Raw genomic sequence first — 230686 nt, 5'->3', positions numbered from 1 at the left:
GCCGCGCCAACCGGTGATCAGCCGGTCGACCTCCTCGATGTGCCGGGCGAAGAGCGAACCGGCCGGGGCGCCCGCCTCGATGGCGGCGCGGCGCAGGACGCGGCGGCGGACGGCGGGGGGCAGGGCGTAGAGCTTGGCGCACTCCAGGAGGCCCGTGGCGTCCCGTACGGCGGCCTCGGCCTGGCCGGCCCAGGCGTCGAGCGCGTCGGCGTCGTCGCGGGAGAGCTGGGCCGTGCGGGCGAGCGCCTCGACGACCCCCTTGCCGAGCGCCTTCTCCAGCGCGGGCAGGCCTTCGTGGCGCAGCCGGGAGCGGGTGTAGGCGGGGTCGGCGTTGTGCGGGTCGTCCCAGACGGGCAGCGACTGGACCATGCACGCCTTGCGGGCGGTCTGCCGGTCCAGCTGGAGGAAGGGGCGCCGGTAGCGGCCGCCGGTCCCCGAGACCGCGGCCATTCCGGACAGGGAGCGGATGCCGGAGCCGCGGGCGAGGCCGAGCAGGACGGTCTCGGCCTGGTCGTCGCGGGTGTGGCCGAGCAGGATCGCGGTGGCCGCGTGGCGTTCGGCGGCGGCGTCGAGGGCGGCGTAGCGGGCGTCGCGGGCGGCTGCCTCGGGTCCGCCTTCGCGGCCGACGGTCACGGCGGTGGCCTCGACCGGGTCGAGGCCGAGTCCGCGCAGGCGCAGGACGACTTCGTCGGCGCGCTCGTCGGAGCCGGGCTGGAGGCCGTGGTCGACGGTGACACCGCCCGCGCGCAGGCCGAGCCGGGGGGCTTCGAAGGCCAGTGCGGAGGCGAGCGCCATGGAGTCGGCGCCGCCGGAGCACGCCACGAGCACGAGCGGCGCGGGCGGGCGCTCGTGCGAGCCCTGCGCGGCGATGTCGGAGGGCTGATGGTCGTTGAGGATGTCGTGAAGTACGCGGCGGACCGCCAGGCGTATCGCCGCGACCGCAGGATGGGGACCCATTGTCCGGTTCCCTTCATGAAGTTTTCGGGGGGGTGAGCCCGAGGCCGGTCACTCAGAGTGTATAGATGGTGACAGAGCCGGGCCGTTCCCCGAGCATTGCACGCCTGCCGAGGGCCCACGGTCCCTCGGACGGGTGATTGAAGGGGCGTTCGCCTGCCGTCGGCCGGATCCGGTTCATGCCGTTCGTCGCCGGCTCACGACTCGGCCTTGCGGTGCACCCGTGCGACCCAGTCCGCCGGTTTGGAGATCTCGGCCTTGGTCGGCAGCGTGTTCGGGGAGGTCCAGACGCGGTTGAAGCCGTCCATGCCGACCTGGTCGACGACGGCCCGTACGAACCGTTCGCCGTCGCGGTACTGGCGGAGCTTGGCGTCCAGGCCCAGCAGCCTGCGCAGGGCCAGGTCCAGCCGGGAGGCGCCCTTGGCGCGACGCTGCTGGAACTTCTCGCGGATCTCGGAGACGGTCGCCACGACCTCCGGGCCGACGCCGTCCATGACGAAGTCGGCGTGTCCCTCCAGCAGGGACATCACGGCGGTGAGCCGGCCGAGGATCTCCCGCTGGGCGGGTGTCTGCACGAGTTCGACCAGGGAGCGGCCGCCGTCGTCCTCCTCGCCCTCGGGGCGCCCGCCGGAGAGGGACTGGGCGGCCTCCCGGACGCGTTCCAGGAAGGTCATGGGGTCGACGTCGGTCTCGCCCAGAAACGACTGGATCTCGCCCTCGAGGTGGTCGCGCAGCCAGGGCACGGACGAGAACTGGGTGCGGTGGGTCTCCTCGTGGAGGCAGACCCAGAGGCGGAAGTCGTGGGGGTCGACGTCGAGTTCGCGCTCGACGTGGACGATGTTCGGCGCGACGAGCAGCAGCCGGCCGCCGTTCCTGCCGCCGCCGGGGAGGTCGCGGCCGGCGGGGGCGAAGGTCTCGTACTGGCCGAGGACGCGGGAGGCCAGGAAGGACAGCAGCATGCCCAGTTCGACGCCGGTGACCTTGCCGCCGACGGCGCCCAGGACCGCGCCGCCTGCCCCGGTGCCGCGGCGTTCCTGCATCTTGTCGAGGAGGGGCTTGAGGATCTCCCGGAACCCGGCGACGTTGGCCCGCACCCAGCCGGGGCGGTCGACGACGAGGATCGGGGTGTCGTGGATGTCGTCGGTGCCCATCCGGGTGAAGCCGCGGACGTGTTCCTCCGAGGCCTTGGCGTGCCGGCGGAGTTCCGTGACGACGGCCCTGGCCTCGTCACGGCTCACCTCGGGGCCCGGCCGTACGAGCCGGGTCGCGGTCGCCACCGCGAGATTCCAGTCGACCATCTCCGCACCACCGATGCTCGTCATGTGTCAACCGTACGTGGTCACCGCCAGTTGGGGCAGGGCCGCGCGGCGGGGCGGGGCCCCGCGCGAGCGGGAAGCCGGCGGGCGGGCGAGCAGGAGGGGCGCCGGGGCGCCTCAGCGGCAGCCGCAGCCCGCCAGTGCCGTCGCCGTCCGGTCCAGCGCCGTCTGGGCGGCGGTCGGGTCCGTGGTGCCGGAGGCCAGGAGGGCGAAGGCCAGGAGATGGCCGTCGTGGTCGACGACGGTGCCGGCCAGGGCGTTGACCCCGCTGAGGGTGCCGGTCTTGGCGCGTACGACACCGGCGGCGCCGTCGGCGTAGCGGGTGCTGAGGGTGCCGGTGAAACCGGCGACCGGGAGGCCGGTGAGGGCGGGGCGCAGGTCGGGGCGGTCCGGGTCGCCAGCCTTGACCAGGAGGGCGGTCAGGAGGTTCGCGGTGAGGCGGTCGCCGCGGTCGAGTCCGCTGCCGTCCTTGAAGGCGGCGCCGGCGACGGGCAGTCCGAGCTTCTTCAGCTGGGCGTGGACGGCCCGGCCGCCGCCTGCGAAGTCGGCGTGTCCGCCGGTCGCGAGGGCGGTCTGGCGGGCGAGGGCCTCGGCGATGTCGTTGTCGCTGTTGGTGAGCATCCGCTCGACCAGGTCGGACAGCGGGGGCGAGGAGACGGTGGCGAGGGTCTCCGCGCGCGTGGTGGCCTTCGAGGGGCCCGGGGAGGTGGTGCTGATGCCCTCGGCCTTCAGGAAGCCGGCGAACCGGCGGGTGGCGTCGGCCGCGGGGTCGCTCACGCGGGCCGCCGGGCCGCTCGTGGAGTCGTCGGTGCGGCCCTCGTCGGCGCTGAGGGAGGTGACGGCGGCGAGGTTGGGGTTGACCCCGATGGGGTGAATTTCGGAGCCGGTGAAGAGGGTCGTGTCGTACGAGAGGGTCACCTCGGTGAGGCCGCGCTGCTTGAGCGCCTTGGCGGTCGCGGTGGCGAGGGTGCGCAGACTCGCCCAGCCCTGGGCGTCCTTGCGGGCGGTCAGCGTGGGGTCGCCGCCGCCGACGAGGACGAGTTCCTTGGTGTCGGCTTCCAGGGCGGCGCGGGTGGTGAGGCGGTGGTCGGGGCCCATCGCGGTGAGCGCGGCGACCGCGGTGGCGATCTTCGTGGTGGAGGCCGGGGTGAGCGCCTGGTCGGCCCCGGCGCCGTAGAGGCGCTCGCCGGTGGTCACGTCGACGACGGCGGCGGCGTGCCGGGTGCCGAGCGCGGGGTCGCGCAGGAGGGGGTCCAGGACGGCGGCGAGGCCCGTGGCGGCCGGGGCGGACTTCACGGTGTCGGCGGGGCCGCCGAGGCCGGAGAGGACGGAGGCGGCGCTGGGTGCGGGCGCCGGCCGCGGGGCGCCGGCCGCGGTGTCGGACGAACCGGACGAACCAGATGAACCGGATGAAGCAGATGAACCGGTGCGACGGCCGTGATCTGTGCCACCCGCGCCTTCCAGTGCGGCGGCCCGGTCCCGCTCGGCCGTACGCTGACCGGTGGAGTCCCAGGGACCGGCGGCGGTCACCAGACCGGCGGCCAGCGCCAGTCCGGCGGTCGCCGCACCCGCGGTGTACTGCCAGGACCGGGCGTTCGGACCGGCCTTCGTGATCCGTGCGAGCTGTGGCTTCGCCGCCTGTGTGAGCCGTGCGACCTGCGGTTTCACGGCGGCTGTCACCCGCGCGAGACGGGGGCCTACGATCCCTGCGACCCGTGCCAGACGTGGTCGTACGGCGTCCGCGACCCGCACCACGTGGGGTCTCGCGGCTCGCCACGGCCTCAGTTCTGGCACGACCACCAGCCCCTTTCGCGATCACACACCTGCGTGAGGGACACTTAACCACCAGAACTATGTGCTGATCATGGAGGAGCCACCGGTGGAGTTCGACGTCACGATCGAGATCCCGAAGGGTTCGCGGAACAAGTACGAGGTGGACCACGAGACCGGTCGGATCCGCCTGGACCGTCGACTCTTCACCTCGACCGCCTACCCGACCGACTACGGATTCGTCGAGAACACCCTCGGCGAGGACGGCGACCCGCTGGACGCGCTGGTCATCCTGGACGAGCCCACGTTCCCGGGCTGCCTCATCAAGTGCCGCGCGATCGGCATGTTCCGGATGACGGACGAGGCCGGCGGCGACGACAAGCTGCTGTGCGTCCCGGCGACCGACCCGCGCGTGGAGCACCTGCGGGACATCCACCACGTGTCGGAGTTCGACCGCCTGGAGATCCAGCACTTCTTCGAGGTCTACAAGGACCTGGAGCCCGGCAAGTCCGTCGAGGGCGCCGACTGGGTGGGCCGTGTCGACGCCGAGGCCGAGATCGAGCGGTCGTACAAGCGCTTCAAGGACCAGGGCGGTCACTGACCCCCCGCAGTGAGCACTGAGAAGGGCCGCACGCACACGCGTGCGGCCCTTCTGCGTGTCTGTGCGCATACTGAGGCCTACGGAAGGTGTCGTTCAGGGAGCGTTACGCAGTGACGGAGGCGGAGGACCGCAAGCCGCAGTCGGACGAGTCGCGGGGTTCCTACGACCCCGAGGTCACCTCCGAGTTCGCCGTACCGGAGGGACTGGCCGTCCCCAGAGCGGGGAGCGAGTCGGAGACCACGTCGGAGTTCGCGGTCCCGAAGGGGCTGGACGTGCCGCCCGCCGGGGAGCCGGAGGGGTCGGCGTTCACCCCGCCGCACACGTACCGCGCCCGCGGAGCCCCGGCCGCGTTCACCCCGGCCGACGGGATCGCCGTGGTCAGTCTGACCAAGGACGTGCCCTGGCAGGACCGGATGCGCACGATGCTGCGGATGCCGGTGGCGGAGCGGCCGGCGCCGGAGCGGGTCGCGAAGGCGGAGGAGGTCGGTCCGGCCGTCCCGCGCGTGCTCGACCTGACGCTGCGCATCGGCGAGTTGCTGCTCGCGGGCGGCGAGGGCGCCGAGGACGTGGAGGCCGCGATGTTCGCGGTCTGCCGCAGTTACGGGCTGGACCGCTGCGAGCCCAACGTCACCTTCACGCTGCTGTCGATCTCGTACCAGCCGTCGCTGGTCGAGGACCCGGTGACGGCGTCGCGTACGGTACGGCGGCGCGGCACCGACTACACGCGCCTGGCGGCCGTCTTCCGGCTCGTGGACGACCTCAGCGACCCGGAGACCCACTTCTCCCTGGAGGAGGCCTACCGGCGGCTCGCGGAGATGCGCCGCAACCGGCACCCGTATCCGACGTGGGTGCTGACCTCGGCGAGCGGGCTGCTCGCGGGCGCGGCCTCCGTGCTGGTCGGCGGTGACCTGGTCGTGTTCGTCGCGGCCGCGCTCGGGGCGATGCTCGGCGACCGGCTGGCCTGGCTGTGCGCGGGGCGCGGGCTGCCGGAGTTCTACCAGTTCCTGGTCGCCGCGATGCCGCCGGCGGCGATAGGGGTCGCGCTGACCCTGGCCGACGTCGATGTGAAGGCGTCCGCGGTGATCACCGGTGGGCTGTTCGCGCTGCTGCCCGGGCGGGCGCTGGTGGCGGGTGTCCAGGACGGGCTGACCGGCTTCTACATCACCGCGGCCGCGCGTCTGCTGGAGGTCATGTACTTCTTCGTGGGCATCGTGGTCGGGGTGCTGGTGATGCTCTATCTCGGGGTGCAGCTGGGGGCCCATCTCAACCCCGACGCGGCCCTGGGGATCACCGAGCGGCCGCTGTGGCAGATCGGCGCGTCGATGCTGCTGTCGCTGACCTTCGCGGTGCTGTTGCAGCAGGAGCGGTCCACCGTGCTGGCGGTCACCCTGAACGGGGGCGTGGCCTGGTCGGTGTACGGCGCGATGCACTACGCCGGCGACATCTCGCCGGTGGCCTCCACCGCCGTCGCGGCGGGGGTCGTGGGGCTGTTCGGGCAGTTGCTGTCGCGCTACCGGTTCGCCTCGGCGCTGCCGTACACCACCGCGGCGATCGGGCCCCTGCTGCCGGGATCGGCCACGTACTTCGGGCTGCTGGCCATCGCGCAGAACGAGGTGGACGAGGGGCTGGTGTCCCTCACCAAGGCCGCGGCGCTGGCGATGGCCATCGCGATCGGGGTGAATCTGGGGTCGGAGGTGTCCCGGTTGTTCCTGCGGGTCGGTTCCGCCGAGAAGCGCCGGGCGGCGAAGCGGACGCGAGGCTTCTGAGGGACGCGCCCTCAGGGCTGTCCCGGGGCCTCGGGGCCCCGGGATCCCAGGCGCTCAGTAGCCCTGGTTGTCGTACGGGTACTGGCCGTTCTGCTGGGCGCCGTAGGGCTGCTGCTGCTGGGGCTGCTGGTCCCAGGTCTGCTGCTGGGGGTAGGGCTGCTGCTGCGGGTACGGCTGCTGCTGGGGGTACTGCCGGCCGTAGTAGTCGTCCTGCCGGCCGTTCTGCTGGGGGTTCTGGTGGCCGTTCTGCCGGGGCTGGGCGCTCTGGTGGCCGTACGGCTCGTGCTCGTCGATGCGGCGGAGCTGGGTCGTGGCGTCGTCCATGACCGGGGGCTGCTGGTGCGGGGTCTGGCCGTACGGCGTCGGCTGCGGCTCGGCGGGGGCCTGCGGGGGGTTCTTCTTCGCCTCGCGGCGGGCCTTCATGAACTCGATGACGATCGGGATCACCGAGACGAAGACGATCAGGATCAGGATCGCCTCGACGTTCTTCTTGACGAAGTCGATGTTGCCGAGCCAGGAGCCGAGCAGCGTCACACCGGCGCCCCACAGGACACCGCCGATGATGTTGAAGGTCACGAACGAGCGGTACTTCATGCCGCTGACGCCGGCGATGATCGGCGTGAACGTGCGCACGATGGGCACGAAGCGGGCCAGGATCAGGGACTTCGGGCCGTGCTTCTCGAAGAACTCGTGGGCCTTGGCGACGTTCTCCTGCTTGAACAGGCGGGAGTCCGGGCGGGTGAAGAGCGACGGGCCGACCTTCTTGCCGAACATGTAACCCGCCTGGTCGCCCAGGATGGCGGCGACGCAGATCAGGGCGACCGCACCCCACAGCGGAAAGTCCAGCTGGCCCGAGGTGATCAGCAGGCCGGCGGTGAACAGCAGCGAGTCACCCGGCAGGAAGAACCCGATGAGCAGGCCGGACTCCGCGAAGACGATGAGCAGCAGACCCCAGATGCCGAAGCTGTCGAGGAGATAGTCGGGGTCCAGCCAGCTCGGTCCGAGGGCAAGAGTCGTCACGGTTCCGGGCTCCTGAGGGGTGAGGGCGATCGGTGCGGCGGCGAGACCGCCCCAAGCTATCAACGCAGCGCCACAGGACCAGGTTCCCAGGGCTTCTCCCAGGATGCACTGTGCCCGTCCTCGGTCAAAGCTGTGAACATGGGCATCGAGGACTACGGCGGCGGCCAGGGAACCCAGTCGGACGTACTGGTCGTCACCACGAACGACGTTCCCGGGTTCCGGGTCGAGCAGGTCATCGGCGAGGTCTTCGGACTCACCGTGCGCTCGCGGCACCTGGGCAGCCAGATCGGCGCGGGCCTGAAGTCGATGGTCGGCGGTGAGCTGAAGGGTCTGACGAAGACCCTGGTGCAGACCCGCAACCAGGCCATGGACCGGCTCGTCGAGCAGGCACGCGCGCGGGGCGCCAACGCCGTGCTGGCCTTCCGCTTCGACGTGTCGGAGGCCGCGGACGTGGGCACCGAGGTGTGCGCGTACGGGACCGCGGTGGTCGTGGCCCGGGTCTGACCCCGGACCACGACCCCTAGGAGGTGTGCCGGGCCGCGTTCGCCAGGATCGCCTCCCTGAGGTGCTCGGCGAGGCCCGGCCGCATGGTGTCGTAGAACGCCTTGAAGCGTTCGTCGGCCACGTACATCTCGCCCAGGCACCGGTGCATCTCGTACGGGCACTCGTAGTACCAGGTGCCGATGTGCCGCCGGTGCTCCTCGGCGAGGTCCATGGCCGCCTCGCCGTCCGGGAGCTCGCCCGCGGCCATCAGGGCGGCGTAGCGCTCGCTCCAGGCGTCGACCTCGGCCTGGATCCGTTTCCAGTCGTCCTTGGTGTAGCGGGCGGCGCGGCGCTGCGACTCGGCGTAGGCCTCGGTGCCGCCCCAGCGCGCCTCCGCCTCCTCCGCGTACCGCTCGGGATCCTTGTCCCCGAAGACCTCGAACCGCTCCTCGGGAGTGAGGTCGATACCCATCGTGCGTGCCTCCATGGCGTGTTCCACGGCCGCCGCCATCTTCGTCAGCTTCTCGATCCGGGCGGTCAGCAGTTCGTGCTGGCGGCGCAGGTGCGCGCGCGGGTCCGCGTCCGGGTCGTCGAGCAGGGCGGCGACCTCCTCCAGCGGGAAGCCGAGCTCGCGGTAGAACAGGATCTGCTGGAGCCGGTCGAGGTCGGCGTCGTCGTAGCGCCGGTGGCCCGCGTGGCTGCGGCCGCCGGGGACGAGCAGTCCGATCTCGTCGTAGTGGTGCAGGGTGCGCACCGTGACCCCGGCGAAGGCCGCGACCTGTCCTACGGAGTAGCTCACTTCTCCGCTCCCTTCTCGGTACGCCTCCACGGTGCGTCCTCACGTCGCGTGAGGTGCAAGCCCGGCCCGTCCCCGGCGGTTCCCGCCCGGACGCCCCCGGATGTCATGTCCCTTTTGCCCGCTTATCGTGAGCCTGTGGCCCAGGAGACCGCGCGGCACGCGCCCACCGCTCCGGCGACGCCCGCCCGCGCGCTGCTGCCCCTGATCCTGCCCGCCCTGGTCGTCGGGGTGACCGCCAGCCTGCTGCTCCTGCTGGTGAGCGGGGTGGCCGAGCAGCTGCAGGACGTGCTCTGGGGGGATCTGCCGGACGCGCTGGGCGTGGGCCGGTACTCCGTGTTCTGGATGATGGTCGTGCTCACCGCGACCGGCGTCGCGGTGGGGCTGGTGGTGTGGAAGGTGCCGGGGCACGCGGGGCCCGACCCGGCGACCACCGGGCTGGACGCGCCCGTGCTGCCGGTCGGAGTGCTCCCCGGGCTGACCCTGGCCGCCGTCCTGATGCTGGCGGGCGGGCCGAGCCTGGGCCCGGAGAACCCGATCATCGCGGTGAACGTGGGGCTGGCCTTCTGGATCGGGCACCGCCTGCTGCCCCGGCTGCCCGGCCGGGTGTGGCCGATGCTCGCCGAGGCGGCGACGATCGGCGCCCTGTTCGGTACGCCCGTCGCGGCGGCGCTGGTGATCTCCGAGGCGCTGGCCGGGCGGCCGGCGAAGGGCGCGCTGTGGGACAACGTGTTCGCCCCGCTGGTGGCCGCCGCGGCCGGCGCGCTCACCACCGACCTGGTGGCCCATCCGACCTTCGACCTGGGCCTGCCGCCGCTGGGCCGGCCCGACGGGGGCGATCTGCTGGCGGCGCTGGTGATCGCGTCCGCGGCCGCGCTGCTCGGCATGGGCGCGGTGCGCGTCTTCCCGTACGTCCACGGCGCGTTCGGGCGGCTGCGGCACCCGATGCTGATGCTGCCCGCCGGCGGGGTCGTCCTGGGGATGCTGGGGGCCCTGGGCGGCCATCTGACGCTTTTCAAGGGGCTGGACGAGGTCGAGGAGCTGGCGGCCGATCCCGACGGCTGGACGGCCGGGGAGTTCGCCACGATGACGGTGGTGAAGCTGGCCGCGCTGGTGGTCGCCGCGTCCTGCGGGTTCCGGGGCGGGCGGATCTTCCCGGCGGTGTTCGTCGGGGCCGCCTTCGGCCTCACCGCCCACGCGCTCGTGTCCGGGGTGCATCCGTCGGTCGGGGCCGCGGCGGGTGTGCTCGGCGTCCTGCTGGCGATCACCCGGCACGGCTGGCTGAGCCTGTTCACCGCCGCCGTCATGGTCGCCTCGCCCACGATCATCACCCTTCTCTGCTTCGCCTCGCTGCCGGCCTGGCTGCTGGTGACGGGGCGCCCCCAGATGCAGCTGCGCGCGGACGGAACCCCCGTCGGCTGACATCCCCTCGATCCCTCAGGAGGCACATCCATGGCGTTGCACAAAGGTCCCGCGAAGCCCGACGAGCGCCCGCTGTCCGTCAACCCCTTCTTCGGCGAGGCGAATCCGGTCGGCGGTATGACCGAGGCGCCGCCCAAGCACCGGATGCCGGACGCCCCGATCTCGCCGTCGACGGCCTATCAGCTGGTGCACGACGAGCTGATGCTGGACGGCAACTCCCGGCTGAACCTGGCCACCTTCGTCACCACCTGGATGGAACCGCAGGCCGCCGTCCTGATGGCGGAGTGCCGCGACAAGAACATGATCGACAAGGACGAGTACCCGCGCACCGCCGAGCTGGAGCGCCGCTGTGTGGCGATGCTCGCCGACCTGTGGAACGCGCCGGATCCGTCGGCGGCGGTGGGCTGTTCGACGACCGGATCGAGCGAGGCGTGCATGCTGGCCGGGATGGCTCTCAAGCGCCGCTGGAGCAAGCGGAACCCGACGGCGACCACCCGCCCGAACCTGATCATGGGCGTCAACGTCCAGGTGTGCTGGGAGAAGTTCTGCAACTTCTGGGAGGTGGAGGCCCGCCTCGTCCCGATGGAGGGCGAGCGCTACCACCTGGACCCACAGGCCGCCGCCGGTCTGTGCGACGAGAACACCATCGGGGTCGTCGGCATCCTCGGCTCCACCTTCGACGGCTCCTACGAGCCGATCGCCGACCTGTGCGCGGCCCTGGACGCCCTTCAGGAGCGCACCGGCCTCGACGTCCCGGTGCATGTGGACGGCGCGTCCGGCGCGATGGTCGCGCCCTTCCTCGACGAGGACCTGGTGTGGGACTTCCGCCTCCCGCGCGTGGCGTCGATCAACACCTCGGGCCACAAGTACGGGCTGGTGTACCCCGGCGTCGGCTGGGCGCTGTGGCGCGACAAGGAGGCGCTGCCCGAGGAGCTGGTCTTCCGGGTCAACTACCTGGGCGGTGACATGCCGACCTTCGCGCTGAACTTCTCCCGGCCCGGCGCCCAGGTCGTCGCGCAGTACTACACGCTGCTGCGGCTGGGCCGCGAGGGCTATCGCGCGGTGCAGCAGTCCACGCGGGACGTGGCCCGGGGCATCGCCGAGAAGGTGGAGGCCCTCGGCGACTTCCGTCTCCTGACCCGGGGCGACGAACTGCCCGTCTTCGCCTTCACCACGGCCCCGGAGGTGAAGGCGTACGACGTCTTCGACGTCTCCCGGCGGCTGCGGGAGAGCGGCTGGCTGGTGCCGGCGTACACGTTCCCGCCGAACCGGGAGGACCTGTCCGTGGTGCGGGTGGTCTGCCGCAACGGCTTCTCGGAGGACCTCGCAGAGCTGTTCATGGACGACCTCACCCGGCTGCTGCCGGAGCTGCGGCGCCAGTCGGGCCCGTCGCCCAGGGACGCGGGGGCGGCGACCGGCTTCCACCACTGAGGGCGCAGCCACCCCCTCGGGCCGCGGCCTCAGTGGCGTGGGCGCGCGAACCGCCGTACCGCCAGCGGGAAGAACACCGCCAGCAGGGCCAGCGGCCAGGCCACCGCCGCCCAGACGTGCCCCTGCTCCCCGCCGGGGCCGCCGAGCAGGTGCCGTACGGCGGTCGCGGTCCGGGAGAGCGGGTTCCACCGGACGACCGTGGCGAGCCAGTCGGGCATGGAGTCCGGGGCGGCGAAGGCGTTGGAGAGGAAGCCGACCGGCCAGACCAGGATCTGCACGGCCTGCACCATCTCCGGTTTCCCGGCGACCAGGGCCAGGTGGATGCCGATCCACAGCATCGCGAACCGGAACAGCAGAAGGAGCCCGGCGGCCCCGGCGTACGCCCCCAAGCCGCCGTGCGGACGCCAGCCCAGGGCGAGCGCGGTGCCGGTCATCAGCGCGAGGGCGGCCGCGGACTGGAGCATGTCCGCGGCGGAACGGCCCACCAGCACCGCCCCGTTGGCCATGGGCAGCGAACGGAAGCGGTCGATGACGCCCTTGTCGAGGTCCCGGGTGACGGCGAGCATCGTGCCTTCCAGGCCGAAGGCCATGGTCAGCGCGAGCATGCCGGGGACGAGGTAGTCGACGTAGTCGCCGCGCACGCCCCGGCCGCCGCCGATCAGATAGCCGAACATCAGCAGCAGCATCACGGGGAAGACCAGGGCGACGAGCACCTGTCCCGGCTGCCGTGCCCAGTGGGCGAGTTCGCGCCGGGTCATGGTCCAGGAATCGGTCAGGGCGTGGGCGTAGCCGCTCATACGGCCTCCTCGGTCCGGTCCGTACGGTGGTCGCCGCCCGTGAGGTGCAGGAACACCTCGTCCAGGGTCGGGCGGCGCAGGGCGATGTCCGCCGCCTCGATGCCGGACGCCTCCAGCGCGTGGACGACGCCGGAGAGCGCCGCCATCCGGTCGGTGACCCGGGCGGAGATCAGCCGGCGGTCGGCGTCGACGGAGATGGCGGCGGCGGGCAGCGGCAGCAGGGCGACGGCGGCTCCCAGGTGGCCGGCATCGCGCAGGACGATGTCGATGCGGTCGCCGCCGGTCAGGGTCTTCAGGTCGTCCGGGGTGCCGTCGGCGACGACCCGGCCGTGGTCGACGACCGAGACGCGCTCGGCGAGCTGGTCGGCCTCCTCCAGATACTGGGTGGTGAGCAGGACGGTCGTGCCGCCGCCGACCAGGGAGCGGACGGACGCCCACACCTCGGCGCGGCCGCGCGGGTCGAGGCCGGTGGTCGGTTCGTCGAGGAAGAGCACCTCCGGGTCGGTGATCAGGGAGGCGGCGAGGTCGAGGCGGCGGCGCATGCCTCCGCTGTAGGCCCGGACGGGCTTGCGGCCGGTGCCGGTGAGGTCGAAACGCTCCAGGAGTTCGTCGGCGCGCACGCGCGCGTGGCGGGCGCCGAGACGGTGGAGGCGGCCGAACAGCTCCAGGTTCTGGCGGCCGCCCAGTTCCTCGTCGAGGGCGGCGTGCTGGCCGAGCAGGCCGATGCGGCGGCGCACCGCGCGGGCCTCGGTCAGCACATCGTGTCCGGCGACCTCGATCCGGCCGCCGTCCGGTCGCAGCAGGGTGGCGAGGATCCGGACCAGGGTGGTCTTGCCCGCCCCGTTGGGGCCGAGCACCCCGTGCACGGTGCCGCGGGCGACCTCGAGGCCGAGGCCGTCCAGCGCGGGGGCGGCGCGTTTGCCGCCGTAGGTCTTGCGGGCGCCTTCGACGGTGATCGCCGTGTCGGCCACGTACTCAACTCCCTCGTTAGTCAAACTTGACTACCGGTGCGAAGATAATGCCCGCCTTCCCATTGGTCAAACTTGATCAGCGATCGTCCTCGGGGTGCCGCTCCCCCGTCGCGTACGGATTCTCCTCGTCCTCGGCCAGCACGCCGACGAACGGTTCGCCCTCACCGGCGAAGGTGTAGGCGCCGGCCTCGATCCGTTCGATCAGGCCCTTGGTCCACTCCGCCTCGCCGTCGGCCGTGTGGACCCACATGTTCATGATCTCGCCGATGTGGCCGAGCTTCTCGGGCCCGTCCTGCGGGACGTAGTGCTCGGTGACGGCGGCACGCCACTCGGCCAGCCCCCGCAGCCGCTCCCGGAGCAGGTCCACGGCCTCCGCGCGGTCCAGGTCGACCATGAAGCCGATCGCGGCGGAGAGCATGTCGATGCTGTGCTCCCGCGCGACCAGCGCCTCCCGCAGCAGCCGCAGATACTCCTCGGTGCCCGTGTCCGTGATCTCGTACTCGGTGCGCGGCGGGCCCCCGGCCGTGGACGGCGCGATCTCGTGGGCGTGCAGGAGTCCCTGCTTGGCCATCTGCTTCAGGGCGTGGTAGATCGAACCGGGCTTGGCGTTGGACCACTCGTGGGCGCCCCAGTACTCCAGGTCGTTGCGCACCTGGTAGCCGTGGGCCCGCCCGTGCTGGCGGACCGCGCCGAGCACGAGGAGACGGATCGCTGACATGCGCTCCAGGGTAGGGGCGGGCACCGCCCGCCCCTACCCTGGGTCACCGCCCGGGACCCGTCCTAGAACGGGAAGCCGCTGCGGCCGTGCTGCACCGAGATCCACTTGGTGGTGGTGAAGGCCTCCAGGGTCGTCTCACCGTTGAGGCGGCCCACGCCGGAGTTCTTCTCGCCGCCGAAGGGCACGATCGGCTCGTCGTGGACGGTGGCGTCGTTGACGTGGATCATGCCCGTGACGATCCGCTTGGCGAAGGCCACGCCCCGCTCGATGTCGGCGGTGTGGACGGCGCCGCTCAGGCCGTACGGCGTGTCGTTGGCGATACGGACCGCCTCCTCCTCGCCGTCGAAGGTGTTGATGAAGACGACCGGGCCGAAGACCTCCTGCTGGAGCAGGGCGGAGTCGAGGGGGAGACCGGCAAGGACGGACGGCTCGACGAGGTTGTCCGTGGTCGTGCCGTGCACCAGGGCCGTCGCGCCCTCGGCGATCGCCTGCGTGACGGCGCCGGTCACGGCCTCCGCCTGCTGGGAGTTGATCACCGGGCCGATGAGGGTCCCCGGGTCGCGCGGGTCGCCGGCCTTCAGCGTCCTCACCTTGGCGACGAACTTCTCGGTGAACTCGTCGGCGAGCGAACGGTCGACCAGGATGCGGTTGGCGGCCATGCAGACCTGGCCCTGGTGGACGAAGCGGCTGAAGACCGCCGCGTCGACCGCGTAGTCCACGTCGGCGTCGTCGAGGACGACGAACGCGCTGTTGCCGCCGAGTTCGATGATGGACCGCTTGAAGTGCGAGGCGGCGACCGTGGCGACGTGCCGGCCGACCTTGTCGGAGCCGGTGAAGGAGATGACCCGCGGGATCGGGTGCTCCAGGAAGGCGTCACCGATCTCGGCTATGTCGGTCACGACCACGTTCAGCAGGCCCGGGGGCAGCCCCGCGTCCTCGAACAGCTTGGCGATCACGGTGCCGCCGGCGATCGGGGTGTTCTGGTGCGGCTTGAGCACCACGCCGTTGCCGAGGGCCAGCGCGGGGGCGACGGACTTCAGCGACAGCAGGAACGGCACGTTGAAGGGGCTGATCACGCCGACCACGCCGACCGGCTCGCGGTAGACGCGGTTCTCCTTGCCGTCGACCGGCGAGGGCAGGATGCGGCCCTCGGGGCGCAGCGACAGGTGGATCGACTCGCGCAGGAACTCCTTGGCCAGGTGGAGTTCGAAGGCGGCCTTCCCGAAGGTGCCGCCGGCCTCGGCCACGAGGATCTCGCTGATCTCGGCCTCGCGCTCCTCGACCAGCCGCAGCACCTTCTCGAACACCGAGCGGCGGGCGTAGGCGTTGGTGGCGGCCCACTCCTTCTGCGCGCGGGCGGCGGCCCGGTACGCCTGGTCCACCTCGTCGGCCGTGGCGATGGTGATCGAGGCCAGCTTCTCGCCGTCGTACGGATTGAAGTCGATGATGTCCCAGGACCCTGTGCCTGGACGCCACTTGCCGTCGATGTACTGCTGAGCCAGGTCGGTGAAGTAGGACGACATGTGATCCCTCAATCCCCTGCTGCGATCGACGTCACGATCTGATCACACGTCATCGTACGTGTGTTTCAAGGGAGTTGTGGCAATCCTTGGCCACCCGAGGGGAATCCCTAGGAGAGCTGGATCAGTCCGCGCAGCACGTCCCGGCTCTCGTCGGGGCCGGGGCTGTCGTCCTGGAGTTCCTTCAGCGCCTGCTCGTACTGGCTGACGTCCTCGCGTTTGTCCAGGTAGAGGGCGCTGGTGAGCTGTTCCAGATAGACGACGTCCTGGAGGTCGGCGTCCGGGAAGCTCAGGATGGTGAAGGCGCCGGACTCCCCGGAGTGCCCGCCGAAGCTGAACGGCATGACCTGAAGCCGTACGTTCGGCCGCTCGGAGATGTCGATCAGGTGCTGGAGCTGGCCGCGCATCACCTCGCGGCTGCCGTAGGGCCGGCGCAGGGCCGCCTCGTCGAGGACGATGTGGAAGTCGGGGGCGTTCTCGTCGACCAGGTACTTCTGCCGCTCCAGGCGCAGGGCCACGCGCCGGTCGATGTCGGCGGCGCTCGCGCCCTTCATGCCCCGGCTGACGACCGCGTGGGCGTAGGCCTCGGTCTGGAGCAGGCCGTGCACGAACTGCACCTCGTACGCACGGATCAGGGAGGCCGCGCCCTCCAGGCCGACGTAGGTGGGGAACCAGTTCGGCAGGACGTCGGAGTAACTGTGCCACCAGCCGGCGACATTGGCCTCGCGGGCGAGTCCGACGAGCGCCTGGCGCTCCACGTCGTCCGTGATGCCGTACAGCGTCAGCAGGTCCTCCACGTCCCGGGTCTTGAAGCTCACCCGGCCCAGTTCCATCCGGCTGATCTTCGACTCCGACGCCCGGATCGAGTAACCCGCCGCCTCGCGGGTGATGCCGCGTGCTTCACGCAGTCGCCGTAGTTGCGAACCGAGCAGCATCCGCCGCACCACCGATCCGGGCTCTCCCGCGCTCACGTTCGCCAGCCTCCCCAACCGTCCACAGGCCCCGCAGTCTGCCACTAAAACACTTCGAGCAGTACTCGTCCGATTACAGAGATGGAAAGAAGCCAAAGGATACGCACAGAGCGACGCAAGGGAAGTGGGAGAGGCAGGGAAGGGAAGTGCCAAGAAGGGACGAGAAGATGGCGGAAAAAATGGCCAAGAAGCGGTACGGGGAGGTCCATTTCGGTCACGTGCACGTGCATCTGCCCTTGCATCCGCCGTGCGCATCCGAAACCATGGTCCCGCGCCACCGCTGCATCGCAACGACCGCGACTCCCGGGAGTGCCTCGCATGGGGACGAATGGATCGACCATGCTCGAGCCGTTACGGCAGGGCCTTCCGCCGCTTGATCCCGCGGCCGTGTCCAATGCCGCCTCCTGCGCCCTTCCCGCCCGCCTCGAAGCCGTGCGCGAGGCACGGCAGTTCACCAGACGAACCCTCGGCCAGTGGGATGTGGGCGACCGGTTCGACGACGTCTGTCTGGTCGTCTCGGAACTGGTGACCAACGCGCTGCGGCACGGGATGTCCCCCGACACCACCCCGCGCGCGGGGGACCAGCACCCGCCGGTGCGACTGCATCTGATGCGGTGGACCGAGCGGCTGGTGTGCGCGGTGCGCGATCCCAGCCACGACAGCCCGCTGCCGCAGGACAGTGAGGACTTCTCGGCCGAGTCGGGCCGCGGCCTGTTCCTGGTGGACAACTTCGCCGACAGCTGGGGCTGGCACCCGCTGTCCGGTTCACTGGGCGGCAAGGTGGTCTGGGCGCTGTTCCGGCTGCACACGCCCGCCGAGTGAGAACCGCGGCACCCTTTGGGGCCGCGGTTCTACGCGCGTCAGCACCCGTTTTGCGGTGATCCGCACAGAATTTCCCGCCGGGCCTCGCGCCGGAGGCCGGGACGTCAGCTCGCGATCAGGTGGTCGAACTCGCCGTCCTTGATGCCCAGGAGCATCGCCTCGATCTCGGCCCGCGTGTAGACGAGCGCGGGACCGTCCGGGAACCGCGAGTTGCGCACGGCCACGTCACCGCCCGGCAGTCGCGCGAACTCCACGCAGGACCCCTGCGAGTTGCTGTGCCGGCTCTTCTGCCAGGCAACCCCGGACAACTGTGTGGCCGTCATGCCGTTGTACACGTCGTGCCCCCCGTCAACGTGGTGGTCCACAGGTCGCTCCCTGGTGGTGCACTGGCTCGTGTGGCCATTGGTGCCGTGGTCAACTGTCCCGGATCATAGCCCCGTTCACGTGCACTTGCATGAGCAGATGCACGTGCACGCGGGGTGCTTGCGTGGTTACAGGGTTGACGCCCGCTTTACCCGACTCGTCGGCCTGTCGGACCGGTGAAGTAGTTCGGATCGAACCACTCGTGCACTAGGAACAGACGCGCGGCACGGCCGTCGTGTTCCGTCGGTACGGCAACGGTTCGGCTGCCGGGAGCGTACGCCCGTCACCGCGCTGTGCTGCGGGGGTACCCCTCCCGCGGACGCCCGTCATCCGCTCCGAACAGTAGGCGGAACCTCCGGATGTGGCGGTTCCGTATCCCCCGTCGGGAGATGTGGAGGGCGACGGCCCCGGGACGGCCGGGAGGGACCGGGCGAGGCCCGGCCCGCTCCGGCCGGACGCGATACGCACCCGCCTCCGTGTACGACACGCGGGTCGTCCACGGAGGCGAGGAGTGGCCCGGTGCCACGGCCCGACCGGCATCCGGCTTTCGGCGGGTGTGGGGCGCAGAGAGTCGTCCAGAGGTGCTGGACGGGTGGCGTGTGTTCACTCGTACGAATGCCGGGCCCGTCGTACGGCCACGGGAAGGGTTCCGGTCAGGCACCGCGGCACGGGTCCAGGAGGCGGCGGTGGTGCTTCACCCAGGCCGTCCCCAGGGTTCTGCCAAGGCGTGCTGGTAGCTTGCTGCGGACTTTCCGTCCGGCTAGAGCTTGGGAGCCCGCAGTGACTTCGGCGATCTTCTCGCGCACGTCCCGGCGACCGGTGCGGGCCGTGGTCTGGGCCGCCGCACTGGCCGGCGCGCTCGCGCTGACCGGATGCAGCGACGACGGCGGCTCGGACGACGGCTCCTCGGCCACACCGTCCGCCACGGCCACGGCGGACACCGGGGGCGTGGGCGGGGCGACACCCGAGGCCGCCGGCGAGCTGGAGGGCAGCTGGCTGGCCACGGCGGACGGCAAGGCCGTCGCGCTGATCATCACCGGGAAGCAGGCCGCCCTCTTCGCGACCGGCGGGACCGTGTGCAGCGGAACCGCCGGACAGGAGGGGGGCATGCAGATGATCCGCCTCACCTGCACGACCGGCTCCAAGGACCGCACCGTCGGCATGGTGGACTCCGCCGACGGCGACGCGCTCCAGGTCACCTGGGAGGGCGCGGCCGGCAAGGAGACGTACGCCAAGGCGGAGGGCGGCCAGTGGCCTTCGGGGCTGCCGACGGCGGGGCTGGGGTAAAGGCCCGGCCCGCACCCACTCCTGCGGGTGGTCGGGGGCGGGGGTGCGCAACGATCCGCCGCACGCGTGCGTGATGATCCTTCGAGCACCGTCACGAACGTCAGGGGACCCTTCATGCGCGCCGTTCCGATCACCGTCACCGCTCTCGCCGCGGCCCTCCTCCTCACCGCCTGCTCCAGCGACGACGGCGGCTCGGAGGGATCGGGCGGCGGCGCGGGCAAGGCCGCCGGTTCCGCCTGCGCCGCCGGCGACCTGACCCAGGACGTGGCCGCCAACGCCGCCCCCACCGCCGGGGACAGCGGCAACGTCACCGTCACCCTGACCAACAAGGGCCCCGAGTGCACCCTCGACGGCTTCCCCGGCGTCGCACTCGTCGCGGGCGGCACCTCGGCGACCGTCGCCGGCGACCCGGCCGCCGAGGCGCAGAAGCTGACGCTCGCGAAGCAGGGCACCACCTCGTTCACGATCACCTACCAGCGGGGCGAGAGCGGCGACCAGAGCCTCGCCGTCGAGACGGTGAAGTACAGCCTGCCGGGCGCCACCAGGACGGCGAGCTTCGACTGGTCGTACGGCGATGTGGCGCTGAAGAGCGACGGCGACGCGCCGGAGGCCTCGGTGAGCGGGTTCCAGCAGGCGGGCGACTGACGCGCCGGTGGCTCAGGGGAGGCGGGTACGGGGGCGGACCTGGGCGCGGTCGGCGGCCTCGGCGCCCTCGGTCCAGCCCGCCTCGTCGCTGACGCCGCGCAGGCGGGTGGTGACCGTGTCCGGGAACATGCGGTCCGCGGTGTCGGTGACCGCGACCTCCCGGGTGGCGAGGACCGGGAGAAGGTCGTCGCTGACCTGGGACTCGGCGGCGGCCGAGAGACGCGTGCCGATGCGGTGGGCGTAGGCCGCGAGGAAGGACTGCCGGAAGGTCTTGGTCCGCCTGCGCCCGCCGGCCCGCTGGGCGGCCTCCGCCCGGGTCATCGCGGTGTGCGCCTGCACCAGCAGTGAGGTGTAGAGGAGTTCCACCGCCTCCAGGTCGGCCTCGAAGCCGACGACCGTGGAGAAGCAGAAAGGTTCGTTCCACACCGCCCGGCAGTGGTTCGCGCCGGCGACCACGTCCAGCAGCACCGCCTTGGCCTGCTCGTACGGCGGTTCCACACCGATCCGGCAGGCGCCGGGCGCGTCCGGGTCCGGGGCCTGTGCGTCCAGCAGCGCCTCGTCGACGCTGTGCCGGGCCATCAGCTCCTGCGCCTTCGCGGTGAGCGCCTCCGCCTCCTCCGGGTAGCCGGTCGCCTCCGCCTTGGCGAGCAGGGCGCGGATGCGGGTGAGCATCTTGGAGTCGGAGCGCCGGCCGTCGCGCCGTTCCCCGCGCTCTTCCAGGGGTTCGAGGGCGGGCAGCCGCAGCAGCAGGCGGTACAGCTCCAGGACGGCGGTGGCGTACGAGAAGCGGTCCGCGCGGGACGGGTCGCCGGTGGGCAGGTCCGCCAGCTGGGCCGCCCAGCGGGGGCCGCGCGCCGCGTCGTCCGGCGCCTGCGCCCGGATCAGCGTGGCGGCCAGCCGTACGTGGACGTCGTCCAGCTCCCGCCGCACGACACGTACGACGTCGGCGGGCTGCCATCCTCGCCGCCACAGCGCCGCCAGGAACTCCGCCCCGCGCCGCGCGAGTTCGGCGTCCGCCGCGGGGTCGGCGGCGAGCACGGACGCGCCCGCGTCGAGGGCGGTGTCGCCGGTGTCGTAGAGGGCGGCCGCGAAGGCGCGGTCGACGGTGTCGGGGGTGCTGCTCACCGGTCGATGGTGCCACGCGCGCGTGGGCACCTGTTCCGTCGCACCCTCCACTGACAACCCAAGGTTGACAGTGGCGGGGTGTCAACCTACGGTTGACACATGACCCAGCGCCCGGAACCCACCGCATCCATCCGTCTCGACGACCTCATCGCGGCCATCAAGAACGTGCACGAGGCGCCGCTCGACCAGCTTCAGGACGCCGTGATCGCCGCGGAGCACCTCGGTGAGGTGTCCGACCACCTGATCGGGCACTTCGTCGACCAGGCCCGGCGGTCCGGGGCGTCCTGGACCGACATCGGACGCAGCATGGGCGTCACCCGGCAGGCCGCGCAGAAGCGGTTCGTGCCCAAGGAATCCGTCGACCTGGACGCCGACCAGGGCTTCAGCCGCTACACCCCGCGCGCGCGGAACGCGGTCATGGTCGCGCACAGCGAGTCCAAGGCCGCCGGCAACACCGAGGGCCTGCCGGCGCACCTGGTGCTCGGGCTGCTCGCCGAGCCCGAGGGCCTCGCGGCGAAGGCCTTCGTCGAGCAGGGCGTCACCCTGGACGCGGTCCGCGCGGCCGCGACCGCCGCGCTGCCGCCGGCCTCCGACGAGGTGCCCGAGCTGGTCCCGTACGGCTCGGACGCCAAGAAGGTCCTGGAGCTGACCTTCCGGGAGGCGCTGCGCCTCGGCCACAACTACGTCGGCACCGAACACCTCCTGCTGGCCCTGCTGGAGTTCGAGAACGGCGAGGGCGTCCTCAGCGGCCTCGGCGTCGACAAGGCCGGCACCGAGCGGTACCTCGCGCACACGCTGGCGAAGATCGCGGCGGCGCGGCCGGACAACGGCTGAGAGCGGCCGACGCCGAGCCGCGCGGCCGCGGCCGGGGGCCGTTGTCAGACCCCCCTGTCAGACTCGCAGCATGGCCGACCGGTGGGCACTCGCTCCGGCCGAGGACGACGGCGTCGAACTGGCCGTCCTCGGTCCGGACGGGCTGCCCGCCGGTCCGGTGCTGCGGGAGGCCGATCTGACCCGGGCCGTGCGCGAGCGGCCCGATGTCACCCGCTGGGTCTGGCGTTCCACGGCCGAGGTGTATCCGCGTCTGCTCGCCACGGGGGTGCGAGTCGAGCGGTGCTACGACGTCGAGGACGCCGAGACCCTCCTCCTGGGTCACGAAGGGCGGTACGGGGAACCCCGCTCCGCGGCCGCGGCCCTGGCCCGGCTGCGCGGCGGCCCCGTACCGCCCGATCCGCCGCAGCGCTCCGCCGAGCCCGGCGCCCAGTCCCCGCTGTTCGAACCGCAGTCCGTGCGGTCCGCCCCGATGCCGCTGGCCGATCTCGTCGAGGTGTACGCCGAGCAGCAGCGCCGCCACGACCGGGCCGAGCACCCGGACCGGATGCGGCTGCTGACGGCGGCCGAGTCGGCGGGGATGCTGGTGGCCGCCGAGCTGAACCGTGCCGGGCTCCCCTGGAGCGCGGACGTCCACCGCGCGGTGCTGCACGACCTGCTCGGCGAGCGGTACGCGGGCGGTGGCGAGCCCCGGCGGCTGGCCGAGCTGGCCGACGAGGTGTCCGCCGCCTTCGGCCGCCGGGTCCGCCCCGATCTGCCCGCCGATGTGATCAAGGCCTTCGCCCAGGCCGGGATCCGGATCAGATCGACCCGGCGCTGGGAGATCGAGTCCCTCGACCATCCGGCCGTGAAGCCGCTGATCGAGTACAAGAAGCTGTACCGGATCTGGGTGGCGCACGGATGGTCCTGGCTCCAGGACTGGGTGCGGGACGGACGGTTCCGGCCCGAGTTCCTCGCGCACGGCACGGTCACCGGCCGCTGGGTGACCAACGGCGGGGGCGCCCTCCAGATCCCCAAGGTGATCCGGCGGGCCGTGGTCGCCGACCCCGGCTGGCGGCTGGTGGTCGCCGACGCCGACCAGATGGAGCCGCGCGTCCTCGCGGCGATCTCCCGCGACCCCGGCCTGATGGAGGTGGCGGGCCGGGAGACCGACCTCTACCAGTCCGTCTCCGACCGCGCCTTCTCCGGCGACCGCGCCCAGGCCAAGCTCGCCGTCCTCGGCGCGGTCTACGGCCAGACCTCCGGCGACGGCCTGAAGAACCTCGCCGCGCTGCGCCGCCGCTTCCCGCGCGCGGTGGCCTACGTCGACGACGCGGCCCGGGCCGGCGAGGAGGGACGGCTGGTGCGCACCTGGCTCGGGCGGACCTGCCCGCCGGCCGCCCGCACCGGCGACGACGGCACGGAGGAGGCCGGCATCCCGGTCACCGCCGAGGACGACACCGACGGGCCGGGCCAGGAGTGGGTGCCTGGCCACGCCTCGACCAACGCCCGCGCGCGGGGCCGCTTCGCACGCAACTTCGTCGTCCAGGGCAGCGCCGCCGACTGGACCCTGCTGCTGCTCGCCGCGCTGCGCCGCACCTGCGCGGACCTGGCGGCCGAACTGGTCTTCTTCCAGCACGACGAGGTGATCGTGCACTGCCCCGAGGAGGAGGCCGAGACGGTCGTCGCCGCGATCCGGGCGGCGGGCGACCTGGCCGCCCGGCTGACGTTCGGTGAGACGCCGGTGCGGTTCCCGTTCACGACGGCGGTGGTGGAGTGCTATGCCGACGCGAAGTGAGCGGCACGGACGTCCGGTGCGGTCCGGCGATCAGATCTCGGCGGGCGCGGCGCCCCCGGCCGCGAGAAGCCCCCTCAGCTCCCGGACGGTCGCCGTCTCGTCCGTGCCGTCCAGTGCGGTGAGGGCGCGGCGCCACTCGTCGTACGCCTCCTCGGCCCGCCCCCGCTCATGGAGCAGCAGACCGTACTGGTGGCGGGCCAGACCGTCGGTGTAGCGGTCGGCGCGGGTCTCGGCGCGGCGCAGGAGTTCGGCGCACTCCCCCAGCGCGCGTTCGGTACGGCCCAGCAGCCGCAGCGCACGGACGGCACCGAGCCGGGTCTGGGACTCCCCGTGCCAGTCGCCGTGCCCGCCGAGGATGCGCAGGCTCTCCTCGAAGTGCGGCAGGGCCGCGGCCGGTTCGCCCAGGGTGAGATGGGCGTAGCCGATGTTGCAGTGCGCCGAGTGCCGCACGATGACGGCGCCGATCTCGTCCCCGATCGCCAGCGAGCGCCGGTGCTGCTCGATGGCGGCGCGCGGGTCGGTGTGCTCGTAGAGGTTGCCGAGATGGCTGCGGGTGATGGCCTCGCCGTAGGGGTCGTTCAGCCGGCGGGAGTACTCCAGGCTCCGGCGCAGGGCGGCGCCGGACTCCTCGTGGCGGCCGAGGCTCTCCAGCAGCAGCCCCCGGTTGTTGAGGCAGCGGCGGATCCAGGAGGGCCGGTCGAGCCGCCGCCAGATGACCAGGGCCCGGCCGTTGAGGGCGAGCGCGTCCTTCTGGCGGCCGGTCAGGAAGTGCAGGCCGCCGAGGTCGCCGAGCGCGTACGCCTCGGCCGCGTCGTCACCGAGGCGGCGAGCCGTGCGCAGCGCGGTCCGCCCGAGCGTCTCCATCTCGGCCACCCGGCCGGCGCGCTGGAGGTAGGGGAAGAGCAGGCGCAGCAGGGTGGAGACGAGGGCCGCGTCCCCGATGGCGTCCGCGCGGCTCTCCACCAGGGCGACGATGTTCTCCAGTTCCGTGTCACCCCAGGCGAAGGCCTCCTCGGGCCCGGCGAAGGGCCGTACGGCCCGGACGTGCTCGGCGTGGGCGGCGGGCTGGGTGGCGGTCGGACCACGGCGGTCGTCCCGGTCGAGGCCCGGTGCGACGATGGCGGTGAGGGCGTGTTCGGCCTTGGCGGCGTACCAGTGGAGGGCCGTTTCGACGGCGGCGCCGGCGTCGGACGTCCCCACGAGTTCGCGGGCGAAGTCCCGGACGAGGTCGTGGGGTGCGTAGCGGCCGTACGCCGGCTCGTCGAGGAGGGCCACGTCGACGAGCCGGTCGAGGGCGGCCTCGGCCCGCCGCTCGTCGGTGCCGGTGAGCCGGGCCAGCAGGGGTGCGCCGTACACGGGCAGGTCGAGCGCGCCGATGCGGCGCAGCGCGAGGGCCGCGTCCCGGTCGGCCTGGTGCGCGGAGGCGGCGAGCGCGTCGTGGGCGACGGCGAGGGACCGGCGGACGCTCAGGTCGTCGTACTCCAGGTGGTACAACCGGCCCTCGGTGGCGGCGAGTTGACGGGCGAGCGCGTCCGGGGTGAGGGCGCGGCGCGCGGCGAGCCGGGCGGCGACGATCCGCAGGGCGAGGGGGAGGCGGCCGGTGAGGGCGATGAGGGGGTGGGTGGCGTCCAGACGGGCGAGGGGGTCGGATGTGTCGGGTTCGCCGGTGCCGGTGCCTGAGCCGGCGCCGGTGCCTGAGCCGGCGTCGGCGCCTGTGCCGGCGCGGGTGCCTGAGCCGGCGCCGGCGCCGGTGCTCGTGGCCGTCGCCGTGCCGCGTCCGGAGGCCGCCCTCAGCAGTTCCGCGCTCGCCTCGCCGGACAAGGGGGCCAGCGGGAAGCGGTGGGCACCGTCGAGGGCGGTGAGCGGGGAACGGCTGGTGACGATCACCGCGCAGTGCGGACCGGCCGGCAGCAGCGGTCGGATCTGGGCGGCGGTCGCGGCGTCGTCCAGGACGAGGAGGGTGCGGGTCGGGGCGAGCCGGGTGCGCAGCAACGCGGCTGCGGCGTCCGGGTGTTCGGGGATGCGGCGGGGCTCGATACCGAGGTCGCGCAGGAGGGCGGCGAGCGCCTGGCCCACGGGGAGGGGGGTCATGCCGGGGGTGGCGCCGTGCAGGTTGAGGTAGAGCTGACCGCTGGTGAAACGTTCCTTCAGAGCATGGGCGAGATGCAGCGCCAGCGCGGTCTTGCCGACGCCGGCCATGCCGCTGATGACGGCGACAGGGGTGCCGACGGACTCGGCGAGGCCGCGCTCCAGCAGGTGGAGGGTGTCGTCGCGGCCGATGAAGTGGGCGGGGGGAGGGGGGAGTTGGGCGGGGTGGGGGGTGGTGGGGTCGGTGGGTGGAGGGGTTGGGGCGGTCGGGATGGTCGGGGCTCCTGGGGCCGCTTTGGTCTCTGGGGCCGCGCCGGCCTCTGGGGTCTCCGGGATCTGTGGGGTGGTCGGGGTGTCCCGGTTGCCGCTCTCCTCGGCAGCCTCCGCGGGCGAGGTCCCCTCCCCCGCTCCCCACCCCCGCAGCACCTCCGCATGGGCCTCGCGGACCGCCGGGCCCGGTTCTATGCCGAGGTCCTCGACGAGTCGGGTGCGTAGATCGCGGTGGACGGCGAGGGCCTCGGCCTGGCGGCCGGTGCGGTGCAGGGCGAGCATCAGCTGGCGGTGGTACGCCTCGCGCAGCGGATGCGCGGCGGCGAGGGCCGTCAGCTCCGGGACGACCCGGGCCGGCCGACTGCCGCCGAGAGCCAGTTCGGCGTCGTAGCGCCATTCGAGCAGGAGCAGCCGGGCCTCGCACAGCCGGGGGACGAAGGCGTAGCCACCCAGTTCGGCGGGGAGGCCGCTGAGCGGGGTGCCGCGCCAGAGGGCGAGGGCCGCCGCGCACTCGCGCACGACGCGTTCCCAGTTGCGGGCGGCGTACGCCCCGCGTGCCGCGGCGATGTGCCGGTCGAAGACATGGACGTCCAGTTCACCCTGCCCGACCCGGAGTTGATAGCCGGGCGGGACGGCCCGCAGTCGCTCGGGGTCGTCGAGGAGGCGGCGCAGGCGGGCCACGTGGTTGTGCAGCGAGGCGTGGGCGGAGGCAGGCGGTGCGCCGTCCCACAGCGCCTCCTTGAGCGTCTCGACCGGGACGACGCGGCCCGCGTCGAGGAGGAGGACGGCGAGGAGGACGCGCGCCTTGGGGCTGCGGATGGTCTCGTACGGGAGGTCGGCGCCGGGGTCGGCGGTCCACGCGGTGGCGGACGCGGCGCCGGGGCTCTCGGGGACCGGCGCGCCCGGCATGTACAGGACCGGTGGTCCCAGCAGTCCGAACCGCAGCTCGCAGTGCCGCTGCCGCATCACGCCGTCCGTCGCCTTCCGCGCGCCCGTCCGGGGCTCGCCGCCCAGCGGGCACCCTGAAACCGGCGTGATTTCGCCCCCGGCACCACGGTTTTCCGCCATCCTGTCCTTGACGGTTCCGGCCGGGATCGACTGCCGTTGCGGCCGTCGCCCGGGTTCACCCGATGACTTCAGGCCAGGTGACCAGCGAGGACACGGGGAACCGTTGGCCATATGTTAGCGATCCGTTGGCGCGATCTGATGTGATCACACCATCGGATTTTGGCCCGACGGTGCGCGCGTGTCGACGCGTTGCTCGGGGGAGTGTCGCCGCCGCGGCCAGGTCCGGAGGCGCGTTCGGGCCCCGGTCGTCGGAGGTGAGCGACCGGGGCTCGCGCGCTGTTCACCGAGGGCCTGCGGGCCCGGACGCCCGTGCGCTCGGCGACTCGGACGACATGGCGCCCGCGAGGCCGGACGACCGAAGGCACTTGCGGTCTCAGGCGGCCGAAGCACCCGCGAGCCCGGACGACCGGCAGTGCCCGCGAGGTCAGATGACCGGCGGTCGGCCGAGTCGGGTCAGGCGCCACACCGTCCGCCACCGCATGGGCCGTCGCCCGCCGGCCGGCTTGCGTACGCCCTCCACGAACCCGCCGAACCAGGCCTTGAGCCCGCCGAGCGAGCGGGTGCGCAACAGGGTCACGGCGATCCACACACCGAGGTGGACGGGGATGAGCGGCAGCGGGAGGTTGCGCCGGACCAGCCAGACGCGGTTGCGGGCGGTGACGCGGTGGTAGATGGCGTGCCGGGCGGGCGAGGTCTTGGGGTGCTGGAGCAGCAGTTCGGGCGCGTAGAGGATCTTCCAGCCGGCGTCGGTGGCACGCCAGGCCAGATCGGTCTCCTCGTGCGCGAAGAAGAACTCGGCGGGCCAGTCGCCGGTCTCCGCGAGCATGGTCATGCTGAGCGCGTGGCCGCCGCCGAGGAATCCGGTGACGTAACCGCCCTCCATCGGGTCGGAGGCGCCGACCCGGGGCACGTGCCGGCGCTGGGTCTCGCCGTGCTCGTCGGCGATGCGGAAGCCGACGATGCCGAGGCGGGGGTCGGCGGCGTACAGATCGCGTACGCGGCGCAGGACGTCGGGGTCGACGAGGAGGCCGTCGTCGTCCAGTTCGACGACGACGTCGACGTCCCCGAACTCGCGCAGGCGGGCGAGGCCGACGTTGCGGCCGCCGGGGCAGCCGAGGTTCTCGTCGAGGTCGAGCGTGGTGACCTCGCCGGGCAGGGAGAGGCGCTGGGCGAACTCGGGGAGCCGGCAGCCGTTGCCGACGATCACTATGCGGGCCGGAGCCAGGTCCTGTTTGGCCACGGACTCCAGCAGGGCATCGACCTCGGCGGGCCGGTTCCCCATCGTCACCACGGCAACGGCGATCCTCGGCTCCACCACGTCCCTCACACCCCTCACTCCATCCGGCCCACGACGACGCCCGTCGTTCACCAAGATGTTGCCTCACATGGACGGGTTGCTCTGACGCCGGTTCACTTTGTGCCCTCTTTACGGCGATTTTCCCCTCGCCGTTCCTTGCGGCGGACGAACTTCAGCCCCGACCAGTCCTCGCCCAGCGCCGCGACCTTCACATCGACGACGCCGAGGGGGAGGAAGAGGTCGCGCAGGCCGTTCTCGGTGAGGTCGCTGAGGTGCCCGGCGGCCTTGCGGGGCCAGGCGATCCAGAGCATGGCGTCGTCGGCGAGGCCGTCGACCAGGGCGGGCGTCTCGGCCGCGAGGTCGGCATGGGTGCGGTAGAAGGCGACGGTGACGTCGGCGTCGCGGGGGCCGCCGGGGGCGAGGTCGACGCCTTCGGGGAGACCGGGTACGTCCCAGCCGGGCGGGGCGTGGCGCAGGCGCAGCCGGTGTCCGGGCCTGACGCCGAGCTTTCGGGCGAGAGGGGTGCCGGAGTAGCCGCCGGTCGCGGCCGAGGGGCTCACCGTTCCACCGTAGCCTCGCCTGGGACCCGCCTCACCCGGAGGAGGGCACCGCGCCCGGAGGAGAACACCGTGCCCTTCCGCTGTGCCGTACTCGACGACTTCCAGAACGTGGCGACGGCCTTCGCCGACTGGTCCTCGCTGGGCGGGGAGGTGGAGGTGGTCTCCTTCACCGAGCACTTCAGGACGGAGGACGAGCTGGTGGCGGCCCTGGCCGGCTTCGACTGTGTGGTGACCCTGCGGGAACGGGTCCCCTTCCCCGCGTCGCTGCTCGACCGGCTCCCCCGGCTGCGGCTGCTCGTCGCCTCCGGCATGCGGAACTCGGTGATCGACTACGCGGCGGCGCGGGCGAACGGTGTGACGGTGTGCGGTACGGCCAGTTCGTCGACCCCGCCGGTCGAGCTGACCTGGGCGCTGTTGCTGGGGCTGGCGCGGGGGCTGGTCGAGGAGAGCACCGCGCTGCGGTCGGGCGGGCCCTGGCAGTCCACGGTCGGCGCCGATCTGCACGGGCGGCGGCTCGGGCTCCTGGGCCTGGGGAAGATCGGCGCCCTGGTGGCCCGGGTGGGGCCGGCCTTCGGCATGGAGGTGAGCGCGTGGAGCCAGAACCTGACGGTGGAGCGGACGGAGGAGGTGGGCGTACGGCTCGCCTCCTCGAAGGAGGAACTGCTGGCGGGGAGCGACTTCGTGTCCGTGCACCTGGCGCTGGGCGACCGCACCCGGGGACTGATCGGCGCCGCCGAACTGGCCCTGATGAAGCCGACGGCCTACCTGGTGAACACCTCGCGCGCGGCGATCGTCGACCAGGACGCGCTGGTGACGGCGTTGCGGGAGGGGCGGATCGCGGGGGCGGGGGTGGACGTCTTCGACGTGGAGCCGCTGCCGGCGGACCATCCGATGCGGACGGCTCCCCGTCTGCTGGCGACTCCGCATCTGGGGTACGTGTCGCGGGCGAACTACGAGCGGTACTACGGGCAGGCGGTGGACGGCATCCGGGCGTATCTGGAGGGGTCGCCGATGCGGGTGCTGGGCTGAACTCCGGCACCCGCGGTGGGCTACTCGCCGGCGTCGAAGACGTCGGTCGCACTGGTCGCGTGGACCGCGCGCTCGGACCAGACGGCGAGCCGGTCGAAATCGGTGCAGGCTTCGACGCGGGCTCGGACGTCGTCCGGCACGGCGATGCCACGCCACTCGAGGATCCGCAGAATCATCTCGGCCCGGTCCTTGACCCGACCTTCCTCCCGTCCCTCCTCCCGGCCTTCCTCCCGTCCCTCCTCCCGGCCTTCCTCTCGTACCTCCTCGGCGAGCGGGTGTCGCCAGAAGTACTGCATCGCTGTCATCAGGTCCCTCCACATCTGCCGGACCTGGTCATTCGCCAGGCACGAGTCGACGAACTGCACGAGGACCGCTGCGGTGTCGCGGTCGATGGTCCGCAAGGCGGCTGCCAGCGATTCCAGTATGGCGGGGGCCTGCCGCCCCCGGCCGTGCGTCATGGCCGAGAGCACGGCGAGGGTCGGGTCCTGTCTGGCCTCTCTCTCGGTGGCGATCACCGGCACGTTGTCCGGCCCCAGCACGAAGGGCCGCACCGTCAGCGACGGAGTACCGCGTACGCCGAGGTGAATGGGCTGCGCCGCCCAGCGGGCGGTGGCGCTGCTCTGGGTGACGACGATGAGGACCGGTTCGCACCGGTACTTCTCGTGGAGGTAGCTGAGGTAGTACGGCCAGCTGCCGCGCTTCCTCTCGTCCGGTTTGCCCTGCGACTCCACAACCAGGAGATAGGCGCCCTCGTCGGTCTCCGCTCGCAGCAGCGTGTCCACCCGCCGTTCGACGGGCTCGATCTCGGTGAGGTCGACGTTCATGCCGGCGAACTCGTACGGCGTGGGAAAGGCAATGCCCAACACCTGTTGTAAGGCACGGGTCAGCAGCGCGGGATCCTTCTGAAAGATCCGGTGCAGCGCCTCGTGCGACGAGCCGACCATCGGCTCTCCTTTCTGTCCGACGAGATCAACGAGCTACGCCGCGTTCAGTTCGCACCAGACCAGCTTGCCGCGACGGCCCAGCCGGGAGAGCGGCTGCCAACCCCACAGGTCCGAGTTGGCCCGCACGAGGGCGAAGCCGCGGCCGTTCTCGGCGTCGGTGAGTTCGCCGAACTTTCCCGGGGGCTCGGGAGGTTGGGGGTCGGCGTCCCAGGCGCCGATCTGGAGCACCCCTTCCCGGTACCGGATCCGGAGGGCGGCCGGGCCCTTGGTGTGCAGTACCGCGTTGGAGACCAGCTCGGAGGTGAGCAGCTCTGCGGTGTCGGCGAGGTGGGTCAGGCGGTGCAGGGCGAGGATCAGGCGGAGGGTGCGGCGGCAGACGGTGACGGCGCGGGGGTCATGGGGGATGTGAAGGGTGTACTCCCAGCTTTCGGGCATACGTCGACTCCGTGTGAGGGGTGATGGTCCTGGGGCGCGGTGGCAGTGCCGCAGCCGTCATGGCAGGACGGGGCGGTGCGCTTCCGCAGCGTGTACGTCGCGTCACCGACGGTAGACCTGGATTTCTAGGTCGAGCAAGCCGATCCCGTAATCTTGCCCTCGAACGAGTAGCGCTCACCGGCGTGTTGAGAGGCGACCCATGGGACTGAGGCGCGAGCCGACGGCACGTCAGGTGCGATTGGCCACCGAGCTACGCAGGCTCCGCGAGGCAGCCGGCCTCAAGGCCCGGGAGGCGGCGGCCCTGCTCGGCGTGAGCTCCACGCAGATCAACCAGATCGAGTACGGCCACTCCGGCGTGAGTGAGAAGCGCCTGCGGAGCCTGGCCGCGCACTATGCCTGCATGGACGATGCGTTCATCGACGCGCTGGTGGCGATGGCGACCGATCGAACACGCGGCTGGTGGGAGGAATACCGAGGCCACTTGCCCTCGGCGTTCCTGGACCTCGCAGAGTTGGAGCACCACGCCACCTACCGGGCCGACGTGGAGTGCCTGCACATTCCCGGACTTCTCCAGACGGAGGATTACGCGCGGGCGGTGTTCGCGTACCGGGTCCCGGCCCTGCCCGACAGGGACTTGGAATTGCGCGTTCATCATCGGATGCAGCGGAAAGTGATCATCGAGCGTCCGGAGCCCGTCCCGTACGAGACGGTCATCCACGAAGCGGCGCTGCGCATCAGGACCGGCGACCGAGCTGCCGCCCGGGCCCAACTCACCCACATGCTGGAGCTGTCCGAGGCGGACCACGTCAGCGTGCGGGTGATCCCCTTCGACCGGGACGGCTTCGCAGGAGCCTGGAACACCATGACTCTGACGGGTGGTGCCGTACCCAAGCTGGATTCCGCGCAGCGTGACGGGCCCGAGGGAACAGCCCTTGTCGACTCCGAAGCTCAGCTCGGCGCCCTTCGAACGCTCTTCCGTAAGCTGGAGGCGGAGTCGCTGGACCCCGAACGGTCGCGCGACTTCATCAGCAGGCTGGCGAAGGAGCTGTGAGGCGCGCTGTGACCACCCTCTGCAAGTGGCAAAAGTCCTCCTTCTCAGGCGGCTCCGACGGCAACAACTGCCTCGAACTCACCTCCACCCCCACCACCCTCCACGTCCGCGAGAGCGACACCCCGGCCATGGTCCTCACGACCACCCGCGCCGCCCTCGCCCACCTCCTGGCGGGCATACGCACCGAGGCGCTGACCGAGCAGACCCGGTAACCGCCTCAGGGCCCGCCCCAGCCGATCGACGCGTCGCTCTGCTACCGCGTCCAGGAGAAGCTTTGTGGCAGCACACCGTCCTGCCACAGCCGGTCGAGCCTGGCGAACAGCTTGGACAGGCTCGTGTCGAACTCCGCCCAGGCCACGGGGTCCACCTCTCGCCATTGATCGGAGATGATCAAACCGGGCGGCATGGGACCTGACGATTCGGTCATCCTGCGACAGGCCGCACACCAGGTGTAGTTGATCAGAGCAGGTCGATTCGCGCGCCGCGTCTCTCTGAGGTAGGTGCGGACCGAGACCTCTCCGCACGCGGAACAAAGCCACTCCGACTGATCCTGAAGAAACTTTCTGCCCTGCCCGATGGCTTCGACTTCCTGGGACGTGAATCGCGTCATCCGGCTCATCGTCCAGTCCTGCGCTTGAAGATGGCGAGCATGGCTTCACCGAACTCGTCGGCGTCAGCATGACTTCCGCCCAACATTCTCGGCCGAGTGACATACATCCGCTGATGGTAGATCTCGTGGAAGAGCGTGACCACGGCTGTATCCATGTCCGCGAGCCCCATGTCGGAAATCTCAATGAGCGGACGGCCGCGCGGACCTGTCTTCGGGGCCCCGTCGACACCGATGGGGCTGTTCGCGTAGGCCGGCAGGTCATCCCCGGACGTGCGGATCACGGGCACGTGCACGATGTCGTAGTCAGAGACACTCATTCCCGCTCGGCCCAACGACATCTTCAGGGTCTTGATGCTGACGTCAGGGCCGTTCTTCCCGCCAGGAGCACTCTGGGGGTCCGCTTCGCCGCAGTTGTGCACGAGGACCGGCGTGGCCCCTGCGAGCACGTAGTACGTGTGCAGCATGCTGACGGTGAGGTTGTGGACCCTCGCGTCCAGCGTCGTCCAGCGCTCGACGGCCGTGATCTGGACCAGCGTGCCGGAGCCGGTGCGCAGCCACTCGCCCGCCTCGAGGTCGGTCGCCGCGATCCAGTCACCGAGTTCGGGGACCCAGAACGGGTGACCGGCGGTCGAGGTGACCTGGGCCGTTCTCGAGCCCTTCTTGCCGTCGGTGTCGATCGTGACCTTGACCAGCTTCTTGACACCCTGGCCCGTGATCTCACGGGTGACCGTCTCGACCCGGGTCTCGCCCGTCTTCGGGTCGGTCGCCAGGACCTTGTCGCCGGCCTTGACGTCCTTGATCGCCTTGGTGGAGCCGTCGGCCATCAGGACCTTGGTGTCCGGGATGAAGCTGTTGTTGATCGGGCAGCTCGCGCCGTCTCCGCTCGAGCCACCGCCGTCGCCGCCCGAGTCCTCCTTGCCCGAGCCGTTGCGGGAGCCGCCGGACTTGTTCTCCGCCTTGCCGCCGCCCTTCGATCCCTTGGACTGGGCCTGGGTGCGGGACTTGACCTGGACCGAGTTGCCCCGGGCGCCCTTGGAGCCTGTGTGCGACTTCTTCCTGGCCGCCTCGGCTGCGCGTTTCGCGGCTGCTCGGGCCTTTCGTTTGGCCTCCGCCGCGGCCGCCTCCGCCGCCTTCTTCGCCTTGATCAGCGCCGCCTTGGCCGCCTTCGCCGCCTTCATGCCGATCTCGGCGGCGCGCTTGGCCGCACGGAACGCCTTGACCGCGCTCATGGTGCCCTTGAAGGCGCGCCACATCTTCTTGCCCTTGGAGAAGACGCTGGTCCACGGGATGGCGTCCATCAGGAGGCTGCCGCACGCCCACAGGTCACCCTGGGTGAAGCAGCCGACGACGTCGTTCCAGCCGATGAACTCCTTGAACACGGCCCAGCCGGTCGCGAGGATCACGTCGCCGATGGAGCGGTTCAGCGTCTTCTGGTACTCGGCCATCTTCGCGTCCAGCGCCGCGATCGAGGCGTCGAAGCTGGAGGCCGAGGACGTCAGACCCGAGGGGTCCGAGTGCGTCACCGGGTTGTTGTTCGCGTACGAGTAGCCGTTGGCCTGCAACGGATCGCTCTGGTCCAGGACCGGATCCGCCGAGATGAAGCGGCCCGTGCCCGGATCGTATTCGCGGGCGCCCATATGGGTCAGGCCCGTCTCCACGTCGTCGTCACCCGTGTGGAACCCGGTGTGCGTGCGCATGGGCATGCTCACCGCGCGGTCCTCGCCCCACGGGTCCTTGCGCTGCACGCGGACCTGCATCCCGCCGTCCAGGCGGACCTCCGCCAGCGGGGTGCCGTTGAGGTCGGTCGCCTGGGCGAACAGGTGCTCGCTGACACCGGCCGTGTTGTTGGCGCCCTCACGGAACCGGGTCACCGACGGGCCGCCGATGCCTGCGTAGGTGCGCTCGACGTAACGGACCTTGCCGGCCGTGGTCAGCGAGACCTTGGTGTCGGGAAGGTTCAGGATCGCGCCGGCGCTCGTGCGCTCCAGCAGGCGGTTGCCCATCGCGTCGTAGACATACGTCGTCTTGGACGCGGGCTTCCAGAGCTGGCCCGCGACGGTCGAGTTGCAGGCCGCCAGGGTGAGGTCGGTGCCGACCGTCGACGCCGGGGCCGACAGGCACAGGCTCGTCGAGGTGCCCGTGACGTACTTGACCTGCCCGGTGCTCAGGGTCTGCCAGCGCTGCGCCGCCGCGGCCTTGTCGCAGGCCTGGATGACGACGGCCGAACCCGCGGTGGCGCTGCTCGGCTGGAGGCACTGCCCGCCCACCATGAGCTGGCCGATCGTCGCGTCCTCGACCGTCCCGTTGTTGTCGGTGTCGGTGGCCTTGAGGCGGAACTGCTGCGACTTGTTGCCGTTGCAGACGTAGATCTGGATGGCGGTACCGGCCGCCGTGGTGCCGCCCGAGAGGTCCATGCACAGGTCGCCGGCGCCGATCCAGGCGCCTGAGCCGTCGGTGCCGAAGCCGGTGACGGACTCGACCTTGCCGTCCCAGGTCCAGGTGAGGGTCTGGGCCGTGTCGCCGCCGGTGGAGCGGGTCTCCATCCCGCCCGCGGCGTCGTAGGTCTGGGTGGAACGGGTGGTGACCGCCACGTTCGCCGCCGTCCTCGACGACGTCGTGGACGAGGTCAGCGTGTGCGGCTGGTCGTTCTTCGCGGTGTCGCTGGTGCCGTAGGCGTAGTCCGTGACGACGTCGCCGCCGGTGTCGCGCACCCCGGAGGTGAAGGTCGGGTCGGCCTTGTAGACCGTCTTCCTGGTGCGGTTGCCGAGCGCGTCGTAGTCGTACGACTGCCAGTAACCGTCGTTGTTGGAGGAGACGTTGACCTTGCCGTCGGAGTAGACCGGCTCGGCGGTGGTCTTGCCGGAGGCCGTGCAGGCGCCGCCGCCCGGCGTCGTCCACGCCTCCTTCAGCTGACCGAGCACGTCGTACTTGAAGCACTGCTGGTCCGTGGCGCTGCCCATCTTGTCCGCGACGGACAGGACGTTGCCCGACGGGTCGTAGGCGTAGGAGCGCTTGCTGACCTCGCTGCCGGGGACGACGGTCTGGTCGGTGGCGCTCTCCCGGACGAGCCTGCTGGTCAGCAGCTCACCGGTGGACTCGTTGAAGGTGTTCTCCTGCCACAGCCGGTGGCCCTGCTCACCGATGGTGGAGCGGAGCGCCTGGCCGTAGGGGGAGTAGGCGGCCTCGGAGGTGTACCAGTCCTTGCCGGAGACCGAGGTCGGCAGGCCGGCCTCGTTGTAGCGGGTGATCACGTCCTCGGCGTCGAGGCCGCCGGCCGCCGGGGTCGTGTACGTCTCGAGCTGGCCGTCGTCGTTGTACTTGTACGTGTACTTGTACTGGGTGGCGAAGCCGTCGGCGGTCAGGCCCGCGGTGGAACCCGGCGGCAGGGCCGTGGTCACGTCCGTGGGCTGGTAGTCGGCCGTGTAGCCGCCGATCGTGGTGGTGTACGCCTTGCCGTCGGTGTAGCGGACCGCCGAGGCGAGCTGGCCCTTGCCGCCGGTCGCGCCGTCGTACGCGTACGTCTGCGCGAGGGTGGAGGTCGTGGAGCCCTTCGGGGTCACCTTGACCTGCTCGACGCGGTTCAGCCGCTCATAGGTGTAGGAGACGGTCTGGCCGCGGGCGTCGATCGCCTTGTCCACCCGGCCGTAGGCGTCGTAGTCGGTGTGGGTCGCCCCGGCGTCCGGGTCGGTCGTGTCGGTGACCCGGCCCAGCGCGTCGTACTTCCACGTCCTCGTGTTGCCGACGTCGTCGGTGCTGGTCACCATGTCGCCGCGCAGGTCGTACGCGTATGTCGTGCTGACCGCGCCCGCCTCGGTCAGCGCGGTGTCGCCGAAGGTGTCCTGCTGGGTCGTGCGGCCCAGCGCGTCGGTCCACACCCGGGATGCGGGCGTGCCCTTGGGCTGGCGGATCACCGTGTGGTCGAGGCCGTACTCGTAGCGGGTGCGGCGGTCGGTGGTGGTCACCGTCTTGCCGGCGTTGGTGAACGACTCGCCCGTCTGCGGGTAGGAGCTGTGCACCGGCGTGACCGTGAGGACCCGGCCCAGGCCGTCGTACGTGTACGAGGTCGCATTGGGGACCAGCGACTCGGAGGCGGGAACGACCAGGTCGGTGCCCGGGTCGCCCTCCATGTAGTACGCGTTGCGGGTGTAGCGCACCTGGCCGGCGCTGTTGTGGAGCGTGTCGGTGATCAGCCGGCCGCCGTCGACCGCCGGGGTCTGGGTCTGGCGTTCGCGGCCGAGGCCGTCGTAGATCGTGGTGGAGGACTCGTACTTTCCGTCGCCCGCGGCGGTGCTCGGGTTGTCGGAGAGCGACTCCGCCACCACCGACACCGGCTTCTTCGGGTCGATGTTGTACGTGTACTTGACCGTCGGATCGTCGGTGGCGGACTGGGTGGGGTCCCAGGCGGCGACGGCGCGGCCCAGCGGGTCGTACTCGTACGTCGAGGACCGGTTGTTGGCGTCGGTGGTCCTGATGGTGGTGCCGCGGCCCGGTTCCAGGGTGGTGCTCTCGGTGAAGCCGGTCTCGACGCCGTCGACGACCTTGCTTCCGGTGACGGTGTCGATCCTGTAGACCTGGCCGCTCGACGGTGTGTACGCCGTGGTGTCGACCACGCCGGTGGGGTCCGTGACCTTGGTGACCCGGCCGGTGGAGTCGTACGCGGTGCGCGACTCGGGATTGGCGGTCTCCCAGCCGGTGCCCGCGCCGGTCGGCGCCTCCGTCTTCGTCACCAGGCCCTTGGTGGGCGTGGCGGTGGACGAGGTCGCGTCGTCGTAGTACATGCGCGAGGCGCTGACCAGCGTGGAGCCGGTGGCACTGGACAGATCGGTGGAGCAGGTGCTGGTGCCGGTGGTGGTGACGGTCCGGGCGACCAGGCCGATCAGGTAGTTCGTGCCGGACGTGTTGTGCACGTACGAGGTGGCGGTGCACGACTCGTCGCCGGAGACGGCCGTGTCGCCGTACTCCTTGACCTTCGTCGGCAGGCCGTACGTGGGGTCGTACTCGGTCTCCGTGGTCACCGTGCGCAGGTAGGACCCGTCCGGGCCCTTGACCGAGGCCTTGGAGACGGTCGAGGTGCTGCCGAGCGTGACGCGCTCGGAGATCACGTCCGGGCCGTCGGTGCGGTTGCGGGTGGCCAGGCGGACCGGGGCGTCGGGGACGTTGACCGTGCGGGCGATCCAGCCGGTGGTGGTGTCGGCCGACGTGTCGGGGTAGGTGAGCGACTCGGCGACCATGCCGGTGTACGCCTTGCGGTCGGTCGCCAGGGTCGCGCCGGTGACGTCGGTCGTCACGACGGAACGTTTGACGTCGTCGGAGGACTTCTCCGGGGTGTCGTCGGCGAGGACGTCGTCGTTCATGCCGCGGAAGTAGCGGGTGACGGACTTGGAGGCGGCGCTGCCGCCGACCGCGTCCGTGGTGCCGGTGGTCGTGGTGACGAGCGGGTAGCCGCGGAAGTCGTCCCAGGTGCGCTTCTTGGGGCGGGAGAACTCCGACTGGCTCTTGGCCCACAGGGCGCCGTCGACGGCGTCGCTGTCGGTGGCGTAGTCGTACGTCGTCACGATGTCCTGCGCGTCGGCCAGACGCGGGAACTCGGTGATCTTGTCGACGAGATACTTATGGAACCAGGAGATCCGCTTGTCCTCCAGCTCACCGTCGGCGTGCCAGTACGCCGGGTAGCAGAGGGAGTGGTTCTTGTCGATCGCCGGCCGGTCGGCGCCGGTGAGGCACTTGCCCTCGGGCGCCTTGTAGTCGACGTGCGTGCGGCCGCCGTACTCGGAGACGACGTCCTGGATGCGCAGCCGCGCGAACAGCGGGTTGGTGTCGGAGGAGCCGTTCTTGACCCGGTTGGGCAGCGGGTTCTCGTTGTGGCCGAAGGAGACCGGGTTCAGCCGGTCGGTGGAGCCGTCCACGGCATAGCCGGTGCGGGTGATGGACTCCAGCCACAGCGCGGTGTACTCGCCCGTCAGGTTCCAGGGGAAGGACTGCTTCAGGCCCCAGGAGTCGACCTTCGACAGCGAGGTCGTGGTGTCCGTGTCGCCTTCCAGACCGCAGGCGTTGCGCTGGCCGGTCTCGTTGCCGTCGGCGTCCGAGGTGTACTCGGTCAGCGTCACGCCCTGCTCGCGCTGGGTGCAGGAGTCGACGGAGGCGAGCCGCTTGCGGGACCAGAAGGTCGGGGCGTACGTGGTGCACTTGCCGCCGGTCGCGCAGGCGAGGTCGGCGGGGGTGTCGAACCAGGGCCGGGTCCGGTCGGACTGCTTGGAGTCGAAGTTGCTGTTCGAGCACGCCACGTTCAGGGCGGGGTCCTCGAAGCAGCGCTCGCGGGCGTTGAACCTCACCCGGCCGAGCGGCTCCGCGGAGAAGAGGGTGGTGGCGCGCTGACCGTAGTCGATGTGGGAGAGGTAGCCGCCGCGGTCGTAGGCGACGGCCGGCTTCTCCTTCATGTTGCGCGCGTAGGCGTTCTTCTCCTTCTCCCACCACAGCGACATCGCGTTGCCGGTGGTGTCCACGACGTAGTCGAGCTGGAAGCGCCAGCCCTGGTCGCAGAAGGAGTCCGCGAACTTCTCGGCGTGGCAGGGGTCCTCGGAGTGGTTGCCGGCGACCGGGACGTTCAGCACCGACTTGGTCTCGGGCTTGCCGGAGGTCCAGCCCGGGAGCCGGTTCAGACCGAAGTAGTACTGGGTGCCGTCGTCGGTGGTGACCCGCCAGAACTCACCGTTGTTGTCACCGTTGTTGGAGCCGTCGATACCGGTGAGGGCCTTGTAGTCGGCCGCGTCGAGCAGCTCGACGCGCATGTTCTCGCCGCGCGCGCCCCTCCACTGCTTGGTGGTGTCGTCGCGCACCAGCTCGGTGGTGGTGCCGTTCAGGGAGAGGACCGCGTTGTACGAGCCCCAGCACTGGTCGCCGGTGAAGTGCTTGGCGTTGTTGGCGTCGGCGGTGTCGGCGGCGCAGCCCACGAAGGTGCGGGTGATGGCGCCGGGGTTGTAGTCCCAGCCCTCGCCGACCCACGAGACCTGGTTGTTGGTGGAGGAGGTACGGCCGTCCGAGGTCTGCGAGTTGTAGCTGAGGGTGACGTTGGGCGTCGGGCCGGCGGGGACCTGCGGGGCGGCCATCGTGTACGAGTAGCTGAAGGCGCCGGAGGAGCCGCCCGACGTCCAGGAACCCGCCGAGACGATCGGGCTGGCCGAGAAGTCGCCGCCCGCGCCGGCCCCGTAGGAGCTGCCCACGAGGAGGCCGCCGCCGGAGGAGTCGGCGATCTGCCGGACGGCTCCGGCCGCGTCCTCGTGCCAGACGGCCGCGTCGACGCGGCCGGCGTCCGTGCTCACCGCGGTGTTCGCGGTGGACTGCGCGGTGACGGATTGCAGGTCGGCGGTGTCCAGGGTGACGTTGACCAGGGTCTCGGGGACGTCGACGGTGGTGTCGGTGTCGCCCACGACCTCGTCGGAGGCGCCGTCCTCGCCGGTGTCGGCCTCGGAGCCCGAGGAGTCCCCGGCGTCCAGCGGCACGGTGACGGTGTCGCCGGTGCGCTCGACCTCGGTGGTCACCGGGATCCCGGTGGAGCACTCCTCCAGGTCGGGGGTTTCGGCGTAGCAGGACGGCATCAGGGTGAAGGAGAGCCGGTCGAGCCACTGGGCGCTGTAGGTCTCGGCGAGCTTGGTGGCGTCGATGGAGACGACCGCGTCACCGGTGGCGGTGTCGGGGGCGTCGACCGCGAGCAGGAAGCCCTGGGCGCCGCTCGCGACCGCGTCCGCCTCGGGTGCGGCGGCGACGCTCCACTGGCCTTCGAGGGCGTCGACCTCGGCGGAGGTGGCGCCCTCCGGGGCGCCGACGCCGATGCTCATCGTGCCGTCGGTCGACTTCGCGACCTCGGTCGTGCCGCCCGCGGTGAGGTTGTCGACGGCCTTGCTGCCCGAGGCCTCGGGCACCTCGGCGACCGCGGCGGGCTCGTACGCCTTCTGGGGGTCGGTCGCGGCGGAGCCGGCGAGCTCCTCGAGGTTGTCGGTCAGCGTCTCGTCGAGCGGGACGGCGTCCGTCTCCTGGAGGTCCTCAAGCTCGACCGCCGTCCGGGGGTCGTCGGGGCCGAACGCCAGGGCGCTGGGCAGCAGGGTGACGTTGAGGGCGAGAACCAGTCCGGCGATGACACCGGCCCGGGTTCTGCGACGCACCAGGCGCTCACGTGGCGATCTCGCCAGTGAACCCCTGCCGCACCAGGACAGCACCGCATGCACGGCCAAGTTGACCTTCCCCCGTGACGAGCCATCAAAACCGTTCAGCGCGATGGCACTTGGTGACTGTGGACTTACAGATCGAGCACGAAAATAAAGACATCGTGAAGATCCTCGTCAAGACTCAAAGGATCCGTGTTAGCTATGTCACTGATCAAAATCAGACAAAGAACAGCAAAGATTCTCACCAGAAGCCTTTGCCGGGTCGTTGCGCGACCGCGCTCAACACACGTGTGATCAAAGGGTGTTGATCTGGCCGGGAGGAGCTGTTCATACTCCAACCGCCCGATCCGGGGAGTCGAGCGCTCGCCACGGCTTGCCACCAGGCCTTGAGGGCACACCGGAAGAGCCATGCCGCCGCGGCGCCCGCCGCACCGCGGTCCAGCCTGTTGTGGAGAAGGCCCCTTGAGCGACCTCGACACCGCCGCAGAACCAAATCCCCCTGGTAGACGGCGCGTTCGGCGCGCAGTGGCCGTGGCCGTGGCACTGGCCGTACTGGCCGGCGGCGGCGCGCTGCTCGCGCTGCGGGACGACGGCGACACCGTCTCCGATGCCACGGCCAAACGGGCCGCGCAGCCGGTCGACGAGGACGAGGCCCAGTCACGGGCACGCAGGAGCGGCAAGCGGGTCGAAGTCGCCACGCTCACCGACGAGTTCTCGACCACGTACGCAAATCCTGACGGAACATTTACCTACTCGGTCTCCGTGGCGCCCCTGCGTGCGAAGAATTCCCAGGGCGAATGGGCACCCGTCGACACCAGTTTGCGTAAAAGCGACAAGGGCTGGCATACCGTCAACAGCCCTTATCCCGTGACTTTCTCGGCCGGAGAAAGCAAAAAGGGCGGCGCCCGCAAGGCGTCGGCCCGACGATCCGGTACGGCCGTCCGGTCGGCGGTGTTCCGCACCGGAGCCACCTCCACCGGGCAGGCCGCCGACACGGCCGGAACCTCGTGGACCCCCCTGCTGACGATGACCGCCGACGCCCACGAGATCGAGTTCGCGTGGCCGGGCGAGCTGCCCGAACCGCGGGTCGAGGACAACCGCGCACTGTACGAGGACGTCCTGCCCGGCGTGGACCTGATGCTGTCCGCCCGGGACAGCGGCTTCACGCACGTCCTGGTCGTCCACACGCCCGAGGCCGCGGAGCGGCTCGCCGCCGACCCGCCGCGCTACCGGGTCACCTCCTCCAGCCTCTCCTTCACCCTCGACCCCGGCACCGATGTGCTCATGGCCAAGGACGGCGACGGCAACGAGATCGCCGTCTCCCCCACACCGTTCCTGTGGGACTCGGCGGGCACGCACGACACCGACGGCGAGTCCGCCGACCCGGAGGCCGCGACCGGCACCAACGAGGACCCCGAGGTCGTCGAGAAGGCGCCCGCGCGCGAGAACCCCGACGACGTGCCGGCCGACCAGGTCCCGCACGAGAACCCGGACGACACCGGGAACGACGCCGACCCCGTCGCCTACGACGGCGTACGGACGTCCGCCTCCGGCACCTTCGCCCTGCCCGCCGTGAACGGCCCCGGCGAGGGCGCCCACGCCACCACGGCCGCCGCCGAGTTCGGCGGCGACGTGCTGACGATCACCCCGCCGGGCAACTACCTCGCGGACACCGAGGACCTGACCTACCCGCTGTTCCTCGACCCCTCCACCACCGGGATCCGCGCCAACTGGACCACGGTCTACAAGCGGTACCCGAGCTCCAGCTTCTACGACGGCGCGAACTACAACGAGGACACGAAGGAAGCCCGCGTCGGCTTCGAGCGGGAGACCTGGGGCACGGCCCGCTCGTTCTTCCGCATGAAACTGAGGAAATCCATCTCGGGCGCGGACGTCTCCAGCGCCACCCTGAAGCTCCTGGAGACCCACTCCTGGTCGTGCAGCAAGCGCACGGTCCAGCTGTGGGGCACGGGCGACTTCACCTCCAAGACCACCTGGAACCGGCAGCCGTCCTGGAAGCGGAAGATCACCTCCAAGTCCTTCGCCTACGGCTGGAAGTCCAACAGCTCCTGCCCGGACGCCTACGTCAACTTCACCGTCACCTCGCTGCTCCAGGACGCGGCCGACGACGGCGTGACCAGCTTCAACCTGGGTCTGGTGGCCTCCACCTCGGCCTCCGCGCCGACCGGTTCCTCCAGCAGCCTGGAGACGGACACCTACTCCTGGAAGAAGTTCAAGGCCGAGAGCGACGGCTCCCCCACGCTGGACGTCACCTACAACCGGAAGCCGAACACCCCGACGTCCGTCACCATGAGCCCCGGCTCCTGCGACACCTCCGCCTCGCCGTACATCAAGGTCGGCAAGGCCGACACGATCACCATCAGCGGCAAGGCGACCGACCCGGACAGCGACCTGACCAAGCTGGAGTTCCAGCTCTGGCAGACCGGCAAGTCCGACACCACGACGAAGACCTTCACCAAGTCCGTGGACGACGGCGAGGTCGGCGGGGTCTCCATCAAGTCGTATCTGTCCACCGGGATCACCTACTCGTGGCGGGTGCGGGCCTGGGACGCCAAGGTCAGCAGCGGCTGGGCACCCACCGGCGGGGACGGCGTGTGCCGCTTCACCTACGACACCGACCTGCCCGACTCCCCCGCGGAGGTCGTCTCCACCGACTTCCCCGGTGACGGCGACGGCGACAGCGAGCCCGACGTCTGGTCCGTCAAGCCCTTCGGCAACTCCGGAAGCTTCACCTTCGCGGTCGGCTCGTCCTCCGAGACCGACATCGTGAAGTTCGTCTGGTCCATCAACTCCACCAACTACGCCGGCTACGCCTGCGCCGGCGGATCACAGGGCACCTCGGGCGGCCTCACCAAGTCCTGCACGACGGCCGTCAAGACGGCCACCATCACCGGCATCCAGCCCCCGGCCGCCGGCCCCAACACCCTGTACGTCAAGTCCGTGGACTCGGCCGGCAACCTCTCCCCCAACCCTCGCAAGTACTTCTTCTACGTCAAACCGCGCACCACGGCCGACGGCCCCGGCGACCTCAACGGCGACGGCGACGCCGACCTCGCCCATGTCACCGCCGCGGGCAACCTCTGGATCGACTCGATGTCGCAGAACGGCACCTGGCTGTCCAGCGCCTTCGGCACCCACAAGAAGGGCACCCTGATCAAGGACGGCGCCACCGCCCCGCACATCTGGGACGGCACCGGCACCTACGCCCTGGTCACTCACAACGGGGACTTCCTCAACGGCGACGGCGTCAGCGACTGGGTGGTCCGCACACCCGACGGCCGCCTGTTCATCTACCCCGGCGACGGCTACGGCGCCATCGACGTCACCAAGCGCGTCGAGGTACGCCTCCCGGCGAGCACACCCGCCCCCTCCACCTTCTCGGAGATCAAGTCGGCGGGCGACATCACCGGGGACGGGCAGCCGGAGCTGTTCGTGGCCGGCGGGGCGGCCGGCAACGAGCTGTGGATCCTCAGCGGCTACAGCGGCGGCACGTTCAGCGAGGCGGCCAAGATGACGTCCTCCGCCTGGGGCGCCACGGAGCGGGACTTCGTGGCGATCGCCGACTACAACGACGACGGTGCGGCCGACATGACGTACCGCACCTCGGCCGGCAACCTCATCCTGCGCAAGGGCATCCTCGACAGCGACGGGGTCGGCACGGTCCTCGCCAGCCTGGGCTCGTCCGCGTCGAGCCTGGACGGGGACGACACCTACGTCTCCGGCACCTGGACCTACACCGAGCACCCCCTGGTCCACGGCAGCCCCGACATCACCGGCGACGGCATCCCCGATGTCTTCGCCACCAACGCGGCCGGTGCCCTCCAGCTGTACACGGGCACCGCCACGGCCCTCGGCACCGCGGCCACCCTGCGCGCGGACGGCTGGACGACGGTGCAGCGCCTGGGCTGACACCCGCCCACGAACACCATGGGGCCCCGGGCCGGATTCCTCCGGCCCGGGGTCGTGTGGTGTCGGCTACGCGACCGGGCGGGGCGGCCCGCTCACGTTTCCGCTGATCAACGCGTTGGCTGTCCCCACGTCATGCCGCTGGATCCCACCCGGTACCGCGCCATCCGCTCACGCACACACTGCCGTGAGAGCCGCGACCGCTCTCACGCGTCGCTGTCCGCCGACCCGGTGGAGGAGGGGGCGTGCGCGCCGAGTGCCGCGTCGGCGGCGCCCCGGTCGTCCTGCTGCACGGCTTCCCGCAGACCCACCTGATGTGGCGGCACGTCGCCGCCGACCTCGCGACCGACCGCACCGTCATCTGCCCGGACCTGCGCGGCTACGGCGCCAGCGACAAGCCCGCCGAGACCGGCCCCGAGGTCTACTCCAAACGGACCATGGCCGGGGACGTCGTACGCCTCGCCGCCGAACTGGGGCACGACCGGTTCACCCTGGCCGGGCACGACCGCGGCGCCCTGGTCGCGTTCCGCGCCGCCATGGATCACCCGGAGACGGTCTCCCGCGCCCTGTTCCTCGACGTCCTGCCCACCCTCGACATTGTGGGACGCCCTGCACGGGGTCTCTGCCGCCGTCGGCTTCCACCTCTACCTGATGGCCCAGACCCCCGGCCTGCCCGAGGAGATGATCCGGGCGACCGCCGACCCCTTCTTCGCCTCCTTCCTCGCTGTGGAGCGCGTGGACCGACGATCTGGAGCACCGCACCGTCTCCTGCGGTCACTTCATGGCCGAGGAGGACCCCAAGCTGATCGCCGACGAGATCCGGGCGCTCGCCGGCCGCTGAGCGGGCCCCGCCGCCGCGCTTCTCCCTCCCGTCACCCGGGCCCGGACGGCGGGAGGGAAGCCGCACGTCAGGAGGGCCACACCGCCTCAGGCCTCGGCATACCGTGCCGTCATCATCAGGACGGCCTCGTCCACGACCCGCTCCATGGCCGGACCGTCCGGGGACCAGTGCGGCAGGAGCATCCGGGGCCAGAACACGTAGTTGGAGATCATGCCGAGGAACTGGGTCGCGGCCAGCCCGGGATCCTCCATCCGAACCGTGCCGGCGTCGCGTTCCGCCTCCAGATAGCGGCGCACCGAATCGAAGTAGGGCATCTTGCCGCGGCGGAACTGGGACTCGGCCAGTTCCGGGAAACGCGGCAGCTCGGCGATGACGATCCGGAACAGGTCGGCCATGTCCGGGCGGGTGAGCAGGGCGACGTAGCGCCGGCCGATCAGGGCGAGGCCCGCGCGGGGGTCGCCCGGCGGCGGGGCTTCCTCGTCCCCGTCCCCCGCCTGCCAGGACTCGGTGACGATCGCGTCGAACAGCGCCGCCTTGGTCGGGAACTGCTTGAAAAGGGTCGCCTTCGACACCCCGGCGGCCTCGGCGATCTTGGCCAGTGACGTCCGGTCATATCCGGAATCCAGGAAAAGGCGGGTGGCCGCGCGCAGGATCGCCGCCCGCTTCTCCTCGGCGACGCGCTGGTGATAGGCCGACGGCTCGGTGGTCATGGACACCATCCTAGGCGAGGTGAGTCACTTGACTCACCTCTCGTCGCTCTCGTACGGTCAGTGGCGAGGCGAGTCACTTGACTCGCCACTGAGAAAGGAACCACCCCATGGGACGCTTCGACCACCGCACCGTGTTCGTCACCGGCGGCACCGGCGGCCAGGGAGCCAGTCACATCCGCGCCTACCACGCCGAGGGCGCCGACGTCGTGATCGCCGACATCGCCGAGGACCGGGGCCGCGCGCTCGCCGCCGAACTCGGCGACCGTGCCCTGTACGTCCGCCTCGACGTCACCGACGAAAGCTCGTGGAACGCCGCCGTCCAGGCCGCCGAGGAGCACTTCGGCCCGCTCTCCGTCCTCGTGAACAACGCCGGGGTGCAGAACCCCGCCGCCCCGATCGAGACCACCGACCGCCGGGTGTGGGACCGCGTCCTCGGCATCAACCTGACCGGCGTCTTCCTCGGCATCAAGGCGGCGGCCCCCTCGCTGCGCCGCAACGGCGGCGGTGTCGTCGTCAACATCGCCTCCACCTCCGGCGTGGGCGGCACCGCGATGTACGCCCCCTATGTGGCGAGCAAGTGGGCCGTCCGGGGCCTGACCAAGACCGCCGCCCTGGAACTGGGCCGCGACCACATCCGCGTCAACGCCATCCACCCCGGCGTCATCGCCACCCCCTTCATCACCGAACCCGCCGCCGACAGCGACGCCCCCATCGCCGACTTCTACTCGGCCGAACCGTTCGCGATCCCGCGCCTGGGCGAGCCGTCCGACATCACCCGGGCCCTGCTGTTCCTCACCTCGGACGACGCGTCCTTCGCCACGGGTTCGGAGTTCGTCATCGACGGCGGCCTCCTGCTCGGCCCCGCCCTCAAGCACGAAACCGTCTGACCACCCCCGTCATCCGACAACCGGGGAAAGGAGCCACCCATGGACGCGGCGGTACGCGCGGCCATCGAGATCACCCCCGCGGCGGGCACACGCGAGCGGATCATCGACATCACCACGACCGGCCGCCGGACCGGCCGCCCGCGACGGATCGAGATCTTCTTCTACCGGGCGTCGGGCCGTACCTACTTGTGCAGCGGCACCTCAGGCCGCCCCACCAGCTGGTACGCCAACCTCCTGGCACACCCGGACTTCACCTTCCACCTGAAGCACGGCGTCCGGGCGGACCTGCCGGCCCGTGCCGCCCCTGTCACCGAAGACGAGGAGCGCCGCCGGATCCTCACCGAGATCGTCGCCGACCTCAACCAGCCCCACAATCCCGGCACCATCACCCAACCGACCCACCTGCGGGACTGGCTGGACAGCAGGCTGGCGCGCGTCACCTTCCGCTGACCGCTGGGTCGCGGACCTGGGCGGCCGGGCCGCTCCCGGACCAGTCCTGTTCGGAGATCACGCTGAATCCTCCGCGCCGGCTGGCGGCCTGCTGCTGCACTTCGGATGAGTCAGTCGCCCGCGTACGGGTTGGCCGACCAATGCGCCGAGAGCACCGTCCACCATTCCGGGTGCTCATTCACCACTTGAACCAAGGGGGGTGACGAGGCACGAAGTGCGAGGGCGAAGTCCCTCCAGCCTTCATAGCGCTCCATATCCGGGTTGAGGGTTGTGATCCTGAGGCCGTAGTCCAACGCGTCTGCGAGCATGCGCGTCACGGTGAGAACGCGGGCTTTCGCCTCTTCCTGCGTGGGCAGATCAGCGCCGCCGTAGAAGTAGACGTGCAACTCAGGGGCTGCCGCTATGAACGTCTCGATGTAGTGGAGTCGTTCGAGCCCGTTGTACATCGCGGACGCACCGGCGATGCCGTTGTTGATCGCCGACTGCCGCGCCAGTTCTCGCGTCTGCCATGTCGAGATCAACAGAGAGGCCACCACACCGACTGATGCGATCACTCCGAATAGCTCGCCCACTTCGGTCCCCCCAGATCAGAAGTATCCGGGCACTACCCCATACCGGTGATCCAGTAACGAAGCGGACATGGCGCCGCCGACGCGTGCGGCGGCCGGCCGAACACGAGGAGTTCAAGGAGCGGCACGCCGAGGCCGGGATCAACGACCGCCGCCTGTACGACGGGAGCCGCCACACGGCCCGGCACGATCAAGTGGATCTCCCGTCCTCGGGTGCCGCTGCTCCACGAAGATCGGCCTTGTGAAGCGATCGCCGGGGAACTCGTCGCACGTGCTCCCCGGCGATCGCCGTTCTCCGGAAGGTCAGGAGGAGAGACCTCGCCGCTCCTCGAGCCTGCGCAGGCGTTCCGCGAGCGGTACCTGCCCCGGGGGCCTCAGGATGAACTTGTTCTTCATCTCGTCGAAGGCATCCAGGCAGCAGGACACGCGGTCACCCACCTCATAGTTGTCGTCGTCGTCGATGTAGAGGACATCGATGAGGCCGTCCCGTGACAGGCCCAGGTCCACGATGACTCCCCAGGGGAAAACCGCCGTGGCCTCTCCCTCGACGACGCTCCCCACGAGGCGCATCTCGGCCTCGGGCACCTCATGGTCGGTCATAGCTCGTCCATCACTCCGTAGGGGCCACGCCCCGCGTAGTCCTCGGCCACGACCAGCCCCTTGTCGCCCAGGCCGAAGTAGGCGTGGCCGTCCGGGTTCTGGCCCTTGCGGCCCGGGTAGTCCTCGGGCTTGAAGCCCTCCTCCTCGATCTTCTTGGTCTTTCCCTTGTACGGCGCCTTGTAGATGGCGTTCTTGGTCGGCGGAGCCGGCTTGGGCTTGGCCGGCGGGGCCGGCTTGGGCGGGGGCTTGGGCTTGGGGGTGGACGGCGGCGTGACGTTGTCGGCGTTCTTGACGGCGTCCTTCGTCTTGTCGGCCGCCTTGACGGTGTCCGTCGCGGCGTCGACCGCGTTCACGGCCTTGTCGCCGAAGGACGCCGTCACCCAGAGCCGGACACTGAATCCGGAGGGTGTCCCCGGACGGCTGGCCTTCGTCATCCGCTTCGGCGCGGAGCCGTTTCTGCACGACCACAAGGCACTCCGGGAGGAGATGCCCGCCGCCGCCGGGGAGCTGTGGCAGGAACACCGCGTCGTGTTCTCCCGGCCGGACGGGCGCCCCCTCGACCCGCGCGCCGACTACGAGGAGTTCAAGGAACTGCTGACCGAGACCGGGATCGACGACCACCGCCTGTACGACGGGAGCCGCGACACGACTGAGACCCTCGACAGCCGCACGGCCCGCGCTCAGCGCCGTCGCCGTATCCGGTAAAAGCAAAAGCCCCAGGTCACGGCGAGTGAGTCCTGAGGCTTCCACAGAGCCGCCTTCGGGATTCGAACCCGAGACCTACGCATTACGAGTGCGTTGCTCTGGCCATCTGAGCTAAGGCGGCGCGCTGTCCACACCTATGGTGCGATCAGCAACGTCGGTAAGTCTACACAGTTTCCGGGGGTGCTCGGACCACCCCCCGGAGGCGGTGCTTCCGGGGGCCGCCAGGTGCTCGGACCTGGCCTAGCGGCAGCGCTTGGCCGGGGTCGGAGGGGTGCCCCGGAGGAGGTAGGCGTTGATCGCGGAGTCGATGCATTCGCTGCCGCGGCCGTACGCGGTGTGGCCGTCGCCGACGTAGGTGAGGAGGCGGGCCGAGGTGAGCTGGCGGGAGAGGGCCCGGGCCCAGGGGTACGGGGTCGCCGGGTCGCGGGTGGTGCCGACGACGACGATCGGGGCGGCGCCCTTCGCCTCGATGCGGCGCGGCTCGCCCGTGGCCCGCACCGGCCAGTACGTGCAGTTCAGGGAGGCCCAGGCGAGGCCCTCACCGAAGACCGGGGACGCCTTCTCGAACGACGGGAGCGCCTTGCGCACCTCTTCGGGGCCGGAGAAGGCCGCCGGGAGGTCGAGGCAGTTCACGGCCGCGTTGGCGGACATCAGGTTCGTGTAGCGGCCGTCGCCGTCCCGCTCGTAGTAGCTGTCGGAGAGGGCGAGCAGAGCCGAGCCGTCGTTCTCCTCGATCGCCGAGGTCAGCGCCTCGCGCAGCTGCTCCCAGGCGCTCTCGTCGTACATCGCGGCGATCACACCGGTGGTGGCGAGCGCCTCGCCGAGCCGGCGGCCGTCCGGGTCGCCGGTGGGGACGGGGTGCGCGTCGAGGCGGCGGAAGAACGCCTTGAGGTTGCGGCCGACCTCGCCCTGCCGCGTCCCCAGCGGGCAGTCGCCGCGCCGCGCGCAGTCCTTCGCGAACGACCGGAACGCCGTCTCGAAGCCGGCCGTCTGGTCCAGGTTCAGCCGGCGGGCGGGCAGCGACGGGTCCATCGCGCCGTCCAGGACGAGCCGCCCCACCCGCTCCGGGAACAGCCCGGCGTACGTCGCGCCGAGCAGCGTCCCGTACGACGCCCCCACGTACGTGAGCCGCGCGTCCCCCAGCACCGCCCGCAGCACGTCCATGTCCCGGGCCGTCTCCACGGTCGAGACATGCCGCAGCAGCGCCGCCGACCGGGCGCCGCAGCTCTCCGCGAACTTCTGGTACGCGTCGACGAGTTCCGTGGTCTCGCGCTGGTCGTCGGGGGTGACGTCCGTCTGCGTGTACGAGTCCATCTCGCGCCCGTCGAGGCAGAGCACGGGCTCGCTGCGGGCCACGCCGCGCGGGTCGACGGCGACCATGTCGTACCGGGCGCGGACCTCGACCGGGTAGCCGATCCCCGCGAACTGCTGGACGTAGCCGACCGCCGAGCCACCCGGTCCGCCCGGGTTCACCAGCAGCGAGCCGAGCCGCTTGCCCGGTCCCGTCGCCTTCCTCCGGGAGACGGCGAGCCGGACGTCCCCCGCGCCCGGGTGGGCGTAGTCCAGCGGTGCCTTCATCGTGGCGCACTCGAAGCCGGGGACCCCGCAGGAGCGCCAGTCCAGCTCCTGCCCGTAGTACGGCGCGAGCGTCGACGGGGTCGCCCTCGGCAGCGCGGCCAGCTCCGCCCGCGCCGCGGAACCGGCCGGACTCGCGGCCTCCCCGGCGGAGCAGGCCGAGACGAGCAGCGCCGCGACGGAGAGAAGGGTGACACCGGTGAGGAACCTGCGGGGGGACCTGCGAGGAGAGCGCCTGGTGTGCATTCCGCGAGCGTAACTCTGCGCGACGACACGAACGCCTTACGTACACGAAGTGCCACGGACGAGGTACGCCGTCAACCGCGGTCGACGCATCACACCCCGCCCCCGGCCGCGCGCGACAGCCGCCGTCGGCCCCGGCGTCGGCCTCGCGGGCCGGCGTCGGTCTCCGTCAGCCCGCTCTCAGGGCCATCGTCATCGCCTCCACCGCCAGCAGCGGCGCCACATTGCGGTCGAGGGCGTCCCGGCACGCGGCGATCGCCTCGATCCGGCGCAGGGTGGACTCCGGGGTGCCGCCGCGGGCGAGCCGCTCCAGGGTGTCCTCGGCGTCCGCGTTGGCGATCGCGACACGGGAGCCGAGCTGGAGGGCGAGGACGTCGCGGTAGAACCCGGTGAGGTCGGTGAGCGCGACGTCGAGACTGTCGCGCTGGGTGCGGGTGCGGCGGCGCTTCTGCTTGTCCTCCAGGTCCTTCATCACCCCCGCCGTACCGCGCGGCATCCGGCCGCCCTGGACGGCGCCCAGCGCCGCCTTCAGCTCCTCGGTCTCCTTGCCGTCCATCTCCTCGGCGAGCACCTTGGCGTCCTCCGCCGCCGCGTCGACCAGCTCCTGCGCGGCCCTGAGGCAGCCGCCGACGTCCTCGACGCGCAGCGGCAGCTTCAGCACGGCGGCGCGGCGCTCGCGGGCGGCCGGGTCGGTGGCCAGGCGCCGGGCCCGGTCGACGTGCCCCTGCGTGGCCCGGGCGGCGGCCGCCGCGACGGGCGGCTCGATGCCCTCGCGCCGGACGAGCATGTCGGCGACGGCGTCGACGGACGGCGTGCGCAGGTTCAGGTGGCGGCAGCGGGAGCGGATGGTGGGCAGCACGTCCTCCAGGGAGGGCGCGCACAGCAGCCAGACCGTCCGCGGGGCGGGCTCCTCGACCGCCTTCAGGACGGCGTTGGCCGACTTCTCGTTCAGCCGCTCGGCGTCCTCGACGAGGATCACCTGCCAGCGGCCCGTGGCGGGCGAGGTGTACGACTTGCGCACCGTGTCGCGCATGTCGCTCGCCAGGATCTGCGCGCCCACGGCGGCGACGCTGCTGACATCGGCGTGGGTGCCGATGAGCGCCGTATGACAGCCGTCGCAGAACCCGCAGCCGGGGACCCCGCCGAGCGCGCGGTCCGGGCTCACGCACTGGAGGGCGGCGGCGAACGCCCGCGCCACCTGGACCCGGCCGGCGCCGGGCGGGCCGGTGAACAGCCAGGCGTGGGTCATCTTCGACGCCTCCGGCGGCGGGGTGCCGGTGGCGATCGCGGTGACGAGCGCGTCGGCGTCCCGGGCGGCGGCGGCCAACTGGTCGCTGACCTTCTCCTGCCCGACGAGGTCGTCCCATACGGTCATGGGTCACGCCGTCCTTCCGTCATGTCCGCGCCGGCCGCCGAAATGCGCCGGTTGTGGTGCTCGCTTCCATTGTGCGGGGGACCACTGACAACACGGTCCCCGCACCCGACGGCCTCCGAAGCGTCCCGGCATCCGGCGCCCGGCAGCGCCCTGGCGGGCGCCCCGGGCACGCGCTCAGCGCCGTCGGCCGCGCCCGCGCCCGCCGTCCGCGCCGCCGTCCTCGCCGCCGTCGAAGCCGTCGGTGTCCCGGTGCGGGCCCAGCAGCTCGTCCGCGAGCGACGGCAGGTCGTCCAGCGGGGTCTCCTCGGCCCAGTCCGGGCGCGGCCGCTTCAGGGGCTCGCCCTCCTCGTCGACCTGCGGCAGCTCGCGCGTGCGGTCGCCGGACCCGTCAGGACCGGCGGCCGGCCGCTCGTCGCGGAAGAAGCCCGGCGGCACCCGGTCCGTGGGGCTGTCGCCCCGCACCGGCGGCAGGACGGCCGTCTCGTCCGCGGCGCGCTGGTCGCGCACGGGCGGCAGCACCGCCGTCTCGTCCGCGGCACCCGCCGGGGGCACCGGAGGCAGTACGGCCGTCTCGTCGGCGGCGGACGCCGAGGGCGCTGCCGGGGCGGCGGGCGGCACCGGCGGCTGGGGCAGCTCGGCCGTCACCTCGGTGTCGGAGCCCTGGGCGGACGGCTGCGCGGCGGCCCGCCCGGACTGCTGCTCCAGCGGGTCCTTGTCGAGCCGTGCCCGAGCCGGCTCCGGGTCCTTGTCGAGCCGTGCCCGAGCCGGTTCCGGGTCCTTGTCGAGCCGCGCGCGGGCCGGCTCGGGCTCCTTGTCCATCCGGATGCGGGGCAGCTTCGCCGTGTCCTCCGCCGAGCCGCGCGCGGCGTCCGCCGCCGACACGACCGGAGTGGGCACGGTCACCGCCTCCGAGGGGGGCGCGGGAGGGGTCGGACGGGTACGCAGCTGCGCCGCCGCCGCGGCCTGCTCCGCCGCGCGCCGGGCCTCCTCGGCCCGCAGCAGGGCCTCTTCGGCCTTGCGCTGCTTCTCCACGCGCCGCGCCTCGGCCTCGGCGCGCAGCCGGGCCTCCTCCTCGGCCTGCTTGCGGCGCCGCTCCTCCTCCGCCTTGCGGCGGACCTCCTCCTCGGCGCGGGCCTTCTCCTCGGCGAGGAGACGCTTGCGCTCCTCCTCCGCGCGCCGCTGCGCCTCCTCGGCACGCCGGCGGGCCTCCTCGGCCTGACGCTCGGCCTCGCGCCGCTGCGCCTCCTCCAGCTCGCGCCGCTTGCGCTCCTCCTCCTCGGCGCGCAGCTTGGCCAGCTGCTCCTGGCGCTCACGCTCCAGGCGCTCCTCCTCGGCCTTGCGGGCGGCCTCTTCCTCGGCCTTGCGCCGGGCCTCCTCCTCGGCCTTCCTGCGCGCCTCCTCCTGGGCCTGGATCTCGGCCTCGGACAGGGGCAGCAGCCGGTCGAGCCGGGCCCGTACGACAGTGGTGACGGCCTCGGGCTGCTGGCCCGCGTCGACCACCAGGTAGCGGCCGGGGTCGGCGGCGGCCAGGGTGAGGAAACCGGAGCGCACGCGCGCGTGGAACTCCGCCGGCTCCGACTCCAGCCGGTCCGGGGCCTCCGTGAACCGCTCGCGGGCGGCCTCCGGGGAAACGTCCAGCAGCACCGTCAGATGCGGCACCAGGCCGTTCGTCGCCCAGCGCGAGATCCGGGCGATCTCGGTCGGGGAGAGATCACGGCCCGCGCCCTGGTAGGCGACGGACGAGTCGATGTACCGGTCGGTGATCACGACCGCGCCCCGCTCCAGGGCGGGCCGGACGACCGTGTCGACGTGCTCCGCGCGGTCCGCCGCGTACAGCAGCGCCTCCGCGCGGTGCGAGAGACCCGCGGACGACACGTCCAGCAGGATCGAACGCAGCCGCTTGCCGACGGGAGTGGCGCCCGGCTCACGCGTGAGGACGACCTCGTGGCCCTTGGCCCGGATCCACTCGGCGAGCGCCTCGGCCTGCGTGGACTTGCCCGCGCCGTCGCCGCCCTCCAGGGCGATGAAGAAGCCGGTCGTGGCCTGGGCCTGCACCGGGTCGTCGCCGCCGAGCAGCGCGTCCCGCAGGTCGTTGCGCAGGGGGACGCCGGAGCGGTCGTCCACCTTGGCGAGCACCAGCGCGGCCACCGGCAGCAGCAGCGCGCCGACCAGCATCAGGGTGAAGGCGGCTCCGCCGTGCGCGAAGACGAACTTGCCGTTCTCCAGGCGGTGCGGGCCGATCAGCGCCGCGACCAGCGGGGCGATCAGCGCGGCCAGTGCCACGGACACCCGGACGACCGCGTGCAGGTGCTCGGTGGTCCGGGTCCGGCGGTGGTCCTCGGTCTCCTGGTCGAGCAGCGCGTGCCCGGTGTTGGCGGCGACGCCCGCGCCGATGCCGGCCAGGCCGGTGATCAGCAGCACGCTGGTGACGTCCGGGACCAGCCCGGCGGCCAGCAGGGCCACGCCGGTGAAGGCGATGGCCAGGGCGAGCAGCCGGCGCCGCGACAGCGACACCAGTACCTTCGGTGCCGTCCGTACGCCGACGACGACTCCGCCGGTCAGCCCGAGCACCAGCAGCCCGTACATCACCGGGCCGCCGCCCAGGTCCTTGGCGTGCAGCACGGACACGGCGACGGCGGCCGCGATCGCCCCGGCGACCGCCGCGCAGGCGAGGACCAGCAGCGGGACGGCGCCCGTGCGGCCCGCGTCGACACCGGTGGCCGTACGGGGCCGGCGCAGTCCCTCGAGCGGGGACCGCGCGCGCGGGGTGCGCGTCGAGGGCAGTTCCAGGAAGACGACGACGGACAGGGACCCGGCGAAGAGCCCCCCGGCGACGTACGAGGCGAGGGCCGCCTGGTGCTGGGCGAACCAGTCGATGCCCGCGCCCAGCAGGTTGTTGACCAGGGAGGCCGCGACCAGGGCGGCCGCGCCGAGCGGGATCGCCAGGAAACCCGTGCGCAGCGAGAGCCGGCGCAGCGCGTCCAGGTGGTCCGGCAGCGGCCGTACCGTCGCGCCCTCCAGGGGCGGGGCCGGCAGCAGGGCGGGGGCGGCGCTCTCGCGGGCGACCGTCCAGAACCGCTCGGCGACGCCGGTCACGAAGACGGTGACCAGCAGCAGGGGCAGCGCGTCGGCCGGCGTCCAGTCGATCCACAGGGGCGCGACGATCAGCAGCACGGCACGCAGTCCGTCCGCGCCGACCATGGTCCAGCGCCGGTCGAGAGGGCCGTCCGGGGAGGTGAGTGAGGTGAGCGGGCCGAGGAGGACGGCACCGAAGAGGAGGGTGGCCAGAATCCGCACGGCGAAGACGGTCGCCACGGCGAACGCCACGCCCCGGTAGCCGCCCCCGAAGGAGCCCTCGGCGATGGCCGCCTGGAGGGCGAGGAGGACGAACACCAGCAGGGCCAGGGCGTCCGCCGCACCGCCCACCAGTTGCGCGCTCCACAGCCTCTTGAGCTGGGGGTCACGCAACAGGGCGCGCACGGCGCGTTCGCGTGAGTCGGCCACCAGGGCGTCGTCCGGGGCCGGGTGGTGGGCCGTTGGCTGCTCGGCTCGCGTCATGCTTTCAGCCTATCGGCAGCGAGTGACACACCGTGGCGCCCGTCCGTACGTACGACCGCCCCGACACCAAAGTGATGCCGGGGCGTTCGTTTCGTGAAGAACACGGGTGACGACACGGCCCAAGAGCCGTGGCCGGGATCAGTCGTCGGACGTGGCCGTCGGCGACGACGTCGTCTTGGCCGCCGTCGTCTTCTTGGCGGCCGTCGTGGTCTTGGCCGCGGTCTTCTTGGCGGCGGTCTTCTTCGCCGGGGCCGCCTTCTTGGCCGTCGCCTTCTTGGCGGGCGCCTTCTTCGCGGGAGCCTTCTTCGCCGTCTTCTTGGCGGGGGCCTTCGCCCGCTTCTCGGCGAGCAGCTCGTAGCCGCGCTCCGGGGTGATCTCCTCGACGCTGTCGCCGGAGCGCAGGGTCGCGTTGGTCTCCCCGTCGGTGACGTACGCCCCGAAGCGGCCGTCCTTGACGACGACGGGCTTGCCGCTGACCGGGTCCTGGCCGAGCTCCTTCAGCGGCGGCTTGGCGGCCGCGCGGCCGCGCTGCTTGGGCTGGGAGTAGATCTCCAGCGCCTCTTCGAGGGTGATCGTGAAGAGCTGGTCCTCGGTCTGGAGCGAGCGGGAGTCCGTGCCCTTCTTCAGGTACGGCCCGTAGCGCCCGTTCTGCGCGGTGATCTCCTGGCCCTCGGCGTCGGCGCCGACGACCCGCGGCAGCGACATCAGCTTGAGGGCGTCGTCCAGCGTGACCGTGTCCAGCGCCATCGACTTGAAGAGCGAGGCCGTACGCGGCTTGACGGCGTTCTTGCCGGTCTTCGGGGTGCCCTCGGGGAGCACCTCGGTGACGTACGGGCCGTAACGGCCGTCCCTGGCGATGATCTGGTGGCCGCTGACCGGGTCGGTGCCCAGCTCGAAGTCGCCGCTCGGCTTGGCGAGCAGTTCCTCGGCCAGCTCGACGGACAGTTCGTCGGGCGCCAGGTCCTCGGGGATGTCGGCGCGCTGGTGGCCTTCCGCGTCCTTCTCGCCCCGCTCGATGTACGGGCCGTAGCGGCCGACGCGCAGCACGATGCCCTCGCCGACGGGGAACGACGACACCTCGCGCGCGTCGATCGCGCCCAGGTCGGTCACCAGTTCCTTGAGGCCGCCGAGGTGGTCCCCGTCGCCGTTGCCGGCGTCGGCGGCACCCGCCGCGTCGCCCTCACCGAAGTAGAACCGCTTCAGCCACGGCACGGCCCGCGCCTCACCGCGGGCGATGCGGTCGAGGTCGTCCTCCATCTTGGCGGTGAAGTCGTAGTCGACGAGCCGCCCGAAGTGCTTCTCCAGGAGGTTGACCACGGCGAACGACAGGAAGGACGGGACGAGTGCCGTGCCCTTCTTGAAGACATAGCCGCGGTCGAGGATCGTGCCGATGATCGACGCGTACGTCGACGGGCGGCCGATCTCGCGCTCTTCGAGCTCCTTGACCAGGCTGGCCTCGGTGTAGCGGGCCGGGGGCTTGGTGGCGTGCCCGTCGACCGTGATCTCCTCGGCGCTGAGCGCGTCGCCCTCGGCGACCTGGGGCAGGCGGCGCTCGCGGTCGTCCAGCTCGGCGTTCGGGTCGTCCGCGCCTTCGACGTAGGCCTTCAGGAAGCCGTGGAAGGTGATCGTCTTGCCGGAGGCGCTGAACTCGACGTCCCGGCCGTCGGCGGCGGCGCCGGCGATCTTGACCGTGACGCTGTTGCCGGTCGCGTCCTTCATCTGGGAGGCGACGGTCCGCTTCCAGATCAGCTCGTAGAGCCTGAACTGGTCGCCGGTCAGACCCGTCTCGGCCGGGGTGCGGAAACGATCACCCGAAGGACGGATCGCCTCGTGCGCCTCCTGCGCGTTCTTGACCTTCCCGGCGTACGTGCGCGGCTGGGCCGGCAGGTAGTCGGCGCCGTACAGCTGCGTGACCTGGGCGCGAGCGGCGGACACGGCGGTCTCGCTCAGCGTCGTGGAGTCCGTACGCATGTACGTGATGTAGCCGTTCTCGTACAGCTTCTGCGCGACCTGCATGGTCGCCTTCGCGCCGAAGCCGAGCTTGCGGCTGGCCTCCTGCTGGAGCGTCGTCGTACGGAACGGGGCGTACGGCGAGCGGCGGTACGGCTTGGACTCGACGGACCGGACGGAGAAGCGGGTGTTCTCCAGGGCGGCGGCGAGGGCGCGGGCGTTCGCCTCGTCGAGGTGGAGGGTGTTCGCGCTCTTGAGCTGTCCCAGCGAGTCGAAGTCGCGGCCCTGCGCGACCCGCCTGCCGTCGACGGTCTGGAGGCGGGCGACGAGCGACGACGGGTCCGACGAATCCCCGGCGCGGCCGGTCGCGAAGGTGCCCGTCAGGTCCCAGTACTCGGCGGAGCGGAACGCGATGCGCTCACGTTCCCGCTCGACGACGAGCCGGGTGGCGACGGACTGGACACGGCCGGCCGACAGGCGCGGCATGACCTTCTTCCACAGGACCGGCGAGACCTCGTAACCGTAGAGACGGTCGAGGATGCGGCGGGTCTCCTGGGCGTCGACCAGCTTCTGGTTCAGCTCGCGCGGGTTGGCGACGGCGGCCTGGATCGCGGCCTTGGTGATCTCGTGGAAGACCATCCGCTTGACCGGGACCTTGGGCTTCAGCACCTCCTGGAGGTGCCAGGCGATCGCCTCGCCCTCGCGGTCCTCATCGGTGGCGAGGAAGAGCTCGTCGGAGTCCTTCAGCAGGTCCTTGAGCTTCTTGACCTGGGCCCTTTTGTCAGCGTTGACCACATAGATCGGCTGGAAGTCGTGCTCGACGTCCACGCCGAGGCGGCGGACCTCGCCCGTGTACTTCTCGGGCACCTCGGCGGCGCCGTTGGGGAGGTCGCGGATGTGCCCGACGCTCGCCTCGACGACGTATCCGGGGCCGAGATAGCCCTTGATCGTCTTCGCCTTGGCAGGCGACTCGACGATGACGAGTCGGCGGCCGCCCTGTGCGGTCTCGCTGGTCGGGGACAACTTCGCTCTTCTCTCCGGTCGACACTGGGTCTCCCCAGGCTTGCTCCCGGGGTCGGGTCATGGTGACGCTGCGGAGTGTGACGGTACATCCCGCCCCCGTGTCAAACGGGAAAAGCCCGCAACGGCCACTCGAACGGTAACCCGACTACCGCCATTCCTGCCGCCCGGAGTGTCGGCCGGTCGTTTTCCGCCGGACCGGAACGCGTCCTCTCCTTTACTGGCGTGACCCTGCTTACGCCGTTCAAACACGATCGTCGGCAGGATTCCCGAAGACGGTCCTCGGCGGCGTTCCGCACCGGGCCGCGAACAGCTCGCGAACCCGGTTCCCGAACCGGTCCGAAGGCAGGTCCGGCGCCTTGTCCGGGGGATGTGCCGCGGCTCGTCCGGAGCGGGCCGGGCGCGGGTTGCGGACCCGGTCCGGGGAGGGACTCAGAGGCGGGTGAAGCACCACGTTCCGAGGGCCAGCGCGACGACTCCGGCGAGCGTCGCGAGCGTCACGGATGCGACAGGGCTCACACCCTGGGCGACGGGTTCGCGCTGCCGCACACGGACGGCGGTCCACACCAGCAACGCGCCTCCGAACAGGGCGAACACCATTCCCGCGAAGATCGCCGGCCCGCTCTCCATGATCGCCCCGCCCCTTTTTCTCCCACGCGCGCATGCCCCAGCGACGGGAGACTGACACGCGCGGGCGGCGCCCCGGCGAACCCGAGGTGAACGAGAGGGCTACGGACGGGGTCGGTGGGCTCTCGGACGGCTTCGAGGGCTCCCGGCGGGCCCTTCGCGGGCCCGTGGCGGGGTGCCGGACGATGTTCGGCGGGCCCTTGGCGGAACCCCCTCGGCGGGGCCCCGGTGGCGTCCCGGAGGGCTCGCGACGGGGCCTCGGCGACCCCTCGGCGGGAGCCATGAGGGGTCGCGACAACCCTGCGGCGCGGCTTCCGCGGGGCCGGTCCAGGGCCCGGGCGGACCGTCGGCGGGCCCGGTCGGCGGACGGCCGGGAGCCGGCCCGGGGCGAACCGGAAGCGGACCGGAACCGACCGGAAACAGCTCGGGAGCGGACCGGGAACGGACCGGGAACGGGGGCGTGGGTGCTTTTCCGGTCGACTTCCGTGGCCCGTCGCCGGCCCTCCCCGCATACGATCTTGGCGAATCCTGTGTTCCCGTCGCACCGCCGGTCATGGGCCGACCGCGAGGCACTCCCGTGGCGGGCGCGCGGGGTGACTCGAATTTGCCCCTGCGGAGCTTGGCCGAGTTGTCGCCGTTCTTCTCGCTCTCCTTCTCGGAGCTTCTTGCGTCTTCTCGGAGCTTCTCGGGTCTTCTCTCGGCTTCTCGCGGCTCAATTTGTCGGGCGCCGATCGGTTCCGATCACTTGATGCGGCGCGGCGCGGTGCGGGTGCCTGCTGCGTGGCGTGTGTGGCGCGTGTGGCGCGTGTGGCGCAATCCGAAGGGCGGCCCGGCGGCCGCCGCCCGGTCGGCGACACCGCCGCGCTCACTCCACCGGTTCCAGGAACCCCTGCTCCACCAGCAGCCTGATCTGTGCCGGTGTGCGGTCGCGGAGCAACACCGGGTCCTCGCCCACCAGTTGGGCGATGGCGTCCAGGATGCGGCCCGCGCTCAGCGTGCCGTCGCAGACGCCGGCGAAGCCCGCGCCGACCGTGTCCACCTTGGTGGCCCGGCGCATTCCGCGGTGCTGGCGCAGTACGACGTGCTCCGGGTCCTCGGCGCCGGGCAGCCCGACCTGTTCCTGGACGACCTCACCGGCCAGCCGGAAGCGCCCGGCGAGCAGGGCCGCGTCGTCGTGCGCGCGCAGGTGGTCGAGCCGCTCGAAGTGGGCCCGGACGGTGTCGCCGAGCGGCTGCTCGACCGGGTGCGGCCACTCCTCCGCGGTGACGACGGGTTCGGCGGCGGCCGTCTTGCGCAGGGTGATCCAGCCGAAGCCGACGGCCTTCACCTTGCGCGCCTCGAACTCGTCCAGCCACGCGTCGTACCGCGCCTGGTACTCGGTCTCGTCGCCCCGGTGGTCACCGGCGTCCCGCAGCCACAGCTCGGCGTACTGCGTGATGTCCTGCACCTCGCGCTGCACGATCCACGCGTCGCAGCCGCGTGGCACCCATGACCTGAGCCGGTCCTGCCAGTCCTCCCCCTCCACGTGCTGCCAGTTGGCGAGGAACTGCGCGAATCCGCCCTCGTTCAGCCGTTCCCCCGCTCCCTGAACGAGCGAGCGGCACAGATCGTCCCCGCTCATGCCGCCGTCGCGGTAGGTGAGCCGGGCGCCGGGCGAGATGACGAACGGCGGGTTCGAGACGATCAGGTCGTACGTCTCGTCGTCCTTGACCGGCTCGTAGAGGGAGCCTTCGCGCAGGTCGGCGGCCTGGGCGCCGGACAGGGCGAGGGTGAGCGCGGTGATGTGCAGCGCGCGCGGGTTGAGGTCGGTGGCCGTCACGCGCGTGGCGTGCCGGGCGGCGTGCAGCGCCTGGATGCCGGAGCCGGTACCGAGGTCGAGGGCGGCGGCCACGGGCGTACGGACGGTGATGCCGGCCAGGGTCGTGGAGGCACCGCCCACCCCCAGGACGACCTGCTCGTCGCGGCTGCCGATGCCACCGGCGCCGCCGACGGCGCACCCCAGGTCGGAGACGATGAACCAGTCCTCGCCGTCCGGCCCGCCGTAGGGCCGTACGTCCACGGTCGCGGCGACCTCGTCGTCACCGACGCGCACCAGCCAGCGGCTCTCCACGCACGCGTGGACGGGCAGGAACTCCTCCACGCGCGCGTGGGGCACGGATTGCTGGAGCAGGAAGAGACGGGCGAGCGTCTCCAGCGGCGTGTCCCCGCGTGTCGCCCGGAGCGCGGGCACGGTCTCGCTGCGGGCCAGTGCCGCGTACGCGGGGGCGCCGAGCAGATCGAGCAGCCCGTCGGCCGTGAAGGAGGCCGCGAGCAGTGCCTCGCGCAGCCGTGCGGCCACGTCGGGACGGTCGGCGGAGGGCAGGGAGGACAGGCTGGCGTTACTCACGCCCCCCATTGTCTCCCGCGCCGCGTCAGCTGTCGGCGGCTGACGCCGACGCGGCGGCCTTCTTGCAGCCCGGCTGCTTGGCCACGGCCTGCTTGACGTCGCCCTCCTCCAGGCTCTGGAGCGAGGCGACCGCGCTCTTGTACTGCTGGGACACGTCCTTCATCTGCTCCGAGACGTCGTCCAGACCGGAGGCGAACTTCGACTGGTTCTTCGTGTCGAGCGCGTCCACCTGCTTCTTCAGGTCGGCATAGGACGCGGACAGCAGCGTGAGCTTGTCGACGGCGTCCTTGTGCTTCTTCGCCGCACCCTCGACGCCCGGAGGCGCCCCGGCCGTGCTGAGCGCGGTCGCGCGCGCCTTGAACCCGTCGGAGAGGTTCTGGAAGGCCTCGGAGTCGGTCTTCTGGAGTTCCTCCGGCTTGCCGTCCTTGGCGACCTTCGCCAGCGCGTCGTAGGCAGCCGTGATCTTCGCCTGCTGGGCGGGCACGGTCTCGCAGACCTTCTTCGCCCAGGCGTCCAGCTCCTTGGTGTCCTTCTCGTCGCTGCATCCGGTCAGCGCCAGTACCAGTACCGCACCGCCGGACAGTGCGGCAGCGAGCTTCTTGTTCACCGGTTTGGTCCCTTCCATGGCTCTCGGCCCCGGAACATACACGCCAACCGGACGACAACCCCAGAACGAATGTCCGACCCATACTCGTTTGTAAGTATTTATACCGAGAGAGAGAAGCCTCACGGCCGCCGCGGGCATCCAAAAAGAGCGGGCGGGCGGCGCGTCAATCCGCGCCGCCCGCCCGCCCTTTGAGCCGGGCCCCGTCGGCGGACCTACGAAACCACCGCGGGATCTGCCGACTTGGACGACGAGTCGGCGTTGTCCTCGTCGCCCACGGCGATGCCGCGCCGCTTGGAGACGTACACCGCGCCCACGATCACCACGAGCGCGAAGAGCGCGATCATGATCCGTACGCCGATGCTCTTGTCCTCGCCGTAGCTGAACTTGATCACGGCGGGCGCGATGAGCAGCGCCACCAGGTTCATCACCTTCAGCAGCGGGTTGATCGCGGGGCCCGCGGTGTCCTTGAAGGGGTCGCCGACCGTGTCGCCGATCACCGTCGCCGCGTGCGCCTCGCTGCCCTTGCCGCCGTGGTGGCCGTCCTCGACGAGTTTCTTGGCGTTGTCCCACGCGCCACCGGAGTTGGCGAGGAACACCGCCATCAGCGTGCCCGTGCCGATCGCGCCCGCCAGGTACGCGCCCAACGCGCCGACGCCGAGCGAGAACCCGATGAAGATCGGCGCCATGACGGCGAGCAGACCGGGCGTCGCCAGCTCCCGCAGGGCGTCCCGGGTACAGATGTCGACGACCTTGCCGTACTCCGGTTTCTCGCTGTAGTCCATGATCCCGGGGTGCTCGCGGAACTGCCGCCGCACCTCGAACACCACCGAACCCGCCGACCGCGACACCGCGTTGATCGCCAGCCCCGAGAAGAGGAAGACGACCGCCGCGCCCGCGATGAGCCCGACGAGGTTGTTGGGCTGCGAGATGTCCATCATCAGGGTCATCGGCGCGCCGTCCCCGGAGAGTTTCTCCCCGACGTCCTGCGCTCCGGTGGTGATCGCGTCCCGGTAGGACCCGAAGAGCGCCGACGCCGCGAGGACGGCGGTGGCGATCGCGATGCCCTTGGTGATCGCCTTGGTGGTGTTGCCGACCGCGTCCAGGTTGGTGAGCACCTGCGCGCCCGCTCCCTCGACGTCACCGGACATCTCGGCGATGCCCTGCGCGTTGTCGGAGACCGGCCCGAAGGTGTCCATCGCGACGATCACACCGACCGTGGTGAGCAGGCCGGTGCCGGCCAGCGCCACCGCGAACAGCGCCAGCATGATCGACGTACCGCCGAGCAGGAACGCCCCGTACACGCCCAGGCCGATCAGGAGGGCGGTGTAGACGGCCGACTCGAGGCCGACGGAGACACCGGCGAGGACGACCGTGGCGGGGCCCGTGAGCGACGACTTGCCGATGTCGCGGACCGGACGGCGGGTGGTCTCGGTGAAGTAACCGGTCAACTGCTGGATGACAGCGGCCAGGAGGATACCGATCGCCACCGCGACGAGGGCGAGGACGCGCGGATCGCCGTCCTTGCCCGCGATCGCCGTGTCGGTGACCCCGTCCAGGTCGGCGTACGTGCCGGGGAGGTAGACGAAGACGGCCACCGCGACCAGCACGAGCGAGATCACCGCGGAGATGAAGAAGCCCCGGTTGATCGCCGTCATGCCGCTGCGGTCGGTCCGGCGCGGCGCGACCGCGAAGATGCCGATCATCGCCGTGAGCACACCGATCGCGGGCACGAGCAGCGGGAACGCCAGCCCCGCGTCGCCGAAGGCCACCTTGCCGAGGATCAGCGCGGCGACCAGCGTCACGGCGTACGACTCGAAGAGGTCGGCGGCCATGCCCGCACAGTCGCCGACGTTGTCGCCCACATTGTCGGCAATGGTCGCGGCATTGCGCGGATCGTCCTCCGGAATGCCCTGTTCGACCTTGCCGACCAGGTCGGCGCCGACGTCGGCGGCCTTGGTGAAGATGCCGCCGCCGACCCTCATGAACATCGCGATGAGCGCCGCGCCGAGACCGAAGCCCTCCAGCACCTTCGGCGCGTCGGCCGCGTACACCAGCACCACGCACGAGGCGCCCAGCAGACCGAGCCCCACCGTGAACATGCCGACGACGCCGCCCGTACGGAATGCGATCTTCATCGCGTTGTGCGAAACGGTGGTGAGATCTTTTTCCGGTTCACCTTCCGCGGGAGTGGCCTCGCGGGCCGCCGCGGCGACACGCACATTGCTGCGCACGGCGAGCCACATGCCGATATAGCCGGTGGCCGCCGAGAACGCCGCGCCGATCAAGAAGAAAACCGATCGTCCGATGCGCAGATTCATGTCGTCCGCGGGCAGCAGCATGAGCAGGAAGAACACGATCACGGCGAATACGCCGAGCGTGCGCAGCTGCCGGGCCAGATAGGCGTTCGCGCCTTCCTGGACCGCCGCCGCGATCTCCTTCATACGGTCGGTGCCCTCGCCGAACGCGAGCACCTGGCGCACCAGCACGCCCGCGACCACGAGCGCGGCCAGTGCGACGACACCGATGACCACCACGAGCAGACGGTTGCCGTCGGTCAGCTGCACCGCGGCCGCGAAGGATGTGGGCTGGTCCAGCAGATGAGGGGTAGAAAGCCCCGCCATTCGTCCTCCTTGACGCTTGGGCTGAGCTCAAGATGTGGACGGATTGTAGGTACCGGAACCTGATCAAAACAGTGGGCGGTAAGCGGAATTCGCCTTCGCATCGAGTAATGCCCTGAAGGCGTTGATCGTGAATTGCTTCACGAAATGCGCGGCGCATTGTCGCGACACAAGATTCACTTCACATCGAGATGCGCCCGAGAAGTCCCATGATTCACTTCACGGGACAACTGTAAGCACGAGTACCCAGGTGCGCGCATGCCGAAGGGCCCCACCGGAGTGGGGCCCTTCGGGTGAGCTAGTCGTGGGAGCCGGCTCAGGTCAGCGTCGCCTCGGCGGGCGTCGTCGGCCAGGTCATACGGATGAGCCCGCCGTGCTCCCCGGCGGAGACCTCCACGTCGTCGACGAGGCCGCTGATGACCGCGAGGCCCATCTCGTCCTCCTCGACGTCCGTGTCGTCCACGCCGGAGCCGGGCACCCGGTCGCCGGGAGCCACCCGAGGCGCCTCGTCGCCGACCTCGATGGAGAACGCCTTCTCCTCCTCGATGAGCGCCACCCTCACCGGGGCGGTGATGCCACCGCTCTGGTGCAGGCTCACGGCGCGCGTGCAGGCCTCGCCGACGGCGAGCCGCACCTCGTCGAGGACGGCCTCGTCCACTCCGGCCCTGCGCGCCACCGCTGCCGCCACCAGTCGGGCGGTCCTGACGTGCTCGGGCAGCGCGCTGAAGCGGAGTTCAACGGTGGCCATGCGTCCCCCTCGGAACTACGGGCGTGCTGTCGGGGGGCCGGGCCGCCGAGGCCGGTCCCCCGGTGTTCAACTGGTCCGTACCGGGCCGCGCGGCCCGGTACGGAGTGGTGGTCAGTCGGTGGCAGCTACCGCTTCGTCGACCGAGGTGTGAATGGGGAACACCTTGGTCAGACCGGTGATGCGGAAGATCTTCAGAATGCGCTCCTGGTTGCAGACCAGGCGGAGCGAGCCCTCGTGGGCACGCACCCGCTTCAGTCCGCCGACCAGTACGCCGAGCCCGGTGGAGTCGAGGAAGTCCACGCCCTCCATGTCCACGACGAGGTGGAAATTCCCGTCGTTCACCAGCTCGACCAGCTGCTCGCGCAGCTTGGGCGCGGTATATACGTCGATTTCGCCACCGACCTCGACGACCGTACGATCGCCGACTGTACGGGTCGACAGGGACAGGTCCACGGATCCTCCAGCACCTTGCTATCGAGCGGTCGCCCCTCGGGACACCTCGGCAGGAGCCCCCGGGACGGTTCGCCAGCCGCGATGGCATTCAATCACTTACCGGCAGGCGTGCACGACGCCTTGGCTCCATTGTCCGTCACGCCGGTGACACACTCGGTGCCGATGGCCAAGAATCACCAATCCGAACGATCCTCGGCACAGCCCGCCTCGCGCCTGTCGCCGGGCGAACTCCTGGACCGGCTCGCCCCGGGCCCGAGCCGGGCGTCGCGCATCACTCATACGGAGCACTTGCCCCCGCGCGCGGGTCGCCATGCCGTCTGGCCGGACCGGATTCGATCCGAGGTCATCGCGGCCGTGCAGGCCCGCGGCATCGAGCACCCCTGGGCGCACCAGGCCCTGGCCGCCGAGCACGCCCTGGACGGCGACTCGGTGGTCGTCGCCACGGGCACCGCCTCCGGCAAGTCCCTGGCGTATCTCATGCCGGTGCTGTCCACCCTTCTGGACGGCTCCGAGGCGCCGAACGGACGCGGCGCCACCGCCCTCTACCTCGCCCCCACCAAGGCCCTCGCGGCGGACCAGCGCCGCTCCGTGAAAGAACTTTCACAACCCCTGGGCAACGCCGTGCGTCCGGCCGTGTACGACGGCGACACGCCGTTCGAGGAACGCGAGTGGATCCGCCAGTACGCCAACTACGTCCTGACCAATCCGGACATGCTGCACCGCGGCATCCTCCCGTCCCACCCCCGCTGGTCCTCCTTCCTGAAGTCACTGAAGTACGTCGTCATCGACGAGTGCCACACCTACCGCGGCGTGTTCGGCTCCCATGTCGCCCAGGTGCTGCGCCGGCTGCGGCGGCTGTGCGCCCGCTACGGCTCCTCTCCGGTCTTCCTGCTGGCCTCGGCGACCGCCGCCGACCCCGCGGAAGCCGCCGGCCGTCTCACCGGCCTCCCCGTGGTCGAGGTCGCCGACGACGCCTCACCCCGCGGTGAACTGGTGTTCGCCCTCTGGGAACCCCCGCTCACCGAGATGCAGGGCGAGAAGGGCGCACCCGTCCGGCGTACGGCCGTCGCCGAGACCGCCGACCTGCTCACCGACCTCGCCGTGCAGGGCGTACGCACGGTCGCCTTCATCCGCTCCCGGCGCGGCGCCGAACTGGTCTCGGTGATCGCCCAGGAACGGCTCGCCGAGGTCGACCGCTCCCTGGCCCGGCGTGTCGCGGCGTATCGCGGCGGCTACCTCCCCGAGGAACGGCGCGCCCTCGAACAGGCCCTCCACTCCGGCGAACTCCTCGGCCTCGCCGCCACCACCGCCCTGGAACTCGGCATCGACGTCTCCGGCCTGGACGCCGTCCTGATCGCCGGCTACCCCGGCACCCGCGCGTCCCTGTGGCAGCAGGCCGGCCGGGCGGGCCGCGCCGGACAGGGCGCGCTGGCCATCCTGGTGGCCCGCGACGACCCGCTGGACACCTTCCTGGTCCACCACCCCGAGGCGCTCTTCGACCGCCCGGTGGAATCGACCGTCCTCGACCCCGACAACCCCTACGTCCTCGCCCCGCACCTGTGCGCCGCCGCCGCGGAACTCCCGCTGACCGACGAGGACCTGGAGCTGTTCGGCCCCGAGACCGAGGGCCTGCTGCCGCAACTGGAGGCCGCGAAGCTGCTGCGCCGCCGCACCAGGGCCTGGCACTGGACCCGCCGCGAGCGCGCCGCCGACCTCACCGACATCCGCGGCGAGGGCGGCCGGCCCGTACAGATCGTCGAGTCGGGCACCGGCCGGCTGCTCGGCACGGTCGACGCGAGCTCCGCCCACACCGCTGTCCACGAGGGCGCCGTCCACCTCCACCAGGGCCGCACGTATCTCGTCCGCTCCCTGGATCTGGAGGACTCCGTCGCCCTGGTCGAGCAGGCCAACCCGCCCTACTCGACCGTCGCCCGCGACACGACCGCCATCTCCGTCCTCGAGACGGATGTCGAAATCCCGTGGGGCGACGGCCGGTTGTGCTACGGCTCGGTCGAAGTCACCCACCAGGTCGTCTCCTTCCTGCGCCGGCGTGTCATCACCGGTGAGGTGCTCGGCGAGTCGAAGCTCGACCTCCCTCCCCGTACGCTGCGCACCCGCGCGGTGTGGTGGACGGTCACCGAGGACCAGCTGGACGCGGCCCGCATCAACCCCGAGATCCTCGGCGGCGCCCTGCACGCCGCCGAGCACGCCTCCATCGGCCTCCTCCCGCTCTTCGCGACCTGCGACCGCTGGGACATCGGCGGTGTGTCGGTCCCCCTGCACCCCGACACGCTCCTGCCGACGGTCTTCGTCTACGACGGCCATCCGGGCGGCGCGGGCTTCGCGGAGCGCGCCTTCCACACCGCCCGCGCCTGGCTGACCGCCACCCGCCAGGCCATCGCCTCCTGCGAGTGCGAGGCCGGCTGCCCGTCCTGCATCCAGTCCCCCAAGTGCGGCAACGGCAACGATCCGCTGCACAAGCGGGGCGCGGTACGGCTCCTCACGGAACTGCTGCGGGCGGCCCCGGAGGAGAAGGAGGCGCGGGGGGACGGGGTGGCGCGGGGGGACGGGGTGGCGCGGGACGAAGGGACTCGGGCGGACGAGGAGGCTCGGGTCTCGGAGCCTGGGGTGGGCGAGGCTCCGGGGGCGAGCGAGGCCCCGGGGGACGAGGAAGCTCCGGCAGGCGAGGAAGCGCGGGTCGAGGAGCCTGCGGTGGGCCAGGAGCCTGCCGTGGGCGAGGAAGCGCTCGGCGTGGAGCCTGCCGTGGGTGAGGAGACGCGGGTCAGGGAGGCTCCGGCGGTCGAAGGGGCGCGGGTCGGGGATGCTCCGGCGGGCGAGGGGACGCCGACCGAGGATCCTTCGGCAGGCGAAGGGGCGCGAAACGAGATACCTCCGGCGGGCGACGGGGCGCGGAAGCCTCCGAGGGAGCCGTCGGGGGCGTGACGGTCGCAGGGTCCGAGGGTGGTGGCGCCGGGGCCGGGCCCGGGAGGGGCGGCACCGGCGCGGAGTCCGGGGGCGGCGGAACAGGCCCCGAGTCCACGGGCAGCGGCACCGGTCCGGAGTCCAAGGGCGGCTGCACCGGTCCCGGAGGGCCCGCGCGGGCCCTGACCTCGGCCGTGAACGGGCCCCGTCCCGACGCCGCCGTCACGTCCGAGATCTCCCCGACGACCGCGCACCGCACCAGTCGCGCACCCTGCGCCCCGGCCACCCGGCCGGCACGGGCGCAGGCCTCCCGCTCGCCCTCCGCCCAGTGGTCCGCCGCCGCGAGCGCCGCGAGGTCCGCACCGCCGGCGGCCCGGTGCCGGATCACGACGGCCTGCCCGTAGGCGAGCACCAGGCCGAACACCACACACAGCACGGCGATCACGGCGAGGCCCATGACGGTGGCGGAGCCCTGGTCTCCGCCGTCCCTGGCCCTCATGGCCCCTCCCCCGCGTCCTCCGCCACCGCCACCGCCTCCTCCCGTACCTCGAAGGGCAGCCCGCGCAGCACCGCCGGCTTCGCCACGACCACCACCCGGACCTGGTCGCCCTCCCGGCTGACCGTCACCCTCGCCCCGCCCGGTGCCGCCTCACGGGCCAGCGCGACCACCGCGTCGGGAGGGTCCTGCCGGGCCGCGGCCCGGGCGCCGGTCCTGGCCGCGTCCACGCACTGGAGCTGGGCGGCCATGACCAGCAGCCCCCACACGAGCGCCATCGCGAACGCCACCAGCACCGGCAACACCACGGCCGACTCCGCCGTCACGAACCCCTGGTCGGAACCCCGCCACCGCCGCCACGCGCCCACCCGCTCACATCTGCGCACTGAGTGCCCGCCTCACGATGTCCTGCAACAGCGCCATGACGGCGTCGCTCGTCAGCACCTCGTAGAGGAGCACGGCGAAGCCCACCGTCGCCACGATCCCCATCGCGTACTCGGAGGTGACCATTCCGGCGTCCCTCCGCCCACGCCGCGTCCCGCACACCAGGGCGCGCAGCCGCGCCCGTACCGCCTTGTCCATCTCAACCCCCGTGAGGTTCGATTCCGTTCGTCTCTGACCGGCCCGCGGCTGTTCCGCCTGGCCTGTGGCTGGTCCGCCCGGCCGTGGCTGGTCCGCCAGGCCGTGGCTGATCCACCCGGCCTACGCCTGGGCCGCCTGACCGCTGCCTTCTCTGCCTTCTCTGCCTTCTCTGCCGGCTCTCCGCCTGTTCTCCGGCCGTCGTTCGCTCTCTCGCTCCGCGCCCCGCGGCACTTGCTCACCGCATCCCGCTCACCTCCCTCCGCCCAGGGCCCCGCCCGCGAGCCCGATCACCACGGGCAGGACGCCGACGGCGATGAAGGCGGGCAGGAAGCACAGCCCGACAGGCGCGGTGACCATGACGGCCGCCCGCCGGGCCCTGGCCGTCGCGGCGCGTGTCCAATCGGCACGGGCGTCCGACGCGATCCGGGCGACGGGCACGGCGGCCGGCACACCCGACACGCCGGCCCGCTCCAGCAGCCGGGCCAGTGCCGTCGCCCCCGGCGTGGCGGCCAGCCGCCGCCAGGCGGTGCCCGGTTCACCCCCCAGCCGCACCTCGGCGGCACCCCGCGCCAGCGCCTCCCCGACGGGACCGTCCAGCGCCTCGCCCACGGCCTGCGCCGCGATCACCGGACCGGCACCCGCCGCGATGCACGCGGCCAGCAGGTCGGCGGCGAGCGGCAGTTGGCGGGCGGCGAGCCGCGCGTCGGCCTGGCTCACTGCGGCCGTGCTCGCGGAAGCCGTCGTCCCGCGTCGGCGGCGCCACCGCCCCAGCGCCACCGCGCCGATCAGCCCCACCGCGAGGCCGCCCGCGCCACCGACCACCGCGCATCCGGCACCGGCCACCGCCATCTCGGGCAGCCACCGCTTCACGGCTTCCCGCGGTCCGCCGCGCGCCTTCTTCGGCGCCGGCAGCCACGGCAGCACTTCGGCGAGCCGCTGTCGTGCCCTGCGCCGACGCCGCACGGTGTCCAGCCACCGCACCAGCCACACCAGGAGCAGCACGACCCCCAAGCTCGCCCCCAGCCTGTGGAAAACTTCCCCGCCCATACCGCCTCCGCTCACGTCACCCACCTCGCTCCGATCGCACCGCTGCCCACTACGCCCCCTCCGCCTTCCGCACGATCCACAGCACCCACCACACCCCGGCGCCCTCCAGCAGCCCTCCGACGAGCAGGCAGCCCAGCCCCGCGCCGGTGTGGAGCAGGACGTGCAGCGGGTCGGCGCCGAGGGCCGTGCCCAGCAGGAGGCCCAGGACCGGCAGGCCGGCGAGCATCGCCGCCGTGGCCCGCGGGCCCGCCAACTGGGCTCTCAGGTCGGCCCGTTGGTCGCGCTCGGCCCGCAACGCCCCTTCGAGGCGGTCGAGTCCGGCCGCGAGGCCCGCGCCCTGGTCCACGGCCACCCGCCAGCACGCCGCGAGTCCCAGCAGTCCGTCGGCCCCCGGCTGCCGGGCCGCGGCCGCGAGGGCCTTGGGGACGTCCTCCCCGAACCGAGCCGCCGCCAGCACCGCCGCCTGGGCCGCGCCCAGCCCTGCGGTGTCCCGTGCGGCCCGCTGCAACGCCTCCCCGGGCTGCCGTCCCGCCCTGACCTCCCCGGCGAGCGCCGCGCACAACGCGATCACCGCGTCCCCTTGCCGCTCTCCGGCCCGCCGGGCCTCCGCGGCCCTTCGCAGTCGGCGCAGCAGGGGCACTCCGGCCGCCCCCGCGACGACCGGCAGCACCGAGGCGCCCACCACGGCCAGGGCCAGCCCGACGACCGGCGCCCACCATTCGGGCCGCCACCGGCCGCGCAGCCGCCGCAGCTCCTGGGCCAGCTCCGGCCAGGCCGGGGGCCCACCGCCGACCACCCCGCCCCCGGCGAGCAGCAACTGTGCCCGCCGGGCCCCGGAGTACGGCCCGCCCAGCAGCCACGCCGCCGCCCCGGCGCAGGCCACCGCCGCGGCCGTCGGCATCTCACCCGTCCAGTTCATCGCCCGCTCCGCTCTCCTCGGGCCGCAGCAGCTCCCGCAGCCGCGCCCAGCCCCGCTCCCGGGCGAAGGTGTCCGCCTGCCACCGCAGGGCGGGCACGGTCCGCACCAGTCCCGACGGGTCCCGCTCCAGCACGTCCACCTCGGCGATCCGGCGCCGCCCGGCCGGGTCGCGGACGAGGTGCAGGACCACCGACAGGGCGGCCGCCACCTGGCTGTGCAGCGCGGCCCGGTCGAGGCCGGCCGCCGTACCGAGCGCCTCCAGCCGGGCGGGGACGTCGGCGGCGGCATTGGCATGAACCGTCCCGCAGCCGCCTTCGTGACCCGTGTTGAGCGCCGCCAGCAGGTCCACCACCTCGCGCCCTCGCACCTCGCCGACGACCAGCCGGTCCGGCCGCATCCGCAGGGCCTGGCGCACCAGGTCCTCGAGGGTGACGAGCCCGGCGCCCTCCTGGTTGGCGGGGCGCGTCTCCAGGCGGACCACATGGGGATGGTCGGGCCGCAGCTCCGCCGAGTCCTCCGCGAGCACGATCCGTTCCCCGGGCCCGACCAGCCCCAGCAGCGCGCTCAGCAGGGTGGTCTTGCCGCTGCCGGTGCCGCCGCTGATCAGGAAGGACAGCCGGGCCCGCACCAGCGCCCGCAGGATCCGGTCGCCGCCCGGCGGGACCGTGCCCGCTGCCACCAGTTCGTCGAGGGTGAACGCGCGCGGCCGTACCACCCGCAGCGCCAGGCAGGCGCAGCCCACGGCGACCGGCGGCAGCACCGCGTGCAGCCGTGTTCCGTCGGGCAGCCGGGCGTCGGCCCAGGGCCGGGCGTCGTCCAGGCGCCGTCCGGCCACCGCGGCCAGCCGCTGGGCGAGGCGTCGTACGGCCGCCGCGTCCGGGAAGGCGACGGCGGTCAGTTCCAGGCCGCCGCCCCGGTCGACCCAGACCCGGTCCGGGGCCGAGACCAGTACGTCGGTCACCGACGGGTCGGCGAGCAGGGGTTCCAGGGGCCCGCTGCCGATCAGTTCGCGGCGCAGCTGCTCCGCAGCGCCGAGGACCTCGGTGTCGCCGAGGACACGGCCCTGTTCGCGCAGCGCCTGCGCCACGCGCGCGGGTGTGGGTTCCGCGCCGCTGTCGGCGAGCCACTGCCGTACGCCGTCGAGCAGTTGCCGTTCGAGGCCGGGTGCCGTGCTCATGAGCCGCCCGCCTCGGTCAGGGCCCGCTCCCAGAAGCCCTTGCAGAAGCGGGCGAGTGGCCCGCGCGCGGTGGCGCCGGGTGGTGCCTTGCCGCCGTCGGGGCGCAGCAGTCCCGACTCGACGGGCACCTCGCCGGCCAGGGGCAGTCCGAGCAGTCTGGCCACCTCGCGGTCGTCCAGTCCGGGCGCGTACGGGCCGCGTACGGCCACCCTGAGGTCGCGCACGACCATGCCGGCGGCGGAGGCCACGCGTCCGGCCGCCGCGACGGCCCGCAGTTCGGCGGGGACGACGACGATGGCCAGATCGAGCTGGGCGAGTGCCTCGGCGACCCCGTCGTCGACCCGGCGGGGCAGGTCGACGACGACCGTGCCGCCCCGGCGCCGGGCCGCGGCAAGCACCGCGCGGACGGCCTGGGGCGGGACGGCGACGCAGTCGCCCCGGTCCCAGCTGAGCACCCTGAGCGAGTGCAGCCTGGGCAGCGACTCCTCCAGGGCCCCGCCGCCGACCCGTCCGCGCGAGGCGGCGAAGGCGGGCCAGCGCAGCCCTTCGGCGGTCTCCCCGCCGAGGAGTACGTCGAGTCCGCCGCCCAGCGGATCGGCGTCCACCAGGAGGGTGCGCAGTCCCTCGCGCGCGGAGGTGACGGCGAGGGCGCACGCGAGCGTGGAGGCCCCGGCGCCGCCCCGGCCGCCGATGACGCCGACGGTGAGCGCGGGCCGGCCGACGCCTTCGGCGACGTCGGCGATGCGGTCGACCAGCCACTGTTCGCCGTCGGGCAGCATCAGCACGTGGTCGGCGCCGATCTCGACGGCGCGCCGCCAGACCCCGGAGTCGTCCTGGTCGCGTCCGACGAGGACCACTCCTCGCCTGCGGGCGGCTCCGCGCACCCGGTGTGCGGCGTCGTCGCCGACCAGGACGAGCGGCGCGGAGTCCCAGCTGCCCCGACGCTCCGGCACCGAGTGGTGCACCTCGGGTGTGGCGCCCGCGGCGGCGCACAGGCGCAGCAGGTCGTCGAGGAGCAGCGCGTCCTCGGTGACGATCAGCGGTTTGCCCTGCCGGCCTCCGGCGGTGGGCGGCGGGTCGTGTGTGACGGCTCCGGCCACGGTGTCCATCCCCCTTCGCGGCGGGGCGCGCTGTCCCTGTGGCCCCGCGATTCCCAAACGTGTGAAGAACCGGGCATCCGGCCTCCATTTGCGCGGCCTGGCAGAAGCCGGCCGTACGCGTCGGCAAACGGAACCGGCCATGAACTCGGCCCGAGCGGACGCGTCGGAATCACGATGCGGCGAACCCGGAAATCGTGTGGATCTTGGTGGAAAACTGTGGACAAGCAGGTTCTTGTGAATAACGCCGTCACCCATACCGGTGACGCCCGCACCATCCCCTGTGCGACTTCCGCAGAGCAGTCCGACGACTACGCACAGTGACGGGTCGTGGGCATGCAAAAAGAGGCGGACGCAGCCGCCTCGGCACGGCGCACCGGCCGTGTACAGAACAGGAAAACCCACCCGGACATGCGACGACCCCCGCCGGGGGGGAGAGCGGGGGTCGCCTTCACGGCCGACTCGGGGGGGGAGGAGCCGGACCGCGTTAGCACGGTCGCGAACGATCCGTGACTTCCATGGTGTACCCGAGAGCCCTCTCAGGCAAACCCACGCGCCCACCTTACGCCGAATGGGCTGCCCCTATGCTCGTGCTTGTGGAAAACCACTCCTTGCCCCGCACAGCGGCCTTCTTTGACCTGGACAAGACGGTCATTGCGAAGTCGAGCACGCTCACCTTCAGCAAGTCCTTCTACCAGGGCGGGCTGATCAACCGCAGGGCCGCCTTGCGGACCGCGTACGCCCAGTTCGTCTTCCTCGTCGGCGGTATGGACCACGACCAGATGGAGAAGACCCGCGAGTACCTGTCCCGGATGGTTCGCGGCTGGAACGTCCAACAGGTGAAGGAGATCGTGGCCGAGACCCTTCACGACCTGATCGACCCCCTCATCTACGACGAGGCGGCCTCCCTGATCGAGGAGCACCACACCGCCGGCCGTGACGTCGTCATCGTGTCGACGTCGGGCGCGGAGGTGGTCGAGCCGATCGGCGAGCTCCTCGGCGCGGACCGGGTGGTGGCCACCCGCATGGTCGTGGGCGAGGACGGCTGCTACACCGGCGAGGTGGAGTACTACGCGTACGGCCCCACCAAGGCGGAAGCGATCAAGGAACTGGCCGAGTCCGAGGGGTACGACCTCTCGCGCTGCTACGCGTACAGCGACTCGGCGACCGATCTGCCGATGCTCCGGGAAGTGGGCCACCCCCATGCCGTGAACCCGGACCGGGCGCTGCGGCGGGAGGCCGTCGCGAGCGGATGGCCGATTCTCGACTTCCACCGGCCCGTGCGGCTCAAGCAGCGGATCCCGTCGTTCTCCGTACCGCCCCGCCCGGCACTGGTCGCGGCGGCCGCCATAGGGGCCGCGGCCGCCACGGCGGGCCTCGTCTGGTACGCCAGCCGGCGCCGTACGGCGACCGCCTGAGCGGGCACGGCCGGGTCCGTGGACCGGCACACCCTCCGCGCGTCCGTTTAGCTCCTGTTTGAGAGTAAAAGTAAAGAACTGGCGCCAGGACTTCCGCTTGTCCGGGGCCTGGAGTACAAAGGACTCAACGGCCCGCGAGACCAAGGACATCCGAGAGGATCACCTTAATAACGCATTTGGCCCCACGGACCGCGCATGACCACTGGGCACCCACGCGACGTCGACCCGTCGATTACGGGCCAGCCGCACCAGGAAGCGGGCAAAGCACCCGGCCTGATGGGCAACATTTCGAGGACGCTTGGTAACCGGGTGAGCATGCCAGCGGCGGTACGAGGACTCGTACCGCCGCATCCCATGTGCCATGTGAGGCTCCCGCGCGGGGGCCTCTTTTTCGTATCCACGGCCCCACACGCGCCCGCGCCCACGCGCCCGTGCCCGCACACCCACGCGCGGGCGCGCCCTTCACGGCGCGTCGCTCACGCCGCCCCGCGCTGGAGCGCCTCGCACACCGCCGTCGACTCGCGAGCGCCCAGCTCGACCGCCCGGCCGCAGTGGGCGATCCAGGCCGCCATGCCGTCCGGCGTCCCGGAGACATAGCCCTCCAGGGCCGCCAGGTAGGCCGCGCGGCCCTGCTCGGCATGGCCCACCTCGGCCGGGCAGACCGACTTGGGGTCGAGGCCGCTGCCGATCAGGACGATGCGCTCCGCGGCCCGCGCGATCAGGCCGTTGTGGGAGACGAAGGGACGCAGGGCGAGCAGCTCGCCGTGCACGACGGCGGCCGTCACCAGGGCGGGCGCCGAACTGCCCGCGATGATCAGCTGGGACAGCCCCTCCAGCCGGCCGGCCAGCTCGGGGGCATCGGGCAGCGGCAGCTCGATCAGCGGCTCGTCGACCGCCTCCCCCGCCTGCCGGGGCCGCCCCACCTCGTCGTCGTCGGTCGCCGCGGCCACCAGGTGCAGCCGGGCCAGCACGCGCAGCGGTGACTGGCGCCAGATGGACAGCAGCTGGCCCGCCTCGGCGGTCAGCCGCAGGGCGGCGCCCACGACGCGCGCGTCGTCGTCGACGCCGAAGTCGCTGCGCCGGCGCACCTCCTCCAGGGCCCAGTCGGCACCGGAGAACGCCGCGGAGCCCCGGGAGCCGCGCAGGGCCGCCTCGGAGGTGATCGCGTTGCTGCGGCGCCGCATGACCCGGTGCCCGTAGACCCGGTCCACGGCCTTGCGCACGGACTCCACGGACTCGGCCACACCGGGCAGCGAGCCCAGGGCCGCGAGCGGATCGGCGGACGCGCCTGTCGTACTCATGAGTACGACATTACGCAACGAGGGCGCGCACCCCTCGAAGGAGTGGTCTTCTTCACGCCCACCTGCCACCTACAGCTATCGGGCCGCTACGCTTGGTGAACATGAAAATTGCTTTCGTTGGGAAGGGCGGCAGCGGCAAGACCACCCTGTCCTCCCTGTTCATCCGTCATCTCGCCGCCGTCGGCGCACCGGTGATCGCGATCGACGCGGACATCAACCAGCACCTCGGACCCGCCCTCGGACTCGACGAGACGCGGGCCGCGGAACTGCCGGCGATGGGCGAGCGGCTCCCGCTGATCAAGGACTACCTGCGCGGCTCCAACCCGCGCATCGCCTCCGCCGACACGATGATCAAGACGACCCCGCCCGGCGAGGGCTCCCGGCTGCTGCGGGTGGGCGAGAACAATCCGGTGTACGACTCCTGCGCCCGGCCGGTGGAACTCGACGGCGGTGCCGTCCGTTTGATGGTCACGGGCCCTTTCACGGACGCCGACCTGGGGGTCGCCTGCTACCACTCCAAGACGGGAGCGGTGGAGCTGTGCCTGAACCACCTGGTGGACGGCCGTGACGAGTACGTCGTGGTCGACATGACGGCCGGTTCGGACTCCTTCGCCTCCGGCATGTTCACCCGCTTCGACATCACGTTCCTCGTGGCCGAGCCGACCCGGAAGGGGGTCTCCGTCTATCGCCAGTACAAGGAGTACGCCCGCGACTTCGGCGTCGAGCTGAAGGTCGTCGGCAACAAGGTGCAGGGCGCGGAGGACATCGACTTCCTTCGCGCCGAGGTCGGGGACGACCTGCTCGTGACAGTGGGGCACTCGGACTGGGTGCGCGCCATGGAGAAGGGCCGGCCGCCCCGGTTCACCCTCCTGGAGGACACCAACCGTGACGCCCTGCGCCAGTTGCAGACGACCGTCGACACGGCGTACGAACGGCGCGACTGGGAGCGCTACACCCGCCAGATGGTGCACTTCCACCTGAAGAACGCGCAGTCCTGGGGCAACGAACGGACCGGGGCCGACCTGGCGGCGCAGGTCGACCCCCACTTCGTCCTCGGCGAGAGCGTCGCGGCCGCCGTCTGACACCTGCCGCGCACCACCACCGTCCGGCGGCCGCATCCGGCAGCCGCCGGGCAACCGGTGCCCGGGACGGCAGACCGGTGGCTACCGCCCGGCCGCCGGTGCTCCGGGTGCCCCCTTCGGGGCCGGGGCCCGGCTGCCGGACAGGAAGGACGTCCAGCCCTGCTTCGGGGCCTCGCCGACCTGAAGGGTGCGCAGCCGGGCCAGCGTCTGCGGGTCCTGGGTGTCCAGCCAGTCGGCCAGCTGCCGGAAGGACACACAGCGCACGTCGGGCTTGTTGCAGACGGCCTCGACGACGTCCTCGACGGCGCGCATGTACGTGCCGCCGTTCCAGGACTCGAAGTGGTTGCCGATGATCAGCGGGGCGCGGTTGCCGTCGTAGGCCCGGTCGAAGCCCTTGAGCAGGCCGTCCCGCATCTGGTCGCCCCAGCGGTCGTACTTGGCGGGGTCGCCCTGGGTGGTGGTGCCGGACTGGTTGACCATGAAGTTGTAGTCCATGGTGAGCTGCTCGTAGGTGTGGCCGGGGAAGGGCACGAGCTGCATCGACAGGTCCCACAGGCCCTGCTTCTTCGCGGGCCAGAGCTGGTTGTTGACGCCGCTGGTGTCGTAGCGGAAGCCCAGTTCACCGGCGGCCCGCATGAAGTTCTTCTGGCCTTCGAGACAGGGGGTGCGGGCGCCGACGAGTTCCTTGTCGTAGTCGAAGGGCAGCGGGGCCGCCTGCGTCAGGCCGGTGTTGGTCTTCCAGGTCTTCACGAACTGTTTGGCCTGGGCGATCTCGTCCTTCCACTCCTCCACCGACCACTCGCCGACGCCGCCGTTCTTGCCGCAGAAGTGGCCGTTGAAGTGGGTGCCGATCTCGTTGCCCTCCAGCCACGCCAGGCGCAGCTGCTCCGCGGTGTCGGCGATGCCCTGCTCGTCGTTGAAGCCGATGTCGGAACGGCCCGGTGAGTGCTGGGGCGGCCGGTACAGGTCGGCCTTCTCCTCCGGCAGCATGTACACGCCGCTGAGGAAGTACGTCATCGTGGCGTTGTTGGCCTTGGAGACCTGACGGAAGTGGGAGAACAGCTTCTGGCTGTCCTCACCGGCGCCGTCCCAGGAGAAGACCACGAACTGCGGGGGCTTCTGACCGGGCTTCAGCCGTTCGGGCCGGGGGAGGTGCGGCTGCTCCCCGGTGTACGCGGTGGAGCCGTCGCCGATCAGCCGGACCGTACTCTTCGGCGCGCGGGCCGGCGGGCCTTCGGCGCCTTCCTTCGAAGCATGGGAACCGCCGGTTCCCGCAGCGCAACCGGCGAGCGACGCGGTGAAAGCCGCGGCGACGGCGCCCGCGGCGATCCTCTGGGTGGCGGCCATCTTCCGCCCACCTTCTTCCTTCTCTCGGCCAACGCCGACGAGGGCGTTCTCTGACGGCGCCGCCGGGACGAGCCGACGGCGCCGTCAACGTCGCACGGGGCCGAGAAGGAATTAGTACGACAAGCCGATGAAATGCTCACTTCATACATCTGGGTGACCTTTTACCCCATTTGCCACAAAAATCCATGCTTGCCTTTTACTCTCCATTACGATCTGTTTACTGAGCGTTGATTTCATCCCGCCGCTGTACGCCGTGACCCACGGCCGCGACCGCCCCCATGACCCATGAGGGACCACCTGTTCCGCGACCGCGCTGCCCCGGAGGAGACGGGAACATGTCCGCCTGCGTCCCCACCCGCACCAACCATCCGACGCGCACCCAGCGCATCCACCGACCCCACAGCCCGCCACCGACCCCGCCCCGGCGCTTCCGCGTCGCCGGCGCCGATGTGTCCGCCGCGATCGCGGTCTTCCTGATCGCCCTCCCGCTGTCCCTCGGCATCGCCCTCGCCACCGGCGCACCGCTCCAGGCCGGCCTCGTCGCCGCCGCCGTCGGCGGGATCGTCGCCGGCCGGATCGGCGGCTCGCCGCTCCAGGTCAGCGGCCCCGCCGCCGGGCTCACGGTCGTCACCGCCGACCTCATCCAGCGCTACGGCTGGCGGACGACCTGCGCCATCAGCGTCCTCGCCGGCCTCGCCCAACTCGGCCTCGGCTGCCTGCGCGTGGCGCGCACCGCGCTCGCCGTCAGCCCCGCCATCGTGCACGGCATGCTCGCCGGTATCGGCGTCACCATCGCCGTCGCCCAGCTGCACATCGTCCTCGGCGGCACACCACAGAGCGCCGTGCTCGACAACCTCCGCGCCCTGCCCGCGCAGCTGGCCGGGCTGCAACCCGCCGCGGTGGCCGTGAGCGCGCTGACCCTGACCCTGCTGCTGCTCTGGCCCCGCATCCCGGGTCGGGCCGGCCGTCTGCTGCGCAAGCTGCCCGCCGCCCTGGTCGCCGTCGCCGGAGCCACCGCCACCGCGGCGCTCACCGGCCTCACCCTGCCCAAGGTCGACCTGCCCTCCTGGCGCAGCCACGCCCTGGCCGGACTGCCCGAGGGCCCGGCGCTCGGGCTCGTCGCGGCCGTCCTCACCGTGACGCTGGTGTGCAGTGTGCAGTCGCTCCTCGGCGCGGTCGCCGTCGACAAGCTCATCGCCTCCCGCCCCGGTCTGCTCGCCGCCGGCCCCGGCCGCGCCGCCCGCCTCGGACGGTCCGACCTGGACCGCGAACTGCTCGGGCAGGGCGCCGCCAACATCGTCTCCGGCGCGCTCGGCGGGCTGCCCGTCGCGGGGGTGGCCGTACGAAGTTCGGCGAATGTCCACGCGGGTGCCGTGAGCCGGAACTCCACGACGCTGCACGGCGTTCTCGTAGTAGTCGCCGCACTGCTGATGGTCCCGATCCTGGAGCTGATCCCGCTCGCCTCGCTCGCCGCCCTGGTGATGGCCGTCGGCATCCAGATGGTGTCCCTGCACCACATTCGCACGGTGACCCGCCACCGAGAGGTGCTGGTGTACGCCGTCACCACCCTCGGCGTGGTGGTCCTCGGCGTCCTGGAGGGCGTGCTGCTGGGGGTCGCCGTGGCCGTCGCCGTCGCCCTGCACCGCCTCGCCCGCACCCGCATCACCCATGACGAACGGGAAGGAGTCCATTACGTCCATGTACGAGGCCAGTTGACGTTCCTCGCGGTACCCCGGCTGAGCCGAGCCCTGCACCACATCCCCCAAGGCGCCCATGCCGTGGTCGAGTTGGACGGCTCCTTCATGGACCACGCCGCGTACGAGGCCCTCCAGGACTGGCAGAAGACGCACACCGCACAGGACGGCGTCGTCGAACTGACCGGCCGCCGCGTCGGCACCGGAGCCGATACCGAAGCCGAAGGCGGGACCGGCGGCGAGACGGCCACCGATGCCGGCACCCACCCCGACACCGGCTCCGCCCGGGCCGAGTGCCGCTGCCGCCCCTGGACACCGTGGCGCAACCACCAGTGCCACGGCCGCCCGACGGGAGCAGCCGCACGCGTCGGAGCCGCCACCCCCTCCACCACCTCCACCGCACCCGGCACACCGCACACGCCCGACACCCCGACCATGCCCGAGACCCCGACCACCCCCACCACATCCACCACATCCACCGCGCCCACCACGCCCACCGCACCGTCCACCCCCGACGCACCCGACCTCCGTGAACCCACCCCCGGCACAGCGGGCGGCAGCCAGCTGATGCGCGGCATCACCGCCTTCCAGCGCAACACCGCCCCGCTGGTCCGTGGGGAGCTGGCGCGGCTGGCCAGGGAGGGGCAGCGGCCGACCCAGCTGTTCCTGACCTGCGCCGACTCGCGCCTGGTCACCTCGATGATCACCTCCAGTGGTCCGGGCGACCTCTTCGTGGTGCGCAACGTGGGCAACCTCGTGCCGCCGCTCGGCGAGGAGAGCGGGGACGACTCGGTGGCGGCGGCGATCGAGTACGCGGTCGACGTGCTGCACGTACGGTCCATCACGGTGTGCGGGCACTCCGGGTGCGGGGCCATGCAGGCCCTGTTCGACTCCGAACCCGGTGGTGCCCAGACCCCGCTGAAGCGGTGGCTGCGGCACGGGCTGCCGAGCCTGGAGCGGATGGCCGACGAGAGCCGTCCGTGGGCCCGGCTGGCCGGCCGGGCGCCCGCGGACGCGGTCGAGCAGCTCTGCCTGACCAACGTGGTCCAGCAGTTGGACCATCTCCGGGCCCATGAATCGGTGGCCCGGGCCCTGCGGGACGGGGCGCTGGAACTGCACGGACTGTACTTCCACGTGGGCGAGGCACAGGCGTATCTGCTCGCCGAGGGAGCGGAAGGGGAGTTGTTCGATCACGTGGGAGCGGCGGACCTGACGGCGTGAGGCGAGCCTCCCGCCCCCCTGCCCACCGCCGCGCCCCCACCACCCCCGAACAGGCCACACCCACCCACCCCCGGCAGGACAAGGAGTGTGAAAGGCGTTACACCGGCTGAACTTCGCTCGATCGACGTCCGTGGGTACGGATGACCCGGATGACCCGGTCATCCCAGCCGCGCCCACCGGCCGCGCCCGCCGGCGGCCCCAGGTCGACCCCCAGTCGACCCCAGCCACCACAACAGGTCTAAACCAATTTTTCGGCGACCCTTGTCACCGGACCCCTGGGTCTGATGAGCTGTGGCCTGGGACACAACGGACACCCTTCGAACGGGAGATGTCGTGAGCAACGAGAGCCTGGCCAACCTGCTCAAGGAAGAGCGCAGGTTCGAGCCGCCCGCCGACCTGGCCGCAAACGCCAACGTCACGGCGGAGGCGTACGAACAGGCCAAGGCTGACCGGCTCGGCTTCTGGGCCGAGCAGGCCCGCCGGCTGACCTGGGCCAAGGAGCCGACGGAGACGCTGGACTGGTCGAACCCGCCGTTCGCCAAGTGGTTCAAGGACGGCGAACTGAACGTCGCGTACAACTGCGTCGACCGCCACGTGGAGGCCGGGCACGGGGACCGGGTCGCCATCCACTTCGAGGGCGAGCCCGGCGACAGCCGTGCCATCACCTACGCCGAGCTGAAGGACGAGGTGTCGAAGGCGGCCAACGCGCTGCTGGAGCTGGGCGTCGAGAAGGGCGACCGCGTCGCCGTCTACATGCCGATGATCCCGGAGACGGCGGTCGCGATGCTGGCGTGCGCCCGGATCGGCGCCGCGCACTCGGTCGTCTTCGGCGGCTTCTCGGCCGACGCGCTGGCCACTCGGATCCAGGACGCCGACGCCAAGGTCGTGATCACCTCCGACGGCGGGTACCGGCGCGGCAAGCCGTCCGCGCTGAAGCCGGCCGTGGACGACGCGGTCGCGCGCGTGGACAACGTCGAGCATGTGCTGGTCGTGCGGCGCACCGGCCAGGAGGTCGCCTGGGACGACAGCCGTGACGTGTGGTGGCACGAGATCGTCGAGCGGCAGTCCGCCGAGCACGCCGCCGAGCCCTTCGAGGCCGAGCAGCCGCTGTTCATCCTCTACACGTCCGGGACGACGGGGAAGCCGAAGGGCATCCTGCACACCTCCGGCGGCTACCTCACCCAGGCGGCGTACACCCACCACGCCGTCTTCGACCTCAAGCCGGAGACGGACGTGTACTGGTGCACGGCCGACGTCGGCTGGGTCACCGGGCACTCGTACATCGTCTACGGCCCGCTGGCGAACGGCGCCACGCAGGTCATGTACGAGGGCACGCCGGACACCCCGCACCAGGGCCGGTTCTGGGAGATCGTGCAGAAGTACGGGGTGACGATCCTCTACACGGCGCCCACCGCGATCCGGACGTTCATGAAGTGGGGCGACGACATCCCCGCGAAGTTCGACCTGTCGAGCCTGCGCGTCCTGGGGTCGGTGGGCGAGCCGATCAACCCCGAGGCGTGGATCTGGTACCGCAAGCACATCGGTGCCGACCGGACGCCGATCGTCGACACGTGGTGGCAGACGGAGACCGGCGCGATGATGATCTCGCCGCTGCCGGGCGTCACCGAGACCAAGCCCGGCTCGGCGCAGCGCCCGCTGCCGGGCATCTCCGCGACCGTCGTCGACGACGAGGCGCGGGAGGTCCCCGACGGAGGCGGCGGCTACCTGGTGCTCACCGAGCCGTGGCCGTCGATGCTGCGCACCATCTGGGGCGACGACCAGCGGTTCCTCGACACGTACTGGTCCCGCTTCGAGGGCAAGTACTTCGCCGGCGACGGCGCGAAGAAGGACGACGACGGCGACATCTGGCTCCTCGGCCGCGTCGACGACGTGATGCTCGTGTCCGGCCACAACATCTCGACCACCGAGGTGGAGTCGGCGCTGGTGTCGCACCCGTCGGTCGCCGAGGCGGCCGTGGTCGGCGCGGCGGACGAGACGACCGGACAGGCGATCGTCGCCTTCGTGATCCTGCGTGGCACGGCGAACGCCGAGGACGAGAACCTCGTCGGCGAGCTGCGCAACCACGTCGGCGCCACGCTCGGTCCGATCGCCAAGCCCAAGCGGGTCCTGCCGGTGGCCGAGCTGCCGAAGACCCGCTCCGGCAAGATCATGCGCCGTCTGCTGCGGGACGTCGCGGAGAACCGCCAGCTGGGTGACGTGACCACGCTGACCGACTCCTCGGTCATGGACCTCATCCAGGCGAAGCTCCCGGCGGCGCCCAGCGAGGACTGAGGACGTACGACATCGAGAGGGCACCCGGCGGGCGGAGACCGCGCCGGGTGCCCTCTCGGCGCCTACCGTGGGGATCACCGGATGCCCCCCGCGCACACCTTAGGTAAAGTAAACAAAAAAATCTCTGCCTCAGGTGCGCCGGGAAGTCTGGTCGGCATGTGCTCAGTCCTGCCCACCGACCGGAGGTCTCCCCCGTGACCGCGCCCCGCACCCCCGTCCCCCGCAAGGTCCTCGGGCGTCTGTCGCTGCCCGAGCGGACGTTCGTCGCGGATGCGCTGCGCACCGAGACCGTCGGCGGTGTGCTGCTGCTGGTCGCCGCCGTCGCCGCCCTGATCTGGGCGAACGTCCCCGCACTGCACGACAGCTACGAGAGCGTCAGCCACTTCCACCTGGGTCCCGAGGCCCTCGGTCTGCACCTCTCCGTCCAGCACTGGGCGGCCGACGGGCTTCTCGCGATCTTCTTCTTCGTCGCCGGCATCGAGCTGAAGCGCGAGCTGGTCGCCGGTGACCTCAAGGACCCCCGGGCGGCCGCGCTCCCCGTGGCCGCCGCGCTGTGCGGGATGGCCGTACCGGCGCTGGTGTACACGCTCACCAACATCACCGGCGGCGGCTCGCTCGGCGGCTGGGCCGTGCCCACGGCCACGGACATCGCGTTCGCGCTCGCCGTGCTCGCCGTCATCGGTACGTCCCTGCCGGGCGCCCTGCGCGCCTTCCTGCTCACCCTCGCGGTCGTCGACGACCTGTTCGCGATCCTGATCATCGCGGTGTTCTTCACGGACGACCTCGACTTCGCGGCGCTGGGCGGCGCGGTGGCCGGCCTGTTCGTCTTCTGGCTGCTGCTGAGGAAGGGCGTCCGCGGCTGGTACGTGTACGTACCGCTCGCGCTCGTGATCTGGGCGCTGATGTACAACAGCGGCGTCCACGCGACGATCGCCGGTGTCGCCATGGGCCTGATGCTGCGCTGCACCACCCGCGAGGGCGAGGACCACTCCCCGGGCGAGCGCATCGAGCATCTGGTCCGGCCCCTGTCGGCGGGCCTCGCGGTGCCGCTGTTCGCCCTGTTCAGTGCCGGGGTGGTGATCTCCGGCGGCGCGCTCGCGGATGTGTTCGGGCAGCCGGAGACGCTCGGGGTGGTGCTCGGGCTCGTCGTCGGCAAGACGGTCGGCATCCTCGGCGGGACCTGGCTGACCGCGCGTTTCACCCGCGCCTCGCTCAGCGATGACCTCGCCTGGGCCGATGTCTTCGCCGTCGCCACCCTCGCCGGCATCGGCTTCACGGTGTCGCTGCTCATCGGGGAGCTGGCGTTCGAGGGCGACGAGGCCCTCACGGACGAGGTCAAGGCGGCGGTCCTGGTGGGCTCGCTGATCGCGGCGACCCTGGCGACCGTGCTGCTCAAGCTGCGCAACGCCCGCTACCGGAGCCTGTACGAGGCCGAGGAGCGCGACGAGGACCTCGACGGCATCCCGGACGTCTACGAGCAGGACGACCCGGCCTGCCACCTGCGGATGGCCGAGATCCACGACCGCAAGGCCGCCGAGCATCGCAGCCGGGCCGAGGAGCTCGCCCGGGACAGGGCCGGGGAGCGTGCCGGCCAGGAATCCGGGTAGGGGCGTGGGGCCCGCGCGCGGGTTCCCCCGGGCCGGCGAGGCTCCCTCCGTACACACATGGGGGCCGAAGTCGTGGGCGGGGCAGGCGAGGACGGCGACCGTCCGGCATGATCTGACGGGACGGTACAAAAGAAGCCAGAAGCAGCACAGCAGCAAGAAACACACAGCAGCAGAAGAGGGAGATCGCGATGAGCGCACCCGACGGCAGCCCGGTCGGCGCCGAACGCAGCATCGGCCAGTTGTTCGCCTCGGCGACGACCGAGTTGTCGGCCCTGGTGCACGACGAGATCGCGCTGGCGAAGGCGCAGCTGAAGCAGGACGTGAAGCGCGGCGCGGTGAGCGGCGGGGCGTTCACGGTGGCCGGCGCGGTGCTGGTGTTCTCCCTGCCGATGCTGAACTTCGCGCTGGCGTACGGCATTCGGACCTGGAGCGACTGGAACCTCGCGATCTGCTTCCTGCTGTCCTTCGCGGCGAACGTGCTCGTCGCGGTCGTCCTCGCACTGGTCGGCGTGATCTTCGCGAAGAAGGCCAAGAAGAGCCAGGGCCCGCAGAAGGTGGCCGCGTCGATGAAGGAGACGGCGGGCGTCCTGCAGAACGCCAAGCCGCACCCGCGGCCCGAGCTGCCGCAGGACCGGGAGCCGGTGGCCATCGAGGTTGTGGCACGCTCGTCGTCATGACGGACCCCGGCACCTCTTCGGCTCAGCCCTCCTCGGTCGTCCGGCCGGACGGCCCCTGGACGCATCGCGAGGTCGCGGCCAACGGCGCCCGCTTCCACATCGCGGAGGCCGGCGACGGGCCGCTGGTGATGCTCGTCCACGGCTTCCCGCAGTTCTGGTGGACCTGGCGGCACCAGCTGACCGCACTGGCCGACGCGGGCTTCCGGGCCGTCGCGATGGATCTGCGGGGCGTGGGCGGCAGCGACCGTACGCCCCGGGGCTACGACCCGGCCAACCTGGCCCTCGACATCACGGGCGTGATCCGTTCCCTCGGCGAGCCGGACGCCGCGCTGGTCGGCCATGACCTGGGCGGATATCTGGCGTGGACGGCGGCCGTGATGCGCCCCAAGCTGGTCCGCCGGCTCGCCGTCGCCTCGATGCCGCACCCCCGGCGCTGGCGCTCGGCGATGCTGGCCGACGTCCGGCAGACGACCGCGAGTTCCCACATCTGGGGGTTCCAGCGGCCGTGGGTGCCGGAGCGGCAGCTGACCGCGGACGACGGGGAGCTGGTGGGCCGGCTGATCCGGGACTGGTCCGGCCCGCTGCTGCCGGACGACGAGGCGGTGGAGACGTACCGGCGCGCCATGTGCATCCCGTCCACGGCGCACTGCTCCGTGGAGCCGTACCGGTGGCTGGTGCGCTCGCTGGCCCGGCCGGACGGCGTCCAGTTCTACCGGCGCATGAAGCGGCCCGTGCGGGTGCCGACGCTGCATCTGCACGGGTCCCTCGATCCGGTGATGCGCACCCGCAGCGCGGCCGGCTCCGGGGAGTACGTGGAGGCGCCGTACCGCTGGCGGCTGTTCGACGGGCTGGGGCACTTCCCGCACGAGGAGGATCCGGTCGCTTTCAGTACAGAACTGGTCAATTGGCTGAAGGATCCCGAACCCGATCGGTGACCGATCCGTCGCGCCCGGAACGCAAAGCGGAACGCCTGTTCTACGAACGGCCACTTGCCCGGCGCATAGGCCAATTGGCCGCCCCGAGGGCGGTTATCGACCTTCGGGCGGGGGCAGACGTCGGTGTATGGGCTGGACGCACGACTACAGTGACGCAGCACGCAACCGCCGCTCGGCCAACGGCCTGAGCCCCCACCAACGAGGCGCCGACCCGCAACTGCCGGGCTCAGACCTCCGGGTGGGCATTCCACGCATCCTGCGCCGCCGGGCCCGCTGGGTGTCGGTACGCCTGCGTCACCCGCGAGGCTGACCCCCGCACAGGGCCCGTCCGGCCGAGGACACCGCCACGCACCCCCGCAGGGCCGTCAGAGGGCGCAACTGTCGCTGCCCACCTGCTGGCCCGCGCTACGCCCCTCGTCGATGTCCTCCTGGATCTCGTCCGCGGTGAGCGCGTAGCCGGTGTCGGCGTCGTCGAGGGACTTCGCGAACACCACGCCGTACACCTCGCCGTCGGGCGTGAGCAGCGGGCCGCCGGAGTTGCCCTGGCGGACGGTCGCGTACAGGGAGTACACATCACGGCGCACGGTGCCGCGGTGGTAGATGTCCGGCCCGTTGGCCGTGATGCGCCCGCGCACACGCGCGGCACGGACGTCGTACGACCCGTTCTCCGGGAAGCCCGCGACGATCGCCCCGTCGCCGCTCGCGGCGTCGTCACTGGTGAACCGGAGTGCCGGAGCGTCGAGTTCCGGTACGTCCAGGACGGCGATGTCGCGCTTCCAGTCGTACAGCACGACCTTGGCGTCGTACTTGCGGCCCTCGCCGCCTATCTGGACGGTGGGTTCGTCGACGCCGCCCACGACGTGCGCGTTGGTCATGACGCGGCGCTCGGCGAAGACGAAGCCGGTGCCCTCCAGGACCTTGCCGCAGCTCTCCGCGGTGCCCATCACCTTGACGATGGAGCGCTGCGCGCGGGTGGCCACGGCGCTGCCGGCCAGCGCCGGGTCGGGCGGCTGGACGTCGGTGATGGGCTCGTTGGCGAACGGGCTGAAGACCTGCGGGAAGCCGTTCTGCGCGAGGACGGAGGAGAAGTCGGCGAACCAGGTGTCGGCCTGGGTGGGCAGCGCCCGGGACACCCCCTGGAGCACCTTGGAGCTGCGGACCTCCTTGCCGAGCGTCGGCAGGGTGGTGCCGGCCAGCGCCGAGCCGATCAGCCAGGCCACCAGCAGCATCGCGACGACGTTGACCAGCGCGCCGCCGGTCGCGTCCAGCGCGCGGGCCGGGGACCAGGTGATGTAGCGGCGCAGTTTGTTGCCGAGGTGGGTGGTGAAGGCCTGGCCTATGGAGGCGCAGACGATCACGATGACGACCGCGACGACGGCGGCTGTCGTGCTGACCTCGGAGTTGTCGGTGAGCCAGTCCCAGATCACGGGCAGCAGGTAGACGGCGACGAGGCCGCCGCCGAGGAAACCGATCACCGACAGGATGCCGACGACGAAGCCCTGGCGGTAGCCGACGACCGCGAACCAGACGGCCGCGAGCAGCAACAGGATGTCCAGCACGTTCACCGCTTCGCGCCTCGCCTCATCAGTTCGCGGTCCCTACAGGTCGGCCGGGGGCCGGGGGGCGTTCCCCAGGCGGACACAGCACGGACGACACCCTGTCATGACCTCCAGTCCAGCGGGACCTGCTTCTCGCGGTCCCAGGGGCGCTCCCAGCCCGCGTAGTGCAGCAGGCGGTCGATGATGCCGGCGGTGAAGCCCCAGACCAGGGCCGATTCGACCAGAAATGCCGGTCCTCGGTGGCCGCTGGGGTGGACGGTCGTGGCGCGGTGCTCGGGGTCCGTGAGATCGGCCACGGAGACGGTGAAGACCCGCGCCGTCTCGTTCGGATCGACGACGCCCACCGGGCTCGGCACGCGCCACCAGCCCAGGACCGGGGTGACGACGAAGCCGCTGACCGGGATGTACAGCTTGGGCAGCACGCCGAAGAGCTGGACGCCGGACGGATCCAGGCCCGTCTCCTCCTCGGCCTCGCGCAGTGCGGCCCGCAGCGGGCCGTCGCCGTGCGGATCGCCGTCCTCCGGGTCGAGGGCGCCGCCGGGGAAGGAGGGCTGGCCCGCGTGCGACCGCAGGGAGCCGGCCCGCTCCATGAGCAGCAGCTCGGGGCCGTGCTCGCCCTCGCCGAACAGGACCAGGACGGCCGACTGCCGCCCCGCGCCGTCCTCGGGCGGCAGGAAGCGGCTGAGCTGGAGCGGCTCGACCGTCTCCACGGCGTGCACCACCGGGTCCAGCCAGCCGGGCAGGCCCTTCTTGCTGAGCGTCACCGGACCGCCCTGCGTATCGCTCGCTCGCGTCACCGTCGCATCACCCCCCGTTCCGCCCGGTCCAACGCGTGAGGACCGGTAGATCGTTCCGTCGGACGTCTTCCGGTCGCCGCCTCCCTCATCCGGCCCCCAGCGGCGGGGCCGGCCGGCCGCCCGCGTCGAGGTAGGACTGCGGCGGGTTGAGCCGCTGGCCGGGGAAGCCTCCCTTCTCGTACTTCAGGAGCTTCTTCGCCTTCTCGGGGTCCGTCTCGCCCTCGCCGTACGCGGGGCAGAGCGGGGCGATGGGGCAGGCGCCGCAGGCGGGCTTGCGGGCGTGGCACATCCGGCGGCCGTGGAAGATCACGTGGTGCGAGAGCATCGTCCACTCGCTCTTCGGGAAGAGTGCGCCGACGGCGGCCTCGATCTTGTCCGGCTCGGTCTCCTCGGTCCACTTCCAGCGCCGTACGAGCCGCTGGAAGTGGGTGTCCACGGTGATCCCGGGGCGGCCGAACGCGTTGCCCAGCACCACGAAGGCGGTCTTGCGGCCGACGCCGGGCAGCTTGACCAGGTCCTCCAGCCGGCCGGGGACCTCACCGCCGAACTGCTCCACCAGGGCCTGGGAGAGCCCTATGACCGACCTGGTCTTGGCGCGGAAGAAGCCGGTGGGGCGAAGGATCTCCTCGACCTCCGCCGGGTCGGCGGCGGCCAGGTCCTCGGGGGTGGGGTACTTGGCGAACAGGGCCGGAGTCGTCTGGTTGACCCGGAGGTCGGTGGTCTGGGCGGACAGGACGGTGGCGACCACGAGTTGGAAGGGGTTCTCGAAGTCCAGCTCGGGGTGGGCGTAGGGGTAGACCTCGGCGAGCTCGCGGTTGATCCGGCGGGCCCGGCGGACCAGGGCCGTACGGGACTCGGGCTTCCTGGCGGCGGAGCGGCGGACGGTCGCGGCGGGAGTCGCGGCCGACTTCGCGGCAGGAGTCACGGGGGAAGTCTTCGAGACGGTCTTCGGGAGAGCCTCGGACGGAGTCCCGGAGGCAGTCTTCGAGGGAGCCTTCTTTGTCACCTTTGCCGCTTTCTTGCCGTCACCGGAGGTCTGTTCGCCCTCGGCGGAATCACGACGCGCAACCACCCGCCCAGCCCCCTTGGCCTGTGCTCTCACCGGCGTTTTGGACACCCGGCCAGCCTAAAGCCCGGCACCGACATCCGCCCCGGACCCAGAAGATCAGCCCCCAATTGGACCCCTGCCGCTTACCACGGGACATGTGTACGGCATCCTTGTGACAGATCACACTGTTTGGACCGTCCGGCAAAATGGGGAACACGGTCCCCTGGTACCAAGGGGGAGCAAGATCCCCTGAGCAGGTCGACAAGGAGAGAACTCGTGGACGACGTTCTGCGGCGCAACCCGCTCTTCGCGGCTCTCGACGACGAGCAGGCCGCTGAGCTGCGCGCCTCCATGAGTGAGGTGACCCTCGCCCGTGGCGACTCCCTGTTCCACGAGGGCGACCCGGGCGACCGGCTCTACGTCGTCACCGAGGGCAAGGTGAAACTTCACCGCACGTCCCCGGACGGCCGGGAGAACATGCTGGCGGTGGTCGGCCCCAGCGAGCTCATCGGCGAGCTGTCGCTCTTCGACCCGGGCCCGCGCACGGCGACCGCCACCGCGCTGACCGAGGTCAAGCTGCTCGGCCTCGGCCACGGCGACCTCCAGCCCTGGCTGAACGCCCGGCCCGAGGTGGCCTCCGCCCTGCTGCGCGCCGTCGCCCGGCGCCTGCGCAAGACCAACGACGCCATGTCCGACCTGGTCTTCTCGGACGTCCCCGGCCGCGTGGCACGCGCCCTGCTGGACCTCTCGCGCCGCTTCGGCGTGCAGTCCGAGGAAGGCATCCACGTCGTCCACGACCTGACGCAGGAGGAGCTGGCCCAGCTCGTCGGCGCGTCCCGTGAGACGGTCAACAAGGCACTCGCCGACTTCGCCCAGCGCGGGTGGCTCCGCCTGGAGGCCCGGGCCGTGATCCTGCTGGACGTGGAGCGGCTCGCGAAGCGTTCCCGGTAACCGTCCGCCCGAGGGGCGAGGTCCGTCGGTGCGTCCGTCACCGGGGGCCGCGCCCCGGACCACCGAGCCCCGGACCACCGCTCCGGCCCGAACGGCCTCGCTGTCGGGCGTTGGACGGACGGACCCCGGGCCGGCACAGGTGCCCCATGGCTGAAACGGTTCCCCGCCGAGGCCTCGACGCCCGGGGACACATCGTCCGCGAGGGCTCCCTCGCGCGCGTGCCGGGCGTGTTCCGGCCCGTCGTCGCGGCCGTCCGAGACCGGCTCCCCGACCTCTACGGGACGCGGCTGCACAGCGCGTACCTCTACGGGTCGATCCCGCGCGGCACCGCGCGCGTGGGCCGCAGCGACCTGGACCTCCTGGTCGCCCTCCACGAGGAGCCGACCGAGGCGGACCGCGCCGGGGGCCGTGCCCTGGTCGAGGCGCTCGACCAGGAGTTCCCGCAGATCGACGGCGGCGGCACGCTGCTCCACGGCCGGGAGCGCCTGCTGAGCGACCTGGAGACGTACGACCTCGGGTTCTTCGTCGCCTGCCTGTGCACCCCGCTGCTCGGGGACGACCTCGCCGAGCACCTGCCCCGCTACCGTCCCGACGGGCTGCTCGCGCGCGAGACCAACGGCGACCTCGCCCTGCTGCTGCCCCGCTGGCGCGAACGCGTCGCGGGCACCGCGTACGCCGAGGACCCCGAGCAGGCCCGCAGGCCCGTCGTCCGGTTCATGTCCCGCCACCTCGTACGCACGGCGTTCACGCTGGTCATGCCCCGCTGGAACGGCTGGAGCAGCGATCTGCACGAGATGGCGGAGGCGTTCGCCGGGTACTACCCGCGGCGGGCCCGGCAGCTGCGGTCGGCCGCCGTCCTCGGCTACGAGCCGACCGGCGACCCCGCGGTCCTCGCCTCCTACGTCGACGACCTGGGGCCGTGGCTCGTGGAGGAGTACACGCGCGTGCACGGCGTCAAGGCACCGCGCCCCGAGCAGCTCCCCCGCCGCCCGGGCTCCACCGGGGCCCGACCGGGCCCGCCCTAGATGAGCCCGTGGTCCTGGAGGTACTCCATCTGGGCCCGGACCGACAGCTCCGCCGCCGGCCACAGGGAGCGGTCGACGTCGACGTACACATGGGCGACGACCTCGGCGGGGGTGCGGAAGCCGTTCTCGACGGCCGTCTCGACCTGGGCGAGGCGGTGGGCACGATGGGCGAGATAGAACTCCACGGCGCCCTGGGCGTCCTCCAGGACGGGTCCGTGGCCCGGGAGGACGGTGTGGACGCCGTCGTCGACCGTGAGGGACCTCAGACGCCGCAGGGAGTCCAGATAGTCGCCGAGCCGGCCGTCGGGGTGCGCCACGACCGTCGTGCCGCGGCCGAGGACCGTGTCGCCGGTGAGGACCGCCCGGTCGGCCGGGACGTGGAAGCAGAGCGAGTCGGCGGTGTGGCCGGGGGTCGGCACGACCCGCAGCTCCAGTCCGCCCACGGCGACCACGTCCCCGGCGCCCAGGCCCTCGTCGCCGAGCCGCAGCGCCGGGTCCAGGGCACGCACGCGCGTGCCGGTCAGCTCGGCGAAGCGGACGGCGCCCTCGGCGTGGTCGGGGTGGCCGTGCGTGAGCAGGGTCAGGGCGACGCGCCTGCCCGCCCGCTCGGCGGTGTCCACGACCGCGCGGAGATGGCCCTCGTCCAGCGGGCCCGGGTCGATCACGACCGCCAGCTCGGAGTCGGGCTCGGCGACGATCCAGGTGTTGGTGCCGTCCAGGGTCATCGCGGAGGCGTTGGGCGCGAGGACGTTGACGGCACGCGCGGTGGCCGGTCCGGAGAGGACTCCGCCGCGGGGCCGGCCGGGAAGGGTGCTCGCGTCCGTCATGCGGGGCCTCCACCGGCGGCGGTCGGGATGTGCTTGGTGAACTCGTCGTGGCCCGGCCAGGACAGCACGACCTCGCCGTCGGCCAGCCGAGCCCGGGCGAGGACCGGCGTGAGGTCACGGCCGGGCGCCGCGGCCAGTGCGTCCGCCGCCGAGCCGTACGGCATCAGCTGGCGCAGGGTCGCGATGGTGGGCGGCATCATCGTCAGCTCGCCCTCGTCGTACCGCTCGGCGGCCTCGCCGGGGCGGATCCACACCGTGCGGTCGGCCTCCGTGGAGGCGTTGCGGGTGCGCTGGCCCTCGGGGAGCGCGGCCACGAAGAACCAGGTGTCGTAGCGGCGGGACTCGAACTCCGGGGTGATCCAGCGCGTCCAGGCGCCCAACAGGTCGGAGCGCAGGACCAGGCCGCGGCGGTCGAGGAACTCCGCGAAGGACAGCTCACGGGCGGCCACGGCGGCCCGGTCCGCCTCCCAGTCGTCGCCGGTCGTGTCCCCGACCACGGAATCGGGGGTCGGCCCCGCGAGCAGGACACCGGCCTCCTCGTACGTCTCACGCACGGCCGCGCAGACGATCGCCTGGGCGCCCGCCCCGTCGACGCCGAGCCGCTCGGCCCACCACGCGCGCGTGGGGCCCGCCCAGCGCACCTGGCGCTCGTCGTCGCGCGGGTCGACGCCGCCACCCGGATAGGCGTACGCGCCTCCGGCGAAGGCCATGGAGGCGCGTCTGCGCAGCATGTGCACGACGGGCGTGCCGCCGTCCCTCGGGTCCTTCAGGAGCATGACGGTGGCCGCGCGTTTCGGGGTGACCGGGGTGAGGGTGCCGTCCGCGAGCGCGCGGATGCGTTCCGGCCAGTCCTGCGGAAACCACTGCCCATTCGCCATGGGCGCGAGGCTATCCCCTGGGGAGCGAATGTTCGAGAGGTGCCCGAGGTCAGGGCACCTCCGCGGCGGCTACGGGACCAGTTCGACCTGGATCTCGACCTCCACCGGCGCGTCCAGCGGGAGCACCGCGACGCCCACCGCGCTGCGCGCGTGCACGCCCTTGTCGCCGAGGACCTCGCCGAGCAGCTCGCTCGCGCCGTTGAGGACGGCGGGCTGGCCGGTGAAGTCCGAGGCCGACGCCACGAAGCCGACGACCTTCACCACGCGCGCGATGCGGTCCAGATCACCGGCGACCGACTTCACGGCGGCCAGGGCGTTCAGGGCGCAGGTGCGGGCCAGTTGCTTGGCCTCCTCGGGGGTGACCTCCGCGCCGACCTTGCCGGTGACCGGCAGCTTGCCGTCCACCATGGGCAGCTGGCCGGCCGTGAACACGTACGGCCCCGACTGCACGGCGGGCTGGTAGGCCGCGAGCGGCGGCACCACGGCGGGCAGGGTCAGGCCCAGCTCGGCGAGCCTCGCCTCGACGGCGCTCACGCCTTGGCCCGCTTCAGGTAGGCGACGAGCTGCTCGGGGTTGTTCGGCCCGGGCACGACCTGGACGAGCTCCCAGCCGTCCTCGCCCCAGGTGTCCAGAATCTGCTTCGTGGCGTGGACGAGCAGCGGCACGGTTGCGTATTCCCACTTGGTCATGGGGCCGACTGTATCCGTTGCGAGGCGCTGCTCCGGTCCCGGCCGGGTGGGCCGGTCGGGGCGCCGGTCAGGGCCCGCGACCACTCCGCCCACGCGCACACCGGGGGGCCGGTGGCAGCCTCGCCGCACACCCGCCGCACGGCCCGTGACCGCCCTGCCGCGCCCACGCCCCGAGGCCGGCGATCGCGCTGGTGTCCACAAGCCATGTGGCCGATAAACGACCCCGTTGTCCACAGCCTGCCGATTGCCTCGGGCACGGACTGGTTACGCTCGAAGGCGTGAGCAGGCTCCAGGTCGTCAGCGGCAAGGGCGGGACCGGAAAGACGACGGTCGCCGCGGCCCTCGCGCTGGCCCTCGCCACGGCAGGGAAGCGGACGCTTCTCGTCGAGGTGGAGGGCCGGCAGGGCATCGCGCAGCTCTTCGAGACGGAGGCGTTGCCGTACGAAGAGCGCAAGATCGCCGTCGCGGCGGGCGGCGGGGAGGTGTACGCGCTCGCCATCGACCCCGAACTGGCCCTTCTGGACTACCTCCAGATGTTCTACAAACTGGGGAGCGCCGGGCGGGCCCTGAAGAAGCTCGGCGCCATCGACTTCGCCACCACCGTCGCACCCGGCCTGAGGGACGTCCTCCTCACCGGCAAGGCGTGCGAGGCGGTGCGCAGGAAGGACAGGAGCGGCCGGTTCGTGTACGACTACGTCGTCATGGACGCGCCGCCCACGGGCCGCGTCACCCGCTTCCTGAACGTGAACGACGAGGTGGCCGGGCTCGCCCGGATCGGCCCGATACACAATCAGGCGCAGGCCGTGATGCGGGTGCTGAAGTCCCCCGAGACGGCCGTCCACCTGGTGACGCTGCTCGAGGAGATGCCGGTCCAGGAGACCGCGGACGGCATCGCCGAGCTGCGCGCGGCCAGGCTGCCGGTGGGCCGGGTCATCGTGAACATGGTCCGCCCCGAGGTGTTGGACGCCGACGAGGTGGAACTCGTCCGCAATGTCGGACGTTCCTCTGTCGCGCGGTCGCTGTCCGCCGCGGGGCTCGGCGGGGCGCGGCGCGGCGGGCACGCCGAGCGGCTGGTGGACCCGCTGCTCCGGCAGGCCGAGGAGTACGCCGAGCGGCACGCGCTGGAGCAGGAGCAGCGCGCGGTCCTGGGCGGTCTGGAGCTGCCGCTGCACGAACTGCCGCTGCACGCCGAGGGCATGGACCTCGCGGGCCTGTACGAACTCGCCACCGAACTGCGGAAGCAGGGGATCGCATGAGCCGCGACCAGGCCCAGGGAAAGACAGCGCACCGGCTCTCCCCCGCGCGCGTGCTCGACATCGATCCGCTGCTCGACGACCCGGAGACCCGCATCGTGGTGTGCTGCGGCTCGGGCGGCGTCGGCAAGACGACGACGGCGGCGGCACTGGGCCTCAGGGCGGCCGAGCGGGGCCGCAAGGTCGTCGTCCTGACCATCGACCCGGCCCGCCGGCTCGCCCAGTCCATGGGCATCGACTCGCTGGACAACACCCCGCGCCGGGTGAAGGGCATCGACGACTCCGCGCGCGGCGAGCTGCACGCGATGATGCTCGACATGAAGCGCACCTTCGACGAGATCGTCGAGGCGCACGCGGACCCCGAGCGGGCGTCCGCGATCCTCTCGAACCCCTTCTACCAGTCGCTCTCCGCGGGCTTCGCCGGCACGCAGGAGTACATGGCGATGGAGAAGCTGGGCCAGCTGCGGGCCAGGGACGAGTGGGATCTGATCGTCGTCGACACTCCGCCGTCCCGTTCGGCGCTGGACTTCCTGGACGCGCCGAAGCGGCTCGGCTCGTTCCTGGACGGCAAGCTGATCCGGGTGCTGCTGGCGCCCGCCAAGGTCGGCGGCCGCGCGGGCATGAAGTTCCTGAACGTCGGGATGTCGATGATGACGGGCGCGCTCGGCAAGCTGCTGGGCGGGCAGCTGCTGAAGGACGTCCAGACGTTCGTGGCGGCGATGGACTCGATGTTCGGCGGGTTCCGCACGCGCGCGGACGCCACGTACAAGCTGCTCCAGGCGCCGGGGACGGCGTTCCTGGTGGTGGCGGCCCCTGAGCGGGACGCGCTGCGGGAGGCCGCGTACTTCGTCGAGCGGCTGGCCGCCGAGAACATGCCGCTGGCCGGCCTGGTGCTCAACCGGGTCCATGGCAGCGGCGCGGCCCACCTGTCGGCCGAGCGGGCGCTCGCCGCTGCGGAAAATCTTGAAGAGCCCCGCATTGTGGATCAGGACGGCGGGAAAGCTGGACTTCGTAACTCTCCCGACACGTACGGCAGTTCAGAATCTCCCGCATCCCCGTCCGCACCGCGTACCGCGTCCGATCAAGGGGCCGACTCTCCCGGCTCCCCCGGCACCGATCGGCTCACCGCGGGCCTGTTGAGGCTGCACGCCGAGCGGATGCATCTGCTCTCCCGCGAGCAGCGCACACGCGACCGTTTCGCCTCGCTGCACCCCGAGGTCGCGGTGACCGAAGTGGGCGCGCTGCCCGGCGATGTGCACGACCTCACGGGGCTGCGGGACATCGGCGACCGGCTCGCGGCCAACCGGCCGGAGCTGCCCGAGGTCTCCGACGACTGAACAGGCGCGTGCGCCTGGCGGCACGCCTGGGACACGGCGAGCGCCGGGACACGAGGACGTGCCGACGACACCCCGAGCGACCGGCGGCAGCGAGAGACCCGCGCCGCCGAGCATTGGCCCGACGGGGCCGAAGCTCCGTCGGCGGCCGAGCCGAGGCCCCCTCAGCTCACCGCCGCATCCGCTTCAGCCCACCGCCGCATAGTTCTCGTACACGCTGTCGTCGTCGAGCGACACGATGCCCGCTCCGCGCTCATACTCCGAGCGTGCCGTCTCCAGCAGCCGGCGCCACGAGGTGACGGTCGGCCGCCTGCGCAGAAGAGCGCGGCGTTCGCGCTCCGTCATGCCTCCCCACACGCCGAACTCGACGCGATTGTCGAGCGCGTCGGCCAGGCATTCCGTGCGTACCGGACATCCGGTGCACACCGCCTTGGCCCTGTTCTGCGCTGCTCCCTGAACGAATAGTTCATCCGGATCGGTAGTGCGGCAGGCGGCCTGCGCACTCCAGTCGGTTACCCAGCCCATACCGGCGCCGTCCTCTCCCGAATCGAGGCTCCCCCACGGCGGCAGCGGCATATTCACCGCCGCCAGTTGAGGACGTTACGGAAGGTGGGCACAGCGCAACACCCCCTTCGGGCCCAATCTTGAATGGCCCGAACGGACTATGGGTAAGCGGCAGATCACCCGGGGGAGTGAGCCCGCGACATACGTGACTATCCCCACAAACGGGACAGTTCTGTTGAGTCACAACGGACGCCAAGTGACACACAAGGCGGATTCGGACACGCCCCCACCAAAAAAGTCGGGGAACTTCCGGAACGATTCGGGGTCGCCGGACGTATTGATACGTAGCCCTGCTGCTGTGACAGTTGAGAGCAGCTTAGGCCAAGGCATATACGCGTGTCCGGCGAATGAGAACGTAGGCTGCCCTCATGCCAAAGAAGCGCTCGGGCGGTGGCCTGTCCGCCACGCAGCAGGCCGCCAAGTTCCTCGGTGTCAGCGTGCTCTCCGGAGCCGTCCTGGCGGGCATCGCGCTGCCCGCCTTCGGCGCGCTGGGCCTGGCCGCCAAGGGTTCGGTGGAGTCGTTCGACGAACTTCCGGCCAACCTCAAGACGCCGCCGCTGAGCCAGCGCACCACGATCCTGGACGCCAAGGGCTCCCAGATCGCCACGGTCTACTCGCGTGACCGCACGGTCGTCGACCTCAAGAGCATCTCGCCGTACATGCAGAAGGCGATCGTCGCGATCGAGGACTCGCGCTTCTACGAGCACGGCGCGGTCGACCTCAAGGGTGTCCTGCGCGCGCTCAACAAGAACGTGCAGAGCAGCGGGGTCTCCCAGGGCGCCTCGACGCTCACCCAGCAGTACGTGAAGAACGTCTTCGTGGAGGAGGCCGGCGACGACCCGACGAAGGTCGCGCAGGCCACCCAGCAGACCATCGGCCGCAAGATCCGCGAACTGAAGTACGCGATCCAGGTCGAGGAGGAGCTGGGCAAGAAGAAGATCCTCGAGAACTACCTGAACATCACGTTCTTCGGCGAGCAGGCCTACGGCGTCGAGGCGGCCTCCCAGCGCTACTTCTCCAAGCACGCCAAGAACCTCACCCTGCCCGAGGCCGCCCTGCTGGCCGGCATCGTGCAGTCGCCCAGCCGCTACGACCCGGTCAACGACGAGGCCGAGGCCACCAAGCGCCGCAACACCGTGCTCCAGCGGATGGCCGAGGTCGGCGACATCTCGGCGGCCGAGTCCGCGAAGGCCCAGGAGGCCCCGCTCGGCCTGAAGGTCACCCAGCCGAAGAACGGCTGCATCACGGCCGTCCAGGGCGCCAGCTTCTTCTGCAAGTACGTCGAGCGGGTCTTCCTCAGCGACCCCGTCTTCGGCAAGACGAAGGAGGAGCGGGCCAAGGTCTGGAACCAGGGCGGTCTGACCATCCGCACGACGCTCGACCCGCAGTCCCAGGAATCCGTCCAGGATTCGCTCAAGGACCACGTCTACAAGTCGGACAAGGTCGCCGCCGCCGCCACGCTCGTCGAGCCCGGCACCGGCAAGATCCTCGGCATGGGCCAGTCGAAGCCGTACGGCTACGGCAAGAACGAGACCGAGTACAACTACTCGGTCAACGCGGCCATGGGCGGCTCGAACTACGGCTTCCCGACCGGCTCGACCTTCAAGCCGTTCGTCGCCGCGGCCGCGCTGGAGGAGGGCCGCCCGGCCAACCAGACCTACTCCGCGCCGTACGAGATGCCGTACCCGGCCACCGTCCAGACGTGCAGCGGCAAGCCCTGGGTGAACGACGGCGACTACAAGCTGGAGAACGAGAGCGAGTCGGAGCACGGGCCCTACGCACTGCGGAAGGCCATGGAGATGTCGGTCAACACCTACTTCGTGCAGATGCTGTCCGACATCGGCATGTGCCCCGTGGTGAAGATGACCGACGCCCTCGGCGTGGTCCAGGGCAACGGCGCCAAGGTCCCCGAGGTCCCGTCGTCCATGACCCTCGGCTCGACGGGTCTCTCCCCGCTCACCATGGCCAGCGCCTACGCCGCCTTCGCCAGCCGGGGCATGTACTGCACCCCGATCGCCATCGAGTCGATCACGCAGACCGTCGGCGGCACGAAGAAGTCGCTGGAGGTCCCGAAGTCGACCTGCTCGCGTGCGATGAGCGAGAAGACCGCGGACACCGTCAACACCCTGCTCAGCGGTGTGGTCGACTCCGGTACGGGCCAGCAGGCCGGGCTGTCGGGCCGCGCGAACGCCGGTAAGACGGGTACGACGGACGAGCGCAAGAACGCCTGGTTCGTCGGCTACACCCCGAACCTCTCGGGCGCCGTCTGGGTCGGCAGCGCCACCCAGAAGGTGAAGATGACCAACATCTCCATCGGCGGCGTCTACCACGGCCAGGTCTACGGCGGTGACACCCCGGGCCCGATCTGGCGCGACGCGATGACCGGCGCGCTCTCGGGCAAGGAGGCCCCGGAGTTCAACCTCGTCACCATCCCGGGCAACGAACGGGACCACGACGACGAGGACGAGGACGACCGCGGCGACAACAACGACAACAACGACGGTGACAACGGCGACGGCTTCATCGGCGGCCTGCTCACCAACGGCACGACCACCGGCACGACCAGCGGCTCCACGGGCGGCGACACCCCGACCCCCGGCTTCTCCTTCCCGGACGGCCTGTTCCAGGGCCAGAGCAACGGGAACGGCAACGGGGGGCGCCGCGGCTGAGCGCTCGCCCCTCGGCCCCTGGCTCCTCCGACCGGCCACCGGTCACGGACCGACGAAACGGCCCCTGCCTCCCGTACCGGGAGGCAGGGGCCGTTTCCGGTCAGCCCGTACGAGTCAGCCCGCGAGGAGCTTCTTCACCACGGCGGCGACGCGGCCGCCCTCGGCCAGGCCGGCCACCTTCGGGTTCACGATCTTCATGACGGCACCCATGGCCCGCGGACCCTCGGCGCCGGCCGCCTTCGCCTCCTCGACGGCCTGGGCGACGATGTCGTTCAGCTCCTCTTCGCTGAGCTGCTTGGGGAGGTACGTGGCGAGGATCTCGCCCTCCGCCTTCTCCCGCTCGGCCGACTCGGCGCGACCACCCTGCGTGAAGGCGTCCGCGGCCTCGCGGCGCTTCTTCGCCTCCTTGGTGATCACCTTGAGGACCTCGTCGTCGGAGAGCTCGCGCTTCTCCTTGCCCGCGACCTCCTCCTTCTGGATCGCGGCGAGCGTCAGCCGGAGCGTGGAGGAGCGCAGCTCGTCGCGCGCCTTGATCGCGGCGTTGAGGTCTTCGTGGAGCTTCGACTTGAGCGTGGTCATGGGTTTGATTGTCGCAGGTGTGGGCGGCCCGACGCCCGTTCATTTAGGGGGCGGTGAGGAAAGGGGCCCCGCCGGCGTCTGACACGATGGGAGTATGCGCGCGCGATACGGAGTACCCCTGTCCATCGCGGCGGCTGGCGCCGCCGGTCTGGCCTACGCGGCGGGTTTCGAAGCCCGCTCCTTCCGCCTCCGACGGGTGACGGTCCCCGTACTCCCCACCGGAATGCGCCCCCTGCGCGTGTTGCAGGTCTCCGACATCCACATGGTCGGCGGTCAGCGCAAGAAGCAGCGGTGGCTGCGCTCCCTGGCCGGGCTGCGCCCCGACTTCGTGATCAACACGGGCGACAACCTCTCCGACCCGGAGGGCATCCCCGAGACCCTGGACGCGCTCGGCCCGCTGATGGAGTTCCCGGGGGCGTACGTCTTCGGCTCGAACGACTACTACGGCCCGAAGCTGCGCAACCCCGCCCGCTACCTGATGGAGAAGGTCCAGGGCCGCCACGGCCTGAACGGCAACCCGCCCGCGGTCGACGTCGTCCACATCCGGTGGGAGGACCTGCGGGACGGCTTCGACGCGGCCGGCTGGCTGAACCTCACGAACACCCGCGGCGTGCTGAAGGTGGACGGGGTGTCGATCGAGCTGACCGGGCTGGACGACCCGCACATCAAGCGGGACCGGTACGCGCGCGTGGCGGGCGGCCCGTCGGTCTCCGCGGACTTCTCGATGGGCGTGGTGCACGCCCCGTACCTGCGCGTCCTCGACGCGTTCGCGGCCGACGACTACCCCCTGATCCTGGCCGGCCACACCCACGGCGGCCAGATCTGCGTCCCCTTCTACGGCGCCCTGGTCACCAACTGTGACCTCGACGCGGACCGCGTGAAGGGCCTGTCGACCCACACGGCGGAGGGCCGTACGGCGTACCTGCACGTGTCGGCGGGGTGCGGCTCGAACCGGTACACGCCGGTGAGGTTCGCCTGTCCGCCGGAGGTCACGCTGCTGACGCTGGTGGAGCGCACGTAGGGACGCCCCTCCCCCGCACGGCCCACCCGAATCGCCCGGTTTGCCCCTCTTCCCTAGCGTGAGGGGCATGACCGCGCCGATACCCAGGGACATCCCGGATCTGCCCGCGATACCGCGGACCCACCGGCTGCTGCCCTCCTTCGTCCCCGCCGCGGCGGTGGTACCTCCCGTACGCCGCCCCGTGGCCGCCATCCTCCGCGTACTCCTCGCCGGCACGGCGGCCGCGGGCGTGGCGTTCGAACTGCGCCTCGGCGGCGCACCACGGGTACTGAGCCACTTCGCGATCCAGGCCAACCTCCTGCTGGCCGGCGTCATGCTCCTGTCGGCCCGCCGCGCATGGACCGCCCGCAGGCCCCTCCCGGCGGCCCTCACCGGCGCCGCGCTGCTCTACATCACGATCGCCGGCCTGGTGTACCACCTGCTCCTGACAGGCACGGCGACCCCGTTCTCCCTGACCGGCGCGGACACGGCGACGGCGGCCTCCTCCGACTGGCAGGGCATCGCCAACCACCTCATCCACACCGTGACACCGACGGCCGCGGTACTGGAGTGGCTGCTGCTGACCTCCCCCGGCCGGCTGCGGCTGCGCCGGGCGGCGACCTGGATGGCATACCCCCTGGCCTACCTGGCCTTCCTCCTCGCCCGGGCCGAGCTGATCCTGCCGGGCACGCCCGGCCGCCACCTCTACCCGTTCCTCGACGCCGAGACCCACGGCTACCAGCACACCCTGGCCAACGCCCTCCTCCTCGGCCTCGCCTGTTACGCCCTCGCCGTCCTCCTCGTGGCCCTCGACCACGCCCGCCCCAACCCCATCCGCCACCGCGCCAAAACCGGATTTCGTCTCCAGCCACCAGTGGGCTAAAGTAAACGACGTCGCCGCGACAAGCAGGAACAGCAGCGACATCGGGGTGTAGCGCAGCTTGGCAGCGCGCTTCGTTCGGGACGAAGAGGTCGTGGGTTCAAATCCCGCCACCCCGACAGCTAAGTAGCAGATCAGAGGGCCCTTACCGAGTCGGTAAGGGCCCTCTGGCGTTGCTGCGTGTCTCGCTGCGTGGCTGTCGCCCCGGTGGCGTCCGAGCTGGCCCGGATGGTGACCGATGGGGGCAGGAGCTGGTCATAGTCGTGCGGCCGTGCGGATCAGGCCTGCCAGGGCCAGGGAGCGGCTGTGGGCGGGCCAGGCGATGTGGGTCACGACGGGTGGCGCGTCGGTCAAGGGGACGGCCGTGTGTTCGGCCCACAGCCAGGAGCGGGCGGAGTCGGGGACGACCGCCACGGTGCGTCCGAGGGCGATCAGCTGGGCCAGTTGCGTCTGGTTGTGGATCTCGGGGCCCGGGCCGGGTGCGTAGGTGCCGTGGGTGGGCCAGCGGGCGAGCGGCAGGTCGGGGATGTCCCTGACCTCGGCCAGGGACAAGGTGTCGCGGGCGGCGAGGGGGTGCCCGGCAGGGAGGACGGCAACCTGCCCCTCGGTCGTCAGTGCCTCGCTGTCGAACCCGGCGAGGGAGTTCCACGGCGTGTACATGAGCGCGACATCGGCGCGTCCGTCGCGCAGCTGCTCCTCCTGCTCGCAGATGCCGCCCGGCAGCACCTCGATCTCGGCGCTGTCGGGCTCGGCCGCGTAGGCGTCGAGAAGTTTCCGCAGCAGTTCGTGGGACGCGGCGGCCTTCACCGCGAGGACCAGCCGACCGCGGGGGCCGGCAGGGCTGTCGACGCCGCCGGCACGGCGGGTGCGGCGAGCGGCGGCAGCGGTCGCGTCGAGGGCCGCCCGGCCCTCGTGCAACAGCACCTCTCCGGCGCCGGTCAGCCGGACGCCACGGCGGTTGCGCTCCAGCAGGCAGACCCCGAGGCGCCGTTCGAGCTGCTGGATCGCCCGCGACAGCGGCGGCTGGGCCATGCCGAGGCGTTCGGCGGCGCGCCCGAAGTGCAGTTCCTCGGCGACCGCCACGAAGTACCTCAACTCGCGGTTCTCCAGGGTGTCCACGGCCGCAGCCTACGCGGTGATACCTGGCAGGTATGACAGGGCACCGTATCGGTGTTGGCCGCGCCGCTCGTCCGCGAGCCAGCATCATCAGCATGAGCGAAACGATGATCGCGCTGGTGACCGGCGCGAACAAGGGCATCGGGTACGAGATCGCGGCCGGGCTGGGCAGCCTCGGGTACCGCGTGGGCGTGGGAGCCCGCGACGCCGCCCGACGCGAAACCGCCGTCGAGAAGCTGCGTGCCGCCGGCGTGGACGCGTTCGGGGTACCGCTGGACGTGACCGACGACCAGAGCGTCACCGATGCCGCGGAACTGATCGAACGGCTGGCCGGGCGCCTGGACGCCCTGGTCAACAATGCCGGTGTCTCGGGCGAGATGGGCCCGGGGTGGGTGCAGGACCCGACCGCGCTCGACCTGGAGGTGCTCCGCTCGGTCCTGGACACCAACGTCATGGGTGTCGTCCGGACGACCAACGCGATGCTGCCACTGCTGCGGCGCGCGGCCTCGCCACGCATCGTCAACGTCTCCAGCAGCGTCGGCTCCCTGGCCCGGCAGACGGACCCGGACATCGAGATGCCGATCATGGCGGCCTACGCGCCGTCGAAGTCGTTCCTCAACGCCCTCACCGTGCAGTACGCCCGGCAGTTCGCCGGTACGAACATCCTGATCAACGCCGCCTGCCCGGGCCTGGTCGCGACCGACTTCACCGGCTTCCAAGGGCCCCGCACTCCTGAACAGGGCGCGGCCACAGCGATCCGGCTCGCCACCCTGCCCGACGGCGGCCCGACCGGTTCGTTCTTCGAGGACGACGGCGTCGTCCCCTGGTGATCACGGCCCCGCCGGCAGCCCGGATCGGCTCGGGGCGCCCGGCCCGTGCCGCGCGCTCGCCGCCCCGGCCGGGAAAATCGCTGTCCGATTGTCGGAACACGGTGATAGAGAGTCACAGGTGACCACGACACTTGCGTTCTCCGCTCTGCTGCGACTGATCGACGAACGGGCGAGCGCCTTCCGCGCCGCGGTCGCCTCCGCGCCCAGCCTCGACGTGCAGGTGCCGACCTGCCCGGAGTGGACGCTGTTCGATCTGGCGGAGCACATCGGCGAGGGGCGTCGCGCCTGGGCCGCCACCGTCGCCGCGGGGCCTGCTTCGGCCAAGGCCGTACCGGAGGGCGACCTGGCTGCGCCTCAAGAGCGCGAGGCCGTGCCGGCCTGGTTGGCCGCGTCGACGCAGGAGTTGCTGGACGCGCTGCGGGAGGCCGGCCCGGATCGCGGTTGCTGGACGTGGTGGGGTGCGTCCCAGTCTCCGCCGACCTGTGGCGCCGTCGCCCGGCACCAGCTCCAGCAGCTGGCGGTGCACACCTACGACGCCCAGCTCACTGTGGGTGCCCCGCAACCGCTGCCGGACGAGGTGGCACTCGACGGTGTCGAGGAGTTCCTGTTCACCTGCGTCGCGACGCCGAGTGCCTGGCCGCACAAGCCCACTGCCTTCGACTTCCACGCCGCCGAGGGCCACTCCTGGCGCCTCACGGTCGACGGCGACGGCGCACGCTCCACCCGTATCTCCACGCCCGGCACGACGCCCGTCGCCGCCGCCGACGAGGGTCCGAACGCGCCCGGCGTCTCCGTTCGCGGCACGGCCAGTGAGCTGGTTCTCTTCGTGTACGACCGTATCCCGGCGGACTCCGTGCAGATCGAGGGAGACGCAGGTCTGTTCGACCTCCTCCGCGCGTGGGAACCGGAGGAGTAGCGGTAAGCGCCGGACCTCGGTGAACGACCACCCCGGCAGCCGCGCGGCGGCGTCAGGTGGGAAGGGTGAGGGGAAGGTCCGCGGTGAGGGTGGCGCCCTCGGGGGTGGGGCGGAGGGTGAGGGTGCCGCCGATTTCCTCTACGCGTTCGTGCATGGACTGGATGCCCACGCCCGGTGTCCAGGGTGTCGTGCAGTGGCCGGTGTCGGTGACGGTCAGGCGCAGGAGTGCGGGGTGCGGGAGGTTCAGGGTGAGGGTGGCGGTGGTGCCGTCGGAGTGCCGGGCGATGTTGGTCACGGCTTCCACCGCCACCCGGTACGCGGCGACCTCGACGGCCGCGGGGAGTGGGGGGAGCCGTTGCGGTGCGTCGACGGTGACGGTCAGGGGGCGGCCGTCCGCGGCGCGCAGGGGGGCGATGCGCTGGCGGACGGCGTCGACGAGGCCCAGTTCGTCGATGGCCCGGGGCCGCAGGCCGTAGACGATCCGGCGGATCTCGGTGATCGCGTCGCCGATGTCGGCGCGCAGCCCGCGCAGGGTCCGCACCGCGTGCTCCGGGTCGGTGGCGATGAGGTTGGCGGCCGCGTCGGTGGTGTAGGCGATGCCGGTCAGGGCCGGGCCGAGGCCGTCGTGCAGGTCCCGGCGCATCCGGCGGCGTTCCTCCTCCAGCGCGGTCACCACCCGGCCGCGGGAGACGCGCAGTTGCTCGCTGAGCCGCGCGGCGTGCAGGGCCTGGGCGAGGGGCGCCGCGACGAGATCGAGCACCGCCGTCGCGGCCCGGGGCAGCCGTAGATGTCCGGGCGGGAGGCACACCACGAGGTCGCCCACGTCCTCGGCGCCCGCGCGCAGGGCGGTGCGGGTGGTGTGGCCGTCGTCCATGGTGCCCGCGGTGGCGACCGCGGTCCCGTCCTGGCGCAGGGCGATGCCGGGCACGCCCAGGGTGGAGCGCAGGGTGTGCAGCCACAGCGGGGGCGGGGCACCGGCGGTGAGGTCCGTGCCGAGCCGGGTGAGCGTCTCGACCGGGTCGGCGGATCTGCCGAACAGCATCTCGTCCATGCTCGCCTCGACCCGTTGCCGAACGGGCTGGTAGCCGGCGGCGATCGTGGCGGCGAGCAGGGCCGGCACTCCCTTGCCGGGCCGGGTTCCCACCACCAGCTCCCACACCGCGGCGACCCCCTCGTAGACCGCCGTGCTCAGCGCGAGCATGACGATCAGGACGGTGGCCCCGCGGATCACGACCCGGACGTCGGCCCGGCGGGGCGCGACGAGCGCGACGGTGACGGCGAGGGGGAACGGCAGCGACACCGCGCTCGTGGCGACGACGGTGGCCACCGGCCCCATGGGCAGGGAGTTCTCGGCGGCGAACTGGAGCATGCCGCCCAGCGTCGTCGCGGCGGCGCCCAGCACCAGCCACAGCACGCGGCGCCGGTCGTCGCCGGTGGTGATCTCGAAGAGCACCCAGGTCCCGGCGAGCACCACGGTCCCGGCGGCGATCGCCGCGGCGGTCTGGGCCGCCGCCGTCCCGGCCACCGCCGTGACCGCGCACCCGGCGCCGGTGCCGACGACGGCGGCGTCCGCGCAGGTCAGCAGCCGGGACGGCGGCCGCTGCGGCACGACCCGCAGGGCCGCCAGCGGCAGGGCGACCGTCGGGGCGAGGACGGCCAGGGCCACGGCGGGCGCGTGGACGCCCGCGGCGAGGGCGAGCGGGGCCGCCAGCAGGCCGGCGGCGGCGGCGCCGAGGAAGGGGGCCGCCGTCGCACCGGGGCGGCGGGCGGTGACCGTCGCCCAGCACACCGCCAGGAAGGTACCGACGAGCGCCGCCCAGATCGCCCACTGATCGAAGGAGGAGGGCGGGGCGAGCCCGAGGGAGGCGAGGGCCGCAGCGGCGAGGAGTGCGAGCAGGACCCGGGTGGCCAGGCGTCGTAGGGTCACGGCCTCGCCTCCGGTGGGCCGTCGCCCAGTCCGTGTTCCCGGGCCAGGATCACCGCCTCGGTCCGCCCGCTCACGCCCAGTTTCAGGAAGATCGCGGACAGCCGGTTCGCCACGGTCTTCTCGGCCAGGGCCAGTTCGGCCGCGACCCGGGCGTTGGTGTACCCGCGGGCCACCCGGTCGAGCACCTCGCGCTCGCGGTCGGTCAGTCCGGGGAAGGGGGCGGCCGGCGGGGCCGCCGGGGAGAGGCGGCCGAGGAGGCGGGCCGCGACCCGGGGCGCGATCACGTACTGTCCGGCCGCGACGGAGCGCAGGGTGGTCAGGATCTCCTCCTGCTGGGCGCCCTTGAGGAGGTAGCCGCGGGCGCCGGCGCGCATCGCGGAGACCACCGTCTCGTCGTCCTCGAACATCGTGACGACGAGCACCGCCACGTCCGGCAGCAGGGCGAGCAGTCGCCGGGTGGCCTCGACGCCGTCCAGTTCGGGCATCTGGATGTCCATCACGACGACGTCGGGCCGGCTCAACCGGGCTTCTCTGAGCGCCTCTTCGCCGTTCGCCGCCTCCGCCACCACCTCCACGCCGTCCAGCGAGGCCAGCAGTGCGCCCAGACCGCGTCGTACGACGGGATGGTCGTCGGCGATGAGCACCCGGATCGGGCCGGCGGGGGAGGTCATGTCCCGATGATGGCCGACCTCCCTCCCGGCCGGGAGGGCTCGTCCTTCCCTCCGGAGCGGGAAATCCTCCCGGCCGGCGAGGAGGTTCGGACGATGCGCGCCGAGGGGCACGGCCAGGATGCTCGGTGCACCGGGTCGCCGCTCCGGCGGCCCCAACACCCTTACGGGGGACACGACATGAGTCGGACGGAAGCGCGGGGCATCCCGCTCAGCCGCAAGAACAAGGTGGGTCTCGGACTCGCCGCGGCGCTCGGGCTGCTCGACATGACCAACGTGGTCGGCGTCCTGGCACCGGACAGCGACGGTCCCGGGCCGCCCGCGGGCGTCCTCGTCGGCGATGCCGTACTCGGACTGATCACGGTCGTCGCCGTCGTCCACGCCTGGCGCACCGCGAGCCGCACCGGCTCCCGTGTCGTCGCCGCGTCCCGGATCCTGTCGGCGATCACGGCGCTCCCGGCGCTGTTCGTCACCGGGGTTCCGGCCTGGGTCGTGGCCGTCGTCGCGGTCTTCATCGTGGTCACCGTCGTCGTGATCGCCCTGGTCCTGTCGCGCCCGGCACCGGAACCGGCCGCCTCGTGACGGGACGGGCCACCACCCGCACCCCGTCGCCCGCATTCCGCCTTCTCAGCCTCAGTGAGGGAGACCCATGAGCCACAAACGGGGGGTCGTCAGGATCGCGGTCCTGCTCGCCGCGATCCTGAGCATCGTCGGACCGGCCGTCACCGCGTGCGCGCCGGCCGCCAGGATCGCCGTCAAGGCGATCGCCCGCGGGGCCCCGGCCGCCGCGCCCTTCTTCGCGGACGCGCTCGAACTCGCCGTCGAGCAACCTGTCAGCGACGCTCTCGCCCTCGGCGGAGGCGTGCAGAAGGGCGACCGGCCGGGCCTCTACGGCGGCACCCGGCACAAGAAGAGCTGCGACAAGGCGAAACTCACCGAGTTCCTCGGGAGTCGCGCCAACCGGCAGAAGGCGCTGGAGTGGGCCAAGGCGCAGGGCATCGGTCTCGACGAGATCGGCGGCTTCATCGAGAAGCTGACGCCCGTTCTGCTGCGCAACGACACGCTGGTGAAGAACCACGACTACAAGAAGGGCAGGGCGGTCGCCTTCGAGGCGCTGCTCCAGGCCGGCATCGCGGTCCTGGTCGACCTGCACGGCAAGCCGGTCGTGCAGTGCAGCTGCGGCAATCCGCTGGGCGCCTTCGAGCACGACGTCGACAGGGCCGACGTCGAGTTCAAGGGCACGAACCCGCGGTGGACGTCGTACGACCGCGACAAGGTCGTCAAGGTCGAGCCCGCGGACGACGGGGACGAGGTCAGCGAGTACCGGCTGGTCGACGTCCAGGAGGCGGACGCGGGACTGGAGCGGCCGGTGGGCTCGGACGGCACGCAGGACACCGCCCTGCCGGAGGACCCGGTCGAGACCGACAACGAGGACGGCGGGGACGGCGGGGGCACCGACGTCGGGGATGTCGAAGTGCCCGGCGTGACGGGGTCCTCCGTCGAGGAGGCCACCGGGATCCTGGAGGAGCGGGGCCTGACGGTCGCGACGGTCGAGGAGTCCTCCGAGTCGGCCGCGCCGGGCACCGTCCTCGCGCAGGACCCGGCCGAGGGCGCGACGGTCCCGGCCGCCGCCACGGTCACCCTCACGGTGGCCGTCGCGCCGGCCACGGCCGACCCGGAGGTGACGCCCACGCCCGGCGAGTCCCTCGCCCCGTCGCCGACCGACGTCGCCGGCCCCGGGGACACGCCCGCCGTGCCGGAACCCCCGCCCTCGGACGGCCTGTTCGGTGGCGTCTCCTGAGATGTCCGGACCACGGGGCGGCCGCCCCCGCTTCCGCCGAGGGCGGAGGGCGGGGGCGGCTCGGGTCTCACCCGGTGCGGAGCCTCACGGTGCGGCGCCTTCCGGTTCGCCCGTCGTGGACGGGTACGGGTGGCCGTCCGCGTCGAACGGGGTGAACCAGGACGCGAACGACCGGGGTACGCCGCCTCCGGGCACGCCCGCCCGGACGTCGTCGATGCCGTCCGTGGAGCCGTCGTAGAGCCACTCGTGGTCGCTGTCCTCGTAGAGGTGGCCGGCGAAGGTGACGAGCGCGGCCGAGACACGGTCGTCGAGGAGTTCGTGGAGTTCCAGGGTCGTGGTCGCCTCGCTCAGGAGGAACCGCAGGGCGAGTTCCTCGGCGACGCAGCCGAGCCGCTGAAAGCTTCCGTCGGTGAAGCGGGTGGTCAGGGCGATCACCGTCACGAGGAAGCGCCGGGCGAAGCGGGCGTCGTACTGGAGCGCGTACCGGTCGGGAAGGCGTTCCAGGTGCCACAGGGGGCCCTCGCACTCCGCGACGGTGGCGTCCTCCTGGGTCAGGACGTGGACGTCCTCGAACAGTTCGTCCACCAGGACGGCGCTCGCGTAGACGAGGGCGCCGGCGGCGAGTGCGGCGCTCTCGTCGTCGCCGTACGACCGCTCTTCGTGCTCGTCGCCGGCCGCGCCGAACATCGTCGGGGGGAAGGAGCGCAGTTCACCGGCGAGCGCCAGCATCGTGCCGCGGACGGCGGCGGACTTCGCCTCGCCGTCGTCGCGGCCGTCGGTGTCCTCGGGGGCGGGGATCCCGGTGTGCCGGGCCTTGCGGACGGCCGGGTCGTCGGGCGGCGCGTCGGGTCCGTCGGCGGCGGCGAGGCTCTCCCTGGCCAGATCCTGGTGCAGCTCGACCTCGCACCGCTCGATCGTCCAGTCCGCCAGCAGTTCGGTGCGCTCCAGCAGTTCGTCCACGAGCACCTGCACCGAGTCCTCGGCGAACTCCAGGGCCGGAGCGTTCACGATGACCTTCAGCAGGGCTCCGCCGGGGTGGACGGCCACGATGGTGTCGAGAAGACCGACCTCCACTCCGTCGGGCCCTTCGACGGCTCCGACGGAGTCGAAGCCGTCCTCGATGAGCGCCACGGCACCGGCCCGTTGCAGCGGGTCCAGCTCCGAAGTGCCCTCCGGGATACAGGTGTCAACCGTCACTACGTACGTCACGGGTCCGAGCCTCGCAGGCGGAACCGCCGCGCGCGAGGGAACGAACGCGTCCGAACTGTGAATTCGGTGTCCGACCTGCGCTGTCCCGCACCCGCCCCGCGCCCGGGATCACACCGTCTGCGGGTGCAGCAGCCGCGCCAGCAGGTCGTCCAGTGCGACCAGGCCGGTGAGCCGGCCCGTGTCGTCCCGGACGACGGCGAGGGTGGCACGGCGGCGGCGCAGGCACTCGACGGCCTCGCCGAGGGTGTCCTCGGCGGCCAGCTCCGGGACCGGGCGGGCGAGGGTGCGGGCGGTGACGTCCCGGCCCCGGGCCCGGGCCACCAGGGCGTCGCGGGCGTGGACGGAGCCGACGACCGTCTCCCCGTCACGGACCAGCAGCCGGCTGCGGTCGTGCGCGGTGGTGAGGGCGAGGATGCGCTCGACGTCCGCGTCCGCCGGCACCGAGGTGATCCGGTCGGCCGGCACCTGGAGGTCGCCGACCGGTGTCCGGGGTTCGGTCAGCGAGTTGGTGATCAGCTCGGAGTCGTCCTTGCTGATCAGCCCCAGCCGCTCGGACTCCTCGACGAGGTGGGTGAGCTGCTCGCGGTCGTGGACCGAGGCCAGTTCGTCGCGCGGGGTGACCCGGCACAGGCGTACCAGGGCGTTGCTCAGCGCGTTGAGGGCGCGGATCAGCGGGCGTACGGCCTTCACCACCGCCCGGAAGGGCGGGGAGAGCAGCATCGCCGAGCGCTCGGGGTGGGCGATGGCCCAGGACTTGGGGGCCATCTCGCCGACGACCATGTGGAGGAAGACCACCACGATCATCGCGACCGCGAACGCCACGCCGTAGCTGAGCGCGGCGGGCAGGCCCAGGCTGTGCAGCAGCGGGTCGAGTTCGTGGGAGATGGCGGGCTTGGAGACCGAGCCCAGGCCCAGGGTGCACACGGTGATGCCGAGCTGGGCGCCGGCCAGCATCAGGGACAGCTCGCGCATGCCGGCCAGGGCCGCGCCCGCGCCGCGCCGCCCCTCGGCGGCCGCCTTCTCCAGGCGGTGGCGTCTGGCGGCGACCAGCGCGAACTCGGCGGCGACGAAGAACCCGCTGCCGATCAGCAGCAGCGCGGTGACGAGGAGTGCCGTCGGGAAACTCATGCCTGGTCCTCCGTCGACAGCCGCAGCCCCACCCGGTCCGGCACGTGCCGGTCCAGGGTGCGTACGTCGATCAGTGCGCGTCCGCCGCCGGGCAGGCCGACGGTGAGGCGGTCGCCGATGGTCGGGAAGCGGCCCAGCCGGTCGACGATCAGTCCGGCCACGGTGTCGTAGTCCTCCTCCTCGGGCAGTTCGACGCCGGTGGCCTCGGCCACCTCGTCGAGCCGGCGGCCGGCGTCCACCAGCCAGCCCTCGCCGTCCGCGACCGCGATCTCGGTGATCCGGTCGGACTCGTCGGCGATGTCGCCGACCAGTTCCTCGGCGATGTCCTCGTACGTGACGATGCCCGCCACCCCGCCGTGCTCGTCCAGGACGACGGCGAACTCGTCGCCCTGGGAGCGCATCCGTTCCACCGCGTCGGGCAGCGGGAGGGTGTCCGGCAGCAGGAGCGGGAGGCGGGCGGCGGCGCCCGCGGTGGTGTCCGCGAAGCGGTCGGCGGGCAGGGCCATCAGCTCGCGCACGCCGAGGACGCCGGTGACGTCGTCGGGGTGGTCGCCGAGGACGGGATAGTTGGAGTGGCCGTGCCGGGCGACCAGTTCGACCGCCTCGGCGGCCGTGGCGTCCTTGCGGACGAACACGGAGCCCGCTCGCGGGACCATCACCTCGTCCAGGGTGCGCCCGGAGAACTCCAGGGCGTGGTCGAGGAGTTCGGCGGTGTCGCGCGGCAGCGCGCCCTGTTCGCGGGACTCGCCGATCAGATGGCCGAGCTCCTCCAGCGTGGCGCCGTGGTGCAGTTCCTCGACGGGTTCGATGCCGGCCTTGCGCAGGAGCCTGTTCGCGGCGCCGTCGAAGACGTGCACGACGGGTCCCACGACCTTGAGGTAGGCGAGCGTGGAGGGGGCCAGCGCGGTCGCCAGCCGCTCGGGCACGGCGATGGCGAGGTTCTTCGGGGCCAGTTCGCCGATCACCATCTGGACGACGGTGGCGAGGACGAAGGCGAGCACGACCGAGATGCCGGAGACGGCGCCGTCGGGGATACCAAGGCCGGACAGGACGGGTTCGAGCAGCGCGGACACCGAGGGCTCGGCGACGAAGCCGACGACCAGACCGGTCACCGTGATGCCGAGCTGGGCTCCGGAGAGCATGAAGGACAGCCGCTCCAGGACCTTCAGGGCGCGGGCGGCCCGGCGGTCCCCGGTCTCGGCGGCGCGGGCGAGGGCGAGGCGGTCGACGGACACGTACGCGAATTCCTGGGCGACGAAGTAGCCCGTGCCCAGGGTGAGGACGAGGACGGCCAGGAGGCCGAGCCAGGCTTCGGGGGCGCTCATCGGCGCATCGATCGCGAGGGGGTGCCCCGCCGTGTGCCGTGCGCGGGGGAGGTGTGGCGGGGTGGCGGGGGTCTGTGCCCCGGGGCGTCCGTCGGTGTGGCGGACAAGGGTTGCTCCTTCACTAGAACGTTCACTTGCGCAACGATTCTCGCCGGGTCGGTGTTCCCGGGCGCGGCGGGCGTGCCGCCGTGAGCCACGGCGCGATGAGCCGCGGCGCCGATTTTCGGCCGTTCCCCCGGCAGGGGTGTCGACCACGGCCTCCGCCCGTGCCGTCCACCCTATGCTGCTTCTACGCGACTGTAGAAGTCATCGCACGTGAAGGTAAGGAGTGGACGCCACGATGGTGTTCAAGCGACTGCTCGGCTCGCTCGGTGTGGGCGGCCCCACGGTCGACACGGTCCTCGACCCCTCCCCCGTCCGGCCCGGCGCCTCGCTGACCGGCGAGGTCCGTCTGCGGGGCGGCGGCGCCGACTTCGACATCGAGCACATCGGCCTGGAGCTGGTGGCCCGGGTCGAGGCCGAGCACGAGGAGGGCGAGAGCGGGGGCACCGTCGTCTTCGACCGCTTCATCGTCGGCGGCGGCTTCCGGCTCGCCGAGGGCGAGGAGCGGAGCGTGCCGTTCAGCGTGCCGCTGCCGTGGGAGACGCCGGTCACCGAGCTGTACGGGCAGGCGCTGGGGATCGTGCTCGGGGTACGGACCGAGCTGTTGGTGGCGGGTGCGAAGGACAAGGGCGACCTCGACCCGCTGAACGTCGCCCCGCTCCCCGTCCAGGAGGCGGTCCTGGAGGCGTTCGGGCAGCTGGGCTTCGGCTTCCGCTCGGCCGACCTCGAGTACGGACGCATCGGCGGCACCGGGCAGCGGCTGCCGTTCTACCAGGAGATCGAGCTGACCCCGTCCCCGGAGTACGCCGACCGGGTCGAGGAGATCGAGCTGACCTTCCTCGCCGGCTCCGGCGGCCTGGAGATCGTCCTGGAGGCCGACAAGCGCGGCGGCTTCCTCTCCGAGGGCGAGGACGCGCTCGCCCGCTTCACCGTCGGCCTGCACGACGCCCGGGACTGGAACACGGAGATCGACGGCTGGATCCGCCGGCTGGTCGAGCACCGGACGCCGTACGGCACGCACGGCGGGTACGGCGGGTACGGGCACGGCGGCGACTCGCACGGTGGCGACGGGTACGGCCACCACGAGGACCACCGCTCCGGTCCCGGCATGGGGACGGCGATCGCGGCGGGCGCGGCCGGGCTCGCCGTCGGCGTGGTCGGCGGCATGGTGGCGGCCGAGGTCGTGGACGAGGTGGGGGACTTCTTCGAGGGCGACGAGGACGAGGAGTAGGAACGGGTCCGGCCCGGACAGGTCGGCCCGCAGCCCGTCAGAGCGGCGTGGCCGCGTGCAGGATGACCAGCATCGTGACCGCGGAGTTCGCCGAGGACATGGCCGAGACGGCCGTACCGGCGGCGGCGCACCAGACCGCGAGGCCGACCGTGGTGAAGACGGAGGGCCAGCGGCGGACCGTCGGGGCGGGGCCGAGAAGGGCCGTCACCCGGCGCGGGACCGGTCCGGGCGCCGCGAAGGAGGCGAGCCCGGTGAAGAAGGCGAGCCCGGCGAAGGACGCGAGCGCGGCATGCGGTGCGGCGCGGGAGACCAGGGCGGCCCTGCCGATCGCCCGGGCCACGGTCCGGCGGCTGCCGACCGTCCGGGCCGCCTCCTCGTCCGCCCACCGCTCCGCCGTGTACGCCACGGCCGTGCGCAGCGGCCGCAGGAACGGGTTGGCCCGCGCGGCCAGTTGTACGGCGAGCAGATGACGGTGGTGGCGGGCGGCGAGGTGAGCGCGCTCATGGGCGAACAGCGCCCGCCGCTCGGCCGGTTCGAGGCAGTCCAGCAGGGCGGTGCTCACCACGATCCGGTCGCGCCGGCCGCCGGGCAGCGCGTACGCGTAGGGCACGCCGTCGGGCAGGACGGCGACCTCGGTGCCCGGCAGCCCGGCGAGCGCCCGGTGGGCGCGGCGGCGCACCCGGCGGTGTCGCCACAGCGTCCGGGCACAGAGCAGGGCCACCACGCACAGGGCGGGGATGGCGGCCCGGCCGGCGATCTCGTCGTGCGGGACGGCCGCGCGGACCTCGGGGTCCGACCAGCCGTCGGGCAGCGGGTTGCCGGGCAGCTGGGCGGTGCCGACGACCATGAGCAGTCCCAGGCAGACGGTGCTGCACACCGCCATCACCGCGGCCACGCCGGTCAGCAGCCGGGTCGCGGTGCGCGGATGCAGATGCTGTTCGGCGAGCCGCGCTACCGGCCACGCCGTGAGCGGCAGCACCAGCGGCAGGAAGACGAAGACCCCCATGGGACTCAGTCGGCCTCCGGCCGGTCCAGCAGTTCGCGCAGCAGTCGCTCGTCCTCGGGGCCGAGTCCGGTGACGAAGCTGGCGAGTACGGCTTCCCGGTCCCGCTCGCCGTCCAGCACCCGGCGCATCCGGTGGGCGGCGAGGCCGGCCTCGTCCGACGCGGGCAGCCAGGCGAACGAGCGTCCACCGCGCTCACGGGTGACCGCGCCCTTGGCCAGCAGCCTGGTCAGGATGGTGATCACCGTCGTATAGGCGAGGTCGCCGCCGAGGCGCTCCTGCACCCAGCCGGCCGTCGCCGGTCCGTCGGCCTCCCGCAGCGCCGACAGCACCAGCGCCTCCAGCTCGCCCTGTCCCCGCCGTCGGGAGCGCTGCCGGTCGTCCGTCACGCCCTGTCCCCTCTCCGTCGCCTGCCGTTTCCCGCCGTTTCCCGCCGTTTCCCGGTCGGCCATCGTATAGACGCGCGGGCCGGTCGCGCGCCGGGAGCACCGCACGGAACTCTCCGTATCGCCGCACGGCATCGCACCGCACGTCATCGCGCCGCACCGCGCCGGGAGCACGTGCACGAAATTGTAGAAGCCCGCCCCCGCTTTCTCTACAGTGCTGTAGATTCAAGATCGGGGATCCGGACACGGATCCCGTCACGTCTGCCGAGGAGGAGCACGCAGTGGGAGTAACCCTGTCCAAGGGCGGCAACGTCTCGCTCAGCAAGGAGGCACCCGGACTCACCGCCGTCCTGGTCGGACTGGGCTGGGACGTCCGCACGACCACCGGCACCGACTACGACCTCGACGCCTCCGCCCTGCTCCTCGCCACCTCCGGCAAGGTCCTCTCCGACCGGCACTTCGTCTTCTACAACAACCTCCGCAGCCCCGACGGATCCGTGGAGCACACCGGTGACAACCTCACCGGCGAGGGCGAGGGCGACGACGAGTCCGTGAAGGTGAACCTCGCCGCCGTGCCGGCCGAGGTCGACCGGATCGTCTTCCCGGTCTCCATCCACGACGCCGACGGCCGGGGCCAGAGCTTCGGCCAGGTCCGCAACGCCTTCATCCGGGTCGTCAACCAGGCCGGCGGGCAGGAGATCGCGCGCTACGACCTGTCCGAGGACGCCTCCACCGAGACCGCGATGGTCTTCGGCGAGCTGTACCGGAACGGCGCCGAGTGGAAGTTCCGCGCCGTCGGCCAGGGCTACGCCTCCGGACTGGCCGGGATCGCCTCCGACTTCGGCGTGGACGTCTGACCGGCGCCCCGGGCGTGCCGCGCCGCCGGGCACCCCTTCCCCGGGCCGGTGCCGTCCCGCCGGTCCACCGGGAGCGCACGTGACCGGCCCGCCCCGCCTCTGTCCGGAGGACCGCCCGGACTTCGACGCCGTGCTGCGCCTGGCGATGGGCACCGCGGAGATCCGTACGGCGCTGTCCGCCGGCCCCGGCGGCCGGGCGGGCGACCGGCTGCGGAGCAGGGCGCTCGACGCCGCCGACGAGATCGCGGCGGCGGCCGGGCCGGAGTACGCCGCCTATCTCGCCGTCCGCGCCGCCGGCCGGCGGGCCGCCGCACCGCGGCCCGCGACGGGGCACCACACCCTGCTGCCGGCGCTCGCCGTGCTCACACCGGTGGTGGCCGCCACCTCGGCGACGTTCCTGCTGCTGTTCGGCTACACGCTCCGGCTCGCGGACCCGACGGCCGCCCTGCCGGGCTCCCTGGTGACGGCGGGCTGGGTGCTCGCCGCGGTGGCGGCGGTCAGTACGCTCGCGGCACTGCTGCGGACGGCCGTCCGCGAGCGGGGCGGCCCGCCGACCCCCGAGCAGGTGGAACAGGCCAGGCTGGACTGGCAGCAGGCGCTGCTCGCCCGGGGCATGCTGCCGCACCTGAACGGGTACGTCCGCGAGGAACTCCCGCACGCCCCCACCCACACCCCAAGGACAGGACCCCCGTGTTCGGACTGAGCGAACTCGTCATCATCCTCCTCGTCGTCATCGCCGTCCTGGCCGTCAAGAAGCTGCCCGGCCTGGCCCGTTCGGCGGGCACCTCGGCCCGCATCCTGAAGGCGGAGGCCCGCGCGGCGCAGGAGGAGGACGAGGCCCGGCCGCGGGTCGTGCCGGGCGAGACGGTGCCCCCGGCCGACCCCGGCGTCGGCCGCGCGCCCGCCCCGGACGCCGGACACCCGGACGACGGGCGCGGCACGCCGGCGTAGCCCGCCGATCGGAGCCCAAGTCCCCTTACAGGCGGGCGCGGTGGGACAGTGCCGCCTCGCGGCGGTCGTTGCAGCGGGAGGACGGGACCCCGGCGACCGTCTCCGGCCGGGCGAGGTGGGCCTGGAGGGCGGCGCTCATCAGCGTCATGAGGAGGTTGACGTCCGCCTCGCACTCCAGACGGACGGTCACCCAGTGCGAACCGGGCACCAGCCGGATCGCGGTGGAGTGCCTGAGGTCGTGCTCGAAGCGGCGGATCGTCCCTGCCGTGAGATGCAGGTCGACGCTGTGTCCGGAGTGGAAGTGCGCGATCTCGGCCCTGGTCGAGCGCAGAGCCCGGCCAATGCCACAGCTGGGCTGGGCCTCCGCGAGGTCCGGCCAGCTCACCAGTCGATCCAGGGCATGCCAGGCCGCCGTCATGCCACCATCATGCGGTGCTCACCCCCCAGCCACCAGGGTTTGAGGGAGACTTAACCGCGCCGTAGCGTGAGAACGCCCGGATCGGGTAAGGCCGGTGGAGCCGCCGCGGCGAGGCCCGGCCGGTCGCGGCGGCCGGGCGCTGCGCGTCAGCGTGCCGTGACCGCCGGCGTCGTCGCCGAGCCGTTCGTCCAGGCGGTGCGGCGGGCCGTGACCTTCACCGTGATCTTCTTGCCCTTGTCGGCCTTGGCCAGGACGTACGTGGACCGGGTGGCGCCGCCGATGGTGACGCCGCTGCGCTTCCACTGGTACGTGTACGAGGTGGCGGCCGGGGTCCAGGTGCCGTGGTTCGCGGTCAGCCTGGCGCCCACCTTGGCCGTGCCGCTGATCGCGGGCGCCTTGGTGGCCTTCAGCGCGGGCCCGGCGGCGACCGTGACGGCAGCGGAGGTGGAGACCACCGAGCCGGCCGCGTTGGCGAAGGTGGCCCGGCAGGCCACCTTGTGGGCGTAGTCGCCGGCCGTCAGCGTGCGCGTCTTCGCCGTCGCGCCCGCGACGGCCTTGCCGTCGCGCAGCCACGACCACGCCGTGGTGGCGCGGTAACCGGTCGCGGCGGCGGAGCAGGTGACCGTGGACCCGGTGCGGACGGTCCCGCCGAGCGTCGCCTTCGTGGTGATGCCCGGCCTGACCAGCAGGGTCTGCGACCGGCCCCACAGCTGGGAGGTGTACGTGCCGCCGCCCGAGTAACGCGCCTCGCGCCACACCACCGTGGCCCGGCCGTCGGGCCCGGCGGCCACCTCGCCGGCCAGGGCGTCGGTGTTGGGCACGGCGGGCACGGGCGCGCTGTTCAGCGCGGTCGCCCGGGTCCACTTGTCGTCGGCGCGCACCGCCCACTGGAGGTAGTTGTCGTCGCCGTTGTCGATGCTCGGCACCTGCGGCCACACCACCTGGACCGTGCCGTCGCCGCCGATCGCCGCCGACACCTGCCACTTCACATAGCCCGTGGACAGCGTCGTCGGGGCGGACCAGGCGCCGGTCGCCGCGGTACGGGTGACGGTCTGCACGACCGGGGTGCCCGCGCCGGTGCTCCAGCCGGTCCACACGTAGGTCACGTCACCGTCGGGCGCGGCCAGCGGTCCGCTGTCGTCGCTGGGGCGGACGGCGGCCGCGGCGGTCTGCGCGGCACCCCACGCTCCCGAAGGGGACGTCCTGGTCACGGACTTGAGGTCGCCGGTGCCCGTGTTCGCGTCGGTGACGTCGAGCCACAGCACGGTGGTGACGTCGTGCGCGTCCATCGTCACGCGCACGTCGCCGGCCGAGGCGTCGGCGCCCGGCAGCGCGGCCGCACCGCTCCAGTCGCCGGCCGCGGTGCGCGTGGCGGTGGTGACGACATGGTCGCCGGAGAAGAAGTCGTAGGCGTCCCAGGCGACGGTGGCCGCGCCGTCGGGCGCCACGGCGAGCGAGAGGTCGTACACCGAGCCGCTGGTGACGCCGCCCCGGGGCGCCGGCGCGGACCAGGCGGCGGCACCGGGCGTGAGGGTCGCGCTCATCACGTCGAAGTGCAGGGCCTGGTCGCCCTGGGTCCATACGGCGGTGAGGGTGCCGTCGGCCGCGGCGGCCAGCTGGGGCGTGGACATGTTCAGGCCGTCGTGGGCGGCGAGCGTGACCGGGGCGGACCAGCCACCGGCCGCCGCGTCCCAGGTGGCGGCGAGGGCGGACAGCGAGCCGTCGGTACCGCTGCCGGTCACCCAGGTCACCACGGCCCGCCCGCCGGCCGTCACGGCCAGCCGGGCCTCGGCGCTCGCGCCGACGCCGGTGAGCAGGGTGTGCGGGGCGCTCCAGGTGTCGCCGCCCGCGGCCTTCACCGCGGCCCGGATCTCCCAGGTGGAGGCTCCGGCGGCCTGGTCGCGCCACAGCGCGAACACGGTGCCGTCGGCCGCCGACCGGACGTCGATCAGGCTCTGCCGGCCGTCGGCGCCGGTCAGCGCGGCGCCGGTGCCCCAGGGGCCGGCCGCGGCGGTGTACCCGGCGGCGGTCGCGGGCAGGACGGGCAGCAGGGTCAGGGCGGTCACGGCCGCGGTCACCGCCACGGCGGCGGCCCTTCGTCCCCGTATGTTCAGTGCCACGACGGATCCACTCCCCGGTTCACCCGCGCCTGATCGCCGATCAAGGTGTCGACGAGGGTGACAGTACCCGGCGGCCGCGCGTAGGAGCAGGTCAGGGGGCTCCCGGAATGATCAAATCCGCCCGGCCGGTACGTCAGTTGTTCCAGGACTCGTCGTACGGGTCCCGTGGGGCCGGCACCGGCTTCGCGGAGGTCACCTCCAGGAACGGGATCGGCCCGTCGTTGACGGGGTCCGCGACGCGGCGCGGGGTGTAGGTGCCGGTGACGGTCAGCCAGGTGTCCGGCTGGAGGACCGGCGGGATGTGGCCGGTCAGGGCGACCTTGACCGGCTGGGCGTCCGCGGCGCAGCAGTTGAGGGCCATCCTGATCAGGTACGGGGTGCCGCCGTGGTCCAGGGCCACGAAGCCGGTGACCTGGACCTCGCGGCCGGCGAGGGTGCGGCCGTGGTCGTAGACGGCGCGGCCCGCGTAGTCGACGAGGCTGAGGCGCAGCGGGCCGGTGGCGGGCAGGGCCGGGTAGGCGAGGGGTTCCTGGAGGGCCGTTCCGGTGCGGGTCGCGCTGTAGGAGCCGAGGGCGGGCGGGGCGACCAGGATCAGGGCGAGGAGGGGGAGGACGAGGAGCCAGGAGATCCGGGGTTCGGGGTGGGTGTGGCCGTCGCCCTCCTGCTCCTGCCTCGCCCTGCGGCGTTCGTACAGGGCTGTCGCCAGGGCCGTGACGATCAGGATCGCGCCGGACGCCAGCAGCAGGGGCCGCAGGCCCGACTTGACGTAGCGGAGGTAGAGGTCGGTGGTGCCGGCGTGCAGGAGGGCCGCGCCGAGCAGGAAGAGGACGGCCGCCTGGGACTGTCGGTTCACAGCAGGACCGCTCCGGTCAGTACGGCCGACGCGACGGCCAGGACGAAGGTCATGGGGGCGAAGCGCAGGGCGAAGCCGCGGCCGAAGGTGCCCGCCTGCATCGCGAAGAGCTTGAGGTCGATCATCGGGCCCACGACCAGGAACGCGAGCCGGGCCGTCAGCGAGAACTGGGTCAGGGAGGCGGCGACGAACGCGTCCGCCTCCGAACAGATGGAGAGGACCACCGCGAGCACGGCCAGGGCCAGGACCGCGACCACCGGGTTGTCGGCGGCCGTACGCAGCCAGCTCTCCGGTGCGACCGCCTTCAGCGTCGCCGCCGCCATCGCGCCCACCACCAGGAAGCCGCCCGCGTGCATCACGTCGTGGCGGACCGCGTCCCAGAACGCGGCACCCTTGCTCTGCCCCTCGTGGTGGGCGTGCGCCGGGGGCCGCATCCAGTCCGTGCGGCCCACCCGCTGCCACAGCCAGCCCATCGCGCAGGCGACGAGGAGGCTGGCGACGAAACGGGCCACGACCATCTCGGGGTCGCGCGGGAAGGCCACCGCCGTCGCCGTCAGCACGATCGGGTTGACGGCGGGGGCGGAGAGCAGGAAGGCGAGGGCCGCCGCGGGGGTCACGCCCCGGCGGACCAGCGCACCGGCCACCGGGACCGACGCGCACTCGCAGCCGGGCAGCACCGCGCCCGCGAGGCCGGCGACCGGGACGGCGAGTGCGGGGCGGGACGGGAGCGCGCGGGCGAAGAACGACGGGGGGACGTAGACGGCGATCGCCGCGGACAGCAGGACGCCCAGCACCAGGAAGGGCAGGGCCTGGATCACGACCGCCACGAACACCGTCGTCCAGCTCTGCATCACCGGGGCGGACAGCGCGCGGCGGATGGGGCTCTGGAGCAGGACGAGCAGCAGCAGGAGCAGGGTCAGGGCGAGGGGTGAGGTCAGCCGGCCGGGCTGCTCCGGCGGGGCCGCAGGGCGCGGGGTCTTCGGGCTCGCGCCCTCCGCGTGCGGGGCCTCTTTGGTGATGGCCACGGTTTCGGGCACCTCCGCCTGTTTCTCGCCTTCCCTCCCCATTCATACGGGAGTTCCACCCCGCACGTTCACCGCCCCCGTGGAACCTCCCGCCCCGGTGAGGCAGTCTTCTCCCTCGTGGGGAGCCTTCCGAATCAGGGCCGGACGCCGGGCGTCGCCGGCGCGCACATGGTGGTGTGCGGTGACGACGGCCTCGCGCACCGCCTCGCCGCCGAACTGCGGGGAGTCTACGAGGAGCAGGTCACCCTCGTCGTACCGCCGGCGGACCGCGCGGTGCGGCCACCGGTCGTCGGGCGGGCCCGCGCGGTGTCGGCGGCGCTCCTGGACCGGGTGGTGAGCGCGGCCGTCAGCCGGGCGGCCGGCACCGGCACCGCCCCGGCCGCCGGTGAACCCGCGGGCGGGGAACGGACGCTGGAGGCCGTCGAGCCCACGGAGGCCGTGCTCGCCGAGGCGGGTGTGGAGCGGGCCGCCGCGCTGGCGCTCGTGTACGACGACGACGAGACCAACATCCGCGCCGCCCTCACCGCCCGCCGGCTCAACCCCCGGCTGCGGCTCGTGCTCCGGCTCTACAACCGGCGGCTCGGGCAGCACATCGAGGAACTCCTGGACCAGGCGGCCGCGTTGGCGTACGGCGGCACGCCGGCGGACGGGGCCGGGGGCCGGGACGGATCCGCGGACGCCTCCACGACCGTGCTGTCGGACGCCGACACCGCCGCGCCCGCGCTGGCCGCCGCCGCCGTCGCCGGGACCACCAAGGTCGTCCAGACGGACCGGCTGATGCTGCGGGCCGTCGAACGTCTCGCCCCCGGCCCCGGGGAGAGCACCGGGCCGGGCGGTCTCGCCACGCTCGCGCTGCTCTCCGCGAACGGCAACGACCCCGCCTTCGCGGACGGTTCCGAGAGCAGCGGCGACCAGGGTCCGCTGCTGCTGCCCGACACCGCGGCGGTGCGGGCGGCGGACGGGCGGCGCGGTTCGGTCGTGCTGGAGCAGGTGTCGTACGCGGCGGGACCCGCGCTGCCGGCCGGGCGGGGGGTCGGGGTCGTCGCGCCGTTCGCCTCGCTGTTCTCGCGGCGGCTGCGCTGGTCGCTGGCCGGTCTCGTGGGCTGTGTGCTCGCGCTGGCGGTGGCGTTGTGGGTGGTGACCGGCATCCATCCGCTGGGGGCGCTGTATCTGACGCTGCTGGACCTGTTCGCCATCAACGACCCGGCGGTCGGGAAGTCCACCGAGCGGCAGGTGCTGCAACTCCTCACCGGGCTGATGGGGTTGCTGCTGCTGCCGGTGCTGCTGGCGGCGGTCCTGGAGGCGCTGGGGACCTTGAGCGGGGCGGGCGCGGTACGGCGGCCGCCGCGGGGCCTGGGCGGGCATGTCGTCCTGCTCGGGCTGGGGAAGATCGGCACCCGGGTGCTGACACGGCTGCGGGAGCTGAACATCCCCGTGGTGTGCGTCGAGGCGGGGCCCGAGGCGCGGGGGGTCGCGGTGGCGCGGCGGCTGCGGGTGCCGGTGGTGCTCGGGGACGTCACCCAGGAGGGGGTGCTGGAGGCGGCGAAGATCCGACGCGCGCACGCACTGCTCGCGGTGACCAGCTCCGACACCACCAACCTGGAGGCCGCGCTGTACGCCCGTACGCTGCGGCCCGATCTGCGGGTGGTGCTGCGGCTGTACGACGACGACTTCGCAACCGCGGTGTACCGGACGCTGCGGGCCGCGCATCCGCACGCGCTGACCCGGAGCCGGAGTGTGTCCCATCTGTCGGCCCCCTCGTTCGCCGGGGCGATGATGGGGCGGCAGATCCTGGGGGCGATCCCGGTGGAGCGGCGGGTGCTGCTGTTCGCCGCGCTGGTGGCCGGGGACCATGCCCCGTTGGCGGGACGCACGGTCGGCGAGGCGTTCCGGGCCGGGTACTGGCGGGTGCTGGCGCTGGACACCGGGGAGGAGGGGCGGGGCGGGTCCGGGCTGGTGTGGGAGCTGCCGGACACCTACGTCCTGCGGGACGAGGACAGGGTGGTGCTCGCGGCCACCCGGCGGGGGCTGGCGGAGCTGCTGGGACGCCGGGGACGGGGTACCGGGGCGGGGTGACACCCCGGAACGACGGGGACGGGGTGGCGGGGCGTGACACGGGAGTCCGCGCCGCGCCCCCGCCACCACCACGGCTACCCGCCCTGCGGACCCAGGTGCCGCTCCGCGAAGTCCAGTTCCAGCCTCACCTGCTTGATGCGTTCGTCCACCACCAGCGAGCCGTGGCCCGCGTCGTAGCGGTATACCTCGTGGTCGGCGCCTCTCATCTCCAGGCGCTTGACGTAGTTGTCGATCTGGCGGATGGGGCAGCGGGGGTCGTTGACGCCGGCCGAGAGGTAGACGGGGGCCGTGACCGCGTCGACGTAGGTGAGGGGCGAGGAGGCGTCGAAGCGCTCCGGGACCTCCTCCGGGGTGCCGCCGAGGAGGGTGCGGTCCATCGCCTTCAGGGCCTCCATCTCGTCGTGGTAGGCCGTGACGTAGTCGGCGACGGGGACCGCCGCGATGCCCAGCGTCCACGCCTCGGGCTGGACGCCCAGGCCGAGGAGGGTGAGGTAGCCGCCCCAGGAGCCGCCGGTGAGGATCAGCCGGGCCGGGTCGGCGAGGCCCGAGGAGACGGCCCATTCCCGTACCGCCTCGATGTCCTCCAGTTCGATCAGGCCGACCCGCACCTTCAGCGCGTCCGTCCAGGCCCGGCCGTACCCCGTCGAGCCGCGGTAGTTCACGCGGATCACCGCGTACCCGTGGTCCACCCACGCCGCCGGGCCCGCCGCGAACGCGTCGCTGTCGTGCCAGGTCGGGCCGCCGTGGATGTCGAAGACGGTGGGCAGGGGTCCGGTGGCCCCGGCCGGCTTCTGGACGAGGGCGTGGATCCGGCCGCCGGGGCCCTCCACCCACACGTCCTGCACCGGGACCGAGCCGGGGGACTTCATACCGGGCGGGTCGAGGACCGGGCCGCCCGTGGTGGAGCGGACGCTCGGCGGCTCGGCGGCGGAGGACCACAGGTACTCCACGCTGCCGTCGGGCCGGGCCGTCGCACCGGACACCGTGCCCGCGGGGGTCGCCACCTTCTCCAGGCCGCCGCCCGCGAAGTCGTAGCGGAACAGTTCGCTGCGCGCCTCGAAGCCGTGCACGATCAGCAGGCCCGAGCCGTCCGGGTACCACTCGGCGCTCACGTCGCCCGGCAGGTCCAGGGCCAGGTCCGTCTGCGTGCCCGTGGCCACGTCCCACACCAGGGGCTCCCAGCGGCCCCGGCGCTGATGGCCGATGAGCAGCCGGGTGTCGCCGGCGACAGGGGCGAAGCCCAGGACCTCCAGGCCCAGCTCCCGGGTGCCGCCCTCGGTGTCGTCCAGCTCGGCGACCGTGGTGCCGTCGGGGCGCAGGACGCGCAGCGCGGAGTGCATCGCGTCGCCGTGCTCGGTGTGCTCGACGGCGATCAGCGTGCCGTCGTGGGAGAGGTCGCCCACGCCCGCCGACTCACGGTGCCGGTACAGCTCGAAGGGCGGCTCCCCGAGGCGTGCCACATGGATCGTCGTGCCGTCCTCGTCGGTGGAACGGCCCACCACCGCCGTCCGGCCGTCGCGGCCGAGGGCCAGGCCGGCCGGGTAGGAGGGGTCCAGGCCGGGCGTGGCCAGTTCGTCCTCGCCGCCCTCGAAGGGCTGGCGGCGCCAGACGCCGAACTCGTCACCGTCCTTGTCGTCGAACCACCAGATCCACGCACCGTCCGGGGAGAGCACGCCGTCCGTCGTGCCGTTCGCCCGGTTCGTCACCTGGCGCTGCTCCCCGGTGGAGCGCTCCCAGGCGTACAGCTCGTACGTCCCCGTCGCGTTGGACACGAACAGGGAGCGGTCCGGTGCGTCCTCCGCCCAGTCGGGCAGCGACACCCGGGGCGCCCTGAAGCGCTTCTCCCAGTCCGGCATCTCCTCGGTCCGCTGCGGCGCGGTGGACCCGTTGCTCTCAGTCATGGCCCCATAGTGCCCGCCCGCGCGGCGGAACGAGCGCCGTGGCCCCCGGCCTGTGGACGACTTCGCACCAAGCTCTCACCCCGCCAGCCGGTTCGGTGGACCCGCCCCGTACCGTGGAGGGCGTGTACCGGTTTCTGCTGACGCCCCGCTGGTGGGGGATCAACGTCTTCGTGCTGCTGGCCATCCCCTTCTGTGTGTTCATGGGCTCCTGGCAGCTGAGCCGGTTCGAGGCGCGGGTCGACGACTCCCGCGACGCCAAGGCGCAGGCCGAGTCCGCCCGCACGGAGGCGGCCCGTCCGCTGGCCGAGCTGCTCCCGGTGGACAAGGCGACCGTGGGCAGGCAGGTCACGGCCACCGGCCGGTACGCCGAGCAGCTCCTGGTGCCCGACCGCGAGGTGGACGGGAAGCAGGGCTCCTACGTCCTGACCCTGCTGCGGACCGACGGCGGCGAGGCGCTGCCCGTCGTCCGCGGCTGGCTGCCCGGCAGCCCCGAGCGGTCGGACATCCCGGCCGCGCCCTCCGGCGAGGTCACCGTCACGGGCGCGCTCCAGGCGTCCGAGCAGCCCGGTGACAACGGTGTGAGCGCCCGCGGCGGTCTGCCGGCCGGGCAGACCGCGGCGATCAGTGCCGCGTCCCTGGTCAACCTTGTGCCGTACGACATCTACGACGCCTGGATGACCCTGACCACCGCCGACCGGGGGATGACGACCGTGCCCGCGAGCGCGGCCCCCGGCACGGGGCTCGATCTGAAGGCGTTCCAGAACCTGGGCTACACCGGCGAGTGGTTCGTCTTCGCCGGGTTCGTGGTGTTCATGTGGTTCCGGCTGCTGCGCCGCGAGGTGGAGTTCGCCCGGGACGCGGCCCTCGGGATCGTCCCCGAGGAGCCGACCGGGCCGGCGGCGGGCGTGGTTCAGGACGAGGCGAGCACGCCCGTCCGGTAGACCGTTCCCGCGCAGGCGTCGGACACCGTCGCCGAGACCGCCGTGGCGCCGTCCTCGGCCGTGTAGGTCACGACGACGCTGCCGTCGGCCGTGCCGTCCTCGGTGAGCAGCTGGGCGGAGGTGCCGGAGCTGGTGTCGCCGGTGGTGCTCACCGGCTCGCTCGGCGAGGGCGAGGGGGAGGACGCGCCTCCGGTGCTGCCCCCGGTGCTGCCGCCCGTGGTGGGGCAGGTCTCGGAGGGCACCCAGGCGAACTTCACGTCGTAGGCGGAGCCCGGGGCCAGCAGGTGCTGGGTGACGTAGAGGGACGGGTCGGGCAGGCCGGCCGCCGCGTCCCCCGAGACGTGTTCCACGACGGTGATCTTCGTGGGGTCGGCCGCGCCCTGGGCGCCGGACGTCACGGAGACGGCGCCGCCGACGGTGCAGCCGGTGCCGGAGACGTTGGCCACGCGGAAGGTGCCGTAGACGATGCCCGCCGCGTCGGGAACGGCGACGGTGCCGCTGGCGGAGCCCAGCTGGGAGGCCGTGCACACCGGGGCGGACGCGGCCGAGGTGGAGGTGTGGTCGGTGCCGCTGCTGGTGCCGGTGCTGTCCGTGCCCTTGCTCTGCCCGGTCTCGGTGGCGCCGTCCTTGTCCTGCTCACCGGCCTTGCCGGAGGAGTCGCCGACCTTGCCCGAGGAGCCGCCGTCGGGGTCCTTGCCCTGACTCGCGCCCCCCTGCGCCTGGGAGGCCTGGCCGGCGATGGAAGGGTTGGCGTCGGAGCCGCCCGCGTTCGAGACGTGGAGCAGGGCGGGGACGGCGGTGCCGACGAAGAGGGCGGCGGCCGCCATGCCGACGACGGCCTGGCGCTTGCGGGCGCGGCGGGCGGGGACGGCGTGGCGGAGGTGGTCCAGCGTCCCGTCGCTCGGTTCCATCTCCTGGACCGCCTGGTGCAGCATCCGGCGCAGCGCCAGCTCGTCCGAGTCGAGCCCTTCAAGACCCTGGTCGTCGAGGGGGTGGTTCACGGTTGAGTTCCCAGCGTGCGATTGCTTCGGCTCTTGGGTGGGGGACGGCATCGGCTCGTGCCACGCGTACGGCTCGTGGCGCTCGTGGGAGTCGCGTCCCTCGGGTTCGTCGCTCACGCCGGCGCCTCCATCGCGATGCGCAGGGCCGCGATGCCGCGCGAGCCGTACGCCTTGACCGAGCCGAGGGATATGCCGAGCGTCTCGGCGACCTGTGCCTCGGTCATGTCCGCGAAGTAGCGCAGTACGAGGACCTCGCGCTGGCGGCGCTGGAGGCCCTTCATCGCCTTGATCAGCGAGTCGCGCTCCAGCTGGTCGTAGGCGCCCTCCTCCGCGCTGGCCATGTCCGGCATCGGCTTGGACAGGAGTTTCAGTCCGAGGATGCGGCGGCGCAGTGCGGAGCGGGAGAGGTTGACGACGGTCTGACGGAGGTAGGCGAGGGTCTTCTCGGGGTCGCGGACGCGCTTGCGCGCGGAGTGGACCCGGATGAAGGCCTCCTGGACGACGTCCTCGCAGGAGGCGGTGTCGTCGAGGAGGAGGGCGGCGAGGCCGAGCAGCGAGCGGTAGTGCGCCCGGTAGGTCTCGGTGAGGTGGTCGACGGTGGTGCCGGCGGCCACGGTCTCCTCGGCGCCGTCACGCTGACTGGGTATGCGGGCGGGCCGCGCTGCGGGCATGGGCGCGATCACCGGCATGCCGCCGCCGGGTGCCCCGGGCACGCGGGGCCGGAGGGCGACACGGGGCGGCCGTAGGGCCGTGCCGCGTGTCGCGGGGAAGTCGAGTACCTCTGCCACGCCTGTTGGACACGCTTCCCCCCGTGGGGGTTGTACGTGTCTGCCGTCTCTTTCGCGCCCGACCGCGAAACCGGCCCCGTTCTCATCCGTCCCGCACTTCCCCTATATCGCATATGGAGGGGCGCCCCCACGCCCGGATCACGGCGTCCCCATGCGCTGTGATCGTTCACACCCCTTGCGCCACCCGAAGGGTGACGACAAAGACGCTCCCCGCCCTGCGCGCGGTTGCGGAGAGCGGGGAGAAAATCTTCGAACGCCATAGGTGTCCGATACAAGTGATCCGGACCGTCGACCGGCTCACATCTATGCCTGTAGATCCTACAAACGCCTCATGCTCTGGCCAGCGGTTTTCCCGCAGGAAACGTCACCGGCGCTCGGCCGCGATCAGTTCGGCGATCTGCGTGGCGTTCAGCGCGGCCCCCTTGCGCAGGTTGTCCCCGCACACGAAGAGTTCGAGCGCGGTGGGGTCGTCCAGGGCCCGGCGCACCCGGCCCACCCAGGTGGGGTCGGTGCCGACCACGTCGGCGGGGGTGGGGAACTCCCCCGCCTCCGGGTTGTCGAACAGGACGACCCCGGGGGCGGTGGCGATGATCTCGCGGGCCCCGTCCACGGTGACCTCGTCCTGGAAGCGGGCGTGGACGGTGAGGGAGTGCGTGGTGACGACCGGGACCCGGACACAGGTCACGGCCACCGGAAGCTTCGGCAGCCCGAGGATCTTGCGGGACTCGTCCCGCACCTTCATCTCCTCCGACGACCAGCCGTCCTCCCGCAACGAACCGGCCCACGGCACGACGTTCAGCGCGACCGGCTCCGGGAACGGCCCGGTGTTCTCGCCGACCGCCCGCCGCACATCACCGGGGTTCGTGCCCAGGTCGGTGCCCGCGACCAGCGACATCTGCTGCCGCAGCGTCTCCACCCCGGCACGCCCGGCACCGCTGACCGCCTGGTACGACGACACCACCAGCTCGCGCAGCCCGTACGCGGCGTGCAGCGCGCCCAGGGCGACGATCATCGACAGGGTCGTGCAGTTGGGGTTGGCGACGATGCCGCGCGGCCGGGAGTGCACGGCGTGCGGATTGACCTCGGGGACGACCAGCGGCACGTCCGGGTCCATCCGGAAGGCCCCGGAGTTGTCCACGACGACCGCGCCCCGGGCGGCGGCGACGGGAGCCCACCGCTCGGCGATCTCGTCCGGCACGTCGAACAGGGCGATGTCGACCCCGTCGAAGGCCTCCTCCGACAGGGCCAGCACCTCGACCTCCTCGCCGCGCACGGCCAGCTTGCGGCCGGCCGAGCGCGGTGAGGCGACGAGACGGATCTCGCCCCAGATGTCCGCCCGCTGGGACAGGATCCGGAGCATGACGGTGCCCACCGCCCCGGTCGCTCCCACGACCGCGAGCGTCGGTCGGGACGTCCCCGGGATCAACGTCCGGTGCCCCCGTAGACGACGGCCTCGTCGGAGTCGGAGTCCAGTCCGAAGGCGCTGTGCACGGCGCGCACGGCCTCGTTGACGTCGTCGGCGCGGGTGACGACCGAGATACGGATCTCGGAGGTCGAGATCAGCTCGATGTTCACGCCCGCGTCGGACAGGGCCGTGAAGAAGTCGGCCGTGACGCCCGGGTTGGTCTTCATCCCGGCGCCGACCAGGGAGATCTTGCCGATCTGGTCGTCGTAGCGCAGCGAGTCGAAGCCGATGCCCGCCTTGTTCTTCTCCAGGGCGTCGATGGCCTTGCGGCCCTCGGCCTTGGGGAGGGTGAAGGAGATGTCCGTCAGGCCCGTGGAGGCGGCGGAGACGTTCTGCACGATCATGTCGATGTTGATCTCGGCGTCCGAGATCGTCCGGAAGATCGCGGCAGCCTCGCCCGGCTTGTCCGGCACACCGACGACCGTGACCTTGGCCTCGGAGGTGTCGTGCGCGACACCGGAGATGATGGCCTGCTCCACCTTCTGGTCCCCAATCGGCTCACTGCTGACCCACGTGCCCTGGAGTCCGCTGAAGCTGGACCGGACGTGGATCGGGATGTTGTAACGGCGGGCGTACTCCACACAGCGGTGGAGCAGCACCTTGGAGCCGGAGGCGGCGAGCTCCAGCATGTCCTCGAAGGCGATCCAGTCGATCTTCCGGGCCTTCTTCACCACCCGCGGGTCGGCGGTGAACACACCGTCGACGTCGGTGTAGATCTCGCAGACCTCGGCGTCGAGCGCGGCGGCGAGGGCGACGGCCGTGGTGTCACTGCCACCGCGGCCGAGCGTGGTGATGTCCTTCTTGTCCTGGCTGACACCCTGGAAGCCGGCGACGATGGCGATGTTGCCCTTGTCCAGCGACTCCCGGATGCGGCCCGGCGTGACATCGATGATCCGGGCTTTGTTGTGGACCGAGTCGGTGATGACGCCTGCCTGGCTGCCGGTGAAGCTCTGGGCCTCGTGGCCCAGGTTTTTGATCGCCATGGCCAGCAGTGCCATGGAGATCCGCTCTCCGGCGGTCAGCAGCATGTCGAACTCACGCCCGGCCGGCATCGGGGATACCTGCTCGGCGAGATCGATCAGCTCGTCCGTCGTGTCGCCCATCGCGGAAACGACCACGACCACCTGGTGGCCGTTCTTCTTCGCTTCCACGATTCGCTTGGCGACGCGCTTGATGCCCTCGGCATCGGCTACGGAGGAGCCTCCGTACTTCTGCACGACAAGGCCCACGTGCGCTCCTCGCTCAGTTTGTCTCTTTCCGCGCCTACGCCGTTGTACCGCGGTCGGCTCAGTCTAACGAGCGCCCGGGAACCACCCCCCGAGTACCGCATCGTGAGATGTGCCGGACGCCCGCCCGAGGACTCCCTTCCCCGGGAAGCGGAAGTGATAGCTGTGAATTAAGTTTCAAGCACTATCGTTCGCCTGTGCGAGTACTCCTGGTGGAAGACGACGAGCCCGTCGCCGAGTCGCTCCGACGCGGACTGAAGCGCTACGGCTTCGAGGTCGAATGGGTCACCACGGGCGCCGCCGCCCTGGCCCACCCCGGCCCGTACGACGTCGTCCTCCTGGACCTGGGCCTGCCCGACACCGACGGACTGGACGTCTGCAAGGCGCTGCGCGGGCGCGGCGACATACCGATCATCGTGATCAGCGCGCGCAGCGACGAGACGGACCGGGTCGTCGGCCTGGAACTGGGCGCGGACGACTACGTCTCCAAGCCCTTCGGGGTGCGGGAGGTCATCGCGCGGATACGGGCCGTGATGCGGCGCGCCAGGCCGCGCACCCCGCAGGAGGCCGGCGGTGGCGCCGACCGCTACGGCGCCCGGCTCACCGTCGACCGCAAGGCGGCCCGCGTCCATGTGGACGGCGAGGAGATCGCCCTCGCGCCGAAGGAGTACGACCTGCTGTCCTTCCTCACCGAGGAGCCGGGCGCGCTGATGTCGCGCGAGCAGATCATGGAAGCGGTCTGGGACGCGAACTGGTTCGGCCCCACGAAGACCCTGGACGTGCACGTGGCGGCGCTGCGGCGAAAGCTCGCCGGGGTGGTCACCGTCGAGGCGGTACGCGGTGTCGGCTTCCGCCTGGAGATCGTGAACAGCGCCCCAGAGGGGAACGGCACCACGCCGTGATCAAACAGCTCATCCGCAGCTATGTGCTGCTGGTCGCCGTGGCGATCGGCCTGTTCACCGTGCCGGTGGCCTTCACGCTCACCGCCCAGCTCCGCGGGGACACCGAGGTGTCCGTGCAGCGCGAGGCGACCACCATGGCGCTGCTGCTGGCCAACGGCGACACCGCCTCCTGCCAGGCGCTGGAGCGGATGGCCGCCGCCTACGCCGAGGAGACCCACGACGAGGTCCAGGCCACCGCCGGCGCCGGTTGCGCGGCGGACGTCCCGCGTCCCGCGCGGGACGCGGCCCTGGCGAAGGCCCTGGACCGGGGAGAGCCGACCACCGACTGGGGCTCGGACGTCATCTGGGGCCCCGAGCTGGTGATCACCGTGCCCGCGAAGGACGACGGCCGGGTCGTCGGTGCCGTACGGATCGTGTACTCCACCTCCGGACTCACCCACAGGCTGTGGACGATCTGGGGATTCCGGGCGGGCCTCGCGGTGGCGGTGCTCGGTGTGGCGGCGCTGATCGGCGCGGTCGTCGCCCGCCGTATCACCCGCCCCCTGCGCCAGCTCAACGACATGGCGAGCAAGTTCAGCGACGGCGACCTCACGGCCCGCTCCCCCGTGACCGGCCCCCAGGAGACTCGGACCCTGGCCCGCACCCTCAACGCGGCGGGCGAGCGCCTGGACACCCTGATCGCCTCGCAGCGCATCTTCGTCGCGGACGCCTCCCACCAGCTGCGCACCCCGCTCACCGCGCTGCGGCTGTCCCTGGACAACATCGCGGACGGCGTCGACGACGAGTTCGTGCGCGAGGACGTGGAACAGGCCACCGCCGAGGTGGTCCGGATGAGCCGGCTGGTCAGCGGACTGCTGGTGCTGGCCCGGGCCGAGGCGAAGGTCACGGCGGCCGAACCGCTGCCGCTGACCGACATCGTGACGGAACGTCTGTCGGTGTGGAGACCGGCCGCCGACGAGCGCGGAGTCACCATCGCGCTCAGGGGGAGTGCCGACGACCGGCCGTCCGTGCTGGCCAGCCCCGGCCATCTGGACCAGGTGCTGGACAACGTGCTCTCGAACGCCCTGGAGGTCTCCCCGGACGGCGCGGCGATCACCGTCCGGACGGAGTCCCGGGGCGACAAGGTGGTGCTGTCGGTCCTCGACGAGGGACCGGGCATGTCGGACGCGGAGAAGCCCCGCGCCTTCGACCGCTTCTGGCGCGGCCAGGGCCTCACCGGGCGGTCCGGCTCCGGGCTCGGCCTCGCCGTCGTCAAGCAGCTGGTGACGGACGACGGCGGGACGGTGGCGCTGGCGGACGCTCCCGGCGGCGGCCTGTGCGTGCGCATCACCCTCCGGGCAGCGCCCCGCACAAGCTGATCTGGCCGATCTGGCCGATCAGGCGGATCTGGCGGATCAGCTCTCCGGCATCGCCGACGAGTGGTGGTTGACGATCTTCCACCGGCCGTCGCGCTTCTCGTACGCGTACGTGTAGCGGGCCTCGACGACGCGCTTCTCGCCGGTCCGCGGGTCGGTCAGGGTGAATGCGTAGACACCGGTGTCGATGGCCGAGTCGCTGTCCAGGACGTCGACGACCGTCCGGATCTTGTGGCCGGCCGGCTTGTTCGCGAGGAAGTGCTCGAAGTAGTCGACGATGCCGGCGCGGTCGGTGCGGATCTTGTTCGAGACGGTGGGCAGCAGGACCGCGTCCTTGGCGTAGCGGTCCGCGACCGTGTCGGCGTCACCGGTGCGAAGTGCCGCGTTCCAGCCGTCGAAGAGGGCGGCGATCTCCTTCTTGGTGGGCTTGCGGGAGGTCTCCGTGCCGGCCGCGCCGACCCCGACGGTCACCGTGGCGGCGGTGACGAGGGCGGTGGCGGTGACGAGAGCGGCGCGTATGCGGGTCTTGCGGGTCATCGCAACTCCTGTGCGGATGGTGCTGGTTGGGATGACCCAAGATTCGCGTTCGGCCGGCCAGCGCCCGTGCAGCCGTCGTACAGCGCAGGTACAAGACCGCTCCAATTCTCAGCCGGACACCCGCTTCCCCCGGTCCCGCAGCAGGCCGACCCCGGCACCGAGCGAGACGACCCCCATTCCCGCGGCGGTCGCCACCGCCTGGGTCCCGTCGACCGCGAAGGGCGCGACGGCGGCGACGGCCAGGTTGAAGAGGAAGAGGAACCACAGGACGGGGCGGGAGGAGAGCAGGGTCTTCACGGTTGCGTTTCCTTGCGTGCGGCGGGACGTGCTGACGAGATCAACGATCCCGTCCCCGCCCCGCGCGGACGAGGGAGCGCACTCCCGGACCGGGGGTGTAGCCGGCTACACCCCCGCCGGGGAACGACGAAGGCGGTGACCGGCCTCGCGGTCACCGCCCACAGAGTGTCGCGTCCCCTAGCCCCGGCCCAGGCCCAGCTGTTCGCCGATCTCCTCCGCCATGACCTTGCCCGCCTCGAACTCCAGGGTGTCGTCGCCCACCATGTCCTGGTCGGTGTCGAGGCCGTCGAGTTCTTCCAGGGGCTGGTCGAGGCGGATGTGGGCCAGCACGGAGTGCAGGGCCCGCAGGGTGGCCGAGGCGGTGGTGCCCCAGTTGGAGAAGTAGGAGAACTGCCACCACCACAGGGCCTCCGTGGTGCGGCCCGCGCGGTAGTGGACCATGCCGTGGCGCAGGTCGGCGATGACGTCGGCGAGGTCGTCGGAGATCCGGGCCGGCACGGGCGCCTTGCGCGGCTCGTAGGGGTCGAAGACCTCCGAGTAGACGTCCACCGGGTCAAGGAGACGGGCCAGGTTCTCGCGGAGTTCGTCCACGTCCGGCTCGAAGCCCGGGTCGGGCTCGTACCGCTCGTCGGGAACGATGTCCTCGTGGGCGCCGAGGCGGCCGCCGGCCAGCAGGAGCTGGGAGACCTCCAGGAGGAGGAACGGAACGGCGGAGCCCGGTTCGTCGCCCTTCGCTACCTCCGTCACCGCGACCAGGAAGCTCTCCACCTGGTCCGCGATCTGGACCGCGAAGTCGTCCGGGTTCTGTTCGGTCGCGTGCAGCGTGGCGTCAGACATCTAGGAGTCGTCTCCCCTCGAAGGCGCGGCCGAGGGTGACCTCGTCCGCGTATTCCAGGTCGCCACCCACCGGGAGGCCGCTGGCCAGGCGGGTGACCTTCAGGCCCATGGGCTTGATCATGCGGGCGAGGTACGTCGCCGTGGCCTCGCCCTCCAGGTTCGGGTCCGTGGCCAGGATCAGTTCCGTGACCGTGCCGTCCGCCAGACGCGCGAGGAGTTCCCTGATCCGCAGGTCGTCCGGGCCGACGCCCTCGATCGGGCTGATCGCTCCGCCCAGGACGTGGTAGCGGCCGCGGAACTCACGGGTCCGCTCGATCGCCACGACGTCCTTCGGCTCCTCGACCACGCAGATGACGGAGAGGTCGCGGCGCGGGTCGCGGCAGATGCCGCACAGTTCCTCCTGCGCGACGTTTCCGCAGGTCGCGCAGAAGCGGACTCTCGCCTTGACCTCCATCAGGGCCTGCGCGAGGCGCCGTACGTCGGTCGGTTCCGCCTGGAGGATGTGGAAGGCGATCCGCTGCGCGCTCTTGGGACCGACGCCGGGCAGCCGCCCCAGCTCGTCGATGAGGTCCTGGACCACGCCTTCGTACAACGGACTGCCGTCCTTCCTGGGGTTCCTTGCAGTACGTACGGTAGTTGGCCGGGGCCGGTCTTAGAAAGGCAGGCCCGGAATGCCGCCGCCCAGGCCCTGGGCCAGCGGACCGAGCTTCTGCTGCTGAAGGGTCTGCGCGTTCTCGTTGGCCGCGTGGACGGCCGCGACGATCAGGTCGGCGAGGGTCTCGGTGTCCTCCGGGTCCACCGCCTTGGGGTCGATACGCAGGGCGCGCAGTTCGCCGGAGCCGGTCACCGTGGCCTCCACCAGGCCGCCGCCCGCCTGCCCGCCGACCTCGGTGTTCGCCAGTTCCTCCTGGGCACGGGCCAGGTCCTGCTGCATCTTCTGGGCCTGCTGGAGCAGCTGCTGCATGTTGGGCTGGCCACCACCGGGAATCACGATCAGCTCCTGTTCCGTACCGCCGTCGGGGGCGGGTTTTCCCGCCTGGCACGAGCCTACGTGGTCTGTGCGGGTGTCGCCCCAGCACTCTTTCGAGTGAGTTTGCCGTGAGGCGTATACCTGATCAAGGCCCACTTCCGGGCGGAAAGCAGGCGAAACCTTCTTCTTCGCCACCCATTGGGCGGTAGGAAGGATCCGGCGCATCAGCAGCATCGGTGTCATCGGACGTCACGCGGACATCGACGCGGCGTCACCGTTCGTGTTCGGTCGGGATCAGTAGGGAGTGCCGGGTGGGTCAGCAGCCGGAGATGCAGCCCGAGGGCCCGCCTCAGGACGGGCGGGGCGAGGGCGCGGCCGGGTTGCGGCCGGGCGATCTGACCGGGCGGGCGTTCCCGCTCGGGGACTGGGGCGAGCCGGCGGAGCGGCTGGACGAGCTGTACCGGTGGGTGGAGTGCGGGGCGCTTCGGACGGCGGCCTGGTATCTCGCCGACCGGGTGTGGAAGCGGCGGGGCGCGCGGGCGCTGCGCGGCGGGGCGGCGGCGGGTGCGGTGTGCGGGGCGGGGCTGCCCCTGCTGGATCTGACCGGGGTGATGGGCGGGGTGGCGCCGTGGGGGTATCTGGCGCTGCTGATCGCGGTGGCGTGTCTGGCGGTGGACCGGTTCTTCGGGGTGACGTCCGGGTGGATGCGGGACGTGGCGACGGCGCAGGCGGTGCAGCGCAGACTCCAGGTGCTCCAGTTCGACTGGGCGTCGGAGAGTGTGCGCGAGGTGCTGGGGCCGGCGGACGGCACGGCCAGCGAGGCGGCGGAGCGGTGTCTGGGGGTGCTGCGGAGGTTCTCCGAGGACGTGACCGAGCTGGTGCGGACGGAGACCGCGGACTGGATGGTGGAGTTCCGCACCGGATCGGCACCACTGGGGATCCAGGCGGCCGTGGGGTCCGGAGGGCGCGGCGACGGGGCCGGGGGGACGGGGCGGTTCCCGATGCCCCCCGGGGCGAACGCCCGGCCGAACATGCCGCGCCAGCGCCCGCCGGAGCCGAGGTGACGCGCTCCGGCGGGGCGGCCGTTCACCGGCGGGTGTAGGTCAGCTTCTCCCCGGTGCTCTCGTTCACGCGCTCCAGGCTGCCGTCGGACCGCAGGGTGACCTCGGTGGCGGCGCCCGGGGTGCAGGAGGAGAGGGGTTCGCCGGTGGTGACGGTGGACGGGCCGATCTCCAGCGGGCCCTTGGCCGCCGGCCGTTCGGCCAGCTCCGCGGTGAACTCGCAGTGGTACGAGTCGCCGTCGGCGACCAGGGTGAGGACCGCGTCGCCCACCTCGCCCTGGGTGAAGGTGAGCCGGCGGGTGTTCTTGCCGGTCTCGTTGTCGATGGTGGTGGTCCAGGTGCCGAGGTAGTCCGCCGGGACCACGCCCTTTCCGCCGGGGCTCGGGGACGGTGACTCCGTGTCGCCGGCGGAGGGTTCCGCCGGGCTCGGGGAGGGTGCCGCCGAGCTGCTCCCGCCGGTCGGCTCGGCGGTGGTGGCCTCGCCGTCGCCCTGAAGGTAGGCGTACACCGAGCCGCCGGCCGCGACCGCCACGATCACCGCGATCACGACGAGCAGCGCGGTGGTACGGCGGCTGCGGCGCGGCGGCTCCGGCTCCTCGGGCGGTCCGGGCTCGGGGCGGTACGGCTCCGGGGGGCCGCCGTACGGCCCGGCCGGGTCCTGGGCGTAGGGGTTGTACGGGTGGGGCGCGGCGGGCGCCGTCGGCCAGGGGGCGGAGTGCGCTTGCGGATACTGCTGCGGGTGGCCGTGGCCGAAGGGTGCGGCCGGCTGCGGATGCTGCTGCGGGTGGCCGTACGCCGGATGCGGGACGCCGGCCGGCGGGGCGGCCGGTACCGGCGGCTGCGGGGCGACCGCCGTGCGGCCGCGGCCGTCGAACGGGTCGTCGCCGCGTCGGCCGCCGTGCTCGGGCGGGCCGTCCGGGTCCTCCGCGTCCAGCAGCCGTACGGCGTGCCGCCCGAGCTGGGCGACCAGCGCGCCCGGCAGCCAGGGGTCCCGGGAGTGGCCGTCGGAGACGGTGTCCTGGACGCCCGTCCGCTCCAGGATCCAGGCGAGCGACGGCCGGTCGGCCGGGTCCTTGCGCAGGCAGGCGCGGACCAGGTCGGCGATGCCCTCGGGGACCCGGCCGAGGTCGGGCTCCTGCTCGGCGATGCGCAGGAGCAGGGCGTGCACTCCGCTCTCGGTGCCACCGAAGGGCAGGGTGCCGGTGGCGGCGTAGGCGAGGACGGAGCCCAGGCAGAAGATGTCGCCGGCCGGGGTGATCACCTCGCCGCGCACCTGCTCGGGCGCCATGAAGCCGGGTGAGCCGATCACCTCGCCGGTCATGGTGAGACCGGTCTCGGACACCGAGTCCAGCGCCCGCGCCACCCCGAAGTCGATGACCCGGGGCCCCTCGATGGTGAGCATCACATTGGACGGCTTGAGGTCGCGGTGGACGATCCCGGCGGCGTGGATGTTGGTGAGCGCGTGCGCGAGGCCGGCGGCGAGGATGCGCACCGACCGCTCGGGCAGCGGGCCGTAGTCCGCGCCGACGACCTGCTGGAGGCTCGGCCCGGCGACATAGCCGGTGGCGACCCAGGGCACGGCGGCCTCGGTGTCCGCGTCGAGCACCGGGGCGGTCCAGTACCCGCCGACCCGCTGGGCGCTGCGCACCTCGTGCCGGAACCGTGCCCGGAACTCCTCCCGGGCCGACAGTTCCGGCCGCACCAGCTTCACCGCGACGGTCCGGCCGCGGTCCGAGCGGGCGAGGTAGACCTGCCCCATCCCGCCCGCCCCCAGCCGGCCCAGCAGCCGGTAGGCGCCGATCCGCTGAGGGTCCCCTGGACCCAGCTTCTCCATGGACGCCCCACCTTCTCCCCACACATGTGATCGGGGCGAGGATAATCCGGCTTTTCGGATCGTCGGGCGGCACGGTGTCTACGGTTGCGTAACGGGGGCTCCCTGGGGCACGGGTTCGGCGACCGGTGGCCCCAGTTCGTCCAGCACCCTGGACAGCCGTTCCAGCGCGGCGACCGCCGCCGCCAGGTCGGCCTCGCCGTACGCCGCGGCCAGCCGGTCGGCGTAGGCCGCGTGCCCGGGATCGATCCGGGCGATCGCGGCCCGTCCCTGTCCGGTCGGTGCGAGGAGCTTCGCGCGGCGGTGGGCCGGGTTGGCCCGGTACTCGGCGAGACCCCGCTCGACCAGCAGGTCGGCGATGCGCTGGACGCTCTGCCGGGTGATGCCCATCGCGCGCGCGATCCCCGACACCGGCAGCGGCTCGCGCAGTACGGCGCCCAGCACCTGCCACCGGGCGGCGGTGAGCCCGCTGGGCCGGGCCAGTTCCTCGGCGACGGCGAGGAACTGGCCGTTGAGCCGGAACACCCCGAGGGCGCTGCCGCTCAGCAGTTCCTGGTGGCTCATCACGCGGCCCCGGCCTTCTCCAGCACGGCGTACGCCTGCTCGTCGGAGTCGTGGAACAGCCGGTACCAGGCGTCCAGCACCTCGCCCTCGTACACCCCGAGGAGGCCGAGGACCTCCCGGCCGAAGGCGACGGGCTCGGTGGGGCCGGCGGTGATCAGGCCCCGGTCGGTGACGGCGTCGGCGTCGAGGTACCGCCGGCCGCCGCCGTAGCCGGTCGCGGCCAGGTAGAAGGAGACGGCACCGGTGTGGTCCCGGTCGTCGAGCAGGCCCTCGCGGGCGAGACCGGCGGTGGCGCCGCAGATCGCGGCGACGGGAGTGCCCGCGGCCAGGAACGCGCGGGCCGTGCGGGCGAAGGGCGCGAGGTCGTCCGAGGTGTCCCAGAGGTCGGCGCCCGGGAGGATCAGCAGGGCGCTGTCCTCGGGGCGCAGGTCCGCCAGCGCCAGGTCGGGCAGGACGCGCAGTCCGCCGATGCTGGTCACCGGCTCGGTGGACGCTCCGACCGTCCGGATCTCGTACCCGCCCCGGGCGAGGTGGGCCGTCGCGTACCCGGTCTCCCAGTCGGCGAGCGTGTCGTACACGGCGAGATGCACAGGCTTGCGGCTCATGGTTCCTCCTCGGTCCGCCAACGTCTTATGACAGAATACTGTCACTAAGGCAGCATGCTGTCAACCATGGACTCGCCTCCCCCACGCCCGACAACCTGTCGCGGAAACCCCCGGTCCGCAGACAGGACGCCGATACCGCTTCCGCATCGCGGACATTTACGCTCACTCGCATGACCCCTCAGATCGACCCCCGGGCCGGCGCCGCCGTGAAGGCCGCCGACCGTGCGCATGTCTTCCACTCCTGGTCCGCGCAGGAGCTCATCGACCCGCTCGCCGTGGCCGGCGCGGAGGGGTCGTACTTCTGGGACTACGACGGCAAGCGGTACCTCGACCTCACCAGCGGGCTCGTCTACACCAACATCGGCTACCAGCACCCGAAGGTCGTCGCCGCGATACAGGAGCAGGCCGCGAAGCTGACCACCTTCGCGCCCGCCTTCGCGATCGAGTCCCGCTCCGAGGCGGCCCGGCTGATCGCCGAGCGGACCCCCGGCGACCTGGACAAGATCTTCTTCACCAACGGCGGCGCCGACGCCGTCGAGCACGCGGTCCGCATGGCCCGGCTGCACACCGGGCGCACCAAGGTGATGTCGGCCTACCGCTCGTACCACGGCGGCACCCAGCAGGCGGTCAACCTCACCGGCGACCCGCGCCGCTGGGCCTCCGACAGCGCCTCCGCCGGGGTCGTGCGCTTCTGGGCCCCGTTCCTGTACCGCTCCCGCTTCTACGCCGAGACGGAGGAGCAGGAGTGCGCGCGGGCGCTCGAGCACCTGGAGACGACGATTCGCTTCGAGGGGCCCGCCACCATCGCCGCGATCATCCTGGAGACCGTGCCGGGCACCGCCGGGATCATGGTCCCGCCGCCCGGCTACCTCGCGGGCGTGCGGGAGATCTGCGACAGGTACGGGATCGTGTTCGTCCTGGACGAGGTGATGGCCGGCTTCGGGCGGACCGGTGAGTGGTTCGCCGCCGACCTCTTCGGGGTCGTACCGGACCTGATGACCTTCGCCAAGGGCGTGAACTCCGGATACGTGCCGCTCGGCGGTGTCGCCATCTCCGGCGCCATCGCGGACACCTTCGGCAAGCGGCCCTACCCCGGTGGCCTGACCTACTCCGGGCACCCGCTCGCCTGCGCGGCGGCCGTCGCGACGATCAACGTCATGGCGGAGGAGGGCGTCGTCGAGAACGCCAGGAACCTGGGCGCGTCCGTCGTCGAGCCGGGCCTGAGGGAACTCGCCGAACGGCACCCGAGCGTCGGCGAGGTGCGGGGCGTCGGCATGTTCTGGGCCGTCGAACTCGTCAAGAACCGCGAGACGCGCGAGCCGCTCGTGCCCTACAACGCGGCCGGCGAGGCCAACGCGCCGATGGCCGCGTTCGCCGCGGCCGCCAAGAAGGCCGGTGTGTGGCCCTTCGTGAACATGAACCGCACCCACTTCGTGCCGCCCCTGAACGCCACGGAGGCCGAACTGAAGGAGGGTCTCGCGGCCCTCGACACGGCTCTCTCGGCGGCCGACGCGCACACAGACTGACGACAGGGTCCGGACAGCCCGCGCACGTCGTCCGTACCAAGACCCGAAATCCTCGAACGCGTAAGGTGGCGTGCTCGTACATAACGACGAGCACGCCTTTCCACCTCCACGCCCCGAGGGAGACGCCCCGAACATGTCCGGCAGCAGCGGCAACGGCGCCGTGACGCGCAGCACCCTGCGGCAGCAGATCGCCGACGCGCTCCGCGACGAGGTGCTGGCGGGACGGCTGCAGGCCGGGCAGGAGTTCACGGTGAAGGAGATCGCCGAACAGTACGGCGTCTCCGCGACCCCCGTCCGCGAGGCACTGGTGGACCTGTCGGCGCAGGGGCTCCTCGAAGCCGACCAGCACCGGGGCTTCCGGGTCCACGAGTACTCCGTCGACGACTACCGGGGCATGATCGAGGCCCGCGCCCTGATCATCGAGGGCATGTTCCTGCGCCTGGACGAGGACGCCGAACGCTTCCGCCCCGACGACCCGCGGATAGCCGCCGCCGTCGCCGGGGTCCGCCGGCGCGGCGAAGAGGCCCAACGGGCCGCGGCCGCCGGTGACCTCACCGTCCTGATCGGCTACGACCTGCGGTTCTGGCGCGAGCTGTCCGCCCTGTTCCGCAACCCCTACCTGACCGACTTCCTGCACCGGCTGCGGGTGCAGACCTGGGTGTGCACCGTGCAGCACCTGCGCGTGCTGACCGACCTGCGCGGCCACCTCTGGTCCGGCCACACCGATCTCGTCGACGCCCTGTACCACCGGGACAACGACACCGCCCGCGCGATGCTCGCCGCGTACAACGCCGACTCCGTCGCGCTGATCGAGCGCCTGGCGGCCGGGTGAGCGCGGAGGGCGCGCTCGAACGGCGGACGGGAAGCACGTCCCGCCGGGTCCCGGGCCTCTCCGTCGTCATCCCGGCCTACAACGAGGAACGCCGGCTCGGGCCGACCCTCGACGCGGTCACCCGCCATCTGGAGGCGACCGGGGACACCTGGGAGATCGTGGTCGCCGACGACGGCTCCACCGACGCCACCCGTGAGCTGGTCACCCTCCGCCGCGACCGGCGGATCCAGCTCGTCACCGGCCCCGGCAACCGCGGCAAGGGCCACGCGCTGCGCCGCGGGATCGCCGCCAGCCGGGGCCGCCGGATCCTGGTCATGGACGCCGACCTCGCCGCCCCCGTCGAGGAGCTGGCCCACCTCGACCGGGCGCTGGCCGACGGGAACGCGGCGGCGATCGGCTCCCGGGCCCTGCCGGGCGCGACGCTCGGCGAGCGCCAGCACCGGATCCGCGAACTCCTCGGCACGGCGGGCAACTTCCTCATACGCCGGACCGTCCTGCGCGGGATCCACGACACCCAGTGCGGCTTCAAGCTGTTCGACGGCGACAAGGCCCGCGCCGCCTTCGCCGCCTCCCGGCTCGACGGCTGGGCCGTCGACGTGGAGGTGCTCCGCCACTTCCAGCGGGCCGGCTGGCCGGTCGCCGAGGTCCCCGTGCGCTGGTCGCACCGGCCCGGCTCGAAGGTCCGGCCGCTGGACTACCCGCGGTTCCTGCGCGACCTGGCCCGGCTGCGCATGGCCGCCGTGCGGCCCGTCGACGTGCCGGCCGTCCTGCTCTTCCTCGTCATGGCCGTCGCGCTGTACTCCGGGCGCGTCCTCGACCCGGCCCACCGCTATCTCACCGACTCCCTCCAGGACCAGAACCAGTGGGAGTGGTTCTTCGCGGTGACCGCCGACAACGTCGCCCATCTGCGCAACCCGCTCCGCACCGACCTCCAGGGTTTCCCCGACGGGGTGAACCTGATGGCCAACACCACCATGCCGGGCCTGTCGGTGCCCCTCACCCCCGTCACCCTGCTGTTCGGCCCGGCCGTCACCCTCAGCCTGGTCATGACCCTGGGCCTGGCCGCCACCGCGGCCGCCTGGTACCGGCTGATCCTGAAACGGCTCGTCCGCCGGCGCACGGCCGCCTTCGTCGGCGCCACGCTGGCCGCCTTCGCGCCCCCGATGGTCAGCCACGCCAACGCGCACCCCAACTTCGTCGTCCTGTTCATGATCCCGCTCATCGTCGAGCGCGCCCTGCGCCTGGCCGAGCCCGATGACGGGCCGCGCTCGCGGCACACCCGGAACGCGGTCGTCCTCGGCCTGATGACGGCCTACCAGCTCTTCCTCGGCGAGGAGGCCCTGCTGCTCGCCGCCGTGGGCATGCTCCTGTTCGCCGCCGCCTACGCGGCCGTACGCCCGGACGTGGCGCGCGCGGCCGTACGGCCCCTGCCGCGCGGGCTGGCGATCGCCGCCGCCGTCTGTCTGCCGCTCGTCGTCTACCCGCTGGCCTGGCAGTTCTCCGGACCGCAGAGCTACACCGGCATCGACCACGGCGCCGGCACCGCCAACACCGTGCGCGCGCTGCTCTCCTTCGCCGAGCGCTCCCTGATCGCGGGCGACGCGGCCCGCGCCGACGCGCTCTCCCTCAACCCGACCGAGCAGAACGCGTTCTACGGCTGGCCGCTGCTCCTGCTCGCCCTCGCGATCACCGCACGGCTGTGGCGGCGGCCGGCCGTCGTCGCGCTGGCCGTGACCGCGTTCGCCGCCGCCGTCCTCTCCCTCGGCGCGGACCTCCACCTCCCGCTCACCGGTGTCACCGTCCCCGGCCCCTGGGCGCTCCTCGCGGACCTGCCACTGTTCGAGTCGGTCATCGAGAGCCGGGTCGCGCTGGTCTGCGCCCCGGCGCTCGGCATGCTGCTCGCCCTCGCGATCGACGAGCTGGCCCGGGCCCGCCGGCTGGGCACCCAGTACGCGGGGCTGCTCGCCGTCGGCCTCGCCCTGCTCCCCCTCGTCCCGGCCCCGCTCAGGTCCGAGCCGCGCGCCGAGGTCCCCGCCTTCTTCACCGACGGCGCCTGGCGCGCTCACGTCCGCGACGGCGAGACCCTGGTGCCGGTGCCGCTCGCCGAACCCGGCGCCGCCGAGGCCCTGCACTGGCAGACCGCGGCGGGCCTGGGCTTCCGGATGCCCGGCGGCTACTTCAACGGACCCTACGGCGACGGCGACCGCACCGGCGTCTACGGCGTCCCGCTGCGCTTCACCGCGAGCCTCCTGCGGGACGTCCGGGAGACCGGTGTCGTCCCGGTGATCGACGCCCGCAGCCGGGCCGAGGCCCGTACGGACCTCGCGTACTGGCGGGCGGGCGCGCTCGTGCTCGCCCCCCAGCCGCACCAGGACGCCCTGCGGGAGACGGTGGACAAGCTCGTGGGCCACCGCGGGGGGCGGGTGGCCGGAGTGTGGGTATGGGACCTGCACGAGGGGAGCTGACGTGAGCCGTACCGATTACTCTTCCCTGACCGTCCGATGCACCGTCGGCTACACCGAGTGACACCGACTCGCTGAGTGAGGAGCTTTCTTTGGCCTGTGACCTGTGGCTGGTACCGCTCGTCGACGTGTTGTGCCACACCCCCGACAACCCGTTCGCCGATGAACTCGCCCAGTACAACAACCTCCTGGCCGCGTCGGGGCTCCCGCCGGTTCCGGTGTACCAGTACATGCCGGGCCTGTCCGGCGAGGTCGCCCCGGTGGCCGGCTTCGACTACGACGCCCTGCACTTCCTGCGCCGCGCCTATCTGCTCCAGGTCTGCGGGCTGCCGGTGACCCCGGTGGACGAACTCGGCGGCGACTACGAACAGCTGCTGGAGATGTTCGAGTCGACGGCCCAGCAGTCGCACCTGGTCTGGCACTACGACCACGCGGGCGCCTACGTGCCCGTGGACTTCCCGCATCCGCTGTCCAACGACGAACTGCTCGCGGGCGGCGGACCGTTGGGCTCCGCGCAGTCGCTGCTGCGGGAACTGGAGTTCGTCGCGCCGTCGATCGGCATCGACCCGGCGAACCCGCCGGCGCCGCCCCGGCCGCCGTCCGCGCCCACGGAGTTGGAGGAACCCGCCGTACCGGCGCCGTACGATCCGAGCCCCTTCTCGCGCGAGCGGCACGTCTGGCTGGGGCTGCACGCGGCGGCGACGCGGAGCCTGGCGCAGGGGTCGATGATCGTGTTCAGCTGAGGATCAGCGTCCCAGCTGGGAGAGGCCCTTCTGGAGGTCCTCCCGGTCCATCACCGGAATGTAGGTGAGATCGGCGTTCAGGTGGAGGAAGAACGGTTCGCTGACCACCGGCATCTGGGACGGGTCCTCGAGGTCGAAGACGATGTAGGCGGTACGCCGGCCGTTGTCGGCGGTGAAGTAGGCGGCCTCGGGCTTCATCTGCTCCAGCGACTCCTGGATCAGCTTTCCCAGGGTGCCGTTGCGGATCGCCTCGTTCGACTTCTCCGTGTCCATGGTGGCCTTGAGCAGTACGCGCATCGCACTCACCTTCTTCTGGCTCGACGCACGCGGCATACGGCATTCTCAGAATATGCCGGTCCGCGGCATATCTCCCTCCGGCCGGTCCCAGCCGTAGATCAGTACGGCACCGGCCCACACGACCAGCGCGGCGACGCCCGGTACCAGCCACCAGGGCAGTCCGGTCCACACGCCGAGAAGCCCCACGAGGAAGGACGCGCTCACCGTCAGGATGAGCAGCCGCTTCCCGTACGGCTGCCAGACGAACCGCTCGCGGCGCCGGGGCCGCAGCAGCAGCGCGGAGCCGAACACCAGCCCCAGGACGGCCAGGAGGCCGGCGCCCGTGCCGAGGGCGACCGGCATCTGGGGTTCGTCGCGCGGCTCGTCGGCCGTGCTCTGCCGGGCGCCGCCCCGGGCGATCGTCATGACCTCGCCGCGCCAGACCGTGCCGGTGACCCGGTCGCCGGGCCGCAGTTCCGTCAGCAGGGGATCGCGGTCGCCGAAGGCCACCGTGCCGTCCCAGAAGGGCGTGCCGGACAGGGTCGCCCGGTATCCCTTCTTCTTCGCCCGGGGTATGTCGGTGCCCTCGACGGTGAACGTGACCGTCCGCAGACAGTCCTCGTACCGCTGGACGGGCGCACGGCCGGGGCACGGCGCGGCCTCGCCGTACTCGCGGTGGCGCCCGAGGCCGGACGGCAGCCAGGCGGAGAAGGCCGACCAGCAGGCCAGCGCCGCCAGCACGGACGCCACGATCAGCAGCGCCCCCTTGAACCGCGTCACCATCATCGCCCCGCCACCCCCGTCGACCACGGCGTCCACTCTCGTCAGGGGTGGACGATCAAGGGGTCGCAAGCGGTTGCACCGCCGGTCACCCGCCGGAGAACGAACGCGGCGGCAGCAGGCGCTCCCGCCTGGCCGCCGCCGCGCTCCTTCGTGCCTACAGGAACGAGTTGATCTCGATCGTCTCGTCCCGGCCCGGGCCCACGCCGATCGCGGAGATCGGGGCGCCGGACATCTCCTCCAGCGCCTTCACGTAGTTCTGGGCGTTCTTCGGCAGGTCGGAGAACGACTTCGCCTTGGTGATGTCCTCGGACCAGCCCGGAAGGGTCTCGTAGATCGGCTTCGCGTGGTGGAAGTCCGACTGCGAGTACGGGAGTTCCTCGACCCGCTTGCCGTCGATCTCGTACGCCACGCAGACCGGGATCTCCTCCCAGCCCGTCAGGACGTCGAGCTTGGTGAGGAAGAAGTCGGTCAGGCCGTTCACGCGGGTCGCGTAGCGGGCGATGACCGCGTCGAACCAGCCGCAGCGACGGTCACGGCCGGTCGTCACGCCCCGCTCGCCGCCGATGCGGCGCAGCGCCTCGCCGTCCGCGTCGAACAGCTCGGTCGGGAACGGGCCGGCGCCGACCCGGGTCGTGTACGCCTTGAGGATGCCGATGACCCGGCTGATCTTCGTCGGGCCCACGCCGGCACCGGTGCAGGCGCCGCCCGCGGTCGGGTTGGAGGAGGTGACGAAGGGGTAGGTGCCGTGGTCGATGTCGAGGAGCGTGCCCTGGCCGCCCTCGAACAGCACGACCTTGTTCTCCTCCAGGGCCCGGTTGAGGACCAGGACCGTGTCGGTGACGTACGGAGCGAGCTTCTCCGCGTAGGCCAGCAGTTCCTCGACGACCTGGTCGACGGCGATCGCGCGACGGTTGTAGAGCTTGGTCAGCAGCTGGTTCTTGACGTCGAGCGCCGCCTCGACCTTCTGCGTGAGGATCGACTCGTCGTAGAGGTCCTGGACGCGGATGCCGACCCGGTTGATCTTGTCCGAGTATGTCGGACCGATACCACGCCCGGTGGTGCCGATCTTGCGCTTTCCGAGGAAGCGTTCCGTCACCTTGTCGACAGTGACGTTGTAGGGCGTGATGATGTGCGCGTTGCCGCTGATGAGCAGCTTCGACGTGTCGACTCCGCGCTCGTTCAGACCGCTCAGCTCGGAGAGCAGGACCGACGGGTCGACGACGACACCGTTACCGATGACCGGCGTACAGCCGGGTGACAGGATTCCGGAAGGGAGAAGGTGGAGTGCGTACTTCTGGTCACCGACGACGACCGTGTGGCCGGCGTTGTTACCGCCCTGGTAACGCACTACGTAGTCCACCGAACCACCGAGCAGATCGGTGGCCTTCCCCTTGCCTTCGTCACCCCACTGAGCACCGAGCAGCACAAGTGCGGGCACGCGCGTACACCCCTTCCGGGTGGGGCATGTCCAAGGTCAGGGGCGTACGTGGAGGCGTTTTCCACCACCGCGTGCACCGCGACCGTCGTTGGCCGCTGTACCGCGACCGTCGTTGGCCGCACCGCGACCGTCGCCGGCCGTACACCGTCGGACCCGGATGCCCCGGAATAGACGAAGCCCCTGGCGCAATAGCGCAAGGGGCTCTTGCACAAAGATGCTACCCGAGGAAGCGAGGCAGGACCGAGGTGGCGACTTTCGCGACGCCGGACCAGCTGCTGGTGATCATCGATCCGGTGGCCCGGAGGGCCGACGGGGAGTCCGTACGGATCGCGAAAGACGTGCTCGGCGCGGGTGCGGCGAGTACGAAGGTCTGCCTGCCGGAGAGTCCCGAGGAGTTCGCCCGGATGCTCCAGCGGCGGGGTTCGCGGCGGCCGGTGGTGGTCGGCGACGACCGGGCGCTGATGCGCACGGTGGCCCTGTTGCACCGGCAGCGGGAACTGGCCGGATGTGTGCTGTCGGTGGTGCCGGTGGGCACGATGCTGGGCGTCGCGCACTCCCTGGGGGTGCCCACGGGTGCCGTGGCGGCGGCCCGGGCCGCGCTGGACGGCGCCGAGCGGCGGCTGGACGTGCTGGTGGACGACAGCGACGGGGTGGTGCTGGGCACGCTGCGCATCCCGCCGCTGCCGACCGGGGTGGAGGCGTCCGCCGAGGAGCCGCACGGGCGGCCCTGGCTCCAGTCCCTGGTCCGCACCCTGGTGCCCGCCAGGCCCCCGCGGTCCGGCCGGCCGTCCCGGGTGGCGGCCGCCCCGCCGTCGCCCGGACCGGCCCGGCTGCGGGTCGAGGTGGACGGGGTGACGCTGGTCGACCTCGACCAGCCGGTGGAGGCCGTGTCCGTGACCCCGGGCGCCTCCGGTACGGCGGAGGTGGTGGTCCGGCCGCTGTCGGTGGGCGCGGAGGCGGCGCCCCTGACGGCCCGGGGGCGGACGGTGACCGTCTCCGGGGCGGACTTCCGGTACCGGGCGGACGCGGCCGTGGCGGGTCCGGTGCGGAGGCGGACGTGGACGGTGCGGGAGGGCGCGCTGGGGTTGATGCTGCCGGGGCGGTGACCGGATCCCGGCGCCGTGCGGGGGAACTTCTAAAGGTCTGGTTGACAAATATTTAACTCGTCGAAACCCTTGAGCGACTCATTGGCCCTGGAGCATCCTGCTGCATCAAGGCGTGGCTGAGGCCCCGCGAGCGCTCAGGGAAGGGCCACCCGATGGCAGTGGACGAGGGCGTCGCCCCGGCGGCGGACACGACGGACCAAGGGGCCGTGCACCGGCTGAAGCCCAACGCAGTGGGCCTGCTGGGCGTGGTCTTCATGGCCGTCGCGACGGCCGCGCCGATCACCGCGATGACGGGCAACGTGCCCTTCATGGTGTCAGCCGGCAATGGCATCGGCGCCCCGGCGAGCTACCTCGTCGCAATGGTCGTCCTGGCAATCTTTTCCGTCGGCTTCACTGCGATGGCGAAACACATCACCTCGACGGGCGCCTTCTACGGCTTCATCTCCTACGGCCTCGGCCGCTCGGTCGGCCTCGCCTCGGGGCTGCTCGCGACCTTCGCGTACATGGTCTTCGAGCCGGCGCTAATCGGCATCTTCTCCACCTTCGCCACCGACACCCTCGGGGACCAGACGGGGCTGGACATCCCGTGGTGGGCGTTCGCGGTCCTGATGCTCGCGGTCAACGCGATGGGCACCTGGTTCGGCGTCTCGGTCGCCGAGAAGCTGCTCGTGGTCCTGCTCGCCACCGAGGTGACGATCCTGGCCGCGATGGCGGTCTCGGTGGCCCTGCACGGCGGCGGCCCGGACGGCTTCGGCCTCGACCCGGTGAACCCGGTCAACGCCTTCCAGGGCACGTCCGCGGGCCTCGGCCTGTTCTTCGCCTTCTGGTCGTGGGTCGGCTTCGAGTCGACGGCGATGTACGGCGAGGAGTCCCGCAACCCGAAGAGGATCATCCCCAAGGCGACGATGATCTCGGTGCTCGGCGTCGGTGTCTTCTACGTCCTCGTCTCCTGGATGGCCATCTCGGGCACCGGCGAGGCGGAGGCCGTGAAGGTCGCCACCGCCGACCCGCTGGCCCTCTTCTTCGGCCCGACCGAGGAGTACGTCGGCCACTGGGCGGTCGTCGTCATGCAGTGGCTGATGATCACCGGCTCGCTGGCCTGCGGCATGGCCTTCCACAACTGTGCCGCCCGCTACCTGTACGCCCTGGGCCGGGAGGGCGTCCTGCCCTCGCTCCGGCGGACCGTCGGCCGCACCCACGCCCGGCACGGCTCCCCGCACATCGCGGGCCTGGCGCAGACGGCGGTCACCGCGGTGCTGCTCGGCGCGTTCTGGGCGGCGGGCAAGGACCCGTACACGGGGACGTACGTCCTGCTGGCGATCCTCGGCACGATGGCGATCCTGGTCGTGCAGGCCGTCTGCTCGTTCGCGGTGCTGGTGTACTTCCGCTCGCACCACCCCGAGAGCCGGCACTGGTTCAGGACCTTCACCGCCCCGCTGATCGGCGGGGTCGCGATGCTCGCCGTGGTGGCGCTGCTGGTGTCCAACATGGGCGTCGCGGCCGGCCCGGAGTCCGGTTCGCTGGTACTGAGGGCCACCCCGTGGATCGTCGTCCTGATCGCGGCGGGCGGCGTCGGCTACGCCCAGTACCTGAAGCGGCGGGACCCGGCGCGGTACCGGCTGCTGGGGCGGACCGTGCTGGAGGAGACCAAGGAGCGCTGATCCGCCGCTGACCCGCCGGGGGTTCAGCTACCGGGGTTCAGCTCCCGGGGTTCAGCTCCCGAAGGTCTTCTCGCGGTGGACCCGCCAGCGTTCCATCATGGCCGAGACCTCGCCCTCGACGAACTCGAAGAAGGCGAGCGTCTCGGCCATACGGCGTCCCGCGGGCGTCTCGGCACCGAGGCTGACGAGGCCCTCGCGCAGGGCGCCCTCCCAGCGCTTGATGACGGCCTCACGGTTGGTCAGGGCCTCGTACCACTGGTCGCCGTGCACCCGGTAGCGCTCCCGGCGCGAGCCGGGTTCCCGTTCCCGCGACACCATGTGGGTCTGCGCCAGGTAGCGCACCGCCCCGGAGACCGCCGCGGGGCTGATCCGCAGCTGTTCGCCCAGTTCGGCGGCGCTCATCGCGCCCTCGTCGGAGGAGAGCAGGGCGGCGAAGACGCGGGCCGGCATGCGCTGCATCCCGGCTTCGACGAGCTGTGCCGCGAAGGCCTCGACGAATCTCGACACGGCCTCCGCGTCCCGCACGTTCTCGCTCATGGCCGCATTCTACCGGCGGTTCACTCTCTTCCTTAACTTCACAAATTTCTGAAAGAAGCGTACGTTCGGATCCATGACGAAGGCCATCACCGTCTCGGGACTGCACAAGTCCTTCGGCCGTACGCACGCGCTCGACGGCCTCGACCTGGAGGTCGAGTCCGGCGAGGTGCACGGCTTCCTCGGCCCCAACGGCGCCGGCAAATCCACCACCATCCGCGTCCTGCTCGGCCTGCTGCGCCCCGACTCCGGCGCCGCCCGGATCCTCGGCCGCGACCCCTGGGCCGACGCCGTCGAGGTGCACCGCCGGATCGCCTACGTCCCCGGGGACGTGACCCTGTGGCGGAACCTGTCCGGCGGCGAGGTCATCGACCTGTACGGCCGGCTGCGCGGGGGCCTGGACCCGACACGCCGCGCCGAACTGCTCGACCGCTTCGAACTGGACCCGACGAAGAAGGGGCGGACCTACTCCAAGGGCAACCGCCAGAAGGTCGCCCTGGTCGCCGCCTTCGCCTCGGACGTCGACCTGTTCATCCTGGACGAACCGACCTCCGGCCTGGACCCGCTGATGGAGGAGGTCTTCCGGCGCTGCGTGGAGGAGGAACGGGCCAGGGGCCGGACGATCCTGCTGTCGTCCCACATCCTCAGCGAGGTCGAGGAACTGTGCGACCGGGTCAGCATCATCCGCAACGGCCGCACGGTCGAGACGGGCTCCCTGGCCGACCTGCGCCACCTCACCCGGACCAGCGTCACGGCCGAACTCGCCGGCGCCCCCGACGGACTGGCCCGTCTCCCCGGTGTGCACGACCTCGACATCCAGGGAAACAGAGTCCGGCTCCAGGTCGACACGGACAAACTCGACGCCGTCCTGCGGTCGTTGACCACCTCGGGCGTCCGGTCGCTGACCTCGACCCCGCCGACCCTGGAGGAACTGTTCCTGCGCCACTACCAGGGCGACGAGGTGACGGCACGATGACCGCCCTCGCCGGCACCGGCACACTGCTGCGGTTCGCGCTCCGCCGCGACCGGGTCATGATCCCCGTCTGGGTGGCCGTCAACGCCCTGATGGTCCTCACCATGCCGAACACCCTGGAAGGCCTGTACGGCACCCCCGCCGACCGCGCCGACCTGCTCCGCCAGCTGGACACCAACGCCTCCCTGCGCGCGCTGACCGGCCCGGTCTTCGGCGACTCCCTCGGTGCGCTCACCGCCTGGCGGGTCGGCGTGTACGCGGGCGCGCTGGCGGCCGTCACCAGCCTGCTGATCGTCGTACGGCACACCCGGGACGAGGAGGAGAGCGGCCGTCAGGAGCTGATCGCGTCCGGGGTGGTCGGCCGCCGTGCCTCGCTGACGGCGGCGCTGCTGGCGGCGGGCGTCGCGAACGCCGTCCTGGCGCTGCTGGTGACGGCCGGCCTGGCGGGCCACGGCGCGACGGGGGCCGTGGCCCTCGGTGCGGGGCTCGGCGGGGTGGGGATGCTGTTCGCCACGACGGCGGCGATCGTCGCCCAGCTGACGGAGAGCGCGCGGCTGGCCCGGGGGCTCACGGCGGCGGTGCTGGGCGCGGCGTTCGTGCTGCGCGCGGCGGGCGACTCGGCACACGGCGACGGCTCCTCACCGCTGACCTGGCTGTCACCGCTGGGCTGGCTGGAGAACCTGCGGCCGTTCGCGGACGAACGCTGGTGGGTCCTGGGGCTGTTCGCCGGGGCGTTCGCGCTCCAGGCCGTGATCGCGTACGGGCTGGCCGGGCGCCGGGACGTCGGCCTGAGCTTCCTGCCGACCCGGCCGGGACCGGCGTCCGGGCGGCTCGGCTCGACGGGCGCGCTGGCCTGGCGGCTCCAGCGGGGCGCCGTGACCGGCTGGAGCATCGGCTTCCTGCTCGCCGGCGTGGTCTACGGCGGGCTGACGGACGGCGCCGCCGACCTGGTCCGGGACAACGACAAGGCCCGCGAGATCTTCGAGCGGATGGGCGGCCAGTCGGGGCTCACGGACGCGTTCCTGGCCTCGATGATCGGCATGCTGGGTCTGATCGCCTCCCTCTACATCGTCGGATCGGTGCTGCGGCTGCACGGCGAGGAGACCTCAGGGCGGGCGGAACCGGTCCTGGCGAACGCGGTCGGCCGGCTGCGCTGGGCCGCCGGCCATCTGGTGATCGCCTTCGGCGGCGCGGCCCTGATCATGCTCCTCGCGGGCCTCGGCTTCGTGGCCGGCCACGGCAAGGAGGCGGGCCCGATCCTGGGCGCCTGTCTGGTGCAGCTCCCGGCGGTGTGGGTGATCGGCGGTGTCGCGGTCCTGCTCCACGGGGCGGCCCCGCGCCTCGCGCCCGCCGCCTGGGGTGTGGCGGGCGCGGTCCTGCTGATCGGCTGGATCGGACCCGCCCTGGACGCCCCGCAGGCGGTCCTGGACCTGTCGCCCTTCGGCCACCTGCCGAAGCTGCCGGGCCAAGCGATGGCGTGGGGGCCCGTGCTGGTCCTGTCGGCGCTCGCGGCGGCGCTGGTGGCCGCGGGCCTGGCGGCGCTGCGCCGACGGGACACGACCACCTGACCGACCCGGCCGCCCGGATCCACGGTGCGGATCCGTCCGCCCGGCCGGGGTGCCGCTCACACCACGACGTCGAGCCCCTCCAGTCCCCGGATCACGAAGTTCGGCTTGCGCCGGGGCTCCGCGGCGAGGGCGAGGGCGGGGGCGCGCTCCAGGAGAGCCGTCATCGAGGCGGCCAGTTCGATACGGGCCAGCGGGGCGCCGATGCAGTAGTGGATGCCGGCGCTGAAGGAGATGTGCGGGTTGTCGGCGCGGGTGAGGTCCAGCCGCCCGGGGTCGTCGAAGACGGCCGGGTCGTGGTTGGCGGAGCCGAAGAGCATGGCGATCTCGGCGCCCCTCGGGATCGTCGTGCCGTCGATCTCGATGTCGTCCAGGACCCAGCGCTCGAAGAGCTGGAGCGGGGTGTCGTAACGCATCAGCTCCTCCACGGCGGAGGGGACCAGCGCATGGTCGGCGCGCAGGGCGGCGAGCTGGTCCGGGTTGCGGAACAGTGCCCACCACCCGTTCACGGTGGCGTTGACGGTCGCCTCGTGCCCCGCGTTCAGCAGCAGCACGACGGTGGAGATCATCTCCTGCTCGGTGAGCCGGTCGCCCTCGTCGTGCGCCTCGATCAGCCCGGAGACGAGGTCGTCGCCCGGCTCCTTGCGGCGCGCGGCGATCAGCTCGCGCAGATAGTCGGAGAACTCGACGGAGGCCCGAACGGCGTTCGCCGCCGTCTCCTCGGAAGGGCTCAGCTCGTACATCCCGCAGATGTCCGCCGACCAGGGCCGCAGCGGCGCCCGGTCCGCCTCGGGGATCCCCAGCATCTCGGCGATCACGGCGACCGGCAGCGGTTCGGCGACGTCCGTCAGCAGATCACCACCGCCCGCCGCGACCAACCGGTCCACCAACTCCGCCGCCAGATCCCGTACGTACGGCTTCAGCCGCTCCACCGTGCGCGGGGTGAACGCCTTCGACACCAGGCGCCGGATCCGGGTGTGGTCCGGCGGCTCCAGGTCGAGCATGCCGTGGTCGTTGAGCGTGTGGAACGGCTCGTGCTCGGCCGGCGGCGCGGTCCGCCCGAAGTCCTCGTGCGTGAACCGGTGCTGATACGTCCGCCCCAGCCGCCGCTCCCGCAGCAGCGCCGCCACGTCCGCGTGGTGCGGCACGAGCCACTGGTCGGTCGGCTCGTAGTAGATCACCCGCCCTCGCTCCCGCAGCTCGGCGTACGCCGGATACGGGTCGGCCACGAACGCGGGGTTCCAGGGATCGAAACGCAGGTCGTCAGCTGGTGCCATGGACGGACGCTAACCGCTCCCAGGGCTGCTGACCAGGGGGTCCCGCCCCGCCTCCCCCGCCCGGGGCGCCGCGCGGCGACCTCGGGGAACCTAGCGCGGTGACACCAGCCTCGCCTCGTAGGCGAAGACCGCCGCCTGGGTCCGGTCCCGCAGGCCGAGCTTCACCAGGATCCTGCTGACGTGCGTCTTGATCGTGGACTCCGCGACCACCAGCCGGCCCGCGATCTCGACGTTCGACAGGCCGTGGGCGATCAGGACCAGGACCTCCGTCTCCCGCTCGGTCAGATCGCCGTACGACGCCTGGGCGGCGTGCGGCAGCCGGGGGACCTCCGTGAGCTTGGAGAACTCGGTGATCAGGCGTCTGGTGACGGAGGGCGCGAGGAGCGCCTCGCCGGCCGCCACCACCCGGACCCCGTCCGCCAGCTGGCGGGCCGACGCGTCCTTGAGGAGAAAGCCGGAGGCTCCCGCCCGCAGCGCCTGGTAGACGTACTCGTCCAGGTCGAAGGTGGTCAGCACCAGGACCTTCGCCGAGCCGTCCGCCGCCACGATCTCCCGCGTCGCCTCTATGCCGTTCAGCTCCGGCATACGGATGTCCATCAGGACCACGTCGGGCGACAGGTCGCGGACCCGCTCCACCGCCTCCCGGCCGTTGACCGCCTCACCGACGACCTCGATGTCCGGCATCGCGTTCAGCAGGACCGAGAAGCCCTCGCGCACCATCATCTGGTCGTCCGCTATCAGTACCCGGATCGTCATGCCCCACCCTCGCTCACGGCGGGCACCGGCAGGAACACCGTCACCTCGTAGCCACCCGCCGGCGTCGGCTCCGACGTCATCTCGCCGTTCAGCATCGTGACCCGCTCGCGCATCCCCGTGATGCCGTGTCCCGCGCCGGGCGACGGCTTGATCAGGGACGGGTTGGGCGGCGGGTCGTTGACTATGCGCAGGCCGAGCCCGCCGAGCACATAGCCGATCTCGACGCGGGCGCTCGCGCCGGGCGCGTGGCGCAGGGTGTTGCTCAGCGCCTCCTGCACGATCCGGTACGCCGACAGCTCCACGCCCTGCGGAAGCTCACGGACCGCGCCGGTCACCGTCCGCTCCACCGCCAGGCCGGTCTCCCGCACATTGGCGAGCAGGCCCTCCAGGTCGGCGAGGGTGGGCTGCGGGGTGTCCGGGGCCTCGTAGTCCTCGGCGCGGACCACGCCCAGGACCCGGCGCAGCTCCGTCAGCGCCGCCACCGCGTTCTCCCGGATGGTCGCGAACGCCTTCACCAGCTCCGGCGGCGGGTTCTCCACGCGGTAGGGGGCGGCCTCCGCCTGGATGGCGACCACCGACATGTGGTGGGCGACCACGTCGTGCAGCTCCCGGGCGATGGTGGTGCGCTCCTCCAGCAGGGTGCGCCGGGAGCGCTCGACCGCGGTCACCGTCTGCTGGGCGGACACGTCCTCCTCGGCCTGCCTGCGGATGTGCCAGACGGTGATGGCGAGCAGGACGATCGCGGAGAAGACCAGCATCGGCGCGACGTTCGAGCCGAAGTAGTGGTTGAAGGCCGTCTCGGCGACGAAGCCGTAGGCAGCGGTCAGCAGCCACGTCCAGGCCGCCGTGCGCGGCCGGGTCCGGATCGCGACCACTATCAGGACCAGCAGATGCGAGACGAAGCTCGGCGGCAGCCAGGGCCAGTCTCCGTACGAGCTGCCGACGGTCGCGACGAGCATGGTCGACAGCAGGGACAGCCAGAAGGCGAGGGCGGGCCGGACCAGCGTCAGCAGGACCGGGACCACGGCCAGCAGACCGATCAGCGTGGACGCCCCGTCCCCGCCGCCGTCCGCCCACGCGACCATCATCGTCAGCACGGCGCCCGCCCCGACCAGACCGTGCCGCGACCAGGCCGCGTACTCGCGCTTGCGTCCCTTCAGCCGGCCGGTGAGGGGGCCGGTGGGTTCCCTGCGGGGCAGGGGGCGGTAGGCGAAGGCGTCGAGGAAGAGGTCCTGTCGCAGCCCGCGCAGGGCGTCCATGGCCGCCCGGAACTCCGGGCTCTTCGGCCGGTAGGGGGCGTGCGGGTCGTCCTGTGGCGTCATGTGCGTCTGCGTCGTCTCGGTCACGGTGAAAACGGTAGGTGGGGCACAGGGTCGCGGTCGTCACCAGTGAGAGGGGTTCCGGCGCATCCGACTCAAGTACTACGGGTCCGACGGGACGTCCCCAGGAGCCCGCCGCTCAGTACCCCGAGGGTCTCACCAGCCCCGACTCGTACGCGAACACCGCCGCCTGGGTGCGGTCCCGCAGGCCCAGCTTCACCAGGATGCGGCCCACATGCGTCTTCACGGTCTGCTCGGCGACGACGAGGTGCCGGGCGATCTCCGCGTTGGACAGGCCCTGCGCGATCAGTGTGAGCACCTCCGTCTCGCGCTCCGTGAGATCGCCGACGCGCGCCTTCAGCGGCGGCCGCGGGGTGCCGTTGAGCCGGGAGAACTCGGCGATCAGCTTGCGGGTGATGCCGGGCGCGAGCAGCGCGTCGCCGGCCGCCACCACCCGGACCGCCTCGGCGAGCTGGTCCGCGGACGCGTCCTTCAGCAGGAACCCGGACGCCCCGGCGCGCAGCGCCTCGTACACGTACTCGTCCAGGTCGAAGGTGGTGAGCACCAGGACCTTGATGTGGGGGTGCGCGAGGGTGATGCGGTGGGTGGCCTCGATGCCGCCCAGCTCGGGCATCCGGATGTCCATCAGGACGACGTCCGGCGTGAGTTCGGCGACCTGGGCGACGGCGTCCAGGCCGTCCACCGCCTGCCCGATCACCTCGATGCCCGGGTGGGCGTTGAGCAGCACGGTGAAGCCCTGCCGGACCATCTGCTGGTCGTCGGCGATCAGTACGCGGATGGTGGCGCCGCTCGTCATCGCTTCTCTTCTCCTGTCGGGGGCGGGTCGTCCGGAAAGATCAGCTCCAGGCCCTCCGGGGTTCCCCGGTCTCTCCCGGGCGCTCGGACACCGTCCTTCGGGAGGAACGCCGAGACCAGGAACCCGCCGTGCAGCGTCGGGTGGGCCATGACGTGTCCGCCCAGCATCATCGCCCGTTCCCGCATGCCGAGCAGGCCGTGCCCCACGCCGGGGGAAGGCCGCACCGGGCCGCTCGGCCGGGAGTTGAGGATCTCCAGCCGCAGGCCCTCGACGTCATGGCCGACCGTTACCCGCACATGGGAACCCGGCGCGTGCCGCAGGGCGTTGCTCAGCGCCTCCTGCACGATCCGGTAGGCCGACAGCTGCACGCCCGGCGGGTACGCGGGCGCCTCGCCGCTGATCACCGCCGTGATGTCCAGCCCGGCGGCGCGGGTGTTCTCCAGCAGGGCGTCGAGCCGGTCGAGGGTGGGCTGCGGGGTGTCCGGGGCGGAGCCGGTGCCGGCCGCGCCGAGGCCGTAGGGGTCCTCGGGGTTCTCCGAGCGGAGCACGCCGAGCACCCGGCGCAGTTCGGCGAGCGCCTCCAGGGCGTTCTGCCGGATCCCGGCGAGGTTGTCCTTCAGTTCCTCGGACGGGTTCTCCACCAGGTGCGGAGCGACCTGCGCCTGGATGGAGATCACCGACATGTGGTGGGCGACCACGTCGTGCAGTTCGCGCGCGATGCGGTTGCGCTCCTCCAGCAGGGTGCGGCGGGCCCGCTCCTCGGCGGTGATGCCGGCCTGCTCGACGAGCTGGTTGCGGGCCTCGCGGCGACCGCGCAGGGCGGTGCCGATGAGGACCACGACCGCGAACACGGTCACCGCGACGGTGCCGGTCGGCCCGTAGTTCGCGGCCCCGATCAGCCCCTGGACGACATAGGTGAGGAATGCCGTCAGGCCGAGGGCCGCCGCCGAGGCCCGGGTGGGCACGCGCAGGGCCAGCAGGAGCAGCACCATGGCCTCGGCGACCAGGGCGGGCGGGCCCCAGGGCCAGCCGGTGCCGTCCGAGGCCTGGCCGGAGATCAGCTGGGAGCGGGCGCCCATGGCCACCACGACCGTGACGGTCGTCGACAGCCACCACGCCGGTACCGGCCGCCACAGCGCCAGCACCACCGCGACGCCCTGCACCGCGGAGCAGACGAAACCGTAGGTCGCGCCCTGCTGGTAGCCCTCGGCGATCTGGGCCACTCCGGCCAGCGTGGTTCCGACGCCTACCAGGATCACCAGGCCGTGCGGCAGCCAGCGCAGCCACACCGACGCCGGCAGGGGATCCGGCCGGGTCGTCCACAGGTCGTCGCGCAGGACGCGCATGCCGCCGACCACCCACCGCTCCATCCCGGTGAGCCGTCTCTCCGCCCCGTTCGTCATCCGCCCCACCCTAGACACGCCGCGACTCCCGCGGCTGAGCCGATTCCGTCCGGCCGCCGGCCCGCACCACACGGGACCGGCCCGCGCGGCGCGGGGCGCGCCGTCCGCCACCGCTCTCGAAGCCGTGGAACGCCGCCCGGCACACCGTCAGCACCAGCGCGAACACCGGCAGCCAGAGCAGCCGGGCCGCGACCCAGTCCGGTCCGTCGGGGACCGTGTGCAGGCCGGGCAGACGGCCCGCGAGGAGGCCCGTGGCGGTGGTCGCCATGAGGGCCGTCTGGTGCCAGAGGAACACCGTCATCGCGGAGAGGTTCACCAGGGCCACGACCGCCCAGGCCGTCGGACGGCGCAGGGCGCGGCGCAGCCGGTCGCGCAGCAGCAGGGCCAGCCCGCACTGGGCGAGACCGAAGGTGACGGCGGCCAGCGTCGGCGGGTCGAGGTTGGAGACCGCCGCGCCGGGCACACCCACCATCGACGCCGGGTAGCCGGCCCAGCCGATGAGCGCCGCCGTGCTCGCCGTACCGCCGAGCAGCAGGATCCAGCCCGCGCGCGGCCGCTCCAGCTCGCCCCGCGTCCAGGCCGCGCCCAGGGTGTACGGGACCGTCCAGCCCGCCGCCACGTTCACCCAGCCGAGCCAGGAGGGGCCGCCGCCCAGGCCGAAGCGCACCAGGTCCACATGGAGGACGACGGCCAGCGGCCACAGCGGGTTGAGCCGGGCCAGCAGCGGAGTCGCCGCCGTCAGCGCCGCGAACACCAGCAGGAACCAGAGCGGGGACAGCGCCAGTTTGACCACGGTGTGCACGGTGACGAAGGACGCGCCGCCGAGCAGCAGCCCGGCCGCGGCGACCGACCACACGGCCGACACGGCGAGCACCGGTGTGAACAGCCGCTTCAGCCGGGCCCACAGCCAGCTGCCGTAGACGCCGGGGGGCAGGGACGTGCCCCGGGCTCCGGCCCGGGCGCGGGCCGAGGCGAGGCTGCGGGTCGCCACATGGCCGCCCACCATGAAGAACACCGCCAGCGTCTGGAACATCCAGGACACCGGGGCGAGCCGGGGCATCTCCCCCAGGGGACTGGCGGTGCGCAGCGTGCCGCCGTCCGCGACGAGCGCGGTCACCAGCCAGTGCCCCAGGACGACCCCGAGGATCGCCAGAGCGCGCAGGGCGTCGACGGCGCGGTCCCGCTCCGGGGGTGTGGCGGCGTCGATCCGGGCGGCCGCCCGCCGTACGCCCGCCACGAGCCGCCGTTCGCGGGCCGGGGCCCGCCGTTCCTGAGCCGCGCCCCGGCCTTCGTGCTCCGGGGCCCGCCGTGTCCGTGTCGTCTCAGGCACGGGTCACCTCCGTGGTCTCGCCGAGGACGATCCGGGTGAGGTTGGCCAGGGAGACCGAGCCCGGGGTGAAGTAGTCGCTGTGGCCGCCGGGGCCGGCGGTGAAGACGCGGGCCCCGAAGGACGGGGACACCGGGTCGGTGCCGAAGCCGACGGTCGTGCCGAACAGGTCGGCGCTGACGTGCGGGACGCTTCCCACCCAGTCGTCGCCGCCACGGGCCGCCCAGATCCGCGCACGGGCGCGCAGGTCCGCCGCCGTGTCCACGCCCGTGCCGGGGCTGCCGAGCAGGACGATGTCGGACACGTCCAGCCGGGGCGCCGCACGGCCGCAGACGACCGAGCCGTACGAGTGGCACAGGAGAGTGACGTGGGCCTTCGGCCCGCTGACGGTACGCAGCTCGCGCAGGAACGCGCGCAGTTCGGGGGCGGCCTCCTCGGCGCGGGCCGGGGTGACCGCGGTGGCGCTGACCGTGCCCGGTGTGGTGTAGCCGAGCCAGGCGACCACGGCGGTCCGCGTGCCGGGCGGGGCCTTCGCGGTGAGCCGGTGGTGCAGTGCGGCGGCGGCCCGGTGGAAGCGCTCGTAGGTGTCCAGCGAGGTGTCCGAGCCGGGCACGAGGACGGCCGTACGGTCGGCGTGGGCGAGGTCCCCGAACACCTCCGCGGCACGGCCGGCGCCACGGCCGTCGAAGGCGAGCAGTCTGCGGGAGGGGGCGGCCAGCGCCCGGTCGGAGGCCGCGCGGTGCCGGTCGCCGTGGGCGGCCGCCATCCGGGAAGCCAGGGCGGCGTTGGCCCGGTTGGCGGTGTACGCCTCCTCCAGCGTGGCCGCCGTCAGCGGGGCGAGGGTGGCGGGTTCCGGGGCCGGGACGGCGGGCCGGACCGCCGCGGTGAGCGGGACGACCACGGCGGCGGTGACGAACACCGCCAGAAGGAACCGCACCCAGCGGCCCCGCCGGAACGTGCCGCGCCCGCGATCCGTTGCCCCCTCGGCACGCGGCCTCTCGCCGCTCCGCCCCCGCGGACGCCCCCCGTCGACCGTCGCCATCCCGCCCCTCCCCCGCCGGTGCCCGCCCATCGGGCCTGCCTGACACGGAAGTTACGGATCGACACTCGTCGCCCGCGTCCCACCACGGAGCTCTTCTCCGACGTAGTTCTCAGGTATTACGGGTACGACAACCAGGGGTACGACAACCAGGGGTCCGACGACCGGTGGTGCGACAACCCGGGCTCCGACAAACGAAAGTGCGGCGAGCCCGGGGCCGTCACCACGCCAGCTGCGCGATCTCCTCCGCCACCACCGCGCACGCGTCCGCCGCCGGATCGATCAGCGGGAAGTGCCCGACGTCCTCCAGGAGCGTCAGCCCCACCACCTCCCCGGCCTTCGCCGCAGCGTCCGCGTACGCCTCGGCGACCGCCTGCGGCACGACGAGGTCCGTGCGACCCTGGACCAGGGTGGTGGCGATGCCGGTCGGCAGCAGGAGCGCGGGGTCGGCGTACGGCTGCCGCTCCTCGAAGTCCCCTTCACCGCCAAGGAGTTGCCGTACCGCTCCGCCGCACACGTCCAGCTTCTCCGCGACCGCGAAGTCGGCGATCGGGGCGAGGGCGACCACGCCCCGCAGCGGCACGGGTCCCGGGGTACGCCAGGGCGCGCCGACGGGCAGCACATGCCGGGCCGCCGCCCACAGCGCGAGGTGGCCGCCCGCCGAGTGGCCGGTGAGGACCGTGCGCCGGGCGTCGGCCTGCGGCAGCGCCTCCCGCACCAGCGAGGGGAGCGCGTCGAGCGCGGCGGCGACGTCGTCGAAGGTGTCCGGCCAGCGTCCGGCGACCGCGGGGGCGCCGTCCGCCGGCCCGCGCCGGTACTCCACGTTGGCCACGGCGAACCCGCGCCGGGCCAGGTAGTCCGCGAACGGGGTGACGTGCCGTCGGTCGTGCGGCGCCCGCCACGCGCCTCCGTGCAGGACGACGACGAGCGGCGCGGAACCGCCCGGACCGGTCTCCGCCTTCGGGGCGTAGAAGTCGATCACCTGGTCGGGGTGGTCGCCGTACGGGGTGGTGGCGTCGGGGTCGACGGGCGGGTGCGAGAAGGCCGATTCCTCCTCGGCGGTGGCCCGGGCAGCGACGACGTCGTCCGGCATGCTCCAACCTCTCAGCGACTGAACGGATTTGGACGGGAAGGGGGTGGCGGACCAGGTGAGAATTCGGCCGCTGGCCGGGACGCTATCAGGCCCGTGACGTGGGCGGACATGCGGATGTCACGCTCGGTGAGGGGTAAACGGTTCTGCCGATATGTCGACTCGGGCCGCCCCCGGACTCCTCCGTCGCGGAGCACACCGCGACGGAGGAGCGAGTCACACCACCGGGATCACGAGATCGCCTGGATCAGCCGGCCGACCGGATCACCGGATCACCGGATCACCGGAACCCGCGCAGGCGCCCCTCACAGCGCCCCCAGCACCTCGCCCAGTACCCGGGCCGCGCGCTCCACGTCCTCGAACCCGACGTACAGCGGCGTGAATCCGAACCGCAGGACGTCCGGGTACCGGAAGTCCCCGACCACGCCGCGTTCGATCAGCCGGTCCATGACGTCCCCGGCGTCCGGGCAGCGCAGCGCCACCTGGCTGCCGCGCTCCTCGTGCCGCCTCGGGGTGAGCGACTCGACACGGCCCTCGGGGACGTACGCGGCCACGCACTCCAGGAAGAAGTCCGTCAGCGCGAGGGACTTGGCGCGCACCGCCTCGACGGACGCGCCGTCCCAGACGTCGAGCGCCGCCTCCAGGGCCAGCATGGACAGGATGTCCGGCGTGCCGACCCGGCCGCGCAGCGCACCCGTGGCCGGCCGGTAGTCGGGCCGCATGCCGAAGGGCTCGGCGTGCGAGTTCCAGCCGGGCAGCGGGGAGTCGAAGCGGTCCTGCAACTCCTCGCGCACGTACAGGTACGCGGGTGAGCCCGGGCCGCCGTTGAGGTACTTGTAGGTGCAGCCGACCGCCAGGTCCACCCCGTACTCGTCGAGGCCGACGGGCAGCGCGCCCGCGCTGTGGCAGAGGTCCCAGACGGCGAGGGCGCCCGCCGCGTGCGCGGCGGCCGTGAGCGCGGGCAGGTCGTGCAGCCGCCCGGTGCGGTAGTCGACGTGGTTGAGCAGCACGGCCGCCGTACGGTCGGACAGCGCCGCGGGCACCTCGGCCGGGGTCACCGGCCGGACCGTACGCCCGGTCATCCGGGCCGCCGACTCGGCGATGTAGCCGTCGCTGGGGAAGGTGGTCGCGTCGACGAGGATCTCGTCACGGCCCCCGTCCACGAGCCGTACCGCGCCCACAAGTGCCTTGAAAACGTTGACACTTGTCGAGTCGCCCACCACGATCTGACCGGCCGCGGCACCCACCAGCGGGGCGATCCGGTCGCCGATGCGCTCGGGCGCCGTCCACCAGCCGCTCTCGTTCCAGGACCGGATGCGCAGCTCGCCCCACTGGCGGCGGACGACGTCCTCGACGCGGCCGGGGACGGCGGCGGGCAGCGCGCCCAGCGAGTTGCCGTCGAGGTAGACGGCGTCGTCGAGGAGGAACTCGGCGCGCTTGGCGGCCAGGGCGTCGCCCTCGTCCAGCTGCCGTGCCTTGAACGCGAGCTCAGACATAGGACCTCGCCGTCCACAGCTCGGGGAAGACGTTCTTCTGCGCGCGCTTCTCCAGCCAGGCGACGCCGGCGGAGCCGCCGGTGCCCGCCTTGGCGCCCATCGCGCGCCGGGTGGCCACGAGGTGGTCGTTGCGCCAGCGCCACACCAGCTCGGCGACATCGGTCAGCGCCTCGCCGAGCCGGGCGACCTCGCTGTCCGGGTCGCCGGAGTAGACGGCCGTCCAGGCCTGCTCGACCTCGGGCGACGGCTCGTAGCGCCGGGAGACGTCCCGTTCCAGGACGGACGAGGGGATCACGGATCCGTGCCGGGCGAGCAGCCGCAGTACCTCGTCGTACAGGCTGGGCTCGTACAGGGCCTTCTCCAGCTCGGCGTGCACCCGGGGGGCGCCCCGGTGCGGGACGAGCATGGACGCGGCCTTCTCGCCGAGCAGGAACTCCATGCGCCGGTACATCGCCGACTGGAAACCGGAGCCCTCGCCGAGGGCGCTGCGGTACGAGTTGAACTGGGCCGGGGTCAGCTGGCCGAGCGGCCGCCAGGAGGCGTTCAGGGCCTCCAGTTCCCGGACGGAACGCTTCAGCGCGTCGATCGCGACGGGCACCCGGTCCTCGCGGAGCGCCTTCGCGGCGGTCTCCCACTCGTGGACGATGACCGTGAACCACAGCTCCATGACCTGGGTCGTGACCAGGAAGACCATCTCTCCGGGGTCGTCGGAGAGGGTGTGCTGGAGGTGGGTGAGGACGTCCGCCCGGACATAGTCCTCGTACGGTGTGGTGCCGGCGAAGTCGAGATGCGGGGTCTCGGGCTCCGAAGCCTCGTGGGGCTGAGCCTGCTGGGACATCGCTGTCTCCTGATTGTGCTCCGGGTAGCGGTCCGCCCCTGCCATTGTCGACACGGGGGCCCCGGTCCCCACCCGCATCTTCCGCATCGGGCCCGCTTCTCGCAAGGCCCGCCCGGGTCACGGACGGGCCCCTGTGACGCAAACGACTAACCCAGGGTCTGCGCGGCCGTCGGCGAGGAGTCCTTCAGGAACTGCGAGCAGCGCTCGTACTCGGCCTGCTCGCCGATCGACTGCGCGGCACGCGCGAGGGCGTGCAGGGCTCGCAGGAAGCCGCGGTTCGGCTCGTGCTCCCACGGCACCGGACCGTGGCCCTTCCAGCCGCCCCGGCGCAGAGCGTCCAGACCGCGGTGGTACCCCGTACGGGCGTACGCGTACGACTCCACCACGCTGCCCCGCTCGAAGGCGTCGTCGGCCAGCTGGGCCCAGGCCAGCGAGGACGTCGGGTACTTCGCGGCGACGTCGGCGGGCGCCGTGCCGTTCGCGAGCAGCTCGCGCGGCTCCGGGTCGTCGGGGAGGTGGGTCGGGGGCGGGCCCCCGAGAAGGTTCTCGTGAATGGACATGGGTCCAGTCTCCTCCACGGCCCCGCACGCGCGCGCGTGGCCGTCGACGAACCGGCGCGCGGAAGCACCCCTGAGCGGGACGTCCAGCGGGCCGTCGAGCGACGCCGATCCGCCCGACCGGCCGGCTGCCTGCCCGACCGCCCGCCCGACCGCCCGCCCGGAAACAGGCCCTACCCGATCCGCCCCCGCGTCGGCCTGCCCTCCAGCGGCGGAGCCATCACGCTGCCGTGGGTGCGGCACTCCGGGCGGGTGCAGTCCGGGGCCGGTCGCCGTACCGTCGCGAAGGCCACCACCGCGCCCACCACCAGCGCCCCGGCGCACCACCCCATGGCCTTGCGGAAGGCGTCGTCGAAGGCGTCCGCCGACCGGTACGCCTCCGGGCCCATCCCGGTCAGCAGGGGCAGCGCGGCGACGGCGACCAGGCCCGCCGCACGGGCCGCCGCGTTGTTGATCCCGCTGGCGAGACCGGCCCGCGAGACGTCCACCGAGGCCAGGACGGTCGCGGTCAGCGGGGCGACCAGGGACACCATGCCGAGGCCCAGGACCAGCACGGCGGGCAGCACGTCGGTCAGGTAGGACGCGTCCGGTCCGACGCGCAGCATCAGCAGCATCCCGGTGGCGCACAGCAGCGGGCCGACGGTGAGCGGGATGCGCGGCCCGATCCGCTCCCCCAGCTCGCCGGAGCGGGCGGAGAGCAGCAGCATCAGCAGCGTGGCCGGCAGCAGCGCGGTGCCCGCGCCCAGCGCCGACCAGCCGGCCACGACCTGGAGCTGGAGCGCGGCGAGGAAGAAGAACCCGCCGAAGGCCGCGTAGACGCAGAGCGTGACCAGGTTGACGGCGGTGAACTGGCGGGACGCGAAGATGTCGAGCGGCATCATCGGATCGGGCCGGCGCTTCTCGACGTACACGAAGGCCACTGCGGCGGCCACCCCGCCGACCGCCGTCAGCACCACGATCAGGGAGCCCTCTCCCGCCTCGATCAGCGCGTACGTCACCAGGGCCAGGGCCAGCGCCCCCAGGACGGCCCCCAGCACGTCGAACCGGCCGTGCGCCCGCCCCGCGCCGCTCCCGGCGTCGCCGGGGCGGAAGGTGCCGGCGTCCGACTCCGGTACGTGGCGCAGCGCCACCGGCACGCACACCAGCGCCAGCGGCACGTTCAGCAGGAACACCCAGCGCCAGCCGGGGCCGTCCACCAGCCAGCCGCCCAGGAAGGGCCCGACGGCCGCTCCGATGCCCCCGAAGCCCGACCACAGGCCGACGGCCCGCCCCCGGTCGTCGGGGTGGAAGGAGGCCTGGATCAGCGCCAGGGATCCGGGGGTGAGCAGCGCGCCCCCGACTCCCTGGAGGGCCCGCGCGGCGATCAGCACCCCGGCGTTCGGCGCGATGCCGCACAGCAGCGAGGCGAGGGCGAACCAGACCACGCCGATGACGAAGATCCTGCGGCGTCCGTAGCGGTCGCCGAGCGAGCCGCCGAGCAGGATCAGACCGGCCAGCGTGAGCATGTACGCGTTGACGGTCCACTGGAGGGCCGTGAGATCGGCGTCCAGGTCACGGCCGATCCGCGGGAGCGCGACATTGACGACGGTCGAGTCCAGCAGGACCATGCTGGACCCGAGCACCGTGGTGAGAAGGATCCACCTGCCCTGGGGCGAGGCCATCCGGACATCGGGCATGTCCCCAGGTATACAGCGAGCCCGGCACCGTAGACAGCGCGCCGGGCTCACCCGTACCCGTGCCCCCCGGGACCAACCCCGGGGGTCACGTGATCCCCGAAGGGTTACTTGATCTTCGTACCGGCCGAGCGCAGGTTCTGCGTGGCCTCGACGACACGCGCCGCCATGCTCGCCTCGGCCAGCTTGCCCCAGGTGCGCGGGTCGTAGGTGCTCTTCGAGCCGACCTCGCCGTCGACCTTCAGCACACCGTCGTAGTTCTTGAACATGTGGGCGGCCACCGGACGCGTGAAGGCGTACTGGGTGTCCGTGTCGATGTTCATCTTCACGACGCCGTTCTCCAGCGCGGTGCGGATCTCGTCCTCGGTGGAGCCGGAGCCGCCGTGGAAGACGAAGTCGAAGGGCTGCGAGCCGGCCGGCTTGCCGTACTTCGCGGCGACGCCCTCGTTCAGCTCCTTGAGCAGCTCGGGACGCAGGACCACGTTGCCCGGCTTGTAGACGCCGTGGACGTTGCCGAAGGACGCGGCGAGCAGGTAGCGGCCCTTCTCGCCCAGGCCCAGCGCCTCGACCGTACGGACCGCGTCGTCGACGGTCGTGTACAGCTCGTCGTTGATCTCGTGGGTGACGCCGTCCTCCTCGCCACCGGTCGGGGTGATCTCGACCTCGAGGATGATCTTCGCGGCGGCGGCCCGCGCGAGCAGTTCCTGGGCGATCGCCAGGTTGTCGGCGAGGGTCTCGGCGGAGCCGTCCCACATGTGAGACTGGAAGAGCGGGTTGCGGCCGGCCTTCACGCGCTCCTCGGAGACCGCGAGCAGCGGACGTACGTACCCGTCGAGCTTGTCCTTGGGGCAGTGGTCCGTGTGCAGGGCGACGGTGACCGGGTACTTCTCTGCGACGATGTGCGCGAACTCGGCGAGAGCCACGGAGCCCGTCACCATGTCCTTGCTGTACTGGCCGCCCAGGAACTCGGCGCCACCCGTGGAGATCTGGATGATGCCGTCGCTCTCCGCCTCCGCGAAGCCGCGCAGCGCCGCGTGCAGGGTCTGGGTCGAGGTGACGTTGATGGCCGGGTAGGCGAACTTGCCTGCCTTCGCCCGGTCGAGCATCTCGTTGTAGACCTCGGGGGTTGCGATGGGCATCTGTCCGCTCCTTGGTATGTGCGGGTTGGCGATCTGGCGTGTACGGCCCTGACCTAGACCTTGGGGTGCGACGTCATCGTCGGCCCCATCCTTCCAGAGATGCGCGGATGGTCGATGCCCGGAACACGGGCATCGCGCGCGCGGGTCAAGTCCAGGTCAAAACGGGCTGTCAGTCCAGACCCAGTTCATCCTTCGAGAAGGCGAACAGGTACGGCACGCCCGCACCCTCGCGGATCTTCTGGTCGGCGCCGGTCGCCCGGTCGACGATCGTGGCGACGGCGACGACCTCGGCGCCCGCCTCGCGCACGGCCTCCACGGCCGTCAGCGGGGAGCCGCCGGTGGTGGAGGTGTCCTCGACGACCAGGACCCGGCGGCCCTTGATCTCCGGGCCCTCGACGCGCCGCTGGAGCCCGTGCGCCTTCGCCGCCTTGCGCACGACGAAGGCGTCCAGCGTGCGGCCCTGGGCGGCGGCCGCGTGCAGCATGCTCGCGGCGACCGGGTCGGCGCCCATGGTCAGCCCGCCGACGGCGTCGAACTCCAGGTCGGCGGTGAGGTCCAGCAGGACCTGTCCGACCAGCGGGGCGGCCTCGCCGTCGAGGGTGACGCGGCGGAGGTCCACGTAGTAGTCCGCCTCCAGCCCCGACGACAGGGTCACCTTGCCGTGCACCACGGCCTTGTCCTTGATCTGTTGCAGCAGCGCGCCACGTACGTCCGTCATGCCCTCAGCTTAGAGGCGGGTCCAGGACCAGGTGGTCGTGGCCTCCAGCGGCTCCAGCGGCGTGACCAGGCGCGGGAGGGTGTTCAGGCCGTTGGGCGGGCCGGTCTGCGGCTCCACGCACACGGCCGCCTCCTGCTCGTCGTAGACGACGGCCCACTCCTCGCCGCTGGTGACCTTCAGCTCCAGCTGCCCGGGCCAGGTGAGGGTGACGTCGACCCCGCCGGGCATTCCGAAGCAGTCGTCCCACGGGCCCGGCTTCGGCTCGATCCGGTTGCCGGTCGGCAGGTGGTCGTCGCCGCGCTCCTCCTGCCAGGCGGGCTCGAAGGCGACCTGGACGTCACGGTCGCCGAGGTTCCGGTTGAACCACGGGTGCCAGCCGATCTGCGCCGGGAAGGACGAGTCGTGCGCCTCCACCCCCATGGTGAGCGTGAGCGAGTCCGCGGTCAGGGCGACGATCTGGGTGACCCGGCCCGGCCAGGGCCACGGCTCCACCAGGTCGTACGTCAGGACGGCCTCGTCCGCCGAGCGCCGCGCGACCTTCCAGGCGCCGTCGCGGGTGGTGCCGTGGATGGCGTGCGGGGGCGCGTTGAGCGGCATCTGGTGCACGGCCGCCCCGTTCCGGAAGCGGCCGTCGCGGATCCGGCCGCACCAGGGAACCATCGGGAAGCAGCCGAAGCGCTCGCCCTGCCGCAGCAGTTCGAGTCCGCCGACCCGCACCCCACCGACCCGGCCGCCGTTCCCCGGCTGCACGGTCACCTCCGCGTCACCCGCGGTCAACGTGATCTCTTCAGCACTCACGGGACGACCCTATCCGGCCGCTCGGGACCGGGCCGGGCAACCGCGGGGCTGCCGCCCGGGGGCTGTCCTGAACCTGCCCTGCCGCGAGCCCTGTCCTAGCCGCGCCTGCGCAGGGCCCGGCCCACCACGATCGCGGAGGCCACGACCAGGGCGGCGGCGGGGGCCGCCCAGCGCAGGGTGCTGTTCCGGGCGACGGTCTGCGGGGCCGGCATCGGCGCGTACCGCCCGCGCGGCGGGGCGTGGTCGACCTCCTCCGCGCTGCGCCCGATCATCGTCCGCCGCGCGTGCGCGGCCTCGGCGGGCGGCTCGGCGGGCGGCACGGGTTCGACGACGGCGTCGGCGGGCCCGCCGGCCTCGGCGGGTTCGGTGGGCTCGACGGCCTCGGCGGGCTCCGCGGATTCGGCGGGCTCCGCGGATTCGGTGGGCTCCGCGGATTCGGCTGATTCGGCGGGCTCCGCGAGGTCGGCTGGTTCCGCCGGTTCGGCGGGCTCCGCGAGGGCTGCTGGTTCGGTGGGCTCCGGTCCGCCGGGCTCGGTCACGTCGTCGGCCACCCCCTCCCGCACGTCCGCGTCCACGCCGCCCTCCGCGTCCACGTCACCCTCCGCCTTCGCGTCCGCCGCCGTCACGGTCCCCGCCCCCAGGTTCTCGGCGAAGCGGTTCAGGATCCGGGCCACCGCCGCCGTCACCGCCTCCGGCGGGAGTTCCGCGACGCGGCCGTCCGCCGACGCGGCGCCCTCGAAGCGGAGGGTGGTGCCGCCGTCGGTGTCCCGGGGCCGCACCACGAGGGAGAGCTTGACCGCGCCGCTGCCGCGCACCTCGGCCGCGTCGCCGTCCACGGCGTACGTGCCGTCCTCGCGCGCGGAGATCCGGGCCGTGCCGCGGTAGGTGATGGTGTGGCCGGCGACGCGGATCCTCAGGCGTCCGGCGACGGGCTCGGTGCCGGCGTCCTGCTGGAGTCCGGGCACCGCACGGGCCACCTGGACGGGGTCCGCGAGGGCCGCCCTGAGCCGCGCGGCAGGAACGGGAACGAACACCTCTTGCTCCATGGTGCCGGAGCCTACCCAGCGGTCGCCCGAAAGCACCCGCCGAAACGGGGATTCGGTCCGCCGGCGCTCCGGCGGATGCCAGAGGGCACCCCACCCTCGCCCGGCGCGCAGGCGGGTCAGTACCGGGGATGCACCAGCGTCGAGGCCCGCAGCCCCGGCACCCGGGTGCGCTCGGCCGCCCGCGCGTCCGCGGTGAGCCCCGCCTGGGTCAGGGTGCGCGGGGGCCGCTCGTGCGGGTCGAGGCGCAGGGCCGGGCGGGGTCCCCTGGCGGCCAGCACGAACCCCCAGTCCCGGGGGGCCCGGTCGGTGCGGCCGGTGCCGTCGCCGGTCACGCGGTAGGGGGTGGTGCGCAGGCCGGCGGCGCGCACGGTCGTCTCGACCGTCCAGAAGACCCGCGCCCGGTCCGTGACCGGCCCGCCGTGCACGACGAGGCGTCCGCCGGGGGCCAGGACGCGCCGGGCGAGGCCGTAGAACTCCTGGGAGTAGAGCTTGGTGCTGTCCGTGATGCCGGGGTCGGGCAGATCCGCGATCACCACGTCGTACGCCCCCTGCGGGGCCCCGCGCAGCCAGTGGAACGCGTCGGCGGGGGTGACGTGGACGCGCGGATCGTCGTAGGCGTGGGTGTTGAGGCGGGAGAGGGCGGGGTCGGTGCGGGCGAGGCGGACCAGGCCGGGGTCGCGTTCGACGACGTCGACGCGGTGGACGCCGGGGTGGGCGAGGACCTCACGGGCGGCGAGGCCGTCACCGCCGCCGAGGACGAGCACGCGCGCGTGCGGGCCGTTCATCGCGGGGTGGACGAGGGCCTCGTGGTAGCGGCGCTCGTCGTGGCCGCCGACACGGAGCCGGCCGTCGAGGTAGAGGTCGAGGGGGCGGCCGTCGGTACCGCCGGTGAGGACGACCTCCTGGACGCCGGTCCGTACGGCCACCCGGACGTCGTCGCCGTAGAGGGCGCGGCGGGCGGCGTGCTCGAAGTCGTCGGCGAGGACGGCGGCGGAGGCGAGGATGCCGAGGACGGTGAGGCTCGCGACCGCCAGCAGCCAGCGGGCGCGGCGGCTGACGTCACGGCGGAACAGGCCGAGGACCAGGGCGCCCCCGGCGACGACGTTGACCGCGCCGGTGAGCAGGGAGCTGGTCATCTGGCCCAGGAACGGCAGCAGCAGGAAGGGAAAGGCCAGGCCGCCGACGAGCGCGCCGACGTAGTCCGCGGCGAAGAGGTCGGCGACCGCGCCGCCCGCGTCCTGGCGGCGGACGCGCTGGATCAGCTCCATCAGCAGGGGCACCTCGGCGCCGATGAGCACGCCGATGGCGAGGGAGAAGGCGACCAGCAGGATCCGGGGGCCGTCGGCCCACAGGCCGCCCCAGTCGCCGGTCCAGGCGAATACGGCGTAGAGCGCCATGGCGCTGCATCCGCCGACCAGGGCGAGGGCGGCCTCCAGCGCGCCGAAGCCGGCCGCGGCGAAGCGGCGCAGCCGTTTGGCCGCGAGGGAGCCGATGCCCATCGCGAAGACCATGACGGACAGCACGACGGAGGCCTGGGTGACCGAGTCGCCCATCAGGTAGGAGGCCAGGGCGACCAGTTCGAGTTCGTAGACGAGGCCGCAGGCCGCGCAGACGAAGACGCACGCGAGGACCAGGAACCGCCCGGTGTCCGGCCGGACGGGGAGCCGCGCGGGGCCGCGCCAGGGCGGTGGGGCACCGGGCGGGGCTGGGGCGTGCGGATCGATCACGACTGCGACGTTACGTCACGGGTCCAGGACGTAACGTCACCCACACGTGTGGAAACCGGGCCCCAAACCTGCCGATTCCGGTCAGCCGCCCGCCGTGCCGCTGCTTCCCGCCGGCACCCGGACGCCCACCCGGGTCCGGGTCGCCACCAGCTGCCCGTCCTGCGGGTAGGCGTGCCAGGTGCGCCAGTGGACCTGGCCGTCGTGGTGCTGGGCGAGCAGGGCGGTGAAGGCGTGCGGGCTGCCGGGGAAGACGCCGGCGAGGCCGTTCGGGTGGTCGGAGACCAGGGCGAGCAGCTCCTGGGCGCGGCCGGCGAACTGGCCCGGCGTCAGGATCTCGACGCGCGCGGCGAACTCGTACTCCCAGTCGCCCACCCGTTTGGCGACGCCCAGGGGCAGCGGGGTGCTGCTGCCGGGGATGCATGCCACCGTCTCCGAACAACAGCCCTGCTCCTCCTCCAGCAGCACCTGGTGGGAGGCGCCGAGCAGTCTCAACTGGAGCTTCGCGCCCGACATTTCGAGGTCGAGCGTGGCGAGGGCGGGCAGCGGCTCACGCCCCAGGGCCCAGGCGAGGTCGGCCGCGCGCGTGTCGGTGTAGGACGTGTTCAGGGTCGTGAGCATGGATCGGCTCCGCGGTGACGCAAAGAAGAGGGTAGGTCCGGCGCACCCCGGTCGACACCGGGACTGGGCCCCGGTCAGCCCGGTCCGGGAAGGGCGTCCGCGTGGGACGCCGGTAGGGTCCGAGGGCTGCGTTGGTCTTGTAGAGGGAATCATGAACGGTGGCGCCGCCACAGCGTTTTTACCCAACTTCGTGGGGTTTCCATCCCTCAGAGGGCTCCACAGCTCAACTGTTCAACCACGGCGTACGCCGGGCGGCCCAGGCGTACGCCCCGCGCACCGCCTCCAGGCATACGGTGCGACCGCGGAGCCCGTGGTCAGGGGCGGGCTCCGCGGTCCGGACGCGGCTCCCCCTCGGGGAGCTCAGCTGCCCCGTGTCAGCTGCCTCCTCCACCGCATCCGCCGCCTCCTCCTCCGCAGGACGAGCCGCCGCCGCAGGACGACGACCCTCCCCCGCAGGAGTGACCGCCGGAACCGCACGACGACCCGCTGTCGCCGGAGCCGCCGGCCCACCAGCTGCCCGCGCCGGCGCTGCTGCTGCTGGAGTGCCGGCGCGACCCGCCGCCGCGGCGCGACCGCGCGGAACCGCCACTGGCCTTGGCCACCAGGGCCACCACGAAGAGCACTGCGATCACCGCCAGGATGATGCCGATGGTCATGACGTCACCCTCCTTCCGAATCCCCCGAAGCGGCCCCCCGTGGGCGCCTCGCCTGATGCGTGGGTCTTGCGTGAACGGGGGATGCCCGCCCGTCTCACCGGCCAAAGCACACTTGAGGAACTCCAGAGCTTCGGCGCAGGATGACCGGTATGACCTCCACCGCACGCCCTTTCCTCAACCGCCGCCTCGCCGAGTTCGGGACGACGATCTTCGCCGAGATGTCCGCCCTGGCGGTGCGCACCGGGTCCATCAACCTCGGGCAGGGGTTCCCGGACACCGACGGTCCCGAGGAGGTCCGCGAGGCGGCGGTGCGGGCGCTGCGGGACGGCCGCGGCAACCAGTACCCGCCGGGCCCGGGCGTCCCCGAACTGCGCACCGCGATCGCCGCGCACCAGGCCCGCCGCTACGGCCTGGCCGTCGACCCCGACACCGAGGTGCTGGTCACCGCGGGCGCCACGGAGGCCATCGCGGCCACGCTGCTGGCCCTGCTGGAGCCCGGTGACGAGGTGGTGGCCCTGGAGCCGTACTACGACTCCTACGCGGCCTGTATCGCGATGGCGGGCGCCACGCGGGTCCCGGTGACCCTGCGCCCGGACCCGGAGCAGGCCCGTTTCCGTCTGGACCTGGACGAGCTGCGCGACGCGGTGACGGACCGCACCCGGCTGCTGCTCGTCAACACGCCGCACAACCCGACCGGCACGGTCCTCACCCGCGAGGAGCTGACGGCGATCGCCGAGCTGGCGGTGGAGCGGGACCTGCTGGTCGTCACGGACGAGGTGTACGAGCATCTGGTGTTCGACGAGGCCGAGCACGTGCCGCTGGCGACCCTGCCGGGGATGCGCGAGCGCACGGTCACGATCGGCTCGGCCGGCAAGACGTTCTCGTTCACCGGCTGGAAGGTCGGCTGGGTGACGGCGACACCCGGGCTGGTCACGGCGGTGCGCTCGGCGAAGCAGTTCCTGACGTACGTGTCCTCGGGCCCGTTCCAGTACGCGGTCGCCGAGGCCCTCGCCCTCCCCGACACGTACTTCGACGCCTTCCGCGCGGACATGCTGGCCAAGCGGGACCTGCTGACGGCGGGCCTGGCGGAGGCGGGTTTCTCGGTCTACCGGCCGGCCGGCACCTACTTCGTCACCACCGACATCCGCCCCCTCGGTGAGTCCGACGGCTTCGCCTTCTGCCGGGCGCTGCCCGAGCGGGCCGGTGTGGTGGCCATCCCCAACGCCGTGTTCTACGACCACCGCGAGGCGGGCGCGCCGTTCGTCCGGTTCGCGTTCTGCAAGCGGACGAGTGTCCTGGAGGAGGCCGTGACCCGCCTGAAGGCCCTGGCGGGCTGACCGGGCCGGACCCGAACCGGACCGTCCACAGCCTGTGGACGGTCCGCGCCGCGGCGGCCGGCACCGCCCCGAACGGCCAGAGCCCGGCCCTGGCGCGCGACCGTGGTGGTCGCCGCCCTGGCCGGGCTCTCGTTCGTGTACGGCACGTACCTGTGCCGGTGGCGGGACGCCCTGGCAGGCCAAAGGGCCTACTGGTCGTCGTCGCCCTCCTCGGGCTGCTGCGCCTCGTCGACCTCCTGCTCGAGGCCCAGCTGCTCGACGAGCCACTTGTCGAATTCGATGGCCGCGCGCACCCAGCTCACCGTCGAGGAGACGAACAGCTCGATGTTCACCCCGGCGCCGATCAGCAGCTGCGCCTCGCCGATGAGGCGGACGGTGCCGTCGTCGTGGGTGTGGGTGTAGACCTTGGGCCACAGGGTGCGCCGGTTCCAGTCGTCGATCGACTCCAGGAGCTGGGCCTTCTCGTCGATCTTGTGGGGCCGGTCGTAGAACGTCCGCACCGAGTAGACCGCCTGGTCACCCTCGCCACGGAACATGAAGTACGTACGGAACTCCTCCCACGGCGCCGCGAGGTCACCCTCGTCGTCGACGACGTACTTCAGCTCCATCTGGTCGAGGAGCTGCTTCACGAGGTCCTGATCCGGGACGACGGGGCCCGCCGGTCCCTGCGGCTCGGGCTGCTGGCCCCCGAAGTTCGGAATCGAGGACGGGTCGATGCTCACCGAAATTTCCCTTCGTACGGATCCCGCCATCCTCCCCCATGCGGGGAGGGGGGTGGCAAGCCCAGACGGGGCCTGTCAGCCCTGAGCTGACACGATCCGGCCGGTCGCACGAAGGGGCGGTGACGGGCGGAGGGTGATCGTGTGGCGAACGGGCGAAGCGGTGCCCCCGACGACGGGAACGCCGAGACCGCGGGGGTGCGGTTCTCGGCGTTCCCGGGGGTGGCCCGAGGGGGCGGCCGGCGCTACAGCGTCTTGCCGGTCGCCGGGCCGACGATCAGCCCGTCGCCGAAGGCGTCCACGCGGACCGTGTCGCCGTCCTTGACCTCGCCGGCCAGGATCTCCCGGGCGAGCCGGTCGCCGATGGCCGTCTGGACCAGCCGGCGCAGCGGGCGGGCACCGTACGCCGGGTCGTTGCCCTCCTCGGCGAGCCAGACCAGGGCCGCGTCGGTGACCTCCAGGGTGAGGCGCCGCTCGGCGAGCCGCTTGGCCAGGCGGTCGAGCTGGAGGCGGGCGATCCGGCTCAGTTCGCTCTTGTCGAGCGCGGAGAACACCACCAGGTCGTCGAGCCGGTTGAGGAACTCCGGCTTGAAGGAGGCCCGGACCACCTCCAGGACCTGCTGCTTCTTCTCCGCCTCGGTGGTGACCGGGTCGACCAGGTACTGGCTGCCGAGGTTCGACGTCAGCACCAGGATGGTGTTGCGGAAGTCGACCGTCCGGCCCTGTCCGTCGGTCAGCCGGCCGTCGTCCAGCACCTGGAGCAGGACGTCGAAGACCTCCGGGTGCGCCTTCTCCACCTCGTCCAGCAGCACCACGCTGTACGGCCGCCTGCGCACCGCCTCGGTGAGCTGGCCGCCCTCCTCGTAGCCGACGTATCCGGGCGGGGCGCCGACCAGGCGGGCGACGCTGTGCTTCTCGCCGTACTCCGACATGTCGATGCGGATCATGGCCCGCTCGTCGTCGAACAGGAAGTCCGCGAGCGCCTTGGCCAGCTCGGTCTTGCCGACGCCGGTGGGGCCGAGGAAGAGGAAGGAGCCGGTGGGCCGGTCGGGGTCGGCGATGCCCGCGCGGGAGCGCCGTACGGCGTCGGAGACGGCCCGGACGGCCTCGGTCTGGCCGATGAGCCGCTTGCCCAGCTCGTCCTCCATGCGCAGCAGCTTCTGCGTCTCGCCCTCCAGCAGACGCCCCGCCGGGATGCCGGTCCAGGAGGCGACGACGTCGGCGATGTCGTCCGAGCCGACCTCCTCCTTGACCATGGTGTCCTTCGCGGCCTCCTCCTCGGCCTGGGACGCGGCCTCCAGGTCGCGCTCCAGGGTCGGGATCTCGCCGTAGAGCAGCTTGCTCGCGGTGTCGAAGTCGCCGTCGCGCTGGGCGCGTTCGGCCTGGCCGCGCAGTTCGTCGAGCTTCTCCTTCAGCTCGCCGACCCGGTTGAGGGACTGCTTCTCCTTCTCCCAGCGGGCGGTGAGCCCGCGCAGCTCCTCCTCCTTGTCGGCGAGGTCGCGGCGCAGCTTCTCCAGCCGCTCGCGGGAGGCCGCGTCGGTCTCCTTGCTGAGCGCCAGCTCCTCCATCTTCAGCCGGTCCACGGACCGCTGGAGCTCGTCGATCTCGACGGGGGACGAGTCGATCTCCATCCGCAGCCGGGAGGCGGCCTCGTCGACCAGGTCGATGGCCTTGTCGGGAAGGAAGCGGGAGGTGATGTACCGGTCGGAGAGGGTCGCGGCGGCGACCAGGGCCGCGTCCGCGATCTGCACCTTGTGGTGGGCCTCGTAGCGGCCCTTGAGTCCGCGCAGGATGGCGATGGTGTCCTCGACCGTCGGCTCGGCGACCAGCACCTGCTGGAAGCGCCGCTCCAGCGCCGGGTCCTTCTCGATCCGCTCGCGGTACTCGTCGAGCGTGGTGGCGCCGACCATGCGCAGCTCTCCGCGCGCGAGCATCGGCTTGAGCATGTTGCCGGCGTCCATCGCGGAGTCGCCGCCGGCGCCCGCGCCCACGACGGTGTGCAGCTCGTCGATGAAGGTGATGATCTGGCCGTCGGAGCCCTTGATCTCGGCGAGGACGGTCTTCAGCCGCTCCTCGAACTCGCCCCGGTACTTGGCTCCGGCGACCATCGCGCCCAGGTCGAGGGCGACCAGCCGCTTGTCCTTGAGGGACTCGGGCACGTCCCCCTTCACGATCCGCTGGGCGAGGCCCTCGACGACGGCGGTCTTGCCGACGCCGGGCTCGCCGATGAGGACGGGGTTGTTCTTCGTCCGGCGGGAGAGGACCTGGACGACCCGGCGGATCTCCTGGTCCCGCCCGATGACCGGGTCGAGCTTGCCCTCGCGGGCGGCGGCGGTGAAGTCGGTGCCGAACTTCTCCAGCGCCTTGTACTGGCCCTCGGGGTCGGCGGTGGTCACCCGGCGGCCGCCGCGCGCCTTCCGGAAGGCCTCCTGGAGCTTCTTCGCGCTCGCGCCCTGCTGCCCGAGCACCTCGCCGGCCCGGCCGCCCTTGGCCGCGACGCCGATCAGCAGGTGCTCGGTGGAGAGGTACTCGTCGCCGAGGTCGCGGGCCCGGTTCTGGGCGTCCGCGATGACGGCGAGCAGCTCCCGGTTGGGCTGCGGGGGCGCGACGGTGGAGCCGGTCACGCTGGGCAGACCGGCCAGCACCCGCTCGGCGCCCGTGCGGACGGCGGCCTGGTCGGCCTCGACGGCGGCGAGCAGGTCGGTGATGTTCTCGTTGTCCTCGCCCTGGAGCAGCGCGAGCAGCAGGTGGGCGGGGGTGAGGTCGGCGTGTCCTGCGGACACGGCCCGGTTACTGGCCGCGTTGATCGCGTCCCGGCTCCGGTTGGTCAGCTCGGCATCCACGTTCGCTGTCTCCTCCTTGCGTCCTTGCGTCAGCCGCTCCCGTTACTGACTCAGTCAGCGTACACAAAGTTGAGTCTATTCCGCTCAAGGTTCGATCCGAGGCCCGCACGGGACTTTTCCCGCCCCGGTCACGCCTCCGGTCCCGGTGCGGCGCCGGTCCCGGGGAGCGGCTAGATTCCGGGCGTATGGCCCCTTACCCGCAGGATCCCGACTCCCTCCCCGACCCCGCGTACCTCGCCTTCTGGCGTGAACGGCACCTGTGCACCCTGACGACACCACGCCCGGACGGCACGCCGCACGTCGTGCCGGTCGGAGTGACATACGACGCCGAGGGCCGACTGGCTCGGGTGATCACCGACAAGGCGAGCCGGAAGGTGCGCAACATCCTGGCGGCGGGCCCGGACGGCGTCCCGGTCGCGGTCTGCCAGGTGGACGGCCGGCGCTGGGCCACGCTGGAGGGCCGGGCCCGCGTCCGTACGGAACCGGACCGGGTGACCGAGGCCGAGCGGCGCTACGAGGAGCGCTACGGACGCCGGCCACGGGTGAACCCCTCGCGTGTGGTGATCGAGATCGAGGTGGGGCGCGTGATGGGGCGGGGATGACCGAATCCGCCGACGGCGATTTCCGGCCACATTGACAACGCGCCCATACGGCGAAATGTCGCCACAAACTGCAGCGGCGTCACCGTGTTCAGGTCACGGTGACGCCGCTGCGGGGGGAAGCACCTGAGGCGATCTGTTACGACGGGGGAATCGCGTCAGGCACTGCGGGGGGTGGCTGAGATGGTTCGTGGGGCGGCCGAGGTGGTCGGCTCCGCCAGTTGGTGGTCCCGCTGGTCGAGATTCACGAAGATCATTCCGTACCGGATGGCACACCGTACGGGCTGCGGCGCCCCCCGGGGCCGCCGCAGACACCGGTAGGCCCGGACGTCGTCGTCCTCGTCCCGCGTCACGACGACCGGCTCTCCGAACACGGTCACCATCAGCGAGTCACCGCTGTGGGGGATGGCGGTGACCAGGTCGATGAAGTGCCAGCCGGAACGGTAGGCGGTGGCCATCTCGCGCCGGAAGGAACGGTCGTCCGGAGGCGTCGTCATGAGTTCGAGCCCGCCCCTATGACATCCCAGTGCAAGTCAGGGGCCGGAGCCGCCTGAGTATTGGCCGCACCGGCGTCGGCGGGCACACTGTCCCACCAGAGATCCTGCGTGCCGACCGCACCGAAGACCAACCCTGCCGAGAAGGCCACGGCAAGCACCGAGCGAAGCATTCTCTTGCACATGTGGGCTTCGTCCTCACTTCCCAAGTCTTCTCCCCCGCCCTCAAGACAATGGCTCATCCAGGCACGTCAAAGCCACAGAAGCGGTGCATCATGTTCCTGCATGTTCAGGACCCTGGGGGGTGGAGATTTGACGAATAACTACATAAAAGGGGCACATCTCCATGGGCTGGAAGACCTGTGCACCGACGGAAAACGCCTGTATGCCGACGCTTTGCGCCTCGGTCGCATCACGCGCACAGAAGTGGACCCGGCCCCGTGTCTGGTGGAGTTCGCACTTCTGCACCCCGACCCCGATGACCCGAACTGGCTGCTCCCGGTTCCCCCCGTGGCCGCCCTCGCCCAGCGGCTGCACCCCCTGGAGCGCGAGATCCAGGAGCGCCGGCACCTCGCCAACGAACTGTCCGACGCCTTCGAGCCGTTCATGGCCATCAGCGCGCAGGGCAAGCCCAACACCCATGCCATCACGGTGCTGGAGGGGTTCAGCCGGATCAACGCGGCCATAGAACTCGCCACCGCCGAGTGCCGGTCCGAGATCCTGACCGTCCAGCCGGGGGGCGGACGCAGCGAGAACGCCCTCAACGAGGCCGTGAAGCTCGGCCAGGACGTGATCGAGCGCGGCATCACCATGCGCACCCTCTACCAGCACACCGCCCGCCACAGCCAGGGAACGCTGGCCTACGCGGAGCGCATGAGCCACGGCAACGTGGAGATCCGCACCCTGGAGGAGCTGATCGAACGCCTCATGGTCTTCGACCGGACCGTGGCGTTCATCCCCGCCCGGGACGACCGCAAGATCGCGCTGGAGCTGCGCCACCCGGGACTCGTCGACTACCTGGTCAAGGTGTTCGACCAGCAGTGGGCCCGCGCCGTCCCCCTGCTGGAGGAGACCCCGTACGCTCCCCCCATCGACGGGATCAGCGGGGTCCAGATGTCCATCGCCAAGCTGCTGGTCGAAGGTCATGTGGACGAGGCCATCGCCCGCCGCCTCGGCATGAACGTCCGCACCTGCCGCGCCCACATCGCCAAACTCGCCGCGGCCCTCGGCAGCGGAAGCCGGGCCCAACTCGGCTTCCTCATAGCCCAGTCGGGGATCCTTGACCGGGACCAGTAGGTGACAGGCGAGCCAACAGCACATCGAGGGGGAGCGTGACGGTGACCGTGCCGCACCCGGAGCACGGCGTGGAAGACCTGTGCGTGACGGGTACGGAGCTGTACGAACGGGCCCTGCACGACGGGCACGTCACCGCCGGACAGGCGGAACCGGCACCCTGCCTGCTCGAACTGGGCCTGCTGCACCCGGCGGTCGACGATCTCGACCGGCTGGAGCCCGTGGCCCCCGCGGTCGCCCTGCACCGCCTGCTGCGCGTCTCCGAAGCCCGGATCGCGGACGAACGCCGGCGCGAGGAACGGCTGTCGGAGCTGTTCGCCCCGCTGATGCGGCTCGCCCACGGCCCCGCGGTCCCCGCCCAGGCCGCCTCCCTGCGCATACTCAGCGGCACGGAACCGATCAACCAGGCCATCACCGAGGCGATGGGCGAGGCGGCCCTCGAGGTGCTCTGCGTCCAGCCCAACACCCACTCCCGCGGCCCGCGCGGCGAGACGGCCCAGATCGTCGCCATGGACCGGGACCAGGCCCTGCTGGACCGGGGCTGCCGGATCCGCACCCTCTACCAGCACACCCAGCGCCACCAGCCGTTGGTCGCGGCCCGCTACGAGCAGCTGCGGGGCGACGTGCAGGCCCGCACCCTCGACGAGGTCACCGACCGGCTGATCCTCATCGACCGCGTGGTGGCCTTCATCCCGGCCGGCGAGGACGGCCGGCTGGCCCTGGAGGTCCGCCACCCGGCGCTGCTGGCCTACTTCGCCACCACCTTCGACCGGCTCTGGCACCTCGCCACCCCGATGTACCCGGAGGCGGTCCGCCGGCCCACCCTGAACGGCATCACACCCCGTCAGCAGTCCATCGCCGCGCTGCTCGTCGAGGGCCACACCGACGCCGTCATCGCCGACCGGCTGGGCATGAACATCCGCACCGCGCGGGTCCACATCGCCAAACTGGCCGCCACCCTGGGCAGCGTGAGCCGCGCCCAGCTCGGCTATCTCATCGCCCGGTCGGGGATCCTTGACCAGGAACAGACCCCGGAACCGGGCCGGGGAGGCGGTCGGGCAGCGGAACGCTGAGCGGCGCCCCGTCCACCGGACAGTCCAGCCCCACCTGCGCGATCCGCACCCCCAGCTGGGTACGGCTCGCCGCGCCCAGGGTCTCCGAGAGCCGGGCGATATGGGCACGGCAGGTGCGCACGCTGATGCCGAGGCGCTCGGCGATGACCGCGTCCTGGTGGCCCTCGGCCAGCAGCGCGGCGATGGACTGCTCGCGGTGCGAGATGCCCTCGATCCGGGTGTCGGGCAGTGCGGCGGTCAGCGGGATCGCCAGCCGCCACAGGCGTTCGAAGACCGTCGACAGATAGGCGATCAGCGCCGGGTGGCGCAGCTCCAGGGCCATCGTGCGGTCGCTGTTGGCGGGGATGAAGGCGACCGTGCGGTCGAAGAGGATCAGCCGGTCGATGACCTCGTCCAGGGTGCGCGCCTCGACCGCCTCGCCCATCAGCTCCAGGTAGTTCAGCAGGCCCTGGCCGTGGCGTGCCACGTGGTTGTAGAGGTCGCGCATGCGCACGCCCCGCCCGCGCAGCTCCAGCGCGCGGTGCAGCCCCTCCGACAGTTCGTGCTCGCGCCGGATGCCGCCCGGCTGGACGGTCAGCACCTCCGTGGTGCACGCCTCCGTCGCCTGGTCCAGCGCCGCCTGGATCCGGGAGGCTCCGTCCAGCACCCGGATCGCCGCGCCCTCACCGGCGCCGGCGCCCGACGCCGGGCCGCCGAGTCCGGCGTACCACTCGAAGGCCGCGACCGCCGAGCCCATCCGCCGCTGACCGGCACTCACCTCGTCGTACAGCCCGTGCAGCAGCCGGGTCATGACCTCCTGCGGGGAGGTCGGCACCAGCCAGTCCATGTCGTCGGGGTCGGGGTGGAGCAGCGCGAGTTCCAGCAGGCACGGCACCGGTCCGGCGTCGCCCCGAGGCACACGCCCCCGCCGTACGGCCCGGGAATACACGCGATCCCCGGCCTCGCACAGTCGGTCAGCACCGTGTGGATGCTCCTCCGCCCCGTGCCCGGCCATCGCCCATCCCACCCCCGCCTGACACCCTTCTTACGGCTCTTCGCAGCGCAACTATGCGCGGCCCGGACCGGCTCCGCAACACGGCTCCCCCGGCCAGGGCAGGGGAAAACCTTCTATATACGTGAGTTTCTCCCGGCCTCCGCCCCTCCCCCTGCAACAAGCTGACGGTGGTGCCCGCCTCGCGCGCGGTGCATCGTGGAACCCGTTTCCCCCCTCGGGTGCTCGTCACCCGTGGCGCCCCGGCCGGGCGACGGGGGAGTCCGGCCGGGCGGGAAACCCCTTCCCCGCGGCGACGCGCGTACGCTCCCGGAAACCGCCGGGTGATCACGGTGTCACGTCCCGCCTCTAACGTCCTTTCATGGCGGACATATTCGATGCGTACGCGTTGGCCGATGCGTGGGACGAGATGTTCGAACGGCGGGGTGCCACCAACACAGTCAGGACCGCCTATGAGCCGGTGCTGGCGGCACTCCAGCCGATCGAACCAGGCGAACTGCGCTTCCGGGCCGACCAGATGGCCCGTTCGTTCACCGACCGCGGTGTGACCTACGCCTTCGCGGGCGAGGAGCGGCCCTGGCCGCTGGACCTCGTCCCCAGGATCATCGACGCGGTCGAGTGGGATTTCGTACAACGCGGGGTCGGTCAGCGGGTGCGGGCCCTGGAGGCCTATCTCGCCGACGCCTACGGGCCCTGCCGGGCCTTCGAGGACCGGGTGGTGCCCTGGCGGCTGCTGCTCGGCTCCCCGCACTTCCACCGGGCGGCGCACGGCGTGGAGCCACCGGGCGGGGTCCGTATCCATGTCGCCGGCATCGACCTGGTCCGGGACGAGGCCGGGGACTTCCGGGTGCTGGAGGACAACGTGCGGGTGCCCAGCGGGGTGTCGTACGTGATCGAGAACCGGCGGGCCATGACCCGGGTGTTCCCGTCGCTCTTCGACGGGCAGCACGTGGTGCCCGTCGACGGGTACGCGCAGCGGCTGCTCGCCGCGCTGCGGGCCGCCGCGCCCGAGCGGACCGCCGACCCGCGGGTCGTGGTCCTCACCCCCGGCCCCGGCAACGCGGCCTACTTCGAACACGCGCTGCTGGCACGCCTGATGGGCGTCCAGCTGGTCGAGGGCCACGACCTGGTGTGCCGCGGCAACCGGGTGTGGATGCGCACCACGCGGGGCGAGGTGCCCGTGCACGTCGTCTACCGGCGGCTCGACGACGACTTCCTCGACCCGCTGCACTTCCGGCCCGACTCGGTGATCGGCTGCCCCGGCATCCTGAGCGCCGCCACGGCCGGGAACGTCACCCTCGCCAACGCGGTGGGCAACGGCATCGCCGACGACAAGCTGCTCTACACGTACGTCCCGGACCTGATCCGGTACTACCTCGGCGAGGAACCGATTCTCCCCAACGTCGAGTCCTACCGCCCCGACGAACCCGGCCAGCTCGAAGCCGTCCTCGACCAGATCGACCAGCTGGTCGTCAAGCCGGTGGACGGCGCCGGCGGCCAGGGCATCGTGATCGGGCCGAAGGCCGACGCGAAGACCCTGGAGAGGACCCGCAGGGCCGTGGCCGCCGACCCGCGCGGCTTCGTCGCCCAGCGGCCCGTCGCCCTGTCCACCTCCCCCACCCTCACCGGCGAACGCATGGCACCGCGCCACATCGACCTGCGCCCGTTCGCCGTCAACGACGGCGACGAGATCTGGGTGCTGCCCGGCGGACTGACCCGCGTGGCGCTCCAGGAGGCAACCTGATCGTCAACTCCAGCCAGGGCGGCGGCTCCAAGGACACCTGGGTACTCGCCGAGGGCCCCGTCGAGGACCCCTCCCCCACCCCGAAGGACGGCCCCCCGCCGTCCGTCGTCCCCCGCCAGCACGGCCCCGACGGAACCCCCGCCCTCGTACCGGAAGGGGCACAGCAGCAGTGAACGACGTGATCCTCTCCCGCATAGCGGAAGCGCTGACCTGGACCGGCCGGTACGTCGAACGGGCCGACGCCACCGCGCGCATCCTCGACGCCTACCTCCACCGCATGCTGGAGGACCCCTGGCGCGACGAGGACGTGGCCTGCCGGTCGCTGTACGCGATCCTCGGCTTGGACGCCGGCGGCGCACCGGTCGACATGCAGCAGGTCCTCGACCAGCTCGCCTTCGACGCCCGCTCCACAGGGGCGATCGAGGGGGCCCTGGGCGCGGCCCGGCTCAACGCCCGCAGCGCCCGCGAGGCGGTGTCGTCCGCCATGTGGGAGTGCCTGAACGCCACCTGGCACGCCCTCGCCGACCAGCGCCGCGCGGCCCGCCGCACCGGCCCCTACGCCTATCTGGAGCTGGTCCGCAGCCGTGCCGCGCTCTTCTTCGGCCTCGCCGACTCCACCATGAGCCGGGACGACAGCTGGCGGTTCGTGGTCCTCGGGCGGAGCCTGGAGCGGGTCGACATGACCGTACGGCTGCTGTCCGTGCGCGTCCTGGACGCCGCCCACGCGCCCGACTGGCCGACCCTGCTGAGCGCGTCCGGCGCCGACGAGGCGTACGCGCGCGTGTACGGGGGCTTCGGCGACACCCCTCGGGTGGCGGAGTTCCTGCTCCTGGACCGCGACTTCCCGCGCTCCGCGCTGCACGCCCTCACCACCGCCGAGGAGTGCCTGTCCGCCCTCGGCCGCCCCCGCCAGGACCCGGCGCGCCGCCCCATCGGCCGGCTGCGCACCCGCCTCGAATACCTCGACACGTCTGCCCTGGAGGACCAGCTCCCGCTGCTCCTGCGCGATCTGCAGACCGCGTGCATGGCCTCGGCGGAGGCGGTCGCCGAACGGTTCTTCCCGTACCAGGGGCCCGTCGTGTGGGCCCAGGAAGGAGCGTGAGCGCGATGACCCGCAGGCTCCGCATCGAGCACACGACCCGCGTCTCCTACGCGCAGGCCGCCGTCTCCTCGCACAACGAGGTCCGGATGACCCCGCTCACGCTGCCCGGACAGACCACGCTGGACGCCCGGGTGACCATCCGTCCGGCGGCCACGACCTGGTCGTACTGGGACTACTGGGGCACCCAGGTCACCGCCTTCGAGCTGATGGACCCGCACGCCGATCTCACCATCACGGCCTCCAGCCTGGTGGAGACGGCCCCGCCCGGCCCGCTGCCCGAGGCTCTGGACTGGGCGGCGGTGACCGACCGCACGACCGGCTCCCGGCTGCTGGAGTTCGCCGCCCCCACGGTCCGTACGACGGTCCCGCCGAAGCTGCTGAAGAAGGCGCGCAAGGCCGCCGCGGGCCTGGACCCGCACGGGACGGCGGTCGCCGTGTCCGGTCTGGTCGCCGACCGGGTGTCCTATCTGCCCGGCGCGACCGGGGTGAACACGTCGGCGGCGGAGGCCTGGGAGCGGGGCGCGGGCGTCTGCCAGGACATCGCGCACGTCACCATCGCCCTGCTGCGGGGCCTGGGTCTGCCCACCCGCTATGTCTCCGGCTATCTCCACCCGGAGCGGGACGCGGAGCTGCACCGCCCGGTGGCCGGGCAGAGCCATGCCTGGATCGAGTACTGGGCGGGCGACTGGCACGGCTACGACCCCACCAACCGCACCCGCGCCGACGAGTCCCACGTCGTGGTCGGCCGGGGGCGCGACTACGACGACGTCACCCCGCACAAGGGCGTCTACCGGGGCGTCGCCGGGGGCCCGCCCGAGGTGACGGTGGAGTTCACGCGGGTGGCGTGAGCAACCGGGTGGGGGCCAGCGGCGTGGCGCGGGCCCCTGAGGCGTGCTTCAGGAGCCCCGCCAGGCACCTGTTTCGGACTTCGGATGCCTACTTCAGGCCGATGGCGTTGCAGGCCGCCTTGTACTGGGCGGTGCAGATGTCGTCGACCGAGTAGAGGTCGTCGGCGACGACGGTGTCGGCGATGTTGCTCTTGGTCAGGGCGACCACCTGCACCAGCTTCGCCGGGATGTTCTTGTCGGTGGGGCTGTCGACCTTGTCGCGGGTGAGGGCCTCGAACTGGAGGTCACGGCCCTGGACCTTGGCGACGGCGGCCTCGGCGGCGGCCTCGGCCTCGGCGGCGTACGGCTTGTAGACGCTCATGTACTGCTCGCCGCTGACGATCCGCTGCACGCCCGCCAGCTCGGCGTCCTGGCCGGTGATCGGGGGCAGGTCGCCGCTGGTCGCGCCCGCGTTCCGCAGGGCCTTGAGGATGCCGGTCACCATGGCGTCATTGGCGGAGTAGACCGCGGAGATCTTGCTCCGGCCGATCTTCTGGATCGCCTCCGTCATGTAGCTCTGGGCCTTCTCCGGGCTCCAGTCGGTGTCGTACTGCGCGGCGATCGTCACCCGGCCGCTCAGCTCGCTGAGCGCGCCCGCCTTGAACTGGGCGGCGTTCGGGTCGGTGGGCGAGCCGTTGATCATGACGATCTTGTCGGAGGTGTCGGCGGTGCCGAGCGCCTCGGTGAGGGCGCGGCCCTGCACCTCGCCGACCAGTTCGTTGTCGAAGGAGACGTACGCGTCGATCGGACCCTGGGCGAGGCGGTCGTAGGCGATGACCGGAATGCCCGCTTCCTTGGCCTTCGTCACCATCGGCGCGATCTTCTTGGAGTCGACCGCGTCGAGGAGGATGCAGTCGACCTTCTCGTCGATCATCTTCTGCATCTGGTCGTCCTGGACCTTGGCGCTGGAACCCGCGTTCACGTACTGGGTCTTGCCCTGGTTGCCCGTGAGGGCGGCGACCTTCGCCTTGATGATCGGATAGTCGAACTCCTCGTACCGGGTGTTCGTCTTCTCCGGCATGAGCACACCGATGGTGATGTCGTCGCTCCGCGTCGGGGTCGCGTCCGCCGTTTCCGAGCTGGCGCCCAGCATGCCGCACCCGGCGAGCGAGAGGGTCATCGTGGAGGCGACCACGGCTATGGCGATACGACGCATTCGGGGGCTCACTTCAGGTGCGTTGCGGACGAGGGTGCGACATGTGACCCAGGTGTCTGAAAAGACAACGCGTCTGCGCCTGCCGCAGTCAAGAGATGCTACTTAACGAAGTAACAACATCACACTCCGCTTAGCGAGTGAAGACGCATGGAGACGAAGCGAAGAGGGTACGGAACACCCTTTACCGGCTCTCCCCAAAACGGGGCCCCGGAGACGGCAAAAAACCGTACAACCAACGCCAGTTCTCGCGAGTCGTGATCACGACGGCTGTCCCGGCCGCCCCTCACGACCAGAGGACCGCAGTGAAGCCAGCCAGACTCGCGACGGCCGTCGTACTCGCCACGACCGGCGGCCTCCTCACCGCCGCGGCCGCCCCCGCCTCCGCCGCGACCACCTGCACCTCCCCTGTCTATAAACGGCAGTTCTACGCGAACACGACATTCTCGGGCACACCGAAGAAGACGGACTGCGACTCCACGGTCAGCGAGAGCTGGGGCGCCAAGGCCCCCGCCTCCGGACTGCCGACGAACGACTTCGGCGTCCGCTGGAGCGTCACACGGGACTTCGGCTCCGGCGGCCCCTTCTCCTTCGCCGTGGCCGCACAGGACGGCATCCGGGTCTACCTCGACGGCGTCCGCAAGGTCGACGTCTGGAAGAACGTCTCCTCGACCGTCTCCAAAACCGTCAACGTCACCGTCCCCAAGGGCAAGCACACCCTCCGCGTCGACTACGTCAACTGGACCGGCAACGCCGGCATCACGTTCACGTACACCCCCAGGACCACGGCGGGCGTCGACACGGTCCCGCCGCTGGCGCCGACGGGCGGCTCGGTGGCGTACGACCGGGCGACCGGCAGGGCCGGGCTGAGCTGGGCCAGGAACAAGGAGATGGACCTCGCGGGGTACCGGGTCTACCGGCGGCCCGCGGAGAGCACCGCCTGGACGCGGGTCGTGACGACCGGGGCCACGACGTACACCGACACCCCGCCCGCCACCGGGCAGTCGTACGTCTACGAGATCCGCGCCCACGACAAGGCCGGCAACGAGTCGGCGGGCGGTACCGACCTCGGCCCCCTCACCACGGCGGACCGCACCCCGCCGGCCGTGCCTTCGGGCGTGGCCCTCACGGACGGTCAGCCGGGTGTCTCGGTGAGCTGGAAGCAGGTGCCGGGCGCGGCGCACTACCTCGTGCACCGGCGCTGGGACACCGACGGCGGGGACGAACCGGTCGTGCAGGTCGCGTCGGTGACGGACGGCACGTCATGGCTCGACACCACCGCGCAGGAGCGGCTGGCCTACAGCTACTGGGTCACCGCCGTGGACGCCCCCGGCAACCGGTCCGCCAGGTCGGCGACCGTGTCCGTCGAGCGGGGCGACCACGCGCCGTCCGCGCCCCTCTCGCTCACCGCCTCCCCCGAGGACGGCGAGGGCATCGCGCTGACCTGGCGCGCGGCCACCACTCCGGTCACCCGCGACCTGGCCCACTTCCGGATCTACCGCGACGGCCGGTTCGTCGAGGAGGTGCCCGCGAAGCAGACCTCGTTCACCGACACGGCGAAGGTCCGGCACGGCGCCACCTACACCTACACCGTCACCGCGGTGGACACCCAGGCCCAGGAGTCCGCGGCGTCGTCCCCGGCCACCGCCACGGCCCCGGCCACCGGACTGGCACCCGCGGCGGTGACCGGGCTGCGCGGGTACATGGACGGCACGGACATCGTGCTGGTGTGGGAGAGCAACACGGAGCCGGACGTCAGGGGCTACGACGTCTACCGGGCCGTCCTCGTCGACGGCGTCTGGCGGTACGAGCTGTGGGACGACGTGCAGCAGCCGTACAGCGACGACGAACCGGTCTCCTACGTCCACGAGATCTACGAGCCGCAGGGCGAGACCGTCCGCTGGGCCGTCTCCGCCGTGGACGACGCCGGCAACTCCCGCTCCCCCGGCAGCGAGGACGTCTCGTACGTCACCGTCACGGAACCGGGGAGCCCGGAGAACTCCTGAGCCGTGCGCCGGGCCCGGTGCGCCGGCGCGGCCGGGCGCGCGGAAGGGCCCGGAGATCGTGGAGATCTCCGGGCCCTTCCGCGGTGCACAGGTACAGAGGGCTGCGGGGTGCAGGGGGTGCCGTCAGTCGGACTGCTGGCGCTTCGGTCGCCACACCACCAGCGCGCTGGTCTGCTGGACCTCCTGGTACGGGACCAGGTCGCGTCGGTAGGAGGCGTGGACGGCCGCCTCGCGCTGCTGCATCGCCGCCGCCGCGCCGTCCAGGGCCGACTCCAGTTCGGCGACCCGGGACTGGAGCGCGGCGACCTGGTTCTCCAGCTCGATGATGCGCTTGATGCCGGCCAGGTTGATGCCCTCGTCCTGCGACAGCTGCTGGACGGTGCGCAGCAGTTCGATGTCGCGGGCCGAGTAGCGGCGGCCCCGGCCGGCGGTGCGGTCCGGGGACACCAGCCCCAGGCGGTCGTACTGGCGCAGCGTCTGCGGGTGCAGGCCGGAGAGCTGGGCCGCCACCGAGATGACGTAGACCGGGGTCTCCTCGGTCAGTTCGTACGGGTTACGCCGACGCCCGTCCATCCCTGTCATGCTCCCTTCGCGGCCTCGAACAGCTCAGCCCGCGGATCCTCGTCCGCGGTCGCCTCGCGATACGCCTCGAGCGCGTCACGAGCCTTCCCCGTCACGTCCTTCGGGACACTCACCTCGACGGTGACCAGAAGGTCGCCGCGGGTGCCGTCCTTACGGACCGCGCCCTTGCCCCGCGCCCGCATGGTGCGGCCGTTGGGGGTGCCGGGCGGCAGCTTCAGGGTGAGCGACGGGCCCCCGAGGGTGGGAACCCTGATGTCGCCGCCGAGGGCCGCCTCTGCGAACGTCACCGGCACGGTGACGGTCAGATGGTCGTCCTTGCGGCCGAACACCGGGTGCGGGCCGACGTGCACGACGACGTAGAGGTCGCCGGACGGGCCGCCTCGCTCGCCCGGTGCGCCCTTGCCGCGCAGCCGGATGCGCTGGCTGTCCGTCACCCCGGCCGGGATGCGGACCTGCATCGTGCGGGACGACTTGGCGCGGCCGCTGCCCTTGCAGTCCAGGCAGGGGTGCTCGGCGATGAGGCCACGGCCCTTGCAGTCCGGGCAGGGGTCGGTGAGGGAGAAGCCTCCGCCCGAGCCCCGTGCCACCTGACCGGTGCCGACGCAGGTCGGGCACACGCGCGGTGTGCCGTTCTTGTCGCCGGTGCCCGAGCACGCCTTGCACGGGGCCTGCGAGGACATGCGCAGCGGAACCGTCGCGCCCTCGATGGCCTCCGTGAAGGTCAGGGTGACCTCGGTGTCGATGTCCTGGCCGCGCCGTGGCTGGGTACGGGTCGTCCCCGCGCCGCCGCGGTTGAACAGGCCGCCGAAGACATCGCCGATACCGCCGCCGAAGCCGCCGCCACCGCCCCCGCCTCCGGCCTGGGCGCCGCCTCCGAAGAGGTCGCCCAGGTCGAAGTTGAAGTTGCCGCCGGCGCCCGGCCCCGGGCGGAAGCCGCCGTTGCCGAAGAGGGCGCGTGCCTCGTCGTACTCCTTGCGCTTCTTGGGGTCACCGAGGATGTCGTTCGCCTCGGAGATCTCCTTGAAGCGCTCCTCCGCCTTGGCGTTGCCCTTGTTGGCGTCCGGGTGGAACTCGCGGGCGAGCTTCCGGTACGCCTTCTTGATCTCGGCCTCGGTGGCGTCCTTGGGGACGCCGAGGACCTTGTAGTAGTCCTTCTCGATGAAGTCCTTGGTGCTCATCCTCGACGTCCCTCCTTCCGCGTCGGTTCAAGCTCAGCCCTCGTCCGGGCCACCGCTCTCCTTGTCGTCGGCCGTCGTCTCGGCCTCGTCCGAGGACTTCACGGTCTGCGCGCCCGGCTGGGGCTCGGCGACCGCCACCCGCGCGGGGCGGATGGTGCGCTCGCCGAAGCGATACCCGGGCTGCAGAATCGCCACGCACGTCGTCTCGGTGACGTCGGGCGCGTAGCTGTGCATCAGGGCCTCGTGGATCGTCGGGTCGAAGGGCTCGCCCTCCTTGCCGAACTGCTGAAGGCCCATCTTGGCGGCGATGGTCTCCAGCGACTCCGCGACGGACTTGAAGCCGCCGACGAGCTCGCCGTGCTCCCGTGCGCGGCCGACGTCGTCGAGCACGGGCAGGAGCTCGGTCAGGAGGTTCGCGATGGCGATCTCCTTGACCGCGATCCGGTCACGCTCGACCCGGCGGCGGTAGTTCTGGTACTCGGCCTGGAGGCGCTGGAGGTCCGCGGTGCGCTCGCCGAGCGCGGTGCGCACCTGGTCCAGCTGGGCCACCAGGGCCGCTGTCTGGTTCGCGTCCCCGGCCGGGGCCGCTCCCTCCCCCGCGGGGGAGGCGGCGGCCTTCGGCTCGGCGTCTTCAGGGGTGGCGCCGGAGGGGACGTCGGGCTTCTCCTCGAAGCCCGGGGTCTCCTCCGTCACGCGGCACCGTCCTTGCGCTCGTCGTCCACGATCTCGGCGTCCACGACGTCGTCGTCGGCCCGCGGGGCCTCACCGGCGTCGCCGCCGGCGGCCTGACCGGCCTGGGCGTCGGCGTACATGGCCTGGCCGAGCTTCTGCGAGACGGCCGCGACCTTCTCGGTGGCGGTGCGGATCTCGGCGGTGTCCTCGCCCTTGAGCTTCTCCTTCAGCTCGACGAGGGACTCCTCGACCTCGGCCTTGATCTCGCCCGGGACCTTGTCCTCGTTGTCCTTGAGGAACTTCTCGGTCTGGTAGACGAGCTGCTCGCCCTGGTTGCGGGCCTCGGCGGCCTCGCGGCGGCGGTGGTCCTCGTCCGCGTACTGCTCGGCCTCCTGGCGCATGCGGTCGACCTCGTCCTTCGGCAGCGAGGAGCCGCCGGTGACGGTCATCTTCTGCTCCTTGCCCGTGCCCAGGTCCTTCGCGGTCACGTGCATGATGCCGTTGGCGTCGATGTCGAAGGAGACCTCGATCTGCGGGACGCCACGCGGGGCCGGCGGCAGACCGGTCAGCTCGAACATGCCGAGCTTCTTGTTGTACGCCGCGATCTCGCGCTCGCCCTGGTAGACCTGGATCTGCACGGACGGCTGGTTGTCCTCGGCGGTGGTGAAGATCTCGGACCGCTTGGTCGGGATCGTCGTGTTCCGCTCGATGAGCTTCGTCATGATGCCGCCCTTGGTCTCGATACCGAGGGACAGCGGGGTGACGTCGAGGAGCAGGACGTCCTTGACCTCGCCCTTGAGGACACCGGCCTGGAGCGAGGCGCCGATGGCGACGACCTCGTCCGGGTTCACGCCCTTGTTGGCGTCCTTGCCGCCGGTCAGCTCCTTGACCAGCTCGGCGACGGCCGGCATACGGGTCGAGCCGCCGACGAGGACGACGTGGTCGATCTCGGCGAGCGAGATGCCGGCGTCCTTGATGACGTTGTGGAACGGCGTCTTGCAGCGCTCCAGGAGGTCCGCGGTCAGCTGCTGGAACTGGGCGCGGGTGAGCTTCTCGTCCAGGTGCAGCGGGCCCTCGGCGGACGCCGTGATGTACGGCAGGTTGATCGAGGTCTCGGTGGAGGAGGACAGCTCGATCTTCGCCTTCTCGGCGGCCTCGCGCAGGCGCTGGAGCGCCATCTTGTCCTTGGAGAGGTCCACGCCGTGGCCGGCCTGGAACTGCTTGACCAGGTAGTCCATGACGCGCTGGTCCCAGTCGTCACCACCGAGGTGGTTGTCACCGTTGGTGGCCTTCACCTCGACGACGCCGTCGCCGATCTCCAGCAGCGAGACGTCGAACGTGCCGCCACCGAGGTCGAAGACCAGGATGATCTGCTCGTCCTTGTCGAGGCCGTACGCGAGAGCGGCCGCCGTGGGCTCGTTGACGATCCGCAGGACGTTCAGGCCCGCGATCTCGCCGGCCTCCTTGGTGGCCTGGCGCTCGGAGTCGTTGAAGTACGCGGGGACGGTGATGACCGCGTCGGTCACCTTCTCGCCCAGGTACGACTCGGCGTCGCGCTTCAGCTTCTGCAGGATGAACGCGGACATCTGCTGCGGGTTGAAGGGCTTCCCGTCCAGCTCGATCTTCCAGTCGGTGCCCATGTGGCGCTTCACCGAGCGGATGGTCCGGTCCACGTTGGTGACCGCCTGGCGCTTGGCGACCTCGCCGACAAGCACTTCGCCGTTCTTCGCGAAGGCGACGACGGACGGCGTGGTCCTGGCACCCTCGGCGTTGGTGATGACGGTGGGCTCGCCGCCCTCCAGAACGCTGACGACGGAGTTGGTTGTGCCCAGGTCGATGCCGACCGCACGTGCCATGGTGATCTTCCTCCAGCTGACTTGAGTGGAACGGGCTCAAGTGTGCATGACGCCCACGTCTCGGTCAACAGACCTGAGTCGCACTCGCTCAACTCTTATCCGTTCCTTACACGCAAGGAGGCGCTGACCTGCGGTGATACGGCCCGGCTGTTACGACTGTCACCCGATCCAGGGAGGCCGGCAGCGGACTCGGATTGACCGCGGGGGGCGAAGACGGGCGCCCTGCGCGAGCCCGGACGCGACCCGCCCCGCACACCCCGGCGACCACCGCGCGCAGGCGTGCGCGTCCCCTCTCCTTCCGCACGCGCACGCGGCGCCCCCGTCCCCGCGCACGCCCCGCCGTCCCGTACGCCGGAACCCGCAGCAGCCCGAGGACGACGGCCAGCACCCCGCCGGCAACCCACCACACCGCATGCGCCCCCGCCCACCCGCTGTGCACGAGGGTCCCGACGAGCACCGCCGAGAAGGCCCCGGCGCCGAGCAGCACGGTCGCGCCCTGGGGCGTGATGCCGAGCCGCCGCAGCCGGTGGGCGAGGTGGTCGGGGCCGCCGCGCAGCAGGGGCCGTCCGGCCAGCCGCCGTGACACCACGACCAGGACGGCGTCGGCGCCGGCCACCGCGGTGAGCGCGAACAGGACGCCCGCCCCGACGGCCGCCTCGTACCCCGCGCGCGCGGTGACGGCGGCCGAGGAGAGCAGGAAGCCCGCGAACAGGGATCCGCAGCCACCGAGCGCCACGCGCGCGGGAGGCCAGTTGTGCATGAGGAAGCCGGTCAGCGCGGCGGCGAGCACGCTGAGCAGCACCGCCAGCCCGTCCAGCACCTCGAACGCCGCGCACGCGGCCACCCCGAACGCCGTGACCACCCCGACCGTGCCGGCCACGCCGTCCGCGTGGTCGAGGGCCCGGAAGGCGAGCGCGACGAAGGTGATCCAGCCGACGGCGGCCGCTCCCGCAAGGACGCCGGTGTCGCCGTACGGCACGACGAAGGCCGCCGCGATCGCCGTACCGAGGACGAGGAGGCGCGCCTTGAGGCGCCAGATGTCCGCGATCAGCCCGAGCACGGCGACGGCGGCGGCCGCCACGACCAGGCCGGCGATGTCCGCGCCGAGCGGAGCGATGCCCGACCAGTCCCCGGCGCCCGCGACGAGGCAGGTGGTGAGCACGACGGCGACGCCGCCGGACAGCGGCACGCGTCGCTGCCGCTGCCGCCGGTCGACGAACCCGAGGCGCAGGGCGGGCACGCGCAGCAGCGCGGCGAGGACGGCGGAGAGGAACAGGGCGGTGGTGGCGGCGGCGATCCCGTAGAGCACGGAATATAAAATAGTCATAAATGTACCAATTTGGCACGAATAACACGAACGGATCGTGTCCGAGTGGTGACCCTTTGGCAGCCCCCTCTGAGGTGACCCTCAGCGACTCAGATCACCCTTCGGCCAGCTACAGTGCGGTGCGGGTTGGGGGTAGTCTCAGACGGACTGCATAAGTTACCGCTTAGTAATGTCCCTCGCAGGCCCGAGGAGCCCCCTCATGCAACTCGCCGCGATCATCGTGTCGCTGGTCCTGACCGTGGTCGGCGTCGCGCTGCTCGCACGCGCCATCGGTCAGTTCGTCCGGTTCTTCAAACTCGGCCAGCCGGTTCCGGCCGGCGTCCGGACGGACAACCCCTACGCGCGCAGCGTGACCCTGGTACGGGAGTTCCTCGGCCACACCCGGATGAACCGCTGGGGCATCGTGGGTGTCGCGCACTGGTTCGTGGCGGTCGGCTTCCTGACCCTGCCGCCGACCCTCGCACAGGCCTTCGGCCAGCTGTTCGAGGCCGACTGGACCCTGCCCGTCATCGGCGGCTTCCTGCCGTTCGAGCTCTACATCGAGTTCATCGGCGTGATGACGATCCTCGGCATCGCCGTCCTCATCGCGATCCGTCTGCTGAACCTGCCGTCCCGCCCGGGCCGCAAGTCCCGCTTCGCGGGCTCCAAGGCCGGCCAGGCCTACTTCGTCGAGTACGTCATCCTCACCATCGGCCTCGCCATCTACGTGCTGCGCGGCCTGGAGGGTGCGATCCACCACGTGGAGCACTACGAGGCCGCGTACTTCGCCTCGTACCCGCTGGTCCTGGCCTTCAAGGGACTGAGCGTCGGCGTCCTCCAGAACCTGATCTACTTCACCGCGATGGTGAAGATCAGCACCTCGTTCATCTGGATGATCGTGGTCTCGCTCAACACCAACATGGGCGTGGCCTGGCACCGGTTCCTGGCGTTCCCGAACATCTGGTTCAAGCGCGAGGCGACCGGCGGGACCGCCCTCGGCGGCCTCCAGCCGATGACCTCCGGCGGCAAGCCGATCGACTTCACCGACCCCGGTGACGACGACGTCTTCGGTGTCTCCCAGGTCGAGCAGTTCTCCTGGAAGGGCCTGCTCGACTTCTCCACCTGCACCGAGTGCGGCCGCTGCCAGTCGCAGTGCCCCGCCTGGAACACCGGCAAGCCGCTCTCCCCCAAGCTGCTGATCATGTCGCTGCGCGACCACGCCCACGCCAAGGCGCCCTACCTGCTCGCGGGTGGCGGCAAGACCATGGAGGGCGAGGAGAAGGCGTCCGAGGAGCAGCTCAAGGACGTTCCCGCGGCCGCCCTCGCCGAGGCCGAGCGCCCCCTCATCGGCACCGCCGAGGAGAACGGCGTCATCGACCCGGACGTCCTGTGGTCCTGCACCACCTGCGGCGCCTGCGTCGAGCAGTGCCCGGTGGACATCGAGCACGTCGATCACATCGTCGACATGCGCCGCTACCAGGTCATGATCGAGAGCGCGTTCCCGTCCGAGGCGGGCACCATGCTCAAGAACCTGGAGAAGAAGGGCAACCCCTGGGGCCTCGCCAAGAAGCAGCGCCTGGAGTGGCTCAAGGAAGTCGACTTCGAGGTGCCGGTCGTCGGCAAGGACATCGAGGACCTCTCCGAGGTCGAGTACCTGTACTGGGTCGGCTGTGCGGGCGCCCTCGAGGACCGCGCCAAGAAGACCACGAAGGCGTTCGCCGAACTCCTCCACATCGCGGGCGTGAAGTTCGCGATCATGGGCGGCGACGAGAAGTGCACCGGTGACTCCGCCCGCCGCCTCGGCAACGAGCCCCTGTTCCAGGAGCTCGGCATGGAGAACGTGGCGGCGCTGAACATGGCCTTCGGCGAGGATGACGAGGACGAGTCGACCAAGAAGCCGAAGTCGGCCAAGAAGATCGTCGCCACCTGCCCGCACTGCCTCAACACGATCGGCAACGAGTACCCGCAGCTCGGCGGCGACTACGAGGTCATCCACCACACCCAGCTGCTCCAGCACCTGGTGGACGAGGGCAAGCTGATCCCGGTGACCCCGGTCGAGGGCATCATCACGTACCACGACCCCTGCTACCTGGGCCGCCACAACAAGATCTACACGCCGCCGCGCGAGATCATGACCGCCGTCCCGGGCCTGCGCCAGCAGGAGATGCACCGCCACAAGGAGCGTGGCTTCTGCTGCGGCGCCGGCGGTGCACGGATGTGGATGGAGGAGCGGATCGGCAAGCGCATCAACAACGAGCGCGTCGACGAGGCGCTGTCCCTGAACCCGGACATCGTCTCGACCGCCTGCCCGTTCTGCCTCGTGATGCTCACCGACTCCGTGAACGGCAAGAAGAACGACGGCAAGGCCAAGGAGTCCATCCAGGTCGTGGACGTCGCCCAGCTGCTCCTGGAGTCCGTGCGGACCCCGGTCGACGACGAGCCCCCGGCGGGCGAGTCGGAGACGGAGAACGAGCCGGAGCCGCAGCCGGTGAAGTGACCTCCGGCCGCCTTTCCCGATGACGCCCCCGTGCCCCGCCGGCACGGGGGCGTCACCGTTCCCGCCGCACGGCCGCGGCGGCCGCGACCGCCACGGGTGCCGGGCCGAACTCACGCCGTCCGCAAGGGCGGACGACCCCGGGGCCGTCCCTCGGATGTCCCTTAGGGGATGTCACAGCTCGGCAGCAAAGCCCGGTCAGGGAGCCCCGCCCCGGCACGTCACTCTCCGGGACCAGGTACGTTCGATGACGTGGCTGGATTCAGGATCGGACGCGGCGGACGGAACGACCGCGCCCCGCAAGCGCGACCGCAACACCCTCCGTACGGGCAGCAGGCGCCCCAGGGACCGTCGGCCGGGCCCGCGGGGCCGTCGTACGGCTACCCGCAGGCGCAGCAGCCGTACCCGCAGCAGCGTCCGCAGTACCGCGGCGGACAGCAGCAGCCGCCGTACGGCGGACCGGGCGGTGGCGGCAGCGGCGGTGGCGGCTGGCCGTCGGCGAACGGCGGCGGGCAGGGCGGTCGGGGCGGGCACGGCGGTCAGGGCGGTGAGCCGGAGTACTTCGGCGACGGCGGCTACCCGCCCGGCCCCGGCGGACACGGCAACCCGGACCCGTACGCGGCCAACAACCCGGGTCACACCCAGGCGTTCTCGATCGACGACCACGACCCGTACGCCCAGGGCGGGCAGGACTACGGCCGCGGCGAGACGTACCACGCGGGCGCGACGCCGCCCGCCGGCCCGATCGGCCCGCGCCTGCACTGGAAGGACCTGCTGCGGGGCATCGTCACGTCCCCCGACCGGACGTTCCTCCAGATGCGGGACTACACGATGTGGGGCCCCGCCTTCGTCGTCACGTTCCTCTACGGCCTGCTCGCGGTCTTCGGCTTCGACACCGCCCGCACGGACGCGATAAACGCGACGCTCTCCAACGCGATCCCGATCGTCCTGACGACGGCCGTCGCGATGGTGGTGTCGTTCCTCGTCCTGGGCGTGGTCACGCACACCGTGGCCCGCCAGCTCGGCGGCAACGGCGCCTGGCAGCCGACGGTCGGCCTCTCCATGCTGATCGCGTCCCTCACCGACACCCCGCGTCTGATCGTCGCGATGTTCTTCGGCGGCGACGCGTCGTTCGTACAACTCCTCGGCTGGGCCACCTGGGTGGCCGCCGGCGCCCTGCTCACCCTGATGGTCAGCCGCTCCCACGACATCCCCTGGCCGAAGGCCCTGGGCGCGTCGGCGATCCAGCTGATCGCCCTGCTGTCGATCGTGAAGCTGGGCACGTTCTAGCCGGCAGATCCCCGCACCCAGAAGGGCCCCGACCGCCGAGCGGCCGGGGCCCTTCTGCACGACCTCGTGCCGGCGACCCGCCAGGTCGTGTCCGCAAAGTGGCGAGCCAGACGGGACTTTGCGGACCCGGCCTAAGCCCGTGACCGGCCGGGCAGGTGCACCGCGAACGCTGTCAGTGGCAGTCGAAGCGCCAGTCCCACGGGAGGCCGGGGCACCGGCGGCAGTGGAAGAAGTAGACGCCGCCGCAGTCGCCCAGCCGGATGTCGCCGGTGACGGTCAGCAGGTGCTCCATACGGTGCCCGCACGCGCAGTCCGGCCAGTGGGCGGGCTGCGTCCAGGCGGGCCAGCCGCCGGCCTTCGTCGCGATGACGTTGGAGTCGGGCGGCCACGAGGAGCCGCCCGTCGGCAGCCGGAGACGAGGTTCCCAGGTCTCCCGCAGGTCCTGGGGCAGATCGAGCCACCTCGGACCGTCCTGCGCGGTGCTCGGCGACAACGTCGACGGCTCCGGCACGTTGTCCGGGTCGAACTCCCCCTCGCCCGCCACGGGCACCTCGGACAGCAGCCCTCCCGCCACGACCTCCGCCTCGTCGCGCCAGTACAGCCGCGGTTCCACCGGCCCGGAATCCTGCTCATGGATCAGCGCGCACCACACCACCTGAAGCAGATCCTTCCCCTCCGGGAACTCCAGCCCCGGCACGTCCCGGGCGAACAGCTGGAGGATCGGCACCATCGGCACCGCCCCCGGGAGGAACTCGGTGCGGTTGCGCGGGTCGGACCCGTACGTCCAGTGGTCCTCCTGCGCGCAGTACGGCCACGGCTCGTCCGCGGGCCACAGCGGTGCGCCGCCCAGCGAGCTCTCCCGCACCCCGGGGTCGCCGGGCTCCGGGTTGAGGAGGACGGCCTGCCGGGCGAGGTCCGCGTACTCCGGTATCAGGGTGCGCAGATCCTTCACGGACAGCTCGGGTGCGTCTGCGGGCATCGTGGCTCCTCACGGCGTACAACATCGACCGAACGCTGCGGGCACGTTAGTACGGGCCACCGACAGCCCCGTCGGGGCCGCCCACCTGCTCAGTCCGGTCCGAGTGCCTGAGCCGAGTCGGTCGGGTACGCCGCGGCGCCGGGTGCCGTGACAGCGGGTGCCGTGACAGCGCCCGAGGGGGTGGCCGTCGGTACCGGGCCGAGCGTCACCGAGATGCTGTCGCCGAGGCTGATCCGGGCGTGGAACCACCGTGCGTCCTCGGCGCCGAGGGCGATCACGCCGCCCCGGACGCCGTAGTCCCCCCGGGCCTCGATGTCCGGGGGAAAGGTACCGACGTAGAGCGGGCCGCCCTCCCCGTCGAGCTCGACCGCGTGCGCCACGTTCACCACGGTGCGGCCCTCGGAGACCACGTCGACGGCCAGCGCCATCCGGACCGGCTTCGCGACCACCGTCATCGAGGTCGTGCCCGTGGTCCCGGGGGTGAGGTCGAAGGTCGAGAGGATCGGCATCACCCGGCCGCCGAACGTGAGATCACTCCCGGGCAGGTCGAGCGCGCCGGAGACGGGTGCCGGGGTGGCCGTCGACGGCGGGACGGAACCCGGCGGTGTCACGGCGGAGGTTCCCCGCCCGGCCGAGCGGTCCGGGTGGTCCGGGTCCTCGCCGAAACTCAGGGTCAGGGCGAAGCCCAGCAGCGCGAGGGCCGTCGTCCCCGCACCCAGGGCCGCGGCGGCACGGCGGCGGCGCCGGCGGCGCATCGCCCGGGCCCGGATCGCGGGGCCCGCCACGGTCGGGGCGGTCTCCCGGTCGGCGGCCAACTCACGCAGCGCGGCGGAAAGTTCATCGGACACGGCGGCTCTCCTTCCGGACCGGCCCGTCGGCCTCGTCGTCGTGCCCGTCGGCCTCGTCCCCCGCGAGTCGCTTCGCCAGCGCCGCGCGCCCCCGGGACAGCCTCGCCTTGACCGTCCCCACGGGCGCGCCGGTGTCGGAGGCTACCTGCTCCACACTCAGGTCGCACAAATGGTGCAGGACGATCGCCATCCGCTGTGCCGGGGGCAGTTCGCGCAGCGCGGCCACGAGCGCGGTGTGCTCAGGGCCCGGTCCCGGGGTGGAGTCGGGCGGCGGAGTGCGCCGGACGAGTTCCAGCCAGCGCCTCGCCCGCCGCCAGCGGCTCACCGCCAGCCGCATGGCCACGGTGCGGATCCACGCCTCGGGAGCGCTGTCCGACAGGAAGTGCTGTCGCCGGTCCCAGGCCCGTACGAACGCCTCCTGAACGACGTCCTGGGCCTCGCCGTGGTCTCCGGTGAAGGCGTAGAGCTGTCCGGTCAGCCGGGGGAACGCGGTCGCGTAGAAAGCGTCGAACTCGTCCTCGGTCATGCCCCCACCGGAATCTCTGCCCTTTCCTTGCAACCTGGCCACCTCCGCCGTGCGTACAGGTCCCGTCGGTCGCGCAGGTCGCATCCAACGAAGCGCACCTCACCGGGAAGACGGCGCACACGGGTTCCAGGCTCCCTCTTCCCTAACGGTGTCGGCTCGCTGCCTGCTCAACCTACTTGCACGACCGAACGGTTGCCCGACCAGGACGGACGGCCCCATGCGTCCGGCCACGACCGAGTTCCCGAGCCGAAGGACCGCCCACGTGCCACCCACCCCCGACGTACTCCCCGTACCCCCCGTACTCCCCGCCGGCCATGACTTCGCCACGTACGCCCGGACGCACTGGTCCCGGCTGGTCGTCACCGCCCGGCTGCTCACCGACGACCCCGGTGCCGCGGAGGAACTGGCGCGGAGAACGCTGGTGCGGATGTGCGCGCGGTGGCGCCGCGTTCCGCGCAACGACGTGGACTTCCATGTGCGGCGCTGCCTGGTGCGCACCCACCTGCGCCGGCCGCGCGGACGGCGGGCCGCGCGCCGTCGGGCCGTCGTGGTGCTGCGGGTCTGGGAGGGGCTGGCGGACGCGGAGATCGCCCAGTTGCTGGGCTGCTCGGCGGGGGCGGTGCGTGCCCATGCCCGACAGGGTCTGAAGGAGGCCGGCACCGACCTCGGGCAGCTGCGCGAGGCGTTCACCCGCGCCGCCGGGGACCTGGTCCCGACCGAAGTACCGCTGGCCGGCCTCCGGGCGGAGGGCCGCAGCCGGCGACGACGCCGCCTCGCCGTCACCTCGGCCGCCTGCGCGGCGCTGCTCACCCCCGTCGCCCTCCTCGGCGCCGACCGTCTCGCAGGCGGCGGTGCGCAAGGCGGGACGTCCGGCGACCGGCCGGGGGACGGCGGTCGTACGGCCACGAGCCCGATCCGGATCGTGGCGCCGGGCGAGCGGGTGCCGGTCGGGACGCAGGTACGGCTGTGGCTGACGGCCGACGGAGGGCACTGGTCGGTGCCCCTCCCCGGGAACGACGACGACCGCCCGCTCGACGAACTCGACGAACCGGGTGTCTCCCTCCGGGTGGACAGCGTGAACGGCGGGCTCTTCCTGTCGGGCCTCTTCCACGGCCTGAACGGCGAGCCGGGCCGCGTCGAGGTCCGCGACGGCGACGGCGGCAGCACCACCGCGAAGGTCCTCGTCCTGGCGGGCAGTCCCGGGTGGGGCATCTGGTACGCGAGCACACCGCTCGCCAGGAAGGACATACCGGCGTTCCTCTCCGTGGACGGGGACGACCGGATCGTCACGGTGTACGACGCCTCGGGCAGTGTCGCCGCACGGTCGGACCGCGAGTGGTGGCGGATATGAACCTGACCGGGAGCGGGCGGCGTGCGGCGCGGCGGCCGGGGCAGGAGGTGCCGGCGGAGCGCCGGAGCCGGCACCGCGAGCGGGCGCCGCTGCGGATCCGGCTCCGGCGCAACCGGGGTCGGCGGCTGCGCCGGCTGTGCTACGCCTTCCTCACGCTGATCGCGACGCTGTGTGCGGCGGCCCTCGTGGCGTACCACCTGACGTCCATTCCGAAGCCCCACCCCGAGACCGTCACCCAGAGCACCGTGTTCCTCGACTCGGGGGGCGCCTATCTCGGCCGGCGCGGGCCGGTCGACCGGCAGGACATCCCCTTGTCGGCGGTCCCCCGGCATGTGCAGGACGCGGTGATCGCCGCGGAGAACCGTTCCTTCCGCACGGACACCGGGATCTCGCCGCGGGCCATCGCGCGGGCCACGCTGGCGACGCTGACCGGCGGCGACCCGCAGGGCGGCTCCACCATCACCCAGCAGTACGTGAAGAACGCGCTGCTCAGCCCGGAACACTCCTTGTCCCGCAAGGCGCGTGAGGCGCTCATCGCGATCAAGCTGGACCGCACCCGCACCAAGGACGAGATCCTCGAGGGCTATCTCGACACCGTGTACTTCGGGCGGGGTGCCGCCGGGATCCAGTCCGCCGCGCGCAACTACTTCGGCGTGGACGCCAAGAGCCTGACGGTCGCCCAGGGCGCCGCGCTGGCGGCCATCGTCAACATCCCCTCGTACTACGAGAAGGCGGGCTCCGATCCGAAGGTGACCGCGAAGCTGGAGAACCGCTGGGAGTGGGTGCTCGACGCGATGGCCGCGAGCGGGAACATCACGGCGAGGCAGCGGGCCGCGGCGCGTTTCCCGGCGTTCCGGTTCTATCCGCCGGGAGAGACCGAGGGGCAGCGGCAGTACCTGATCGACATCGCCGCGAAGGAGGCCGCCGACCGGCTCGGCATCACCGAGGACCGGCTCGCGAGCGGCGGCTACAGCGTGACGACCACCTTCGACCTGGCGTTGCAGGACAGCGCCACCCAACGGGTGCAGGAGCATCCCGGGGGCAAGGGCGTGCGGGTGCACACCGCCGTCGTGGGCGTGGTGCCCGGCGACGGGGCGGTGCGGCTGCTGTACGGGGGCTCGGACTACGCGCGGCAGTCGTTCAACGACGCGGTGAGCGGGGCGGTGGAGGCGGGGACGGTTCTGGACCCGTTCGGCGAGGTGGGACACGTGGGCGAGCCGTTGGGCAAGCTGCTGAGGACGACGGCGCCGACCCCGCTGAACCTGACATCGGCGTTCGCGACGGTGGCGGCGGACGGCAGGTACGCCACCCCGTACACCGTCGCCCGCATCACACGGGAGGGCCGCACCGTCTACCAGGCACGTCCCGAGGTGCGGCGGGCCCTGGACGAGAGGGAGGCGCTGGTCGTGGGTGCCCGGTCGGGGGCCGGACCGACGCCCTCCGCCGTCGCCGCCGACGGCTCCGCGGGCCCGGTGGAGTCGCGGGGTTTCGCCCTGGCCGGGGCGGGTGGCGGGATCACCCGGCGGACCGTGTGGGCCACCGGGTACGACCGCCGGCTCGCCCTGACGGTCGCGCTGTTCGCCGACCGGGCGGGCAGCGGGAAGGGCACGTCGGTGCCCGCGCAGCTGCCGAACGAGCCGTCGCCGACGGAGTTCGCGCAGAAGGTGGCGGCGGGCGTCTGGGAGGCCGCCACGAAGGACGCGTCGAAGGGCGCCGCGCAGCGGGACGCGGCGAACTGACGTGGAGCGCGCGGCGGGCGGCGCACGGCGTCCCCGTCCCGGACCGGCATCCCAGGCTTCCGTGTTTCCGCAGGTCGTCGGGGGTGGGACGGTGCGCCGTTGCGAGGTGGGCGGCGGCCGTTGTCCCAGGCTCGGGAGGCATCCGATGCTCTGGCTGTCGCACCGGACGAAGCGGCCGACCGCCTTCGCCGCCGCCGGTACCCGCGACCTCGTACCGATCAGAGAAGGAACACGCAGATGAACGTGAAGTCTTTCGTGAGCCGCCGCGTGGCCGTGTCCGCGGGCCTCGTCCTGGCGCTCGGGTGTGGTGTGTCGGCACAGGCGTCCGCCACCGGACCGCGGACGGGCAACGGGAAGGCCCAGACCTCGGTGACGCACGGCTCGGGCGGCAGTGGCGCCAAGGGCACCGTCGCCGCCTGCTCCCAGCAGGTCCTCGGGGTGTCCGCCGTGAAGGAGCCCGCGGACAGCGTGGACGCCAGGCACCTCCTGCTCAGCGTCCAGAACGCCGGCGACAAGAAGTGCAACCTCTACCGCTACCCCCTCGTGCGGCTCGGTGACGGTCGGACCACGGCCCCCGTGATCGAGGAGAGCGACCCGAACCCGGGGGTGCCCCTCACCCTCGCCCCGGGCGAGGAGGCGTACGCAGCTCTGCTCGTCAACGGCCCCATGGACGAGTACGAGGCCAAGAGCATCACCCTCACCCTCCAGGGCCGTAAGGCCGGCAGCACCGCGGGCGGGCCGATCGACGTCCCCATGCCCGTCGAGACGCTGTACGCCAACGACTTCCAGCGCGTCACCTACTGGACGACCGCTCCCGGTTACGCCCTGGATTTCATCATGTCGAAGTGACGGCCCGGCGGCTTCGTCAGCCGCCGGTCTCCGACTTGTCGTAGGCGGTGGTCATGGGGATCCAGCCACGGGGGTTGCGGTACCAGTAGTGCGGCAGCCCGTTGATGCTGGTGGTGCGGAACGGGCGGCCGTGGTCGTCGATGCGTACCGTGCCGGTCCGACCCTGTGAGGACCAGTCGAGCTCCAGGTACCAGTCGCAGGTGCAGGACTCGGTGCGCGCTGAGACCAGCAGGACCTCCGGCTCCGTCAGGGACACCTGGTAGGGGAAGTCGACCGCGGTGTTCGGTCCGTCCGGGTCGTCGCCGGGTACCGAACGGGCCAGGGTCCGGCGCGCGTCGAGGTCCACGGAGAAGTGGCGGGGGACGAGGGGGGCGCCGCAGCCCTCGTACGTGGAGTAGGCGATGCCCCGGCGGACGGCGGGGGTGGTGCGGCCGACCACGCGCACGTGCAGGGCCTCCAGGACGACGGCGGCGGAGCCGCGTCCCTGCACCGAGATCCGCAGATCGGTGGTGCGCCCGTGCACGGCCTGCTGGGACACGGCCCACGCCTCGGCGTCCGCCGGGGCCGGCGGCGGCGGGACCTGCTGAGGTGGCTTGGCGATGACGTAGTCGTGCTCGCATTCGCGTTGCCAGACCTGGGAGTTGGACGTCCAGGTGAGCGGGTCCTGTGCGGGGACCGCGCCGGCGCTCGCCCGGTTCTCCTGCGGGCTGCCGCCGTCGCCTCCGTCTCCGCTTCCGCCTCCGCCTCCGGCCGAGGCCGAGGGTCCCGGTGTGGCAAGGGCGGAGGCCGACGGCCCACCGCCGGCGGACGGGGGTCCGGCAAGGGGACCGCCCCCTCGGTCCGCGGCCGGCGCCGAGGGTTGCGGTGTGACGCGGGCGGCAGCCGACGACCCGCCCCCACCGGACGGGGGTCCGGCGGCGGAGGAGACGAGACCGGCGAGCGCGACGGCGAGCGATGCCGCAAGCGCCGTCGATCGCACGGACCGTCGACGCAGGCGCCCGGCTCGGGTCCACCGGCCGGCCGACGGGGCCGACTCCGGTGCCTGGCCCACCGGACCGCCGCGGCTCGCGGACGCGGACGCGGACGTGGACGCGGACGCGGACGCGGACATGGTCGGTGCCGCGGTGCTCGTGGTGTCCTCGGGTGCCGGGGCCGGTGCCGGGGCCCGCCGGGCGGCGGACGGGCGGGGCCGTTGCCGTGCCGCGACCGCCAGGATCCACCGGCGGTGCAACTCGCCGCGCTCCTCGGGGGACGCTCCGCAGAGCACGGCGAACCGCTCGATCACGGTGAAGTCCAGGGGGACCGACTCCCCGGCGCAGTAGCGGTGCAGCGTGGAGGCGTTCACGCCCAGCCGGTGCGCCAGCGCCGCGTAGCTGCGGTCCGTGCGCTCCTTCAGACGCGCCAGCAGGTGCGCGAACTCCGCTACGTCGTCGTGGGTCGGGGTTGCGTCCATGCGGTCCGTACTCGCATCCATCCGTCGGCCTGTGCGGTCGTGTCCCCGTCCGGGACGGTGTCCCAGGCACTCCCCGTGCCTGATACGTGCACGTCGACAAGGCCGGTGACGGTTCCGGCCCCGCTCCACGGACACAGCCGGAGAAGCCCCGGCCGACGGGCGGCTCGGGGCTTCTCGGCGGACGGTCCGGGACCGTGGGTCAGTTGGTGAAGTAGATGTACTTCCAGGAGCTGTAGGTGGTGGAGTTGACGTTGTCGCCGGAGGACTCGTTGATGTAGGCCGACCGGACCCGGACACGGAGGCCCGCCTCGTCGGAGGCGCCGAGGTCGATGACGCTCTTGCCGTTGCTGCCCAGTGCGAAGTACTCGTCGTAACCGCGGTGCCACTGGCCCTGGTAGTAGACGTCGATGTCCAGCCGGTGTTCGCGGCCCGGGTAGTAGCTCATCGTGGTGGTGAACAGCGGGCCGGTGTTCTTGCGGTACCAGTAGTAGGTCGGGGAGCTCGAGCTGATCTTGGCCGTCTTGTAGTACTTCGTCAGCGAGGTGGAGACGCTCACGTTGGCGTACGCGGTGACCTTGACCGACTTCGGGGCGGTGCGGGCGTCACCGGCGAAGACCGCGGTGACCGTGGTGTCCCGCTTCATGTCCACCACGGCGGAGACGTTTCCGCTGGAGTTGACCGTCGCCTTCTTCACCAGGACCTTGGGCTTGTCCGAGCCGTAGGGGTCGGCCCAGATCTCCACCGTGCGGTTCTTGTAGGTGGTACCCAGGTGCGCGGTGAAGGTGACGTCCTTGCCGTACGCGTACACCTTGCCGTTGTTGTTCAGGCTCAGCGTCGTGGCGGTCCGGGAGACGGCCACGGTGTCGGAGCCCGAGGCCGGTGCGCGGGTCGTGTCGCCCGCGTAGGAGACCGTGTACTTCACGCTCCCGCCGGCGGGCGGGGTGTCGGTGAAGGAGAACGTCCCGTCGGCCTTGGTCTTCACCGAGGTGAGCGCCTTGCCGGAGGGCGTGTCGAGGTCCGTGCGCTTGACGGTGAGGACGGTGCCGGCCGGCAGCGCCGTGGCGTTGGCGATCTTGCCGGTGACGGTCAGCGCCTTGGCGCGGGTGGCCGTGGCGGGCGCGCTCACCGTCACCGTGGTGGCGTTGCGGGAGACGGCCACGGTCCGTGTGGCGGACGCGGGAGCGTGGCCCGCGTCACCGGCGTAGGAGACGGTGTACTTCACGCCGCCCTCGACCGGCGGGACGTCGGCGAAGGAGAACGTCCCGTCCTCGCCCGTGGTCACCGGAGCCAGCGCCTTGCCCGACGGCGACTGCGCGTCGGTACGGGTGACCGTCAGCGACGTCCCGGCCGGCAGCGCGTCGCCGCCGCCGACCTTCCCCGTGACGGTCAGCGACTTGCCGGGAACGGCCGAGGCGGGCGCGCTCACCGTCACCGTGGTGACGCTGCGGGCCACGGCCACGGTCTGCGTGGCGGACGCGGGAGCGTGGCCCGCGTCACCGGCGTAGGAGACGGTGTACTTCACGTCCCCCTCGACCGGCGGGACGTCGGCGAAGGAGAACGTCCCGTCCTCGCCCGTGGTCACCGGAGCCAGCGTCTCGCCCGACGGCGACTGCGCGTCGGTACGGGTGACCGTCAGCGACGTCCCGGCCGGCAGCGCGTCGCCGCCGCCGACCTTCCCCGTGACGGTCAGCGACTTGCCGGGAACGGCCGAGGCGGGCGCGTTCACCGTCACCGTGGTGACGGCCTTGGTCGGCGCGTTCAGCGTGTTGAGGCGGTACGTGCTGCCGCTCTCGGTGACCGCGAAGAGGTGGTTGCCGTCCGGCTCCCAGGCCAGGCCGTCCGGAACCAGGGTGCCGGTGCCCGTGTCGGCGAAGTCGTACCGGCGGACCGGCTCGGTGGTGCCGGGCTTGAATATGTAGACGTCCGGCTCGTAGATGCCGTCGATGCCCGCGGCGACGGTGCCGTCCGCGGCGATGTCGACGGCGTTCGGGTAGGCGTCGGTCGGGTAGCTGCCGACTTCCTCCAGGTCGGTGGTGGACAGGACCTGGTGCTTGTAGGGCGCGCCGCTGGCCGTGACGACCTGGTCGCCGTCGGGGGTCACCGCGAGGTCGCGCAGGTTGCTGCCGGCCTGGCCCTGGGCCAGGAGCTTGGGAGCGTCCGCGCCGGAGACGTCGTAGGTCGCCACGGCGGAGGGGCTGAGGCCGGGCACCCCCGCGGCCAGCACACCGGGCGCGGCCGGGTTGGACGCCAGCCTGGGCGCGTAGTACCAGCGGCTGCCGCTGTCCTGGGCCACGGCGAGGACGGGCTCCGGGCCGGAGAGGTCGAGGGAGCCGATGTTCCCGTACGTCGCCTTGCCGTAGCCGAACCACAGCTTCCCGCCGGCGCGGGCGAGGGTCGTCGGGGCGTCGGCGGTGCCGGTCGAGTAGCGCGCGGACTCGGTGAGGCCCGCCGTGTCGATCGCCGCGATCTCGTCGCTGCCCTCGACGGCCACGTACAGCGTCTGCGAGTCGGCCGAGATTTCCAGGCCGCCCGCCTCCGGCAGCGAGCCGAGCGTCCCGACGACGTTGCCGCTGTAGTCGGTGGCGACGACCTTGCCGCCGGTCGGGTCACTGACGAAGACGCGCTGGTGCACGCTGTCCACGACGACGTCGGCGACGGAGGCGACGGGCAGGACGGCGTGGTCGTCGGCGTGGGCGGCCGTGGACCCCAGACCCGTCAACGCCACGGAGCTGAAGAGGACGGCGAGTGCCGTCGCGGTGGAGATTCTGCGATTGCGCAAGGTGGTTCGAGCCCCCATGAGCCGTGGGAGACCGCGTGTCACCGGGAGTAAGAACGCACCGGTCGCGGAAAGTTTCGGAAGCCTATGACACGGGTGTGACAACGGAACCGACGCAATGGTTGTGCGCGGGAGGAGAGGATTCCGGCCGGCCCCGCGCCAAGCCCTCGGTGCGCTGCCGCTCGCGTGCCACCACGCCTGAGCAGCGGCTCTACAGGGCTTCCTTGGAGGGGGTCGGAGCAGGTGGTGGACGGTTCGGATCAGGCCGTGAGCCTGACCGCTTCGATCCACGAGTCGTTGTCGTGGGTGCCGGCGTAGGTGAAGTCGTACCCGGTGCCGGGTTCGTCGCATGCCAGGGCGAGCCAGGCATCGTTGTGGACGTAGGCGGACTGGCAGACGGCGCCCTTGCCGCCATCGACGTTGATGGTGAATCCCAGCATGTTCGGGGCGTCCTTCTTGGTACTGCCGACGTAGTTGTCGACACCGTCGGCGGCATTCGTCCACGGGTCGGGGAAGTGCCCCTCACCATTGGTCGACGCGGGGTCGTGGACGTAGGCGCCGCTGGACGTGCCATGGGTTCCGGACACAGCGATGTTGACGGCCTTGAGGGGCGTCCCCCCGCCCACCGTGCCCGCCGTTTCGCCGTCGCACACCGCGTCGGACCAACCCTGGCCCGTCGCGTAGACCCGGTAGCAGATGTGCGGTCCGCTCGGATCCTTCGCGGCCCGTTGCTGGACCGCGGTCGCCGCGGTCCGCTCCTGGGTATCGGTCTCCTTCTTCTCGGCGCCGTCGCTTCCCGCTCCGGCCCCGGCTTCGTTCGCCTGCTGTGTCTCGGTCGCGGCCGGGGGTGCCGCGCCGTCGGCGGACGGGGCCTTCGGTGCCTCGGACGTCGGCGAGGGGGCGGGTGGCAGCGTGGCGATGCCGGCCTGCTGGACCTTTTCGGTGGCGTTGGTGCGGACCTCGGGCTTGTAGGCGATCCAGATCATCACGAACGCGATCGCCAGCGCGACGAGGGCACTGAGGAAGGCCCCCAGCCAGCGCGGCAGGAGACTCCGCTGCACGTACGTGCCCGCCGCCTCCAGCGGCGCGACACCCGACCGCCGCACCGCCAGGGTGTAGGGCCGGTCCTCCTGCGACCCGAACCAGATGATCTGCCGCGGCTTCAGCGTCATCTTCACGAACGCCGCACGGCCCGGCTCGACCTGCACATTGCTCGGACGGATGTCGTACGACAACTGATCACCGTTGTCGCTGCCACTCACCGACGCCGTCAGCTTCGTATTGCCCAAGTTGTCCACGGCCAGCCTCGGCCGGCCGCGGAAGCGGCCCTTCACCGTCGGCGGCACCAGCTCGGCCCGCACCTCCGTGAACGGAGTGACGGTGAGGTTCCCTTCCGGGACACTCGTCGCCTCCGGATGCTCCGTCGGCGTGATCCGCACCCCGTACGGATGCGGACCGGCCGTCGCGTCCGGCGTACGCGGCGGGGAGAACGTCAGCTCGGCCGTCCCCGTCGTCCCCGGATACAGACGCAGTGACTGCGGCTCCACGACAGTCCAGGGCGCGAGAGAGCCCACCGTCTCGAAGCGGTACTCGTCCACCACGTCACCGGTGTTGCGCAGACGCAGCCGCACAGTCGTACTGTCACCCGGGTCCACGGTCGCGGAGGCAGGTTCGAGAGAGGTCCAAAGGCTCACTCACGGACACTAAACGCAACAACGGTGCCTGGTCAGGAAACCACGGGGCACGATGTGTGCCCGAAAGGGCGGGACCGGCTGCCCCCGCTCCCAATCCAGTGTGCTGCCGCCGCTCAGCCCACACCTACGGGTGACCGACCCCACCTGCGATGAGCGGCACTCATCGGGCGCTCACACCTGCGTCCGATGGAAGTTGAGGAAGGACCGGGAGGCGGTCGGTCCGCGCTGCCCCTGGTAGCGGGACCCGTAGAACTCGCTGCCGTACGGGTGCTCGGCCGGCGAGGAGAGCCGGAACATGCACAGCTGGCCGATCTTCATACCGGGCCAGAGCTTGATCGGCAGGGTGGCGAGGTTCGACAGTTCGAGGGTCACATGGCCGGAGAAGCCGGGGTCGATGAACCCTGCGGTGGAGTGCGTGACCAGCCCGAGGCGGCCCAGCGAACTCTTGCCCTCGAGGCGCGAGGCGAGGTCGTCCGGGAGCGTGATCACTTCGTATGTGGAGGCGAGGACGAACTCACCGGGGTGCAGGATGAACGGCTCGTCGCCCTCCGGCTCCACGAGTCGCGTCAGATCCGCCTGCTCCACGGCGGGGTCGATGTGGGGGTAGCGGTGGTTCTCGAACACCCGGAAAAACCGGTCGAGACGTACGTCGATGCTCGACGGCTGCACCATGGATGCGTCGTAGGGATCGATCCGCACTCGCCCGGCGTCGATCTCGGCCCGGATGTCCTTGTCTGAGAGAAGCACGTCCCGAGGATACGCAAGGCGCGCGGACCGACCACCATCGGACGGCCGCGCGCCTCACCTGTCACCTGCGACTGCTGCCGCCTCCCGACGGCTACTGCTTCCCGACCGCCACTGCCACCGGTACCGGCACCGCGCTGCGGAGCCGGGCACACCGAGGACACCGGACGAGTCGTCCGGGGCCGAGTCGCTCGGCCTTCTGCATCGGGAACGAAGCGGTGCTGAACACGTGCCCATCGGCACAACGGACGACGGTGCGCTCCATCAAGTCCTAGAGTCCCTTCCCCAAAGAGCCGCGTCCGGCGGCTGCTCACCGGACAACGAAAGCCACATTACGGGACGAACAGGACGACCCTCCAGGCGGCACTCCGACCCCGCGGGACCCCTCTTCCGCGCCCCCACCGTACGCCCCAACTCCGGCCCCCCGCACCCGGATCCCACCCCTGAAACGCACTCAGCCCCCGTGGCTTCGACGCCGGGGGGCGGACATGGGGTAGAGTGACGGGGCGATCGGGCACCGGACAGATCCGGCGTCTTACGCGGGTGTAGTTTAATGGTAGAACATCAGCTTCCCAAGCTGAGAGCGCGAGTTCGATTCTCGTCACCCGCTCCATGCAAAACCCCCAGGTCGATGACCCGGGGGTTCTTTGTTGTCTAGACCGGTGGGCGGGGTGCGCACCACATCCGCACCATTACAGCCAGCCGCACCACACGGCTACCTGATCGGAGGCAGGACGGGGGGCAGCCCGAGTTCCCTCGCCACCGAGCGCAGGAACTGCTTACGCGGCTTCCCATTGATCATCTCGTCGAAGGCTCGGCCAGCCCAAATGAGGCACATGGCAAGGGTCGCTTCGACCACGGAGGCGGCACCCTTCTTGGGCTCGGTCCGAAGGCTAGGGGGCTCGGTCGTCCATTCGACGAACTCGGAGGCGCTGGTCGCACTCGGGTGCGCATAGCCACAGAGGTAGCGATACACCGAGTACAACTCCCTCTTGGGGTCGATCTCGTCGCACTGCGCCTGGAACTTGCGGAAGATCTCACTCTCGTCGGTCTTCTCGACCGGCGCGCCCTTGATCGAGTCGATGAGATCCTGAGGCACGTTGAACCCCTTCTGCATGTCCTCAGCAGCGGCTCGATTCACGCGGCTTCCCTCGGCGAACACTCCGAGCGCAGCTGCGTCACCCTTCTGCGAGAGCCAGTGCAGGCTGATGGTGGTCTCAAACACGGTGCGGAGCAGAATCAGCGCCTCATGGCCGTATCCGCGATCAACGAGATGCAGGGACGCTTCAGCAAGACGGTGCACCTCGTTGCACCAACCGTGCCCGATGAGGACGGACCGGTACTTGCGCTGCTTCGTCTCAATCGGTCCGGCCGCCCGGTAGTCGACGACCAACTTTTCGACGGCCGCGCGGTACTGCTCCGGAGTGACGCTACCCATGTGCCTTCCCGTCTCGGATGAGAGGGTAAGGCTACTTCAGTACAAACAGAATGTTTTACGAATTTTATCCAGCCGACCCATCGCGCTGCGGATGGTCAACCGGTACGCGTGGGGGGGAGGGTTGGGACCCTCCCCCGACTCGTCATGCGGTCTCTGCCCTCATAAGCCGGTTTGCTGCTGGCCGCCATTCTTCTTCGCACGCTCGGCACGGACCAGGTCGTCAAGACCGGCCGCCACGTCGCGCTGACGCTCCTCATCGGAGTGCTGATAGATCAGCGCGGCCTTCTCGGAGGACTGGCCGGCGCGGACCATCGTGTCCTTGAGCGTGGCACCCGAACGGGTCGAGAGCGTGTGTCCGGTGTGACGAAGGTCGTAGAAGCGGAAGCCGTCCGGGAGACCGGCGGCGGTCCGGGCGCGCTGCCATTTCCGGCCGAACGATGTGCGTCGGAAGGGGGCGCCCTTCTCGCCGACGAAGACCAGACCGTCGGGCCCCTTCTCGGCGAACCAGGCGAGGTGCTGCCTCACCTCTTTGTGGAGGAAGGCGGGAAGAACGACGGCCCGAACGCCAGCACCCGACTTGGTCTCGCCGGGAGCGCGTTTGCCGTTGGTCCGCTCCGGTTCGGCGACGCGGACACGGATCACCATGTTGTCGGCGTCGACGTCCCGGCGGCGAAGACCGGCCAGCTCCTCGGGTCGCATCGGCCCGTACGCGCCGAGGTAGACCACGAGGCGCCAACGAATGCCGATCGCTTCGGCGAGGGCGTCCACCTGGGCGACGGTGGCGATGCGACGCTCGGCGGCCGACTCCTTGCCCGCGCCCTTGATACGGCACGGGTTGCGGCTGATCAGTTCGTCATCGACGGCGGTTTCCATGATGCTCTTCACGAGCCTGTACGCCTTGGCGACCATGGTCTTCGCCTTCGTAGTGCGCAGGCGCTCAGCACGCCATTCGCGGACACGAGGGGCGGTGATCTCGTCCAGGTCGAGGGCCCCGAAGGTCGGGAAGATGTACAGACGGAACAGGTGCTCGTACAAGTCCACGGTACGAACGGCCAGCTCCCGCTCCTCTACCCACTTCTCGGCGTAGATCTTGAAGTTGACCGCCCCCGCGTCGGGAGCGCGCCAGTCGCCACGCGTCAGATCCGCCTCGATCTGGGACAGCCAGATCTCCGCTTCTTTCTTGGTCGCGAAGGTTTCCGGCGCATGGATGCGCACGCCGTCGGGTCCGATGTACGAGGCCGTCCAGCGGCCGGACCGGTACTGCCGTACCGCGCCGAAGCGACGACGCCGTCCCTTCTTGTTCGCCATCAGGCAGCCCTCCGCAGTCCGGTACGGCGGAGGCGGATCGGCTCGACGGTACGGGCCCCGATGTATTCGGCGACCGCGCTCTCGGGGATGCGGACATGCCGGCCGACCTTCACGTACCGGATGCGGCGCTCCTCGATGAGCCGCCGGGGGAAGCGGGCGGTCGTGCCGAGCAGGTCGGCGACCTGGTCGACGGAGAGATATCGGTCGGTCGTCATGCGGTCGGTTCCCCTTCCGTTCCGGGGGCGGGTTCGAGGGTTGCGGCAAGCCAGGTCTCGGCAGCGCTGAGGCCGGTTCCGGCGAACACCCAGTGGGCGAGGACGAGCGTGGTTTCGCCGTCCTGCGGGGCGGGCGGAGTCGTCTGGGCCCGCCGCCAGTCGGCGCGGGCGGTGCGGAGGGCGCCGAGCGTGGTGGAGTAGCGGCGGGACTTGGTGGAGAAGTGGCCGCGGAAGCCGAGCATGTGAGCCCAGGCGCGCAAGCGGAGGTGCTCCAGCTCCTTGCGGGCGCCGAGGGTCCAGGCGGTACGGACCATGCGGCGGGCATGCTCGGTGATCCGGGCCTGAGCCAGCTCGGCGAGGAAGCGGATCGGTCGGTCCAGGGTGCCGGTCGTGGTCTCCGCACCCTTGGTGGCGTACTTGGCGATGTACGCCGCTACGGCCCGCTCGGTCAGTTCCTGGCCGTTGTCAAAGTCGGCGGAACGGATCGGGCGGACGTCGAGCTGTCGCCCGAAGGCGAAGTTGTGGGCGCGCCCGTCGATGGTCGGGCCGTCGACGCGTGCGGCGGCCGCGGCGGCGCGGATCGCGTCGGTCAGCAGCTCGGCCGAGGCCCAGGCCGGGGGCGAGGTGTCGCCGCCTTCCGGGCCGTCGAGGCGGATCACCGCGTGGAAGTGGACCGCGCCGCGTTTCTGGTACTCGGCGACTTTGGCGAAGGAGACGCGGGCGTGGTCGCGGAAGGTGCGTTGGGTGAGGCCGGCGCGCTTGGCGATCTCACGGCGGAGGTAGATCGAGAAGCGCCGCCAGAGGGGACCCGCGTGCGCGTTCCAGAGGACGGCCGACTCATAGTCATAGGTGGTGGGATCGAGCGGGGTGCCGAGGGCGGCGTCCTCCTGGTCGTGGTGGGCGTCGCAGCGGCAAGGGCGGCCGTCGGTGCGGCGGTTGTGGACCGGGCCGAATCCGGGGGCGGTGAAGGTGGCGAAGACGCGCGGGTGGGTGGCGACCTGGTCGGGGGTGCCCTTGCCGCCACGCAATCCGGCAGTGATCAGGTGGTAGGTGTCGCGGCGGTAGGTCTCGGCGCAGGCCGGGCAGCGGGTGGCGCGACGGTTGTTGCAGCGGACCAAGAGGTGCCCGGCGGGAAAGGTGGCCGAGTCGAGGCGGTGAAGGACAGCGCCGATCTCGCCGGTCGTGTTGTTGACGGCGTACTCGGTGCGGTGGCCGTCCAGGCGGACGGGATGGGTGCAGCCGCCAAGACCCGCGAGCTGTCGCGCGAGGGCGGGCATGGTGCCGAGGGCGGCGAGGGTGCTCAGCTCCGCCAGCGGGGGCGGGGGCGAGTGGGTAAAGATGGGAGTCCCTTTCGGCTGTTTCGGTGGTTGGGAGGGACGGCCCCGGGGCGGCGGGATGCTTGGCGGCTTGTTGCCGCCCCGGCGGCCGGTCAGCGCCTGTTGGCGTTGCTGACGAGGGAGCGCAGGACCACGGCGGCGACGGCCACGGACACAGCCGTGACGGCGACGGCCGCCAGGAGCGCGGTGAGGACGATGCCGACGACGACCACGGCGGCGACCGCACCCGCGTAGGGGGTGAGCGGGCGGCCGGCGGGCTGCACTGGCGCCTGGCAATGCGGGTCGATGGTCATGGGCAGGTGCGGAATGTCGGGCAGCTGTGGGCGGAACAACACGGCGATCCTCCTTGTCACTTGTTGTCGCCGTTGACGACGCCGACCCCGGTTCGGGTGCCGGACTCGATGGCGGGGGCGAGGAACGTGTGCGAGAGCCAGAAGCCGAACAGCGCGATCACGACGGCGACCCACATGCGAACGCCGAGGAACTTGATCGCGGCCCAGGAGATGACGCCCAGGACGAAGACGAGTGGGAGCGAGACGTTCACGGAGATCTCCTCAGCGGACGCGGCAGCGGTGGGTGCGGGCGGCCAGCTCGGCGGCGGTGCGGCTGTCGTAGTCGGCGGAGAAGCCGCAGCGCGGAGCCGTGCAGACGGCGGCGTGCTTCTCGCGGCCGCGGCCGTCGTAGTACGTGCCGACCTGGACGGGACCGATGCGGACGACTCGGCGGAAGCGACGGTTGGCGGACATCAGGGCAGCTCCTTCGGTTCGTCGTGGTTCTCGCCGGTGAAGTCGGCGACGTGGTCGAGCAGCCACCGCCGGATCTCCTCGCCCTCGTACTGATCGGCGGTGAGGATCACGGGTTCGGCGATGAGCATTGCTTCGGTGAGGCGGTTCTGGCGGGTCAGCTCGGCAGCCCGGTTCAGGGCGCGGAGCGTGGACGGGCGCATGTGTTGAAGTGCTCCTGAGTTCAGGCGAGTTGGGTGGCAATTGCTTCGGCGAGCGGCAGCGGGACGCCGAGCCGGGCGCGAAGCGTCGGGGTGTCGATGGGCGTTCCCGTCCGGGCGCGGTGGTCGTCGGCGACCTTGCGGGCGTGGGCGACGAGAGCGGGCGGGACAGAGGTGACGGACGGCGGGGGCGGTTCGGAGGCCGCTTCGACGGCGGGCAGCTCGGTCACCGGCACCGAGACCGCTTCGGGTGCTGCGGTGGAGCCGTGGGCGAGGAGCGTGCCGCCGAGGAAGGCGACCGCGGGCCATCCGGCGACGAGGATGCGCAGCCAGGCCGGTACGTCGTCCAGGTCGAGCAGGCCGGCCGTGGCGACGTTGGCGCCGAGCGAGGCGGTCAGCGCGACGAGGAACCAGCACCACCCGGCCGCTTTCGACCCACCGGAGCGCAGTCGCCGCCAAGCCGCCACCAGCAACAGGTCGACGGAGACCGGGTAAGCCCATGCCTTCCAGCCGTCCTGTCCGGCAGCGGCGGCCAGGTCGTGAAGGTGGGCGAAGGACAGTGCGGCAGCGATGAGGGCTTGGACGAGTACGGCGTCGAGGCGGACAGGCAGGGAACTCACGGCGCCACTCCTTCCGGTTCGGGGCATGGCGGAGGTAGGGACTTGGCGCGGGACGGCCACGCCAACCGAAGGATCGGGGTGGGCTACTCGGTGACCGGGCGAGGAGCGGCCGCCGTACCGGATGCCGCTACGGGCACAGGCGGGACGTATGGCCGGAAGGGCGAAAGCGCCGGAACGTCCGGGGCGAGGTGCGCCGACTCACGGCAGACAGCCGCCGCGTCAGCGAGTGACAGGTACGGGGTACGGATCCGGGACCAGCCGCCGGACGTGTCTCCCGCGACTGCGAGGCCGGGCAGCTCAGGAGCGATGGAGCAGGCCGCATAGACCGCTTCGGACGCGATGTCGCCGAGCGCCATCTTGGCGGAGGCTTCGTCATTCACCCGGTGGCAGACCCGGCCGGTGAGCTGAGCCCGGAGCATGGTCGCGCCCTTGCCGAGTTCGGCGCCGAAGCGCTGGCCGCAGACCTCCAGGTAGATGCCGGCCGCTCGGCCGAGCTGGGCGAGGCGGATGAGGTGGGTGACCATCTCATCCCGCCGCTCCTCGTCCTTGCGCGTGGCCACGAGGAAGAGTTCCGCCACTTCGTCCACGAACAGCACGATGGGAACCGGCCGTTCGCTCTCGGGCAGGCCCCAGACGTCCGAGGTGATCTCCTCGTCCGGGGTTCCGGGGGCGATGCCCTGCCGGGCCTTGATCAGGTCGTATCGGTCCTCCATTTCCTTGACCAGGACCGGCAGCAGCTCGGCCGCTTCGTCGGGGTCGGTCGCCAGCGCGGAGAGCCGCGGGGCGAAGGGTGCCAGCTCGACACCTCGCTTGCAGTCGATGCCGACCAGGGCGACGGGTTGGGTCGCGAGGCCGGCGATGAGGTGTCGCTGATACATCGACTTGCCGGACAGCGTGGCGCCGAGGACGAGACCATGCGGTACGGCGCGGTAGTCGCGGACGAACGCGGTCGCGTCCTCCCGCAGAGCCACCGGCACCCGCAGAAGCCCACCGTCGACACGGCGAGGCATGCGCACCTTGCGCAACACGTCGTAGCCGACGAGCCGCAGTTCGACGACACCGGGCTTCACGTCCCGCACGTACACGGCGTGAACGCCCCAGGCATGCCGCAGCCGTTCGGCCGAGGCAGCCACGTCCGCCGGCTCCTGCCCGGGGGCGAGCCGCAGCCGTACCCGGAAGCCGGTCGAGTTGGGCCGGATCACTCCGCGCCGCGGGGGAACCGGCCGAACCTCCCGCCGAGTGGTCGCCCGGACGGCCAGGGCCCGCCAGCGGGACGGCTCGACGGTCAGCCCGCAGGCGTCCATGGCCGAGGAGTACGAGGCCAGCAGCCGGGCCACCGAGAGCGGCAGCCCGATGGTGGACCAGTAGGCCGCCGGGTGGGCGTGCCGGGCATAGGCCGCGCCGCCTAACGCGGCAAGCGGTCCGCCCAGCTCGGCCAACGTCACCATGTCGGTCACGTCGATCAGCCCGCCTGAGCCATCTGGAACGCACCGGGCATGACGGCCGTGGCCCGGTAGGCGATGCCGTGCCGCTCCCGCCCGTTGAACACGCTCTGCCAGGGCCGGGCGACGAGCCCAGGCAGCGAGACCGGAGCACCGACGGTCAGGCCGTCCGTGACACCACTCTCGGGGACGGTCACCTGGATCAGCGACGACTCGCCCTCGTCGATGTAGACGACGCCGATGGTCATCAGCGCCTCACCGCTCACGGTGTCCTTCGCGATCTCACCGGTCTGCCGGTCGCGCACCTTCGGCGCCGGCGCTTCGGTGAGCAGGATCGTCGCGGTCGAGGCGTCAACACGGATCACACGCACAGAGATTTCTCCTTCAGAGTCCACCAACTCGCCACCTGACAAGTTGACTTAGCAAGTTCGAAGTTAGAGATGCCAAGTTGACTTGTCAAGTGGCTTGGTTGTCAGACCAACAAGCGCAAGCAGCACCACACGCGCACCATGAAGTCAGCAGCCCAGAGGAGGGCGCGACATGGGCAGACGAGACCCCGCTCAAGAGCCGCCGTCATGGGGTCCACGCGACCAGCAAGGACTCACGCCACCACCGGGCACCTGGTCAACACCACCTCAAGGACCCCCTCCCGAGGCATACCGACAGCCCGGCCCGACACCCCAGCCGATGAAGCGTCGCCGAGTCTTCCTGTGGCTGTTCCTGGCCGTCCAGATCTTGTTCTTGATCTGGGTGATAGCGGGCATCGCAAGCGGCAGCGACGATGGCGGCTCGTGCGAGGGACTGACCGGCGACAGCCTGGAGCTGTGCCGGGACGCCGGCGATCTCGGGACCACGATCGGGGTGGGCCTCATCGTCGGGTTCTGGGTGGCCGCAGACTTCATCCTCGGCCTCACATACGTGATCTACCGCCTAGCCACGCGGCAGCCGCGCGCATAGACCTGTCAGCCCAGGCGATAGGTGTCTTCCAGCTCTTGGCGATCAGCAGGAAGCAGCACGTCAGAGACTTGCCGCGCCTGCCCTGAGGCATCGCAGGCAATGATCAGCACGCTCAGCACGGGCACGCCGTCCGGGAGGTTCAGCAACTCCGCCTCTCCGGGTTCTGGCAGGCGTGCCGAGACCCGTTCCGTCACATGGTCGAAGCGAACCTTCTTCCGCACCTCAAGGTGGGCCCGGGTGCCGCCACTCAGGAGGTCGGCACTCTCCAACTCGGTACCCTCGACCAAGCCGGCGGGGAAGTACGACGAGACCAGCTCGACGGGTTCGCCATCCTCCTCGACCAGGAAGCGACGCATGAGCACCTTGGCACGCTTCGGCAGCCCCAGCACGGAGGCAACGCGCGGAGGCACGGGCACACTGCCGACCTCGACAAGCCGCCCCGGCGTCTGCGACTCGTCCCGCGCGAGCACCTCGCTCCCCCGGCGGTCCTTCTGCTCGACGACCGCGGGGCGCCCGCGCACGATCGTTCCGTATCCCTGCCGGGACTCCAGCCAGCCGTCCCGCTTCAGCAGCTCAAGAGCACGCACAACGGTCGGGCGGGACATACCGAATGCCTGGACCAGCTGATTCTCACTAGGGACCCGCGTACCTGGCGGGTACGTGCCGTCCTCGATGCGGCTCTGGATCGTCTGGGCGAGGCGCACGTACTTGGGCGCCTCCACTTCATACGCCATGAATGCCGCCCACCGAGATTGGCCAAGTCAACTGGTCAACCAGACTAGCGGCAGCGCATATAGAAGAGAACCCAGGCACCCCCTCAGGTCGGCCAGGCATCGGCCATCACGAAGGAAACGACCGTCCCGCCGAAACGGCTGGGTCCGCATTGCCAGGAGTCGGCGATGGAGTCGACGAGGAGCAGACCGCGCCCGTGCGCGTCGACAGCGTCGGGCCGGCGCAACTTCACCCTCGCCGGGAACCCAGCGTTGTGGACGTCGACCTTGAGTGAAGCCCCTTCCCGGAACCACTCCACCCGCACACGCCATACCTCGTCGGACTGGCCGTAGACGATGGCATTGGTCACCAGTTCCGAGATCATCAGGACGCAGTCGTCGACCGAGCAGGCCGGGTTGTACGGGGCGATGAACTTGCGGAACCAGCGCCGGGACAGAGACACGGACTCCGCGACGGGGTACAAGGTCATCGCCCCGAGTCGCGGTGAGTCCTCAGAGGGACAGCGGTCGATCATGTAGGCCATCCGTGCTCACTCCTTGCCGCTGCCGTCGCAGTCGAGGCAGCGCCGTTTCGATGCGGCACGGGCACGGTCGTTGACGGTGGAGAGCGCCAAGGCCGTACGCGAGCCGACTCGTTTCCAGCCCCGCCCACGGCATCCTCGACAAGGTAAGTGCCCGCCCTGTTCTGGCCGCCGACTCGTCACACCGCGCCCCCTTCTCAAAGTGGCCTTAGCCACTTAATGGATAGTGGCATTAGCCACTCGCGCTGCGCAAGCGGTTCGCCGGAATGACGAACCATCAGACGAGGGGGTACCCCTGCTCGAACGCCCAGCGGTGCGGCGGGTAAGTAGCTTCAGCGAACTCCAACGGCCGGTCCTGGAGGTCGAAGACGACGTGATGCACGATGAGCACGGCAGACCCCGAATCAAGCTGGAGGTCCGCCGCCTCCTCGTCGGTCGCCTGCCTGGCGCACATGCGATCCTCGGCGTAACTCCCCTGCCGCCCGGTCATGTTCTCGACGTACATCAAGGTGCCCTCTTGGATGCGCTCGGGCTCCAGAAGCCTGGGCGCCCTCTGCCCGATCTCCGACGCGAACCACGAAGTGGACAGCGTGATGGGACCCTCCTGATTGTTGGTCACCCGCCGGCGGTGCACAGCCCGCCGATCCTTGACCAGACCCAACGCCTCAGCGACATGATCCGGCGCATCCAGCCACCCGGCCGACGTGATCACCGCGTACTCACCGGGCGTGTAGATCTTCCCGGTCTGCCGGGCCCGCCCGTACAACTCCCGCGCCCGCCGGTTCACTTCGAGGCTCCGCACGTACGTGCCGGAACCCTGCCGCTTCTCGACGAGCCCCTGATGGCTCAGCGCCTCCAACGACCGCGCGGCAGTCGGCCGCGACACCTTCCAGTCGGCCGCAAGCTGCCGCTCCGAAGGCACCTCGTCCCCCGGCCGCAGGTCGCCCCGAAGGATCTGATCACGGATGAAGTGCGCGATCTGGAGATACTTCGGCTGCGCCTCCTCGATCTGAGGCATGTCCCCTCCTCGTCCAAGTGGCTATAGCCTCTAGCCACTATAGGGTGAGAGGTCAAGGGGCCGACCCCGTAGGCTTGGGCCCATGACGCGGTTGATCGTCGCAGCAGGAGGAGGGGGCGACGCAGTCGCCGCCGCAATGCTTCACGCCGCCCTATACGGCGACGAGGACCAGGCGGTGATCCTCACGTACGCGTGGGACCGCTTGCTGATCGACCCGCTACCGGGCCCTCGAGGAGCCGACGACTTCATCGGCCTCGAACCGCTCACCCCAGCAGTCTGGAAGGTGCCGGCGGAAGCCCGTCCGATCGGACCGGCAGGTTCCACACTCCCCCGACTCGCCGCGGAACTCCCGCATACATTCGCGCTGATCGACCCGAGGAACGGCGCCGAAGGCGTCACACGCCAGGTCGAACAGCTGGTCACCCGCTTAAAGCCGAGCTCCATCGACCTCCTGGACGTTGGCGGCGACGTACTGGCCCGAGGCGACGAGCCGACACTGAAGAGCCCACTGGCCGACTCCCTGACCCTGGCAGCATGCGGACAAGTCGACGCACCCATCCGCCTGTTGATCGCAGGGCCCGGCCTGGACGGCGAGCTGTCCCACGAGGATCTGCGAAGCCTGCTCGGCCCAATCATCCACACCTTCACGGCGGAGGACGCAGAACCGATCGGCGGCGTCCTGGAGTGGCACCCGTCAGAGGCGACGGGCATGCTCGCAGCAGCGGCCCGAGGCGTGCGCGGCACATGCGAGGTCCGAGACGCCGGCCTTCCCATCCCCCTCACCGACGAAAGCCCGACAGTCCACGAGGCCGACCTGGACGAGGCCCTGAACCGCAACGAGTTGGCCCGCGCCATCATGTCGACCACCACCCTGGACGAGGTGGAGACACTGAGCCGCGAGATCTGCGGCTTCTCCGAAATCGACTACGAGCGCAACAAGGCTCTCTGGCTGAAGGAGCAACCGCCGACGAAGCTCAACGCCGAGTCGGTACTACGCCAGCTCACCCAGTTCGAGGCAGAGGCCCGAAGCCGCGGAGTCACTCACACAACGTTCCGCCACCTCACCGAGGTGCTGAACCTCGACGGCTCGCAGCGCGATGATCTGCGTCGGCTGCTCATCAGCAACCGGCCGGAGCAGTACGCAGCCCCTCTCTGGCACATCCCAACCACCACCTGAGTAACAACCTTCTTTACGGGTTCAAGGCGGCCCGCCTACGGCGGCCCGCGCGCGCTGGCGGCCATGGGCCGCCGCCGCTCCATGTCTCCGCCACCGCTGCGGCGGCCCCAGCCACTCAGCGCGCAACACCGCCAAGACGGACAGCCGGACCAGGAAGCAACATGACTTCTCCGAGCAACGCCCATGCCGGAGGGGGCACTGCTCGTGACGTAAACCGATAAAGCGTGACTGAGGCCGGAACGGGGTTGCTGGAGGCACACGTGACGGGTATTCGTTCGGCGTACCCGCCATCGTGGCTGACTTTCGGTGACTCAGGTCGAAACCGTGCTTGCAAACCCGATTTTGTGTGACCTACTTCCGCTTGAAGACTCCTCCAAGACCAACAACAAGTGCCGTCGCCAAAGCCCAGCCAGTTGCCGTAAAGGCAGCCGCCCACCACACTGCCGCACCCGTCGGATAGAACCACAAAGACCATCGAAAATTCACGACCGGAAGTAGCAAATCCAGGCTGTAAAGCCACGGCTGATAATCCCCTACCACATGCGGGGAGACCGGATGAATGTCATTCCTGAGTATCGAGAAAACAATTCCGCCGATCACCTCCAGAACGGCAAGTTCCATCAAAACTCGGAAGGGATTATATCCGTACCCCACAGTTGCCTTGAGGAACCAACCACCCCACCAAGCCAACACCCCATGAAACCCAGGGCGGGATTTACGCCTCTCGTCTTGCTCCGCTATTAGAACTTTCCTCGCCAGGTCCTCGTCACCTGTTACTTGATAGACCTTTGCGAGCTGCCGATATATTTGCGGCTCATACTTTCCGTTAGACTTCAACCATTCGAGTCGATCCTTTATCTTGGGGCCATCCTCACGCAACGTCTCGTATACAAGACCATGCAATTTGATACGGTCTGGCCAAACCGCCTTGTCGTCATACAGTTCAGTGACCACCACGCGCCGTAGATCCATTGCACCAGGCGGCTTTTCCCTTGTAACAAGATTGAGCCGACCTTTGATCGAACTCCCCCTCAAGGTTAGAGAATTTGATCCACCTACCGCCGCCAAGAAAGCACCATCAAACGAAAGCCCAGCACCAAATTGCGCTCTGCGAATATGCACCTTACCTTCGGCCCTGAAGCCATCGTCCAGCTGAGCTTCTCTCTGCACTGTCATCCCATCTGCCCTGAGAGAGACCCTGGATCCGGTGAACTGTCCCCCACTGCAGAGCAATTTCCCACCGATCTGAGAACCGGACAGATCCAGCATCCCGTCGGCACAAAAATCATTTTCTAGAAGAACGTCTCTAACTGTCACCCCTTGAGCATTTAGAGCGACGCGCTGAGAATTAGAGAACCGGCCCCCAGTACAGTTCAAGTCTTGCATAATCTTTGCATCAACAAGTTTGACTTCACCCTCCGAGATGAATCCCTCCGCAGGCATCTGCTCTCCGGGGTAGTCCTTCCCGAGCACAACGTTTTGGCCGACCTCCATCCCTGTGCCATCCAGAGCGCTGTCAGTTGGGTGAATGAATTGGCCACCTTGGAATTTAGCGCTTCCCCCAATCTTACAGCCAGCCAGCAAAACTTGCCCCTCGGCTCGAAACCCTCGCTTGCATTCAAAATCTTGCGAAATCTTCGCACGAGCAGCGCGAATAGCTAGAGATCCAGGGTTTATAAATCTTCCACCAGTGCAGCGAAGAGACCCTCCAATAGTGGCACCCAACAAATTTACGCCACCTTCCGCCAAAAACCCATTCTCGCATATCAGGTCATTCTCTATATGGATCCCGTCGGCCCGCAGGGCCCCCTGTTCTAGCCCCGCACTTCTAAAGGTGCCATTTCGACAGTCAAGCCTTCCCGTAATTTCAGCCCCAGAGATGTCAACCTCCCCGCTAGCAGAGAACCCGGATTTCATATAGGCGCTCGACCCAACCTTAATCCCTTGCGCAAGCAAGGCAATTCCTCCAGCATTCACGAGGGTTGTCCCAATGCAAATAAACTGCTTTGAAACTCGCGCCCCGATCATTGTCACTTGTCCGTGCGTGGTCATTCCTGACCACCGCATCTCTCGCTGCACAACCAGACCATTGAGCTTCAATACCTCTGGGCCGGGAGCCGAAAGCGTCACCCCCTTCAGATCGACCTGGCCGCCGATTTGCGCTCCACACAAGTCGACTAGATTTGAACTGCTGCTGTCTTCGAGTGAGAAGTCATGTTCAACCTTGAGTTCCCAACCGCGCAGTCCAGGAAACGTGCATCCCTTCAGAGTAATATTCCGAGCGTTCGCCTGGTCAAGGTTTGGCGACTTATCAAAAACGCAGTCAGTCAGTTCTAGTGGGCATAGAAGTTTGGACGACTTAACATCGAATCCACCCGTAATGTGCGCCCCAGCGATCATCACCCTCTGTGGCGCTTTCTCCATCTTTTCACCCTGGAGTACTTGAGCCAAGAAATCACCCGGGATTTCCTGTTCTTGACTCGCAGGATCGATCGTCAGAAGTGTGCCATCGACCGCTTTATCCCACGCGTCCTTCAAGATTTTTTCAGTCAACGCATGCCGCTCGTAAGGCATTGCTCCTCCACAAGGCAGATAAACTAAGATGCCGGAGGCCTCGCAGGCGTTATCCACAGCCGGGGTCTCGGGAAGAGGGTCAGCACGCAGAATGCTGCTCACTCCATCCTGCCACTAGTTACATCCCGCAGCCACACGAGCAGAGTACTTACGGCAGGCTGCGGGTCAGCAACTGCTGGCCGACGAAGGAAGAACGATCGTAAAGGTGGCGTCCAGCGTCTCCGGCACAACTGCTTCAAGCGCATGAAGAGGCGAAACGGTGAGTGTCTACCTGCGTGACAACGCCGATGAACAGCGGCGAGCAAGCGCCCCCACTCAAGTTGCTTCGGGACGAAGAGGTCATCGCGCAAGGTGCCACCCATGCGCTTCCGCCGTCGGGACTTGCTCTGGTCGACGGCCGAAAGCGTGGCTCAGGCCGGCGGGGGTACAGCGAGGCACACGCGCGCCTGCACGGTCGGCTGACTCGCCACCGTGGCTGACTGTCGTCGGCCGAGGCTCAGACACTCCGGGGCCCAGCTCCGCCGAGGAACGTTCGAGGCGAAGGGAGGACCGTGCCATTCGCGTGCCAGATCCTGCGGGGAACCACGGGGAACAGCGGGAACTTACCCCGGGCGCGACCAGGGCTCCAGCACCACTCCACCGCAGGCCAGTGCGACAACGGCCGCCAAGAAACCCAAGCTTCCCAAGCTCATGTCCCTCATGAGCTGCCGACAAGCCCGGGATAGCGACCTCCCTGTCTGACCCGCACTGTACGGTCCAGCCTCATGGCTGAGAGACCGACGACGAACTGGCGCA

The 230686-nt window shown here is 71.6% G+C and carries 198 protein-coding genes, 3 tRNA genes and 3 pseudogenes (1 of these 204 cut by a window edge); 72 read left to right on the top strand and 132 right to left on the bottom strand.

The genetic code is table 11. The annotated features are described in order from the left end of the window. The 3 genes from tilS to dacB form a co-directional block, all read right to left on the bottom strand. Window positions 1-957, bottom strand: the 5' portion of a protein-coding gene (tilS, locus tag IE275_RS14110) for a tRNA lysidine(34) synthetase TilS (protein ID WP_189711488.1). The gene continues 75 nt to the left of window position 1, outside the view; only the first 957 of its 1032 coding nucleotides appear in the window; its start codon is at window positions 955-957; its stop codon lies beyond the left edge, outside the window. A gap of 194 nt (window positions 958-1151) precedes the next feature. Next, a complete protein-coding gene (locus tag IE275_RS14105) occupies window positions 1152-2276 on the bottom strand; it encodes an Rv3626c family coenzyme F420 biosynthesis-associated protein (protein ID WP_189711486.1) in 1125 nt (374 codons plus the stop codon). A gap of 111 nt (window positions 2277-2387) precedes the next feature. Beyond that, window positions 2388-4070 carry a D-alanyl-D-alanine carboxypeptidase/D-alanyl-D-alanine endopeptidase gene (gene dacB / locus IE275_RS14100; RefSeq protein ID WP_189711484.1) on the bottom strand — a complete coding sequence of 561 codons (1683 nt, stop codon included), beginning with the start codon at window positions 4068-4070 and terminating at the stop codon, window positions 2388-2390. A gap of 79 nt (window positions 4071-4149) precedes the next feature. On the opposite strand from dacB, the gene IE275_RS14095 reads away from it, so the two are divergent. Beyond that, window positions 4150-4641 carry an inorganic diphosphatase gene (locus IE275_RS14095; protein ID WP_007383738.1) on the top strand — a complete coding sequence of 164 codons (492 nt, stop codon included), beginning with the start codon at window positions 4150-4152 and terminating at the stop codon, window positions 4639-4641. A 110-nt stretch (window positions 4642-4751) separates the two neighbouring features. Further along, complete coding sequence (locus IE275_RS14090; RefSeq protein WP_189711482.1) at window positions 4752-6407, top strand: threonine/serine exporter family protein; 1656 nt, start codon at window positions 4752-4754, stop codon at window positions 6405-6407. 54 nt (window positions 6408-6461) lie between these two features. Here IE275_RS14090 and IE275_RS14085 read toward each other — a convergent pair whose 3' ends face one another. Then, a complete protein-coding gene (locus tag IE275_RS14085; protein WP_189711480.1) occupies window positions 6462-7427 on the bottom strand; it encodes a DedA family protein in 966 nt (321 codons plus the stop codon). A gap of 138 nt (window positions 7428-7565) precedes the next feature. Here IE275_RS14085 and IE275_RS14080 point away from each other — a divergent pair, with 138 nt between their 5' ends. Beyond that, window positions 7566-7931 carry a YbjQ family protein gene (locus tag IE275_RS14080; RefSeq protein ID WP_189711478.1) on the top strand — a complete coding sequence of 122 codons (366 nt, stop codon included), beginning with the start codon at window positions 7566-7568 and terminating at the stop codon, window positions 7929-7931. A gap of 16 nt (window positions 7932-7947) precedes the next feature. Here the strand turns inward: IE275_RS14080 and IE275_RS14075 are convergent, their stop codons facing one another. Beyond that, window positions 7948-8709, bottom strand: coding sequence for a MerR family transcriptional regulator (locus tag IE275_RS14075; protein WP_189711476.1), 762 nt, complete (start codon window positions 8707-8709; stop codon window positions 7948-7950). A gap of 135 nt (window positions 8710-8844) precedes the next feature. Between IE275_RS14075 and IE275_RS14070 the strand changes: the two genes are divergently transcribed. Together IE275_RS14070 and gad are read left to right on the top strand one after the other, a co-directional pair. Then, window positions 8845-10128, top strand: coding sequence for an ion channel protein (locus IE275_RS14070; RefSeq protein WP_189711474.1), 1284 nt, complete (start codon window positions 8845-8847; stop codon window positions 10126-10128). Between the two features lie 30 nt (window positions 10129-10158). After that, window positions 10159-11559 carry a glutamate decarboxylase gene (gad, locus tag IE275_RS14065; RefSeq protein WP_189711472.1) on the top strand — a complete coding sequence of 467 codons (1401 nt, stop codon included), beginning with the start codon at window positions 10159-10161 and terminating at the stop codon, window positions 11557-11559. A gap of 29 nt (window positions 11560-11588) precedes the next feature. On the opposite strand, the gene IE275_RS14060 is transcribed toward gad, so the two are convergent. The 5 genes from IE275_RS14060 to IE275_RS14040 form a co-directional block, all read right to left on the bottom strand. Continuing rightward, on the bottom strand, window positions 11589-12356 hold the full coding sequence (locus IE275_RS14060; RefSeq protein ID WP_189711470.1) for an ABC transporter permease: 768 nt from the start codon (window positions 12354-12356) through the stop codon (window positions 11589-11591). Then, the gene (locus IE275_RS14055) at window positions 12353-13327 is read right to left on the bottom strand and encodes an ATP-binding cassette domain-containing protein (protein WP_189711468.1); all 975 of its coding nucleotides are present in this window, start codon (window positions 13325-13327) and stop codon (window positions 12353-12355) included. The genes IE275_RS14060 and IE275_RS14055 overlap by 4 nt, the downstream gene beginning before the upstream one ends. 76 nt (window positions 13328-13403) lie before the next feature. Then, on the bottom strand, window positions 13404-14045 hold the full coding sequence (locus tag IE275_RS14050; RefSeq protein ID WP_189711466.1) for a PadR family transcriptional regulator: 642 nt from the start codon (window positions 14043-14045) through the stop codon (window positions 13404-13406). A gap of 62 nt (window positions 14046-14107) precedes the next feature. Continuing rightward, window positions 14108-15568 (bottom strand): aldehyde dehydrogenase family protein, encoded by a 1461-nt coding sequence (locus IE275_RS14045; protein WP_189711464.1) that lies wholly within the window; start codon window positions 15566-15568, stop codon window positions 14108-14110. Between the two features lie 107 nt (window positions 15569-15675). Next, complete coding sequence (locus tag IE275_RS14040) at window positions 15676-16512, bottom strand: Sco1979 family transcriptional regulator (protein WP_506417344.1); 837 nt, start codon at window positions 16510-16512, stop codon at window positions 15676-15678. A gap of 342 nt (window positions 16513-16854) precedes the next feature. On the opposite strand from IE275_RS14040, the gene IE275_RS14035 reads away from it, so the two are divergent. Further along, on the top strand, window positions 16855-17358 hold the full coding sequence (locus IE275_RS14035) for an ATP-binding protein (protein WP_189711462.1): 504 nt from the start codon (window positions 16855-16857) through the stop codon (window positions 17356-17358). A 104-nt stretch (window positions 17359-17462) separates the two neighbouring features. Here the strand turns inward: IE275_RS14035 and IE275_RS14030 are convergent, their stop codons facing one another. Beyond that, a complete protein-coding gene (locus IE275_RS14030) occupies window positions 17463-17681 on the bottom strand; it encodes a DUF397 domain-containing protein (protein ID WP_189711592.1) in 219 nt (72 codons plus the stop codon). An 820-nt stretch (window positions 17682-18501) separates the two neighbouring features. On the opposite strand from IE275_RS14030, the gene IE275_RS14025 reads away from it, so the two are divergent. Next, entirely contained in the window at window positions 18502-19008 is a 507-nt protein-coding gene (locus tag IE275_RS14025; RefSeq protein ID WP_189711460.1) for a hypothetical protein, read from the top strand. A gap of 114 nt (window positions 19009-19122) precedes the next feature. Next, a complete protein-coding gene (locus IE275_RS14020; protein WP_189711458.1) occupies window positions 19123-19653 on the top strand; it encodes a DUF4232 domain-containing protein in 531 nt (176 codons plus the stop codon). 12 nt (window positions 19654-19665) lie between these two features. On the opposite strand, the gene IE275_RS14015 is transcribed toward IE275_RS14020, so the two are convergent. Further along, complete coding sequence (locus tag IE275_RS14015) at window positions 19666-20778, bottom strand: DUF2786 domain-containing protein (RefSeq protein ID WP_189711456.1); 1113 nt, start codon at window positions 20776-20778, stop codon at window positions 19666-19668. Window positions 20779-20877: 99 nt separating this feature from the next. Between IE275_RS14015 and IE275_RS14010 the strand changes: the two genes are divergently transcribed. Next, the gene (locus tag IE275_RS14010) at window positions 20878-21612 is read left to right on the top strand and encodes a Clp protease N-terminal domain-containing protein (RefSeq protein ID WP_189711454.1); all 735 of its coding nucleotides are present in this window, start codon (window positions 20878-20880) and stop codon (window positions 21610-21612) included. Window positions 21613-21682: 70 nt separating this feature from the next. Further along, a complete protein-coding gene (locus IE275_RS14005; RefSeq protein WP_189711452.1) occupies window positions 21683-23386 on the top strand; it encodes a bifunctional 3'-5' exonuclease/DNA polymerase in 1704 nt (567 codons plus the stop codon). A gap of 30 nt (window positions 23387-23416) precedes the next feature. On the opposite strand, the gene IE275_RS14000 is transcribed toward IE275_RS14005, so the two are convergent. The 3 genes from IE275_RS14000 to IE275_RS13990 form a co-directional block, all read right to left on the bottom strand. Then, the gene (locus IE275_RS14000; RefSeq protein ID WP_229870230.1) at window positions 23417-26710 is read right to left on the bottom strand and encodes an AfsR/SARP family transcriptional regulator; all 3294 of its coding nucleotides are present in this window, start codon (window positions 26708-26710) and stop codon (window positions 23417-23419) included. Window positions 26711-27236: 526 nt separating this feature from the next. Then, window positions 27237-28130 (bottom strand): glycosyltransferase family 2 protein, encoded by an 894-nt coding sequence (locus tag IE275_RS13995; protein ID WP_189711590.1) that lies wholly within the window; start codon window positions 28128-28130, stop codon window positions 27237-27239. A 92-nt stretch (window positions 28131-28222) separates the two neighbouring features. Further along, on the bottom strand, window positions 28223-28669 hold the full coding sequence (locus tag IE275_RS13990; RefSeq protein WP_189711450.1) for a DUF3052 domain-containing protein: 447 nt from the start codon (window positions 28667-28669) through the stop codon (window positions 28223-28225). Window positions 28670-28738: 69 nt separating this feature from the next. Between IE275_RS13990 and IE275_RS13985 the strand changes: the two genes are divergently transcribed. Then, window positions 28739-29698, top strand: a complete 960-nt coding sequence (locus IE275_RS13985; protein ID WP_189711448.1) for a D-2-hydroxyacid dehydrogenase family protein — start codon at window positions 28739-28741, stop codon at window positions 29696-29698. Between the two features lie 20 nt (window positions 29699-29718). Here IE275_RS13985 and IE275_RS13980 read toward each other — a convergent pair whose 3' ends face one another. Further along, on the bottom strand, window positions 29719-30642 hold the full coding sequence (locus tag IE275_RS13980; RefSeq protein WP_189711446.1) for a hypothetical protein: 924 nt from the start codon (window positions 30640-30642) through the stop codon (window positions 29719-29721). A gap of 33 nt (window positions 30643-30675) precedes the next feature. Next, window positions 30676-31077, bottom strand: coding sequence for an ATP-binding protein (locus tag IE275_RS13975; protein ID WP_189711444.1), 402 nt, complete (start codon window positions 31075-31077; stop codon window positions 30676-30678). A gap of 199 nt (window positions 31078-31276) precedes the next feature. On the opposite strand from IE275_RS13975, the gene IE275_RS13970 reads away from it, so the two are divergent. Both IE275_RS13970 and IE275_RS13965 read left to right on the top strand, forming a co-directional pair. Beyond that, on the top strand, window positions 31277-32128 hold the full coding sequence (locus IE275_RS13970) for a helix-turn-helix domain-containing protein (protein WP_189711442.1): 852 nt from the start codon (window positions 31277-31279) through the stop codon (window positions 32126-32128). Between the two features lie 8 nt (window positions 32129-32136). Next, on the top strand, window positions 32137-32340 hold the full coding sequence (locus IE275_RS13965; RefSeq protein WP_189711440.1) for a DUF397 domain-containing protein: 204 nt from the start codon (window positions 32137-32139) through the stop codon (window positions 32338-32340). Window positions 32341-32381: 41 nt separating this feature from the next. On the opposite strand, the gene IE275_RS13960 is transcribed toward IE275_RS13965, so the two are convergent. Then, window positions 32382-32738 (bottom strand): hypothetical protein, encoded by a 357-nt coding sequence (locus IE275_RS13960; protein ID WP_189711438.1) that lies wholly within the window; start codon window positions 32736-32738, stop codon window positions 32382-32384. Window positions 32739-32743: 5 nt separating this feature from the next. Further along, the gene (locus IE275_RS46805) at window positions 32744-40897 is read right to left on the bottom strand and encodes a ricin-type beta-trefoil lectin domain protein (RefSeq protein ID WP_189711436.1); all 8154 of its coding nucleotides are present in this window, start codon (window positions 40895-40897) and stop codon (window positions 32744-32746) included. A 534-nt stretch (window positions 40898-41431) separates the two neighbouring features. Here IE275_RS46805 and IE275_RS13950 point away from each other — a divergent pair. Together IE275_RS13950 and IE275_RS13945 are read left to right on the top strand one after the other, a co-directional pair. After that, the gene (locus IE275_RS13950) at window positions 41432-44830 is read left to right on the top strand and encodes an FG-GAP-like repeat-containing protein (protein ID WP_189711434.1); all 3399 of its coding nucleotides are present in this window, start codon (window positions 41432-41434) and stop codon (window positions 44828-44830) included. A gap of 242 nt (window positions 44831-45072) precedes the next feature. Further along, entirely contained in the window at window positions 45073-45633 is a 561-nt protein-coding gene (locus IE275_RS13945; RefSeq protein ID WP_229870229.1) for an alpha/beta fold hydrolase, read from the top strand. 121 nt (window positions 45634-45754) lie between these two features. On the opposite strand, the gene IE275_RS13940 is transcribed toward IE275_RS13945, so the two are convergent. Beyond that, complete coding sequence (locus IE275_RS13940; protein ID WP_189711433.1) at window positions 45755-46378, bottom strand: TetR/AcrR family transcriptional regulator; 624 nt, start codon at window positions 46376-46378, stop codon at window positions 45755-45757. Window positions 46379-46485: 107 nt separating this feature from the next. Here IE275_RS13940 and IE275_RS13935 point away from each other — a divergent pair, with 107 nt between their 5' ends. After that, the gene (locus IE275_RS13935) at window positions 46486-47265 is read left to right on the top strand and encodes an SDR family NAD(P)-dependent oxidoreductase (RefSeq protein ID WP_189711431.1); all 780 of its coding nucleotides are present in this window, start codon (window positions 46486-46488) and stop codon (window positions 47263-47265) included. A gap of 39 nt (window positions 47266-47304) precedes the next feature. Beyond that, window positions 47305-47715, top strand: coding sequence for a nitroreductase family deazaflavin-dependent oxidoreductase (locus IE275_RS13930; RefSeq protein WP_189711429.1), 411 nt, complete (start codon window positions 47305-47307; stop codon window positions 47713-47715). Between the two features lie 110 nt (window positions 47716-47825). Here IE275_RS13930 and IE275_RS13925 read toward each other — a convergent pair whose 3' ends face one another. From IE275_RS13925 to IE275_RS13915, 3 genes are all read right to left on the bottom strand, one after another. After that, on the bottom strand, window positions 47826-48287 hold the full coding sequence (locus tag IE275_RS13925) for a hypothetical protein (protein WP_189711427.1): 462 nt from the start codon (window positions 48285-48287) through the stop codon (window positions 47826-47828). 300 nt (window positions 48288-48587) lie between these two features. Continuing rightward, window positions 48588-48884, bottom strand: a complete 297-nt coding sequence (locus tag IE275_RS13920) for a S1 RNA-binding domain-containing protein (RefSeq protein WP_189711425.1) — start codon at window positions 48882-48884, stop codon at window positions 48588-48590. Then, window positions 48881-49264 (bottom strand): hypothetical protein, encoded by a 384-nt coding sequence (locus tag IE275_RS13915; RefSeq protein WP_189711423.1) that lies wholly within the window; start codon window positions 49262-49264, stop codon window positions 48881-48883. Before IE275_RS13915 ends, IE275_RS13920 begins: the two co-directional genes overlap by 4 nt. 70 nt (window positions 49265-49334) lie before the next feature. On the opposite strand from IE275_RS13915, the pseudogene IE275_RS47520 reads away from it, so the two are divergent. Continuing rightward, a pseudogene (locus IE275_RS47520) lies at window positions 49335-49544 on the top strand (tyrosine-type recombinase/integrase); the annotation flags it as partial. Window positions 49545-49636: 92 nt separating this feature from the next. Here IE275_RS47520 and IE275_RS13905 read toward each other — a convergent pair. The 11 genes from IE275_RS13905 to bldG form a co-directional block, all read right to left on the bottom strand. Next, window positions 49637-49710: transfer RNA gene (locus IE275_RS13905), tRNA-Thr, on the bottom strand. Between the two features lie 119 nt (window positions 49711-49829). Further along, entirely contained in the window at window positions 49830-51410 is a 1581-nt protein-coding gene (locus tag IE275_RS13900; RefSeq protein WP_189711421.1) for an alpha/beta hydrolase, read from the bottom strand. 166 nt (window positions 51411-51576) lie between these two features. Continuing rightward, entirely contained in the window at window positions 51577-52782 is a 1206-nt protein-coding gene (locus tag IE275_RS13895; protein ID WP_189711419.1) for a DNA polymerase III subunit delta', read from the bottom strand. A 174-nt stretch (window positions 52783-52956) separates the two neighbouring features. Next, entirely contained in the window at window positions 52957-56340 is a 3384-nt protein-coding gene (tmk, locus tag IE275_RS13890) for a dTMP kinase (RefSeq protein ID WP_189711417.1), read from the bottom strand. Window positions 56341-56478: 138 nt separating this feature from the next. Beyond that, window positions 56479-59313 carry a type I DNA topoisomerase gene (gene topA / locus IE275_RS13885; protein WP_189711415.1) on the bottom strand — a complete coding sequence of 945 codons (2835 nt, stop codon included), beginning with the start codon at window positions 59311-59313 and terminating at the stop codon, window positions 56479-56481. Window positions 59314-59742: 429 nt separating this feature from the next. Next, the gene (locus IE275_RS13880) at window positions 59743-59940 is read right to left on the bottom strand and encodes a hypothetical protein (RefSeq protein ID WP_189711413.1); all 198 of its coding nucleotides are present in this window, start codon (window positions 59938-59940) and stop codon (window positions 59743-59745) included. A gap of 862 nt (window positions 59941-60802) precedes the next feature. After that, complete coding sequence (locus IE275_RS13875) at window positions 60803-62332, bottom strand: DUF7059 domain-containing protein (RefSeq protein ID WP_229870228.1); 1530 nt, start codon at window positions 62330-62332, stop codon at window positions 60803-60805. A 16-nt stretch (window positions 62333-62348) separates the two neighbouring features. After that, the gene (locus tag IE275_RS13870; protein ID WP_189711409.1) at window positions 62349-62948 is read right to left on the bottom strand and encodes a small secreted protein; all 600 of its coding nucleotides are present in this window, start codon (window positions 62946-62948) and stop codon (window positions 62349-62351) included. Between the two features lie 194 nt (window positions 62949-63142). Continuing rightward, entirely contained in the window at window positions 63143-65551 is a 2409-nt protein-coding gene (locus IE275_RS13865) for a sodium-translocating pyrophosphatase (protein WP_189711407.1), read from the bottom strand. 313 nt (window positions 65552-65864) lie between these two features. Beyond that, on the bottom strand, window positions 65865-66296 hold the full coding sequence (locus tag IE275_RS13860) for an ATP-binding protein (protein ID WP_189711405.1): 432 nt from the start codon (window positions 66294-66296) through the stop codon (window positions 65865-65867). Window positions 66297-66407: 111 nt separating this feature from the next. Then, entirely contained in the window at window positions 66408-66749 is a 342-nt protein-coding gene (gene bldG / locus IE275_RS13855; protein ID WP_009189842.1) for an anti-sigma factor antagonist BldG, read from the bottom strand. Between the two features lie 162 nt (window positions 66750-66911). On the opposite strand from bldG, the gene sftH reads away from it, so the two are divergent. Then, window positions 66912-69692, top strand: coding sequence for a DEAD/DEAH box helicase (gene sftH, locus IE275_RS13850; protein WP_229870227.1), 2781 nt, complete (start codon window positions 66912-66914; stop codon window positions 69690-69692). Window positions 69693-69897: 205 nt separating this feature from the next. On the opposite strand, the pseudogene IE275_RS13845 reads toward sftH, so the two are convergent. The 7 genes and pseudogenes from IE275_RS13845 to ssd form a co-directional block, all read right to left on the bottom strand. Beyond that, a pseudogene (locus IE275_RS13845) lies at window positions 69898-70128 on the bottom strand (Rv3654c family TadE-like protein); the annotation flags it as partial. A gap of 38 nt (window positions 70129-70166) precedes the next feature. Next, window positions 70167-70553: a TadE family type IV pilus minor pilin gene (locus tag IE275_RS13840; RefSeq protein WP_189711403.1), complete on the bottom strand. Its 387-nt coding sequence runs from the start codon at window positions 70551-70553 to the stop codon at window positions 70167-70169. After that, complete coding sequence (locus tag IE275_RS13835) at window positions 70540-70749, bottom strand: DUF4244 domain-containing protein (protein WP_189711401.1); 210 nt, start codon at window positions 70747-70749, stop codon at window positions 70540-70542. Before IE275_RS13835 ends, IE275_RS13840 begins: the two co-directional genes overlap by 14 nt. A gap of 249 nt (window positions 70750-70998) precedes the next feature. After that, window positions 70999-71796 carry a type II secretion system F family protein gene (locus IE275_RS13830; protein ID WP_189711399.1) on the bottom strand — a complete coding sequence of 266 codons (798 nt, stop codon included), beginning with the start codon at window positions 71794-71796 and terminating at the stop codon, window positions 70999-71001. Between the two features lie 49 nt (window positions 71797-71845). Next, window positions 71846-72715: a type II secretion system F family protein gene (locus tag IE275_RS13825; protein WP_189711397.1), complete on the bottom strand. Its 870-nt coding sequence runs from the start codon at window positions 72713-72715 to the stop codon at window positions 71846-71848. Beyond that, window positions 72699-73892, bottom strand: a complete 1194-nt coding sequence (locus tag IE275_RS13820; protein ID WP_189711395.1) for a TadA family conjugal transfer-associated ATPase — start codon at window positions 73890-73892, stop codon at window positions 72699-72701. The genes IE275_RS13825 and IE275_RS13820 overlap by 17 nt, the downstream gene beginning before the upstream one ends. Further along, a complete protein-coding gene (gene ssd / locus IE275_RS13815; protein WP_189711393.1) occupies window positions 73889-75001 on the bottom strand; it encodes a septum site-determining protein Ssd in 1113 nt (370 codons plus the stop codon). Before ssd ends, IE275_RS13820 begins: the two co-directional genes overlap by 4 nt. A gap of 572 nt (window positions 75002-75573) precedes the next feature. Between ssd and IE275_RS13810 the strand changes: the two genes are divergently transcribed. Beyond that, window positions 75574-76407, top strand: a complete 834-nt coding sequence (locus IE275_RS13810; protein WP_189711391.1) for an HAD family hydrolase — start codon at window positions 75574-75576, stop codon at window positions 76405-76407. 476 nt (window positions 76408-76883) lie between these two features. Here the strand turns inward: IE275_RS13810 and IE275_RS13805 are convergent, their stop codons facing one another. Beyond that, on the bottom strand, window positions 76884-77708 hold the full coding sequence (locus IE275_RS13805; RefSeq protein ID WP_189711389.1) for a Fic family protein: 825 nt from the start codon (window positions 77706-77708) through the stop codon (window positions 76884-76886). A 101-nt stretch (window positions 77709-77809) separates the two neighbouring features. On the opposite strand from IE275_RS13805, the gene IE275_RS13800 reads away from it, so the two are divergent. Continuing rightward, entirely contained in the window at window positions 77810-78790 is a 981-nt protein-coding gene (locus tag IE275_RS13800) for an ATP-binding protein (protein ID WP_189711387.1), read from the top strand. 81 nt (window positions 78791-78871) lie between these two features. On the opposite strand, the gene IE275_RS13795 is transcribed toward IE275_RS13800, so the two are convergent. Continuing rightward, complete coding sequence (locus IE275_RS13795; protein WP_189711385.1) at window positions 78872-80137, bottom strand: polysaccharide deacetylase family protein; 1266 nt, start codon at window positions 80135-80137, stop codon at window positions 78872-78874. 335 nt (window positions 80138-80472) lie between these two features. Here IE275_RS13795 and IE275_RS13790 point away from each other — a divergent pair, with 335 nt between their 5' ends. From IE275_RS13790 to IE275_RS45895, 6 genes are all read left to right on the top strand, one after another. Continuing rightward, window positions 80473-83052 (top strand): bifunctional SulP family inorganic anion transporter/carbonic anhydrase, encoded by a 2580-nt coding sequence (locus IE275_RS13790; RefSeq protein ID WP_189711383.1) that lies wholly within the window; start codon window positions 80473-80475, stop codon window positions 83050-83052. Between the two features lie 333 nt (window positions 83053-83385). After that, window positions 83386-85344, top strand: coding sequence for an acetate--CoA ligase (gene acs, locus IE275_RS13785; protein ID WP_189711381.1), 1959 nt, complete (start codon window positions 83386-83388; stop codon window positions 85342-85344). Window positions 85345-85538: 194 nt separating this feature from the next. Next, the gene (gene nhaA / locus IE275_RS13780) at window positions 85539-86951 is read left to right on the top strand and encodes a Na+/H+ antiporter NhaA (protein WP_189711380.1); all 1413 of its coding nucleotides are present in this window, start codon (window positions 85539-85541) and stop codon (window positions 86949-86951) included. A 188-nt stretch (window positions 86952-87139) separates the two neighbouring features. Further along, complete coding sequence (locus IE275_RS13775; protein ID WP_189711378.1) at window positions 87140-87628, top strand: phage holin family protein; 489 nt, start codon at window positions 87140-87142, stop codon at window positions 87626-87628. Next, window positions 87625-88563 (top strand): alpha/beta fold hydrolase, encoded by a 939-nt coding sequence (locus IE275_RS13770; protein WP_189711376.1) that lies wholly within the window; start codon window positions 87625-87627, stop codon window positions 88561-88563. Before IE275_RS13775 ends, IE275_RS13770 begins: the two co-directional genes overlap by 4 nt. 127 nt (window positions 88564-88690) lie before the next feature. Further along, window positions 88691-88873, top strand: coding sequence for a hypothetical protein (locus IE275_RS45895; protein WP_229870226.1), 183 nt, complete (start codon window positions 88691-88693; stop codon window positions 88871-88873). A gap of 55 nt (window positions 88874-88928) precedes the next feature. On the opposite strand, the gene IE275_RS13765 is transcribed toward IE275_RS45895, so the two are convergent. From IE275_RS13765 to nth, 3 genes are all read right to left on the bottom strand, one after another. Next, window positions 88929-90128, bottom strand: coding sequence for a MarP family serine protease (locus IE275_RS13765; RefSeq protein ID WP_189711374.1), 1200 nt, complete (start codon window positions 90126-90128; stop codon window positions 88929-88931). A 95-nt stretch (window positions 90129-90223) separates the two neighbouring features. Further along, entirely contained in the window at window positions 90224-90919 is a 696-nt protein-coding gene (locus IE275_RS13760; RefSeq protein WP_189711373.1) for an NUDIX hydrolase, read from the bottom strand. Window positions 90920-91004: 85 nt separating this feature from the next. Then, window positions 91005-91991: an endonuclease III gene (nth, locus tag IE275_RS13755; protein ID WP_189711371.1), complete on the bottom strand. Its 987-nt coding sequence runs from the start codon at window positions 91989-91991 to the stop codon at window positions 91005-91007. Between the two features lie 252 nt (window positions 91992-92243). Here nth and IE275_RS13750 point away from each other — a divergent pair, with 252 nt between their 5' ends. Both IE275_RS13750 and IE275_RS13745 read left to right on the top strand, forming a co-directional pair. Continuing rightward, window positions 92244-92918 (top strand): Crp/Fnr family transcriptional regulator, encoded by a 675-nt coding sequence (locus tag IE275_RS13750; protein WP_133928442.1) that lies wholly within the window; start codon window positions 92244-92246, stop codon window positions 92916-92918. A gap of 146 nt (window positions 92919-93064) precedes the next feature. Then, window positions 93065-93943, top strand: coding sequence for a nucleotidyltransferase domain-containing protein (locus IE275_RS13745; protein WP_189711369.1), 879 nt, complete (start codon window positions 93065-93067; stop codon window positions 93941-93943). Here the strand turns inward: IE275_RS13745 and IE275_RS13740 are convergent. The 4 genes from IE275_RS13740 to sp36 form a co-directional block, all read right to left on the bottom strand. Then, complete coding sequence (locus IE275_RS13740) at window positions 93940-94770, bottom strand: MBL fold metallo-hydrolase (RefSeq protein WP_189711367.1); 831 nt, start codon at window positions 94768-94770, stop codon at window positions 93940-93942. The genes IE275_RS13745 and IE275_RS13740 overlap by 4 nt on opposite strands. Continuing rightward, window positions 94767-95648, bottom strand: a complete 882-nt coding sequence (locus tag IE275_RS13735; protein ID WP_189711365.1) for an NUDIX hydrolase — start codon at window positions 95646-95648, stop codon at window positions 94767-94769. Before IE275_RS13735 ends, IE275_RS13740 begins: the two co-directional genes overlap by 4 nt. A gap of 69 nt (window positions 95649-95717) precedes the next feature. After that, the gene (locus IE275_RS13730; RefSeq protein WP_189711363.1) at window positions 95718-96182 is read right to left on the bottom strand and encodes a RidA family protein; all 465 of its coding nucleotides are present in this window, start codon (window positions 96180-96182) and stop codon (window positions 95718-95720) included. After that, entirely contained in the window at window positions 96179-96337 is a 159-nt protein-coding gene (gene sp36, locus IE275_RS13725) for a Sp36 family protein (protein ID WP_020129281.1), read from the bottom strand. Before sp36 ends, IE275_RS13730 begins: the two co-directional genes overlap by 4 nt. Window positions 96338-96615: 278 nt before the next feature. On the opposite strand from sp36, the gene bagA reads away from it, so the two are divergent. Together bagA and bagB are read left to right on the top strand one after the other, a co-directional pair. After that, window positions 96616-97593: an ATPase BagA gene (gene bagA, locus IE275_RS13720; RefSeq protein WP_189711361.1), complete on the top strand. Its 978-nt coding sequence runs from the start codon at window positions 96616-96618 to the stop codon at window positions 97591-97593. After that, window positions 97590-98927, top strand: a complete 1338-nt coding sequence (gene bagB, locus IE275_RS13715; RefSeq protein ID WP_189711359.1) for an ATPase BagB — start codon at window positions 97590-97592, stop codon at window positions 98925-98927. Before bagA ends, bagB begins: the two co-directional genes overlap by 4 nt. Before the next feature lie 183 nt (window positions 98928-99110). On the opposite strand, the gene wblA is transcribed toward bagB, so the two are convergent. Further along, window positions 99111-99449, bottom strand: coding sequence for a transcriptional regulator WblA (gene wblA / locus IE275_RS13710; RefSeq protein ID WP_189711589.1), 339 nt, complete (start codon window positions 99447-99449; stop codon window positions 99111-99113). 407 nt (window positions 99450-99856) lie between these two features. Here wblA and IE275_RS13705 point away from each other — a divergent pair, with 407 nt between their 5' ends. Next, window positions 99857-102157 (top strand): transglycosylase domain-containing protein, encoded by a 2301-nt coding sequence (locus IE275_RS13705; RefSeq protein WP_189711357.1) that lies wholly within the window; start codon window positions 99857-99859, stop codon window positions 102155-102157. Window positions 102158-102271: 114 nt separating this feature from the next. Here IE275_RS13705 and IE275_RS13700 read toward each other — a convergent pair whose 3' ends face one another. Next, entirely contained in the window at window positions 102272-102736 is a 465-nt protein-coding gene (locus tag IE275_RS13700; RefSeq protein ID WP_189711355.1) for a GatB/YqeY domain-containing protein, read from the bottom strand. 94 nt (window positions 102737-102830) lie between these two features. Here IE275_RS13700 and IE275_RS13695 point away from each other — a divergent pair, with 94 nt between their 5' ends. The 3 genes from IE275_RS13695 to IE275_RS13685 all read left to right on the top strand — a co-directional run bounded on the left by IE275_RS13695 (window position 102831) and on the right by IE275_RS13685 (window position 104735). Further along, window positions 102831-103757, top strand: coding sequence for a metallophosphoesterase (locus IE275_RS13695; protein WP_189711353.1), 927 nt, complete (start codon window positions 102831-102833; stop codon window positions 103755-103757). Window positions 103758-103824: 67 nt separating this feature from the next. Next, a complete protein-coding gene (locus IE275_RS13690) occupies window positions 103825-104619 on the top strand; it encodes a Pr6Pr family membrane protein (RefSeq protein WP_189711351.1) in 795 nt (264 codons plus the stop codon). 42 nt (window positions 104620-104661) lie between these two features. Continuing rightward, a tRNA-Pro gene (locus tag IE275_RS13685) sits at window positions 104662-104735 on the top strand. Between the two features lie 136 nt (window positions 104736-104871). On the opposite strand, the gene IE275_RS13680 is transcribed toward IE275_RS13685, so the two are convergent. Then, on the bottom strand, window positions 104872-105735 hold the full coding sequence (locus tag IE275_RS13680; protein ID WP_189711349.1) for a LysR family transcriptional regulator: 864 nt from the start codon (window positions 105733-105735) through the stop codon (window positions 104872-104874). Between the two features lie 92 nt (window positions 105736-105827). Between IE275_RS13680 and IE275_RS13675 the strand changes: the two genes are divergently transcribed. Next, a complete protein-coding gene (locus tag IE275_RS13675; RefSeq protein ID WP_189711347.1) occupies window positions 105828-106562 on the top strand; it encodes an SDR family oxidoreductase in 735 nt (244 codons plus the stop codon). A gap of 118 nt (window positions 106563-106680) precedes the next feature. Next, window positions 106681-107478 carry a maleylpyruvate isomerase family mycothiol-dependent enzyme gene (locus tag IE275_RS13670; RefSeq protein ID WP_189711345.1) on the top strand — a complete coding sequence of 266 codons (798 nt, stop codon included), beginning with the start codon at window positions 106681-106683 and terminating at the stop codon, window positions 107476-107478. Between the two features lie 52 nt (window positions 107479-107530). Here IE275_RS13670 and IE275_RS13665 read toward each other — a convergent pair whose 3' ends face one another. Further along, complete coding sequence (locus tag IE275_RS13665; protein ID WP_189711343.1) at window positions 107531-109405, bottom strand: sensor histidine kinase; 1875 nt, start codon at window positions 109403-109405, stop codon at window positions 107531-107533. Continuing rightward, on the bottom strand, window positions 109402-110076 hold the full coding sequence (locus tag IE275_RS13660; protein ID WP_189711341.1) for a response regulator transcription factor: 675 nt from the start codon (window positions 110074-110076) through the stop codon (window positions 109402-109404). Before IE275_RS13660 ends, IE275_RS13665 begins: the two co-directional genes overlap by 4 nt. A gap of 177 nt (window positions 110077-110253) precedes the next feature. Between IE275_RS13660 and IE275_RS13655 the strand changes: the two genes are divergently transcribed. Together IE275_RS13655 and IE275_RS13650 are read left to right on the top strand one after the other, a co-directional pair. Beyond that, window positions 110254-110655, top strand: coding sequence for a hypothetical protein (locus IE275_RS13655; protein ID WP_189711339.1), 402 nt, complete (start codon window positions 110254-110256; stop codon window positions 110653-110655). A 67-nt stretch (window positions 110656-110722) separates the two neighbouring features. Further along, window positions 110723-111874: a PASTA domain-containing protein gene (locus IE275_RS13650; RefSeq protein ID WP_189711337.1), complete on the top strand. Its 1152-nt coding sequence runs from the start codon at window positions 110723-110725 to the stop codon at window positions 111872-111874. Window positions 111875-111958: 84 nt separating this feature from the next. On the opposite strand, the gene IE275_RS13645 is transcribed toward IE275_RS13650, so the two are convergent. From IE275_RS13645 to IE275_RS13635, 3 genes are all read right to left on the bottom strand, one after another. Further along, the gene (locus IE275_RS13645; protein WP_189711335.1) at window positions 111959-113083 is read right to left on the bottom strand and encodes a hypothetical protein; all 1125 of its coding nucleotides are present in this window, start codon (window positions 113081-113083) and stop codon (window positions 111959-111961) included. Window positions 113084-113191: 108 nt separating this feature from the next. After that, window positions 113192-114211: a hemolysin family protein gene (locus IE275_RS13640; RefSeq protein ID WP_189711333.1), complete on the bottom strand. Its 1020-nt coding sequence runs from the start codon at window positions 114209-114211 to the stop codon at window positions 113192-113194. Beyond that, window positions 114208-115536 carry a hemolysin family protein gene (locus tag IE275_RS13635; RefSeq protein ID WP_189711331.1) on the bottom strand — a complete coding sequence of 443 codons (1329 nt, stop codon included), beginning with the start codon at window positions 115534-115536 and terminating at the stop codon, window positions 114208-114210. Before IE275_RS13635 ends, IE275_RS13640 begins: the two co-directional genes overlap by 4 nt. A gap of 340 nt (window positions 115537-115876) precedes the next feature. Between IE275_RS13635 and IE275_RS13630 the strand changes: the two genes are divergently transcribed. Beyond that, entirely contained in the window at window positions 115877-116869 is a 993-nt protein-coding gene (locus IE275_RS13630) for a sporulation protein (protein ID WP_189711329.1), read from the top strand. Window positions 116870-116906: 37 nt separating this feature from the next. Here IE275_RS13630 and IE275_RS13625 read toward each other — a convergent pair whose 3' ends face one another. Both IE275_RS13625 and IE275_RS13620 read right to left on the bottom strand, forming a co-directional pair. Continuing rightward, a complete protein-coding gene (locus IE275_RS13625; protein ID WP_189711327.1) occupies window positions 116907-117875 on the bottom strand; it encodes a M56 family metallopeptidase in 969 nt (322 codons plus the stop codon). A gap of 5 nt (window positions 117876-117880) precedes the next feature. Beyond that, window positions 117881-118261: a BlaI/MecI/CopY family transcriptional regulator gene (locus IE275_RS13620; RefSeq protein WP_189711325.1), complete on the bottom strand. Its 381-nt coding sequence runs from the start codon at window positions 118259-118261 to the stop codon at window positions 117881-117883. A 278-nt stretch (window positions 118262-118539) separates the two neighbouring features. Here IE275_RS13620 and IE275_RS13615 point away from each other — a divergent pair, with 278 nt between their 5' ends. The 3 genes from IE275_RS13615 (at window position 118540) to IE275_RS13605 (ending at window position 120066) form a co-directional block, all read left to right on the top strand. Next, entirely contained in the window at window positions 118540-119115 is a 576-nt protein-coding gene (locus IE275_RS13615) for a TerD family protein (RefSeq protein ID WP_189711323.1), read from the top strand. Window positions 119116-119194: 79 nt separating this feature from the next. Then, on the top strand, window positions 119195-119818 hold the full coding sequence (locus IE275_RS13610) for a hypothetical protein (RefSeq protein ID WP_189711321.1): 624 nt from the start codon (window positions 119195-119197) through the stop codon (window positions 119816-119818). After that, the gene (locus IE275_RS13605) at window positions 119806-120066 is read left to right on the top strand and encodes a twin-arginine translocase TatA/TatE family subunit (protein ID WP_189711319.1); all 261 of its coding nucleotides are present in this window, start codon (window positions 119806-119808) and stop codon (window positions 120064-120066) included. The genes IE275_RS13610 and IE275_RS13605 overlap by 13 nt, the downstream gene beginning before the upstream one ends. 25 nt (window positions 120067-120091) lie before the next feature. On the opposite strand, the gene IE275_RS13600 is transcribed toward IE275_RS13605, so the two are convergent. The 4 genes from IE275_RS13600 to IE275_RS13585 all read right to left on the bottom strand — a co-directional run bounded on the left by IE275_RS13600 (window position 120092) and on the right by IE275_RS13585 (window position 124482). Further along, window positions 120092-120484, bottom strand: a complete 393-nt coding sequence (locus IE275_RS13600) for a luciferase domain-containing protein (protein ID WP_189711317.1) — start codon at window positions 120482-120484, stop codon at window positions 120092-120094. A 146-nt stretch (window positions 120485-120630) separates the two neighbouring features. Continuing rightward, window positions 120631-122604, bottom strand: a complete 1974-nt coding sequence (locus IE275_RS13595) for a hypothetical protein (protein WP_189711315.1) — start codon at window positions 122602-122604, stop codon at window positions 120631-120633. Between the two features lie 133 nt (window positions 122605-122737). Beyond that, window positions 122738-123457, bottom strand: a complete 720-nt coding sequence (locus IE275_RS13590; protein ID WP_189711313.1) for a TIGR03943 family putative permease subunit — start codon at window positions 123455-123457, stop codon at window positions 122738-122740. Next, window positions 123454-124482, bottom strand: coding sequence for a permease (locus IE275_RS13585; RefSeq protein ID WP_229870224.1), 1029 nt, complete (start codon window positions 124480-124482; stop codon window positions 123454-123456). The genes IE275_RS13590 and IE275_RS13585 overlap by 4 nt, the downstream gene beginning before the upstream one ends. A 168-nt stretch (window positions 124483-124650) precedes the next feature. Between IE275_RS13585 and IE275_RS13580 the strand changes: the two genes are divergently transcribed. Further along, a complete protein-coding gene (locus IE275_RS13580; RefSeq protein ID WP_189711588.1) occupies window positions 124651-126558 on the top strand; it encodes an NAD-binding protein in 1908 nt (635 codons plus the stop codon). Between the two features lie 74 nt (window positions 126559-126632). Here IE275_RS13580 and IE275_RS13575 read toward each other — a convergent pair whose 3' ends face one another. After that, window positions 126633-128459, bottom strand: a complete 1827-nt coding sequence (locus IE275_RS13575) for a S9 family peptidase (protein WP_189711309.1) — start codon at window positions 128457-128459, stop codon at window positions 126633-126635. Window positions 128460-128581: 122 nt separating this feature from the next. Here IE275_RS13575 and IE275_RS13570 point away from each other — a divergent pair, with 122 nt between their 5' ends. Next, window positions 128582-129400: an SURF1 family protein gene (locus tag IE275_RS13570; RefSeq protein WP_189711307.1), complete on the top strand. Its 819-nt coding sequence runs from the start codon at window positions 128582-128584 to the stop codon at window positions 129398-129400. Here the strand turns inward: IE275_RS13570 and IE275_RS13565 are convergent. The 4 genes from IE275_RS13565 to IE275_RS13550 form a co-directional block, all read right to left on the bottom strand. Continuing rightward, window positions 129370-130518: a hypothetical protein gene (locus tag IE275_RS13565; protein WP_229870223.1), complete on the bottom strand. Its 1149-nt coding sequence runs from the start codon at window positions 130516-130518 to the stop codon at window positions 129370-129372. The genes IE275_RS13570 and IE275_RS13565 overlap by 31 nt on opposite strands. Further along, the gene (locus IE275_RS13560) at window positions 130515-131090 is read right to left on the bottom strand and encodes a SigE family RNA polymerase sigma factor (protein ID WP_189711586.1); all 576 of its coding nucleotides are present in this window, start codon (window positions 131088-131090) and stop codon (window positions 130515-130517) included. The genes IE275_RS13565 and IE275_RS13560 overlap by 4 nt, the downstream gene beginning before the upstream one ends. A gap of 463 nt (window positions 131091-131553) precedes the next feature. Further along, window positions 131554-132612, bottom strand: coding sequence for an aspartate-semialdehyde dehydrogenase (locus tag IE275_RS13555; protein WP_189711585.1), 1059 nt, complete (start codon window positions 132610-132612; stop codon window positions 131554-131556). Next, a complete protein-coding gene (locus IE275_RS13550; RefSeq protein WP_189711305.1) occupies window positions 132612-133883 on the bottom strand; it encodes an aspartate kinase in 1272 nt (423 codons plus the stop codon). Before IE275_RS13550 ends, IE275_RS13555 begins: the two co-directional genes overlap by 1 nt. Before the next feature lie 194 nt (window positions 133884-134077). Between IE275_RS13550 and IE275_RS13545 the strand changes: the two genes are divergently transcribed. Both IE275_RS13545 and IE275_RS13540 read left to right on the top strand, forming a co-directional pair. After that, window positions 134078-134782: a response regulator transcription factor gene (locus tag IE275_RS13545; protein ID WP_189711303.1), complete on the top strand. Its 705-nt coding sequence runs from the start codon at window positions 134078-134080 to the stop codon at window positions 134780-134782. Then, window positions 134779-136140, top strand: a complete 1362-nt coding sequence (locus IE275_RS13540; protein ID WP_189711301.1) for a HAMP domain-containing sensor histidine kinase — start codon at window positions 134779-134781, stop codon at window positions 136138-136140. Before IE275_RS13545 ends, IE275_RS13540 begins: the two co-directional genes overlap by 4 nt. A gap of 36 nt (window positions 136141-136176) precedes the next feature. Here the strand turns inward: IE275_RS13540 and IE275_RS13535 are convergent, their stop codons facing one another. The 5 genes from IE275_RS13535 to IE275_RS13515 all read right to left on the bottom strand — a co-directional run bounded on the left by IE275_RS13535 (window position 136177) and on the right by IE275_RS13515 (window position 138799). Then, window positions 136177-136674: an SgcJ/EcaC family oxidoreductase gene (locus IE275_RS13535; RefSeq protein ID WP_189711299.1), complete on the bottom strand. Its 498-nt coding sequence runs from the start codon at window positions 136672-136674 to the stop codon at window positions 136177-136179. 108 nt (window positions 136675-136782) lie between these two features. After that, a complete protein-coding gene (locus IE275_RS13530; RefSeq protein ID WP_189711297.1) occupies window positions 136783-136971 on the bottom strand; it encodes a hypothetical protein in 189 nt (62 codons plus the stop codon). Between the two features lie 177 nt (window positions 136972-137148). Beyond that, window positions 137149-137808 carry a DUF5063 domain-containing protein gene (locus tag IE275_RS13525; RefSeq protein WP_189711295.1) on the bottom strand — a complete coding sequence of 220 codons (660 nt, stop codon included), beginning with the start codon at window positions 137806-137808 and terminating at the stop codon, window positions 137149-137151. Next, on the bottom strand, window positions 137801-138400 hold the full coding sequence (gene recR / locus IE275_RS13520) for a recombination mediator RecR (RefSeq protein WP_189711293.1): 600 nt from the start codon (window positions 138398-138400) through the stop codon (window positions 137801-137803). Before recR ends, IE275_RS13525 begins: the two co-directional genes overlap by 8 nt. Window positions 138401-138460: 60 nt before the next feature. Further along, the gene (locus IE275_RS13515) at window positions 138461-138799 is read right to left on the bottom strand and encodes a YbaB/EbfC family nucleoid-associated protein (protein WP_189711291.1); all 339 of its coding nucleotides are present in this window, start codon (window positions 138797-138799) and stop codon (window positions 138461-138463) included. Between the two features lie 308 nt (window positions 138800-139107). Here IE275_RS13515 and IE275_RS13510 point away from each other — a divergent pair, with 308 nt between their 5' ends. After that, window positions 139108-139842 (top strand): SLATT domain-containing protein, encoded by a 735-nt coding sequence (locus IE275_RS13510; RefSeq protein ID WP_373299218.1) that lies wholly within the window; start codon window positions 139108-139110, stop codon window positions 139840-139842. 22 nt (window positions 139843-139864) lie between these two features. Here IE275_RS13510 and IE275_RS13505 read toward each other — a convergent pair whose 3' ends face one another. From IE275_RS13505 to IE275_RS13495, 3 genes are all read right to left on the bottom strand, one after another. Next, a complete protein-coding gene (locus IE275_RS13505) occupies window positions 139865-141673 on the bottom strand; it encodes a serine/threonine-protein kinase (protein ID WP_189711287.1) in 1809 nt (602 codons plus the stop codon). A 78-nt stretch (window positions 141674-141751) separates the two neighbouring features. Further along, complete coding sequence (locus IE275_RS13500) at window positions 141752-142234, bottom strand: MarR family winged helix-turn-helix transcriptional regulator (protein ID WP_189711285.1); 483 nt, start codon at window positions 142232-142234, stop codon at window positions 141752-141754. Then, entirely contained in the window at window positions 142234-142839 is a 606-nt protein-coding gene (locus IE275_RS13495) for a type 1 glutamine amidotransferase family protein (RefSeq protein WP_189711283.1), read from the bottom strand. Before IE275_RS13495 ends, IE275_RS13500 begins: the two co-directional genes overlap by 1 nt. Window positions 142840-143009: 170 nt before the next feature. Here IE275_RS13495 and IE275_RS13490 point away from each other — a divergent pair, with 170 nt between their 5' ends. The 4 genes from IE275_RS13490 to IE275_RS13475 all read left to right on the top strand — a co-directional run bounded on the left by IE275_RS13490 (window position 143010) and on the right by IE275_RS13475 (window position 148402). After that, window positions 143010-144365: an aspartate aminotransferase family protein gene (locus IE275_RS13490; RefSeq protein WP_189711281.1), complete on the top strand. Its 1356-nt coding sequence runs from the start codon at window positions 143010-143012 to the stop codon at window positions 144363-144365. A gap of 133 nt (window positions 144366-144498) precedes the next feature. After that, window positions 144499-145197 (top strand): GntR family transcriptional regulator, encoded by a 699-nt coding sequence (locus IE275_RS13485; protein WP_189711279.1) that lies wholly within the window; start codon window positions 144499-144501, stop codon window positions 145195-145197. Then, window positions 145194-147662: a dolichyl-phosphate beta-glucosyltransferase gene (locus tag IE275_RS13480; protein WP_189711277.1), complete on the top strand. Its 2469-nt coding sequence runs from the start codon at window positions 145194-145196 to the stop codon at window positions 147660-147662. Before IE275_RS13485 ends, IE275_RS13480 begins: the two co-directional genes overlap by 4 nt. An 89-nt stretch (window positions 147663-147751) precedes the next feature. Beyond that, entirely contained in the window at window positions 147752-148402 is a 651-nt protein-coding gene (locus IE275_RS13475; RefSeq protein WP_189711275.1) for a putative DNA-mimic protein, read from the top strand. A 3-nt stretch (window positions 148403-148405) separates the two neighbouring features. On the opposite strand, the gene IE275_RS13470 is transcribed toward IE275_RS13475, so the two are convergent. The 3 genes from IE275_RS13470 to IE275_RS13460 form a co-directional block, all read right to left on the bottom strand. After that, window positions 148406-148699 carry a hypothetical protein gene (locus IE275_RS13470; protein WP_189711272.1) on the bottom strand — a complete coding sequence of 98 codons (294 nt, stop codon included), beginning with the start codon at window positions 148697-148699 and terminating at the stop codon, window positions 148406-148408. Window positions 148700-148744: 45 nt separating this feature from the next. Next, window positions 148745-149488 carry a hypothetical protein gene (locus tag IE275_RS13465; protein ID WP_189711270.1) on the bottom strand — a complete coding sequence of 248 codons (744 nt, stop codon included), beginning with the start codon at window positions 149486-149488 and terminating at the stop codon, window positions 148745-148747. Window positions 149489-149615: 127 nt separating this feature from the next. Beyond that, window positions 149616-150899: an adenylosuccinate synthase gene (locus IE275_RS13460; RefSeq protein WP_189711268.1), complete on the bottom strand. Its 1284-nt coding sequence runs from the start codon at window positions 150897-150899 to the stop codon at window positions 149616-149618. A 245-nt stretch (window positions 150900-151144) separates the two neighbouring features. Here IE275_RS13460 and IE275_RS13455 point away from each other — a divergent pair, with 245 nt between their 5' ends. Both IE275_RS13455 and IE275_RS13450 read left to right on the top strand, forming a co-directional pair. After that, complete coding sequence (locus IE275_RS13455; protein WP_189711266.1) at window positions 151145-152005, top strand: diacylglycerol kinase family protein; 861 nt, start codon at window positions 151145-151147, stop codon at window positions 152003-152005. 152 nt (window positions 152006-152157) lie between these two features. Then, the gene (locus IE275_RS13450) at window positions 152158-153666 is read left to right on the top strand and encodes an APC family permease (protein ID WP_189711264.1); all 1509 of its coding nucleotides are present in this window, start codon (window positions 152158-152160) and stop codon (window positions 153664-153666) included. 51 nt (window positions 153667-153717) lie between these two features. On the opposite strand, the gene IE275_RS13445 is transcribed toward IE275_RS13450, so the two are convergent. Then, window positions 153718-154203 carry a GbsR/MarR family transcriptional regulator gene (locus tag IE275_RS13445; RefSeq protein ID WP_189711262.1) on the bottom strand — a complete coding sequence of 162 codons (486 nt, stop codon included), beginning with the start codon at window positions 154201-154203 and terminating at the stop codon, window positions 153718-153720. 73 nt (window positions 154204-154276) lie between these two features. Here IE275_RS13445 and IE275_RS13440 point away from each other — a divergent pair, with 73 nt between their 5' ends. Further along, a complete protein-coding gene (locus IE275_RS13440) occupies window positions 154277-155176 on the top strand; it encodes an ABC transporter ATP-binding protein (RefSeq protein WP_189711260.1) in 900 nt (299 codons plus the stop codon). Then, complete coding sequence (locus IE275_RS13435) at window positions 155173-156741, top strand: ABC transporter permease (RefSeq protein ID WP_189711258.1); 1569 nt, start codon at window positions 155173-155175, stop codon at window positions 156739-156741. The genes IE275_RS13440 and IE275_RS13435 overlap by 4 nt, the downstream gene beginning before the upstream one ends. A gap of 56 nt (window positions 156742-156797) precedes the next feature. Here IE275_RS13435 and IE275_RS13430 read toward each other — a convergent pair whose 3' ends face one another. The 19 genes from IE275_RS13430 to IE275_RS13340 all read right to left on the bottom strand — a co-directional run bounded on the left by IE275_RS13430 (window position 156798) and on the right by IE275_RS13340 (window position 177032). Beyond that, window positions 156798-158015, bottom strand: coding sequence for a cytochrome P450 (locus tag IE275_RS13430; protein ID WP_189711256.1), 1218 nt, complete (start codon window positions 158013-158015; stop codon window positions 156798-156800). A gap of 90 nt (window positions 158016-158105) precedes the next feature. Then, window positions 158106-158771: a response regulator gene (locus tag IE275_RS13425; RefSeq protein ID WP_189711254.1), complete on the bottom strand. Its 666-nt coding sequence runs from the start codon at window positions 158769-158771 to the stop codon at window positions 158106-158108. Continuing rightward, the gene (locus tag IE275_RS13420) at window positions 158768-160117 is read right to left on the bottom strand and encodes a sensor histidine kinase (RefSeq protein ID WP_229870222.1); all 1350 of its coding nucleotides are present in this window, start codon (window positions 160115-160117) and stop codon (window positions 158768-158770) included. The genes IE275_RS13425 and IE275_RS13420 overlap by 4 nt, the downstream gene beginning before the upstream one ends. Before the next feature lie 112 nt (window positions 160118-160229). Continuing rightward, window positions 160230-160907 carry a response regulator gene (locus IE275_RS13415; RefSeq protein WP_189711252.1) on the bottom strand — a complete coding sequence of 226 codons (678 nt, stop codon included), beginning with the start codon at window positions 160905-160907 and terminating at the stop codon, window positions 160230-160232. Beyond that, on the bottom strand, window positions 160904-162310 hold the full coding sequence (locus IE275_RS13410; RefSeq protein ID WP_229870221.1) for a sensor histidine kinase: 1407 nt from the start codon (window positions 162308-162310) through the stop codon (window positions 160904-160906). The genes IE275_RS13415 and IE275_RS13410 overlap by 4 nt, the downstream gene beginning before the upstream one ends. Before the next feature lie 10 nt (window positions 162311-162320). Then, complete coding sequence (locus IE275_RS13405; RefSeq protein ID WP_189711582.1) at window positions 162321-163547, bottom strand: acyltransferase family protein; 1227 nt, start codon at window positions 163545-163547, stop codon at window positions 162321-162323. Between the two features lie 85 nt (window positions 163548-163632). Next, window positions 163633-164574 (bottom strand): alpha/beta hydrolase, encoded by a 942-nt coding sequence (locus IE275_RS13400; protein WP_229870220.1) that lies wholly within the window; start codon window positions 164572-164574, stop codon window positions 163633-163635. Between the two features lie 322 nt (window positions 164575-164896). After that, window positions 164897-165769 (bottom strand): alpha/beta hydrolase, encoded by an 873-nt coding sequence (locus tag IE275_RS13395; RefSeq protein WP_189711248.1) that lies wholly within the window; start codon window positions 165767-165769, stop codon window positions 164897-164899. 302 nt (window positions 165770-166071) lie between these two features. Beyond that, window positions 166072-167262: a kynureninase gene (kynU, locus tag IE275_RS13390; protein ID WP_189711246.1), complete on the bottom strand. Its 1191-nt coding sequence runs from the start codon at window positions 167260-167262 to the stop codon at window positions 166072-166074. Next, window positions 167255-168100, bottom strand: a complete 846-nt coding sequence (locus IE275_RS13385; protein WP_189711244.1) for a tryptophan 2,3-dioxygenase family protein — start codon at window positions 168098-168100, stop codon at window positions 167255-167257. Before IE275_RS13385 ends, kynU begins: the two co-directional genes overlap by 8 nt. Before the next feature lie 146 nt (window positions 168101-168246). Further along, window positions 168247-168660, bottom strand: a complete 414-nt coding sequence (locus tag IE275_RS13380; protein WP_189711242.1) for a DUF3151 domain-containing protein — start codon at window positions 168658-168660, stop codon at window positions 168247-168249. 170 nt (window positions 168661-168830) lie between these two features. Next, window positions 168831-170333 (bottom strand): MFS transporter, encoded by a 1503-nt coding sequence (locus IE275_RS13375; RefSeq protein WP_189711240.1) that lies wholly within the window; start codon window positions 170331-170333, stop codon window positions 168831-168833. Between the two features lie 104 nt (window positions 170334-170437). Next, a complete protein-coding gene (gene fbaA, locus IE275_RS13370) occupies window positions 170438-171469 on the bottom strand; it encodes a class II fructose-bisphosphate aldolase (protein WP_189711238.1) in 1032 nt (343 codons plus the stop codon). 169 nt (window positions 171470-171638) lie between these two features. After that, window positions 171639-172187, bottom strand: a complete 549-nt coding sequence (pyrE, locus tag IE275_RS13365) for an orotate phosphoribosyltransferase (protein ID WP_189711236.1) — start codon at window positions 172185-172187, stop codon at window positions 171639-171641. Window positions 172188-172196: 9 nt separating this feature from the next. Then, window positions 172197-172985 (bottom strand): aldose epimerase family protein, encoded by a 789-nt coding sequence (locus IE275_RS13360; protein WP_189711234.1) that lies wholly within the window; start codon window positions 172983-172985, stop codon window positions 172197-172199. Between the two features lie 95 nt (window positions 172986-173080). Further along, window positions 173081-174031, bottom strand: coding sequence for an SRPBCC family protein (locus tag IE275_RS13355; protein WP_189711233.1), 951 nt, complete (start codon window positions 174029-174031; stop codon window positions 173081-173083). Between the two features lie 116 nt (window positions 174032-174147). Then, on the bottom strand, window positions 174148-175758 hold the full coding sequence (locus IE275_RS13350; RefSeq protein ID WP_189711232.1) for a polyamine aminopropyltransferase: 1611 nt from the start codon (window positions 175756-175758) through the stop codon (window positions 174148-174150). Window positions 175759-175839: 81 nt separating this feature from the next. Then, window positions 175840-176376, bottom strand: a complete 537-nt coding sequence (locus tag IE275_RS13345) for a DUF2617 family protein (protein WP_189711231.1) — start codon at window positions 176374-176376, stop codon at window positions 175840-175842. 374 nt (window positions 176377-176750) lie between these two features. Further along, window positions 176751-177032: a hypothetical protein gene (locus tag IE275_RS13340; RefSeq protein WP_189711230.1), complete on the bottom strand. Its 282-nt coding sequence runs from the start codon at window positions 177030-177032 to the stop codon at window positions 176751-176753. Between the two features lie 140 nt (window positions 177033-177172). On the opposite strand from IE275_RS13340, the gene IE275_RS13335 reads away from it, so the two are divergent. Further along, complete coding sequence (locus IE275_RS13335; protein WP_189711229.1) at window positions 177173-178369, top strand: pyridoxal phosphate-dependent aminotransferase; 1197 nt, start codon at window positions 177173-177175, stop codon at window positions 178367-178369. A gap of 188 nt (window positions 178370-178557) precedes the next feature. On the opposite strand, the gene IE275_RS13330 is transcribed toward IE275_RS13335, so the two are convergent. After that, entirely contained in the window at window positions 178558-179091 is a 534-nt protein-coding gene (locus IE275_RS13330; RefSeq protein WP_189711228.1) for a YbjN domain-containing protein, read from the bottom strand. 242 nt (window positions 179092-179333) lie between these two features. Then, window positions 179334-181931, bottom strand: coding sequence for an ATP-dependent chaperone ClpB (gene clpB / locus IE275_RS13325; RefSeq protein WP_189711227.1), 2598 nt, complete (start codon window positions 181929-181931; stop codon window positions 179334-179336). Window positions 181932-182116: 185 nt separating this feature from the next. Here clpB and IE275_RS13320 point away from each other — a divergent pair, with 185 nt between their 5' ends. Beyond that, window positions 182117-182533, top strand: coding sequence for a pyridoxamine 5'-phosphate oxidase family protein (locus tag IE275_RS13320; protein WP_189711226.1), 417 nt, complete (start codon window positions 182117-182119; stop codon window positions 182531-182533). Between the two features lie 155 nt (window positions 182534-182688). Here IE275_RS13320 and IE275_RS13315 read toward each other — a convergent pair whose 3' ends face one another. Then, complete coding sequence (locus IE275_RS13315) at window positions 182689-183027, bottom strand: Rieske (2Fe-2S) protein (protein ID WP_189711224.1); 339 nt, start codon at window positions 183025-183027, stop codon at window positions 182689-182691. Window positions 183028-183309: 282 nt separating this feature from the next. Here IE275_RS13315 and IE275_RS13310 point away from each other — a divergent pair, with 282 nt between their 5' ends. Beyond that, entirely contained in the window at window positions 183310-184320 is a 1011-nt protein-coding gene (locus IE275_RS13310; protein ID WP_189711222.1) for a helix-turn-helix domain-containing protein, read from the top strand. A 41-nt stretch (window positions 184321-184361) separates the two neighbouring features. Further along, complete coding sequence (locus tag IE275_RS13305; RefSeq protein ID WP_189711220.1) at window positions 184362-185390, top strand: helix-turn-helix transcriptional regulator; 1029 nt, start codon at window positions 184362-184364, stop codon at window positions 185388-185390. On the opposite strand, the gene IE275_RS13300 is transcribed toward IE275_RS13305, so the two are convergent. After that, a complete protein-coding gene (locus tag IE275_RS13300) occupies window positions 185311-186384 on the bottom strand; it encodes a helix-turn-helix transcriptional regulator (RefSeq protein ID WP_189711218.1) in 1074 nt (357 codons plus the stop codon). The two genes, IE275_RS13305 and IE275_RS13300, sit on opposite strands and share 80 nt — an antisense overlap. Before the next feature lie 358 nt (window positions 186385-186742). Here IE275_RS13300 and IE275_RS13295 point away from each other — a divergent pair. The 3 genes and pseudogenes from IE275_RS13295 (at window position 186743) to IE275_RS13285 (ending at window position 190075) form a co-directional block, all read left to right on the top strand. Then, window positions 186743-188298 (top strand): annotated as a pseudogene (locus IE275_RS13295) (circularly permuted type 2 ATP-grasp protein). Continuing rightward, window positions 188295-189227, top strand: a complete 933-nt coding sequence (locus IE275_RS13290) for an alpha-E domain-containing protein (protein WP_189711216.1) — start codon at window positions 188295-188297, stop codon at window positions 189225-189227. Before IE275_RS13295 ends, IE275_RS13290 begins: the two are co-directional and overlap by 4 nt. 5 nt (window positions 189228-189232) lie before the next feature. Next, window positions 189233-190075: a transglutaminase family protein gene (locus tag IE275_RS13285; protein ID WP_189711214.1), complete on the top strand. Its 843-nt coding sequence runs from the start codon at window positions 189233-189235 to the stop codon at window positions 190073-190075. A gap of 88 nt (window positions 190076-190163) precedes the next feature. On the opposite strand, the gene IE275_RS13280 is transcribed toward IE275_RS13285, so the two are convergent. Beyond that, window positions 190164-191270 carry a sugar ABC transporter substrate-binding protein gene (locus tag IE275_RS13280; RefSeq protein WP_189711212.1) on the bottom strand — a complete coding sequence of 369 codons (1107 nt, stop codon included), beginning with the start codon at window positions 191268-191270 and terminating at the stop codon, window positions 190164-190166. Between the two features lie 302 nt (window positions 191271-191572). On the opposite strand from IE275_RS13280, the gene IE275_RS13275 reads away from it, so the two are divergent. After that, a complete protein-coding gene (locus IE275_RS13275; RefSeq protein WP_189711210.1) occupies window positions 191573-193273 on the top strand; it encodes a PA14 domain-containing protein in 1701 nt (566 codons plus the stop codon). 123 nt (window positions 193274-193396) lie between these two features. Here IE275_RS13275 and IE275_RS13270 read toward each other — a convergent pair whose 3' ends face one another. The 5 genes from IE275_RS13270 to IE275_RS13250 form a co-directional block, all read right to left on the bottom strand. Then, window positions 193397-193846, bottom strand: coding sequence for a heat shock protein transcriptional repressor HspR (locus IE275_RS13270; protein ID WP_165256253.1), 450 nt, complete (start codon window positions 193844-193846; stop codon window positions 193397-193399). A 5-nt stretch (window positions 193847-193851) separates the two neighbouring features. After that, window positions 193852-195033 carry a molecular chaperone DnaJ gene (gene dnaJ, locus IE275_RS13265; RefSeq protein WP_189711209.1) on the bottom strand — a complete coding sequence of 394 codons (1182 nt, stop codon included), beginning with the start codon at window positions 195031-195033 and terminating at the stop codon, window positions 193852-193854. 33 nt (window positions 195034-195066) lie between these two features. After that, a complete protein-coding gene (grpE, locus tag IE275_RS13260) occupies window positions 195067-195726 on the bottom strand; it encodes a nucleotide exchange factor GrpE (RefSeq protein ID WP_189711207.1) in 660 nt (219 codons plus the stop codon). Next, the gene (gene dnaK / locus IE275_RS13255; protein ID WP_189711205.1) at window positions 195723-197561 is read right to left on the bottom strand and encodes a molecular chaperone DnaK; all 1839 of its coding nucleotides are present in this window, start codon (window positions 197559-197561) and stop codon (window positions 195723-195725) included. Before dnaK ends, grpE begins: the two co-directional genes overlap by 4 nt. Before the next feature lie 106 nt (window positions 197562-197667). Beyond that, window positions 197668-198888, bottom strand: a complete 1221-nt coding sequence (locus tag IE275_RS13250) for an MraY family glycosyltransferase (protein ID WP_373299208.1) — start codon at window positions 198886-198888, stop codon at window positions 197668-197670. A 199-nt stretch (window positions 198889-199087) separates the two neighbouring features. On the opposite strand from IE275_RS13250, the gene IE275_RS13245 reads away from it, so the two are divergent. After that, the gene (locus IE275_RS13245; RefSeq protein ID WP_189711202.1) at window positions 199088-201364 is read left to right on the top strand and encodes a (Fe-S)-binding protein; all 2277 of its coding nucleotides are present in this window, start codon (window positions 199088-199090) and stop codon (window positions 201362-201364) included. A 168-nt stretch (window positions 201365-201532) separates the two neighbouring features. Next, a complete protein-coding gene (locus IE275_RS13240; protein ID WP_189711200.1) occupies window positions 201533-202651 on the top strand; it encodes a Yip1 family protein in 1119 nt (372 codons plus the stop codon). 172 nt (window positions 202652-202823) lie between these two features. Here IE275_RS13240 and IE275_RS13235 read toward each other — a convergent pair whose 3' ends face one another. From IE275_RS13235 to IE275_RS13225, 3 genes are all read right to left on the bottom strand, one after another. Next, window positions 202824-203630, bottom strand: coding sequence for a YwqG family protein (locus IE275_RS13235; protein ID WP_189711198.1), 807 nt, complete (start codon window positions 203628-203630; stop codon window positions 202824-202826). A gap of 89 nt (window positions 203631-203719) precedes the next feature. After that, window positions 203720-204478, bottom strand: coding sequence for a hypothetical protein (locus IE275_RS13230; RefSeq protein ID WP_189711196.1), 759 nt, complete (start codon window positions 204476-204478; stop codon window positions 203720-203722). Further along, window positions 204468-205004 carry a SigE family RNA polymerase sigma factor gene (locus IE275_RS13225; protein ID WP_189711194.1) on the bottom strand — a complete coding sequence of 179 codons (537 nt, stop codon included), beginning with the start codon at window positions 205002-205004 and terminating at the stop codon, window positions 204468-204470. The genes IE275_RS13230 and IE275_RS13225 overlap by 11 nt, the downstream gene beginning before the upstream one ends. Window positions 205005-205266: 262 nt before the next feature. Here IE275_RS13225 and IE275_RS13220 point away from each other — a divergent pair, with 262 nt between their 5' ends. The 3 genes from IE275_RS13220 to IE275_RS13210 all read left to right on the top strand — a co-directional run bounded on the left by IE275_RS13220 (window position 205267) and on the right by IE275_RS13210 (window position 208943). Then, complete coding sequence (locus IE275_RS13220; protein ID WP_229870219.1) at window positions 205267-206355, top strand: sigma factor-like helix-turn-helix DNA-binding protein; 1089 nt, start codon at window positions 205267-205269, stop codon at window positions 206353-206355. After that, the gene (locus IE275_RS13215; RefSeq protein ID WP_189711190.1) at window positions 206352-208094 is read left to right on the top strand and encodes a transglycosylase domain-containing protein; all 1743 of its coding nucleotides are present in this window, start codon (window positions 206352-206354) and stop codon (window positions 208092-208094) included. The genes IE275_RS13220 and IE275_RS13215 overlap by 4 nt, the downstream gene beginning before the upstream one ends. A 237-nt stretch (window positions 208095-208331) precedes the next feature. Further along, window positions 208332-208943 carry a DUF4232 domain-containing protein gene (locus IE275_RS13210; protein WP_189711188.1) on the top strand — a complete coding sequence of 204 codons (612 nt, stop codon included), beginning with the start codon at window positions 208332-208334 and terminating at the stop codon, window positions 208941-208943. A gap of 16 nt (window positions 208944-208959) precedes the next feature. On the opposite strand, the gene IE275_RS13205 is transcribed toward IE275_RS13210, so the two are convergent. From IE275_RS13205 to dcd, 4 genes are all read right to left on the bottom strand, one after another. Next, window positions 208960-210396: a helix-turn-helix domain-containing protein gene (locus IE275_RS13205; RefSeq protein ID WP_189711186.1), complete on the bottom strand. Its 1437-nt coding sequence runs from the start codon at window positions 210394-210396 to the stop codon at window positions 208960-208962. A gap of 199 nt (window positions 210397-210595) precedes the next feature. Beyond that, window positions 210596-213175, bottom strand: coding sequence for a hypothetical protein (locus tag IE275_RS13200; RefSeq protein WP_189711184.1), 2580 nt, complete (start codon window positions 213173-213175; stop codon window positions 210596-210598). A 257-nt stretch (window positions 213176-213432) separates the two neighbouring features. After that, complete coding sequence (locus IE275_RS13195; RefSeq protein WP_189711182.1) at window positions 213433-214866, bottom strand: COG1470 family protein; 1434 nt, start codon at window positions 214864-214866, stop codon at window positions 213433-213435. A gap of 171 nt (window positions 214867-215037) precedes the next feature. After that, the gene (gene dcd / locus IE275_RS13190) at window positions 215038-215613 is read right to left on the bottom strand and encodes a dCTP deaminase (RefSeq protein WP_189711180.1); all 576 of its coding nucleotides are present in this window, start codon (window positions 215611-215613) and stop codon (window positions 215038-215040) included. A gap of 536 nt (window positions 215614-216149) precedes the next feature. On the opposite strand from dcd, the gene IE275_RS13185 reads away from it, so the two are divergent. Continuing rightward, a tRNA-Gly gene (locus tag IE275_RS13185) sits at window positions 216150-216223 on the top strand. Between the two features lie 102 nt (window positions 216224-216325). Here IE275_RS13185 and IE275_RS13180 read toward each other — a convergent pair. The 11 genes from IE275_RS13180 to IE275_RS13130 form a co-directional block, all read right to left on the bottom strand. Continuing rightward, window positions 216326-217048, bottom strand: coding sequence for a DUF5677 domain-containing protein (locus tag IE275_RS13180; protein ID WP_189711178.1), 723 nt, complete (start codon window positions 217046-217048; stop codon window positions 216326-216328). Window positions 217049-217207: 159 nt separating this feature from the next. After that, window positions 217208-218356 (bottom strand): tyrosine-type recombinase/integrase, encoded by a 1149-nt coding sequence (locus IE275_RS13175; RefSeq protein WP_189711176.1) that lies wholly within the window; start codon window positions 218354-218356, stop codon window positions 217208-217210. Continuing rightward, window positions 218356-218571, bottom strand: a complete 216-nt coding sequence (locus IE275_RS13170; RefSeq protein ID WP_189711174.1) for an excisionase family DNA-binding protein — start codon at window positions 218569-218571, stop codon at window positions 218356-218358. The genes IE275_RS13175 and IE275_RS13170 overlap by 1 nt, the downstream gene beginning before the upstream one ends. Beyond that, a complete protein-coding gene (locus tag IE275_RS13165; protein ID WP_189711172.1) occupies window positions 218568-219848 on the bottom strand; it encodes a replication initiator in 1281 nt (426 codons plus the stop codon). The genes IE275_RS13170 and IE275_RS13165 overlap by 4 nt, the downstream gene beginning before the upstream one ends. Before the next feature lie 152 nt (window positions 219849-220000). Then, on the bottom strand, window positions 220001-220240 hold the full coding sequence (locus IE275_RS13160; protein WP_189711580.1) for a SpdD protein: 240 nt from the start codon (window positions 220238-220240) through the stop codon (window positions 220001-220003). A gap of 17 nt (window positions 220241-220257) precedes the next feature. Further along, window positions 220258-220452: a hypothetical protein gene (locus IE275_RS13155; RefSeq protein WP_189711170.1), complete on the bottom strand. Its 195-nt coding sequence runs from the start codon at window positions 220450-220452 to the stop codon at window positions 220258-220260. Between the two features lie 10 nt (window positions 220453-220462). Continuing rightward, window positions 220463-220654, bottom strand: a complete 192-nt coding sequence (locus tag IE275_RS13150; RefSeq protein WP_189711168.1) for a mobile element transfer protein — start codon at window positions 220652-220654, stop codon at window positions 220463-220465. Next, entirely contained in the window at window positions 220654-220854 is a 201-nt protein-coding gene (locus tag IE275_RS13145; protein WP_189711166.1) for a hypothetical protein, read from the bottom strand. The genes IE275_RS13150 and IE275_RS13145 overlap by 1 nt, the downstream gene beginning before the upstream one ends. Before the next feature lie 20 nt (window positions 220855-220874). Beyond that, the gene (locus tag IE275_RS13140; RefSeq protein WP_189711164.1) at window positions 220875-221498 is read right to left on the bottom strand and encodes a DUF2637 domain-containing protein; all 624 of its coding nucleotides are present in this window, start codon (window positions 221496-221498) and stop codon (window positions 220875-220877) included. A 56-nt stretch (window positions 221499-221554) separates the two neighbouring features. Then, the gene (locus IE275_RS13135) at window positions 221555-222928 is read right to left on the bottom strand and encodes an FtsK/SpoIIIE domain-containing protein (RefSeq protein ID WP_189711162.1); all 1374 of its coding nucleotides are present in this window, start codon (window positions 222926-222928) and stop codon (window positions 221555-221557) included. A gap of 5 nt (window positions 222929-222933) precedes the next feature. Further along, complete coding sequence (locus IE275_RS13130) at window positions 222934-223284, bottom strand: SCO3933 family regulatory protein (protein ID WP_189711160.1); 351 nt, start codon at window positions 223282-223284, stop codon at window positions 222934-222936. A gap of 316 nt (window positions 223285-223600) precedes the next feature. Between IE275_RS13130 and IE275_RS13125 the strand changes: the two genes are divergently transcribed. Further along, window positions 223601-223870 (top strand): hypothetical protein, encoded by a 270-nt coding sequence (locus tag IE275_RS13125; RefSeq protein WP_189711158.1) that lies wholly within the window; start codon window positions 223601-223603, stop codon window positions 223868-223870. A gap of 5 nt (window positions 223871-223875) precedes the next feature. Here the strand turns inward: IE275_RS13125 and IE275_RS13120 are convergent, their stop codons facing one another. From IE275_RS13120 to IE275_RS13110, 3 genes are all read right to left on the bottom strand, one after another. Beyond that, entirely contained in the window at window positions 223876-224604 is a 729-nt protein-coding gene (locus IE275_RS13120; protein WP_189711156.1) for a GntR family transcriptional regulator, read from the bottom strand. Window positions 224605-224687: 83 nt separating this feature from the next. Then, complete coding sequence (locus tag IE275_RS13115; protein WP_189711155.1) at window positions 224688-225125, bottom strand: ATP-binding protein; 438 nt, start codon at window positions 225123-225125, stop codon at window positions 224688-224690. 274 nt (window positions 225126-225399) lie between these two features. Further along, the gene (locus IE275_RS13110) at window positions 225400-226140 is read right to left on the bottom strand and encodes a GntR family transcriptional regulator (protein ID WP_189711153.1); all 741 of its coding nucleotides are present in this window, start codon (window positions 226138-226140) and stop codon (window positions 225400-225402) included. An 82-nt stretch (window positions 226141-226222) separates the two neighbouring features. Between IE275_RS13110 and IE275_RS13105 the strand changes: the two genes are divergently transcribed. Next, window positions 226223-227317 carry a DUF1152 domain-containing protein gene (locus tag IE275_RS13105; RefSeq protein ID WP_189711151.1) on the top strand — a complete coding sequence of 365 codons (1095 nt, stop codon included), beginning with the start codon at window positions 226223-226225 and terminating at the stop codon, window positions 227315-227317. A 351-nt stretch (window positions 227318-227668) separates the two neighbouring features. Here the strand turns inward: IE275_RS13105 and IE275_RS13100 are convergent, their stop codons facing one another. Next, the gene (locus tag IE275_RS13100; protein ID WP_189711148.1) at window positions 227669-229993 is read right to left on the bottom strand and encodes a hypothetical protein; all 2325 of its coding nucleotides are present in this window, start codon (window positions 229991-229993) and stop codon (window positions 227669-227671) included. Between the last annotated feature and the right edge of the window lie 693 nt (window positions 229994-230686).

It is taken from the genome of Streptomyces phaeofaciens, assembly GCF_014648915.1.
Classification (GTDB): domain Bacteria; phylum Actinomycetota; class Actinomycetes; order Streptomycetales; family Streptomycetaceae; genus Streptomyces; species Streptomyces phaeofaciens.
The sequence above is the reverse complement of the archived record's forward strand: the minus strand, read 5'-3'. Positions and strand labels throughout refer to the sequence as shown.

Bases quoted from the DNA above. Each gene is read 5' to 3' on its own strand.
- IE275_RS14105 (WP_189711486.1), bottom strand. From the start codon at position 2,276: ATGACGAGCATCGGTGGTGCGGAGATGGTCGACTGGAATCTCGCGGTG.
- IE275_RS14080 (WP_189711478.1), top strand. From the start codon at position 7,566: ATGGGCATCGAGGACTACGGCGGCGGCCAGGGAACCCAGTCGGACGTA.
- gad (WP_189711472.1), top strand. From the start codon at position 10,159: ATGGCGTTGCACAAAGGTCCCGCGAAGCCCGACGAGCGCCCGCTGTCC.
- IE275_RS14060 (WP_189711470.1), bottom strand. From the start codon at position 12,356: ATGAGCGGCTACGCCCACGCCCTGACCGATTCCTGGACCATGACCCGG.
- IE275_RS14050 (WP_189711466.1), bottom strand. From the start codon at position 14,045: ATGTCAGCGATCCGTCTCCTCGTGCTCGGCGCGGTCCGCCAGCACGGG.
- IE275_RS14045 (WP_189711464.1), bottom strand. From the start codon at position 15,568: ATGTCGTCCTACTTCACCGACCTGGCTCAGCAGTACATCGACGGCAAG.
- IE275_RS14035 (WP_189711462.1), top strand. From the start codon at position 16,855: ATGGGGACGAATGGATCGACCATGCTCGAGCCGTTACGGCAGGGCCTT.
- IE275_RS14030 (WP_189711592.1), bottom strand. From the start codon at position 17,681: ATGACGGCCACACAGTTGTCCGGGGTTGCCTGGCAGAAGAGCCGGCAC.
- IE275_RS14020 (WP_189711458.1), top strand. From the start codon at position 19,123: ATGCGCGCCGTTCCGATCACCGTCACCGCTCTCGCCGCGGCCCTCCTC.
- IE275_RS14010 (WP_189711454.1), top strand. From the start codon at position 20,878: ATGACCCAGCGCCCGGAACCCACCGCATCCATCCGTCTCGACGACCTC.
- IE275_RS14005 (WP_189711452.1), top strand. From the start codon at position 21,683: ATGGCCGACCGGTGGGCACTCGCTCCGGCCGAGGACGACGGCGTCGAA.
- IE275_RS14000 (WP_229870230.1), bottom strand. From the start codon at position 26,710: ATGCGGCAGCGGCACTGCGAGCTGCGGTTCGGACTGCTGGGACCACCG.
- IE275_RS13980 (WP_189711446.1), bottom strand. From the start codon at position 30,642: ATGGTCGGCTCGTCGCACGAGGCGCTGCACCGGATCTTTCAGAAGGAT.
- IE275_RS13975 (WP_189711444.1), bottom strand. From the start codon at position 31,077: ATGCCCGAAAGCTGGGAGTACACCCTTCACATCCCCCATGACCCCCGC.
- IE275_RS13970 (WP_189711442.1), top strand. From the start codon at position 31,277: ATGGGACTGAGGCGCGAGCCGACGGCACGTCAGGTGCGATTGGCCACC.
- IE275_RS13960 (WP_189711438.1), bottom strand. From the start codon at position 32,738: ATGACGCGATTCACGTCCCAGGAAGTCGAAGCCATCGGGCAGGGCAGA.
- IE275_RS13940 (WP_189711433.1), bottom strand. From the start codon at position 46,378: ATGACCACCGAGCCGTCGGCCTATCACCAGCGCGTCGCCGAGGAGAAG.
- IE275_RS13935 (WP_189711431.1), top strand. From the start codon at position 46,486: ATGGGACGCTTCGACCACCGCACCGTGTTCGTCACCGGCGGCACCGGC.
- IE275_RS13930 (WP_189711429.1), top strand. From the start codon at position 47,305: ATGGACGCGGCGGTACGCGCGGCCATCGAGATCACCCCCGCGGCGGGC.
- IE275_RS13920 (WP_189711425.1), bottom strand. From the start codon at position 48,884: ATGACCGACCATGAGGTGCCCGAGGCCGAGATGCGCCTCGTGGGGAGC.
- IE275_RS13900 (WP_189711421.1), bottom strand. From the start codon at position 51,410: ATGCACACCAGGCGCTCTCCTCGCAGGTCCCCCCGCAGGTTCCTCACC.
- IE275_RS13895 (WP_189711419.1), bottom strand. From the start codon at position 52,782: ATGACCGTATGGGACGACCTCGTCGGGCAGGAGAAGGTCAGCGACCAG.
- tmk (WP_189711417.1), bottom strand. From the start codon at position 56,340: ATGACGCGAGCCGAGCAGCCAACGGCCCACCACCCGGCCCCGGACGAC.
- IE275_RS13880 (WP_189711413.1), bottom strand. From the start codon at position 59,940: ATGGAGAGCGGGCCGGCGATCTTCGCGGGAATGGTGTTCGCCCTGTTC.
- IE275_RS13875 (WP_229870228.1), bottom strand. From the start codon at position 62,332: ATGGGGGGCGTGAGTAACGCCAGCCTGTCCTCCCTGCCCTCCGCCGAC.
- IE275_RS13870 (WP_189711409.1), bottom strand. From the start codon at position 62,948: ATGGAAGGGACCAAACCGGTGAACAAGAAGCTCGCTGCCGCACTGTCC.
- IE275_RS13865 (WP_189711407.1), bottom strand. From the start codon at position 65,551: ATGGCGGGGCTTTCTACCCCTCATCTGCTGGACCAGCCCACATCCTTC.
- IE275_RS13860 (WP_189711405.1), bottom strand. From the start codon at position 66,296: ATGGCCACCGTTGAACTCCGCTTCAGCGCGCTGCCCGAGCACGTCAGG.
- sftH (WP_229870227.1), top strand. From the start codon at position 66,912: ATGGCCAAGAATCACCAATCCGAACGATCCTCGGCACAGCCCGCCTCG.
- IE275_RS13835 (WP_189711401.1), bottom strand. From the start codon at position 70,749: ATGGACAAGGCGGTACGGGCGCGGCTGCGCGCCCTGGTGTGCGGGACG.
- IE275_RS13830 (WP_189711399.1), bottom strand. From the start codon at position 71,796: ATGGGCGGGGAAGTTTTCCACAGGCTGGGGGCGAGCTTGGGGGTCGTG.
- IE275_RS13825 (WP_189711397.1), bottom strand. From the start codon at position 72,715: ATGAACTGGACGGGTGAGATGCCGACGGCCGCGGCGGTGGCCTGCGCC.
- IE275_RS13820 (WP_189711395.1), bottom strand. From the start codon at position 73,892: ATGAGCACGGCACCCGGCCTCGAACGGCAACTGCTCGACGGCGTACGG.
- ssd (WP_189711393.1), bottom strand. From the start codon at position 75,001: ATGGACACCGTGGCCGGAGCCGTCACACACGACCCGCCGCCCACCGCC.
- IE275_RS13810 (WP_189711391.1), top strand. From the start codon at position 75,574: ATGCTCGTGCTTGTGGAAAACCACTCCTTGCCCCGCACAGCGGCCTTC.
- IE275_RS13805 (WP_189711389.1), bottom strand. From the start codon at position 77,708: ATGAGTACGACAGGCGCGTCCGCCGATCCGCTCGCGGCCCTGGGCTCG.
- IE275_RS13800 (WP_189711387.1), top strand. From the start codon at position 77,810: ATGAAAATTGCTTTCGTTGGGAAGGGCGGCAGCGGCAAGACCACCCTG.
- IE275_RS13795 (WP_189711385.1), bottom strand. From the start codon at position 80,137: ATGGCCGCCACCCAGAGGATCGCCGCGGGCGCCGTCGCCGCGGCTTTC.
- IE275_RS13790 (WP_189711383.1), top strand. From the start codon at position 80,473: ATGTCCGCCTGCGTCCCCACCCGCACCAACCATCCGACGCGCACCCAG.
- IE275_RS13775 (WP_189711378.1), top strand. From the start codon at position 87,140: ATGAGCGCACCCGACGGCAGCCCGGTCGGCGCCGAACGCAGCATCGGC.
- IE275_RS13770 (WP_189711376.1), top strand. From the start codon at position 87,625: ATGACGGACCCCGGCACCTCTTCGGCTCAGCCCTCCTCGGTCGTCCGG.
- IE275_RS45895 (WP_229870226.1), top strand. From the start codon at position 88,691: ATGGGCTGGACGCACGACTACAGTGACGCAGCACGCAACCGCCGCTCG.
- IE275_RS13745 (WP_189711369.1), top strand. From the start codon at position 93,065: ATGGCTGAAACGGTTCCCCGCCGAGGCCTCGACGCCCGGGGACACATC.
- IE275_RS13740 (WP_189711367.1), bottom strand. From the start codon at position 94,770: ATGACGGACGCGAGCACCCTTCCCGGCCGGCCCCGCGGCGGAGTCCTC.
- IE275_RS13735 (WP_189711365.1), bottom strand. From the start codon at position 95,648: ATGGCGAATGGGCAGTGGTTTCCGCAGGACTGGCCGGAACGCATCCGC.
- sp36 (WP_020129281.1), bottom strand. From the start codon at position 96,337: ATGACCAAGTGGGAATACGCAACCGTGCCGCTGCTCGTCCACGCCACG.
- bagB (WP_189711359.1), top strand. From the start codon at position 97,590: ATGAGCCGCGACCAGGCCCAGGGAAAGACAGCGCACCGGCTCTCCCCC.
- wblA (WP_189711589.1), bottom strand. From the start codon at position 99,449: ATGGGCTGGGTAACCGACTGGAGTGCGCAGGCCGCCTGCCGCACTACC.
- IE275_RS13705 (WP_189711357.1), top strand. From the start codon at position 99,857: ATGCCAAAGAAGCGCTCGGGCGGTGGCCTGTCCGCCACGCAGCAGGCC.
- IE275_RS13700 (WP_189711355.1), bottom strand. From the start codon at position 102,736: ATGACCACGCTCAAGTCGAAGCTCCACGAAGACCTCAACGCCGCGATC.
- IE275_RS13695 (WP_189711353.1), top strand. From the start codon at position 102,831: ATGCGCGCGCGATACGGAGTACCCCTGTCCATCGCGGCGGCTGGCGCC.
- IE275_RS13690 (WP_189711351.1), top strand. From the start codon at position 103,825: ATGACCGCGCCGATACCCAGGGACATCCCGGATCTGCCCGCGATACCG.
- IE275_RS13675 (WP_189711347.1), top strand. From the start codon at position 105,828: ATGAGCGAAACGATGATCGCGCTGGTGACCGGCGCGAACAAGGGCATC.
- IE275_RS13660 (WP_189711341.1), bottom strand. From the start codon at position 110,076: ATGACCTCCCCCGCCGGCCCGATCCGGGTGCTCATCGCCGACGACCAT.
- IE275_RS13655 (WP_189711339.1), top strand. From the start codon at position 110,254: ATGAGTCGGACGGAAGCGCGGGGCATCCCGCTCAGCCGCAAGAACAAG.
- IE275_RS13650 (WP_189711337.1), top strand. From the start codon at position 110,723: ATGAGCCACAAACGGGGGGTCGTCAGGATCGCGGTCCTGCTCGCCGCG.
- IE275_RS13640 (WP_189711333.1), bottom strand. From the start codon at position 114,211: ATGAGTTTCCCGACGGCACTCCTCGTCACCGCGCTGCTGCTGATCGGC.
- IE275_RS13635 (WP_189711331.1), bottom strand. From the start codon at position 115,536: ATGAGCGCCCCCGAAGCCTGGCTCGGCCTCCTGGCCGTCCTCGTCCTC.
- IE275_RS13630 (WP_189711329.1), top strand. From the start codon at position 115,877: ATGGTGTTCAAGCGACTGCTCGGCTCGCTCGGTGTGGGCGGCCCCACG.
- IE275_RS13625 (WP_189711327.1), bottom strand. From the start codon at position 117,875: ATGGGGGTCTTCGTCTTCCTGCCGCTGGTGCTGCCGCTCACGGCGTGG.
- IE275_RS13600 (WP_189711317.1), bottom strand. From the start codon at position 120,484: ATGACGGCGGCCTGGCATGCCCTGGATCGACTGGTGAGCTGGCCGGAC.
- IE275_RS13580 (WP_189711588.1), top strand. From the start codon at position 124,651: ATGGTGGTGTGCGGTGACGACGGCCTCGCGCACCGCCTCGCCGCCGAA.
- IE275_RS13575 (WP_189711309.1), bottom strand. From the start codon at position 128,459: ATGACTGAGAGCAACGGGTCCACCGCGCCGCAGCGGACCGAGGAGATG.
- IE275_RS13560 (WP_189711586.1), bottom strand. From the start codon at position 131,090: ATGCCGGTGATCGCGCCCATGCCCGCAGCGCGGCCCGCCCGCATACCC.
- IE275_RS13535 (WP_189711299.1), bottom strand. From the start codon at position 136,674: ATGACCCGCAAGACCCGCATACGCGCCGCTCTCGTCACCGCCACCGCC.
- IE275_RS13525 (WP_189711295.1), bottom strand. From the start codon at position 137,808: ATGTCTGACGCCACGCTGCACGCGACCGAACAGAACCCGGACGACTTC.
- IE275_RS13510 (WP_373299218.1), top strand. From the start codon at position 139,108: ATGCAGCCCGAGGGCCCGCCTCAGGACGGGCGGGGCGAGGGCGCGGCC.
- IE275_RS13505 (WP_189711287.1), bottom strand. From the start codon at position 141,673: ATGGAGAAGCTGGGTCCAGGGGACCCTCAGCGGATCGGCGCCTACCGG.
- IE275_RS13500 (WP_189711285.1), bottom strand. From the start codon at position 142,234: ATGAGCCACCAGGAACTGCTGAGCGGCAGCGCCCTCGGGGTGTTCCGG.
- IE275_RS13495 (WP_189711283.1), bottom strand. From the start codon at position 142,839: ATGAGCCGCAAGCCTGTGCATCTCGCCGTGTACGACACGCTCGCCGAC.
- IE275_RS13490 (WP_189711281.1), top strand. From the start codon at position 143,010: ATGACCCCTCAGATCGACCCCCGGGCCGGCGCCGCCGTGAAGGCCGCC.
- IE275_RS13485 (WP_189711279.1), top strand. From the start codon at position 144,499: ATGTCCGGCAGCAGCGGCAACGGCGCCGTGACGCGCAGCACCCTGCGG.
- IE275_RS13470 (WP_189711272.1), bottom strand. From the start codon at position 148,699: ATGCGCGTACTGCTCAAGGCCACCATGGACACGGAGAAGTCGAACGAG.
- IE275_RS13450 (WP_189711264.1), top strand. From the start codon at position 152,158: ATGGCAGTGGACGAGGGCGTCGCCCCGGCGGCGGACACGACGGACCAA.
- IE275_RS13445 (WP_189711262.1), bottom strand. From the start codon at position 154,203: ATGAGCGAGAACGTGCGGGACGCGGAGGCCGTGTCGAGATTCGTCGAG.
- IE275_RS13440 (WP_189711260.1), top strand. From the start codon at position 154,277: ATGACGAAGGCCATCACCGTCTCGGGACTGCACAAGTCCTTCGGCCGT.
- IE275_RS13435 (WP_189711258.1), top strand. From the start codon at position 155,173: ATGACCGCCCTCGCCGGCACCGGCACACTGCTGCGGTTCGCGCTCCGC.
- IE275_RS13430 (WP_189711256.1), bottom strand. From the start codon at position 158,015: ATGGCACCAGCTGACGACCTGCGTTTCGATCCCTGGAACCCCGCGTTC.
- IE275_RS13425 (WP_189711254.1), bottom strand. From the start codon at position 158,771: ATGACGATCCGGGTACTGATAGCGGACGACCAGATGATGGTGCGCGAG.
- IE275_RS13415 (WP_189711252.1), bottom strand. From the start codon at position 160,907: ATGACGAGCGGCGCCACCATCCGCGTACTGATCGCCGACGACCAGCAG.
- IE275_RS13410 (WP_229870221.1), bottom strand. From the start codon at position 162,310: ATGACGAACGGGGCGGAGAGACGGCTCACCGGGATGGAGCGGTGGGTG.
- IE275_RS13395 (WP_189711248.1), bottom strand. From the start codon at position 165,769: ATGCCGGACGACGTCGTCGCTGCCCGGGCCACCGCCGAGGAGGAATCG.
- kynU (WP_189711246.1), bottom strand. From the start codon at position 167,262: ATGTCTGAGCTCGCGTTCAAGGCACGGCAGCTGGACGAGGGCGACGCC.
- IE275_RS13385 (WP_189711244.1), bottom strand. From the start codon at position 168,100: ATGTCCCAGCAGGCTCAGCCCCACGAGGCTTCGGAGCCCGAGACCCCG.
- IE275_RS13380 (WP_189711242.1), bottom strand. From the start codon at position 168,660: ATGTCCATTCACGAGAACCTTCTCGGGGGCCCGCCCCCGACCCACCTC.
- IE275_RS13375 (WP_189711240.1), bottom strand. From the start codon at position 170,333: ATGCCCGATGTCCGGATGGCCTCGCCCCAGGGCAGGTGGATCCTTCTC.
- fbaA (WP_189711238.1), bottom strand. From the start codon at position 171,469: ATGCCCATCGCAACCCCCGAGGTCTACAACGAGATGCTCGACCGGGCG.
- pyrE (WP_189711236.1), bottom strand. From the start codon at position 172,187: ATGACGGACGTACGTGGCGCGCTGCTGCAACAGATCAAGGACAAGGCC.
- IE275_RS13355 (WP_189711233.1), bottom strand. From the start codon at position 174,031: ATGGAGCAAGAGGTGTTCGTTCCCGTTCCTGCCGCGCGGCTCAGGGCG.
- IE275_RS13345 (WP_189711231.1), bottom strand. From the start codon at position 176,376: ATGCTCACGACCCTGAACACGTCCTACACCGACACGCGCGCGGCCGAC.
- IE275_RS13340 (WP_189711230.1), bottom strand. From the start codon at position 177,032: ATGACCATCGGCATCATCCTGGCGGTGATCGCAGTGCTCTTCGTGGTG.
- IE275_RS13335 (WP_189711229.1), top strand. From the start codon at position 177,173: ATGACCGGTATGACCTCCACCGCACGCCCTTTCCTCAACCGCCGCCTC.
- IE275_RS13320 (WP_189711226.1), top strand. From the start codon at position 182,117: ATGGCCCCTTACCCGCAGGATCCCGACTCCCTCCCCGACCCCGCGTAC.
- IE275_RS13315 (WP_189711224.1), bottom strand. From the start codon at position 183,027: ATGACGACGCCTCCGGACGACCGTTCCTTCCGGCGCGAGATGGCCACC.
- IE275_RS13310 (WP_189711222.1), top strand. From the start codon at position 183,310: ATGTTCAGGACCCTGGGGGGTGGAGATTTGACGAATAACTACATAAAA.
- IE275_RS13300 (WP_189711218.1), bottom strand. From the start codon at position 186,384: ATGGCCGGGCACGGGGCGGAGGAGCATCCACACGGTGCTGACCGACTG.
- IE275_RS13285 (WP_189711214.1), top strand. From the start codon at position 189,233: ATGACCCGCAGGCTCCGCATCGAGCACACGACCCGCGTCTCCTACGCG.
- IE275_RS13280 (WP_189711212.1), bottom strand. From the start codon at position 191,270: ATGCGTCGTATCGCCATAGCCGTGGTCGCCTCCACGATGACCCTCTCG.
- IE275_RS13270 (WP_165256253.1), bottom strand. From the start codon at position 193,846: ATGGACGGGCGTCGGCGTAACCCGTACGAACTGACCGAGGAGACCCCG.
- dnaJ (WP_189711209.1), bottom strand. From the start codon at position 195,033: ATGAGCACCAAGGACTTCATCGAGAAGGACTACTACAAGGTCCTCGGC.
- dnaK (WP_189711205.1), bottom strand. From the start codon at position 197,561: ATGGCACGTGCGGTCGGCATCGACCTGGGCACAACCAACTCCGTCGTC.
- IE275_RS13250 (WP_373299208.1), bottom strand. From the start codon at position 198,888: ATGACTATTTTATATTCCGTGCTCTACGGGATCGCCGCCGCCACCACC.
- IE275_RS13245 (WP_189711202.1), top strand. From the start codon at position 199,088: ATGCAACTCGCCGCGATCATCGTGTCGCTGGTCCTGACCGTGGTCGGC.
- IE275_RS13240 (WP_189711200.1), top strand. From the start codon at position 201,533: ATGTCACAGCTCGGCAGCAAAGCCCGGTCAGGGAGCCCCGCCCCGGCA.
- IE275_RS13235 (WP_189711198.1), bottom strand. From the start codon at position 203,630: ATGCCCGCAGACGCACCCGAGCTGTCCGTGAAGGATCTGCGCACCCTG.
- IE275_RS13225 (WP_189711194.1), bottom strand. From the start codon at position 205,004: ATGACCGAGGACGAGTTCGACGCTTTCTACGCGACCGCGTTCCCCCGG.
- IE275_RS13215 (WP_189711190.1), top strand. From the start codon at position 206,352: ATGAACCTGACCGGGAGCGGGCGGCGTGCGGCGCGGCGGCCGGGGCAG.
- IE275_RS13210 (WP_189711188.1), top strand. From the start codon at position 208,332: ATGAACGTGAAGTCTTTCGTGAGCCGCCGCGTGGCCGTGTCCGCGGGC.
- IE275_RS13205 (WP_189711186.1), bottom strand. From the start codon at position 210,396: ATGGACGCAACCCCGACCCACGACGACGTAGCGGAGTTCGCGCACCTG.
- IE275_RS13180 (WP_189711178.1), bottom strand. From the start codon at position 217,048: ATGGGTAGCGTCACTCCGGAGCAGTACCGCGCGGCCGTCGAAAAGTTG.
- IE275_RS13175 (WP_189711176.1), bottom strand. From the start codon at position 218,356: ATGGCGAACAAGAAGGGACGGCGTCGTCGCTTCGGCGCGGTACGGCAG.
- IE275_RS13170 (WP_189711174.1), bottom strand. From the start codon at position 218,571: ATGACGACCGACCGATATCTCTCCGTCGACCAGGTCGCCGACCTGCTC.
- IE275_RS13165 (WP_189711172.1), bottom strand. From the start codon at position 219,848: ATGCCCGCCCTCGCGCGACAGCTCGCGGGTCTTGGCGGCTGCACCCAT.
- IE275_RS13150 (WP_189711168.1), bottom strand. From the start codon at position 220,654: ATGTCCGCCAACCGTCGCTTCCGCCGAGTCGTCCGCATCGGTCCCGTC.
- IE275_RS13145 (WP_189711166.1), bottom strand. From the start codon at position 220,854: ATGCGCCCGTCCACGCTCCGCGCCCTGAACCGGGCTGCCGAGCTGACC.
- IE275_RS13140 (WP_189711164.1), bottom strand. From the start codon at position 221,498: ATGCCCCGAACCGGAAGGAGTGGCGCCGTGAGTTCCCTGCCTGTCCGC.
- IE275_RS13125 (WP_189711158.1), top strand. From the start codon at position 223,601: ATGAAGCGTCGCCGAGTCTTCCTGTGGCTGTTCCTGGCCGTCCAGATC.
- IE275_RS13120 (WP_189711156.1), bottom strand. From the start codon at position 224,604: ATGGCGTATGAAGTGGAGGCGCCCAAGTACGTGCGCCTCGCCCAGACG.
- IE275_RS13115 (WP_189711155.1), bottom strand. From the start codon at position 225,125: ATGGCCTACATGATCGACCGCTGTCCCTCTGAGGACTCACCGCGACTC.
- IE275_RS13110 (WP_189711153.1), bottom strand. From the start codon at position 226,140: ATGCCTCAGATCGAGGAGGCGCAGCCGAAGTATCTCCAGATCGCGCAC.
- IE275_RS13105 (WP_189711151.1), top strand. From the start codon at position 226,223: ATGACGCGGTTGATCGTCGCAGCAGGAGGAGGGGGCGACGCAGTCGCC.